General features: G+C 43.2%; 192 protein-coding genes, 2 tRNA genes, 1 pseudogene and 1 riboswitch (1 of these 196 cut by a window edge). Of the genes and pseudogenes, 102 read left to right on the forward strand and 93 right to left on the reverse strand.

From position 1 onward, the window contains the following. Positions 1 to 39: 39 nt before the first annotated feature. From B4K26_RS00310 to B4K26_RS00320, 3 genes are all read right to left on the reverse strand, one after another. Positions 40 to 900 (reverse strand): SPFH domain-containing protein, encoded by an 861-nt coding sequence (locus B4K26_RS00310; protein WP_296242899.1) that lies wholly within the window; start codon positions 898 to 900, stop codon positions 40 to 42. A gap of 21 nt (positions 901 to 921) precedes the next feature. Then, positions 922 to 1,395 carry an NfeD family protein gene (locus B4K26_RS00315; protein ID WP_296242900.1) on the reverse strand — a complete coding sequence of 158 codons (474 nt, stop codon included), beginning with the start codon at positions 1,393 to 1,395 and terminating at the stop codon, positions 922 to 924. A 229-nt stretch (positions 1,396 to 1,624) separates the two neighbouring features. Next, a complete protein-coding gene (locus B4K26_RS00320) occupies positions 1,625 to 2,158 on the reverse strand; it encodes a porin family protein (RefSeq protein WP_296242901.1) in 534 nt (177 codons plus the stop codon). A gap of 301 nt (positions 2,159 to 2,459) precedes the next feature. On the opposite strand from B4K26_RS00320, the gene B4K26_RS00325 reads away from it, so the two are divergent. Both B4K26_RS00325 and B4K26_RS00330 read left to right on the forward strand, forming a co-directional pair. After that, positions 2,460 to 3,692 carry an 8-amino-7-oxononanoate synthase gene (locus B4K26_RS00325; protein ID WP_296242902.1) on the forward strand — a complete coding sequence of 411 codons (1,233 nt, stop codon included), beginning with the start codon at positions 2,460 to 2,462 and terminating at the stop codon, positions 3,690 to 3,692. A 103-nt stretch (positions 3,693 to 3,795) separates the two neighbouring features. Beyond that, complete coding sequence (locus tag B4K26_RS00330) at positions 3,796 to 4,605, forward strand: methyltransferase domain-containing protein (protein WP_296242903.1); 810 nt, start codon at positions 3,796 to 3,798, stop codon at positions 4,603 to 4,605. A 99-nt stretch (positions 4,606 to 4,704) separates the two neighbouring features. Here B4K26_RS00330 and dnaK read toward each other — a convergent pair whose 3' ends face one another. Together dnaK and grpE are read right to left on the reverse strand one after the other, a co-directional pair. Beyond that, positions 4,705 to 6,648 carry a molecular chaperone DnaK gene (dnaK, locus tag B4K26_RS00335; RefSeq protein WP_296242904.1) on the reverse strand — a complete coding sequence of 648 codons (1,944 nt, stop codon included), beginning with the start codon at positions 6,646 to 6,648 and terminating at the stop codon, positions 4,705 to 4,707. Positions 6,649 to 6,903: 255 nt separating this feature from the next. Then, on the reverse strand, positions 6,904 to 7,509 hold the full coding sequence (grpE, locus tag B4K26_RS00340) for a nucleotide exchange factor GrpE (protein WP_296242905.1): 606 nt from the start codon (positions 7,507 to 7,509) through the stop codon (positions 6,904 to 6,906). 501 nt (positions 7,510 to 8,010) lie between these two features. Between grpE and B4K26_RS00345 the strand changes: the two genes are divergently transcribed. Next, entirely contained in the window at positions 8,011 to 9,471 is a 1,461-nt protein-coding gene (locus B4K26_RS00345) for an alpha/beta hydrolase (protein WP_296242906.1), read from the forward strand. A gap of 22 nt (positions 9,472 to 9,493) precedes the next feature. Here B4K26_RS00345 and B4K26_RS00350 read toward each other — a convergent pair whose 3' ends face one another. The 9 genes from B4K26_RS00350 to fmt form a co-directional block, all read right to left on the reverse strand. Further along, positions 9,494 to 10,645: a metallophosphoesterase gene (locus B4K26_RS00350; RefSeq protein ID WP_296242907.1), complete on the reverse strand. Its 1,152-nt coding sequence runs from the start codon at positions 10,643 to 10,645 to the stop codon at positions 9,494 to 9,496. Between the two features lie 128 nt (positions 10,646 to 10,773). Further along, the gene (locus B4K26_RS00355) at positions 10,774 to 11,847 is read right to left on the reverse strand and encodes a metallophosphoesterase (RefSeq protein ID WP_296242908.1); all 1,074 of its coding nucleotides are present in this window, start codon (positions 11,845 to 11,847) and stop codon (positions 10,774 to 10,776) included. A gap of 168 nt (positions 11,848 to 12,015) precedes the next feature. Then, on the reverse strand, positions 12,016 to 13,005 hold the full coding sequence (locus B4K26_RS00360; protein WP_296242909.1) for an epimerase: 990 nt from the start codon (positions 13,003 to 13,005) through the stop codon (positions 12,016 to 12,018). Between the two features lie 196 nt (positions 13,006 to 13,201). Then, positions 13,202 to 13,903, reverse strand: coding sequence for a Sua5/YciO/YrdC/YwlC family protein (locus tag B4K26_RS00365; protein ID WP_296242910.1), 702 nt, complete (start codon positions 13,901 to 13,903; stop codon positions 13,202 to 13,204). 105 nt (positions 13,904 to 14,008) lie between these two features. Then, complete coding sequence (gene dprA / locus B4K26_RS00370; RefSeq protein ID WP_296242911.1) at positions 14,009 to 15,262, reverse strand: DNA-processing protein DprA; 1,254 nt, start codon at positions 15,260 to 15,262, stop codon at positions 14,009 to 14,011. A gap of 62 nt (positions 15,263 to 15,324) precedes the next feature. Continuing rightward, on the reverse strand, positions 15,325 to 16,422 hold the full coding sequence (locus tag B4K26_RS00375; protein WP_296242912.1) for a LysM peptidoglycan-binding domain-containing protein: 1,098 nt from the start codon (positions 16,420 to 16,422) through the stop codon (positions 15,325 to 15,327). A gap of 239 nt (positions 16,423 to 16,661) precedes the next feature. Further along, positions 16,662 to 18,083, reverse strand: a complete 1,422-nt coding sequence (thrC, locus tag B4K26_RS00380) for a threonine synthase (protein WP_296242913.1) — start codon at positions 18,081 to 18,083, stop codon at positions 16,662 to 16,664. A 50-nt stretch (positions 18,084 to 18,133) separates the two neighbouring features. After that, on the reverse strand, positions 18,134 to 19,696 hold the full coding sequence (locus B4K26_RS00385) for a transcription antitermination factor NusB (RefSeq protein WP_296242914.1): 1,563 nt from the start codon (positions 19,694 to 19,696) through the stop codon (positions 18,134 to 18,136). A 94-nt stretch (positions 19,697 to 19,790) separates the two neighbouring features. Next, a complete protein-coding gene (gene fmt / locus B4K26_RS00390; protein ID WP_296242915.1) occupies positions 19,791 to 20,897 on the reverse strand; it encodes a methionyl-tRNA formyltransferase in 1,107 nt (368 codons plus the stop codon). Between the two features lie 257 nt (positions 20,898 to 21,154). Between fmt and B4K26_RS00395 the strand changes: the two genes are divergently transcribed. Continuing rightward, positions 21,155 to 24,091 carry a response regulator gene (locus B4K26_RS00395; RefSeq protein ID WP_296242916.1) on the forward strand — a complete coding sequence of 979 codons (2,937 nt, stop codon included), beginning with the start codon at positions 21,155 to 21,157 and terminating at the stop codon, positions 24,089 to 24,091. Positions 24,092 to 24,191: 100 nt separating this feature from the next. On the opposite strand, the gene B4K26_RS00400 is transcribed toward B4K26_RS00395, so the two are convergent. The 8 genes from B4K26_RS00400 to rpmH form a co-directional block, all read right to left on the reverse strand. Then, positions 24,192 to 24,866, reverse strand: a complete 675-nt coding sequence (locus B4K26_RS00400) for a riboflavin synthase (RefSeq protein ID WP_296242917.1) — start codon at positions 24,864 to 24,866, stop codon at positions 24,192 to 24,194. 478 nt (positions 24,867 to 25,344) lie between these two features. Further along, entirely contained in the window at positions 25,345 to 26,400 is a 1,056-nt protein-coding gene (ribD, locus tag B4K26_RS00405; RefSeq protein WP_296242918.1) for a bifunctional diaminohydroxyphosphoribosylaminopyrimidine deaminase/5-amino-6-(5-phosphoribosylamino)uracil reductase RibD, read from the reverse strand. 123 nt (positions 26,401 to 26,523) lie between these two features. Then, the gene (nrdR, locus tag B4K26_RS00410) at positions 26,524 to 26,982 is read right to left on the reverse strand and encodes a transcriptional regulator NrdR (protein WP_149490272.1); all 459 of its coding nucleotides are present in this window, start codon (positions 26,980 to 26,982) and stop codon (positions 26,524 to 26,526) included. Between the two features lie 113 nt (positions 26,983 to 27,095). After that, complete coding sequence (gene mnmE, locus B4K26_RS00415) at positions 27,096 to 28,541, reverse strand: tRNA uridine-5-carboxymethylaminomethyl(34) synthesis GTPase MnmE (RefSeq protein WP_296243112.1); 1,446 nt, start codon at positions 28,539 to 28,541, stop codon at positions 27,096 to 27,098. A 229-nt stretch (positions 28,542 to 28,770) separates the two neighbouring features. Further along, positions 28,771 to 30,453: a membrane protein insertase YidC gene (gene yidC / locus B4K26_RS00420; RefSeq protein ID WP_296242919.1), complete on the reverse strand. Its 1,683-nt coding sequence runs from the start codon at positions 30,451 to 30,453 to the stop codon at positions 28,771 to 28,773. 214 nt (positions 30,454 to 30,667) lie between these two features. After that, complete coding sequence (gene yidD / locus B4K26_RS00425) at positions 30,668 to 31,042, reverse strand: membrane protein insertion efficiency factor YidD (RefSeq protein ID WP_296242920.1); 375 nt, start codon at positions 31,040 to 31,042, stop codon at positions 30,668 to 30,670. A gap of 31 nt (positions 31,043 to 31,073) precedes the next feature. Further along, a complete protein-coding gene (gene rnpA / locus B4K26_RS00430; protein ID WP_296242921.1) occupies positions 31,074 to 31,445 on the reverse strand; it encodes a ribonuclease P protein component in 372 nt (123 codons plus the stop codon). Between the two features lie 205 nt (positions 31,446 to 31,650). After that, positions 31,651 to 31,785 carry a 50S ribosomal protein L34 gene (gene rpmH, locus B4K26_RS00435; RefSeq protein ID WP_007394757.1) on the reverse strand — a complete coding sequence of 45 codons (135 nt, stop codon included), beginning with the start codon at positions 31,783 to 31,785 and terminating at the stop codon, positions 31,651 to 31,653. Positions 31,786 to 32,432: 647 nt separating this feature from the next. Between rpmH and dnaA the strand changes: the two genes are divergently transcribed. The 5 genes from dnaA to B4K26_RS00460 all read left to right on the forward strand — a co-directional run bounded on the left by dnaA (position 32,433) and on the right by B4K26_RS00460 (position 40,496). Beyond that, on the forward strand, positions 32,433 to 33,878 hold the full coding sequence (dnaA, locus tag B4K26_RS00440; RefSeq protein ID WP_296242922.1) for a chromosomal replication initiator protein DnaA: 1,446 nt from the start codon (positions 32,433 to 32,435) through the stop codon (positions 33,876 to 33,878). Positions 33,879 to 34,068: 190 nt separating this feature from the next. Continuing rightward, complete coding sequence (gene dnaN / locus B4K26_RS00445) at positions 34,069 to 35,244, forward strand: DNA polymerase III subunit beta (protein WP_296193446.1); 1,176 nt, start codon at positions 34,069 to 34,071, stop codon at positions 35,242 to 35,244. 74 nt (positions 35,245 to 35,318) lie between these two features. Then, a complete protein-coding gene (gene recF / locus B4K26_RS00450; RefSeq protein ID WP_296242923.1) occupies positions 35,319 to 36,566 on the forward strand; it encodes a DNA replication/repair protein RecF in 1,248 nt (415 codons plus the stop codon). Positions 36,567 to 37,239: 673 nt separating this feature from the next. Further along, a complete protein-coding gene (gyrB, locus tag B4K26_RS00455; RefSeq protein WP_296243113.1) occupies positions 37,240 to 39,774 on the forward strand; it encodes a DNA topoisomerase (ATP-hydrolyzing) subunit B in 2,535 nt (844 codons plus the stop codon). 134 nt (positions 39,775 to 39,908) lie between these two features. After that, positions 39,909 to 40,496: a manganese efflux pump MntP family protein gene (locus tag B4K26_RS00460; protein ID WP_296242924.1), complete on the forward strand. Its 588-nt coding sequence runs from the start codon at positions 39,909 to 39,911 to the stop codon at positions 40,494 to 40,496. 240 nt (positions 40,497 to 40,736) lie between these two features. On the opposite strand, the gene rlmF is transcribed toward B4K26_RS00460, so the two are convergent. Then, a complete protein-coding gene (gene rlmF / locus B4K26_RS00465) occupies positions 40,737 to 41,789 on the reverse strand; it encodes a 23S rRNA (adenine(1618)-N(6))-methyltransferase RlmF (RefSeq protein ID WP_296242925.1) in 1,053 nt (350 codons plus the stop codon). A gap of 65 nt (positions 41,790 to 41,854) precedes the next feature. Then, positions 41,855 to 42,559, reverse strand: a complete 705-nt coding sequence (locus B4K26_RS00470) for a LysE family translocator (protein ID WP_296242926.1) — start codon at positions 42,557 to 42,559, stop codon at positions 41,855 to 41,857. A gap of 211 nt (positions 42,560 to 42,770) precedes the next feature. Here B4K26_RS00470 and B4K26_RS00475 point away from each other — a divergent pair, with 211 nt between their 5' ends. Both B4K26_RS00475 and B4K26_RS00480 read left to right on the forward strand, forming a co-directional pair. Beyond that, positions 42,771 to 43,550, forward strand: a complete 780-nt coding sequence (locus B4K26_RS00475) for a crotonase/enoyl-CoA hydratase family protein (protein ID WP_296243114.1) — start codon at positions 42,771 to 42,773, stop codon at positions 43,548 to 43,550. Positions 43,551 to 43,780: 230 nt separating this feature from the next. Continuing rightward, a complete protein-coding gene (locus B4K26_RS00480; RefSeq protein WP_296242927.1) occupies positions 43,781 to 44,956 on the forward strand; it encodes a MalY/PatB family protein in 1,176 nt (391 codons plus the stop codon). Positions 44,957 to 45,028: 72 nt separating this feature from the next. Here the strand turns inward: B4K26_RS00480 and B4K26_RS00485 are convergent, their stop codons facing one another. The 4 genes from B4K26_RS00485 to B4K26_RS00500 all read right to left on the reverse strand — a co-directional run bounded on the left by B4K26_RS00485 (position 45,029) and on the right by B4K26_RS00500 (position 52,389). Further along, positions 45,029 to 46,879 (reverse strand): BCCT family transporter, encoded by a 1,851-nt coding sequence (locus tag B4K26_RS00485; RefSeq protein WP_296242928.1) that lies wholly within the window; start codon positions 46,877 to 46,879, stop codon positions 45,029 to 45,031. 280 nt (positions 46,880 to 47,159) lie between these two features. Further along, positions 47,160 to 48,728, reverse strand: a complete 1,569-nt coding sequence (locus B4K26_RS00490) for an FGGY-family carbohydrate kinase (RefSeq protein ID WP_296242929.1) — start codon at positions 48,726 to 48,728, stop codon at positions 47,160 to 47,162. Positions 48,729 to 48,911: 183 nt separating this feature from the next. Further along, entirely contained in the window at positions 48,912 to 50,585 is a 1,674-nt protein-coding gene (locus tag B4K26_RS00495; protein ID WP_296242930.1) for a glycerol-3-phosphate dehydrogenase/oxidase, read from the reverse strand. A 70-nt stretch (positions 50,586 to 50,655) separates the two neighbouring features. Beyond that, positions 50,656 to 52,389 carry an FAD-binding oxidoreductase gene (locus B4K26_RS00500; RefSeq protein ID WP_296242931.1) on the reverse strand — a complete coding sequence of 578 codons (1,734 nt, stop codon included), beginning with the start codon at positions 52,387 to 52,389 and terminating at the stop codon, positions 50,656 to 50,658. Between the two features lie 404 nt (positions 52,390 to 52,793). Here B4K26_RS00500 and guaA point away from each other — a divergent pair, with 404 nt between their 5' ends. The 4 genes and pseudogenes from guaA to B4K26_RS00515 all read left to right on the forward strand — a co-directional run bounded on the left by guaA (position 52,794) and on the right by B4K26_RS00515 (position 56,933). Beyond that, positions 52,794 to 54,398 carry a glutamine-hydrolyzing GMP synthase gene (gene guaA / locus B4K26_RS00505; protein WP_296242932.1) on the forward strand — a complete coding sequence of 535 codons (1,605 nt, stop codon included), beginning with the start codon at positions 52,794 to 52,796 and terminating at the stop codon, positions 54,396 to 54,398. Positions 54,399 to 54,677: 279 nt separating this feature from the next. After that, positions 54,678 to 56,129 (forward strand): dihydrolipoyl dehydrogenase family protein, encoded by a 1,452-nt coding sequence (locus tag B4K26_RS00510; RefSeq protein WP_296242933.1) that lies wholly within the window; start codon positions 54,678 to 54,680, stop codon positions 56,127 to 56,129. A 7-nt stretch (positions 56,130 to 56,136) separates the two neighbouring features. Further along, positions 56,137 to 56,259 (forward strand): annotated as a pseudogene (locus B4K26_RS12815) (hypothetical protein); the annotation flags it as partial. 176 nt (positions 56,260 to 56,435) lie between these two features. Beyond that, on the forward strand, positions 56,436 to 56,933 hold the full coding sequence (locus B4K26_RS00515; protein WP_296242934.1) for a hypothetical protein: 498 nt from the start codon (positions 56,436 to 56,438) through the stop codon (positions 56,931 to 56,933). 575 nt (positions 56,934 to 57,508) lie between these two features. Here the strand turns inward: B4K26_RS00515 and B4K26_RS00520 are convergent. The 6 genes from B4K26_RS00520 to B4K26_RS00545 form a co-directional block, all read right to left on the reverse strand. Next, positions 57,509 to 58,531 carry a YhdH/YhfP family quinone oxidoreductase gene (locus B4K26_RS00520; protein WP_296242935.1) on the reverse strand — a complete coding sequence of 341 codons (1,023 nt, stop codon included), beginning with the start codon at positions 58,529 to 58,531 and terminating at the stop codon, positions 57,509 to 57,511. A gap of 85 nt (positions 58,532 to 58,616) precedes the next feature. Beyond that, positions 58,617 to 59,597 (reverse strand): zinc-binding dehydrogenase, encoded by a 981-nt coding sequence (locus B4K26_RS00525; protein ID WP_296242936.1) that lies wholly within the window; start codon positions 59,595 to 59,597, stop codon positions 58,617 to 58,619. A 70-nt stretch (positions 59,598 to 59,667) separates the two neighbouring features. After that, on the reverse strand, positions 59,668 to 60,645 hold the full coding sequence (locus B4K26_RS00530; RefSeq protein WP_296242937.1) for a zinc-binding dehydrogenase: 978 nt from the start codon (positions 60,643 to 60,645) through the stop codon (positions 59,668 to 59,670). A gap of 138 nt (positions 60,646 to 60,783) precedes the next feature. Further along, positions 60,784 to 61,449, reverse strand: a complete 666-nt coding sequence (locus B4K26_RS00535; RefSeq protein ID WP_296242938.1) for a GDYXXLXY domain-containing protein — start codon at positions 61,447 to 61,449, stop codon at positions 60,784 to 60,786. Continuing rightward, positions 61,446 to 62,630, reverse strand: a complete 1,185-nt coding sequence (locus B4K26_RS00540) for a DUF4401 domain-containing protein (RefSeq protein ID WP_296242939.1) — start codon at positions 62,628 to 62,630, stop codon at positions 61,446 to 61,448. The genes B4K26_RS00535 and B4K26_RS00540 overlap by 4 nt, the downstream gene beginning before the upstream one ends. Then, positions 62,623 to 63,765, reverse strand: coding sequence for a DUF2157 domain-containing protein (locus B4K26_RS00545; RefSeq protein WP_296242940.1), 1,143 nt, complete (start codon positions 63,763 to 63,765; stop codon positions 62,623 to 62,625). The genes B4K26_RS00540 and B4K26_RS00545 overlap by 8 nt, the downstream gene beginning before the upstream one ends. Before the next feature lie 492 nt (positions 63,766 to 64,257). On the opposite strand from B4K26_RS00545, the gene B4K26_RS00550 reads away from it, so the two are divergent. From B4K26_RS00550 to oppF, 5 genes are all read left to right on the forward strand, one after another. Next, positions 64,258 to 65,931, forward strand: coding sequence for an ABC transporter substrate-binding protein (locus tag B4K26_RS00550; protein WP_296242941.1), 1,674 nt, complete (start codon positions 64,258 to 64,260; stop codon positions 65,929 to 65,931). A 154-nt stretch (positions 65,932 to 66,085) separates the two neighbouring features. Further along, complete coding sequence (oppB, locus tag B4K26_RS00555; protein WP_296242942.1) at positions 66,086 to 67,006, forward strand: oligopeptide ABC transporter permease OppB; 921 nt, start codon at positions 66,086 to 66,088, stop codon at positions 67,004 to 67,006. 84 nt (positions 67,007 to 67,090) lie between these two features. After that, positions 67,091 to 67,996: an oligopeptide ABC transporter permease OppC gene (gene oppC, locus B4K26_RS00560; RefSeq protein WP_296242943.1), complete on the forward strand. Its 906-nt coding sequence runs from the start codon at positions 67,091 to 67,093 to the stop codon at positions 67,994 to 67,996. Positions 67,997 to 68,022: 26 nt separating this feature from the next. Next, the gene (gene oppD, locus B4K26_RS00565; protein ID WP_296242944.1) at positions 68,023 to 69,159 is read left to right on the forward strand and encodes an oligopeptide ABC transporter ATP-binding protein OppD; all 1,137 of its coding nucleotides are present in this window, start codon (positions 68,023 to 68,025) and stop codon (positions 69,157 to 69,159) included. A 24-nt stretch (positions 69,160 to 69,183) separates the two neighbouring features. Further along, entirely contained in the window at positions 69,184 to 70,191 is a 1,008-nt protein-coding gene (gene oppF / locus B4K26_RS00570; protein ID WP_296242945.1) for a murein tripeptide/oligopeptide ABC transporter ATP binding protein OppF, read from the forward strand. Here the strand turns inward: oppF and B4K26_RS00575 are convergent. Then, the gene (locus B4K26_RS00575; RefSeq protein WP_296242946.1) at positions 70,188 to 70,442 is read right to left on the reverse strand and encodes a DUF2798 domain-containing protein; all 255 of its coding nucleotides are present in this window, start codon (positions 70,440 to 70,442) and stop codon (positions 70,188 to 70,190) included. The two genes, oppF and B4K26_RS00575, sit on opposite strands and share 4 nt — an antisense overlap. 312 nt (positions 70,443 to 70,754) lie before the next feature. On the opposite strand from B4K26_RS00575, the gene B4K26_RS00580 reads away from it, so the two are divergent. Continuing rightward, entirely contained in the window at positions 70,755 to 71,504 is a 750-nt protein-coding gene (locus B4K26_RS00580; RefSeq protein ID WP_296242947.1) for an aspartate/glutamate racemase family protein, read from the forward strand. A 61-nt stretch (positions 71,505 to 71,565) separates the two neighbouring features. On the opposite strand, the gene B4K26_RS00585 is transcribed toward B4K26_RS00580, so the two are convergent. Then, positions 71,566 to 73,134, reverse strand: a complete 1,569-nt coding sequence (locus B4K26_RS00585; protein ID WP_296242948.1) for an MATE family efflux transporter — start codon at positions 73,132 to 73,134, stop codon at positions 71,566 to 71,568. A gap of 282 nt (positions 73,135 to 73,416) precedes the next feature. On the opposite strand from B4K26_RS00585, the gene B4K26_RS00590 reads away from it, so the two are divergent. Further along, positions 73,417 to 74,391 carry an alpha/beta hydrolase gene (locus tag B4K26_RS00590; RefSeq protein ID WP_296242949.1) on the forward strand — a complete coding sequence of 325 codons (975 nt, stop codon included), beginning with the start codon at positions 73,417 to 73,419 and terminating at the stop codon, positions 74,389 to 74,391. Here B4K26_RS00590 and B4K26_RS00595 read toward each other — a convergent pair. The 4 genes from B4K26_RS00595 to B4K26_RS00610 form a co-directional block, all read right to left on the reverse strand. Further along, the gene (locus B4K26_RS00595; protein ID WP_296242950.1) at positions 74,384 to 75,439 is read right to left on the reverse strand and encodes an NAD(P)H-dependent flavin oxidoreductase; all 1,056 of its coding nucleotides are present in this window, start codon (positions 75,437 to 75,439) and stop codon (positions 74,384 to 74,386) included. The two genes, B4K26_RS00590 and B4K26_RS00595, sit on opposite strands and share 8 nt — an antisense overlap. A 221-nt stretch (positions 75,440 to 75,660) precedes the next feature. After that, positions 75,661 to 76,203, reverse strand: a complete 543-nt coding sequence (locus B4K26_RS00600; RefSeq protein WP_296242951.1) for an acyl-CoA thioesterase — start codon at positions 76,201 to 76,203, stop codon at positions 75,661 to 75,663. A 58-nt stretch (positions 76,204 to 76,261) separates the two neighbouring features. Then, complete coding sequence (locus tag B4K26_RS00605) at positions 76,262 to 77,311, reverse strand: YheT family hydrolase (protein ID WP_296242952.1); 1,050 nt, start codon at positions 77,309 to 77,311, stop codon at positions 76,262 to 76,264. A 130-nt stretch (positions 77,312 to 77,441) separates the two neighbouring features. Then, entirely contained in the window at positions 77,442 to 78,035 is a 594-nt protein-coding gene (locus B4K26_RS00610) for a YigZ family protein (RefSeq protein WP_296242953.1), read from the reverse strand. Between the two features lie 193 nt (positions 78,036 to 78,228). On the opposite strand from B4K26_RS00610, the gene B4K26_RS00615 reads away from it, so the two are divergent. Continuing rightward, complete coding sequence (locus B4K26_RS00615; RefSeq protein WP_296243115.1) at positions 78,229 to 78,933, forward strand: pseudouridine synthase; 705 nt, start codon at positions 78,229 to 78,231, stop codon at positions 78,931 to 78,933. 346 nt (positions 78,934 to 79,279) lie between these two features. Further along, on the forward strand, positions 79,280 to 80,344 hold the full coding sequence (locus tag B4K26_RS00620) for a disulfide isomerase DsbC N-terminal domain-containing protein (protein ID WP_296242954.1): 1,065 nt from the start codon (positions 79,280 to 79,282) through the stop codon (positions 80,342 to 80,344). A 141-nt stretch (positions 80,345 to 80,485) separates the two neighbouring features. Here B4K26_RS00620 and B4K26_RS00625 read toward each other — a convergent pair whose 3' ends face one another. Continuing rightward, positions 80,486 to 81,139 carry a DUF2939 domain-containing protein gene (locus tag B4K26_RS00625; RefSeq protein WP_296242955.1) on the reverse strand — a complete coding sequence of 218 codons (654 nt, stop codon included), beginning with the start codon at positions 81,137 to 81,139 and terminating at the stop codon, positions 80,486 to 80,488. Positions 81,140 to 81,565: 426 nt separating this feature from the next. Here B4K26_RS00625 and dnaJ point away from each other — a divergent pair, with 426 nt between their 5' ends. The 3 genes from dnaJ (at position 81,566) to B4K26_RS00640 (ending at position 84,700) form a co-directional block, all read left to right on the forward strand. After that, on the forward strand, positions 81,566 to 82,693 hold the full coding sequence (gene dnaJ, locus B4K26_RS00630; protein WP_296242956.1) for a molecular chaperone DnaJ: 1,128 nt from the start codon (positions 81,566 to 81,568) through the stop codon (positions 82,691 to 82,693). 168 nt (positions 82,694 to 82,861) lie between these two features. Continuing rightward, positions 82,862 to 83,704: a 4-hydroxy-tetrahydrodipicolinate reductase gene (dapB, locus tag B4K26_RS00635; RefSeq protein ID WP_296242957.1), complete on the forward strand. Its 843-nt coding sequence runs from the start codon at positions 82,862 to 82,864 to the stop codon at positions 83,702 to 83,704. An 81-nt stretch (positions 83,705 to 83,785) separates the two neighbouring features. Then, positions 83,786 to 84,700: a hypothetical protein gene (locus B4K26_RS00640; protein WP_296242958.1), complete on the forward strand. Its 915-nt coding sequence runs from the start codon at positions 83,786 to 83,788 to the stop codon at positions 84,698 to 84,700. Between the two features lie 155 nt (positions 84,701 to 84,855). Here B4K26_RS00640 and B4K26_RS00645 read toward each other — a convergent pair whose 3' ends face one another. From B4K26_RS00645 to erpA, 9 genes are all read right to left on the reverse strand, one after another. Next, positions 84,856 to 86,031 carry a type III PLP-dependent enzyme gene (locus tag B4K26_RS00645; RefSeq protein ID WP_296242959.1) on the reverse strand — a complete coding sequence of 392 codons (1,176 nt, stop codon included), beginning with the start codon at positions 86,029 to 86,031 and terminating at the stop codon, positions 84,856 to 84,858. A 157-nt stretch (positions 86,032 to 86,188) separates the two neighbouring features. Continuing rightward, positions 86,189 to 86,743, reverse strand: coding sequence for a peptide deformylase (gene def, locus B4K26_RS00650; RefSeq protein WP_296242960.1), 555 nt, complete (start codon positions 86,741 to 86,743; stop codon positions 86,189 to 86,191). A 217-nt stretch (positions 86,744 to 86,960) separates the two neighbouring features. Then, complete coding sequence (locus B4K26_RS00655; RefSeq protein ID WP_296242961.1) at positions 86,961 to 87,215, reverse strand: GlsB/YeaQ/YmgE family stress response membrane protein; 255 nt, start codon at positions 87,213 to 87,215, stop codon at positions 86,961 to 86,963. Positions 87,216 to 87,552: 337 nt separating this feature from the next. Then, positions 87,553 to 89,061 carry a UDP-N-acetylmuramate:L-alanyl-gamma-D-glutamyl-meso-diaminopimelate ligase gene (gene mpl / locus B4K26_RS00660; RefSeq protein ID WP_296242962.1) on the reverse strand — a complete coding sequence of 503 codons (1,509 nt, stop codon included), beginning with the start codon at positions 89,059 to 89,061 and terminating at the stop codon, positions 87,553 to 87,555. 181 nt (positions 89,062 to 89,242) lie between these two features. Then, entirely contained in the window at positions 89,243 to 89,875 is a 633-nt protein-coding gene (locus tag B4K26_RS00665; RefSeq protein ID WP_296242963.1) for a copper resistance protein NlpE, read from the reverse strand. A 438-nt stretch (positions 89,876 to 90,313) separates the two neighbouring features. Next, on the reverse strand, positions 90,314 to 90,826 hold the full coding sequence (locus tag B4K26_RS00670; RefSeq protein WP_296242964.1) for a disulfide bond formation protein B: 513 nt from the start codon (positions 90,824 to 90,826) through the stop codon (positions 90,314 to 90,316). 55 nt (positions 90,827 to 90,881) lie between these two features. Next, positions 90,882 to 92,465 carry a glutamate--cysteine ligase gene (gene gshA / locus B4K26_RS00675; RefSeq protein ID WP_409521341.1) on the reverse strand — a complete coding sequence of 528 codons (1,584 nt, stop codon included), beginning with the start codon at positions 92,463 to 92,465 and terminating at the stop codon, positions 90,882 to 90,884. A gap of 285 nt (positions 92,466 to 92,750) precedes the next feature. Beyond that, positions 92,751 to 93,107, reverse strand: coding sequence for a roadblock/LC7 domain-containing protein (locus B4K26_RS00680; protein ID WP_296242966.1), 357 nt, complete (start codon positions 93,105 to 93,107; stop codon positions 92,751 to 92,753). 368 nt (positions 93,108 to 93,475) lie between these two features. Next, on the reverse strand, positions 93,476 to 93,856 hold the full coding sequence (gene erpA, locus B4K26_RS00685; protein WP_409521342.1) for an iron-sulfur cluster insertion protein ErpA: 381 nt from the start codon (positions 93,854 to 93,856) through the stop codon (positions 93,476 to 93,478). Between the two features lie 495 nt (positions 93,857 to 94,351). On the opposite strand from erpA, the gene B4K26_RS00690 reads away from it, so the two are divergent. Continuing rightward, a complete protein-coding gene (locus B4K26_RS00690; RefSeq protein ID WP_296242967.1) occupies positions 94,352 to 96,397 on the forward strand; it encodes an ATP-binding cassette domain-containing protein in 2,046 nt (681 codons plus the stop codon). A 112-nt stretch (positions 96,398 to 96,509) separates the two neighbouring features. Here B4K26_RS00690 and B4K26_RS00695 read toward each other — a convergent pair whose 3' ends face one another. After that, positions 96,510 to 96,872 carry a septal ring lytic transglycosylase RlpA family protein gene (locus tag B4K26_RS00695; protein ID WP_296242968.1) on the reverse strand — a complete coding sequence of 121 codons (363 nt, stop codon included), beginning with the start codon at positions 96,870 to 96,872 and terminating at the stop codon, positions 96,510 to 96,512. 495 nt (positions 96,873 to 97,367) lie between these two features. Between B4K26_RS00695 and B4K26_RS00700 the strand changes: the two genes are divergently transcribed. Continuing rightward, the gene (locus B4K26_RS00700) at positions 97,368 to 98,387 is read left to right on the forward strand and encodes a DnaJ C-terminal domain-containing protein (RefSeq protein WP_296242969.1); all 1,020 of its coding nucleotides are present in this window, start codon (positions 97,368 to 97,370) and stop codon (positions 98,385 to 98,387) included. Positions 98,388 to 98,504: 117 nt separating this feature from the next. Next, complete coding sequence (locus B4K26_RS00705) at positions 98,505 to 98,828, forward strand: chaperone modulator CbpM (RefSeq protein ID WP_296242970.1); 324 nt, start codon at positions 98,505 to 98,507, stop codon at positions 98,826 to 98,828. Positions 98,829 to 98,907: 79 nt separating this feature from the next. Here the strand turns inward: B4K26_RS00705 and sstT are convergent, their stop codons facing one another. The 3 genes from sstT to B4K26_RS00720 form a co-directional block, all read right to left on the reverse strand. After that, positions 98,908 to 100,110 (reverse strand): serine/threonine transporter SstT, encoded by a 1,203-nt coding sequence (gene sstT / locus B4K26_RS00710; protein WP_296242971.1) that lies wholly within the window; start codon positions 100,108 to 100,110, stop codon positions 98,908 to 98,910. A gap of 189 nt (positions 100,111 to 100,299) precedes the next feature. After that, entirely contained in the window at positions 100,300 to 100,788 is a 489-nt protein-coding gene (locus B4K26_RS00715; RefSeq protein ID WP_296242972.1) for a DNA polymerase III subunit chi, read from the reverse strand. Positions 100,789 to 100,852: 64 nt separating this feature from the next. Beyond that, a complete protein-coding gene (locus tag B4K26_RS00720; RefSeq protein ID WP_296242973.1) occupies positions 100,853 to 102,502 on the reverse strand; it encodes a leucyl aminopeptidase in 1,650 nt (549 codons plus the stop codon). Between the two features lie 587 nt (positions 102,503 to 103,089). Between B4K26_RS00720 and B4K26_RS00725 the strand changes: the two genes are divergently transcribed. Continuing rightward, positions 103,090 to 104,382 (forward strand): LPS export ABC transporter permease LptF, encoded by a 1,293-nt coding sequence (locus B4K26_RS00725; RefSeq protein WP_296242974.1) that lies wholly within the window; start codon positions 103,090 to 103,092, stop codon positions 104,380 to 104,382. Then, positions 104,382 to 105,623 (forward strand): LPS export ABC transporter permease LptG, encoded by a 1,242-nt coding sequence (gene lptG / locus B4K26_RS00730; protein WP_296242975.1) that lies wholly within the window; start codon positions 104,382 to 104,384, stop codon positions 105,621 to 105,623. Before B4K26_RS00725 ends, lptG begins: the two co-directional genes overlap by 1 nt. Positions 105,624 to 105,712: 89 nt before the next feature. Here the strand turns inward: lptG and B4K26_RS00735 are convergent, their stop codons facing one another. After that, positions 105,713 to 106,321: a class I SAM-dependent methyltransferase gene (locus B4K26_RS00735; RefSeq protein ID WP_296242976.1), complete on the reverse strand. Its 609-nt coding sequence runs from the start codon at positions 106,319 to 106,321 to the stop codon at positions 105,713 to 105,715. A 193-nt stretch (positions 106,322 to 106,514) separates the two neighbouring features. On the opposite strand from B4K26_RS00735, the gene B4K26_RS00740 reads away from it, so the two are divergent. Beyond that, complete coding sequence (locus B4K26_RS00740; RefSeq protein WP_296242977.1) at positions 106,515 to 106,949, forward strand: PH domain-containing protein; 435 nt, start codon at positions 106,515 to 106,517, stop codon at positions 106,947 to 106,949. A gap of 16 nt (positions 106,950 to 106,965) precedes the next feature. Here the strand turns inward: B4K26_RS00740 and xerD are convergent, their stop codons facing one another. The 6 genes from xerD to recN all read right to left on the reverse strand — a co-directional run bounded on the left by xerD (position 106,966) and on the right by recN (position 111,946). Then, positions 106,966 to 107,904 carry a site-specific tyrosine recombinase XerD gene (gene xerD / locus B4K26_RS00745; protein WP_296242978.1) on the reverse strand — a complete coding sequence of 313 codons (939 nt, stop codon included), beginning with the start codon at positions 107,902 to 107,904 and terminating at the stop codon, positions 106,966 to 106,968. Between the two features lie 49 nt (positions 107,905 to 107,953). After that, the gene (tusA, locus tag B4K26_RS00750) at positions 107,954 to 108,280 is read right to left on the reverse strand and encodes a sulfurtransferase TusA (RefSeq protein WP_409521343.1); all 327 of its coding nucleotides are present in this window, start codon (positions 108,278 to 108,280) and stop codon (positions 107,954 to 107,956) included. Positions 108,281 to 108,348: 68 nt separating this feature from the next. After that, complete coding sequence (locus tag B4K26_RS00755; RefSeq protein WP_296242979.1) at positions 108,349 to 108,828, reverse strand: hypothetical protein; 480 nt, start codon at positions 108,826 to 108,828, stop codon at positions 108,349 to 108,351. Positions 108,829 to 108,902: 74 nt separating this feature from the next. Further along, positions 108,903 to 109,436 carry a Holliday junction resolvase RuvX gene (ruvX, locus tag B4K26_RS00760; RefSeq protein ID WP_296242980.1) on the reverse strand — a complete coding sequence of 178 codons (534 nt, stop codon included), beginning with the start codon at positions 109,434 to 109,436 and terminating at the stop codon, positions 108,903 to 108,905. A gap of 72 nt (positions 109,437 to 109,508) precedes the next feature. Beyond that, the gene (locus B4K26_RS00765; protein ID WP_296242981.1) at positions 109,509 to 110,072 is read right to left on the reverse strand and encodes a YqgE/AlgH family protein; all 564 of its coding nucleotides are present in this window, start codon (positions 110,070 to 110,072) and stop codon (positions 109,509 to 109,511) included. Positions 110,073 to 110,266: 194 nt separating this feature from the next. Continuing rightward, entirely contained in the window at positions 110,267 to 111,946 is a 1,680-nt protein-coding gene (gene recN, locus B4K26_RS00770; protein WP_296242982.1) for a DNA repair protein RecN, read from the reverse strand. A 515-nt stretch (positions 111,947 to 112,461) separates the two neighbouring features. On the opposite strand from recN, the gene B4K26_RS00775 reads away from it, so the two are divergent. Together B4K26_RS00775 and rlmB are read left to right on the forward strand one after the other, a co-directional pair. Continuing rightward, a complete protein-coding gene (locus B4K26_RS00775) occupies positions 112,462 to 112,797 on the forward strand; it encodes a pyrimidine/purine nucleoside phosphorylase (protein WP_296242983.1) in 336 nt (111 codons plus the stop codon). A gap of 233 nt (positions 112,798 to 113,030) precedes the next feature. Beyond that, positions 113,031 to 113,801: a 23S rRNA (guanosine(2251)-2'-O)-methyltransferase RlmB gene (gene rlmB / locus B4K26_RS00780; protein ID WP_296242984.1), complete on the forward strand. Its 771-nt coding sequence runs from the start codon at positions 113,031 to 113,033 to the stop codon at positions 113,799 to 113,801. Here rlmB and coaE read toward each other — a convergent pair. The 4 genes from coaE to pilB all read right to left on the reverse strand — a co-directional run bounded on the left by coaE (position 113,764) and on the right by pilB (position 118,639). Next, a complete protein-coding gene (coaE, locus tag B4K26_RS00785) occupies positions 113,764 to 114,453 on the reverse strand; it encodes a dephospho-CoA kinase (RefSeq protein WP_296242985.1) in 690 nt (229 codons plus the stop codon). The two genes, rlmB and coaE, sit on opposite strands and share 38 nt — an antisense overlap. A gap of 116 nt (positions 114,454 to 114,569) precedes the next feature. Next, a complete protein-coding gene (locus B4K26_RS00790; protein ID WP_296242986.1) occupies positions 114,570 to 115,469 on the reverse strand; it encodes a prepilin peptidase in 900 nt (299 codons plus the stop codon). A gap of 25 nt (positions 115,470 to 115,494) precedes the next feature. After that, positions 115,495 to 116,718, reverse strand: coding sequence for a type II secretion system F family protein (locus tag B4K26_RS00795; protein ID WP_296242987.1), 1,224 nt, complete (start codon positions 116,716 to 116,718; stop codon positions 115,495 to 115,497). Between the two features lie 211 nt (positions 116,719 to 116,929). Further along, a complete protein-coding gene (gene pilB, locus B4K26_RS00800; protein WP_296242988.1) occupies positions 116,930 to 118,639 on the reverse strand; it encodes a type IV-A pilus assembly ATPase PilB in 1,710 nt (569 codons plus the stop codon). A gap of 393 nt (positions 118,640 to 119,032) precedes the next feature. On the opposite strand from pilB, the gene tpiA reads away from it, so the two are divergent. From tpiA to pnp, 14 genes are all read left to right on the forward strand, one after another. Next, positions 119,033 to 119,833, forward strand: coding sequence for a triose-phosphate isomerase (gene tpiA / locus B4K26_RS00805; RefSeq protein WP_296242989.1), 801 nt, complete (start codon positions 119,033 to 119,035; stop codon positions 119,831 to 119,833). A 230-nt stretch (positions 119,834 to 120,063) separates the two neighbouring features. Continuing rightward, positions 120,064 to 120,372 (forward strand): preprotein translocase subunit SecG, encoded by a 309-nt coding sequence (gene secG, locus B4K26_RS00810; protein ID WP_025652589.1) that lies wholly within the window; start codon positions 120,064 to 120,066, stop codon positions 120,370 to 120,372. A gap of 197 nt (positions 120,373 to 120,569) precedes the next feature. Beyond that, a tRNA-Leu gene (locus B4K26_RS00815) sits at positions 120,570 to 120,654 on the forward strand. A gap of 152 nt (positions 120,655 to 120,806) precedes the next feature. Next, positions 120,807 to 120,883: transfer RNA gene (locus tag B4K26_RS00820), tRNA-Met, on the forward strand. A 506-nt stretch (positions 120,884 to 121,389) separates the two neighbouring features. Then, positions 121,390 to 121,890, forward strand: a complete 501-nt coding sequence (gene rimP, locus B4K26_RS00825) for a ribosome maturation factor RimP (protein WP_296242990.1) — start codon at positions 121,390 to 121,392, stop codon at positions 121,888 to 121,890. Between the two features lie 241 nt (positions 121,891 to 122,131). After that, the gene (gene nusA, locus B4K26_RS00830; protein ID WP_296242991.1) at positions 122,132 to 123,616 is read left to right on the forward strand and encodes a transcription termination factor NusA; all 1,485 of its coding nucleotides are present in this window, start codon (positions 122,132 to 122,134) and stop codon (positions 123,614 to 123,616) included. A gap of 151 nt (positions 123,617 to 123,767) precedes the next feature. Continuing rightward, positions 123,768 to 126,494 (forward strand): translation initiation factor IF-2, encoded by a 2,727-nt coding sequence (infB, locus tag B4K26_RS00835; RefSeq protein ID WP_296242992.1) that lies wholly within the window; start codon positions 123,768 to 123,770, stop codon positions 126,492 to 126,494. Positions 126,495 to 126,649: 155 nt separating this feature from the next. Next, on the forward strand, positions 126,650 to 127,054 hold the full coding sequence (locus B4K26_RS00840; RefSeq protein WP_296242993.1) for a ribosome-binding factor A: 405 nt from the start codon (positions 126,650 to 126,652) through the stop codon (positions 127,052 to 127,054). A gap of 8 nt (positions 127,055 to 127,062) precedes the next feature. Continuing rightward, positions 127,063 to 128,151 carry a tRNA pseudouridine(55) synthase TruB gene (gene truB / locus B4K26_RS00845; protein ID WP_296242994.1) on the forward strand — a complete coding sequence of 363 codons (1,089 nt, stop codon included), beginning with the start codon at positions 127,063 to 127,065 and terminating at the stop codon, positions 128,149 to 128,151. A 400-nt stretch (positions 128,152 to 128,551) separates the two neighbouring features. Continuing rightward, entirely contained in the window at positions 128,552 to 129,076 is a 525-nt protein-coding gene (locus B4K26_RS00850) for a type 1 glutamine amidotransferase domain-containing protein (protein WP_296242995.1), read from the forward strand. A gap of 107 nt (positions 129,077 to 129,183) precedes the next feature. Continuing rightward, a complete protein-coding gene (locus tag B4K26_RS00855; RefSeq protein ID WP_296242996.1) occupies positions 129,184 to 129,345 on the forward strand; it encodes a hypothetical protein in 162 nt (53 codons plus the stop codon). A gap of 162 nt (positions 129,346 to 129,507) precedes the next feature. Next, the gene (locus B4K26_RS00860; protein WP_296242997.1) at positions 129,508 to 129,681 is read left to right on the forward strand and encodes a hypothetical protein; all 174 of its coding nucleotides are present in this window, start codon (positions 129,508 to 129,510) and stop codon (positions 129,679 to 129,681) included. Between the two features lie 303 nt (positions 129,682 to 129,984). After that, a complete protein-coding gene (gene rpsO, locus B4K26_RS00865; protein ID WP_058023603.1) occupies positions 129,985 to 130,251 on the forward strand; it encodes a 30S ribosomal protein S15 in 267 nt (88 codons plus the stop codon). A gap of 637 nt (positions 130,252 to 130,888) precedes the next feature. Next, positions 130,889 to 132,991 (forward strand): polyribonucleotide nucleotidyltransferase, encoded by a 2,103-nt coding sequence (pnp, locus tag B4K26_RS00870; protein WP_296242998.1) that lies wholly within the window; start codon positions 130,889 to 130,891, stop codon positions 132,989 to 132,991. Between the two features lie 112 nt (positions 132,992 to 133,103). On the opposite strand, the gene B4K26_RS00875 is transcribed toward pnp, so the two are convergent. The 4 genes from B4K26_RS00875 to B4K26_RS00890 form a co-directional block, all read right to left on the reverse strand. Beyond that, a complete protein-coding gene (locus B4K26_RS00875) occupies positions 133,104 to 133,682 on the reverse strand; it encodes a hypothetical protein (RefSeq protein WP_296242999.1) in 579 nt (192 codons plus the stop codon). Positions 133,683 to 133,708: 26 nt separating this feature from the next. Beyond that, positions 133,709 to 134,248, reverse strand: a complete 540-nt coding sequence (locus B4K26_RS00880; protein ID WP_296243000.1) for a hypothetical protein — start codon at positions 134,246 to 134,248, stop codon at positions 133,709 to 133,711. A gap of 125 nt (positions 134,249 to 134,373) precedes the next feature. Beyond that, positions 134,374 to 134,631, reverse strand: coding sequence for a YheV family putative metal-binding protein (locus B4K26_RS00885; protein ID WP_296243001.1), 258 nt, complete (start codon positions 134,629 to 134,631; stop codon positions 134,374 to 134,376). Then, a complete protein-coding gene (locus B4K26_RS00890) occupies positions 134,632 to 136,794 on the reverse strand; it encodes a M3 family metallopeptidase (RefSeq protein WP_296243002.1) in 2,163 nt (720 codons plus the stop codon). A 343-nt stretch (positions 136,795 to 137,137) separates the two neighbouring features. Here B4K26_RS00890 and B4K26_RS00895 point away from each other — a divergent pair, with 343 nt between their 5' ends. The 3 genes from B4K26_RS00895 (at position 137,138) to B4K26_RS00905 (ending at position 140,280) form a co-directional block, all read left to right on the forward strand. After that, positions 137,138 to 138,247: a hypothetical protein gene (locus B4K26_RS00895; RefSeq protein ID WP_296243003.1), complete on the forward strand. Its 1,110-nt coding sequence runs from the start codon at positions 137,138 to 137,140 to the stop codon at positions 138,245 to 138,247. Between the two features lie 200 nt (positions 138,248 to 138,447). Further along, positions 138,448 to 139,206 carry an endonuclease/exonuclease/phosphatase family protein gene (locus B4K26_RS00900; RefSeq protein ID WP_296243004.1) on the forward strand — a complete coding sequence of 253 codons (759 nt, stop codon included), beginning with the start codon at positions 138,448 to 138,450 and terminating at the stop codon, positions 139,204 to 139,206. Positions 139,207 to 139,281: 75 nt separating this feature from the next. After that, complete coding sequence (locus B4K26_RS00905; RefSeq protein WP_296243005.1) at positions 139,282 to 140,280, forward strand: NADP-dependent oxidoreductase; 999 nt, start codon at positions 139,282 to 139,284, stop codon at positions 140,278 to 140,280. A gap of 22 nt (positions 140,281 to 140,302) precedes the next feature. On the opposite strand, the gene B4K26_RS00910 is transcribed toward B4K26_RS00905, so the two are convergent. From B4K26_RS00910 to B4K26_RS00920, 3 genes are all read right to left on the reverse strand, one after another. Beyond that, positions 140,303 to 140,917, reverse strand: coding sequence for an alpha-ketoglutarate-dependent dioxygenase AlkB family protein (locus B4K26_RS00910; RefSeq protein ID WP_296243006.1), 615 nt, complete (start codon positions 140,915 to 140,917; stop codon positions 140,303 to 140,305). 17 nt (positions 140,918 to 140,934) lie between these two features. Further along, positions 140,935 to 141,825, reverse strand: a complete 891-nt coding sequence (locus tag B4K26_RS00915; protein WP_296243007.1) for an alpha/beta fold hydrolase — start codon at positions 141,823 to 141,825, stop codon at positions 140,935 to 140,937. 65 nt (positions 141,826 to 141,890) lie between these two features. Continuing rightward, positions 141,891 to 143,828, reverse strand: coding sequence for an ABC transporter ATP-binding protein (locus B4K26_RS00920; protein ID WP_296243008.1), 1,938 nt, complete (start codon positions 143,826 to 143,828; stop codon positions 141,891 to 141,893). A gap of 338 nt (positions 143,829 to 144,166) precedes the next feature. Between B4K26_RS00920 and B4K26_RS00925 the strand changes: the two genes are divergently transcribed. Both B4K26_RS00925 and B4K26_RS00930 read left to right on the forward strand, forming a co-directional pair. After that, positions 144,167 to 145,015 (forward strand): EamA/RhaT family transporter, encoded by an 849-nt coding sequence (locus B4K26_RS00925; protein ID WP_296243009.1) that lies wholly within the window; start codon positions 144,167 to 144,169, stop codon positions 145,013 to 145,015. Between the two features lie 159 nt (positions 145,016 to 145,174). Further along, positions 145,175 to 146,065 carry a fructose bisphosphate aldolase gene (locus B4K26_RS00930; protein ID WP_296243010.1) on the forward strand — a complete coding sequence of 297 codons (891 nt, stop codon included), beginning with the start codon at positions 145,175 to 145,177 and terminating at the stop codon, positions 146,063 to 146,065. A gap of 86 nt (positions 146,066 to 146,151) precedes the next feature. On the opposite strand, the gene thiC is transcribed toward B4K26_RS00930, so the two are convergent. The 3 genes from thiC to argH all read right to left on the reverse strand — a co-directional run bounded on the left by thiC (position 146,152) and on the right by argH (position 150,744). Continuing rightward, a complete protein-coding gene (gene thiC, locus B4K26_RS00935; RefSeq protein WP_296243011.1) occupies positions 146,152 to 148,125 on the reverse strand; it encodes a phosphomethylpyrimidine synthase ThiC in 1,974 nt (657 codons plus the stop codon). Positions 148,126 to 148,383: 258 nt separating this feature from the next. Continuing rightward, positions 148,384 to 148,508: riboswitch (TPP riboswitch) on the reverse strand. Positions 148,509 to 148,832: 324 nt separating this feature from the next. Further along, positions 148,833 to 149,123, reverse strand: a complete 291-nt coding sequence (locus B4K26_RS00940) for an oxidative damage protection protein (RefSeq protein WP_296243012.1) — start codon at positions 149,121 to 149,123, stop codon at positions 148,833 to 148,835. Positions 149,124 to 149,370: 247 nt separating this feature from the next. Then, the gene (argH, locus tag B4K26_RS00945) at positions 149,371 to 150,744 is read right to left on the reverse strand and encodes an argininosuccinate lyase (RefSeq protein ID WP_296243118.1); all 1,374 of its coding nucleotides are present in this window, start codon (positions 150,742 to 150,744) and stop codon (positions 149,371 to 149,373) included. Positions 150,745 to 150,983: 239 nt separating this feature from the next. Here argH and B4K26_RS00950 point away from each other — a divergent pair, with 239 nt between their 5' ends. The 6 genes from B4K26_RS00950 to B4K26_RS00975 all read left to right on the forward strand — a co-directional run bounded on the left by B4K26_RS00950 (position 150,984) and on the right by B4K26_RS00975 (position 157,040). Beyond that, positions 150,984 to 152,009: a histidine kinase gene (locus B4K26_RS00950; protein WP_296243013.1), complete on the forward strand. Its 1,026-nt coding sequence runs from the start codon at positions 150,984 to 150,986 to the stop codon at positions 152,007 to 152,009. 270 nt (positions 152,010 to 152,279) lie between these two features. Next, positions 152,280 to 153,017: a LytR/AlgR family response regulator transcription factor gene (locus tag B4K26_RS00955; RefSeq protein WP_296243014.1), complete on the forward strand. Its 738-nt coding sequence runs from the start codon at positions 152,280 to 152,282 to the stop codon at positions 153,015 to 153,017. 269 nt (positions 153,018 to 153,286) lie between these two features. Next, positions 153,287 to 154,312, forward strand: a complete 1,026-nt coding sequence (hemC, locus tag B4K26_RS00960) for a hydroxymethylbilane synthase (RefSeq protein WP_296243015.1) — start codon at positions 153,287 to 153,289, stop codon at positions 154,310 to 154,312. Between the two features lie 140 nt (positions 154,313 to 154,452). Continuing rightward, the gene (locus B4K26_RS00965) at positions 154,453 to 155,433 is read left to right on the forward strand and encodes a uroporphyrinogen-III synthase (RefSeq protein ID WP_296243016.1); all 981 of its coding nucleotides are present in this window, start codon (positions 154,453 to 154,455) and stop codon (positions 155,431 to 155,433) included. An 80-nt stretch (positions 155,434 to 155,513) separates the two neighbouring features. Beyond that, positions 155,514 to 156,497, forward strand: coding sequence for a hypothetical protein (locus B4K26_RS00970; protein ID WP_296243017.1), 984 nt, complete (start codon positions 155,514 to 155,516; stop codon positions 156,495 to 156,497). Positions 156,498 to 156,548: 51 nt separating this feature from the next. After that, entirely contained in the window at positions 156,549 to 157,040 is a 492-nt protein-coding gene (locus B4K26_RS00975; protein WP_296243018.1) for an acyl-CoA thioesterase, read from the forward strand. Positions 157,041 to 157,195: 155 nt separating this feature from the next. Here the strand turns inward: B4K26_RS00975 and ribBA are convergent, their stop codons facing one another. After that, positions 157,196 to 158,308, reverse strand: a complete 1,113-nt coding sequence (gene ribBA / locus B4K26_RS00980) for a bifunctional 3,4-dihydroxy-2-butanone-4-phosphate synthase/GTP cyclohydrolase II (RefSeq protein ID WP_296243019.1) — start codon at positions 158,306 to 158,308, stop codon at positions 157,196 to 157,198. Positions 158,309 to 158,606: 298 nt separating this feature from the next. Next, entirely contained in the window at positions 158,607 to 159,896 is a 1,290-nt protein-coding gene (locus tag B4K26_RS00985) for a replication-associated recombination protein A (protein ID WP_296243020.1), read from the reverse strand. 212 nt (positions 159,897 to 160,108) lie between these two features. On the opposite strand from B4K26_RS00985, the gene B4K26_RS00990 reads away from it, so the two are divergent. Together B4K26_RS00990 and B4K26_RS00995 are read left to right on the forward strand one after the other, a co-directional pair. Beyond that, a complete protein-coding gene (locus B4K26_RS00990) occupies positions 160,109 to 160,642 on the forward strand; it encodes a type IV secretion protein Rhs (RefSeq protein WP_409521344.1) in 534 nt (177 codons plus the stop codon). 139 nt (positions 160,643 to 160,781) lie between these two features. After that, entirely contained in the window at positions 160,782 to 161,810 is a 1,029-nt protein-coding gene (locus B4K26_RS00995; RefSeq protein ID WP_296243022.1) for a hypothetical protein, read from the forward strand. Positions 161,811 to 161,901: 91 nt separating this feature from the next. On the opposite strand, the gene gltA is transcribed toward B4K26_RS00995, so the two are convergent. Then, a complete protein-coding gene (gltA, locus tag B4K26_RS01000; protein ID WP_296243023.1) occupies positions 161,902 to 163,182 on the reverse strand; it encodes a citrate synthase in 1,281 nt (426 codons plus the stop codon). A 1,154-nt stretch (positions 163,183 to 164,336) separates the two neighbouring features. Here gltA and sdhC point away from each other — a divergent pair. The 13 genes from sdhC to B4K26_RS01065 all read left to right on the forward strand — a co-directional run bounded on the left by sdhC (position 164,337) and on the right by B4K26_RS01065 (position 182,895). After that, positions 164,337 to 164,723: a succinate dehydrogenase, cytochrome b556 subunit gene (sdhC, locus tag B4K26_RS01005; RefSeq protein ID WP_296243024.1), complete on the forward strand. Its 387-nt coding sequence runs from the start codon at positions 164,337 to 164,339 to the stop codon at positions 164,721 to 164,723. A gap of 2 nt (positions 164,724 to 164,725) precedes the next feature. Next, entirely contained in the window at positions 164,726 to 165,130 is a 405-nt protein-coding gene (gene sdhD, locus B4K26_RS01010) for a succinate dehydrogenase, hydrophobic membrane anchor protein (protein ID WP_296243119.1), read from the forward strand. Positions 165,131 to 165,568: 438 nt separating this feature from the next. Beyond that, entirely contained in the window at positions 165,569 to 167,419 is a 1,851-nt protein-coding gene (sdhA, locus tag B4K26_RS01015; protein ID WP_296243025.1) for a succinate dehydrogenase flavoprotein subunit, read from the forward strand. 205 nt (positions 167,420 to 167,624) lie between these two features. Next, the gene (locus tag B4K26_RS01020; RefSeq protein WP_296243026.1) at positions 167,625 to 168,335 is read left to right on the forward strand and encodes a succinate dehydrogenase iron-sulfur subunit; all 711 of its coding nucleotides are present in this window, start codon (positions 167,625 to 167,627) and stop codon (positions 168,333 to 168,335) included. 885 nt (positions 168,336 to 169,220) lie between these two features. Then, positions 169,221 to 172,094, forward strand: a complete 2,874-nt coding sequence (locus B4K26_RS01025) for a 2-oxoglutarate dehydrogenase E1 component (RefSeq protein WP_296243027.1) — start codon at positions 169,221 to 169,223, stop codon at positions 172,092 to 172,094. Between the two features lie 156 nt (positions 172,095 to 172,250). Next, positions 172,251 to 173,513 (forward strand): 2-oxoglutarate dehydrogenase complex dihydrolipoyllysine-residue succinyltransferase, encoded by a 1,263-nt coding sequence (odhB, locus tag B4K26_RS01030; RefSeq protein WP_296243028.1) that lies wholly within the window; start codon positions 172,251 to 172,253, stop codon positions 173,511 to 173,513. A gap of 193 nt (positions 173,514 to 173,706) precedes the next feature. Next, complete coding sequence (lpdA, locus tag B4K26_RS01035) at positions 173,707 to 175,158, forward strand: dihydrolipoyl dehydrogenase (protein WP_296243029.1); 1,452 nt, start codon at positions 173,707 to 173,709, stop codon at positions 175,156 to 175,158. A 214-nt stretch (positions 175,159 to 175,372) separates the two neighbouring features. Next, positions 175,373 to 176,539, forward strand: a complete 1,167-nt coding sequence (sucC, locus tag B4K26_RS01040; RefSeq protein WP_296238391.1) for an ADP-forming succinate--CoA ligase subunit beta — start codon at positions 175,373 to 175,375, stop codon at positions 176,537 to 176,539. Between the two features lie 178 nt (positions 176,540 to 176,717). Further along, on the forward strand, positions 176,718 to 177,593 hold the full coding sequence (gene sucD / locus B4K26_RS01045; protein ID WP_296238389.1) for a succinate--CoA ligase subunit alpha: 876 nt from the start codon (positions 176,718 to 176,720) through the stop codon (positions 177,591 to 177,593). 121 nt (positions 177,594 to 177,714) lie between these two features. Then, positions 177,715 to 178,791: a UDP-glucose 4-epimerase GalE gene (gene galE, locus B4K26_RS01050; protein ID WP_296243030.1), complete on the forward strand. Its 1,077-nt coding sequence runs from the start codon at positions 177,715 to 177,717 to the stop codon at positions 178,789 to 178,791. Between the two features lie 52 nt (positions 178,792 to 178,843). Continuing rightward, positions 178,844 to 179,716, forward strand: coding sequence for a UTP--glucose-1-phosphate uridylyltransferase (locus tag B4K26_RS01055; RefSeq protein WP_296243031.1), 873 nt, complete (start codon positions 178,844 to 178,846; stop codon positions 179,714 to 179,716). Next, positions 179,716 to 181,383 carry a glucose-6-phosphate isomerase gene (pgi, locus tag B4K26_RS01060; RefSeq protein ID WP_296243032.1) on the forward strand — a complete coding sequence of 556 codons (1,668 nt, stop codon included), beginning with the start codon at positions 179,716 to 179,718 and terminating at the stop codon, positions 181,381 to 181,383. Before B4K26_RS01055 ends, pgi begins: the two co-directional genes overlap by 1 nt. A 72-nt stretch (positions 181,384 to 181,455) precedes the next feature. Beyond that, positions 181,456 to 182,895: a UDP-glucose/GDP-mannose dehydrogenase family protein gene (locus tag B4K26_RS01065; RefSeq protein WP_296243033.1), complete on the forward strand. Its 1,440-nt coding sequence runs from the start codon at positions 181,456 to 181,458 to the stop codon at positions 182,893 to 182,895. Positions 182,896 to 183,015: 120 nt separating this feature from the next. Here B4K26_RS01065 and B4K26_RS01070 read toward each other — a convergent pair whose 3' ends face one another. Beyond that, the gene (locus B4K26_RS01070; RefSeq protein WP_296243034.1) at positions 183,016 to 184,521 is read right to left on the reverse strand and encodes a phosphomannomutase CpsG; all 1,506 of its coding nucleotides are present in this window, start codon (positions 184,519 to 184,521) and stop codon (positions 183,016 to 183,018) included. A 154-nt stretch (positions 184,522 to 184,675) separates the two neighbouring features. On the opposite strand from B4K26_RS01070, the gene mazG reads away from it, so the two are divergent. The 8 genes from mazG (at position 184,676) to yjgA (ending at position 192,585) form a co-directional block, all read left to right on the forward strand. Next, entirely contained in the window at positions 184,676 to 185,593 is a 918-nt protein-coding gene (gene mazG / locus B4K26_RS01075; protein WP_313630853.1) for a nucleoside triphosphate pyrophosphohydrolase, read from the forward strand. Then, positions 185,580 to 185,996: a ComEA family DNA-binding protein gene (locus B4K26_RS01080; protein WP_296243035.1), complete on the forward strand. Its 417-nt coding sequence runs from the start codon at positions 185,580 to 185,582 to the stop codon at positions 185,994 to 185,996. Before mazG ends, B4K26_RS01080 begins: the two co-directional genes overlap by 14 nt. Positions 185,997 to 186,160: 164 nt before the next feature. Beyond that, on the forward strand, positions 186,161 to 188,443 hold the full coding sequence (pcnB, locus tag B4K26_RS01085; protein WP_296243036.1) for a polynucleotide adenylyltransferase PcnB: 2,283 nt from the start codon (positions 186,161 to 186,163) through the stop codon (positions 188,441 to 188,443). Positions 188,444 to 188,531: 88 nt separating this feature from the next. After that, on the forward strand, positions 188,532 to 189,032 hold the full coding sequence (folK, locus tag B4K26_RS01090) for a 2-amino-4-hydroxy-6-hydroxymethyldihydropteridine diphosphokinase (RefSeq protein ID WP_296243121.1): 501 nt from the start codon (positions 188,532 to 188,534) through the stop codon (positions 189,030 to 189,032). Between the two features lie 124 nt (positions 189,033 to 189,156). Continuing rightward, a complete protein-coding gene (gene panB, locus B4K26_RS01095) occupies positions 189,157 to 189,957 on the forward strand; it encodes a 3-methyl-2-oxobutanoate hydroxymethyltransferase (RefSeq protein WP_296243037.1) in 801 nt (266 codons plus the stop codon). 81 nt (positions 189,958 to 190,038) lie between these two features. After that, on the forward strand, positions 190,039 to 190,929 hold the full coding sequence (gene panC / locus B4K26_RS01100; protein ID WP_296243038.1) for a pantoate--beta-alanine ligase: 891 nt from the start codon (positions 190,039 to 190,041) through the stop codon (positions 190,927 to 190,929). Between the two features lie 41 nt (positions 190,930 to 190,970). After that, positions 190,971 to 191,969, forward strand: a complete 999-nt coding sequence (gene rapZ / locus B4K26_RS01105) for an RNase adapter RapZ (protein ID WP_296243039.1) — start codon at positions 190,971 to 190,973, stop codon at positions 191,967 to 191,969. A gap of 103 nt (positions 191,970 to 192,072) precedes the next feature. Further along, positions 192,073 to 192,585 carry a ribosome biogenesis factor YjgA gene (gene yjgA, locus B4K26_RS01110; protein WP_296243040.1) on the forward strand — a complete coding sequence of 171 codons (513 nt, stop codon included), beginning with the start codon at positions 192,073 to 192,075 and terminating at the stop codon, positions 192,583 to 192,585. Between the two features lie 121 nt (positions 192,586 to 192,706). Here yjgA and B4K26_RS01115 read toward each other — a convergent pair whose 3' ends face one another. After that, the gene (locus B4K26_RS01115) at positions 192,707 to 193,327 is read right to left on the reverse strand and encodes a thiol:disulfide interchange protein DsbA/DsbL (RefSeq protein WP_296243041.1); all 621 of its coding nucleotides are present in this window, start codon (positions 193,325 to 193,327) and stop codon (positions 192,707 to 192,709) included. A 442-nt stretch (positions 193,328 to 193,769) separates the two neighbouring features. Between B4K26_RS01115 and ubiG the strand changes: the two genes are divergently transcribed. From ubiG to B4K26_RS01135, 4 genes are all read left to right on the forward strand, one after another. Then, positions 193,770 to 194,630: a bifunctional 2-polyprenyl-6-hydroxyphenol methylase/3-demethylubiquinol 3-O-methyltransferase UbiG gene (ubiG, locus tag B4K26_RS01120; protein ID WP_296243042.1), complete on the forward strand. Its 861-nt coding sequence runs from the start codon at positions 193,770 to 193,772 to the stop codon at positions 194,628 to 194,630. A 113-nt stretch (positions 194,631 to 194,743) separates the two neighbouring features. Beyond that, complete coding sequence (locus B4K26_RS01125; RefSeq protein WP_296243043.1) at positions 194,744 to 195,454, forward strand: HAD family hydrolase; 711 nt, start codon at positions 194,744 to 194,746, stop codon at positions 195,452 to 195,454. Positions 195,455 to 195,525: 71 nt separating this feature from the next. Beyond that, a complete protein-coding gene (locus B4K26_RS01130) occupies positions 195,526 to 196,362 on the forward strand; it encodes a YciK family oxidoreductase (RefSeq protein ID WP_296243044.1) in 837 nt (278 codons plus the stop codon). Between the two features lie 161 nt (positions 196,363 to 196,523). Then, a complete protein-coding gene (locus B4K26_RS01135; RefSeq protein WP_296243045.1) occupies positions 196,524 to 196,790 on the forward strand; it encodes a DksA/TraR family C4-type zinc finger protein in 267 nt (88 codons plus the stop codon). A 118-nt stretch (positions 196,791 to 196,908) separates the two neighbouring features. Here B4K26_RS01135 and ompR read toward each other — a convergent pair whose 3' ends face one another. Next, positions 196,909 to 197,667 (reverse strand): two-component system response regulator OmpR, encoded by a 759-nt coding sequence (gene ompR, locus B4K26_RS01140; protein ID WP_296243046.1) that lies wholly within the window; start codon positions 197,665 to 197,667, stop codon positions 196,909 to 196,911. Positions 197,668 to 198,130: 463 nt separating this feature from the next. On the opposite strand from ompR, the gene B4K26_RS01145 reads away from it, so the two are divergent. After that, positions 198,131 to 200,677 (forward strand): Tex family protein, encoded by a 2,547-nt coding sequence (locus B4K26_RS01145; RefSeq protein WP_296243047.1) that lies wholly within the window; start codon positions 198,131 to 198,133, stop codon positions 200,675 to 200,677. 155 nt (positions 200,678 to 200,832) lie between these two features. Here the strand turns inward: B4K26_RS01145 and B4K26_RS01150 are convergent, their stop codons facing one another. The 3 genes from B4K26_RS01150 to B4K26_RS01160 form a co-directional block, all read right to left on the reverse strand. Further along, positions 200,833 to 201,252 carry a hypothetical protein gene (locus B4K26_RS01150; protein ID WP_296243048.1) on the reverse strand — a complete coding sequence of 140 codons (420 nt, stop codon included), beginning with the start codon at positions 201,250 to 201,252 and terminating at the stop codon, positions 200,833 to 200,835. A gap of 451 nt (positions 201,253 to 201,703) precedes the next feature. Next, positions 201,704 to 202,549 carry a hypothetical protein gene (locus tag B4K26_RS01155; RefSeq protein ID WP_296243049.1) on the reverse strand — a complete coding sequence of 282 codons (846 nt, stop codon included), beginning with the start codon at positions 202,547 to 202,549 and terminating at the stop codon, positions 201,704 to 201,706. Between the two features lie 357 nt (positions 202,550 to 202,906). After that, the gene (locus B4K26_RS01160) at positions 202,907 to 204,205 is read right to left on the reverse strand and encodes a saccharopine dehydrogenase family protein (RefSeq protein ID WP_296243050.1); all 1,299 of its coding nucleotides are present in this window, start codon (positions 204,203 to 204,205) and stop codon (positions 202,907 to 202,909) included. Positions 204,206 to 204,680: 475 nt separating this feature from the next. On the opposite strand from B4K26_RS01160, the gene B4K26_RS01165 reads away from it, so the two are divergent. Continuing rightward, a complete protein-coding gene (locus B4K26_RS01165) occupies positions 204,681 to 204,836 on the forward strand; it encodes a DUF1328 domain-containing protein (protein WP_296243051.1) in 156 nt (51 codons plus the stop codon). Positions 204,837 to 205,005: 169 nt separating this feature from the next. Here the strand turns inward: B4K26_RS01165 and B4K26_RS01170 are convergent, their stop codons facing one another. Together B4K26_RS01170 and B4K26_RS01175 are read right to left on the reverse strand one after the other, a co-directional pair. After that, positions 205,006 to 205,299 carry a 4a-hydroxytetrahydrobiopterin dehydratase gene (locus B4K26_RS01170; protein WP_296243052.1) on the reverse strand — a complete coding sequence of 98 codons (294 nt, stop codon included), beginning with the start codon at positions 205,297 to 205,299 and terminating at the stop codon, positions 205,006 to 205,008. A gap of 299 nt (positions 205,300 to 205,598) precedes the next feature. Continuing rightward, positions 205,599 to 205,892 (reverse strand): GNAT family N-acetyltransferase, encoded by a 294-nt coding sequence (locus B4K26_RS01175; protein ID WP_296243053.1) that lies wholly within the window; start codon positions 205,890 to 205,892, stop codon positions 205,599 to 205,601. A gap of 468 nt (positions 205,893 to 206,360) precedes the next feature. Between B4K26_RS01175 and ettA the strand changes: the two genes are divergently transcribed. Next, positions 206,361 to 208,022 carry an energy-dependent translational throttle protein EttA gene (gene ettA / locus B4K26_RS01180; protein ID WP_296243054.1) on the forward strand — a complete coding sequence of 554 codons (1,662 nt, stop codon included), beginning with the start codon at positions 206,361 to 206,363 and terminating at the stop codon, positions 208,020 to 208,022. Between the two features lie 96 nt (positions 208,023 to 208,118). Here ettA and plsB read toward each other — a convergent pair whose 3' ends face one another. Then, on the reverse strand, positions 208,119 to 210,917 hold the full coding sequence (gene plsB / locus B4K26_RS01185) for a glycerol-3-phosphate 1-O-acyltransferase PlsB (RefSeq protein WP_296243055.1): 2,799 nt from the start codon (positions 210,915 to 210,917) through the stop codon (positions 208,119 to 208,121). Between the two features lie 302 nt (positions 210,918 to 211,219). On the opposite strand from plsB, the gene ybaK reads away from it, so the two are divergent. After that, positions 211,220 to 211,708 (forward strand): Cys-tRNA(Pro) deacylase, encoded by a 489-nt coding sequence (gene ybaK / locus B4K26_RS01190; protein WP_296243056.1) that lies wholly within the window; start codon positions 211,220 to 211,222, stop codon positions 211,706 to 211,708. Between the two features lie 165 nt (positions 211,709 to 211,873). After that, complete coding sequence (locus tag B4K26_RS01195; RefSeq protein ID WP_296243057.1) at positions 211,874 to 212,245, forward strand: 5-carboxymethyl-2-hydroxymuconate Delta-isomerase; 372 nt, start codon at positions 211,874 to 211,876, stop codon at positions 212,243 to 212,245. Positions 212,246 to 212,291: 46 nt separating this feature from the next. Here B4K26_RS01195 and B4K26_RS01200 read toward each other — a convergent pair whose 3' ends face one another. After that, the gene (locus B4K26_RS01200) at positions 212,292 to 212,768 is read right to left on the reverse strand and encodes a hypothetical protein (RefSeq protein WP_296243058.1); all 477 of its coding nucleotides are present in this window, start codon (positions 212,766 to 212,768) and stop codon (positions 212,292 to 212,294) included. 263 nt (positions 212,769 to 213,031) lie between these two features. Continuing rightward, positions 213,032 to 214,852, reverse strand: coding sequence for an acyl-CoA dehydrogenase C-terminal domain-containing protein (locus B4K26_RS01205; protein WP_296243059.1), 1,821 nt, complete (start codon positions 214,850 to 214,852; stop codon positions 213,032 to 213,034). 427 nt (positions 214,853 to 215,279) lie between these two features. On the opposite strand from B4K26_RS01205, the gene B4K26_RS01210 reads away from it, so the two are divergent. Beyond that, on the forward strand, positions 215,280 to 216,407 hold the full coding sequence (locus B4K26_RS01210; RefSeq protein ID WP_296243060.1) for an FUSC family protein: 1,128 nt from the start codon (positions 215,280 to 215,282) through the stop codon (positions 216,405 to 216,407). Positions 216,408 to 216,487: 80 nt separating this feature from the next. Here B4K26_RS01210 and aroE read toward each other — a convergent pair whose 3' ends face one another. Next, positions 216,488 to 217,339, reverse strand: coding sequence for a shikimate dehydrogenase (gene aroE / locus B4K26_RS01215; RefSeq protein ID WP_296243061.1), 852 nt, complete (start codon positions 217,337 to 217,339; stop codon positions 216,488 to 216,490). Between the two features lie 463 nt (positions 217,340 to 217,802). Between aroE and B4K26_RS01220 the strand changes: the two genes are divergently transcribed. Beyond that, positions 217,803 to 218,492: a hypothetical protein gene (locus B4K26_RS01220; protein WP_296243062.1), complete on the forward strand. Its 690-nt coding sequence runs from the start codon at positions 217,803 to 217,805 to the stop codon at positions 218,490 to 218,492. Positions 218,493 to 218,507: 15 nt separating this feature from the next. Then, the gene (locus B4K26_RS01225; RefSeq protein ID WP_296243063.1) at positions 218,508 to 219,479 is read left to right on the forward strand and encodes an aminotransferase class IV; all 972 of its coding nucleotides are present in this window, start codon (positions 218,508 to 218,510) and stop codon (positions 219,477 to 219,479) included. Positions 219,480 to 219,485: 6 nt separating this feature from the next. On the opposite strand, the gene B4K26_RS01230 is transcribed toward B4K26_RS01225, so the two are convergent. Beyond that, positions 219,486 to 219,674, reverse strand: coding sequence for a DpnD/PcfM family protein (locus B4K26_RS01230; RefSeq protein WP_296243064.1), 189 nt, complete (start codon positions 219,672 to 219,674; stop codon positions 219,486 to 219,488). Between the two features lie 180 nt (positions 219,675 to 219,854). On the opposite strand from B4K26_RS01230, the gene B4K26_RS01235 reads away from it, so the two are divergent. Next, complete coding sequence (locus B4K26_RS01235) at positions 219,855 to 220,421, forward strand: hypothetical protein (protein WP_296243065.1); 567 nt, start codon at positions 219,855 to 219,857, stop codon at positions 220,419 to 220,421. Here the strand turns inward: B4K26_RS01235 and B4K26_RS01240 are convergent. Then, the gene (locus B4K26_RS01240; protein ID WP_296243066.1) at positions 220,413 to 221,177 is read right to left on the reverse strand and encodes a DpnI domain-containing protein; all 765 of its coding nucleotides are present in this window, start codon (positions 221,175 to 221,177) and stop codon (positions 220,413 to 220,415) included. The two genes, B4K26_RS01235 and B4K26_RS01240, sit on opposite strands and share 9 nt — an antisense overlap. Before the next feature lie 168 nt (positions 221,178 to 221,345). Here B4K26_RS01240 and mltG point away from each other — a divergent pair, with 168 nt between their 5' ends. Both mltG and tmk read left to right on the forward strand, forming a co-directional pair. After that, positions 221,346 to 222,632 (forward strand): endolytic transglycosylase MltG, encoded by a 1,287-nt coding sequence (gene mltG / locus B4K26_RS01245; RefSeq protein WP_296243067.1) that lies wholly within the window; start codon positions 221,346 to 221,348, stop codon positions 222,630 to 222,632. Positions 222,633 to 222,807: 175 nt separating this feature from the next. Further along, complete coding sequence (tmk, locus tag B4K26_RS01250; RefSeq protein ID WP_296243122.1) at positions 222,808 to 223,461, forward strand: dTMP kinase; 654 nt, start codon at positions 222,808 to 222,810, stop codon at positions 223,459 to 223,461. Positions 223,462 to 223,598: 137 nt separating this feature from the next. On the opposite strand, the gene B4K26_RS01255 is transcribed toward tmk, so the two are convergent. Further along, complete coding sequence (locus tag B4K26_RS01255) at positions 223,599 to 225,932, reverse strand: cation:proton antiporter (protein ID WP_296243068.1); 2,334 nt, start codon at positions 225,930 to 225,932, stop codon at positions 223,599 to 223,601. Between the two features lie 927 nt (positions 225,933 to 226,859). On the opposite strand from B4K26_RS01255, the gene B4K26_RS01260 reads away from it, so the two are divergent. The 4 genes from B4K26_RS01260 to purC form a co-directional block, all read left to right on the forward strand. Then, on the forward strand, positions 226,860 to 228,317 hold the full coding sequence (locus B4K26_RS01260) for a Do family serine endopeptidase (RefSeq protein ID WP_296243069.1): 1,458 nt from the start codon (positions 226,860 to 226,862) through the stop codon (positions 228,315 to 228,317). Positions 228,318 to 228,818: 501 nt separating this feature from the next. Continuing rightward, positions 228,819 to 229,724: a 4-hydroxy-tetrahydrodipicolinate synthase gene (gene dapA, locus B4K26_RS01265; RefSeq protein WP_296243070.1), complete on the forward strand. Its 906-nt coding sequence runs from the start codon at positions 228,819 to 228,821 to the stop codon at positions 229,722 to 229,724. Positions 229,725 to 229,864: 140 nt separating this feature from the next. Further along, positions 229,865 to 230,185, forward strand: a complete 321-nt coding sequence (locus B4K26_RS01270; RefSeq protein ID WP_296243071.1) for a hypothetical protein — start codon at positions 229,865 to 229,867, stop codon at positions 230,183 to 230,185. A 130-nt stretch (positions 230,186 to 230,315) separates the two neighbouring features. Continuing rightward, a protein-coding gene (gene purC / locus B4K26_RS01275; protein WP_296243072.1) for a phosphoribosylaminoimidazolesuccinocarboxamide synthase crosses the window boundary here: on the forward strand, positions 230,316 to 230,686 show its 5' portion. Its footprint extends 343 nt past the window's final position; only the first 371 of its 714 coding nucleotides appear in the window; the start codon lies at positions 230,316 to 230,318; its stop codon lies beyond the right edge, outside the window.

Consider the following 230,686-nt stretch of genomic DNA (forward strand, 5'->3'; position numbering starts at 1 on the left):
ACTTGGTGTGTTAATCTAAGATGCCTAAAATAGGCTTAGTTAAACTTTAAGCTTATCACCCACCATACCTTTTATGGTACTTAGAATGTCAGCTGGTAATACCACCATTTTCGCGTTATCAGACTCAGCCAACTGACGAATTGATTTGATGTACTGCTCACCAAGCAAATAAACAATCGGCATTTCTTCGTCGCCCATTGCGGCAGTAATAAGACGAATCGATTCTTCTGAACCCTTTGCTAATACGACCTGCGCTTCAGCATCACGGCGTGAGGCTTCTAGGCGACCATCAGCTTCTAAGATGGCCGCTTGCTTTTGACCATCGGCACGCGTCACCGTGGCACGGCGTAAACGCTCAGCCGCTGCCTGCTCTTCCATCGATGCTTGCATCGTCTGCGAGGGATTAATATCTTGGATCTCAACCGTTTTTAGGGTAATTCCCCAATCGGCAATATCTTCTGAGATGGCGTGTTTTAGCTTGGCTTTTATTTCTTCACGGCTCGATAGCGCATTATCAAGATCCATCTCACCAATGATTGAACGTAAAGAGGTCTGCACCAGATTACGGATGCCGTATTCATAATCTTCGATACCATAGACAGCTTTGTCAGGGCGGACGATATTAATATAAGCCACGGCGTTGGCGATAATGACCACGTTATCTCGCGTAATAACTTCTTGTGACGGAATATCGAGAACGATATCTTTGGTCGTGACTTTATAAGCCACATCATCGACATAAGGAATAATAAGGTTTAATCCCGGCTCTAGCGTTTGGCTATATTTACCGAGCCGCTGCACCACCCACTTATACCCTTGCGGGACAATGCGCACCCCTTTAAACACCGTAAATACAACCAATGCAACCAAAACAATCATGACAATACTAAAACTATCCATGTTACACCTCTATCATTATGCTTAACTATTTTTATGGATGACTGCTTGCGACTGCATACTACTGACAATCAACTCGTTTCCCACGATATCTGTCACTATCACCCGATCACCGACTGCAACTTGCTCTCCGCGCGTACGGCACATCCATTCGGCAGCGCCAACAATAGGCACACTAAAGCGAACGACACCCGCGCGCTCTAACTGCGGCGCGACGATAACCATACCCGTCTCGCCGATAATCACACTGCCGCCCAATCCTGCTTTGGTACGATCGACAGATAATGGTTTGATAAATTTAAACCACGCCAGTAAAAAGATAGCCGACAGCACCAACCAAAGAATAATTTGGATAGACAGCGAGATAGGTAATAACCATGAAAGAGCGGCAACGATAATGGCTGCAGCGCCAAACCAAAGGCTAGCAAACGTCGGCACAAACATCTCGACAATCAGCAGCACAAAACCTAATACCAACCAGTGCCAAGGTTCAATCATCCAAAGCATCTCCATTATTGCTCATTCCCTATCTACGCCATTCTAGCCTTTAATGTAGCATATTTTTGAGAGTAATAATTTGTTAAAAATCATTAATATAAGGTAGTAGCTGTGCTAGTAGAGATGGCTACAAGTAAGCTGTACCTGAAATTTATAGGCAGAAATTATAGACATAAAAAAAACGCACCCGAAGAATGCGTTTTTTGTTTATCAGACTAATAATCAATAATTAGAATTTAAGATGCGCACCTACAGTCCAAAGGTCTGCATCGCTACCAACAATATCGTACTCGGCTTCAATACCGAAATCTGGATTTACTGAATAACCAAGACCTAAACCACCAGCTAATCTTGTGCTCTTATCTGATACAGAAGCATATGGGAGTCTGCTGTCACCATCAATTTCAGTGCGTGCTACACCTAATTTACCTTTGGCATAGACTGGCGTATTATTAAACCCATAACGGTAGGTACCATATAAACCGTAAGTTTTAGCATCTACATCGCCGTTGTAGTAATCGGCGTCATCTGAACCTACATACTCGGCCTCTAAACCGAAATTAGGATCAAAGTTGTAACCACCATAAACGCCATAGGCAGTAGGGTTACTTGCGCCATCGGTATCTAAATTAAACTGACCGACCTTAACACCAACGTATGGCTGACCTGTGTAACCATTGCCATAAGATACGGCAGCTTGTGCACCCATGCTTAGTAAAGAACCAGCAGCTAGAGCAAGTAGAGTTTTTTGTAGAGTTTTCATGTGTAGCTCCTTAAAACAATTGGACAAACAAGTTATTTATTTATGTGGGCTTTTTAGCCATATCGCCTTGTTTGCTAACGATGTATACATAGTAACAAACCATGTCAAAAACTCTGTCAGTGTTTAATGGTAAGAAAGTTAACTTTTGCAAGTGTTTGTCGGCCCTTGGGTTACAAAGGGCTAGATATGAAATCTTTTGTTACAATCCCTTAGTTTGTGCAATAATTCATACTCATAAAGGATTTTATAAAGAAATATAGCTTATGAACCTAGAAAATATTAAACAAATAAAGGAAAAAAATTGACTAATCATATTATAAATCAACTTCAAGAATCCCTTGAAAACTTAAAAACCAATCAACAATACCGACAAATCCCCCACCTCCAACATCATGGACAATACATTAATCACAAGGGCCAGACCCTACTCAATATTGCCAGTAACGACTATTTAGGCTTGGGGAGCGATAGTGAGTTACAAGCCGAATTTTTGTATGAATTAAACCAGTTACCAGCAGCACAAAGGCCTAAGATGAGCGCTACATCTTCTCGTCTTCTTACTGGAAACAATATACAACTACAAGCATTAGAGAGCGAATTAAAAAATTGGTACGAAAGCGCGTTAGAAGGACAAAATACCTCTAACTCCAAGTCGGTGCTGATATTCAATAGTGGTTATCACGCTAATATCGGCATTTTACCCGCCTTGACTACTTTGCCAGTTAAGACGCTTATCTTGGCGGATAAGTTGGTACATGCAAGTATTATCGATGGTATTCGTCTCAGCCAAAGTAAGCTTGTTAGCTACCGTCGTTATCGTCATAACGATTACGAACATTTAGCCAAATTTATTGAACAAGCAGACTCAACGGTTGAGCGAATTATTATTGTCACTGAAAGTATTTTCAGTATGGATGGTGACTGTGCTGACCTGATCACTTTGGTAAAACTAAAGAATAAAGACCCGCGTATCGAGCTTTATGTCGACGAGGCACATGCAGTCGGCATTTTAGGCAATACAGGATTAGGACTGGCAGAAGCAACCAAGACGCTAGCGGATATTGATTACTTAGTAGGAACCTTTGGCAAAGCTTTTGCTTCCATTGGCGCTTACATCATGTGTAATGATATTGTTAAACAATGGCTGATTAATCAGATGCGGCCGTTGATTTTTAGCACCGCCTTACCACCTATCAATCATGCTTGGACACGTTTTATTTTAGGAAAAATACCTCATCTAACTGAGCAGCGTCTACACCTTCTGCAGTTATCTACGATGCTAAGCGCGGCAATTCCTGAACGCTATTGTATTATAGAAACAGGGCAAGAAATAGGCTACCAATCACCCATCATTCCTTATGTAATAGGCGATAACGCTTTAACAGTCGCTAAAGCAAATCAGCTACAATCAGCAGGATTTTACGCCTTACCAGTTAGACCGCCAACCGTTCCTGCAAACACCGCCCGTATTCGTCTCGTTATGAATGCTAAGCTATCAGATGAGGACTGCCAGCGTCTCATAGAACATTTATAACTTTCTTCTTTACAAGCTATTTACTTTTATGATCAAGCAATAACTATCATTAGATAAAAGCCATTATTAATTGATAATCGCCTACTTGGATGCAATCAATACCATGACCGATCTCGTTATACCTCGCAGCTTTAGTCTCCGAAAGCAAAACATCGCTCGCCATTTTGCCAAGGCCAATGATTATGACCGACATGCCAATATTCAACAACAAGTCTGTCAATATTTACTGGCCAGTATCGCGCATACCAAGCAAGAAAGTGTATTGGAAATTGGAGCAGGAACTGGTCAGATGACCCGTTTAATAGCGGCGCACCTTCACAGTGAACGCTGGCTTATTAATGAGCTATGTTCTGAACAAAAATATACCTTACAGTCTATACTACCCACTGCCGAAATCATTATTGGTGATGCTGAAAATATGGAGTTATCAGAGGAACATAGTTTAATTATCAGTGCCAATGCTGTTCAATGGTTTGACAACCCTTTGAATTTTATAGCCCAGTCAGCAAACCGTTTGCAGGCAGGTGGGCAGCTTGTATTTAATACCTTTACCCCAAATAATTTTCACCAAATTAAGCGGTTGACAGGGCAAGGTCTGCATTACCCTGCGGTTAATGAGTGGCAATTGGCCTTAGAATCTGCCTATTTTAAGGATATTGTACTGTCAACCCAGCGCTTTGAGTTATCCTTTTCTGATCCGTATGCCATTCTTAGACACATGAAACTTACTGGGGTTTCAACCAATCAGACACAGATACATTCGAGCGGTAATCAGACTTTTTTATGGACAAAAAAACGTTTAAAACAGTTTGAACAAGACTATTGGACTTATTTTTCAGAAAAAAATGAAGCGAGAGAACCAAGTGTGAGTTTGACTTATGAGGTACTAATAGCCAGTGCTATAAAAAAATAAGGACAACTCATCTCCATAAGTCATATATCATCGCAATAATACACATAAAAAAACGCACCCTAAAAGGGTGCGTTTTTATTTTCTCACTTGGTAGTAGAATTATTTTTTATCTTCTTCTACTTCAGTAAACTCAGCATCGACAACATCGTCATCTGCTTGGTTACTGTCGCCAGTATTGTCCGCGCCTTGTTGGAACTGGCTTGGATCCATGCCTTCTGCTCCAGCACCGCTATCAGCATAAATCTTCTGACTAACTGGTAAGAACGCATTGTCTAGTGCTTCAAGCTTCGCTTTGATGTCATCATGATCATCTTCTTTAGCAGCGGCTTCAAGCTCAGAGATAGCAGTTTCAACTGTTGATTTTTCCTCTTCAGTGACTTTATCTCCAGCTTCTTTTAACGCTTTCTGAACGGCATGGATACGGCCATCTGCTTCGTTACGCACTTGCGCAAGGTTAGCAAATTTCTCATCTTCAGCGGCATTCGCTTCAGCATCACGCACCATTTGTTCGACTTCTTCGTCCGACAATCCAGAATCCGCTTTAATTTGGATACTTTGTGCTTTACCAGTGCCTTTGTCTTTGGCTGAGATATTCATGATACCGTCAGCGTTAATATCAAAGGTGACTTCAATTTGTGGCAGACCACGTGGTGCTGGTGGAATATCCGTCAAGTCAAAACGGCCAAGCTGTTTATTTTGGTTAGCGATTTTACGCTCACCTTGATAAACCTGAATCGTTACTGCTGGCTGATTGTCTTCCGCCGTTGAGAAAACTTGTGATTTCTTGGTAGGAATCATGGTATTTTTCTCAATGATTGGCGTCATGACCCCACCCATTGTTTCGATACCAAGGGTCAATGGTGTTACGTCAAGCAACAGAACGTCAGTTTTGTCACCAGACAATACTGCACCTTGAATTGCAGCACCAGCGGCAACCGCTTCGTCAGGGTTCACGTCTTTACGTGGTTCTTGACCGAAGAACTCTTGTACTTTTTGCTGAACTAACGGCATTCGAGTCTGACCACCAACTAAGATGACGTCATCAACATCGCCGATTTTCAGACCAGCGTCTTCTAGGGCTGTTTTACAAGGACCCATCGTACGTTGAACCAGCTCTTCTGTTAAGCTCTCAAGTTTTGAGCGGCTGATAGTAACGACTAAATGCTTAGGACCACTACTATCTGCAGTGATATATGGCAAGTTCACTTCAGTACTTTGGGCACTTGATAGCTCGATTTTTGCTTTTTCAGCGGCCTCTTTTAGACGCTGCATTGCAAGAGAATCACCTTTTAGGTTGACGTCTTGGTCTTTTTTAAATTCATCAACTAAATAGTCAATTAACGCTGAGTCAAAGTCTTCACCGCCAAGGAATGTATCGCCGTTGGTGGCTAATACTTCAAACTGCTGCTCGCCGTCAACGTCAGCGATTTCGATGATTGATACGTCAAAAGTACCACCACCCAAGTCATAAACGGCAACCGTGCTATCGCCCTGCTTTTTATCCATACCATAAGCAAGTGCCGCAGCTGTCGGCTCGTTAATGATACGTTTGACATCAAGACCTGCAATTTTACCAGCATCTTTAGTTGCTTGACGCTGTGAGTCATTAAAGTAAGCAGGAACCGTTACAACGGCTTCAGTGACGCTTTCACCAAGATAGTCTTCCGCTGTTTTTTTCATTTTTTTCAAGATTTCAGCAGAAACTTGGGGCGGCGCCAGTTTTTTACCGTTAATTTCAACCCATGCATCACCGTTATCGGCTTTAACAATTTTATAAGGCACCATTCCGATGTCTTTTTGAACCACTTTATCTTCAAAGCGACGACCGATCAAACGCTTAATCGCAAATAGCGTGTTGTTTGGATTGGTCACTGCTTGACGCTTAGCTGACTGACCAACAAGGGTCTCATCATCTTTATAAGCGACAATCGATGGGGTGGTACGCGTACCTTCAGCATTTTCGATGATTTTGACTTTATCACCTTCCATGACTGCGACACATGAGTTGGTTGTACCTAAATCAATACCAATTACTTTACCCATAATTAACTGCTCCTAATTTATTTTTAAATTAAATAGTTATCTCATCAGACCGGAACTTTCACATGCTAAACGGTCACTTGTTGTTCTATATCGGTTTGGGGCTCTATTTTTTCAAGTCATTTGAGAAGCAAAAAATACCTTTTGTGTGATTTTTTGTGCAAACCCTTATTAACAGTAAGGTTTAGCCTAACTCATGACTTATTTTTTTAAATAATAACTCTTAAAACTTAAATTAAATTCTCAAACTCTTGAATTCTATTGTCCAACACGCACCATGGCTGGGCGTAAAAGACGACCGTTTAAGCTATAACCTTTTTGCAGAACCGTGCCGACGGTATCAGCTGGCGCATCGGGGTCGATTCCGACCGCTTCGTGCAAATCAGCGTTAAATTTCTCACCTTGTGGTTCAACCACTTCTACACCGTTTTTATTCAATACATCTAACAGTGCTTTATGGGTCAATCTTACCCCTTCGGTAACAGGATCATCTGAATGAGCGTTTTCGATAGCGCGCTCTAAGTTATCGACCACTTCTAACAACTCTTTCGCAAACTTCTGCAGAGCGAATTTTTTGCTTTTATCGGCTTCTTGCTCCATACGTTTTTGCGCGTTGTAAGCTTCGGCATTGGCACGAGCCGTGCCTTCTTTGGCTTGTTTGACCTCGTCCTCTAATTCTTTAATTCGGGCTTCAAAGGCATTTAAATCAATCTCGCTTTCAATGGTCTCATGACTTCCTGAATTTTTTGTTGGGTCAAACTCTTCAAGCGTTTCTTCGAGAATACTGTTTTCGTGCTCAATATTGCTTTGAGCGGCTTTTGGATCGGTGGTGTCAAATTTATGGTTAGGGGCTTGTTCACTCATGATAACTTCCTTATGAAATATTAATAATTAAAAAACCGTCCTAAAATGATGACGGCTTAGAACATGACAACTTATGGACAAAAACAGAGCCATAAAAATTTGTTATTTTTTATCATGTTCTCATTAGGCTTATATAATGGCTGATAGCTGGTTAATAAAGGTGATGAGGGTAAATTTCAAGCCTGATCCGCAGAATTTTTCTTAGTATTCATAAATGCTGCCTTTATATAGGATTACTACACAGCAACTAGGATTACTACACAGCAACGCTTTTTTAAATAACGCTCTCTTAATTAATGACAACACTTCCTTAGCTAACATGAATTACTTTACGTTTAACGTCAATAAGTAATTCATTTCGTTAACAAAACCTACAAAAAAACGTTAGTTACGTCAAATAAATTACTATTAACCCGCAAACTTTTACCAAAGCATACTCAACTTTATTTCTGCTTATCTTATGATGACTATAAATATTATTTATCATTTAGAGAAGGTGTTATGCCTCATTCAGCTGCATTATCAGTCAACACCTTACTTAATAAAGCAGTAAGGACACTTAACCTAACGTCTTTGGGCCAAGGCGGGAATGACGGCTTATTCGATATCTCGCTAAACAGCCGTAAAGAAGAAAAGCCGCTAACTGCGGACACAGACGTGCAAGTCCGCCCTGATGCTAAGCAATTATCTATCAAAGGAAAAGGGCTGCATCGCAATCTGATGGCTACTTATCAGCCGCACCTGTTGCATTACGCGATGAAAGGTATCGGTCATTTGCCAGAGGCGGTATTGGAAAGCTTGGTTGGTTATCTAGATGGACCAACGGCTAAGCAATACGAACATATTGATGCACACCTACGCTTAATTCTTGCCGTCAACAGCAAGCTTAAAACCCCTTTACAACTTACAAAGATGGCCGAGCTGCGTAAACGATTTGCCATCGATACTGTTGCCATGCAATCACCAAAAGTCTGGCAGCAGGCAAGTTCTTCGTTATTCGACACGATAAAACCTTTTACCAAGAAAAATGAGCCTAGCGTAAATTGGGAGGACGAAACGATTTCCAATGCTGATAATGGCGATATGCTGATTCGTTGCTATCAAAAGCAAATAAGCGCAGCGGGATTTAGTTTTAAAAGAAAGGCCAAACGCAATCCTGATAAAACGGTGATGTTATTTTTTCATGGTGGTGGATTTTGTATTGGTGATGTCAATACTCACCATGAGTTTTGCCATGCCGTTTGTGAGCAAACGGGTTGGCCCGTGGTGAGTGTTGATTATCGCCTAGCGCCTGAACATCCTGCGCCTATTGGGCTAAAAGATTGTATCGCCGCTTATGCTTGGTTGGCGGATAATTGCCAAAAATTTGGGACATTACCGTCGCGCATCGTTTTGGCAGGAGATAGCGCGGGCGGCGGCTTATCAACCATGATTGCCCAACAAGTTATTTCTCCGACTGCAAAAGCATGGCAGAATTTGGGCGCGGATGGACAAAAAACTTTTGAGACATTGCAGCGCTTACCACCACCATTGGCGCAAATGCCTTTATATCCTGTGACGGATGTTGAAAACGATTATCCAAGCTGGGAGTTATACGGCGAAGGATTATTGTTAGATCATGCCGATGTGGCGGTTTTTGACGCTGCTTGTTTGCAAAATAGTCCGCTACCTCGTCAGCATGTCCTGACCTCACCTATGCTTGGTGACAATCGCCATGTTTGCCCGACCTATATCGTTGCAGCTGAATTGGACGTTTTACGTGATGAAGCTTTTGCTTATGCCAAGCAATTAGAAGGTTACGGAGTCGCTGTTCAAACCTATACGGTCTATGGTGCTCCGCATGGGTTTATTCATCTTATGAGTGTTCATCAAGGGCTTGAACAGGAAACCAATCATATTATCAATGGCTTTGCGCGTTTTGTACGTGAGGTTATAAGCATCCAAGACGTATTGGCCGCGTAATTGATTTTGTTAAACGAAACTTTTACGCATTATTCGCATTATTATTATTTTCACCGATCAAATTAATGAGCCAAACCTCAGAACGTGAGCCTAAACGAAAGGGTATCCCCCAAAACCCGTAGCCTGAAGATACTATAAAGTGACCTTTGCCGATTTGTTCGTGACCATACCCTAATCGATTGATCGTATTTACAATAAAATTGGCTGGGAATATCTGACCGTTATGGGTGTGTCCTGACACTTGTAAATCGATTGGCAGCTTACTATGCGCCACAATATCGCTAGGACGATGGTCTAATAAAATAACAGGCTCAGCCGTATTGACTTGACCTAACAGCTCAGACGTTGCTACGCGCTGGCGTTTATGATTGTCAAAACGTCCAATAAACCAGATAGGCTGACCTTGATGCGACAGACAATTCACTTCATCGTTAAGCAATCGCACGCCAGCATTCTGTAAAGCCTCACTAATTGGCTGCTCGTGGCCGTATAAATCATGATTGCCTAGCGTCGCATAGACACCGTACGGCAAACTGCTAACAAGCTTCGCCAAATCTTCTGCCATATTATAGTCAGTAAATGCCTTGGTGTTGTCATCCATAATATCGCCTGGCATCAATAGTACATCTACCTGATAGCGCTGCACGATGTCATTTAACCGTTCAATCGCTTTACCGCCAAATAAGCGTCCTAAATGCAAATCACTGGCTACCGCAATGCGTAGCGGATTGTTCAGTGGCTTATTAATCTTAATAGACAGCTCACGCACCGTCGGCACATAAGCGCTATAGAGGGTATAGTTAAATAACCCTATAAAGAAGACCAGTGCAAAAATACGAAAACCAATAGCAATCGTTTCTGTATTGTAAAAAGCATTATCGCCCAGTGCACTCAATAGCCAAAAACCACCATACAATAAGCCGGTTAGCATCGCCGTCAGTAACATAAAATGCATCACCAACAGCCAAGCGCTTATCCAGCGATAACTATTCGCAAATGACTTGGTAACGCTAAGCAGCAAAAGGATATTGGTAATCGCAAAGACAGCAATCCACATAATCATGATTAGCGCCGGAGTGCTCCAAGGCTGTAGCCACCACTCTAGGCTGAGCGCCGCGCCAAAACTAAACAGCTGGAGCAGCACAATAATGGTGATAATAAATGCGTAACGCATAAGCATTCCTAACAGGATAGTGTTTGATAGGGCGTTTGCTGGTTTGGGCAGTATTTATAAGGTAGCTGGATTATAACGACTATTTTTCAAGGTTTGGGAGATTGGGGTGATACTTATTGGGGTAACACTTACTGTGCCGACTGTAGCGTAATCATCCATATCTCAGAGCGCGTGCCCAACCTAAATGGTACCGCACCAATCCCGTAACCTGATGTGACCAAAAACTGTGTGCCCTCAACCTGCTTAGCGCCATAAACCAGCGGCGTAAACCATTTTAGCAATACCGTTAATGGAAATATCTGACCACCATGCGTATGCCCTGACAGGTGCAAATCAATAGGCAAACCTTTTATTTGTTCTAAATCGGCAGGGCTATGTTCTAAAAATATCACGGGTTTATTTGTCTTCACCTTACTTAATAAATCTGTCGCAGCAGGGCGTGCGGGATCTGTCTCATCTGAACGACCAATTAACAACACTGAATCGTCTAACCAAACGCTTTTATTATCAATAACTTGTATACCTGCCCGTTCAACGGCTTTGGCAATCGCAACCTCATTACCTGAATAATCGTGGTTGCCTAAAGTGGCATAGACACCTAGCGGCGCTGTTAATTTTGATAAGTGCGCATGCATATTGGTTTTTTCATAAGCGTCGGTTGAATCATTCATGACGTCGCCTGCGATGACCACAACATCAGGATTTTGGGCATCAATCAGCCTGACCATCTTATCTATCTGCCGATTGCCAAACCATCTTCCCAGATGCGTATCAGAGACCAAGGCAATCTGCAACGGTTGCTTAAGCACTTTATCCGTCATCACGTTTAGACGGTGAACGACGGGCGAATAAGCATTAAATACCGCTAAACCTATAATACCAATATAAATAACAGCAGCGGCGGCTCTAATGAGTATTGGGTGGTACTTTTGCTTAAGGATATAAACATACACCAAGGTAATGGCAGCAGTTATTAATGCAGCATAAAACATAAAGCCTTGTAAAATGCCGACAACCAGATAGACGTGAAAGCGCTCGTGCCAAAACTCGCTCAATCCGTAGATAAGAAAAGCGTTGTTAATAATAAAAACAGTTAAGATTAAACCCACTTTAGCCAGGCGCGTTTTTGGTTGAAAGAACCAGTAAAATATACCACTACTCATAAGGGCAAGCAGCTGGGTAAGAATGATAAAAGGCCACATAATACAATTGAATCAGACAAAGACGGGCTTATAGTACGCCAATATTCTTACCTGTTGTAGACAGCATGATTGTTTATTGAAACTTTATGGCAGTTGAAACATAAAACGCTTAGTAATGTAGAGCAAATCTAGGTTAATCGTTTCACATGAAACAACCTATATAAAAACTTAGGATTGCTGCACTAACGCTTGCTTTAAGGTTGGCTGTCTAAATTCAAAGCCTGCATTAAGCAGTGCTTGTGGCAAGACTTTTTGCCCATCAATCAGTAAAGTCGACATCTCACCAAACATCAGCTTTAATAAAAATGCGGGTAAAGTAAAAAACGTCGGCCGATGGAGCCATGCGCCAAGCGTCTTGGTAAAGGTTTGATTGGTCACAGGGTTGGGCGCGGTTAAGTTATAAACATACGCTGGCGTATCGTTTGCTGTTTTTAAGCCATTATCAACTTTTAAAACAGTATCAACGCTATTTAATTGAGCTTGCTGACTAGCCTGCCCAGCAAGAAGTTGCTCAATGATAAACATCACTGCCCGTACCCAATCTGCCCGGCTAATCCAGCTCATGACTTGCTTACCATCAGCCAACTGACCGCCGACGCCCATTTTAAACGGTGTTAATAACTTACCGACCATCCCGCCATCAGGATGAATCACGACGCCAGTACGTACAATAGCAACAGGGACGCCATAATCGGTAGCCTTTAGCGCCAATTGCTCCCAGTCGTCACAGAGTTTATGGGAAAAATTAGCGTTAAAATCACTGCTTTCGGTTAAAGGTTTGGCTCCTTGGGCGCCATACCAGCCAATCGCCGAACCGCTAACCAGTAGTTTAGGCTTAGTGCTACTACGCGCTATAAACTCCAGTATCGCTTCAGTAGGCTTGACGCGGCTAGCAAGCAGTTGCTCCTTACGTTCATCGCTCCAGCGTTTGTCAGCAATCCCAGCACCTGCTAGATTTAGAATAACCTCATAGCTTTGATTGGATTTTGCAAGCTCGTCATACGTTATCATTTTAATATCGATAGGATGTGCTTGGCTGCTATCGCGCGTCAGCCACGTGACCTGCACTTCTTTATTGTCCTTTTGGTAACGCTTGATAAGCGCTTCACTAAACGCGCGTCCTAAGAATCCCGAGCCACCACTGATTAAAATATTCATCGCTTTTTATCCTTATAATCATCTTACCGTTTTCTCAGTGTGACAAAAAACCTCTTATAAAAACAAGAGGTTAATTGTAGGTATAAGGCTTAAAGTAAGGCTGGATATAAATAAAGGATTTAGCAAAATACGAGGCTAAATTAGGAAATGATAGACTGGCAGCAATCCTAAAAATTGGGCAGTATTTAGAGGCGCACTAACGAAGTACTTGTCCCGTTAGCGCATCGCTGATCTGGCTAGGAAGCTGATAACCAAGCGTCTCGCCTTTTAAATAGCCGACTTGCTCATATTCATTTATATTAGCTGAGGAATTGGCATGGTTATTGACATTAGAATTGGCATCAAAATTAACAATGCTGTCATTATTTAAAAAATAAGCCTGCGCCTCTGCCAATGACAAAGCGGGCGGCTGTCCAGAAGTATTACAACTGGTCGAGACAACAAAGCCATAAGGGTTGTAAACGGAAACCATTTGTTGGCAAAGCTGCTTTACCAAAGGGTGGTCAATCACTCGCACCGCCACACTGTTATGAGCGCCGGTTATCCATGCGGGAATAGAAATGGGTAGGTTTTCTGATAACGGTAATAGCCAAGTATGCGCCTGCTTGGTATCGACATCAGACTCAGTATCGTGACGCCAACTGTCTAACACTAGCTGGCGTTGATCTTCATTTAGACTGTTTAACAGTACCTTAAGTCGACTGGCGCTATCGGTAACCACGATCATGCCCTTCTCTATTGGGCGCTGTTTGATAGTCAAGAGCTGCTGTACCGCTTGTTGATTAAACGGATCACAGCCAATGCCCCAAACGCTTTCGGTTGGATAAGCAAGCAGCTGCCCTTGTTGCAGCCAATGCGCAGCTTCGATGACAGAATCGGTGATAAGTGGTTTAGACATGACAGAATAAGAAGAAAAGTATGAAGGGGTATAATACAACTTAAACGACGGGTAAAACAGCAGGTTTAAAGATTTCTTAAAATCGCGTCTTGATTAGAAAGAAAATTATGCACGTAAATAACGTCCGCCTTGCACACTGATAACGCCTAACAATTCAAGTTCCATAAGCTGTCCTATCAATTGCGCTGGCGTCAGTTCAGTGGTATTTAACAACGCATCTAAATCTTGCCCATGCCAATCAAGCTGCCCATAAATCGGTGTTAAATGCTCAGGAACAGCGACTGCGTGATGAGAAGCTTTGCTATCGGATGATGCCGACTGACCAGTAGCTGTAATAGGTTTGCTATCTGTATTTATCCTCTTTGAAGGAAGACTACTATTTGCTGGTGGGCTTTCGGTTGACTGCGCTGACTGCGTTGACTGGTATGGGCGGCTATCATAACTCAGCTGATTAGTAATATCTTCGAGGACGTGCTGCGGATGATAAATTAAGGTTGCACCTTCACGTATCAAGTGATGGCAGCCTTCAGCATTGCTATTATCAATGTGACTTGGAATCGCAAAAACTTGTTTCCCTTGCTCGGAGGTTAGCCTCGCCGTAATCAGCGAGCCACTTTGAACGGTAGCTTCGGTCACAATGGTTGCCAAACTCAGTCCTGCGACCAAACGATTGCGGCGCGGAAAGGTATGTTTGTGCGGCTGCGTATAGGGCAACAGCTCACTAATAATACAGCCGCCTTGCTCGATAATCTGGCTAAACAATTTATCATGATGATTGGGGTAATTGATCTCAATACCCGTCCCCATTACGCCAACCGTACGACCTTGATATTCGGGCTCTGTTTGCGCAAGCGCCCCTAAATGTGCGCGTTTATCGACACCCATCGCAAGGCCGCTGGTAATGATATAACCGACTTGCGCTAAATACTGCGCCATATCAAAGGTGATTTTTTGCGCGTGGGCGGTGGGTTTGCGGCTACCAACGATGGCGATTTGCGCTTGCTGCAAGCGCGCTTTATCACCGCGGTAGAATAACACTGGGGGTGGGTCATATATTTCTAGCAGCTGTGCTGGATAATCAGGCTGGTCTACAAATAGCAGACCGTATTTTTCCTCTAGCAATGCTTGCTGAATGTTATCGATAGTTGCGTGTGTTTGCTCTGACTGCTCATGACGCTTAAGATGGGTACTATGAATACCAAGCTGTCGCCATGCCTCTACTTTAGCGCCCCAAGCAAGCTCTGCACTGCCAAAGCTGGTGATAAGTTTATGATAAGCCGATAATGATGCATTCACCTCAGCCCACAGCGCCAGTACTGCGCGCTGCTCAGCGGATAAAAGAGAAGTGACTGCGCTCATAATCATCTAGCTCATTTAGTCTAAATTGGAGTCCTTAGCTTAAAGAATAAGCGTTGCACTCATTATAGATACGGCGGAGGTAACAGCTGATCACCGACGTTGATTGGTAGCTCAGAATCAAGCACATAAGCATAGCTGATATTATCAAAGGTATTAAAGACCATCACCATACCCGTAGGCTCGCTTGGTAAGCGTACTGGCGTGTCATTATCCTTAATATCGCGTATGACCGCGCCTTTTTGATAGACGGTCAACACGTCACCGGGTTTGGCGCCGTGCGTGCTACCTAAATTAATAGCGACAACACTGCCCTTAGCGGCTGAACTGATAGAATCCATAACGCGGACAATCATGCCGCCGCGATTGACGGTTGCAGGGGCTGGATAAAATACTGGCGGAATTGAGTTATTTAACTCAACAAAAACGCGATCGCCTTCACGTACTTCTTTGCCATAGCTGTCGATAAGTTGCAAGCTGGTAACGCCATTAGTTTCGGTAGAAGTCACCAAACCTGTTGCCACTTGGGTAACTTCTAAACCGATAACTTTTTGCGTTTTCGGCTCGACATACATTTCACCTTCGCGGTAAATCCCATAACGTTGGCCAACGATAAGCGGCACGCCTTTGGCATAGACTTTATCGCCACTTGCGGTAATTAAATTGCCTTTTTTTGAGGCTAAAATATATGGCGTGGTATTAAAATCGTCCGGATTAACAATGATGGTTTTATCGAGCCAATGCTGAATTGCAGACCATGGAATAGGCGGAATACTATTCGCCGTTGAGGTCACTGCAATCGTGCTAGCAACCACATTGCCAGTCAATTGTTTTTCAACCCCAGCACAGCCTTCACCGGTATCGACACCAACCAAGGTTTTGCCTTGGATCACACATAAAATAAGAATGTCATTAGGATAAATAAGGTTGGGATTTTTGATTTGCTTATTGGTGGCCCAAATCTCTTTCCAGCGCCACGGGCTATCTAAATAGCGCCCTGAGATATCCCACAAGGTATCACCTTTTTTGACGATATAGCGATTGGGCGCATCCGCTTTGATAGTAGGTGGTGGATTATTAGCGTGGGCAGCGGTCATCAGCATTGCGCCACTAAATGTCGTCACCAGTAGTGCCTTTGCTATCTTTTTTAAGCTCATCTTCATGGTTATATCCACAATATATACCGCTAACATAATGTCTATAAAGCAGCTGTTCAGTATTATTGACTGATGTGATTGACGGGTTTTATTGCTAAACAGCGCCTGACATAATGATGACACGTAGGCGCTATTTCTAATATTACAATTATATCTACCATAACACAATCATAAACACTTTATTACAATCGCGTAACCTTTGATTGGATATTCATTTCAATGGACGTCGGATGAGAATAATCGGGTTAAGCTAAATTTGGTGTAACATGCTGACGAATTTGCTCAGCGACCAGTTCAGCTTTATTATCTAGCACCACCACGTGCTGCGGCAGTGCTTCTAAACCTTCGGTATGAGCAGGACGCGCAATCTCTATCTCTCCAACCGCCTCAAAGATAGTATCAGCAAACTTAACCGGTAAAGCCGTTTCGGCACAAACAATCACTTCACCCTCGCGCTGAAGCTCTTTAGCGACTTTAATACCATCAGCGGTATGCGGATCGACCAACTCACCATACTGCTCATAAAGTGCTTTGATAGTTTGTAAGCGGTCATTATGAGTCGATTTACCGGCTGCAAAGCCATAACGTGTATTAACCGCTTCCATCAAATCAGACAAATCAAACCCTTGACCGGATTTCACTCCTTCGAATAACTCATGAACGCGGGCGCTGTCTTTTTCTAATAACAAATAAACAAAACGCTCAAAGTTAGAGGCTTTGGAGATATCCATCGATGGGCTTGATGTCACATAGGTTTTATCGGTCGGACGCGGCTGATAAGCACCTTGATTAAAAAAGTCGTTTAATACATCGTTTTCATTGGTCGCGACGATTAAACGCTCGATTGGCAATCCCATTTCACGAGCGATATGACCAGCACAAATATTTCCGAAATTACCTGATGGGACACTGAAGCTGACTTTTTCATTATTGTTATCAGTCACGGCGAAATAGGCTTTAAAGTAATAAACGATTTGCGCAAGGATACGACCCCAGTTAATTGAATTAACGGTTCCTAGATCATAAGCCGCTTTAAATTCTGCATCCTGCTGTAGCGCTTTGACAATATCTTGGCAGTCATCAAACATACCATCGATGGCGATATTATGGATATTATCCTCAGTCAAACTATACATTTGCGCGCGCTGGAATGCGCTCATTTTGCCGCGCGGTGACAGCATGAATACTTCAATATTGTCTTTACCGCGCAGGGCATACTCCGCTGCACTTCCCGTATCCCCACTGGTTGCACCAATGATCGTAATACGTGCGTCTTTTCTTTTAAGCACATATTCAAAAGCATTGCCCAAAAACTGCATGGCCACGTCTTTAAACGCTAACGTTGGACCGTTCGATAATCCTAAAACATATAAATTATTATCAAGTTTGCGCACAGGGACAATTTCATCACTACCAAAAATATCAGCGGTATAAGTACGCTCGATGATATCTTGCAAATCAGCGGTAGGAATATCAGTGGCAAAACGCTGCATAATCGCCAGCGCAAGCTCTGGATAGCTGAGCGTTCGCCACTCATCAAGTATTGCGCTATCGATATTTGGATAGTGTTCAGGCAGCATCAACCCGCCATCTGGTGCAAGTCCCATTAATAGCACATCACTAAATTCCATCGGCGCTGTCTGACCACGGGTACTGATATATTTCATGAGATTGTCCTGTCTACAATGAGGTTATTCAATTCAATATTTAAAACGGATTATTCAGCAGTTCTTACATCGGTTTTTTGTAGCAGAGCATAATAAAAACCATCGCCACTCTCGCTATCAATCGGCAGACATTGGCGACCGATAGTTTGTGCGATACCCCAATTACAATCCTCGGTAAATTCAATGGCTATTGCATCATTATAGTGAGCCATAAACTCCTGCATTTGAAGGGCGTTTTCTTGTTTTAAAATAGAGCAAGTGACATATAAAAGATAACCACCGGCTCTAAGCTGTGGCCAGAGATTATGCAAGATATCCGCTTGTAAGACTGCCGTTTGCTCGACATCCTCTTCGGTACGCAAAATACTGATATCGGGATGACGACGAATGACGCCCGTTGCGGTACAAGGAGAATCAAGCAGTATCGCATCAAATACGGCTTTATCTTTGTCTTTTTTATCAGCGTTTTGCCATGTGGTGGCATCGGCACAGACAATATTTAGCGCAATATTTTTTTCAGCTTGCTCTAGGTGTTGCTGGTTTAAATTTAAGCGTTGTAAATTCTCATAAATACGTTCAATACGAGGCGCTTCATTATCGATAGCCGTGAGCTTGATAGTAGCAATCTCAGGAGACGCTTTAGTATCGTCTTGTTTCACATGAAACAAGGATGATTCATTGCAGCTGATTAATTCTAACCAGTGAGCCAATTTACCACCGGGCGCTGCACACGCATCTAGAATATGTAGGTCAGTAGCATCGCTTTCACGGTTCAGTTTAGCCATCAAAGCTTTATTAATAATCGGCGCAGCAAGTTGAGCATGCATATCTTGCACACTGACTACCCCTTCAGCGAAATGTGGTAAAGCGCTGACTGCGGTACTTTGGTGTAGTCGCAAACCTTTAGTGGAAAGCGTGGTAACTAGAGCTGTATCTGACGAATTTGTTAATTTAAAACCGGTGGTAAGCTCAATCAGATCTGACTCAATTTCCGCACCTGCCAATGCTTGTTGGTAATCGTCTACCGAGTCAACAGACGAATTCACCCGTAAAAACATCGGTGCAGCTTGACGCAGACCTTGCATCAGATCGTCATACTCTTCATTCCAATCTTGCTTAAGCTGATAAGCAAGCCAGTTAGGTAGGCTGTGTTTTTTATCACACTTCTTACGGAATTTGCTAGGATTTTTGGCAACCTTACGCAAAATGGCATTAATCAAACCAGTCGCATGGGCAAAATCAATCTCTTTTGCCGCTTCGACCGTTTCATGAATTGCGGCATGATCCGCCACTTCTAAATAGAGCAATTGCACGAGGCCAACTTGAATGGTGGTGCGAACTTCAACCTCATCAATTGGGTTATCAGCAAGACTGTCAAGCAAACGCGCAAGTGCATACCATTGGCGTAATGTCGTTAGCAATAACGCATGAGCAAAACCTTTATCACCATCATGCAGACTGTTTAATAAGGGATCAAGGACGCTAGCAAGCGATTGACCATTTTGAATGGCTAGTAAAGTGCGAATCACTCTTACGCGGACGCTACCATTCATAATAAGATTGCTTGAAGGTTTGAGCTTATTATTTCTTGGCGCAGTGCTGATTTGTCTCATTAAATTTTATTTCCTTGACGTATGAGTAATAACGTCTTATGCAAGTTAGATTGCTTATCATTAGATATATTAAGCTTGATTAAACTTAATTAAATTACTTTGCTTCTGCAGTGAACTGATCACCATCGTTTAATTGATTACCATGACATATTTGCTCGGCAGTCATCGGTTTACCACCTGCAAACTGTAAATCAGTAATCGCCAAAGTCGTGACTGATTGCTCATTGCTTTGTTGCTTGATATCAGCTTCTTTGCCACAAGCCACCAATATCGCTTTGCGGCCAACACTGATAATCGTACCAGCAGGCTTATCGGTTTGTTGTGATGGATTGACAGGTAAGCTCGCTAAAATCTTGACGCGCTGCCCTGCGAGAAAAGTATACGCACCCGGCCACGGTGTTAAGCCACGAATTTGACGTTCAATCTCAGTAGCGGATTGCATCCAGTCAATTTCGCCTTCAGTTTTGACCAATTTTTCCGCATAATTAGCCAGACTGTCATCTTGAGCTAGCGCTTGTGCTTGGTAATGCGCCAAGTCGGTTAATACTGTGCTAATAGCTGTCGCGCCAAGTGTCGCCATCTTATCATGGAGACTGGCTGCTGTATCATCAGCTTCGATAAGAGCGCTGACTTTATAAAGCATATCGCCCGTATCTAAGCCTTTATCCATCTGCATAATGGTGATACCAGTCTCGCTATCGCCCGCCAATAGCGCGCGATGAATCGGTGCTGCCCCGCGCCATCGTGGCAATAATGAAGCATGGATATTAAGACAACCATAAGTAGGTGTGGTCAATACGCCAATCGGCAATATTAGCCCATAGGCGGCAACAATCATCACATCCGGCTGATAGGAACGCAGGTTCTGACGTGCCGCCATGCCCTCGGTACTAGACTTTTTAAAGGTCGCTGGCTGTTCAACCACAATGTCATTCGCCAATGCCACTTGCTTTACCGCCGAAGCAGCCAGTTTCTGACCACGGCCTGCTTTACGATCAGGCTGCGTATAAACGGCAACGATATCTATATTAAGCGCTTCTTGCTGCTGAATAAGTGCCTCAAGGCTAATCGCCGCAAAATCAGGTGTTCCAGCAAATACCACTCGCAACGGGTTAGCGGCTGTTGGTACTTTGATAACGGGGCTTTGCTGAGGTTGCGTGGTATTAGTAGGTAAATCAGATTGACAAGCAAATGTGGTCATAATCAGGCACTATTTATGGTTAATCCACCTATTATAGGGGAGTTTGTAGCGTTGTGCCATGATTGTAATAGCGACAATCAAGCGCTACTAATGATGCTATTTACCTTTATAATGGTAATCAAGCTCAGTGACTTATCCATCACACAAGAGTCAGCCAATCAAATAAGGCACAGCAAACACAGTACAGCAGTTAAACGGTTAGTTTTACTCACATTTAAAAATATACCGACTTACTGTCGATTTAGGGTTATGCTTTTATGCAACAATTTAAATCTCTACAACGCCTGCTGATTTTTTATACGCTGACATTATTAACGATGTTGTCAGTGTATTACGGCACCATGTTTTATGAGATGAGACAGCATAATAAGCAGCACAGTCTACAAAGTTTTTATGAATTACAATACGAGATAACTGAGCTTGACGACCCTAAAAACGCTGACATCAAAAAGATACTAGAAAAACCTTTTTTAAAGGACATAAGCTATCAGCTGATTTTTATGATGCCGTCGGGGCAAACTTATATTCATCGCCGCACTCGTCCAAATGAGCGTGAGTTTTCCGGTATCATCTTTCCACAGATTACTCATCCATTGCCATCTAATAGCAATCATCGTAGTACCTATGAGCTAAACAATCGTAGTCTGATCGGCACCATTGAGCTTGAGAGTGGTCATAAGGTTTATCCGATACTGCGTCATGAGCCACTTGATACTAATTGGATCTCGTATCGCTATTGGCTGCCTTTAATGACAGCACTCTTGCTTTTTATCATCGCTTTGCTTTATACGCTCAAACGACTTAACAACTGGGAACAGCTCCTGCTTTATACCGATGAGTTAAGTAGCCGTGCTAAAGAAGGATATGTCATACCACCGTTTATGGAAAAACAAACCACGGCGGAGTTTTTGCGTTTAGGTCATGCGCTGAGCCGCATCAGTTATCAGCTGCATAATAACCATCGCCGCATTACCACACTGCAACATCGTTTAGAGCGTTTGGTTGATCATGCCCCGCTGCCGATGCTGATGCTGATGAGACACGGACAGATAAACTTTTTTAATCAGCGTTTTGAGCAAGTGTTTGCCACCACCTTTCAAAGCGATAGCAATTATCAATTGACCGACTTTGTCTTCGCTAAAGACGAAACAACCCAAACACTGCTAAAAAAACTGGTCGACCTACGGGTCACGCGCACGCTACTGGTTTATGGCTTGCATAATAAAAAAGCCTATCAGTTACATATTACGCCGTGGTTTGGCGAGCATGGTCAAGTACATGGTTTTACCGTTCTACTAAATAATATTCATGAGTTGCTCGAACAAACCGCACAGTTGGAGCAGCAAAACCAACAGTTACAACGCCACCTTGATGAGTTTGCTACGCTCAAATCAACGATGGGTCATAATTTACGCCTGCCACTAGAAGCGATGATTGATACGCTAGAACCTATCGACCCTGACAACCTGACCGTGAAGCAGAATCAAGTGGTTACGACTTTGATTCAAACCAGTCACTCTATGCTTACCATGCTAAACGACATGTTGGATATAGGAGAAATAGAGGTTCGTAAAACCCGACTATCTGTTGAAGCGGTCGATATTTATAAATTTGGACAGCAAGTCAGCCAGTCACTGATAGAGAGAACAAGGCAGCAAGGACTTGAGCTACTGTATTTTTTCGCACCTGACAGTCCGCGCTGTATTGATACTGACCATAGGCGCCTACAGCAAATCTTGCGCAACTTATTAGATAATGCCATTAAATTTACCAACTCTGGCTATGTGTCGTTGACCATCGATGCGCTGAGCAACGCAGATGTATTAACCCTCAAAAACAGCAGCTTAGACGCAATTGATAAAGACGATGCATTTAATAAAAGCAGTGATACTAATAATAGTATAGATAAGTCAAACAGTACCCATCATCCATCGCACGACTGGGTTCGGTTTAGTATAAAAGATAGTGGAATAGGAATCGATATAGCAAAACAGCATCAGCTGCTCACTTATTTTAATGAAAACAACAGCCAGAATAGTAAACAAATCGTAAATCGCAATATTAACTACGTACAAAAAAACAGCTCTGTAAAAGGGCTAGGGCTAAATGACGTCAATAGCTTTGCTAAACTATTAGGCGGTTTTATTGAAATGAGAAGTACGTTTGCTAAAGGCAGCACTTTTAACCTTTATTTGCCTTGTAAGCGACCAAACTATCAGCCTATCTATCATGCTAATCAGCAATTAACGCATATGCATCTTATTGCCGTGATTAAACAGCCGCTACGAGCCAAACATCTGCGCGATTTGTGCGCATATTTATCTATTCCCGCTACTATTTCCACTTCTATAGATAGAATAGCTCTTCAGCAAATAAACGATAAATTGGTAGAAGATGAGCAGAAACTTGCGCCTATTTTACTCCTAGATTATGAATATTACGAAGAAATCATGCTCGCTTTATCGCCTCAAATAGCCGCTGACAATAAAAATATAAATCATAAGAAAGCAGAAGCCACAACCACAAAAAATGTCGCAGCCAATAAAGCACGCATTGATATTGAGAAACAGCAGGCTTTAAACAGTTTATTGGCTAATGCATCACTGCCAAAGGTCTTGGTCAGTATGAAAGCTGAGCGCCGTATCCCGTCTATGTTGTTGGAGCGCTGTGATGGGTTTTTAAACAAACCACTTGATGTGGCGTTATTGCTTTCTGAATTACTGCGATTAACTCTGCCTGTCAGACAAACCTTAGTGCAGCCAGAAAATAATAGGGAAAACAGTAGCCAGTTAGTCGCAGCAGCCGATGCGGCGACTCATGAAACTTTAGCGCCATTGATTTTAGTGGTAGAAGACAGCCCAACCAATCAAAAAATAGCTTGCAAGATATTAGAAAAAATCGGCTATCGGAGTGTGGTTGCAGAAGATGGCCAGCAGGCGTTAGATAAATTACAACAGCAGCGCCAAGAGATTGCACTTATTTTAATGGACTGCCGAATGCCAGTGATGGACGGTTTTCAAGCGACCCAAGCTATTCGCGCGCAAGGCGATGATATTCCTATCGTTGCGCTGACTGCAAATAACAGCGAAGAGGATCGCATCGCTTGCTTGCAAGTAGGAATGGATGAGTTTTTAGCCAAGCCTATTAATAAAAAGAAGCTACAAGACGTTTTGCAAACGCTGATTAAAACCTAATAAGCGTCTGCGAGACTTGTTAGCCATATTAAAGCAGCATTGGCACAGTTTGATTCGTACAACTTTAATTTTAAAGTCTACTATTTTCAAAGTTTAACCGTTATTTCAAAAACCCATTATCAGCTAAAAACGCCTCAGTAATAGTACTTTGTGGACTGCTATTAGTTGAGCTATCCATTTGCGATTTATTTAATAACCGCTCCAAATATCGTGCCACAATATCGACTTCCACATTGACTTTACTCCCAACTAACCAATGCTGCGCGATATTGGTCACTTGCGCGGTATGCGGAATGATATTGAGCGAGACAATATTATCACGCACTAAATTGGCGGTAAGACTGATACCATCGAGGGTAATAGAACCCTTGGTCGCTGTGTAATGCGCCAATTCTTGTGGTATCTCAATTTCGATATAAAGTGAACGCGCATCTTTTTGCAGCTTAGTGACCACGCCTACGCCATCGACATGACCGGCAACAATATGACCGCCAAATCGTGTGGTCGGTAGCATGGCTTTTTCTAGGTTCACCGTATAGCCGGGCTTCAAATCCGCTAGAGCAGTACGAGCGATAGTTTCACGTGAAACATCAACAGAGTAATGATTACTGCCAAACTCCACCACCGTCAAGCAAATGCCATTTGAAGCAATAGAATCTCCTAACTTCACATCGCTAAAATCTAAGCCATCAGATTCTATCGTTAGACGAATATCACCGCTCATTGACTGCATGGACTTTACTTTTCCGACGCTTTCTATAATTCCAGTAAACATATCAACCTCTTTTGATTTTTTATTGCCATTAAAGGCAGAATATATTGTTTGAGACTATGGTTTCATTTGCAACCATCAGTGATGACTGCTATTAGACTTTAAGTGAGTTATAACGTTAGTATAAACTTAGCCAAAATATGAAGAGTTAGTGGATAGATTGTGGATAACTAACGTTAATTTAAGAAACAGTACGATTAGAACCTTTATTTCTAAAGAGTTATCCACAGTAATTCGACATCTTAGTAGTTATTCCCTAGAGCAAAAAAATTATCGTAAGTTACTGATTCTTAATATATTAAATATTTAAATCATTGTTAGAGATTACTAATAAGTTTCATGTGAAACGAAGTTATACACAGTTTCATGTGAAACCTTAATCAAACCATTATATTTATCCACATCAGTTATCTCTAGCTCTCACCTTGTGGATAAAATCTCTTGAATTTAACCTTAAAAAACAACAGGGTTATGACATGAGCTATAAAGGTAAGAGGGTAAGTTTAAGGTCAGAACCAAGTTGCTCATGACATTGAATATCAAAACGTAGCTGCTGCGCTAAGGATAGTGGATTGATATCAACCATAGGACGCGCTTGCGGGCCTAATAAGCAAGGTGCTTGATAAACTATAAGTTCATCCACCAATTGCTGTTGCAAAAAGCTTCCTGCAACGCTTGCGCCAGCCTCTACTAAAACGTCATAACATTGATGTTCCTTTACTAAGTTTTTTAACAGATCAATTAAACTTTCTGTGCGCCAATATAATGTTTCTGGATGCTGGCATAGTTGATAGTTAGATTGCAAATCATATTCTAGTCGCCCTCGCCTATCCAGTATTACTACCTTAGGAGTGGGGATTTGCGCAGCATTTACGCCTAATTGGTTGGAACGGACATTTAATTGCGGGTTGTCAATGATCACGGTTTCACTACCTGTGATAATAGCGCTACTTTGCGCTCGTAGCTTCTGAACATCTTCGCGTGCCGCTGCGCCCGTAATCCATTTTGACTCTCCGGACGCCATTGCGGTACGACCGTCAAGACTGGTAGCGATTTTAAGTCTGACATAAGGCATTTGGGTGCGCATCGCCTTTAAAAAGCCTTTATTCAATGCTTCTGCCTGTGTGGTTAATATCCCAACGCTAACGGTTATCCCCGCTTGCTTTAACAATCCCACTCCGCGACCAGCCACTTGTGGATTAGGATCAAGACCTGCGATAACGACACGTTTCACACCAGCCTCAATAAGGCCTAATGCACAGGGCGGTGTACGCCCAGTATGACTGCAAGGCTCTAATGTCACATAAGCGGTAGCTCCCACTGCTCGCGTCCCAGCATCTTTTAGGGCAAACACTTCAGCATGCGGCTGACCGGCTTTAGGGTGGAATCCTTGACCGACAACTTCTTCTGCTTGAACAATAACACAGCCGACCGCTGGATTTGGTCGGGTCGTATACAAGCCGCGCTTCGCCTGCTCGATGGCAAGCATCATAAAATAGCGGTCATTGTCATCTTGAGAATGATTTGAGTTCGTCATAGATGTGTACTTAATAAAGAGTAGGAAACGTTTTATAGTCATTCAATAAGTTAAGCAATTTTAAATTACAAAGATTGCTCAGGATTAAATTAGATTTACTAGGATATCGATATTTACATCAGCCTATTTTTCATTTGGACGAATATTGGCAATCTCCTGATGAAACGCGTCGATATCTTGAAAGTCGCGATAAACACTAGCAAAGCGCACATAAGCGACATCATCGAGCGTTTTAAGCTCGCTCATGATAATTTCACCCAATACTTTACTACTCACCTCACGCTCGCCCATTTGCCGTACACGCTTCTCAATACGGCTAATCATGGCCTCCTGTTCATCAATGGTAATTGGGCGTTTTTGTAGCGGTAATAAAATCGAGCGGCGCAATTTATCATTATCATAAGGTTCGATTTTGCCACTTGATTTGATAATACGCGGCATCACCACTTCTACCACCTCAAAGGTCGTAAAACGTTCCTGACAGCTATTACATGAGCGACGACGACGTACTTGCGCCCCTTCAGCCGCCAGCCTTGAGTCGATAACCTTGGTATCTGACGCATTACAGTAAGGGCAATGCATACTCTTTTCCTTAGTTTAATAATGAAGGCGCGTATAGTTATTTATAAAATTGAACTTTCTAAAAACTGGCATCTCTTAGCAGGCAATCCAATATATAAACAACCTTTTGGTCATCACTTACCAATGCAGAAGCTACCAAAAATCTTCCCTAATAAATCATCGGCGCTGAATTCACCGGTAATTTCACCCAAACTTTGCTGTGCTTGGCGTAAGCTTTCAGCGACCAACTCTCCCGCTTTAAATACTATTAGCTGCTCATGCGCCTCTACTAGCGAATCAGCGGTACGTCTCAGCGCATCAATGTGTCGCGTACGGGCGATTAAGCTATTCTCTGGCGGATGAAAACCTACTTTAGCACATAAGATTTCCACTAAGTCATCAATCCCCGTGCCTGTTTCACATGAAACATTAACCTGCTCATAGCCACGATTTTTGATTTCTGCTTGTGAAAGAGCGGTTATTTCTTTACTGCTGTTATCGTTTAATAAATCGCTTTTATTGGCAATAATCAGTAAGCGCTTGGCTTCTGGCAACTCACCAAATAGCTGTTCAGCCAGCTGTAATGGCGTGCTGTCACTTGCAAGGTCACGAGTCACGTCATAAACCATCAGCAGCATATCAGCCTGCGTAATCGCCGTCCGCGCACGCTCAATACCGATACGCTCGACCGTGTCTTCAGTCTCGCGCAGACCTGCAGTATCGGTTAGATGCAGCGTCAAACCGTTGAGCACGACGGTTTCTTGCAGCGTATCACGCGTTGTCCCAGCGACATCGGTCACGATAGCACGTTCTTGCCCAGCCAAGCGATTTAATAAGCTTGATTTACCGGCGTTTGGTCTACCAGCAAGGACCACATGAATGCCATCACGCAATAATTGACCTTGTTTTGCCGTTGTTAGGACTTGTTCAATTTTTGCTTGTGTCTGCTCAAGCTTATCTTGAATAACGCCATCGGATAAGAAATCAACGTCTTCTTCATCGGGAAAATCAATCGCGGCTTCAACGTGCAAGCGCAGATGAATCAATTGCTCAAGTAACTGATTAATTTTTTGGGAAAACTCACCACTAAGCGAGCGAATTGCACTACTGGCAGCAGCGGCGCTGGTGGCATCAATCGCGTCAGCGATAGCTTCTGCTTGCACCAAATCCAATTTGTCATTCTCAAAAGCACGGTAAGAGAACTCTCCTGCGCCCGCTTGTTTTGCGCCCAATTCAAACACGCGTGCCAATAGCTGATTTTGTAAAATCATGCCGCCGTGACCTTGCAGCTCAATCACATCTTCGCCCGTGAACGAGTGCGGACCTTTAAAATACAGCACCAAACCTTCATCAATGGTTGTGCCATCGGCTTGATAAAAACGACAAAAGCTGGCCAAACGCGGCGTGAAAGCAGACTTCCCCGTGAGCTGACAAGCAATATCGTAGGCTCGTGCACCCGACAGTCGAATAACACCGACGCCACCACGCCCAAGCGGTGTAGCAATCGCTGCGATGGTCGGAAGGCCAGATACATTAGAATTTTTAGGTGACTCATCCAAATTACCGGCGGCTAGTACCATCTCTAAAGAATCCACAATCACTCTCAATAAGCAAAAACTCCATTATAGACGGCTTAGCAGGCACTGACAAAGCAAACTTCGACGAGTAGATTATTAAAACCCTAAAGTATGGTTATATATCTATTTTCCTCACTTATTAAGGTAAGACAAAGCCACTCTTTAGCACATAAAAAACCACCGCTGCAGCGATGGTTTTTTGTTAATTTAAGCGTTTCACTTTCAGCGTAACTTAGTCCAAAACTTTAACCGTACGACGTTTTTGTTCTTCTTCTACTTTGCGGTTGATAATGTACTGCTGGGTCATACTGAACAAGTTGTTTACGGTCCAGTATAGTACCAAACCTGCTGGGAAGAACAACATGAAGGCGGTGAAGATAATTGGTAAGAATTTCATCACTTTTGCTTGCATGGGATCAGCGGGCTGCGGGTTTAATTGCTGCTGGGTAAACATCGATGCACCCATCAGAAGCGGTAAAATAAACCATGGATCCATTGCGGATAAATCGCGAATCCATAATATCCAAGGCGCATGACGCAGCTCAACACTTTCAACCAATACCCAATATAACGCTAAGAAAATCGGCATTTGCATCAGAATAGGCAAGCAACCCGCCATCGGATTGACTTTCTCTTCTTTATAGATCGCCATCATTTCTTGCGACATTTTCATCCGATCGTCACCGTGCTCTTCTTTGAGCGCCGCAAGTCTTGGAGCAATAGCACGCATCTTCGCCATTGAGTAGTAGCTTTTATTCGATACCCACATCAAAGCGATTTTAACGAGAAGCGTCAACAAAATAATTGACCAACCCCAGTTGCCGATGACTTTATGAATACCATCCAAAATCGCAAATAATATCTTAGATATTGGCCATAACAGCCCATAGTCGACGGTTTGATTCAATCCTACCGCCACTTCTTTTAGCTCAGACTGAACCTTTGGACCAGCGTATAAAGTCGCATTTAACGTTATCTGTTTATTTGGCGCCACATTGACTGGTTGACTATTAAAACCGATAAAGTAGTCATTACCCGTTTCACGGCTAAAGAACTTACCAGTAAAGTTTTCCGGCGTCCAAGCAGAAACAAAGTAATGCTGTACAATGCCAACCCAACCTTTATCACTGGTTGTGGTCAACTCACCATCGTTAAATTTGCCAAACTTTAACTTATTGTAAGGATCTTCTGGTGTTCCCCAAGCACCGCCCAAGTAAGTCGCCATACTGAGCGCGCCTTTATCAGACATTCCAGGATCTTTACTGTCATCACGCTTTAACTGCGCAAACATTTGACCCTGCCAAGGATTGGCAGAAGCGTTTTGAATCTGATAGCTAACATCAATCGGATATTCGTCATGAGTAAAGGTAAAGGTCTTAGTAACTGTGACGCCATCTTTTTGATAGGTAAGCGGCACTGATAACGTTTGCTGACCTTTTTCCATCACATAATTGTTCGCAGTATGACTGTAGTTGGCGCGTCCTTCAGCAGTATCAATACCGTTTGGACCAATCAAACCAGACTGCGCCACATAAACGCGATTGCTGTTATTTTCTAACAAGACAAAAGGCTTATCGCTATCGAGCGTGGCATCATACTGCTTTAGCGCAGCATAAACGATATCACCACCTTCTGGATTGATTTTGATGTCATAGCGATCGGTAGTGACCGTGATTAGACCTGTGTTTTCAGCAGGTGTCGCTGTCACAGCGTCCGCCTCGACCGGTAGCGCTTGTGCTGGAATATCGCCTGCTGCGCCAGTCGTAGAAGGAATATCAACTCCTGACGATGTTGCAGTTTTTGGTACCGCGTCTACAGCTGGCGCATCGGCATAATCATCTCGCCATGCCAAAATCAGCAGATAAGCGGTGATTAGCATCGCAATGATGATCATCACCCGAAATATCTTTTGCATAAACCTTTCCTAGATTAAAAAATTAGGGAATGAAAAATCAGGCATGTGTTATGACCACACTTAATATTGACCCATATTATTAACGGTAATATCAGCAGTCAATCACATAAAATGTTCATCATTTTACTAAAAAACCACTCTAAATGATACAAGCGTGTGGATAACTTGTGGGTAACTCAATAGATATCCATAACTGCTCAGACGATAATAACGTTTATATCGATTTCATCAGATGATTTAAACGCGCCACATAGCTCTTGGTATCTTTATAGACAGTCAAACCTTGATGTCCGACATGAGCTTGTGCAACCGACGCTACATATTGATAGCGATAAGACGATAAAGGTAGCGGCACAAAATCAATACCATGACCACCTAATGGATGACAGCGACCCATACGTTTTAATAACAGCCAGCTGCCCGACCAAACCCCATGCCACACTAAAGCTTGTTTGCCATAGTTTGAGCAGGTTGGATAATAACGACAGCGAGCAGGTAATATAGGACTTATCATTCTTTGATAAAAAATAATAAATAGATAAATTATTTTATATAAATATTTATTTATATTCTTCATAGTTAAATTCATTTTATTTTTTCTATATCATTAGAAATTAATTCTATCTTATTTCTATTTTTTTAAATATGTTATTTATTTCTATTATTAAATCTTTATTACTTAAATCTTTGGTAGATTTTTTAACAATAAAAACAATATCTTTATTTTGTAAATAAATAGCCTTTACGCGAAACTGCTCACGTATATGACGTTTGATTAAATTTCGCGCGACAGCAGTCGGCACTTTGCGTTTGGTAATGGCCATACCGATTCTTGGCTGATCATGAGTATTAGTACGTACAAACGCCATTAGATGGCTTTGATGGAGCTTTCGCTCAGGCGCGTCAAATACCTCACGAAAGGACGAAGGTGTGAGCAGACGCTGTGCTTTGGTAAAGCGGGCGTTAGGGGACGCTGAAACGGTATTGGACATAGTACAACCTAGTATAAGAGCTAATGACATTAGCAGAGATAATAGCGTAGAAATAACAACAAAGTATAGAGACAAAAAAAGCGCCGATATGGGCGCTTTTAATATATGGCTAAGTGTCAGTTGTGATGATTGACGATCGCAATCTATAAAATAATAGAAACACAACAAGCACTATTAGCCATGCTTATCGCAATCTACTGATTAACTATACAGTAAGGCGATGACGTCCTTTAGCGCGGCGACGAGCTAAGACTTGGCGGCCTTTTTTAGTTGCCATACGTGCACGGAAACCGTGAGTACGTTTACGCTTGATCACGCTTGGTTGGAATGTACGTTTCATAACTCACCTATCAAAATAATGGACTAAATTCGTAATAGCGAAGGATTATACCACCGCATAGTATTTTGGTCAACGAACTAATTAAATCTGTTTCCATACAAATGTGTTTATAACAAAGGAAGTATTTTTAATTTAACTATGATGAGTTGGTTTCGATTAAGAGCGCTTGGTTAAGTAAATTCAAATTGATAAACCAGCATTATCTGTATAGAAAACCTATTTTAATAATCAATTTTTAAAACTTATCCACAGTTTACAGCGAACTCTATAATAACTAACTATTAATATATATAAGTATTGTTGTTATTGGGAGCCATATTATCTGTGGTTAACTTTGTTTTTTTATTTATTATCAAAAAGATAGACTATGGGTAAGGCTGTGGATAACCTGTGGGTGAAATAGGGATAACTCGTACAATGAACTTATCCACAAAACTATCCACAAACTTATCCACAAAAAACAAGGTGTTATCCACAGGTGGTTTGTGTTAGATTAGCCCCCTACTTGATGTATGGTTTTAAGTGATGTGATTATAGGACACCCTCTTAAGAAAGGAGTTGTTCTATAGTTTATAATTAATAGATTCTCACAATAAAAATGGCGTCCTTTTGACCAATTATTTTGGACTATGGAGTTAGTACTTTTCATGATTGATACAGCAACTATTTGGGACAAGTGCCTAAACGACTTACGTTATCACGTCAAAGACAACGTCTTTACGATGTGGTTAAGACCGTTATCTGCTCATCAAGAAGCCAATAGCTTAATTATTCTCGCTCCTAACGATTACTTTGTAAGCTATATCAAAAAGAATCATTTACAGGACATCCAGCAGTTAGTTGCGAAACATAGCCAAGGTGGTATCGAAGACGTTATTGTTCGTGTTGATAATGCTGGTCGTGATACGGTTGATAGTAGTCAGTCGCAGTCAGGTAGTTTATTTGAAGAAGATTTGCCCTCCCCTACCCCTGCAGATCACAACTTTCAAACCACACATAGTAATATTGTTAGAGCGGATATTGATACCAATATGCGTCATGCAGAACTAATCGAGTCTGCCGATGCCAAATCATTAAGCTATCTAAACCCTGATTTTACCTTTGAGACCTTCGTCACTGGTAAGTCCAACAACTTGGCTTACAAGGCCTGTTACGAGCTTGGAAAACGCCAATCAAAAAATCGGCACAATCCTTTATTTATATACGGACCTTCTGGTTTAGGAAAAACGCATTTAATGCATTCGGTAGCGCATCGCTATTTAAAAAATAATCTAAGTTTTTATTATTTCACTTCCGAAAAATTTATTAATCAATTAGTTTATTCATTAAGAAATAATAAAATAGAAGATTTTAAAAAGAAAATAAAAAAAGTAGATTTATTAATTGTAGATGATATTCATGTATTAGCTGGTAAAACAAAAAGTAGTAATGAGTTTTTAACCTTATTTGCCGACTTTACCAGCGGTGATAAGCAACTGATTTTGGCATCAGATCGTCATCCATCACAAATGACGGAGTTTGACGAGCGTTTCAGGTCGCGCTTTTCTTGGGGTTTGACGGTTGCAGTAGATCCACCTGAGATTGACACTCGAGTACAAATTTTACAAAGAAAAGCGGCATCGTACGGCATGAGCCTGCCTAAAGAATGTGCCCTATTCATTGCCCAAAACGTGGTTTCTAATGTTAGGCGATTAGAAGGTGCTCTCAATCAGGTGTTTGCCAATGCCAACTTGACGGGCGCGCCCATTACACTTGAGATGGTGCAATACGCCTTAAAAGATATCGTTGCGATGCGCGTGCAAGCGGTAAATATGGATAATATTCGTAAAGTGGTCGCCGAATACTACGATGTAAGCGTAAAAGATATCATGGGCCGTAAACGTACGCGCAGCATCGCCAGACCACGGCAAATAGCGATGGCGTTATCACGCGAACTAACAAGTGACAGCTTTCCTGAAATTGGTCAGTCATTTGGTGGACGCGACCATACGACAGTGATGCATGCTTGTGATAAGGTCAATGAGCTACGTGCCGCTGATCCCGCGTTTGATAAAGACTACAAGACGCTCGCTTTGATGTTGCAAGCGGGTTAAAAGCTTGCGGTATCACAATGTTGTCACGAGTCGATATGGTTTATAATATTTTAATGATTAGTGGACAGAAGCTGTATGGATTATCATCAGTAGACAAGGTATTATTAAGCCATTATTTTAAAACCCTATGAATTAAAAACGTATAAAAATTCTTTTAATAAGAGCAACTAATAAACAAGAGTAACTAAGCATGCAATTATCGATTAATCGAGAGTCGTTACTAAAAGCCATTAACTTGATTGCCAAGGCCGCCGATAAGCGCCACAACATGGTTATCTTGGGCAATATTAAGCTGCAATTGTCTGAGGCGGCGCTTATTTTAACTGCCTCTGATTTAGAAGTAGAGCTGACATCGACGTTAAAATTGCCTGCTGGTGCTTGTATCGAAGCAGGTACAACGACGTTACCTGCCACAAAGCTCAGAGATATCTGTAAATCATTGCCCACGCAAGCGCAAGTTAATCTTACCACTCAAGAAAATGAGCGCTGCCTGCTGACCAGTGGTAAAAGTCGTTTTACTTTAGGTACATTACCAAGCGAAGACTATCCAAGTCTTGGTAATCCTGAAAATATCACACCTTTGACCATCAGTCGTAGCCGTTTGACCGATTTGATTCATAAAACTCAGTTTGCAATGGCTATCCAAGATGTGCGCTATTATTTGACCGGTATGCTATTTGATGTGTCACAGCAGCAACTGACTACGGTTGCGACTGACGGCCATAGATTGGCGTTAGCGCGTAGTGTTATTGATGTCAGTAGCGACTTAAATATGCAAGCGATTTTGCCGCGTAAAGCGGTGATTGAGCTTGAGCGCTTGGCTTCTGAGCTGGGCAAAATGCTTGGTGATAAAGACAATGCAGTTACCCTAAGCTTTGGTCGTGAATTCTTACAAGTAAGCTTACCCTTTGGTGATGTGGATAGTACAGGGCAGGTGAGTGATGATTTAATGGTGACCTTTACCGCGCGTCTTATCGATGGTAAATTCCCTGATTATCGTCGCGTCATGCCAAGCAATACCGATAAATTGGCACTATTTAATCAAGAAAAAATGACTGATGTGCTGCGCCGTGTAGCGATTTTAAGTAATGAGAAATCTCGCGGTGTGGTGTTTAATTTTGCCAGTGATGGTATGGTAGAAGTTCGTGCTAATAATGCTGAGCAAGACGAGGCAGTCGAGATGATTCAAGCAAAGTATCAAGGCGAGCCGATGGAGTTGTCATTTAATGCGGCGTATCTGCAAGATGTCTTGGGCGTGATCCAAGGTGATTTGCAAATGCATATGAGCCAATCCAATGCTTCGGTACTGGTCAATCAGCTCAATGATGACTTCCATCAATATGTCATTATGCCCATGCGTATATAATTTGGTGACCTTATGAAAAATAACAAACTTTTGCTTGTTGAATAATGAGCGTAATATAGGCGGCTGTCACCATTATGATTGAACGTCTACAGATCTCACACCTGCGTAATCTGACCCAGATCAGTTTAAATACTGCTGCTTGCAACGTTATTATCGGTGCAAATGGCAGTGGCAAAACCTCGTTACTTGAGGCGATATTCTTACTTTCAAGAGGTAAAAGCTTCCGCCATCATCAGCCTAGACGCTATATACAGCACCATCAAAATGCGGCAACGGTACACGCTAAGCTCAATGATGGCAGTACCTTAGCTATTCAAAAGCAAGTAGATGCGACAACGGTTCTACGGCTGAATCAAGCCACGGTTTACAATCAAAGTATCTTAACCGAACAGCTTCCTACATTACTGATAGATCCGTCGTCGATGGATATGTTAGAGCAGGGCAGCGCCAATCGACGTCAGCTATTAGATTGGCTAGTGTTTCACATGAAACAAGGTTTTCATCCGCAATGGGTCGCTTATCAACGCTTATTAAAACAGCGTAATAGTCTACTAAAAAGTAGTCGCCATCTCACGCATATACAGCTTGCTGAGCTAAAATCATGGGACAAAGGACTTGCTAGTCATGCCGCTCTTATTCATCATTATCGTGAGCGTGTCTTTACCGAATGGCAACCTTATTTTGCTAAAAGTATCGCGCAGTTATTGCCTGATTATGCTGAGCAATTAAGCTTGAGCTACAATGCAGGCTATGACACCACTGTTCCTCTAGATGTCCAGCTTAGTGAGCGCTTAGATCAGGATTTGCAACTGGGTTATACTCGTATCGGTAACCACCGCGCCGATATTCATGTCCACTGGCGCTCTAATGATTTACCACAACCTACTAACAACGAAGCGGATAGCAGTGCTATCGTCGATTCGAAAAGCGTATCGAAAATAGACACTGCTGCCAAACTACCAACGATAAAAGAGCAGGCCGCTAATGTTCTCTCTCGTGGCGAAAAGAAGCTGTTAATTACCGCTTTACGTTTATCACAGTTGCCACTATTGCTTGATGATGAAGTCTCGTTTACCGAAGAAAAGGAAAGTAAAACGCTTAGCCAAGATGTGAAATCGAGAGTTACGCCAGTAGTGCTCTTAGATGATATCACTGCAGAGCTAGACGATAGGGCAATAAACATTCTATTATCGACGTTAGCGCCGCTACCATGTCAGGTATTTATGACCAGCTTAACCGACGAGATTTTGCCTTTGGTGAGTCAGTATTGGTCAGAAGCTAATATGTTTCATGTGAAACAGGGTAAAATTGACTTTTTATAAAATGAAAATTTAAAAACCGTCATGTTTATTAGAAAAGTATCCCTCATTTTTCATGGTTATTTTGAGCTCTTTTTTTAGTTTATCTTATTCATAATACTTCCAACCTTACTTTGTTTCGGCTAACTTTTTGCCAAACAAAATGCTCTCCTAAAATACTTACCTAATACTGATAAAACTGTCAGTAAACAGTGACTTAGCAGCAGAAAAATGCTAAAATGGAGCTTTATTTTTGTCCTGTTCTCAGCAAGTTATCTTACAAATTTTCATCAGCATTGCTTGAGGGTTTATTAATAAATTTTAGCTCCTAAGTGTTTGATAGATATGTGCTTATTTCTAATTTGTTTTAATGATGTGTGAAAAAAGCATGAGCGTATATTAAAAATAGTGATCGGAAAACAGATTATGTTTATGGTTGCTTCTTTAACACTGTTTATATTCTTTTAAGCGGCATCTGATAAAGTTTTTGCTAACCCTATAATTAAATATTTTGACCATAAAACGTTAAATCTAAGATAACGTCGTCGAGCATTGCCATTGTGGTGAGCAGATGACAAATAGCTGATAATGGCTAGATTAAGGAATGCACATGAGTGATTCATTACCTACCGACCACGAACAATTGATGACCGACAGCGCACTAGAGACTATTACACCTGCTGCCGTCCCTGAAGGAATGCCCTCTGATTATAGCTCCAAAGATATTCGTGTATTGCGCGGACTAGAAGCGGTTCGCGTACGTCCTGGTATGTATATCGGTGATACCGATGATGGTACCGGCTTGCATCATATGGTCTTTGAGGTAGTGGATAACTCCATCGATGAGGCGTTGGCCGGTCATTGTGACCAAATTGATATTATTATCCATGAAGACGAGTCGGTCAGCGTCATGGATAACGGCCGCGGTGTTCCTGTGGACATCCATCCAGAAGAAGGCGTATCGGCGGCGCAGGTTATCATGACGGTACTGCATGCTGGCGGTAAGTTTGACGATAACAGCTATAAAGTATCGGGCGGTCTTCATGGCGTTGGGGTTTCGGTTGTAAACGCTCTATCTAAAAAGCTTGAGATGAATATCTGGCGTGAAGGCTATCATTACCATCAAACTTATACCGACGGTGTTCCTGATGCGGATATTCAGCAAATGGAAGCGACCGATAAAACGGGAACGCAAATCCGTTTTTACCCAAGTAATGATGTCTTTACCGGAACTATCTTTGAGTACGATATTTTAGCCAAACGCTTACGTGAGTTGTCTTTCTTAAACTCGGGTGTGCGTATTGTCTTAACCGATGAGCGCATTGATAAGCGTCACGAGTTTGAGCATAAAGGCGGTTTGTCAGAGTTTGTCAGCTATATCAATGCTGGTAAAGATGGCATCAATGACGTCTTTCATTTCACCAGCGAGCAAGACGACGGCATCAGTGTCGAAGTGGCGCTGCAGTGGACAGACACCTATAACGAAAAAGTACTCTGCTTTACCAATAATATCCCGCAGCGCGATGGCGGCACGCATTTATCAGGTTTCCGTTCAGCATTGACGCGCGGCCTTAACAGCTATATGGATCGTGAGAATTTATTCAAAAAAGAGAAAGTCGTTGCTACTGGCGATGATGCTCGTGAAGGTTTGACCGCGATTGTTTCTGTTAAAGTGCCCGATCCAAAATTCTCAAGTCAAACCAAAGACAAGCTGGTTTCAAGTGAAGTGAAATCTGCGGTTGAATCGGCAATGCATGATAAGTTTAACGACTATTTGCTGGAAAATCCAAGTGCCGGTAAAGCAATTGCCAGTAAGATTATCGATGCGGCGCGTGCCCGTGATGCGGCGCGTAAAGCCCGTGAAATGACGCGTCGTAAAACCACGTTAGATATCGCTGGCCTGCCGGGAAAATTGGCGGATTGCCAAGAAAAAGATCCGGCATTATCAGAGCTTTATATTGTCGAAGGTGACTCTGCAGGTGGGTCAGCAAAACAAGGCCGAAGCCGTAAAACCCAAGCAATTTTACCGTTAAAAGGTAAAATTCTAAACGTTGAGCGAGCTCGTTTTGACAAAATGCTGTCATCTGCTGAAGTGGGCAACCTAATTACTGCCCTTGGCTGCGGCATTGGTCCAGATGAATATAATCCCGATAAAGTGCGCTATCATAAAATCATCATTATGACCGATGCGGACGTGGATGGGTCACACATTAGAACGCTGCTATTGACGTTCTTTTTCCGCCAAACGCCAGAATTGATTGAGCGCGGTTATATTTATATCGCCCAGCCGCCGCTTTATAAAGTGAAAAAAGGTCGTCAAGAGCTGTATTTAAAAGATGACGAAGCTTTAAAAGCGTATTTATTATCCTCAACGATTGATAATACTAAGCTACATATCAGTGCCGATGCACCGGCTATTACCGGTCAAGCGCTTGAGACGTTACTGAATGATTATAACCAAACCCAACTGATTAAAGCACGCTTACAGATTCGTTATCCTGCCGTATTATTGGATGCATTGACGCATACGCCGAAGCTTAGCACCGATATGACTTATGATAAGTCAGCAATGGAAGCATGGCGAGTGTCGTTACAAGAGCAGCTTGAGCATTTCGGTAGTGATTTAAGTCCTGAGATTGAATTGGTTAATATCCATGCACCGCAACCAAAGAATATGGATGCTGCTGCTGCAGATTTATTGGGCATGACGTCGGCTCAAGAGTCTGAAGAGGACCAAGCGTCTTCTAATGACAGTGATACCCTATCTACCAAAGCCCAATGGTTGCCACGTATTACCGTTTATGTGCATCAATTGGCGCATCATTATCTGCTGGATGCTAGCTTTATCAATTCAGGCGAATACAGCAAGCTGCTGCGCTTATCGGCTGAATGGAATACGCTACTTGCAGAGGATGCCTTTATCCGCCGCGAAGCTACGGCAGGAACGACCAAAGATATTCCGGTTCGTGATTTTGATTATCTCTGGCAGCAAATGATGCTTGATGCGCGTCGTGGTTTGGCAATTCAGCGCTATAAAGGGCTGGGTGAGATGAACGCCGACCAGCTTTGGGATACGACCATGGATCCTGAAAACCGCCGGATGTTACGCGTATCGATTGAAGACGCTATCGCTGCTGACCATATGTTTACCTGTTTAATGGGTGATCATGTTGAGCCGCGCCGTATTTTCATTGAAGAAAACGCATTGACCGTTTCTAATTTAGATATCTAAATTGGCTATGGAAATTTCTTAATAACTGTTAATCCATAAAAACCATCGCTTTGACAACAAGGCGGTGGTTTTTTAGTATTAAACTTGTTCCACGTGAAACTAATAGTAATAAACGAAAATAAGCGAAAAATAAAATGCTTGAAGTTGTGTTACTGGCTATCGCTCTAGCAATGGATGCATTTGCCGTTGCGATAGGGTTGGGTGCTAAATCTCAGAACCAGGATCGTCATTATGTGCGTCGATTAGCGGTTTATGCAGGTTTGTATTTTGGTATTGCTCAGGGTGTAATGCCGCTGATTGGTTATCTATTAGGTGCAGCTTTATTAGGTCGGTTAGCCGCTGCTGCCCCTTGGATTGGTGGGGTTATCCTTATTGGACTTGGTGGAAAAATGCTCTATGAGGTGTTTTTCGCACACGATGAGGATGTGGTAGACAATGAGTTTATTATAAATAATAACGTTCAAAAATATATCAATCATCGCGCTATGTTTACCCTTGCGATTGCCACCAGTATCGATGCAATGGCGGCTGGCTTTACTTTAAACCTATTGGCGCTAAACGCGTGGTTGGCTTGTTTGATCATCGCGCTAGTTACTGCTATGTTTAGCGCTTTTGGAATCTATTTGGGTAAAAAATCAGGGAATCGTCTTGAGGATAAAGCAGAGGCTTTAGGTGGCTTGGTGCTTATTTTAATTGGTTTAAAGGTGATGTTCTTTGGCTAAAAAATATCTTATATAGTCCATAAAGAGTAATAACGATACGTCATAGACAGCTGGTATAAGTTTTTCGCAGTCTCTGTCTGCGTAGGTACAGCAAGCAAGTAAAATTTATACTAGCCATACCTTAATTTTTTTAAAATACTTTTACTATGTTGCTTATCTTGTAATAAAAAAACCGCTTTGAATATTAAAGCGGTTTTTTTTTGTTTCACGTGAAACTTTTAGGAAATTTTTTAATAATAGTTATACTTCATCAATATTAAACCGCCATGCTAAGACCCGCGTGCTTTTTTGACCTTGGCTCATCTCAATAATACGCATTTGCGCCACATCAAGTTGTTTTAATAACAGTTGTAACGGTTTCACGTTTTCTGATTTTGACACTAAACTGGTAAACCAGCCGACATGCTCGGCATAGTTTTTACTTTCTTTCATCATATTGGTTAAAAAGGCAATCTCGCCGCCCTCAGACCACAGCTCTTTATGCTGACCACCAAAGTTTAGGTTTTGCGTGGCATTTCCAGTCTTGGTTGAGTGGCGACTTATTTGCTCGCTCTCATTTTTACCACGATGTCGTTGCAGGTTATGCTGCTTGCGACTATTGGCTTCCATTGCTTCATCTAACGATGCATGGAAGGGTGGGTTACAAACCACCACATCGAAATAATCTTGGCGACCGATGATATTTTTAAAAATAAACTTAGACTCAGGTTGTAATTTTACTTTAACTGCACCTTTTAGTTTTGGATTGGCGTCACAAATCAGAGCAGCAGTATTAACCGAAATAGGATCGATATCGCTCGCGGTAAAACGCCAACCGTAACTTTGGCTACCGACAATTGGATAAATGGCACTGGCACCAGTACCAATATCGAGAGCGTGAATCTCTTTTCCCGTTGGCGGTGTTTGATCGTCATTAATGTGTGTGGTTTGCGCCAATAAATCGGCGATATAATGGATATAATCGGCGCGTCCGGGAATCGGCGGGCATAAATAGCCTTCTGGAATGTCCCAAAACTTAACACCATAATAATGAGCAAGTAGCGCTTGATTGAGCACCCGAACCGCTTGATGGTCCGAGAAATTAATCGTCGGCTCACCTTTAGGGTTAGTAATGGTATGTTTGGCAAGCTCAGGCAAGGCACGCGTTAATAACGCAAAGTCATAACGACCTTGGTGCGGATTGCGCGGATGTAGCTTGCCAAGTTTTTTGGCAGTTTCGGGTGAGCGGTTGCGATGAGTATTAGCATTTGCTCTACGGGCGTTTAAATTACTAGCGATTGGCTTACTGGTCATAGTATGAGGCTTTGAGGTTTGAATATAATCAACCAGTTTAGCAGATTTCGCAGCCCGCGAATGCCTTATCGGCTGCGTAAAATGAGGTTTAACCCCAATACAATCATTGCGCTACCTAAGACACGGTCTATCCAATGCTCAACGCGCTGAAATCGTCGATGAATCGCAGGAATAGAGAGCAGCATCACCACCGTGCTAAACCACGCCATCTGCAAAACCATCATCCAAACGCCATAAATTGCCAGCTGCCAAAGCGGAATATTGGGAGACAATACCAAGGTAAATATCGCTACAAAATATACTGGTGCTTTGGGATTAAAGACATTACAAAAAAAGCCACGGCGTAGAATGGCAAATGTTGAATCGCTATTGGTGGCTGAGTTTGTATTAGAAGGTAGCGTTGGGTCAGATAGAGCGAGTTGTGAAACGTTTGTGGCGGAATCTTTTAGTTCTGCGGAATTTGCTAAATCGACCGGATTTTTAGGTTTGGCCCCAATCCCTTGCCAACCCAAATAAATCAAATAACCACCACCTAACCATTTAATCGCAGTCAACAAAGGCTGAGAATGGGCAATTACCGTTGCTAGTCCTAGTACCGAATAGAGAATATGGACGGCAAGACCTAAAGTAATGCCAAGGCTACAAATCAGGCCTGTGCGGCGACCTTTGGCTAACGTTTGCTGTGAAACCAAAACGAAATCAGGGCCAGGTGAAGCAGCGGCAAGCAAGTGTACGCTGGTGATAAGTAAAAAACCGTGCCAAAATTCCATAAAAATGCTCTGAGTAAAGTCTTGGTTTGGATAATAGTTGCACTTATCGTAAATCAGGTCAACTGGAAATAGTGGCGATGTCGCTGCTTGTGTTATAGAGCGCAGATGTCTATATTAAAAGCTAACTGATAATCAATACTGAAACAAGGATAAAGTTATGACTTCTCACAACATGGTTAATAATATTACTGACAACGCTATTAGCAATGATATGAACAATCGCATTACTTATAAAATCGATGGCTATATCTGTCTAATCGGACTGAATCGCGCCGATAAACGCAACGCCTTTGATAGCCATATGATTAAGCAATTATCCGAGGCGCTCACTCATTATGAAAATGACGCTAATCTACGCTGTGCGCTGATATTTGCCCATGGTGAACATTTCACCGCTGGGCTTGATTTGATGGAGCTTCAAGATAAGTGGGATAAAGGCGCGTTTGAATTTAATGATGATGAAATCGATCCGTGGGGCATTGGCGGTAAATTACGCACCAAACCAGTCGTCGTTGCGATTCAAGGCACTTGCTTTACCGCTGGCATTGAGCTGATGCTAAATAGTGATGTCGTCATCGCCAGTGATAACTGCAATTTTGCCCAAATGGAAGTCCAGCGCGGTATCATGCCGTTTGGTGGGGCAACGGTACGTTTTGTCGCTGCTGCTGGCTGGCAAAAAGCCATGCCGTATCTATTAACGGGTAAAAACTTTGATGCACAAACCGCTAATGGACTCAATCTAGTCAGTGAAGTGGTGGAAAATGGCGAGGAATATGAGCGCGCGCTAACTATCGCCCAAGAGATTTGCACGGCCGCCCCGCTTGGCGTGCAAGGATTACTATCCTCAGCACAAGATGCCAGCCGTAATGGCGCAAAAGCAGCCTTAGCGAATATCCATGGTTATCTACCATCGCTATTTCATTCAGAAGATGCGAAAGAGGGCGCGATGGCGATGGTTGAGAGACGTGAGGCGGAGTTTAGAGGTAGGTAAATGATAAGGCCTTCTTTCAAAAGAATGGCTGTTAGAGAGTTAGCCAAGATATTTGATATAAGATACTTAACATTGTTTCCTGATATTGATGGGTTTGGCTATGTGCGTAGCTTTAGATTTGGTCGTTTTCAATATAATCGCTGGTAAATTAAACAGTTTTTTTACTGTTTTGTTCAGTGATGACGCCATTCCTGTTGTACTCTAAATCATTATTTTTCTAATTAAGGACAATGCCAGTGCAGTACAACTTTGATGAAATAATAGATAGACGAAATACGGGATCGTTTAAATGGCACTATAGCGATAACACGATTCCGCTATGGGTTGCAGATATGGACTTTAAGGCTGCCGAGCCTATATTAAAAGCGATTGAGCAAGTAACGCAGCATGGCATATTGGGTTACACCGTGCCGACCGAGCCGTTGTATCAAGCGATTATCGACTGGCATGGCAGCCGTTATGACTTGTGGCTTGATAAGCAAGATATTCTATTTTCTCCGGGTGTGGTACCGAGTTTGGTGCTGATGATGAAAGTATTTACTGAGGCAGGGGATGCGGTACTCATTAATAATCCTATTTATACGCCTTTTATGACCAAGGTTTTAGACAATGATCGTACGCTTGTGACCACTGCACTCAAAGATATAGAAGGACGATATTATTTGGATTTGGTTGATATCGAAGCCAAAATTATCGAGCATGAGGTTAAGCTTTATTTGTTCTGCAATCCGCATAATCCTGGCGGACGTGTCTGGACAGCAGATGAGCTTGAAGCACTGCTTTGTATTTGCAGAAAGCATGATGTGGCGATTGTGAGTGATGAGATTCATCAAGATTTAACCTTGAATGGTCACAAATTCATTCCCTTTTTAACCTTAGCAGCTGGCTATGAGCACAAAGTGGTAAGCCTAACCTCGATGACCAAAACCTTTAATATCGCCGGTATTAAAGGCTCTATGATATTTGCTAAAGACAGCGCATTACTCAGTAAAATTAATCAGCAGCAACGTTTAAGTGACGAGCATGAGCTAAATTTATTTGCTTATACGGCAATGCGTAGTGCTTATGAAGAGGGCGGTGAGTGGTTGGCGCAGGCGCTGACTTATATCGAAGCCAATATTGACTTAACGCTACAATTTTTAGAAAAGCATTTACCTGAAATTAAGGTGATGCGTCCAGAAGCTTCGTATTTGATTTGGCTTAATTGCTCGGCGTATGCGCAAGACGACCAAGCGCTCTATGAAAGGCTAAGAGCTGCTAAGGTTGAGCTGAGTGCAGGAATCAAATATGGTAATGAAGGACATCTAAAAATGCGCCTTAATGTGGCGTGTCCTAAAGCGCTGCTGTTAGAGGGCTTAAATCGTATGCATATAGCCTTAAATAGCGATGTCACCGAGCTATCATAAATCCAGCAAAAAGGCTGGGCTACCAACGTAGCCCAGCCTTTTCATTTGTTGTTTCTAAGGTATTAATGACAATTACTTCTCATCTTTAGCGTTCTCAGTATTTTCAGTCTCCTCACGCATCAGCTCCCATTCATCTTGTTGAGCCAATATCGAGCCTTCAAGCGCTTCAGAAGTTTCCCCTTCTTCCCACGGTGCATTATCAGGCAGCTCTTCGATATGAATGGTTTTTAGCCCATAATCAGGCTGATAAGCGAGATCGTATCGAGCCGCTTTGATCACCGCAACCATCATCATCGATAGAATGATAATAAGAGGTGCGCCAGCGATGATAGAAGCGGTCTGCAAGGTTTGCAGGTCTCCTAAAAACATCAAAATAGCAGGCAATAAACATAAAGTGAACGCCCAAAATAAACGATTCCAACGATGCGGTTCATCATCTACTTCTACCTGTACGACGGACGCCAAGATATAAGAGATGGAATCAAAGGTCGTGGCAGTAAAGATAACGGCTAAAAAGGTAAAGACGGCGATGACCAAGTAAGACATCGGCAGGCTATTTAGGATAGCAAAGATGGCCGCAGTGGGAGACTCATTATTGAGGATATCAACCACATCGACAATGCCTGTCAATTGTAGATATAGACCATAATTGCCCAAGATAATCATAAACATCGCACAGCCAAGTGAGCCATAAAACATCGAGCCTAAGACCATATTGCGTATCGTGCGACCTCTCGAGATTTTGGCAATAAACAGGCCAATAGTCGGTGCAAACACTAGCCACCATGCCCAATAGAAAATCGTCCAATCTTGTGGGAAAGTGGTGTGTTTAAAGCCAAACTCTTGGAAGTCTTTGAACGGTTCTATATAAGTCATCATGCGTGGCATTTCGGTGATAGAACGCCCGATAGCTTCTAAGCCCGTATTCAAAATAAAGACAGTTGGCCCGACAATCAGGACAAATAATAAGAAAACCACAGCCAAATAAAAATTGATATTGGAGAGTTTTTGAATCCCGCCTTTTAACCCTTGATAGGCACTATAAGCAAAAATTACGGTGGTAACTAACAACACTACAATCTGCATGGTGATGTTGCGCGGTAAACCAAATAGATTGTATAAGCCTTCATTGATAAGCGGAGAGGCAAGCCCTAGCGTCGTCGCGCCACCGCCGACCATTCCAAAGACAAACAACACGTCGAGCATTTTCGCCCAGTTGCTGCTAGCCAGCTTTTCGCCTAATAATGGCATGAGCGTTTGGCTGACCTTGAGTACCGGTGTCTGGCGCACATAATAAAAGTAAGCGATAGGCACGGCGGGTACTAAGTAGATGGCCCAAGCGACAGGTCCCCAGTGAAAGATACCGTAGGTAGTTGCCCAGCGAATAGCATCTGGTGAGCCACCTGCAAGGTTAAAAGGTGGGCTTTGATAATAATACGCCCACTCAATCAGACCCCAATAGAGAATACTGGCACCAATCCCACCGCAAAACAACATAGATGCCCAAGAAGCATCGGAGAACTCAGCGGTTTCTTCTGGACGACCTAACTTAATTTTACCGATATCAGAAATCACGATATAAATAACGAACATCATAGCAAGGACGCCAAAGGCTAAATAAGCAAAGCCAAAGTTATCTCCGACGAAGCTGCGCGCTATGCCCACCCATGCCTTACCCTGCTCGGGAAAAACTATTAAGGGTATGGCGATACTAAAAAGTATCACTAGCACCATACTAAAAGTAAATTTGTCGATACGGGTATCGGGTACATGATCGGGTCGCCATTGCGGAATGGACATACCCACGTCAAAGGTACCTAGATGTGGGGGTTTATGATGTTTTGATCGTGCTTTTACATAATCTGGAAGGTATTCTTTTGAAGGTTTGGTCGTGCTTGGATCAGGTTTTTGACTGTTTGACATATTGTTGGTATTACCTATTGAGTGTTCTATCTATATGTGACGGTATGTTTTATACCTTATACCTTATACCTTATACCAAACCCAAAAAGTACGATTAGCTGTGTCAAACTCGTTTAGTCTACAGTACGTAGCACTTGCACTCGTTTTCCTTGCTACTCTAATTTTTGTGAATGGTATTACTTAGATTTACTAAGTCTAAAAACTCCTTGTTTGACTGCAATTTTGCTCATTTTAAGTCTAAGTCTATTATAGTTATAAGCTCAAGGGCTAACCGCTCAATTTACTTAGCTGGATAACCGGTAATATCCTGAATGCTATGATACAAGGGTTTTAGGCGCTCATACATTTTCAGGTAGACTTCATTATATAAGCGTTTATAGAGCTGGACGTTGGCGTCAATGGGCACAAATTCATCACTCAAATGCACCATCGCCTTAGTTGCGGTTAAATGGTCGGGGTAAACGCTAAGACCCACCGCGCAGTTGATGGCAGCGCCTAGTCCTGAGGCTTCATAAGTATGCGGGCGATAAGCGGGCATGCCAAAGATATCAGCGGTCAGCTGCATGGCTGAGTCGCTTTGGGAGCCACCACCAGAGACGCGCAAGTGTTTGATAGACTTGCCTGTACGCTTCTCAATAGTATCAAAACCAAGTTTAAGCTCGTAAGCCAGCCCCTCTAAGATAGCACGATAAACGTGCGCTCGTGTGTGTACATCACCAAATCCAATGAGCGCGCCTTTGCCTTCTAGGCCTGGATGACGAACGCCGGGCGACCAATACGGCTGCATCATCAGTCCCATACAGCCTGCTGGAATATCTTTGACCGCCTTGTCGAGAAGCTTTTCGGTATCGATACCCTGAGTTTTTGCTAGCTGTTCTTCGTACTGGGCAAACTGTTCTTTAAACCAGCTAACCATCCAAAAGCCGCGATAAATCATATATTCGTGATTATAGTAATTGGGCGCAGCAGCGGTATAAGCGGGCATGTGCTTTAGTACCTCAATATAATTGCTCGAGGTGGTGTTAATAGTTGCTGTGGTACCAAAGCTTAGACAGGCGGTATCGGCAGCGAGACCTGCGGAACCTAAAGCTTCGCAAGCTTTATCGCTAGCAGCGGCAATCATCGGCGTACCTGCTGAAATACCTGTCGCTTTGGCAGCGTTGGCACTGATATGTCCTAGTAGCTGCCCCGGTGCAATGAGTGTGGGCATTTGCTCTATTCGGCAATTAAATAGTCGCCATTTTAAATCTTTGGGTTTTAGCCATGTTTGCGCCTTATAATCATAAGGCAAATAACCTAACGCATGACCTGTAGAATCGGCAAGCTCTCCTGTAAGCTGATAGGTAAGGTAGGCGGAGAGATTGACATAATGTGCGGTTTTCGCCCATATCTCTGGCTCATGCTGTGCGAGCCAATTACAGCGCGCTTTTTGTTGTGCCTCAGTCACAAGCTCACCCATACCAACAAGCTTAGTTAAGGGATTAAGAAACCCTATGTCATTGGTTTCGCCGCGGCGCAAATCCATCCAAACGATAGCGGGGCGTAATGGCTGTTTGTCTTTATCGAGGCAAATCATAGTATAGCGCTGGGTGGCAAGACTGACACCAGCAATTTGTGCGGGCGTAATATCGCAGGTTTGCCAAAGTTGCTGACAAGCCTCACTTAATTTTTGCCAATAATAGTCGGCGTGTTGTTCAGCAAAATTGGGCTCAGTTGAAAAATACGGTTCGATAGGGACGCGGGCTTTAGCAATCTCGCTACCAAATTGATCGAAGATAAGCGCTCTGACGCTTTGCGTACCATTATCAATGGCTAAGAAATAAATAGGAGTATCAAGGTTATGGGTCATAGTAGTCCTTTACTATAGTCGATACTGAATAAAGTGGATTCACGAGATGATAGTGCGAGGCTGATACAAATTTTTCTTGCTTGCTGTGCCTACGCCCACAGAGGCCGCAAAAAATTTATCCCAGCCTCGTTATGTCTTTCTTATAATGACCTCTCTATAGAGAAATTCCGCTGAAATAAAACGCTAAGCCGCAGGCAAGTGATAGTAGCGTTGCCACAAATGCTCATAACGTTGAACTTCTTGCTGCCATTTTTGCTCATTCCAGCCCAGTTCTTGCTGACATATTTGCCTGAGCTTATCGCTAATCATTGGCGTCATTGCGCCATGTGGCAGTATTAATCCTAAACGCGTACGCCGCAACAATAAATCGTCTAAATGAATAACCTGCTCACAGCGAGTGGCAAAGCGAATTTCCGCCCAAATGGTATTGCTGTCGGTAACATAAGCCAAATCGTCCTCATGCGCGAGCTCAAGTAAGTCATCGAGCTGTAAGCCATAAAACCCTTGTAATCGTTGTTGCAAGGGTTTTGGTAGCGTTTTAAATTTAGGATTGGTTGGCGCGGTATTACTAAAGACTTGATCGCCGTTTATGGTTTGATTTTGAATGACAGATTTATCAAGTTCGAGCACTTCTTGACACTTTCCAAGGACGTCTAAAGCAATCAGGCGGAAGGTCGTTAGCTTGCCACCACTAACGGTCACCAAATTATTATCCAGCCAAACGCTATGGTCACGCTTTTCTTTACTTGGGCTCACACGTTTACCGTCGCCGCCTTCTGAAATCAGTGGCCGCACGCCTGCCCAAGAACTGATAATATCGTCTCGGCTTAGACTGACCGTGTTAAAAAGGTTATTAGTTGCCGCCAATAGATAATCGACCTCTTCATTGGTGATTCCGACTTCGCTATCGTCTAAGGTTGGATGATCTAAATCAGTGGTACCAAGAACGGTACGATTTTCCCATGGAAAGACAAATATGGCTCTTTTATCAACTGGATGTAAAAAAGTATAGGCTTGCTCGATTGGCAAGCGCTCTTGACTGATCACTAAATGACTGCCGCGTGAGGGGCGAATTTGCTTATGAAAGCTTTGCTCTGTTTGAGTGCTGGCTTGCATCCGCAGAGTATCCGCCCAAGCACCCGTGGCACTCACCACGACTTTTGCATGGACATCATAAATATGGCTGTTATCTTTAGAATCAGAAGCGGTATCTATTAAAGTAGCGCCAATAACTAAGCCTTGCTCATTAGTAATGAGCGACTCAGCTTTAAGATAATTAATGGCGTGAGCACCATCGTGAGTTGCTTCATTAAGTACGCGCATGACCAGACGCGAGTCATCAGTCACCGCATCGCTAAATTGACTGGCTCCCAAAAATTTCTCTTGTTTAATATTTGGGTTCAGGCTAAGAAAGGCATCTTTTTTAAAGTATTTAGAGTAGCGTTTGCCAGCCAGTCCATCGTAGACGCGCAATAAAGTATTGAATATCCACGGCGGTGGAAACTTACCTTTGTAGTGCGGCATGACGTAGTGCATTTCGTTAACAAGGCCATTTGCTTCACTAAGCATACGCTCACGCTCGCGAACGCTAAGCAAAGTGGTTTTATAATCTCCTGAGGCGATATAGCGCAGCCCGCCATGAACCATTTTGCTTGAGCGGCTGGATGTGCCCCAAGCAAAGTCTTTTTGCTCAACTAATAACACGTCTAAGCCACGCCGTGCAGCTTCGCGAGCAATACCAGCGCCCGTGATTCCGCCGCCGATAATCAGCATATCCCAAGGTTTTACTTGAGACGAGCGACGTGACAAAGGCGCTAGTGCTTGCTGGCGTTGCTGACATTGTTTAGTAGGGTTCATAAAAGATCCATCTCAAATTAAGTCAATTCCATAATCTAGCTAAGCTAACTGATATGGTCTGAGCTGTCTATTAATCTCCAATTAAAACGCCCGGATTCATACGCTGCTCAGGGTCTAGGCTTTTTAGCATATCATTGGTTACCTGAATGCCTAGCTTACCTTTTTCTGCAGCAAGGTAAGGCGCGTGATCGCGGCCGACACCATGTTGATGCGAGATGGTCGCTTTGCCATTGGCCACGCTCAAACTGGCGGCATGTTTGATTTTTTGCCAGCGTTTTAAGGTAGCAGCGTGGTCTTTTGCGGCGCGAAAGAAATAAGTAGTATAAAGGCTAGCACCTTGTTTATAGACGTGAGAGATATGGGTGAATGCCATGACGTTCTCGCCTTCATTTGCTAAGGAAGTCTGAACGGCTTGTTGCATCTGCTGCATCTGCTCGTCGATATTTTTCCAATTGGTCGCGGTCTCAAAGGTATCGACCATGATACCTTTATCCCATAAAGTACCGCGTAAATAAGGAAATTTAAAGCGACCATGCGCCCAGACACTTCCCATGATATCGGTGATTTTTCCTGTGACACTACCGTGCTGTTTTAATAACTTATTAAACTGCGTCAGCGCCAATTTATTCTGCGCCTTATCACCTGAGACGCCGTAGGTGAGCATGACTTTATCTGAGCTCAGCCCGCGGGCTTTTAGATAGGTGCTAATGGCTAAAAATTGGCTAGGTGTCGTTCCCAAATGCAGATGAGCGTCGGTTTCGACCGCATTGCTTAGGCGCAGCATTGATAATTGAATGTTTCCTTGCACCGCTTGTCTAAGCACTTCTTTCCCCGCTTCCCAGTTGGGTAAAAAAGCCACTTTAAATAGCTCTTGTTCTGGTTGCGGCTGAACGCGCATTTTTACTGTGGTAAAAATACCAGCTCGACCTTCAGTTCCCATCATCATCTCGCGTAGATCAGGTCCTGCTGATGACGCGGGAATGTCAGCGATATTAAGAATTCCTTGCGGCGTCACCAGCGTCCCACCAGCGAATAGTTGTTCGATACGACCATAGCCCAATGACTGCTGACCACTTGAGCGCGCGGCAATCCAGCCGCCAAGGGTGGATAACTCCCAAGACTGCGGATAATGTCCTAAACGATAGCCGTGCGCGTCTAATTGCGCTTCAACCGCTGGTCCTTGCGTCCCCGCACCAAAGGTTGCAATTTGGCTCTCAACATCTAAATCAATCAGCTGGTCCATCTTGCTCATAGCAATGGTCAATACGGGGCGTGAACCCTTTTTCGGATTGATGTGACCCGCAACAGAAGTGCCGCCACCAAATGGAATAACAATTAAGTCATGCTCTTTTGCGAGCTTTAATAAGGTTTCGACATCGTCGGTCGATTGTGGATGCGCCACGCCATCGGGAAAGACTTCAAAGTCGCCGCTATGCATGGCTATCCAATCAGGGAAGCTTTGACCACGAGCGTGTCTAAGCCTGACCTCATTATCGATAGATACCGTTTCTAACTCAGTCATAGCAGCAGGCAAGCGCGATTTAGGGACAGTTTTTAGTACTTCTTGTAAGCTAACAGATGGCAATTTTTTAGTTTTACCGATGTGCGATTTGATGAGTTTTGCGCCGTGTGTTGAGACTTTTTTATTGATATTGACGTTGCCCCAACCATTCCAGCGCGTTTGCTCAATAGGCGTATTGGCGGTTATATTATTTTCTTGGATAGGCTCTAAATTATTATTATCGTTGTTTTTGGTAGCAAGGGAGCTAGTGGCTTTACAAATAAGAGATTTGATTTTGCTCATAGGGACATACCTGTCGATTCGTTATCACGGTTTTTATACTAAAGGATTCGGTTAAAGGTGGTTTAGCTTGTCTGCTCAGTATAGGTGAATGATTAGACTCAGTGTTGTCGTAAAAACCATACGATATTAAGCGCTTATGCCAAGCATTCAATCCTAAAGCAAACATATTTATCATTTGAGCATAGCACAATATAAACAAATATTTCATATAGACTCGTCATTTGTATAATAAAAATTCATGGCTTGTATTCAGTAGCGGCATTATTAGGGTTCGCTCTGGCGTATTATTCTGATCAAGGCGTAATAACTCGCAAAAATCGTCAATAATTAATCATCTAATAACCATTAATGGGCGCAAACTTGTTAAAATAGGACACTAATTTTTTCTTGATGGACATCGATCTATGACCACCGCCGCTGCCACTCCTGCAATTCCTACTATCAAAGAAGACCGCATCTTAATCCTAGATTTTGGCTCACAATACAGTCAACTGATTGCCCGCCGTGTTCGCGATTCAGGCGTATTCTGTGAGATGTTCCCTTATGACATCGATACTCAGCGCATTAAAGATTTTGGTGCAAAGGGTATCATCCTATCGGGTGGCCCTGAAAGCGTCCATGCGGAAAACAGCCCACGCATTAACGAAGCGGTATTCGACTTAGGCGTGCCAGTATTGGGAATTTGTTACGGTATGCAAGCGATGGCAGAGCGTTTCGGCGGTAAAGTCCATGCCAGCGACATCCATGAATTTGGCGCTGCGACCATTAATATCGATGGTAACTCAGCACTAACAAAAGATATTGAAGACGCAGCGGGAAAACTCAATGTATGGATGAGTCATGGCGACAAAGTGATTGACGCACCACAAGGCTTTGAGATTGTTGCTAGCACGCCGAGTTGTCCGATTGCGATTATGGCCAATGATGACAAGCAGTACTATGGTCTTCAGTTCCATCCTGAAGTCACGCATACTCTACAAGGTCAAGCGCTGCTAAGCCGATTTGTCCATCAAATCTGTGACTGTGCGGGCGATTGGACGCCAGATAACATCATCGATATGCGTATTGAGCAATTGAAAAAGCAAATTGGTGATAAACAAGTATTGCTTGGTTTATCAGGCGGTGTCGACAGCTCAGTGGTTGCGGCACTTTTGCATAAAGCTATCGGCGACCAATTAACCTGCGTGTTTGTTGATACCGGATTGCTTCGACTTCATGAAGGCGACCAAGTGATGCAGGTGTTCGCTGAAAACATGGGCGTAAAAGTGATTCGCGTCGATGCTGAAGAATTATTCTTAACGGCATTGGCAGGCGAGTCTGATCCTGAAGCCAAACGTAAAATTATCGGCAAAACCTTTATCGATGTATTTGCTAATAGCGCCCGTGACATCAGCCAAAACAGCGATGGTCAAGAGATTGAATTCTTGGCGCAAGGAACGATTTATCCAGACGTTATTGAATCTGCCAAGTCGCACCAAGGCAAAGCCCACGTGATTAAGAGCCATCATAACGTCGGCGGTTTGCCAGATGATTTGGCGTTTAAACTCGTTGAGCCGTTACGTGATTTGTTTAAAGATGAAGTGCGTAAACTCGGGATTACCCTTGGATTGCCTGCCAAAATGATCAATCGCCATCCGTTCCCAGGACCAGGGTTGGGCGTGCGAATCTTGGGCGAAGTGACCAAAGAGTTTGCTGATATCTTGCGCGCAGCTGATGCGATATTTATGGAAGAGCTTGAAAAATCAGGCTGGTATGAAAAGACCGCTCAAGCCTTTGCGGTATTCCAACCAATCAAATCGGTCGGCGTGGTTGGTGATGGCCGCCGCTATGCATGGGTGATTGCGCTTCGGGCTGTTGAAACTGTAGACTTTATGACCGCACGCTTTGCCCATCTGCCGTATGATTTGATTGAGACGGTATCGAATCGCATTATGAATGAAATCGCTGAAGTCTCACGTGTGACGTATGATGTGTCGAGCAAGCCACCAGCGACGATTGAGTGGGAATAGTTTCTACTTAGTTTTTAGCTAAAAATAAAAAAGCACTCAACTTGGTTGGGTGTTTTTTTTTGTTAAATTTTTAGCGTTAATATTGTGACAGTCATGGTTACTATAGCCATATACCATCACACATACGCTAACGAAAAACGTCATAAATAACGTATTACTCCACATTATGGCGTGTTTTACTTATGGTTATCATTTGGTCTTGATGAAGTAAGCGCCATTTACAATGCTCGTCGATATTAGATTAAACCACTCTAAGTGAGATCTTAAACTGGAAAAATTATGAATCAAAACAATAAATCAGATAATAACCAATCAAAAAATAATAAGTCAGAAAATAAAAAAACCGTCCTTGTTGTCGGTGGTGGCCCTGCAGGCGTGCAAGCCGCGATACGTGCCCATGAGCTTGGTGCAACCGTAACACTGCTTGAAGCCAATAAACTGGGAGGCACCGCGTTTAATGAAGGCCCTGCACCTATCCGAACGCTGGCTCGTGCCGCACGTCTGCGCACTGATGCGGAGCTTTACCCTCAATTTGGATTAGAGGGTAAGGTGCCATCTGTCGATTTTGCAGCCGCCATTGAGCACGCCAATCGGGTTGCCGCCCATGCCAATGAAGTTTGGCATTTGACCAAAGTGGTGGAACAACAAGGGATTGACGTTATAGATGAAGTGGGGCCTGCGCATTTTATTGATAATAAAACGCTTAGAATTGGTGATGGACGTGAGTTTAGCGCCGATCAAATTATTTTAACCGTCGGCGGTAAACCTAGAAAGTTGTCTATTCTGGGCAATGATTTAGCGCTCTCGTTTCACGATTTATGGTCAATGACTGAGCTTCCAGACAGAGTAACGGTCGTCGGTGGCTCAGCGACCGGTTGTCAGCTCGCCTCAATTCTTATCGATTTTGGTGCCAAGGTCGATATCATCGAGTTCGCCGATCGCTTGACCCCGCCAAGTGATGTTGATATCTCGCGCAGTCTTGAAAATGCCTTTGAGGCGCGTGGCATGAATGTACTGACCAATACCGAATGGGAGTCCATTGCCAAAGAAAACGGTCGGTTAAAAGTAACCTATAAGCACGATGACCAAGAAGACACGCTAATGACCGATGCGGTATTCTTAATGGTAGGCTGGCCTGCGGACTTGGATGGACTCCATCTTGATGCCACGGATATTAAATTGAATGGCCCTTATATCGATGTCGATGACTACTTACAAACCAACGTAGAGGGCGTATATGTCGCAGGGGACGCCAACGGTATCAGTATGTTTGTACAAAGCGCCGCGCATCAAGCAAGAGTTGCCGCACAAAATGTCGTCTCTGATACCGCTAAGATATACGATCCAAAAGCGATCGCCACGGGCAGCTTTACCGAGCCGGAATACGCCTCTGTCGGCATGACCCAAGCGCAAGCGGAAGAGACGCATGACTGCATCGTTGAAGTTATCGATTATGAAGCGCTTCCTCGCGCTGTTATGGATGCGCGAACCGACGGGTTTTGTAAGATTATCATCGATAAAAAGACGCAAAAACTGCTGGGTGCGCACGTTCTTGGTTCATACTCTACCGAGGTGATTCAAGTTGCCGCCACTTGTCAGGCGACCGAGATGACCGTGTACGAGATTGCCAATTTAGAATTGGCATTCCCGACGTTTACCGAAGCCTTGGGAATGGCGGCTCAACGCATCTGTAGAAACCTGCGCATGGAAGACGAAAAAGTCGAAGAGTAAGTGTGGTGCTCATCTGCCATATGAGTTGATTGAGACGGTATCGAATCGCATTATGAACGAAATCGCTGACGTCTCACGTGTGACGTATGATGTGTCGAGCAAGCCACCTGCGACGATTGAGTGGGAATAGTATCTACTTAGTCTTTAGCTAAAATAAAAAAGCACTCAACTTGGTTGGGTGTTTTTTTGATTATCCAAAAAGGTAGAAGCCAAGTAAAGGTTGGTTCTATGTTTTACTAACAATTGTGCTATCTTTAAAGTTAATTTTAAATAACAAAAAAATGGTTGAATCAAAGGAGTTCAAAAGTGGCTGAAAATCCCAAAAAAGAAAGTGAACAGCTATCAGTGATGGAAATAGCTGAACAATTCCAAAAACAATTGAATCCATTATCTTACCATCTTGAAAAGTCAAACAGTCTACTGGGAATAACAAGCCAGTATGAATATCTTAATTCAGCTGCAAGTATTGCCGATATCGCAAGCAAAGCTTTTCAATCCGTAGATTTCGCTTCCATCAACGTTGTAGATCTTAGTGTACTAACAAAAGGCGCTCAGTTGAGAATTCCAAAAGCAATGACTGTGCAAGATTCTTTCCTTGAAATGACAAAGGGAATGAGTGCCTATAATAATGATCTTACGTCTGTAAAAGAGAGGATGATACAAAGTATAGGAGGAACTAGTGTATATGAAGATATGATGGCGTCAGCCAATCTAGTTAGAAAGTCAATAGAACCATATAGAGGTGCTTTTGATACAGCCCGTATTTTATTTGAAGCAAGCGAACCTTTTAGGCTCGCAAGATAGCTAAAATCGCAAGCAACTTTAGCTAATTCTCTCTCGTCAGAATATTCAAAGATTTTTGAACAGTTTGAGTCAGTACGTAATCTTGAGTCTTTTAAAGCGATAACTAGACTAAAGAATTTTCCCAATGAAAAAGCATGGACAAAAAACTATGATGAAGTACGTGAGATAACAGAAGACACTTTAGCCGAAGCTAAGACTATAGATGCAAGGATAAGTGATGAAGTAGCTTCTGTAGATGACTTTAACGAATTATCTGAGAAGACCCAAGATTCTTTAAAGCAAGTTTTTTCAGAATATTATGAATATTTCATGATAAAGATTATAGTTTCGTTAGGCTTGCTTCAGGAAAGCTTAGATAAAGACTTGGACTTATCAAATAAAAGCTTCGTTTTTGTTAATAATTTAGAAGAATCAATATTTTTTATTGGCAACTACTGGAATCAAAATAAAGTTGCAATAATAAATGGTTTAATTACGACTACGATATATAATACATTTATTTGGCTATTCTTTATAAAATAAAAACCACACTAGACCTAAATTTAGTGTGGTTTTTATATAAAAGTCTATATTAATTAACCCCGCACATTCACCACATAACGCCCAACCGTTTGACTTGCCATAAAGCGATCTAAATACTCAGGCGTTTGCTCAAGGGTAATTTCTTCAGCATACTTTTCGAGATTAGGTAGCTTCATATCGGTTGAAACACGCTCCCAAATGGACTTTTTATCATCCAGTGGAATATAGACTGAATCGATACCGAGTAGGGACACTGCACGGGTGATAAACGGCAATACCGTCATCGAAAACTCAGCACCGCCTGCTAGACCACAAGAAGTGACTGCGCCGCCAGCTTTGGTTTGCTTCAGTAGGTTCGCCAGATAATCGCCGCCGATGGTATCAATGGCGTTGGCCCATAGCTCGCGACCGACAGGTTTGTCACCGATTTCATTGATGCTATCGCGATGACGGACTTCGCTTGCGCCAAGCTCCTTTAGATAGTCACTTTGCTCAGGCTTGCCAGAGAAGGCGATGACCTTATAACCAAGCTGACTTAATATGGCGATGCTGATACTACCGACGCCGCCCGTTGCTCCCGTCACCGCGACCGGACCGTCTTCAGGTTTTGCGCCCATTTTTTCTAACTTTTGCACGCTTAAGGCTGCGGTTAAGCCGCCAGTCCCATAAATCATCGCTTCTTTTAATGTTAAAGAAGATGGGCATTCGACCGCCCAATCGGCAGGGATAGAGATCATCTGACTGAGACCGCCATCGGTATCCATTCCCAAATCATAGCCAAAGACCACAACTTCTTGGCCTTCAGAAAACGTGCCAGATTTATCACTGATCACCACGCCTGCGGCATCAATACCAGGAGTGTGCGGATAGTGTTTGGTGATTCTTTTATTTCCTGATGCCGACATCGCGTCTTTGAAGTTAAGCGATGAATAGTGCACTTCGATTAATAAGTCATTTTCAGGCAAGTCGCTGACACTGCGCTGCTCAATACTTTTTTTAAACTCGCCGTTACTGGTTTCGCGTACGACCAAGGCTTTAAAGGTCGCACTATTAGACGCAAGAGAGTTGTTAGACATAAGAGTGTTCCTTATTAAAGTGACTTTATCTGCGCGCTATTCAGATTATTTAGAATAGGCGCAGCAGTTATTTATAAAAAACGTCTTATGGCTTTAACAGTATTTTGCCTTTTTTGCTCGATTGCACCTTACCTGATACCGCTTCTTTAATGTTATCTAGGCTATAAATACCACCTGTCGGTAGCTTTAATTTACCACTAGCAGCGCGCTCAACAAGCTCTTGCATCAAACGGTTTTTATTGTCGGCATCCATCTTTTGCATCAACGCGCCGCCCCAAAACCCTTTGATAGCTGCTTGCTTAAAGATAAGGTGCGTCGGATTGAGCGCGAGCGGCTGACCCGACATTCCGCCTACGGCTGCCATGGTGCCACCATGACCAAGTAATGATAATAAATCACCGCCAGACTGACCGCCGACAGAGTCAATGGCGCCGCTTATTTTGCCATCGCCGACGATTTGACGGACTCGATCTTTCCAGTCGTCATCACCGCTTACCACGTTGTTTTCGGTGATACCAATCTCGGTCAACTCGTCGGCAGACTTTTTACTACGCACGACGTTGATGGTATGAATACCGCGCTCGGCGGCTAGCATTGCCAGCGACTCGCCAACCGCGCCATTGGCGGCGTTATGGATGAGCCATTGACCAGATTCAAGTTCTAAAAACTCAATGAGCATCAAGGCGCTCATCGGCATGGCGATAAGCTGAGACGCCATTTCATCATCGATGGCGTCAGGAATCGGAAGGGCACTGCTGGCAGGCGCGGTAAAGAACTCAGCCCACGTGCCTTCGACACCGGTCGCTACCACTCGCTGACCGACTTCTAAATTATCGACCCCTTTGCCAATGGCATCGATCGTACCAACCGCCTCGCTACCAGCGATCGCGGGTAGTTTGGGTTTGGTACCATATTGGCCTTGGATAGTGATAAGATCGTGATTATGGATAGAAGATAAAATGGTTTTGATTCGGACTTCGCCCGCCTTTGGCTCTAGGACAGGGCGGTCGTCGATGCTAAGAACGTCAGATGGTTTGCCAAATTCGTTATAAGTTACGCTGCGCATGATGAGATCCTTTCTTGTTTTTACTTAATTGTTTTTAGTCAAATGTCGTCTAAGTTTAATGCTAGATAACTTAAGGCTTTAGCAGAACTTTGCCATTTTTACCTGACTGCAATTTGCCATCGACCGCTTTTTTGATATCTGCCAAATCAAACACCGCTTCTACAGGAAGATGTAGCTTACCGCTGGTCGCCCGTTCAATCAGCTCATCTATCAAGCGCTGTTTGTTTTCAACACTCATTTCCTGACTGGTTTTACTGCCCCAAAATCCTTTAACGGTCGCTTGTTTAAAGATTAAGTGCGTCGGATTCAGCATCATAGGTTTTCCTGACATCGCACCAAACGCGGCAAACGTGCCACCATGACCGAGTAGTGATAATAATTCACCGCTATTTTCACCGCCGACAGAATCGACCACCGCGCTGATTTTATCATCGCCGATGATAGCTTTTACTTGGTCTTTCCAGTCGTTATCTTCGGTATTGACATTGTTTTTGATATCGAGTGCTTCTAGCTCTTTGATGGCATCGCTACTGCGAACGACGTTGATGGTTTTTACGCCGCGCGCCGCTGCGAGCATGGCAAGCGATTTGCCAACGGCGCCATTGGCAGCGTTATGGATGACCCATTGACCGCTTTCTACTTCTAAAAACTCAAGCAGCATTAAGGCACTCAGTGGCATAGCGATAAGCTGCGCCGCCATTTCATCTTTTAAGCTATCAGGAACCGCAAAGACCATATCAGCGGAGGCGACAAAATACTCTGCCCACGTTGCTTGCACACTAGCCGCGGCCACCCGCTGACCGACTTTTAAGTCTTTGACATCACTCCCAACGGCATCAATGATTCCAAGCGCTTCGCTACCGCCAATGGCTGGCAGCTCAGGTTTAAAGCCATACTGACCGCGAATGGTGAGAAGGTCATGATTATGAATAGAGGCGAGAATGGTTTTGACGCGGACTTCGTTGGCCTTTGGTTCAGGGATAGGACGATCGCCAAGGCTTAGGACGTCAGTTGGTTTGCCAAATTCGTTATACGTTGCGCTTCGCATGATAAATCCTTTTTTAATTCTTAGAGGGTGGTTTTATAGATTTACAGTCATCTACAGTAGCAAGCCCTACTTATTTATCACAATACCACTTTGGTAAAGTCAAGTTATCGTCGTCTTACCGTCATAATCTTTTTTTGGCTAATTACTTTTTGAACCAATCATGATAAAGGCGTCGTCGACCAAATGGGTTAATAGCGGCTCGCCTTTGTCATTGACACGAAACAGACCATATTTTGCTGCTTCGAAAGCCTCGCCATGACCTTCTTGGAAAAAGAACGCATTGGTTGCTAAATGCACACTACCATTACGAATTCGATAATGAATCGCCAATTCATCTGCTGCTAAGTTAGTCTGTAAATTGCCATTTTTATGGTTATTGGCTAAGCGCATAAAATGGCCGACGTTATTTGTATCTACTTTTACAATCACAAAGCCGTCACTGGGCTCATAGATTCGAAAATCTGGCTGTAAGCTCTCTAAATTCTCTAAGTTCTCTAAACCCTCCAAATCTCTGTCACGCTTTTTTGGTTGCAAGGCTGCAAAAATATCACGCTCTAACGCATAGCTAAGCGCCATATAATCGCCTTGCATAAAGCCGCGCGGATCGACAGGAGCAAGCTCTAGCAACACTGTTTTGCCATTAATGAGATAATTTTCATATTTACTGATATTTATCGTTATCACAGCTAGTACTAGAATCAATCCTAAAAGGGCAATGACAATCGTAACCAGTGGTTTTTTTAACCAATGCGTCGACGGTGATGTTTGATTCACTAAGCGCTTGGTTAATATTTTATTTTTCATGATAGGCGCTCCTGATGATCATTAGCGCTCAGTGTTATATGAGAAAAGTAATGTTTGATAAGTAACCAGCGTATAAGAAGCAGCGCAATGCCGATGACAATCATAGAGGCAGATTTGACCAATAAAGAAGTGTCAAGCTGGTAGTAATACCAGAATATATAGCTGACCAACGCCACAATACCAAGCCCTAGTAGTAAGCGTTGGCTATTAGCGATAGCGATGATAATAATTAAACTGGTAGCCAATAATCCCGAGACGTAAATCGACATTATCCCAAGCACCGTTATCGCGCCGCTAATCATAAATCCTGCTGGCGATAGTAACTTGACTTGATAACGCTTAAGAATCAGATAAGCGGCATAAAGGCTGGCAAGCGTTAATAGCCCTTGAGCTAAGTAGTGGTTATAGCTAAAGGACTCACCGTAATTATCAAGGTTATTAAAGTTATCAAAGCTATTGCCATATTCCGCAGCGATAAAATAGACGGAAATACTGAGCAAGACATAGGCGCTCGCATAGCCAATAGCACTCATAATTTCTAACGCATTCATTCGCCATTTAGTTGGGATAAATACAGCGAGTGTATAACGCTGTAAATGAGTCACGCTGGTTATCAAAGCCAATAATCCTAAGCTTACTTCGGATAAATGATAGTGATTTAACAGGTAAAATAGGCAGACTAAAGCCAAGGTCGCGCTTAATAAACGATAGATAAAATTGGGAATGACAACCGTCATCAACAGTTGTACAAGGAACAATAGTACTATACTGAGCGGCTCTGTAATCTCACTCGCTAGTAAAGCATAGGCGATATAACCTTGACCTGCCAGCGTAACTGCAAAGGCTAAACTGTTCCAAAAAGCGCTATGGCGCAAGCGGGCGTTATAAAATAAGAATCCGCCAATGCCGCTTAATATCGCGCCAATGATAAATAGCGCTAGCGTACTATCAAGCAAGCCGGTGTTGTCTAAAATTAAGGTCAAAAACCCGATAAAAAATAGACTGGCAAATACGCCACTAAAACCAAAAAGCAAACTGATAAACCACGGGCAAGGCGCTGCAGCTGCATTATTTAAAAGCTTATCATTGGCGTTTTGTGCGTCGATAAGCCCCTGCTGCAATAGCAAAATCTCGGGCTGTTGCTGGTTATGGTTGATATCATTATTCAGCTCATCATTCATCACTGTCTCCCTTAGTAATAAAAGAGGTAGTGTCTTCGTTCTTGATATAAGCAACTTTGCGTAGCCACACAACTGCCGCCGAGCTCATGCCGATAAGCAATAAGGCTAATACTAAAAATCCACCCGCGTCAAAATCATCTAATAGCCATTTGCCGACCCAAAACATTACTACCATAATCATCGAAAACGACAGATAAGTCAGCATCAGTAAATCAAGACGGCGCTGATAAAACTGCCAAAGCATAAAGCCGCACCAACCCAACCATAAGAGGATAGCAATAAACGTTGCCCAGATATCGCCATTATCAAAGACCGTAACAATCGCTAAATAGGTGATAAAAAACGTGCTTAATAAACCGACGACATAAGTGCTCCAGTGCAAGCCGGATTTGATTGGGGAGCGGTTTGTTTTAGAGTGACTTAAGGAATACTCAACGTTACTATCGGATATATCAGAGAGAAGGTTTTTAGGATGATTGTGATTAAAGAGCTTTTGAGTAGAGGCTTTAGTTGGGCTGTCAAAGCTGATAAGCCAAAAATAAAAAGCAATAAAATTTACTAGCGTAAGAATGGCGACCTGAGAGGTATTTTGAAGGTAGAGGTCGATGAATTGCAAATTTGCAACATCTAAATAGAGCAGCAAACAAGCATTAACTAGCCCTAACCACAGTAGCCAAAGCGCAGGGAATCGCGCAATTATGACCCAAGGGACAATCAATAGCACCCAACCAAAGAACAGCTGCCACGTATCTGCGCCCGTCTGATATACCTGACCAAATAGCGCCAATAAGCTGCCCGTAATCACGCTAGCGATAAGCAATAATAACTGACGAATAAGCTGAAAACGTCGCTTAAAAGACAGTGCAACATAAAGCGCGATGGTAAGGACTAACGCGCCTTCAACCAAAGCAAATTTTCCCATCTTGCCCATGTGTTGCCAGTTATAAGCAATAAAAAACACCAGCGATAATACCAGCGCTATGACGCCCACAATCAGCAGCGCTTTATCGAAAAACATCAGCCAGCTACGTTTGCTAGGGTAGACTTCTAGCTGAGTTGCTGCTGCATCAGCATGTGTTGTAGGAAGAATGTTTTTTTTAAGTAATCGCTCGATAGCATGCCTTGATTGACTCATAACCGCCTCTGATTAAAAACAGTTTAAAGGGTATCTTAACTGTTTTTATAAGGTAGCGTTATCTTTATTAGGAGTAGAATCAAGTGAGCTAAACAAAGACGGTCATCAGTTTTAATAGGCTTGAATAAAACCTTGATACAATTAATAACATCAAAATAGTCATTTGATGAGTGGTAAGTTTTTTATGATAAAAACCGTAAAATCTGTGCAAAAAATTGTAAATCCGCAGATCTTTTAATCTTTTTTACTTATTTGCCTCATTACGTCTCAATCAGTCTAATTTTTATTAATACTGATACAAATCCAATTACTATTGACATTGATAACTTTTTTTATTATTACTGTTAACCATAGTTTTCTATATCGTATAAGTTTTAGGTATAAGTCATTACTGATTTAGTCCTTTAACAACATAACTAATAGATACTAAACTTAAATGGACTTAATAAAAGACGAGGCCAACGGCCTGTCTTCTTCCCGCTAGGATGCCATATGACCCTCAACCCTATTGCTCTTCGAACTACCGTATTTTTACCCACTTCTCTCGCTCTTGCTATGTTTATGACAGGCTGTAGTGATAATACGGCAACTGATAATAATGCCAGCTCGTCAGCCAATATTGATCCAAACGTATTAGCAGAAACTCAAGAGATGGTCATTAATAATGGCACAGAGCCTGAGTCGCTTGACCCCCATAAAGTATCTGGAGTCCCTGAATCTAATATTGGTCGCCAATTGTTTGAAGGTTTGACCAACACAGATGCCGATGGCAAAACGATACCAGGAATGGCCACCGAATGGGAAAGTACCGATAATAAAGTTTGGACCTTTAAATTACGTGATGCCAAATGGTCAAATGGTGATCCGGTTACGGCACAAGATTTCGTCTATAGCATGCGCCGTTTGGTCGATCCCAATACCGCGTCACCCTATTCAAGCTATTTAGTCGATGCCAAAGTAGTCGGTGCTGACAAAATCGTTGAAGGCGCAGCTGGTATTGATACGCTTGGTGTCAAGGCGATTGACGATAAAACCTTGCAAGTGACTTTATCAGAGCCCGTTCCCTACTTTCCAGACATGCTGATTCATAATTCGGTCAAGCCTGTCCATCAAAAAACGGTCGAAGCCTTCGGTGATAAATGGACAGACCCTGCCAATATCGTGGTCAATGGACCTTATAAAGTCAGCAAATGGCAGATTAATGATGAACTCGTTTTGACGCGTAATCCTTCTTATTATGACGATGCCAATACAAAACTCGATACCATCACGATACTACCCATTCCTTCTAGCACTACCGATGTCGCGCGCTACCAGGCCGGTGAAGTGGATGTCACCTATAATGAGATTCCAACCGAGCAATTTGCTTCGTTGAAGAAGCAAAACGGCGATGAGCTCAGAATCTCACCTTATCTTTGTACTTATTATTATGAGTTTAATACTGTCAAACCGCCTTTTGATAATCCAAAAGTACGCCGCGCCTTAGCTTTGGCTTTAGATCGCGATACCATCGCAGACAAAGTGATCGGTCAAGGCCAAACAGCAGCTTATCAGCTCACCCCTAAGTCGACCAACGGTAAGGTGGTAAATACCCCAGAGTGGTCAACTTGGGACAAAGAGAAGCGTATTAAAGAGGCCAAAAAACTGCTGAATGAAGCAGGTTATAACGAAAATAATCCGCTTGCCTTTGAGCTCCTTTACAACACCAATGACAACCATAAAAAGGTCGCGGTAGCAGCCACCTCACTATGGAAGCAAGCGCTAGGGTTCGTCGATGTGACTTTGACTAACAAAGAGTGGAAAACCTATCTTGATACTCGCCGAAATGGTAATTATCAAATTGCTCGAGCTGGTTGGTGTGCGGATTACAACGAGCCTTCGGCCTTTTTGAATATCGCCAAATCTGACAATAGTGGCAACTATGGCAAGTATGCTAGTGCCAATTTTGACAGTCTGATGGCACAAACGCTAAAAGCGGGTGTGTCACCTGAGCAGCGTGCAAGCTTGTATCAAAAAGCGGAAGCGCAGCTTGATGAAGATATGGGGCTACTGAACATCTATCATTATGTTAGCCCTCGTTTAGTCAAACCTTATGTTATTGGCTTCTCAGATAAAGATCCCTTAGGTAATTGGCAAGGTAAAGATATCTCTATTGCTAAGCATTAATAAGTGAACAGCTAAAACCCTAGTGGGCGCTATAAAGAAGACGGATTCTGACTTATAGCGCTTACTTATTTGAGTTAAAAACGTAGCAAGATTACGTTGAAAACAAGCACTTGAAAATAGGCATCCTTATAATAGGAACCTTAAAAGAGGTCTTATGCTAAAGCTCATCTTTCGGCGTATTTTGGAAGCCATTCCAACTATGTTTGTTTTAATAACCGTGTCTTTTTTTATGATGCGATTAGCGCCAGGAAGTCCTTTTACTTCCGAGCGCAGTTTATCCCCCGCGGTATTGGCCAATATCGAAGCTAAGTACAATCTTAATGATCCCATGTGGTTACAGTATGCCCATTATTTAAAACAATTGGCTTTGGGTGATTTTGGGCCATCATTTAAGTATAAAGACTATACCGTCAACGAGTTGTTATCACAGTCGTTTCCCGTTTCGATGGAGCTTGGCTTGTATGCTTTCATATTAGCATTGGTATTAGGCTTAATCCTTGGCATCATCGCAGCGCTTAAGCAAAACTCGTGGCTTGATTATATATTGATGGCTTTTGCGATGACAGGGGTTGTGATACCGAGCTTTGTCAAGGCACCGTTATTGGTACTTATCTTTGCGATTCTTTTGCATTGGCTGCCTGCTGGCGGCTGGAATGATGGCGCTCTACGCAACCTCATATTACCAGTCACCGCACTGGCATTAGCATACGTCGCTAGTATCGCCCGAATTATGCGGGGCTCGATGATCGAGGTTATGAATAGCCAGTATATCCGCACTGCCAAGTCCAAAGGCTTGCCCATGCGCAAAATCGTTATGAAACATGCGCTTAGGCCGGCATTGTTACCGGTGATATCGTATTTGGGTCCCGCTTTTGTGGGTATTATTACTGGCTCCATTGTTATTGAAACTATCTTTGGTTTACCTGGCATCGGCCAGCTATTTGTGAATGGCGCACTCAATCGTGATTACGGTGTGGTGCTTAGCTTGACCATTTTGGTCGGGGTATTAACCATTGCCTTTAATGCGATTGTCGATATTTTATACGCGATAATTGATCCAAAAATTCAGTATTAATGGCTGGCTAACAGACATTGTTGCGCTTACTTATTACTTAGAAATGACTATCAGATTATCAATTAGATTACTAAAGGGACGACTATGAGCCTTCTCGTAGACCAGCCAACCGAGGCTATGAATCTGCCTGTTAAAGAGATTAAAGGCCGTAGCCTATGGCAAGATGCTTGGCGCCGTTTTTATCAAAACAAAGCGGCTGTGACGAGCTTTTTTATCTTATTACTCGTCGGTATTTTTGTCATATTTATGCCAATGATCGCACCTTTCGGCTACGCAGAAACTGACTGGAATTTTATGCAAGCGCCGCCTTCGATTGAAAACAAGCACTATTTCGGTACGGACTCGCTTGGTCGAGACTTACTCGTTCGCACCGCAGTCGGTGGCCGTATCTCTTTATTGGTTGGTATCGCTGGCGCCACGGTGGCAGTATTGGTCGGAACAGTGTATGGCGCAACGTCAGGCTATCTTGGCGGTAAAGTTGATATGATTATGATGCGTTTTTTAGAGATTCTAAGCGCCTTTCCATTTATGTTCTTCGTGATTTTGCTAGTGACTATATTTGGCCGTAACCTTATTTTAATCTTTGTCGCTATTGGACTGGTGTCTTGGCTTGATGTGGCTCGTATCGTCCGTGGTCAGACACTGAGTCTAAAGAGTAAAGAGTTTATCGAAGCAGCACATGTAGGCGGGGTATCAGGATTTAATATTATCCTTCGTCATATCGTCCCTAATGTACTTGGGGTAGTGGTGGTTTATGCCTCTTTGCTCGTACCGACGATGATTTTGTTTGAGTCGTTTTTGAGCTTTTTGGGGCTTGGAGTACAAGAGCCTATGACCAGTTGGGGAGCGTTACTGCAAGAAGGTTCTCAGACGTTACAAGTCGCCCCTTGGCAGATTTTGATTCCTTCCGCTTTTTTGGTTATTACTTTATTCTGCTTTAACTTTATCGGCGATGGTCTACGTGATGCGTTTGACCCAAAAGACCGCTAGTCAAATATCGCTAAGAGAGCAAGACTATGACAACTCAACACATGAATGGTTCACAGAAAACAGACTCTACTGTCCGTAAAGTAGGCTTTGATTCAGCACTTAACAATCAGGATCAGCAACAGAATAGCTTATTATCGGTGCAAGATTTATCGGTGCAATTCACTACTGAAGATGGCCTAGTGACCGCCGTTAATGGCCTTAATTTCAACCTGCATGAGGGTGAAACTTTAGGCATCGTTGGTGAGTCAGGTTCTGGTAAGTCGCAGACGGCGTTCGCTATTATGGGACTGCTGGCAAAAAACGGCCGTACTAGCGGATCTGTAAAATTTGAAGGCAATGAGCTGCTAGGATTATCGCAAAAGGCCCTGAATAAAATACGTGCTGAGCAAATCGCTATGATCTTCCAAGATCCTATGACCTCGCTCAACCCTTATATGAAAATAGGGGATCAGCTCGCTGAAGTCTTGATACTACATAAAGGGATGAGTAAAAGGGATGCTTGGGCAGAATCGGTACGGATGCTCGATGCAGTCAAAATTCCTGAGGCCAAAAATCGTATTGGTATGTATCCGCATGAGTTTTCAGGCGGTATGCGTCAGCGAGTTATGATTGCAATGGCGCTGCTTTGTCGTCCGAAGCTACTCATCGCTGATGAACCTACGACTGCGCTTGATGTGACTGTTCAAGCACAAATTATGGTGCTATTAAATGAGCTAAAGCGCGACTTTGGTACCACTATTGTTATGATTACTCATGATTTGGGTGTGGTGGCTGGCATCTGTGATCGGATGTTGGTGATGTATGCTGGTCGTACGATGGCGTATGGGGAAACGGAAGAGATTTTCTACGCACCTTCTCACCCGTATACTATCGGACTGTTAAAAGCAATTCCGCGTCTTGACGATGATAAAGGTAAGCTTGATACCATTCCTGGCAGCCCGCCAAACTTACTTCATCTGCCAACCGGCTGTCCTTTTCATGAGCGCTGTTCACATGCCATGGATATTTGTCGTACGGTAGCACCGCCACTTGAATTTTTGCCTAATGAGCGTCAACGGGCTTGCCATTGGCATCCTGAAATACAAATGATTGATTCAGTATCGTCGGCAAAGAGTATAACAACAGATGCTGACGCTAATCATCTATCAAAGCTGGAGGGCTAGGTCATGACAGTAGCAAACATAAATATGTCTCAAAACCAAACCCGGTCCCCGCTACTGCAGGTGCAAGATGTCCATACTACGTTTGATATTAAGCAAAAAGGCACCTACTTTTGGCAAAAGCCTGACACGCTAAAGGCAGTAAACGGGGTATCGTTTGAGCTGTTCCCTGGTGAGACTCTAGGGGTAGTAGGAGAGTCTGGCTGCGGAAAATCAACGTTGGCTAGGACGATTATCGGCTTAGTTCGTGCCAATTCTGGCAGTATTAAATTCGGTGATGAAGAAATAGTTGGCGCTTCCAAAAAGACCATGAGAATGAAGCGCAAAGACATTCAAATGATTTTTCAAGATCCGCTGGCTTCACTCAATCCACGCATGACAGTAGGTGATATCATCGCAGAGCCGCTTCGGACTTATTATCCAGAAATGAAAAAGTCTGACGTTCAGGATGAAGTTCGCGCCATTATGAAAAAGGTTGGGCTACTGTCGAATCAGATTAACCGCTATCCACATGAGTTTTCTGGTGGTCAGTGTCAACGAATTGGTATCGCTCGTGCGCTCATTTTAAAACCTAAAATTATCATTTGTGATGAGCCGGTTTCTGCCCTTGATGTCTCTATTCAAGCGCAGGTCATCAACTTATTACAAGACCTGCAGCAAGAAATGGGCCTGTCACTTATCTTTATTGCTCATGATTTATCAGTCATTAAACATATCGCTCATCGAGTTTTGGTCATGTATTTGGGACACGCTGTCGAGTTGGGTATAGGCAAAGCTGTGTATAGCAATCCGACTCACCCTTATACCCAAGCATTGATGTCTGCTGTGCCATTACCTGATCCTATCGCTGAGCGTAGTAAAACCATTCAGTTATTAGAAGGTGACCTGCCAAGTCCGATCAATCCACCATCGGGCTGCGTATTCCGAACCCGCTGCCCGATAGCAGGAAGTGAATGCGCTCAAATAGAACCTGAATTAGAAGGGGTTTTAGACCATAGAGTCGCTTGCTTAAAAAACAAGGTTGAGATTGTTTAATAAAACTCAATCCGGCTCAGCAAATGCTCTTGGATTAAATAAGCACAAATGTAAGCGCTAGGCCAGGCGACGACAAAGGCATATTTCCAAGAATTAAATAAGGTGATAAAAAAGCCGTCAACAAAACCGACATTGATAAGCAGTAGCGCTGTCGAGATGATCGTCGACATCATTAGCGCCATTAAAAAGGTAAAAATCAGCCGATAGTATTTGCGCCGCGTGCGTATTCTGACGGTAGGAAATTTTGCCATAACGGTATGTTGTCCTGCATGATAAGCGCCACGTTTGACTGCTGCTATAAACGTGATTTTGCGATGAGAGAGTATGAGGTAAAGCACTGCTAATGTTTATCGGCGACTATAATAGCGCGTGATGGGGACGAGGTAAAATGGTTATTATCAATCATAATGTTCGCCTTATTTTATTGTTATCATTCAGTTTTCATGTTTTGCTGTCATCAAGCGCTATTAATTAAGTGAACTGCAATGTCATTTAAAATAACCGTACTTCAAAGAGCTGTGTTTAAATAAGCTGTATTTAAATGAACGGCGTAAGGATAAAAAATGTCTACTTCGCAAGCAACCGCTAAACAAAAAACGTTGGGCATCATCGGCGGCATGAGTTGGGAGAGTACGGAAAGTTATTATAGACTGATCAATGAAGGCATCAAAGCTAAGCTAGGCAATTTGCATTCAGCGGATTTATTGATTCATAGTGTCGACTTTGCGCCGATTGAAGCACTACAAGCCCAAGGCGCATGGAATGAAATGGGCGAGATATTAGCCAATAGTGGCAAACGTCTACAAGCAGCTGGCGCGCAAGGACTCATCATCGCCACCAATACCATGCATAAAGTTGCCGATAAGGTTCAAGAAGCAAGCAAATTACCGCTGATTCACATTGCTGATGTCACGGCTAATGCGATTAAGCTCCAAGGTTTGACTCAGGTGGCGCTACTTGGAACGCAATTTACCATGACCGAAGACTTTTATAAAAAGCGTTTGATTGACGCAGGATTGCAGGTTGTTATTCCAAATAGGAATGAGCGACAAGAGGTAAATCGCATTATTTATGAAGAACTATGCCAAGGTCAATTAAAGGACAGCTCACGGCAGTATTATCGTCAAGTGATTGCTGATTTGGCGGATCAGGGCGCAAAAGATGTCATCTTAGGTTGTACTGAAATTGGACTACTTATTAAGCATAAAGACAGCCCAATCCCCGTCTTTGATACCACAGCAATTCATGCAGCAGCAGCGGTAGAGTTTGTATTAGGTAACGCGGAGTCAAATTTTACCTCTGCGAGCTCATAAAAACTTTTATAGACTGCGCTTTTTGCCACATCAAAATTTGGTCTAGCCAAACTTGTAAAAATTAACCGCGCGATTGCCGCTTAATCTTTCTCATTAAAATTCTTCTACGAAGTCGTCGTTGCAGGTTTTTAAGACGACGACGCAGTGGTGAGCGCTTCCAAACGGTCGTTGGAACCAGTTCACGAAACGACGCACTGGTTCCCGTATTTGCACGAAACTCTTCAGCTCGTTGTGCTGCCTCATCTGCTGGCAAAATTTTACCTTTGCGCCAGCCGCCATTAAGGTACAATCCTATTCCCATCAAAGCAGTCGCCACCATACCAGCTGGGAACGATAACCAAAGCGCATCCTCGCCAAGGCTTGGATAAAACCCAAACGCAAAGCCGAGACGAACTGGATACATCGAAATAATCATCACAATCAGTGGCCAAATCACATAGCCGTTTGAGCGCATCGTGCCAAACAAAACCTGCGCCACTCCAAAGAATAGATAGCCCCATGTTGCCATCAGTTGGATATGGCGCCCGATCGGTACCGCGTTGCTGTCGCTACCAAGGAACAGCCCTAAAATGGCCTCATCAAAAATGGTCAGCACCGCGATAACCGCTCCGGTCAACACGACGTTAAAAATGAGACCCCAACGGGTGATTCCTGACACCCTGTCCCATTGATTGGCGCCGATGTTTTGAGCGACCATCGCGCTTGCCGCGGCACTAAGTGCCATCGCAGGCATCTGAACATAGGTCCAAAGTTGCTGGGTAGCACTATAAGCAGCGGTCGTCTGAACGCCTTCACGGTTAATTAGCGTCAACATCGTAAGCGCGGCAGATGAGATGACAATCATCTGAACGCCCATCGGCAACCCTTTTGAAAACATAGATTTAAAAATCTCTCTATCGGCACGCAAAAATCGCAGCTCAGGCAATCTCAGCGCCAACACAGAACCGCGCAGGTACATGGTAGCGACCATACCGATCAGCGCGAGCGTATTAGCGACAAAGGTTGCAAAAGCGGATCCAAAGATTCCCCACTTAGGAAATGGTCCTATTCCCAAAATGAGTATCGGCGTTAACACAAGGTCAATGCCGACCGACATCAATATAAACCAAAGCGGCGTCGTAGAATCGCCTGTTCCGCGTAGTGCCATCATAATAAGCGTAAACGTCAATGTCGTGGGCATCGCAACAAAGATCATCCGCAGATAAGTCAGCGCCAGCTCTACCGCACTTGCCGGCGTGCCTAGTAAACTGAGCAACGTCGGCGCAAATATCCACCCTAAAGCTGCGACCACGACACTGATTGGAATAATGCTTCCAAGTGCCGTTCCCATGGTCTTTTTGATCATGGTATGGTTACGGCGGCCCATTGCCTGACCAATCAAAATGGTCGCTGCCATTCCGAAGCCAAAAACGAAGGAGATCAATATAAACATCAAAATATTGCCGTTCGCCGTCGCCGCGAGCGCTTCTTCACCCAAGAAACGTCCTACCCAGACGGCATTGATCGAGCCGTTTAATGACTGAAGGGCCGATGAGCCAAGCGTTGGTAATGCAAACAGCAGCATCGTTTTGGCGATTGATCCTTTGGTGAGGTCACGCGATTTTCCCGTAGAAGTATTTGCTTTACTCAATGTTTATCCTTTTGACCAGGCAGTTAATGTGGCGCTTATGATTGCGGTTAATAAAACGAAACTCTTATCATAGATGAGAAAGGGTATGCCGTCTTTATTAGAGCTGTAACCCGTTGGCACGTTTTATGATTATTTTTATAGTCGTTTTTAGATAAAAGTCATGAACTTTAGTGGACAAGCGAGTTGCTTTTATGACTCAGTTTTAAAAAAAATTTATGCTAGGATAATGATTTTTAATTTATTCAGACTAGGGCTCACCCTAATATTAAAAAGGATGTTTCGATGCTATTAAAACGCTTAGGCCTTGCGGCTTTGCTAAGTTTTTCAATCGTTGGTTGTACCACGGCACCCAATACTTTAGCCGTCAATACCACCCAAAAACTGGTTCAATATGAGCGCTCAAAGTCTGACTTGGCTGTCAAAACAATGACGCTATCTTCTGGCGATAAAATAGTCTACGCCGAAAATGGCAATATAAACGCTGAGCCTTTATTGCTCATTCATGGTTTTGGCGGCAATAAAGACAACTTTACTCGTATCGCAAGACAGCTAGGCGACTATCATCTGATCATTCCTGATTTGCTTGGTTTTGGTGACTCGAGTAAACCGATGACAGCAGATTACCGCTCAGAGGCGCAAGCGACACGCTTACATGAGCTCTTACAAGCCAAGGGGTTAGCGAAAAATATCCATATCGGCGGCAATTCGATGGGCGGTGCTATCAGTGCCGCGTATGCAGCAAAGTATCCAAAAGACGTTAGGAGCTTGTGGCTTATCGATAGCGCAGGGTTTTGGTCAGCAGGGCTTCCTAAATCGCTAGAAGGCGCGACATTAGAGGATAACCCGCTGTTGATAGATAATAAGCAAGATTTTTATAAGATGTATGATTTTGTGATGACCAAGCCGCCTTATATTCCTAAGTCAGTCAAAGCGGTCTTTGCTCAAGAACGTATCGCTAATAAAGCCCTAGAATCTAACATACTGGAGCAAATCGTCACCGATAGCGTCGAGGAGCGCGCCAAAATCATTGCTCAATATAACATTCCAACGCTGGTCGTTTGGGGCGAAAAAGATCAGGTGATTAAGCCTGAAACGGTCAATCTCATAAAAAAAATCATCCCACAAGCGCAGGTGATTACAATGAAGGATGTCGGTCATGTTCCGATGATTGAAGCGGTAAAAGAAACCGCTAACGATTATAAAAAGTTTCGCGCTACATTGACAAAGACGCTCGTTAATAAAACACCTACTAAATAGTCGACGACAGCTCTGTGACCAAGCGCTCTAATAGCTCGGTTGTTTTCTCTTGTCGCACCAAAGCCACGCCTTGTCCTGCCCATAAAGACTGATGTTCTGGATCAAGATTACTCTTTGCATTCGCACGTAAGTTTTTGGTCATGGCATTTAATTGAGGATAGGGTGGTAGCTTGTGTGCGCTTTCGTATTGACCAAAGTCGCGCAAATAATCGTTTAATAATCCGCGAGCTTGCTTGCCCGAAAACAGGCGCGTTAATCGCGTCTCCGAACTGCGTTTGCCAAGACTGGCATCAACTAACGCTTGCTTATAGATGTCGTTAATCCCGCATTTATCCGTGGTCAAAAAAGCCGTGCCTATTTGTGCCAGCTCAGCACCAGCCGTTTGCACCGCCTTAATCGCTTGTCCTGTCATAATCCCGCCAGCAGCGATTAACGGAATATCAGTGCAAGCGCGCGTTTGGCTAATCAGGGTCAATAATCCTAGTGGATCATTGGCGCTCTCTTGCAACCAACCGCCGCGATGACCGCCGGCTTCCGAGCCTTGAATACAGACGGCATCCGCGCCAATCTCAGCCCATTGTTTTGCCTCGTCAGGATGATTTGCCGTTCCGATAACGCGTGTTCCCAAATCTTTTAAACGCTGAACTTGCTCGGCGCTGATAATGCCAAAGGTGAAACTCGCAACCGGGACAGGGTTGTCATACAGTACTTGAAGTTGCTCAGAGAAATTGAGCGCAGGACGTTCAGGTAACGCCATGTCTATATTATTTTTTTCATAATAATCGTTTAACCAACCAGGAACCTCGCTATCCAAGGTATTAGAATCGTGCTCGGATAACACCATCAAATTGATCATAAAAGGACGATCGGTCAGTGATTTAAGGGTATTAATTTGCTCATTTAAAATATCTGGTGCTGTCGTCCCACCGCCTAATGAGCCCAGTCCACCAAAGTTACTCACCGTCGCCGCCAGCTTTGGCGTCGTCGCGCCTGCCATCGGTGCTTGCACGATAGGATGGGTTAGATTTAGGGTCTCAAGTAAAGTCATGACGGGCGTCCTTTGTATGTTATTAGGGTTTTTACCTCACTTACTTTACCAAAGCTAAGCGACCTTCGTGTTAGAGAATGTTTATTTCGTTATGCGATAAAAGAAATAGGTTTGGCTACGAGTTTGTAGTTGAGATTTTTGACTATTATTTCGCATTCACTAGCAGCTCAACCACCTCATCGCCATTAATGACGGCAAATTGATTATATGTTAGCTGTAACCTAACCCTCCGGCGGCCACGGACGATCTTTATCGCTCTCTATCCATTCTGCCACATAGCCTGACGGAGGAAACTTCCAATCAGATCGACCTAGTGCCGCTAATACACGGGCGGTATCCACCACTCTACCGCCTTCTGTAACCCCAGTTCTTAGCAGCATAGACGAGCATGGTTTGCCCTTCACCCACATCGAATGCTCAAGATATATCCAACGCTCATCGAAGCCTGCAATATGCGTCTTAATAGCGACTTTATCTAACAGACGGATACGCTTACGGTACTGAATATTGCTACCTGCTACCACCATACCCCAGCGTTTTTTGAGTAACAAACGCCCAAGACCAGTACGGATGATAAAGTCCGTACGGCCGATGTCATATACCGTCAAAGCTCTACCATTATTCATCTCAAGCATTGGATCAAGGTCAGTAAGACTACAGCGCACTGTCACTTCGCTGGTCTGCGTTAGATCTAAAGACTGACCTTTTCTGTTAGCGATGACCGCCCTAACGATAGACTTGGTATAGCGTAAATAAGGATACATAGTGTAATCTCAAAAGTTCAAAGGTGGGTCTAAAACTAGCTGAAATAAGTATTAAGCATCAGAGCTTATTAGACGCCACACCAATAGACTCAAAATAAGCGCTGACGGTTTCAGGCAACCAATTGATATCAAATCGCGATTGTTTATAAAGATGAGGCGACTTGTCTTTGTCCGTGCGATAGCGAATGAAGCCCACATGACCACCATGCTCGGTATCTAAGATAGTGACGCTGTCAGAGACGTCATTTGGCGTGGCGGTAAAACCGAGAAAGGGATCGTCTTTGGCGCTAATCAATAATAAAGGCTTGGTCACTTTTATCAAATAAGGCAGGGCGGATGAAGCATGATAATAATGATTGTTAGAGCGGTAGCCATGGCGCGGTGCGGTAAAGATATCATCAAAATCACTGATGCGATTGACCGACTTGATCGAGTCGATCTCATCTTTGGTGATGTCGTTAGCAAGCGCTTTTTTGATAATGGGATTGAGTAGATACGGCGTATAAATACGGTGACTCAAAAAGCTGTGCATACTCAGTGCCGCCGACGACATATCGACGGGCGCTGAAATCACCGCTGCGCCATCACATAGCGCCTTATCGCCATACTCACCCATATATTTCGCCAGTGCATTGCCACCTAACGACACTCCTACAGCATAGATATGGGCGAAGTCTTTGCGCAAGTTCTCAAGCATGTGATGCAACTCGCCGGTGTCACCGGCGTTATAAAAAACGCGACCGCTCGCTGGAATACCGCCACAACTACGGAAATGTGCGACGACAAAATGCCAACCTTGCGCGTGTATCTGATACGCTAAAGCGCGGGCATAATGACTGTCGCTACTGCCTTCCATACCATGGAACAGGACGATTAACGGTGTTTGCTCAAGCTCGCTATTTTCTGCTGTTTTAATCGGATGGGCATCATAAAAGTCATAAGCAATATCGCTTTCATCTAACGAGTCTTTTTCGACCACGCGGCGATAAGTCGGAGTTTTGGGCGCAAAAAACTTGGGCAGGATACTTTGCAGATGCGGATTGCTTAGCCAAAATGGTGGTTTAAAAGGGGTAGGCGCGAATGGCTTTGTCGATTTTGAGGTTGGCATATATGAATCTTATTTTATGTTTATTAGAAATCGTTGTTAAAATCAGAACTTTATCATACCGACGGTTATTGCCAAAACCAATAAGATTTAATGAATGCTCAGTGAACGCATGGTTACTCAATCATTCTTGCTACTCATCTAATACCCGTCCATCCATCGCAAGGTGTTCTTTTAAGGGTTCGATATCTACTTCAGCAAGCGTTACAGTCAACACTACTTGCTTACTATAAGCAACGTCATTGATTTGACCGCCCAAGTTTTCAACGACATAGCGGCATTGCGCTTCGGTAGCAAACTCGGCGAGTATCTTAACTTCTGCCATCGGCACGTAGGGGAGCAGTACCATTTCATCGACCACCGCTTGTGCTGAGCCTGCATAGGTACGGGTTAGACCGCCAGCGCCGAGTTTAATACCACCAAAATAACGCACGACGATGATAATCACGTTGCCGATAGACTTATGCTGCAGGACATTTAATATCGGTCGACCTGCTGTCCCATTTGGTTCGCCATCGTCATCAAATCCTGCGCTAGTAGTATTATTGGGATCGCCAATGATATACGCCCAACAATGATGACGAGCATCAGCGTATTGCTCACGTAACTGTTCCACGTGAAACATGGCGTCTTCACGTGAAGTTACTGGATAAGCATGAGCGATAAATTCGGATTTCTTAATTTCTAATCGGGCAGTGACCGACCGTTTTAGCGTTTGATAACTCATATTTCATCAGGTCTAGGTTGGATATGGTAAACTTGTCTAACTTTCATTGTCTGCCGTATTTGGCGCAGTGTTCATTTAATTTTTATTATAGTACCACTTCTCATCATTTAAGATAGCCAGCAAGCTACGACTGCGTGCTTTGCCGTTCACTTAATGGGCAGTAGGTGTTATAAAACGGATGGTAGTTAATCGTATGCGTCTAGATAAATTTCTTAGTAAGGCCACTGAGCTGTCGCGTAAAGAATCAAAGCGGATTTTGCACGCCGGTGAAGTGACGGTAAACGATCAGATCATTAAAGACCCCGGACAGCATGTCGACATTGCTAATGATGATGTGATGTGGGCAGGTGAGCCATTATCAGTTGCTACGGGCAATCGCTATATCTTATTGCATAAACCTGAAGGCTTTGAGTGCACGCTTAAAGCCAAAGAACACCCTATCGTCACTGAGCTGATTGCAGTGCCGGAGCTTGGCAGCTTACGTATCGCTGGGCGTCTTGATGTCGACACAACGGGCGCGTTATTGCTGAGCGATGATGGTAAATGGTTGCACCGTGTCACTAGCCCTAAGCATGAGCACGCAAAAATCTATGAATTGACACTTGCAGATGCGATGGACGAAGCAGCGCAAGCCAATGCAGTTAAAGAAGTGGCTGAAGGTATCCTCTTAGAAGGCGATCATGAAGAAACCAAGCCTGCCGTTCTTGAGTTTATTGACGACACTCATGCGCGTCTGACACTCGAGCAAGGTAAGTACCACCAAGTCAAACGTATGATGGGCTATTTCGGTAATAGAGTGACTGAGCTGCATCGCGCCAGTATTGGTCATATTACTCTAGAAGGGTTGGATAAAGGCGACAGTCGTTTCTTAACGCCAGAAGAAGTCGCTAAATTCTAAATTGTTACTTTGATACGTTTTAAAAACGCCGCTGAGATATTTTCAAAATGAGCAGCCACTAAAAAGTGCGCTGCTTTTTTAACGTCTATTATTTTTGGTCATTACTTCTAATAGTTATTTCCACTAATCACTTCTATAAATAAATGCTACAAGCGGTCTGTGTTGCCTATCTCTTAAAGCTTAGTAGCAGTTTTGCAAAATTAAGCCATTATCCCTTTGCAAAAATACCTCTTGTGCTAAAGTCTGCCTATCTTTTTTAATCTATATTTTTACATAATATAGTTAGCTTTATTAATAATGAATGTTTTTAAAGTATGGCTATTAAAAACCAATAGGACAGTCTTCTGTGAAATTACCTATATTGAAATCTACAAGTTTGATTGGTGTTGTTTTATTGACTACCACCGCTTGCGCCCAGCCAAATGCCACAGATATTGGCAATAAAAAGCTAAACCAAACCCTTCAAAGTACGCAAGCTACTAGCACCGTTAGCACGTCTACCGACAGCCGTTTGCGTCAGCTTTTGACACAAGCAGGAATCAAAACGCAAATTACCTCTATTGCCCCCTCAAAATTGCCTAATATGTATCAAGTCAACTTGGCAGAACAGCCGCCGCTGCATATCACCGAAGACGGTAAATATGTCATTCAAGGCGAGCTGCAAAAGAACCCAAGCAAACGCGTCGTCAAAAAAATACCAGAACGTAGCACTGCTACTCAAATCGGTAAACCCGTTAGTGCCAGCCTTAAATCTGATCTATTGGCTAATATGAGCGCGCTTAAAAACATGAGTGCTAAAACGCCGTTCTTTTATACTGCCGTTCCGGGTGTCATTTGGGGCGCGACATTAGAAGGGGTACCATTTTTACTGTCAGACAACGCACAATATATCACTGATGGTGAGATATCAGTGATTGAAAATGGTCAGTTCACAGGACTTGATAGTAACTTTGAAAAACGCAAAAATCAGTCGGTGTTTGCAACTTTAGACGACAGCCAACTGATTACTTATCCTGCCACCAGTCCTGAGAAAGCGGTTATTTATGTCGCTAATGACGTCAATTGTCCTTATTGTCGCCGCCTTCATCAACAGCTACCCATGCTCAATGCCAAAGGTGTGACGGTAAAAACCATCGGTTATCCAATCTATGAAAAGTCGCCTGAGCAAATGCGTGCTATCTGGTGTCAAGGTAGCGAAGATAGCCGCCGAGAAGCCTTTGATAAGGCGATGTTACAAGGTCAAATGACACCCGCACCAGCGAGTTGTAGCGTGAACCATGTCACGCCCAATCGTGAAAAATCGGCAGGGCTTGCGGTCATGGCAACGCCAGCTATTTACCGCGAAGATGGTGTCCTTTATCAAGCAAGCTTTGAGAGCCCAGAGTTTTTAGAATTTTTAGGCGTAAAGTGAATAGGTATAAAGTTGTGATCTAAAAACTTGAGTAAGAGCATAATAAAAAACCGCCCGATAAATCATTTATTGGGCGGTTTTTTATTGCACTTAATAATTATTTTTAGCAAATGATTGCGGCAACCATTATTACAGTAACAGTTATTGCGGTAAAACAATATCGACGATTTTCCAATTTATCAAACCTTCACGCTGCATCTCAATAGTCAGCGGATAACCTTTCACCTGACCGCTAATGTTAAAGCAGTTAATCCCGCAATAAGCCAGTTTTGGCTTGTCACTATCCGTACCTTGCGCCGCTTGTTGCTCAAGTTCAGCCGCTTGTTTTTGCATGATTTGCTGCATTTGATTTTTGACCACGGCATTGACGTCACCGCGCTGAATGATTAAGTTTTGAATCAGGTTTTTAAGGTCGACTTGGTTACTGGCAATTGCCCACGCTGCTGCCAGCTCTTTGGTTGCCGTATTGGCTTGACCTTGGGTATTGATCAGCTTTTCGATATTTTGCGGCGTAATAGCGCCATCGACCGCTTGGACAATAAAGCTGTTGGCAGTTTCGGTTAAAGGTGCACCACCGAGTTCGGCAACCAATGGATATTTAGTCATGGTCACAGCAAACTGACTGGTCAATTGATTTTGGATACTGGGGCGCACTTGCTCATAATCAATAGCCGCCGCGATAGTTGCACCATCTTTAGCGTCATAGGCGTTTTTAAGCTGATAAGCACTGTAATAAGGTGATCCTGCAAAGATTGCAACGGCAATCAGGATTAGTAAAATGATCAGCTTTTTCATAAAAAATACTACCTTATCGCAAACGTAATGGTTATCAGTATAAAAAAATAAAAACAGTGTTTAAATGCACATCAATGTGGCGCTAAATAGTAGCATGGCTAACCTTTATAACGGTATGGAAACCTTTATTCAATTCTTAATAAATTCTTTTTTAAGAAGTTTAAATCCTTATAATTCATAATTTAGACGGCTTAGTGCTTGATAAATACCGCTGTCATCTCCATAAATAGCGCAAACTTTTAATAATTGATTTGGCTAAGCAGCATCCCGCCGTATTCGCTTGCAAGATTCATAAATTATCCTCTTTCTCCTCATTACCCGCTTTGTTTCATGTGAAACCTTTGAGTGTGGGCAGTATAAAGAAGATAATTAACTCGGGTTGATGAATCGACCGATCGGTGGACTGTAAAGACGATAGGAGAGCCCATGAGTAAGCGCGATTTTTATGAAGTATTAGGGGTCAGTAAAACCGCTGACAGTAAGGAGATTAAGCGTGCCTACCGCAAGCTGGCAATGAAGTACCATCCAGACCGTAACTCTGATGACCCTGATGCTGAAGACAAATTTAAAGAAGCGTCGATGGCTTATGAAGTATTGAGCGATGAAGAAAAGCGTTCGGCTTATGATCGCATGGGGCATGCGGCATTTGAAAACGGCATGGGCGGCGGCGGTTTTGGCGGCGGTGGTAATTTCCAAGATATCTTTGGCGACATTTTTGGTAACTTTGGTGATATCTTTGGTCAATCGCGTGGTGGCGGTGGCCGTTCGCGTCGCGGGTCAGACTTGCGATATGTGATTGAGCTAACCTTAGAAGAAGCGGTTCGCGGCTGCAAAAAAGAAATCAGCTTTACCGCACCTGCGCCGTGCGATACTTGTGATGGTAAAGGCGCCAAAAATGCTTCTGATGTCGTGACCTGTCAGATGTGTCATGGTCAAGGCCAAGTACGGATGCAGCAAGGCTTTTTTGCTGTGCAGCAGACTTGTCCGCAGTGTGGCGGCTCTGGTAAACAGATTAAAAATCCTTGTTCCGACTGCCATGGTAGCGGCGTTAAAGACAAATCGCGCACGCTTGAAGTGTCTATCCCAGCGGGTGTTGACGATGGTGACCGTGTCCGCTTAGCAGGCGAAGGCGAAGCGGGCGGCGCAGGCGTTCAAAACGGCGATTTATACGTTGAAGTTCGCGTGAAACCGCATGACGTCTTTACTCGTCAAGGTGCTGACCTTTATATGGACGTGCCCGTCAGCATTACCGATGCGGCACTCGGTAAAGAAGTCGAAATCCCAACCCTAGACGGCAAAGTCAAAATCAAGGTCGCCGAAGGGACGCAAAGTGGCAAATTGCTGCGTGTTCGCGGTAAAGGCGTAACGCCAGTACGCACTACGATGAAAGGCGATTTAATTTGCCGCGTGGTGATTGAGACGCCAGTGAACCTGACTCGCGAGCAAAAAGACTTGTTACGTCAGTTCCAAGATACACTTGATGGCGACAGCAAGCATCAACAATCGCCACATAAGAGATCTTTCTTCAAAAAGATTGGCGACTTATTTGACTAATAGCTAGCGCTACTGTTTAAGTGGTTTTAAGGCCTATTGTTTCACGTGGAACAATAGGCCTTTTTGTTGAGGCTATAAAAAACCATTTATCTATTATATTTGCTAAACTTACGATAAATAAGCATGCATAAATCAATTTATTAATAAGAAAGTTTTTAGGATAAAAATATGAATCAACAAGCAGAAAAAAAAGAGCAGGAACAAACTATTAACGTTGGCGTTATCGGTGCTGGGGGGCGAATGGGGCGTATGCTGATTGAAGCGGTACAGGACAACCCACAAACCACGCTGAGCGCTGCAATTGAACGTCAAGGATCAAGCCTAGTGGGAGCGGACGCTGGCGAAGTTGCCGCGATCGGTCGTTTAGATGTTCAGATTGTCGATAATTTAACTGCCGTCATCAATGACATCGACGTCTTGATTGATTTTAGCTTACCGGATGCCACTGAAAAAAACATGCAAATCTGCGCTGAGAGCAATGTCGCGATGGTGATTGGCACAACGGGCTTTAACGAGCAACAAGAGCAGGTACTAAAAGCAGCGAGTGAAAAAATCGCTATCGTCTATGCTGGTAATTACTCTACTGGCGTTAATTTATCCTTAAAATTGCTCGACATGGCCGCGAAAGCTTTTGGCATGGAGGCGGATGTCGAGATCATTGAGGCCCATCATAAACATAAAATCGACGCCCCATCGGGAACTGCATATATGATGGCAGAAGCCGTGGCAAATGCACGTGGTCAAAACCTAAAAGACGTCGCCGTTTATGGCCGCGAAGGACAAACGGGCAAGCGCGAAGCTGGCAGCATTGGTATTCATGCGATTCGTGGCGGTGAGATTGTTGGTGACCATACCGTGATGTTTATTGCTGATGGCGAAGTTGTCGAGATTACCCATCGCGCGCGTGCGCGAATGACCTTTGCCGCTGGTGCCGTACGTGCGGCTACTTGGGTGATTAAGCAAGAAGTTGGACAATATAACATGCAGGATGTTTTGGGCTTAAATGACTAAGGCTTAAATTTTAAGGTTTTTTGCTTATGGTCTGCTAGCGGTTACTTATTAATAAAGCAGAATGACTGCTAGGAGTCAGACATGAATAATTTTGGCGAACATCTTATAGCCTATTTTGGTCGTACGCTGGCTATGATAAAAGCTACCAAAACCACAAGTTATACGCGTCCTATAGTATTTACGTTAGGCTTGACGGTATTGCCAATAGTCGTTCAGGCAGCTGCTTATCAAACCTATGTCATTCATACCTATGGTGGCGAGAGCTTATTACCAGCGGTGCGTCAGGAGTTAAATAGCAGTCGCGATGGCGGTACAGTGTCGACTTATCAAGATAAGTTGGTGTTGCATACCACTACCCCCAATTATCAGGCAGTACAGCAATTATTGGCACAAATTGACCGGCAGCCGCAAGCGTTAACGGTTGCTGTGCGCGTTGGCGATAACAGCAGCACTCAGAGTAATGTCCAGCAAGGTCAGGTTATTATTAGCAGTCGCGATATCCAAGGTGCAGGGTTTATTAACCAACGTAACAGCCAGCAGCAAGGCAGCAATTTATATCAAGTACAAACACTGGCAGGTAGCGCCGCAAGCATTCGTACAGGAACCCTTTATTCGCTAATCCAAACTTATAACGCTAATAATTATCCTAATTATCGGCGCCCTTTGGGGCAGATTGTTATTCAGCAGCAAGTGTTATTACCTACAATTCAAGGGATCTCTGTGATGCCAAGGTTATTACCAAATGGGCAAGTCGAAGTACAATTGACCCAAGTTGAAGAGCAGCTCGTGCGCGCTCATCGTTCTTCTAATCGCTACGGCTATAATAACAGTAGCGTGCAAGGGCAAAGATTGAATAGCACCATCATTGTTCCACGCGGGCAGTGGGTCACTATCGGACAAATTTCACAGAACAACCAAACTCAAACTTCAGGTTATGGCAGTAATCGAACGATAAATAGCAGCAATAGCGTACCAATTTCGCTCTTAGTGCAGTAGTGAGTATTTAACCATTAACATTAATTGTTATTAATGCAGTTTGTTATTGATGATATGAATAGAAAGTATTTATAAAAAATATAAATAAACACAAAAAAGCGCGGTACTGCTGATGACAGTGCCGCGCTTTTTTATTGCTAATAATTACTTAAAAACTAATCAATATAAAACACCTCTAAAGGTAGGAAGCCATTAAATTCAACCGATGAATACGAATTGGTATAAGCGCCAGTGGTCAGCCAATAGATTTTATCACCAATTTCTAGCTCTTCTGGCAACTGATAACCTGCTTCTTCATACATAATATCGGTTGAGTCACAAGTGGGACCTGCCAACACGACTGTACCTTCGCTTGTTGACGTTTCCATTTTAGGTGTGTAAACCGGATATTTGATTGCTTCACCTAAGGTTTCAATCAAGCCTTGGAATAATCCCACATCGGTATAGACCCAGCGCGTCAAATCCGTATCTGATTTACGAGAAATCAAAACCACGTCACTGACTAAGACGCCCGAGCCGCCAACCAATGAACGGCCAGGCTCAAGGATGATTTCTGGCATCTCGTCCTCATTATAGTCATCCGTCAAATAGCGACTAATCTCTTCAGCATATACCTTTATTGGATTAACTTCGCTGATATAGTTCGCTGGAAAGCCGCCGCCCAAATTGATCATTTGCAGCTTAATACCTTCTTCATTTCTCATCCAGTCAAACATATATTTGACTTTGGCAAGCGCATCATCCCAAGCAGCAACATCTTTTTGCTGACTACCAACGTGGAATGAAATGCCATAAGGCACTAATCCCAAATCACGCGCTTGAATCAATAGGTCAATTGCCATATTTGGATGACAACCAAACTTACGTGATAGCGGCCATTCAGCAGTCTCTGACCCTTGTACTAAGATTCGCACAAATACTTTTGAACCTGGGGCATGTTTCGCGATATTTTTTAAATCGGCTTCTGAGTCGGTCGCATATAAATCAATACCTTTATCAAAGGCGTATTTCACGTGCTCCGCTTTTTTAATGGTGTTGCCATAAGAGATACGTGATGGCTCAACGCCGCAGTCCAGCACGCGGTCAAGCTCATAGATAGACGCACAGTCGAAGTTTGAACCAAGCTCAGCAAGCAAGTTAATGACTTCAACTGCTGGGCTGGCCTTCATTGCATAATGAATTTTTGCCTTTGGAAAAAATCCCACCATTTCAGCAAATTTTGTTTTAATACGGCTCAGATCCACCACCAAAAACGGCGTTTCGCGACCTTCGGCAGCTTTGGTAAATTTCTGCCAACCGGCAGGGTCAAAATATTGGTCAATTTTGATCATGGTGGGAAACCTTTAATGAAGATACTAGATGTCAGAGAATAAAAACGCCAGAGAGTAGGGTATGACGGTCACTATATTATTAATCTTCCTTATAGCAACTTATTAAGTTTCGCTATAATAATTAAATGACACACAATCTAGCTTAGGGATAAGTGAATTAAGAGCTGGTGGTTTGCGGTTGTTTATCCGCAGTTTGCTCGCCCTGTTTTTCGCGAATTTTAAGCACTTTACGCACTTTATCACGCGCCCGCGTTTGTTTAAGACGCGATAAATAATCGACGAAGATGACGCCATTTAAGTGATCCATTTCATGTTGAATGCAAACGGCAAGTAAGCCTTCTACCTCTTCATTAATCTTGTTGCCATTCTCATCTAAAGCCTCGATACGCACTTTATTGGGACGTTCAACCTTATCATAGACTTCAGGCACCGACAAACACCCTTCTTCATATGGCTGCTTTTCTTCTACCAGTGGCGTCACTTTAGGGTTAATAAACACTCGCGGGCTATTTTTATCTTCGGATAAATCCATGACGATAAGCTGAATATGGCGATCGACTTGACTTGCCGCCAAACCAATACCTTGCGCATCATACATCGTTTCAATCATATCAGCGATTAAGGTTTTGATTTCAGCCGTGACTTCCTTGACAGGCTTTGCAATCGTGCGTAAGCGCGGGTCGGGATAACTTAAAATAGGGAGTAACGCCATAAGGCTCACCTCAATGATAAAGATAAAATAGGTCTGATATTATAAGATAAATGGGGGCAAAAGTAATGCTTATCAATACAGGACCACCAATATTGTTCCCAATAAATATAAGAAAAATCTAGCACTTATAAATTGATAAGGAAAATAGAAACCATAAAAAAGGCCTTGATTGCACAAGACCTTTTAAACGGAATATTTATTTATAAAGAAAATAAAGTTATACGCGGCGCTTATTCATAATCATCTCATAGATAAACAGCAAGATAATCGCACCGATCACTGAGAAGATAAGACCAGTAAAGCCGCCATCAGCATTGATACCAACTAAGCCTGCAACAAAGCCACCAAGCATCGCGCCAACGATACCCAATACAATGGTCATAATCCAACCCATTGGATCGTTTCCTGGTTTAATAGCGCGCGCCAATAAACCTGCGACCAATCCGACAATAATCATCCAAATAAAGCTCATTTTTATTCTCCTAATATATTTTCATTTATGGTTTCATTTATAATGTGTTACTTGTTTGATGAATTTATTGTAGACATTCCTGAAAATAAAAAGTAAGCACAAAATGTTATCTGTGTACGGGCTATGTGAGAAAAAAGCCATATTTGCTATCAAGCAGATGAAATAGGTAAACGGTAGGTTACAAAGGTAGTAAAGTCGCTAATGTAAGCAATCATCGGTGGCAATACTGTATGGATTTTAAAAAGAAAATAAACTATAAAAAGAGCCTAGCTCGTTTAACGAACTAGGCTCTTAGAAACCGTGATACTGTAATAAGTTTACTTTCTTATCGATAAATTCAATTAGTGCGCAGCGCAGTTAATAGGCGCTGATGAATCCCTTCAAAGCCACCATTCGACATGATTACAATCGCATCGCCTGCTTTTGCGTGCGTTTGGATGTGAGCAATAATAGCATCGACACTAGAAAGCACCTGTTGGTTCGCCATACTTGGGTTTGTAGCCTGAGCATTTTCAATGACATCTTTTAATCCCCATTCTAGTCCCGAAGGCTCGTACCATAAAGTGTGGTCGGCGAGGACGGCGGACTCAGCCAAGCTGTCTTGGTGAATACCCATTTTCATGGTATTACTTCGCGGCTCAATAATCGCCCAAAGTCGTCTGTCTTCCAATTTCTTTTTGGCACCATCTAAAGTGGTGGTAATAGCGGTTGGGTGGTGAGCAAAATCATCAAACACTAAAATATCATTTATATCGCCAATCAGCTCCATACGACGTTTGATACCAGCAAAAGCGGATAATGCCGCGCAGGCAGTTTTGACATCGACACCAACATTATAAGCGGCGGCAACCGCAACCAGCGCATTATTGACATTATGAATGCCGCTCATTGACCAATCGACCATTCCTGTTGCTTGTTTATCAGCAGCAAAACTGACGGTAAATTGACCACCATCGGCGCTGATAAGCTTGGCTTGCCAGTCGCTAGTGTGCTGTGTATTTTGTTCGTTATTGTTATTGTTATTGTTATTGTTATGGTCAGTTGACTCCCTATCAGTAACCGTAGTCCGCCAAACCGGCGTCCAAACGCCTTTTGCCAAAGTCTCTTCTAAGCTCATGGTGGCGGCTGGCATGATAATTTTACCGGTACTTGGAATCATGCGAATCATATGATGAAACTGAGTCTGGATAGCATTAAGGTCGGCAAAAATATCGGCATGGTCAAATTCAAGGTTATTTAAAATAGCGGTACGTGGACGATAATGGACGAACTTTGAGCGCTTATCAAAAAATGCTGAATCGTATTCATCAGCCTCAATAACGAAGTAGCCGGTTTTTTCTCCACTGCCATCAGCGACTTTTTTAGCACCCAAATAGCTGCTATGGGCAAAGACCTGTTGCAGGTGTTCATCACTAGTATTAACCAATGGCACGCCGCCGATTAAAAATCCTGTATCAATACCGGCATAATGTAATATCCACGCTAGCATTGTCGTTGTTGTGGTCTTACCATGCGTTCCTGCTATCGCAATAACATGGCGCGACTGCAGCACTTGCTCGGATAAGAACTGCGGCCCTGAGGTATAGCGCAGGCCGCTATCGAGCATATATTCGATAACATCCATGCCACGCTTCATAGCATTACCAACCACGACCAAATCAGGCGTTGGCTGCAAATGCTCTATTAGATAACCTTCGGCAATGGTCACGCCCGCATTCTCAAGTTGGGTGGACATTGGTGGATAAACATTGGCATCTGAGCCTGTAACCGTATGCCCAAGCGCGCGCGCAAGTAGTGCCAGCGAGCCCATAAAAGTACCACAAATACCAAGAATATGAATATGCATAGACGTTCCGTACATGCTTGAATAAAGGGGAGTAAACTATAAAGTCGGCTGCTCATCTTAGTAGCGCAGACGGCTCAGTAGTCAAAGGCTCATTGTAAAGTAAACACCAGAGGATGACCAATAAAAAACGCCCAGCAAGTAGGCGTTGTTTAGATTGTCAAATTTACTTATATACGACTGTTTATTTACGAGATAGGGTATAGTCATCGTTAGGCTTGTCATCAGCATCCATCATAATCAAATGATTGTCGCTGATTTGATAGATTTCGATATTTTTTCTCTCATAAACGATGGTGATTTTATCGTCATCTTGGCGATAAACCCCTGATTCTAACAAAGGCGGAACGGTCGGCGCTGCATCATTAAAAACACTGGTTTTTAGCACAGAGCCATCAGCGAATAAATTTAAGGTGACCTCGATATTATCGCAAGAAGCACACGGTACCACGCCGCCATAATCGCCCATCAAGGTGGCTTGCAAGCTGCTGTCGCTACTGGCGGCCGAAATCATCGGCGCGCGGCGACTGTTATCACTTGAGTTTGCCGCTGCTATCAGTGATTGGCCTTCTGCATTATTTGCCTCATCCACTGAATTGTCGGTCAGGTTATTTTGAACATCAACATCCTGCAAGTCAGCAAGTGCGACACTATTGGTAGTCTGAACACCTTGCGTCGTTGTGTTATTGGCAGTCGTAGAAGATGACGCACTATCACAGCTCGTGAGTAGCAAACAGAGCGGCAGCGCTAGCAAGGGGCGCGTACAGCGCCTCATAGCAGTAATTGCAGCAAAGGAATAGGGTAAGATAGTAATCATAGCGTTACCAAAAAACATTTTTTAATAGTGGGTTTAAGCCTTGTCAGTAGGATAACTAATTAAAGTCTTGGTAAAAGTTAAAGAAATTGTGAGGGACAATCTTAGCGCCAACAGGCAACGCTTGCGACCCTAACTTCGTTAAATTATGTGATAGACCTCATGGTTTTGATAACAAACCTCGCGCTGAGGCTTTGCAAACACTGGCTATATACGTTTAAAGTGCAATTAAGACTACCGTTATTCCATTAGGGTAAATAAACACCTTGGATATATCAAAGTGTAAAAGTGACTAGAGCGTGTCGTTAATTAAACGCTATTGCTTTAACCGTGCTAAAAATGGCTTTAATAGAGTATAAAAATAAACCTTAAAAGCAAAATAACCGTCCATGCATTGGTGCAGGACGGTTATTGGTTACTCATAAGGGCAGTAAAAGCAGGCTACGGCACAGGGCGCACGATACGCCACAATATCAGCAAATGTACCAATATCAAAACGCTAAATAAAATCAAAGATTGCTCAGGGATGCTTAAACCCATAAACGTCCACTCAATAGACGCGCATTCACCAGAACCAGCAAATACTTCTTTTAATACTTGCTGCATCGGTAGGGTATCAAGCCAATAATCTAAGCCGGGTCCACATGAGGGCACTTGGTCGGCAGGTAAGTGCTGAAGCCAAACATGACGCCCTGCGACGATTGCCGCCCAACCAATACCTGCTAAGCTACCAAGCCATAGTATCAAACGTACTGCCATTGATTTGGGATTAAATACCGCCGCAATTAAAGCAAAACCGCCCATGACCATTAGCCCAACACGCTGAAAAATACACAGCGGACAAGGCGAAAATCCCATATAGCGCTGTAAGAAAAATAGCGCAAAACTCATGCCTATCACGGCCATTATCACTAACAATACTTGCAAATTACGGTAAGTTAACAGCTTTCGCATAGAGCACATACTCTTATTAAGTACTTAAGGTTAAAAGATAAAATCTCATAAAGTGTTAACGATACTGCTGTAAAAAATCCATAAAGTCTTCGGTTTCAGCTTCTTCGAGCTCAGCTTGTTTTAAGATAGATTTTTCGGCCAGTACTTCATATTTCGCTTGCGTATTTGGACTTAAAGTCTGTTGTAATAGCGACTCACGATGCTGCTGCGCTAAGGTAAAGCCAAGCTGCCATAAGCTGCCTAAGCGTTTACTATCAGAGTTGACTTGCGCAGAAATGGTCGACTCAGGGTGACCTGCTTTACCCTGCATTAAAGCAATCGCCGTCCGATAGTCATTGCCACCATAATGAGCGTCAAGCAGCTCTGCCAACGGCTGCATACGGCTTAGATGGGTAAGCATCCAACTTTCAAGGGTTTGCTCATCGCCATTATTAATAATTTGCAAGTTTTTGCGACGTCCTTCGTTGACGACACGCTCCAAATTGACAGCCAACGCCTCTTCTTCTGCTGGCATGAGCTCTGGCGAATCATTGAGTAAGCAATACAGCGCCATGACTTCTAAAAAGCAGGCGCTAGATAAGCGAATACCAATGTCGCTATAAGGGTCGAGATCGATAGCGCGAAACTCAACATAAGCAATACCGCGGCGCTCAAGCGCTTCGGTTGGACTCTCACCACTTTCGGCGATTTGTTTTGGGCGAATCGGGCTATAATACTCATTTTCTATTTGTAGAATATGATTGTTAATTTGAATCGGATTGCCATCTGCATCGTCTAAGCCCAGTTTCTCAAAGCTCTCATGCGGCGTTTGAATCGCACGGCGCAGACCTTTGATATACTCGGGTAAATTGTTATATCGAATATCAAGATGCTCTTGTACGCTATTGGTATAGCCAAGCTTGCCCATGCGTAAGCTGGTGGCAGTTGGTCTATAATAGGTCGAGTCATTAAGCAGCTCTAGATCATGGTCGATTCCAGCGACAAAACAAGGACAAACGCTAGGGCTGGCACCTAGTAGGTAAAGAACCAAACTGGTCAGACGCTTAAAGTTACGAATAAGTCCCAAGTATTTGTCATTTTTAAAATCAGTCAGACTCAGATCTTGCGCTGCGGGCGTTTGGGTTTGCCATGCGCTGAATAAATCATCACCAAAAGACAAATTATAATGAAGTCCTGCAATCGTCTGCATTCGGCGACCGTAACGGATACCAAGCCCGCTGCGATATAATGTCTTAAGTCGTCCCGTATTAGAGCTGCCATAGTCCGCTAATGGAATATCGGTATCGTTGGATGATAGCATACAAGGCATCGATAGCGGCCACATCAGCTCGCCTTCAGGAATACCTTGATAGACCAATAAATGCAGCTGACGCAGCATGATAAGCGTCTCTTTCGGAGAAGTCTTAGGGTCAGTGATGAGTTCAAGTAGGCTTTCTGAATAGTCGGTGGTAATAAACGGATGCGTCAGCTTTGAGCCAAGCTTGGTCGGATGTGGCGTTTGTGCCAAATAACCATCGGGTTTCACGCGCAAACCTTCTTTTTCGATACCGCGGAGCATGCCCGCTAAATGCTTGCTATCAAACCAGTTTGGAATTTCAAAATCGACAAAGCTACTCGCAAAATTACTCATAATAGTCATCTGTTGTTATTCATTATAATCGGCCGAAATACAATTGTTGTCCGACCACAAAAATGGGTTATAGAATCTCGTCAGTTTAGCCCAAAGCTGCTCCAAAAACCACGTACAATTACAAATACAGTAAGCTTCACTTGCGTTCAGACGACTGTTATTTGGTTTGCAAAATGGGTTAGATAGCGCCGTTATTATGCAAGTTAACTGCTTTAAATTAAAAAGGATTAACGTAAAAAAGCACCTACTTATCAGGTAGATGCTTCAAATAAGTTACTGTTCTAAATAGTCAGCTTATGAGAATTCTAATTCAGTCTCAAAACTCTTTAGAATATGACGCGCCATGGCTAGGTTTGATTTTTGACGGTCAAGTACAAGGTATAAAAATAAACTGTCATTACGTACTAGTGGACGTAGCAAATGGTACTGCTTGCTCAAAGTGATAAGAATGTCTTCGATGTTCTCATTTAAATTTAGCGCTGCTGCTACTTTGCGCTTAGAGCGTAGTACTTCGGTGTTGCCAGCGGCTGCTAGCTCAAGGTCAATGCCAGAGCCAAGCGTGGCCATTGCAAGACCAGATTCGCTGTCTACTAGCGCGGCGGCGATAAAGCCGTCGATGTCATTTAATGCGTCAAGTGTTAACTTAGCCATGAGGGTGTACCTTCATAATTTGGAGTAGGGGTAGGATTTTTTTAGTCATTATTCTTTAAGAGCAAAACTCTTTAATCAAAAATCTTCTAACAAAAATATTTTAATAAAAGGCTCGCAACCAAAAGCTTTGCAAAACATGTTAAGCGCTCACTAATACAACAGATTGATTAGAGTAGCTTCTCAAAAGAAGGCGATATTTAAGCACGATTCCAAAAAAAAACAATCGCAAACCGACTAAATCTACTTTTAACCCGATTATTGGTCAAAAACGACTTTTTCAGTTTACGATTGTATACTTAAATTTATTAGAAAGCACTGTATTGCTTCTAAGATAAAGCCACTATCCCGACTTGCTCAACTCGAGCTGCTTAAAGTGAGAACGATGAACCGCAGCCGCATGTGGTAGTGGCATTTGGATTAGTCACGATAAAACGCGCACCCTCTAACCCTTCGGTATAGTCAACGGTCGAGCCTTGTAAATACTGATAACTTAGCGAATCGACAACCAAGGTGACATCGCCATTGTCAAAGTTGGCATCGTCTTCATTTAAGTCATTGGCAAAGTTAAAACCGTAAGAGAAGCCTGAACAGCCGCCGCCCGTCACATAGACACGCAGCATCAGGTTGCTGTCGCCTTCTTCTTCACGCAGACGACGCACTTTTTGTGCCGCACCATCGGTCAAATTTAAGGCGGTCGGGTCCACAGGTTGGCTTGAGCTTGGGTTAAATTGGTTGGCTGATTCGTTCATATCTACCTCAGTTGCTAAAATCAAATGATTTGTTTTTTATTCATGCGAGGCCGTCTATTTATACTGGATAGGGCGACTTATAAGTAGCAACTTATAAAGCATAGGCTACCGTAAAATAATGAGATTGGGTCATAGCTTTGATGCTCATGTCGAGCTGTCATAGCACTTAAGCGAATAGCAATGCCTTCAGCACTTAACTGCATGATGTCAATAGTGTTTTACTAGTATAGCATAATTGGGGTTATGATTGATTTGTCAAGGGTGATAGCAGTGGTTGTGACGATAATCAATGTTAAATTAAATAGATACGCAAGATTATGATTCGCGACTGAGATATCAAGCAGTTTTTAGCCATGTAAAAGGTTGAATTTAAAATACTTATTTAATCGTTTGCCTATAGGCTAAGCGTTTGAAATAATAGCCGCCTGTAAACATGCCAGACGGGTGTTTTTTATTGCCTTAAGTTTTATATTATTGTTGAGATGAAGAAATTATATGATCGAATTTAAAGACGTTGGCGTTCGCCGTGATGGTCGTGAGTTGTTTGCAGGGGCAAGCTTTCAGCTCCATCCGGGCCACAAAGTTGGCTTAACGGGCAATAACGGCACCGGCAAATCCACTTTGTTTGCCTTATTGTTGACGCAAATGGGCACAGGTGATACCGAGGTCACCCTTGATAAGGGCGAAGTCGGTATCCCTGATAGCTGGCAGGTGGCGCATATGGCGCAGGAAGTGGGCGCAAGTACACAGACGGCGATTGACTATGTGTTAAGTGGCGATGAGCAGTGGTATGAGATTAATGCCGCTTTGAGTGATTTAAGTAGCGTGAGTGATGAACAAATTGGCGTTTTGCATCAACAGTTCGATGAGATTGATGGCTATCGGACGCCGACCAAAGCCGCGCAAATCATGGCGGGTCTTGGTTTTAATACCAGTCAGCACGATCTGCCTGTAGAAGGGTTTTCGGGCGGCTGGCGTATGCGCTTAAACCTTGCTAAAACCTTGATGAGCCGCGCGGATTTAATGCTTCTCGATGAACCAACCAACCATTTGGACTTAGATGCCATTCTTTGGCTTGAGACTTGGATCAATGCTTATACTGGTCTGGTGATTGTTATCTCGCATGACCAAGCGTTTTTAGACGCCACGGTCGGTCATATCTTGCACGTCGAACAACAAAAAATCACCCTTTATACGGGTAATTATCAGCAGTTTATCCGTACCCGTCATGAGCGTATGGCGCAGCAGCAGCAAGCGTTTGAAAAGCAACAAGCGACCAAAGCACACTTAGACGACTTTATTCGTCGTTTCCGCGCAAAAGCCAGTAAAGCCAAACAAGCGCAAAGCCGTATTAAGCAGCTTGAACGTATGGCAGAGCTGTCACCAATGATGGCGGACAATCCGTTTTCGTTTCGCTTTTATGAGCCTGCCAATATGAGCTCGCCGCTGATTGAGATGACCAATGCGGATATCGGCTATAGCGAAATACCGATACTACACAACGCCAACGTCCAAGTGACGCCAGATACCCGTCTTGGTTTATTGGGAATGAATGGTGCTGGTAAATCGACGTTGATTAAGGCATTGGTTGGCGAGCTTGGTATTTTATCAGGCAACTACCGCGTGTCTGATACCCTTAAACTTGGCTATTTTAACCAGCATCAAATGGATGCGTTGGATGCGTCAGCGACGCCCATGGAAATGCTACGCCGCTTAGCAGGTAAAACCTCAGATGCCGAATTGCGCTCATTCCTTGGCAGTTTTGACTTTCGAGGTGACCGTATTGATACCCCAAGTGAACTATTTTCCGGTGGTGAGCGCGCGCGATTAACCTTGGCGTTGATTGTTTGGCAACGCCCCAATGTCCTTGTCCTTGATGAACCTACCAACCATTTAGACTTACAAATGCGACAAGCTTTGACCATCGCCTTGCAAGGTTTTAAAGGGGCAGTGGTGTTGGTATCGCATGACCGTGAGCTTATCGCTAATGTCTGCGATGAGCTGTTTTTAGTGCATGATGGACGAATCGATGAGTTTGATGGCGATATCAGCGATTACGGTAAGTGGCTCGCGGAAAAACGCAAACAAGAGAATTCGCCAGATAAAAATACGGGTAAGAAAAAGAGCAAAAAAGAGAGCAAGAAGTTTGTTTCACGTGAAACAGAATCTCATTTAGCAAATAGTCAAACCAATAAACAAGTGAGCAATAAAGCATCATCTGTACCTGCAAATACTAAAGTGACTCAGCCTGTGCTTAGCAAGGAAGAACAGCGCAAATTGGCCGCTGAGCAGCGCAAACTCACGGCACCGATTCGCCGCGAGATTGAAAACACAGAAAAAGCCTTGGCTCAAATCGATGAAAAATTGACAAGTTTAGAGACTAAGCTTGCCGATACTGAGCTGTACGAAGAAAGTCGCAAATCTGATTTGCTGGTTTTACTCAATGAGCAAACCGCGCTACAGCAGCAGCATAGCGATAATGAAGAAAAGTTATTGCTAGCGATGACGACTTTAGAGGAAATGGAAGCAGGTTTTGAGTAGAGTGCTTTAAAGTCTGGTTTAGGACTTCAGCAATTAAGCACTTAACATAGTAAAGATAAAAAATTAGTAGACCTAAAAAAAGGGAGAGCGTGAGCTTTCCCTTTTTTTGCCATTATTCCATTCGGTATTTACCATCGCCATAAGACAGTATTTTCATCGTGGTCGTACAAAGCTGACAGTTTATTTGACCAGCAGCGGCTTTCGATAAATCCAGAATACGACCTTTAATGTAAGGCCCTCTATCAGTTATTTTTACGATCACGCTCTGCTTTGTCTTTTTGTTGGTCACTTGCACCTTCGTTCCAAAAGGCAGCGTTTTATGCGCGGCGGTAAGGGAATTCATATTGAAGATACTGCCACTTGCGGTACGTTTGCCGTGGAACTTACTACCATAGTAACTGGTGTTGCCAGCAAAAACAGTGGTACTTAGCAGTAGCGATAAAGTGATGACTAAAGACTTGATTAAATAAGACATTTAATACCTATTTTCTATTGATGAGATAGACAGATACTCTTGCCTATGCTATCCATACCCCCTGCGAGTACAAATAATAAAGGCATTTTACAAGAAAGAGCTTGTTATACTCTTACAGGTATGTAAAAGAACTATCAAGGTCAAAAGGGCGTTTTTACGCCTTCAAATCTATAGATATCCATTGTTTAATCCCCTTAACTTCTCTTTAATTTTCTTAACAATATCTCCATTATTACTTATAAATATAGCCTTTATACTTAAGGTAATTGTCAAAGTATTGAATAAAGTATCTATTTTAAATTATCTACGGTGCACCTATAAGCTATCGCATGACTGGTAATATTTAACTAACGGTTTGGGTTTCTATTATTGTTATGATGGAAAGAAGATGATAACGACAATTTGTTATGCCGCCGTCATTCAAAATTCCCAATTGTCTCGTTTACATTGGCATATCAGTCTTATTCACGTGCTTTTATATTGAGGAACAACAACATGGCAGAGAAAAATTACTATGACATTTTGGGCGTCAAAAAAGACGCTACCGATGCTGAGATTAAAAAGAAATATCGTAAGCTTGTGCGGCAATATCACCCTGACGTCAGTGACGATCCAGACGCTGATAGTAAAATCGCGGAAATCAATAACGCTTATGAAACTCTCAGAAACAAGGATAAGCGCGCAGAATATGATGTCATGCTAGACAATCCTTTCGCCGGTCAAGGCGGCGCTGGTGGCTTCGGCGGTTTTGGTGGGCAATCAGCAGGCGGCGGACAGGGCGGCTTTCGCTGGGAAGACATCAAAGATCAGTTTGGTGAAGGCGAAGCATATGGTGGTGGCGGTTTTCGCTTCGATGATATTTTTTCAGCCTTTGGTCGCGGTGCGCGTGGTCAAACTGGTGGCCGCTCACAAAACAGTGGCTTTGATCAATTTGGCGGAGGTTTTGGCGCACAAAATAACCAAGGCCAAGACCAACATGCGGAGATTACCGTGGATTTGGCCTCAGTCTATAGCGGCGATGACTACAGTATTAAGTTGAATGTGCCCGTTCGTCAGCCGAATGGCAGTGTCGATTATGAAAATAAAACCCTTAAAATTAAAATTCCTAAGGGCATCACTGACGGCAAGCAAATTCGCTTAGCTGGGCAAGGTGCGGCTGGAATGGGTGGCGGTAAAAACGGTGATTTATTTTTAAAAGTCAAAATTCGTCACCCAGACAATATCCGTATCGAGGGCGCTGATGTTTATCAAACGGTCAATATAGCACCTTGGGAAGCGGCACTCGGTGAGAAAATTAGCGTTAGTACTCCAGCAGGGACACTTGGCGTGACAATTCCAAAAAACAGCAAATCGGGCAGCAACTTGCGTTTAAAAGGTAAGGGTATCCCTGCTAAGCAAGCGGGAAATTTATATTTAACCTTAAATATTGTCAATCCTGATATCGGCAGTGAGACGGCTACCAAAGCCTACGAACAGCTCAAAGAAGCGTTTGCTGATATCAGTATTAGCCGTTAATGACTGTTATTAACGATTGGTGGCATTAGTTATTAACTGTGATTAATTATGCATAATTGCCCTGTAATAGAGATAAAGACCATACGATAAAATGAAGCGCAAACGAGGATAATCATTATGAAACACTCGCCTGAATTTACCGACATTATCTTGAGCTTAGATGAGCTCGTATCTGCCTGTGGTCAAGAGCGCCAATGGGTTATCGAATTGATTGAAGAAAATATCATCGAATATGATGTGCCAGAGCGCCAGCAATTTACCGGCTATCAGCTAACCACCGTACGCCGTGCCTCGCGCCTGAGCCGTGATTTTGAAGCCAGTGTACCAGCGATTGGTTTGATACTTGAGCTGTTGGATGAAGTCGAGCAGCTGCGCCAATTTAAGCGCCAGTTAGATAGTCAGCTGCCCGTGATTGAAGTAGACGTCGAGCATTTAAAGTAGCCAACGTCTAATAATTGTACATATAAAAAAGGGTCCCTAAAACGAGACCCTTTATGGTTTGCCAATCACACTTTAAAAACTAACGTGCATATTTTGGATCAGCCGCGGCGGTAAATAAGACGTCTGTTGACGAGTTCAACGCGGTTTCAGCGGAATCTTGTACCACACCGATGATAAAGCCAATTGCCACCACTTGCATAGCAATGTCGTTTGGAATGCTAAATAGACTTGCTGCTAATGGAATTAACAGTAGCGAACCGCCAGCAACACCAGAAGCGCCGCAAGCACTGATAGTCGCGACCAGACTTAATAACAGCGCTGACGCAAATGTTACTTCGATGCCTAACGTATGCGCTGCCGCAAGGGTTAAGACATTAATAGTAATCGCTGCGCCCGCCATATTTATGGTCGCACCAAGTGGAATGGTGACCGAATAAGTGTCTTCGTGCAGACCTAATTTACGCGCAAGGTTCATATTGACTGGAATATTGGCGGCCGATGAGCGCGTAAAGAATGCAGTAATCCCTGATTCACGCAGGCAAGTAAATACCAGTGGGAAAGGGTTTTTGCCCGTCTTAACCAATACAATAATTGGGTTGACCACTAGCGCGATAAACAGCATACAACCGACCAGTACCAACAAGATACGAGCATAACCAGCCAAAGCAGCAAACCCTGTCTCAGCAACGGTATTGGCAACCAAGCCTAAAATACCAAACGGCGCTAAAGCGATGACCCACTTCACCACTTGTGATATCGCATCAGAAAAATCATTGACCACCGCTCGAGCGGTATCGCTGGCTTGACGTAAGGCAAAACCAATGATAACTGCCCACGCTAAAATACCGATATAATTGGCTTCAGCAATAGCATCGACCGGATTGGCAACCAAGTTCATCAGCAGGTTGGTCAATACTTCCTGCAGGTTAGCAGGTGGCACTTGCTCAATGGCGGTATTGACCAATATCAGCTCTGTTGGGAATAAAAAGCTTGCGCCAACGGCGGTCAGTGCTGCCAAAAAGGTGCCGAACATGTACATAATAAGCACAGGTTTGACGTACACTTCGTTACCACTGCGGTGTTGGCTAATCGCTGCCATAACCAAAATAAAGACCAATATCGGCGCGACTGCTTTTAGGGCACCGACAAATAGCGTCCCTAATAAACCAAGCGCAATACCAATACTTGGCGCCAACCAGCCAATCAATACCCCTAATATTAAACCAATAACAATAAGTGGCACCAGCCCTATACGCTGGTACATCGCAATTACTGAATGCATCCATACACCTCGAGTTTGACGATAAATAAAAAATTCACCTGGGAAAAGAAAAATCAATCGGAGGATGTTAGCATTTTTTTCAGTCAAAAACATACCTTTTACCCAAAGCTACTCGTATATAGGGTTAAGGATAAATAGGTTTGATAAGGCGTGAGTTTCTTAACAACACAAATGATAAAGTTTTAGCCCTTAAACGTTAAAATGGGTCAACTCATAGGCCATTTGTTGATAAGCTTTATACTTATGACGACCTTCTTGCACGCTATTAGAATCGGGTTTTATCAACTCAAGAACACGCGTAGGTTGGGCATTATTGGTCGCTGCCATAAAAGTATTTACTGGGCGGATGGTGGTATTTAGGACAATACCTTTAAAATCCGCTGGCATATAGCTGCCAAGTAGGACAGGTGCTAACGGTTGATCGTTCATAGGATTAATGGTCGTATTTTCAGTATCGTCAGCGATATTAGAACCCATAAGCCGTTGATGCGGTATAAAGCTGACAGCATCATGTGACCAGAGCGCCTCATCAAGCGTCGATAGCAATTCATCGTCTTTTTCGATAAGAATCAGCAACGACTGGCTACTTTTATTGAGCGCCGTTTGGGTCAACTGACAAATAAAGCCCAAGTAATCTTGGGCTTTACTTTCACTTAAGATATAAAAACTGATGTTCATAAATTCATTTTCATACATTGTTTTATATAAAGTGGTCTTGCATCAATGGACTACTGAGAACCGATTAGGCCATGTTTGCGCTGTTTTTTAAGTACTGCATAAATAATGGCACAGGGCGACCCGTTGCTGCTTTGTCTTTTCCTGAGTTCCAAGCCGTGCCAGCAATGTCTAAATGCGCCCATGCTTGACCTTCTTCGACAAAGCGCGATAAGAAGCAAGCGGCCGTGATAGCACCGCCACCTTTACCACCGATGTTTTGCATATCAGCGATAGGCGAGTCAAGCTGCGTTTGATAGTCATCATCTAACGGCATATGCCAGATTAAATCGCCTGATAAATGACTGGCGTTTTCTAACTCAAATAACACGTCTTCGTCATTACTAAACACCGCTGAGCGTACATGACCTAGCGCAACCACACAAGCGCCCGTTAAGGTTGCCACATCAATAATCGCTTTTGGATTATAGCGCTGTACGTAGCATAAAGTATCAGCTAAGACCAATCGACCTTCGGCGTCGGTGTTTAGAATTTCGACCGATTTGCCGTTCATGGCTTTCACAATATCGCCTGGGCGGGTCGCATCACCTGATGGCATATTTTCTGCACAAGCCAAGGCGCCAACAACGTTAATCGGGAGACGTGATTCACACAGAGCTTTAATTGTGCCGAGAACCGACGCTGAACCGCCCATATCAAATTTCATCTCATCCATCGCCGCACCTGGCTTGATTGAGATACCACCTGAATCAAAGGTGACGCCTTTACCCACTAATACAATAGGTGCATCATCCTTTACCGATTTTGCATCGCTGTTGTCAGATTTTTTGCTAGTAACTTTGGTTGGAAGTTTATCCGCCAACGCTTTTAGACCGTCGGTTACTTTTGCGCTGCTATTGGCGATTTTGTTAGCACCCGCTTTGGCGCTAAAGTTAGATTTACCACGATACTCTAGTAGTACCAATTTACCTTCTTTAGCAGAACCTTGCGCAACCGCTAAGAAGCAATTCATACCGAGCGCTGACATCTCATCTTCACCGACTACGGTCACCTTTAATAGGTCAGGATAGGTTTTAGCCAACGCTTCGGCTTGTTCAGCCATATAAGCAGGGAAGCAGATATTGCCCGGCTCATTAGCCACATCACGGGTTAAGCTTTGACCGGCAAACACCGCTTGGGTGAATTCTAATGATGCTTGCAAAGACTTATCAGCAAGTAAATAAATATCGGTTAAAACTGGTGCGGTTTGCTCCGATTTATATTTATCAAAACGGTAGCTTGCTGCCAATAAATTCAGGGCAAACTGGCTAAAATGGATTTCTTCTAACGCATCACCTAAGGCAATAGTAATAGAATCGACGCGTTTTTGCGTGCTTTGATAAATGGTATTAGCAATTTTTTGCAAACCGCTATGGCCAAGCTTATCAAGATTACCAACACCGACCAGTAACAGCTGAACTGGGTTTTCTTTTGCGGTTTTCTTATCGCCCGCTAACGCATAATCAGCTACGGTTTCGCAGGCTTTGCCGTTAAAGTGCGATACCTCAATCAATTGCTCAATGCGGCTTTGATAATCGCTTAATGCCGATTCCGCTAAAATGTTTTTCTTGTCATCAATTAAAACGACAAGACAAGCCGCGTCTTTACTTTTGGCTTCTTTTTTAAGTATTTTTTGCGTATGCATCTTTGGCAGGGTTTGGGTTAACTTAATATTCATATAATTATCCTTATTAGAGTTATGAAATGACGCATTTTATTCATGTGATCGTGCTTTTTAAAATAATACTTTTTAAATACTGTGGCTTTTGCAGCTAGCACAATAGTGTAGCATATTGCGAGACGAGTGCGCAGTGAGCACGTCGTCGCTATTAACGTCACCCTTTTAGTTTGACTTGATTACTTAAGCATTTTTGCCAGTTAAATTCTGCAGGAATAGTAGTCTAGCAATAAAACCTAAAAAGGCGTGGCAAAGGATACGAAGGACAAACAAACTTTGCTAAATGACATACAGCAAAAATATAATTCAAATACTTAATTGAAATGCCTTTATATTAAGAGAATCTTATCAGTTAAATGTGCTCACTATTTTTCGAATTTTTATAATATTAGCTATGAATGCAGCGCTGTAGCAAGATAGACGCAAATTTTTCAAACACATTTCACAGCCATTTTTAAGCAAAATATGCTAGGATTAGCGGTTATCTTTATCGCTACTATTTATAACGTATCGCCAGTCAAACTGCGCTAAATTGTACGCATACCAACCTTTCTTAAAGAGTGCCCATTGTGATATTACGCCGCTATATGACCCAACAAGTTGCTTCAACGACCGCCTTGGTATTGGGGTTTTTAGTGGTGATGATGCTTGGGGGGCGCTTAATCCGTTATTTTGGCATTGCGGCAGAAGGCAACCTGGATATCAGCTTATTATTTACCATCATTGGTTATAATTTACCCTACTTTTTAGAGCTTATTCTACCGTTGGCATTTTTTATCGCTTTAATGCTGGTATTTGGACGCTTATACGTCGATCAAGAAATGGCGGTGATTAATGCCAGTGGCGTATCGCGAGGTAAGCTTGGCCGTTTGATGACGCCGTTAATACTGGCATTGTTTGTTGGCGAAGCGGCTTTATCTATCGTTGGTAAACCGTGGGGTGTGCGCTCATCGGAAAGTGTTTGGCAGCAACAGGCATTGACCAGCGCTTTTGATTTGATTCGTCCCAATCAGTTTATCAGTAGTGGCAATTATCATTTGTATGTCGGCAGCTTAAGCGATGATAAAAAACAATTGCAAGATGTGATATTGATTCAATCTGAGCCTAAAGCTAAAGGTAGTGCGGCAAAAAATGTGGCTGTCGATGTCGATAATAATATCGACCCAAAAACCGCTGAGCAACTCAATATTCCAGAGTTATCAAACGCGCTTACAAGCAATAATGATATCAGTAAAGATACCATTACCCTTGCTAAACGTGCCCAGCAAGTAGAGACGGGAAGTAGCGGCGTTACCCAATTAGATTTGTTCCAAGGTCGCCGCTATGAAGTCGGCGCGGGCAGCCTAAAATACAACCAAGTGGGCTTTGATCGCTACCGTATTACCTTGACCGAGCCATCTAAAGAAGTCATCACCGAAGCCAATATTGAAACCCAAGCGATTGGTCCATTGTGGCAAGCGGCAACAGGCAGTACCGCAGTGAATAGTGAAAATGCACTTCGAGCGGCGCAAGGGGAGCTTGGTTATCGTCTGGCATTGCCTTGGTTGATGATTATCGCACCGATGCTCGCCGTGCCACTGGCGCAAGTTCGTCCGCGTCAAGGTCGCTGGTTACGCTTGTTCCCGTCGATTTTGTTATTTGTCAGCTGTGCACTGGGTATTATCTCCCTCAAAAACGCCGTGAGTAAGGGCAGTATTAGCGTTTGGGCGTATGCATGGCTCATCTTAGGATTTATGGCATTGGCGCTTTATATGAATTGGGGCAGTCGCGTCCAGCATCGTTTACGCTTTCGCAAACCAGATGATACGCTATTAATCGTTAGCGCTCGTCAAAACAGTACTGATAATCAAAGCAATGGCTCACAAGGAGGACAATCCTAATGAGCGCTTTATTCTCTAAGTCATCATCGTCTAATTCATCAAAGCCAAATTCGTCCAGCCCTAAGCTAAAACTTGCGCCAAAACCGACCAATCTAAAAGTGCTGAGCCGTTACGTTAAACTAAACGCTTTGCTTGCTATCGTTGGCGCGGTCATAGGCTTGTGGGCATTGCAGCTGGTGTTTTCTTATTTATCTGAGCTAGATTCGCTAGATGATAGCTATACGATGGGTGAGGCAATTAAATATATCTTTTATCGCTCACCGTACTTTTTAGAGCAATTTATCCCGACTGGAGCGTTACTTGGGGCGGTTGTTGGTTTGGGCTTACTGGCCAATAAAAGCGAGCTGGTCGTTATGCGCGCCGCTGGTGTTAGTGTTTATCGTATCGTCGGTTGGGTGTTGCAGCCAGCTTTGATTTTTGTGATATTAGCATTGGCGATTAATCAGTTTGTACTGCCGCATTCGAATCAATTGGCGCAAGAGATTAACGATGAAGACAACAGCTCGCTTGTTACCTCGGTACGCGGTTATTGGACGGTACAGCCACGCTTTGAGAGGGCAAAAGACGGTAGTGCCAATCCGGACGGCAGCGATATTTTATATATCGATTATGCCGATGTGAAAGGTAATATTGGCGAGGTCAAACGCTGGCATTTGGACAATAATGGCAATCTGCAAACGGCCATTCATGCCGAGGGCGGAAAGTATATCGGCCGCGAGGCGATAGATACCGATAGCAGCAAACCTAGCGAGCAATATCGCTATGAGTGGCAGCTGAATAATATGACCAAGCTAATGATTAGTCAGGGTTTTGAGAGTAGCCAAGCTATCGCACCGACAGATACCTTGAGTTTGCCTTTTGCGCCTGAATCGGTGTATTTACTCACTCGTAAAGCCGAAGATTTGTCATTGACTCAATTATATGAGCATCGCCAATTTATGCGCCAGCAAGGCACGCGCTCGTTAAGTCATGAGCTGGCCTTTTGGCAAAAGCTGCTGTCACCATTATCGATTTTATCGTTGGTGATTGTTGCTTGCTCATTCGTCTTTGGCTCATTGCGCACCCATAGCTTGGGCTTACGTATCGTCGTGGCATTGCTATTTGGTTTGCTGTTTAGTTACGTGCAAGACTTGGTTGGTTTTGTCTCACTGGCGACTGGATTTTCGCCATTATTAATGGTGCTATTACCGATTATTGCCAGTGCGATTTTGGGCGGGTATTTGTTAAAGCGTCAGATGTAACCTCAAGCAAGAGGATAAAAAACAAAAATCCCGCTAAAACATTATCGTGTTAGCGGGATTTTTTTGCTCAGATTTTAAGTTGCTTAAGCTTAATCTTTGGTCGCCATAGTAATGGTATAAGTTTTACCTTGTTTAACCTTTTCACTATTACCAAATACTTCGGTAAATGAGCGTTTCATAAACTGACGTAAGCCATTAATGGTCACCACATAAAAACGCCCACCTTGACGCATGCGCGCATAAGCATCGAGGAAATATAGATAATGCTGCTCTTTGCCTACTTTAGCGGGTAAGTTCGACATCACAAGGCTAAAGTCTTTGTCTTTTGCCACATGATTAAAACCGTTTGATAAATGCACATCGACATTTTTCAGACCGTTTTTCTCGCAATTCAAGCGCGCATATTCTATCGCCATAAAGTCTTTATCAATCAAGGTATGCAGACCATTCGGACATTCACGCGCTGCTGTCATGCCAAGCACGCCATAACCACAGCCCAAATCTATCGAGTCATCATCCGCTTGAAAATCCACATAATCGAGCAGCATCAGGCTACCATCGTCAAGCTTTTGCGGTGAAAAAATTCCCCACGTGGTCGCAAAATCAAACGGCTTACCCAGCACATCTTGGCGAAAATGAATGTCTTCACGCCAGTGTTCAGCGCTTTTTAATAGGTCAGCAGGGGGTCTATGGCTCATAGGAATCTCAGATATTGGATAAAAAAAGGTTAGTAGGCTATAGAATAAAACAGCGCGTACTTTATTGAGGCTATTGTAACGACAAAAGAGCAGGTTTGCAGCTATGGATTGATTTAAAATCTCTCGCAGTTAAAGATAAAGATGGTCATTCTTGCTAAACTTAAATTCGATTTGGCTAACTATAAAGTATTTTATGACAGACATTATATTTACATCTAAAATTAATTTTTGGATTGGATTTATGCTCTGGGGCGGTAGCTTTATGATGATTGCCATTCCATTTTGGCAATGGAAGAAAAGTGAAAATGGTTCGTTCGCCAAAACTATTTTTTTGGCATTTATTTTTCTACCTTTTATAGCATTAATGCTTATGCCGTTTTTTGGTACGAAATATACGTTATCAGACGGTCAGCTTCTTATAAATAATGGTTTTTCTACGCAGCGTATTGAGCTTACAGACATTACTTATATTGCTCCAACTCGAAATATGATTTCTGCGCCAGCTCTGTCATTAGATAGACTTGAGGTAGAGTATAAAGATAAAAAGGTATTGATATCACCAAAGGACAAACGTCTATTTTGCCAAGAAATACGAGCGCGTAATCCTAATATAGTGATAGTGAAGTAAGGTACGCATATTTAATCTAACCGCGCGGATGATGCTCGGCATGCAATTGCTGCAATCTCGCTGTCGCCACATGGGTATAAATTTGCGTGGTGGATAGGTCGCTATGCCCAAGCAACAACTGCACGCTACGAAGATCCGCACCATGGTTGAGCAAATGAGTAGCGAAAGCATGACGTAACGTATGCGGCGATAGCTCTTTATCAATACTAGCAACTTTGGCGTATTTTTTGATGAGATACCAAAAGTTCTGCCGTGTCATATAGCCGCCTTGCGCGGTCAAAAATACCGCTTGGCAATTACCCGATTTCAAATGCGCAATCAAATCGCCACGTCCGTGAGACAGATAATCTTCCAGCGCCTCTGCTGCATATTCGCCGAGTGGCACCAGTCGGGTTTTATTGCCTTTACCAGTGATTTGTAGCCAGCCAGCGTTTAAATTCACTTGCTCCAAGGATAGATTAATCAGCTCGCTCACACGCAGACCGCAGGCATAGAGTACCTCTAACATGGCTTTATCACGAAGACCAAGCGCCGTACTGGTATCAGGCGCCGTAAGAAGATTGTCAACGTCTGTTTCGCTTAAATCCTTTGGTAAGGGACGACCCAATTTGGGGCTTTTGATACGTTCGCACGGATTGTCTTCACGTAGGTTACTGGCAATCATCCAAAGGTAGAACTGACGCAAGCTTGAGAGCATTCGTGCTTGCGAACGTGGCGTTTTGCCCTCGATAGTGAGGGTTGATAAGCAGTGCAACACATCGTCTGGCTGCCATTTTGTCAGAGCAATAGGATTGGTCAACTCGCAGGAACGCAGATCGCGGACATAAGCGTTTCGCGTCCGCGTTGCCAAACCCCGCGCCAGCATCGCTTGACGAAACTCCGTGATATAATTCGGCTCGCCATCAACGGCAAGTGCTTTTGGCTGGCGCTGTTGAACGGCGCGGTCACGGCTCATAGATTGATTCTCAGCAAGGGACTAAACATAAGAAACTAAGCATAAGAGACTAGGCACTTTTTTTCTTAACCAAATACCGATAAAGCGTGGCACTGGTTGGCGCGTCATCATCGCTAGCAACTGTAATTTCATCGGGATCAACGTCTAAGTTTACATTTTCAGCAAGCGTTTCTTGCTGAACAAGTTCATGCCCCAAATGACGACAAAAATTAGGAATGTCGCGAGTCGTCGCAGGATCAGTAGCGAGGATTTCAATTATCTCACCAGCCTCTGCTTTACGGATGGTTCGATGCAGCATCATAACGGGTTCGGGACAAATCAGCCCTTGGGTATCTAAGTGATGATTGATGGTCGTTTGCATGGTAAAAGTAGTCATAATAATCGTTTAAATTAATGAAGAAAGGGTGAAGTTTTTTTTATGTTTAAGATCTTTAGAAGCGTTTTTTAGATTTCTTCAACAATTTCGGCTTCTTTTTCAGCCGCCAAAAAGTTAAAAAAGCGCTTAAAACTTACTTTAAATAAAAATGCCACGCCAAGCCAACAGGCCAATCCTAACCAAGCGGTATCGGCAAATAACAAGCCACCAACCAATATGATAGTAGATACACCAATACTCATGGCTATCATCGACGGCTGATTTAAGCGATAGCGATAAATCACCAACGCATCATAAATCGTAATAGGAATGGTCAGCGCTACTAGGGCATACGGCAAGTTATAGAAAAGTTGATAAAGCAGTTGATTGTCATGGAAAGCTTTGATACTGGCAATGGTACCAAAGACCATAAAAGCTATAATCGCGGCATAAATAAGATATACCGCTATCTGGTTTACCTGCTGAGCGCCTTTAATACGCGCAATCGCTAGCGGTGCAAAGCCACGCTGCGAGCTATTTTGCAAAGATTGGTCTGAGACAATGGTCATATTAATCAGTCATATATTCGTTTAGATGATGTAGCAAAGATAGGCAGTATATTACTAATAGACTTGTTGTTATATTAGTCCGCTTTAATCGCATCGATGGCAAGACTGCTACTCGGATCAGCAAAGTAGGTCGACATCAAGATACAGGCCGAAATATCATCAATTGGGTCACGCTCGTTTTGAATCCAGCCATTCTCCCAAGCGATTTCGCGTGCTGCCACTGAGGTTAGGCGTTCATCGCAGAGAGACACAGTGACGGGCAAATGCTGCTCCATAACTCTATGCGCCAAGCGGCGAGCAAATTTGTGCGCCCGTTTGGACAGCATTGAGCTGCTTCCATCCATATTAAGTGGTAATCCGACCACCACTTTTGCCACGCCCCAAACCTTGATAATGCCAAGTAGGTTGTCCCAATCAGGCTGACCATTATTCATCGCCAAGATATCGAAGGCGCGCGCCGTCTCGGTAATAGAATTGCCTAGTGCCATACCCATCTTTTTAACCCCATAATCTAAGGCTAAGATGAGGTGCGGCTTAATAGTTGGTTCAGTCGTGCTATCAGTATTGATAACATCTGCACTATCCGTTGTAAGAATACTATCTACCATAATCAGCAATGTTTCCTATTTTTGTATTTATTGGGCAAATGCTGCTAAGTTTATAACATTGAACATATGACACTAAGCATGACCAATATCGCTGCTTAAATAATCAAAATTAACGCCAATTTTATCAGCAGCGATTTGCCAACGCTCTGCAAACGGCGTATCAAACAATAAATTTAGATCCGCAGGACAGACGAGCCAGTCGCCACTAGAAAGCTCTTGATCAAGCTGCTTTTTACCCCAGCTAGCATGACCTAAACATAGCTGATAGTGCCCAACGCCTTGACCGGCGGCGATGCGTTTGAGGATATCTTGACTGGTGGTAATACAGACGTTTTCTGATATTGCAAAGGACGACGCCCATTCTGGCTGTCCCGTATGCAGGACAAAGCCAATCTCTGGGTACATAGGGCCACCCTCTAATGCCACATCTTCCATCACTTGCGGATCGGTCACTTCGATACTAAGATCTTCTAGTAATTTTCCCACGCGAGCTTGTTCTATTGGACGATTGATCATGAGGCCAAGCGCGCCATGCTTATCATGACGACAGATATAAATCAACGCCTGCTCAAACCTTGGGTCCGACAGCTCGGGCGCGGCAATTAAGAAGTGATGGGTCAAATTGACTTTAGACATAGAAACAAACGCAACCTAATATTAAATATAAAATAACTGAGATGATAGACCACTATATGGCGATAATGAGTAAAAAATCAACTAAAGCAAATATTTAGCGATGATTTGATAAGAACGCTATACTGTACTGTCGCTAGTCAATTATTTGTTCGTCATTTAATCCCAGCCATTCGATAACAGTCATTCAATCGCCTTTATTTAACATCGGTTAATAAACTACGAGCATGGTCACGAGTGACATCAGTGATGGTTACACCACCTGACATGCGTGCCAGTTCGTCGACTTGCGCGCTATCGGTCAGTATTAACAATTCGCTTTCGGTTTGTTCGTCATGATGCTTTTGCACCAAGATATGCTGATGCGCTTGCGCCGCGACTTGCGCCTGGTGAGTAATAGCAAGCAGTTGCTGCGTCTGCCCAAGCGAGCGTAATAGCTCGCCAACCACTTGTGCTGTGCCGCCACTGATACCGACATCGACTTCATCAAAGACCAGCATTGGCTTGGCGGCATTGTTATCGGCATTGGTCGCTTGCAGAACTTGCATCACCAGTGCCATCCGCGACAGCTCACCTCCTGAGGCAATCTTATGCAGCGGTTGCATTGGCATTCCGACGTTGGCACTAAACAACAAATCGATATCAAAGCAACCTTGCCCATTATACTGACTAGGATCTGCTTTTTTGGTAAAGACAAACTCGCAGCGTGCATTTGGCAGGGCAAGCGGTTGTAACTGCTTAATCAGCTGACTACTGACCTTTGGCGCAGCTCTCACGCGTTCTTTGTTGAGCTGAGTCGCGAGCGCAAGATAATCTTGCCATGCTTGTTCAATTTGCGCCGCCATGGCATCGCTACTTGGCTCGTTTTCTAATTGTTCTAATTGTGCTTGCCACTGTTTTGCTTCATCAATCAAGTCGTTAGCTGGCAAGCCATGCTTACGTGACAAGCGGTGACCAAGACTGATTAAGCTATCAAGTGTTTGCAAGCGCTCAGGGTCGGGCAATTGCTGCTCAGCATAATCTGATAGTAAGCCCGTGACCTCAGTGATTTGCTGCTGTGCTAAATGTAGCTGTTCGGACGCCTGCTCAAAGGTGTGGCTAACACTCATTTGGTTATCACAAAGCTTAATTGCTTGACCGAGCAAGGTCATGACATCTGGCTCATCGTTATCATTATCAAGTAGATGCAAGCCATGACTGGCTTCCGTCATAAGTGCTTCAATATTGGATAACTCTTCGTGTTCCGCTTCGACCTCGGCATAATCAACGGCAAGTAGCGGGGCAATGTCGGAAAGCTGACTTTGTAATAGTTGAATACGGTCTTGGCGCTGGGCTTCACGGCTTGCGATATCATCAGCGCAGCGTTTAAGCTGCTGATAAGCTTGATAACTGCTGGCTGTTTGCGCCGCAAGTGGTGTAATTTGTGCCATCTCATCGAGCCACTGCACCACAAATTGCGGTTTGAGCAATGCTTGCTGGGCGTGCTGACTATGAATATTAACCAGTAACGCCCCCAGACTTTTTAATTCCGCCAAGCTGACCGGCGACCCATTTAACCATGCTTTTGAGCGCCCAGTATTGCTGAGTTGACGGCGAATCAGGACCTCAGGTTCCTCTAAAGGTCGATCGTTTTTAGCAAACCACTCTGCGACGACGCTATTATTTTCCACATCGAACTGTGCATAAATATCAGCATGCGAAGCGCCATGCCTGACCATGGCACTATCGGCGCGCTCGCCTGCACATAAAGCCAGCGCATCTAATAATAATGACTTACCAGCACCCGTCTCGCCGGTGATGACATTGAAGCCTTCAGCCATACTCAACTCGTGCTGAGCAATCAATGCAAACTGATATAAAGTTAATGATATGAGCATCAACGCCTCTCATGGCAGACAATAAGTGTCAGCAATTGTACTGATTATTCACGTCTACGATAGGATAAATAAGGGAATAAACGGCTTTGGTTAATGGAACCAATGAGATAAAAATGATTGGTAAATATTATGGTGGCAAAAAGCCCTAAATACAAATTTTAAAGGTAATGAAAGTTGGCCGCTGTAACAAACTTTATAGATATAATGTGGTAGCATAATCTAACATAATGATAAACGCTCACCATCAAATTTTCATGAAACCTACTATGTATGCTATTTCTAACATGAGATAACAGTTAAGTCTGTGGTAGACAGAGTAAGCGTTTCGTCATTATTTTGGACAGTGTAAGGCCTATTCAACTCTCTATTTAGTTAACAGATATAGCGAGCCAAATATAGAGTGAATCGTTAAAAATATGTAATAGGACTGTCATTTATGCAGTGAGTGATTTTTCTATTTAGTTTTTCAATTCGGCCTTTTAGTTTGGCAATAATTATTTGATAAGGAAGCCACTATGACAGCGGCGCAATTTACCAATGTAACAGTCAATGCTCAAGCCACGATATCCTACGATGGTCGTTGCTCAAGCCATATCATTATGTTTGAGGACGGTCGTCATAAAACGCTAGGGGTGATCTTACCTTGTGATAATTTGGTCGAGCACTATCACTTTAGCACCAACACTTCCGAGCGTATCGAAATCATCAGTGGCGAGTGTGAGGTCAAAATAAACGGTGAGGAGGAATTTAGCTACTACCGCGCAGGACAGTCATTCGTGGTCGAAGGCAATAGTGGCTTTAATTTACGGACAGAAGAAATCGTGCAGTATATCTGTCACTTAGAGGGCTAAGCCTGATAAAAAATCGCCGCATTAAAGGCGTGAAAAATAGTTTAATACATCTTTAGATAAACATTCAAAAAGAAATAAATCTTGCGATAAGGTTTATTTCTTTTTTTGTTTTGTTTTGTTTTATTTTTAATAATAATATTTCGTGTAGCTACGCTTAAATTGCTACAATTATCGCTATATTTCTTTTTTTCTATCGCCGCGCGCGATACTCACTTTTATATTGTAGATTCCCTATGGCAAAACCCAGCTATTTTTATGGTATTCACGCGATTGAAGCCTTACTCGAACACCGTCCGCTTGATGGACTCAGTTTATTTGTCCAGCAGGGACGTGAGAGCGATAGCCACGTACAAGCGATTATGGCGCAAGCACGTGATAATGGTATTAGTATTCAACCGACACAAAAAGACAAGCTTACTCAGCTGTGCGGCAGCCCGCAGCATCAAGGCCTAGTGCTTAATGCGCGCCCGTTAGGTTTTGCTGACGAAGGTTTATTAGATACCATTGCTAAGCGTGAGCAGTGCTTATTATTGGTGCTTGATCAAATTACCGACGCGCATAACTTTGGTGCGTGTTTACGTACCGCCGTGGCAATGGGTGTCGATGCGGTCATTTGTCCAAAACACCACGCGGCAAGCCTGACGCCAACCGTTGCAAAAGTATCGGTTGGGGCGGCGGAGATGATGCCGATTGTGAGCGTAACCAATCTTGCTCGAACGCTAGAAAAAATTAAAAACGCCGGCGTGTTTGTGTTTGGCACCGCGTTAAATGCAGATGCTAAGCCTATTCATGCCGCTGATATGACGGGTAAAACCGCGATTATTATGGGATCTGAGGGTGAAGGCATGCGTCGCCTAACGATGGAGAGCTGCGATGAGCTGGTTTATATTCCAATGTCAGGCAACGAGCATGGTAATTTACAAAGCTTAAATGTGAGTGTGGCGACCGGTATGGCGCTCTATGAGATTAATCGGCAGCGAACTTTAGCTGTTGGGCAAGCGTAAGATAGTTTTGATGTAACGGCTCAAGCTGTAAATATAACGCCGCAAGATCGCTTTCGTTGAGCACCACATCATCTGCATGACGATTACGCTCTTCGCGGCTGAGCTGATTAATCATAATGGCTTTTATCTTTTGCACGCTTTGCTCATCACGCCGAGAGGCGCGCGCAAGCTGGGTTTCCTCAGTGGCATCCATGACCAATATACGCTGGCATAAATTGGCAAGCCCCGCTTCTGCGGCTTCGATTAGCAAGGGCGCTGATAGCACCACATAAGGCGACGTACTTGCTGCTAATTGCAGTTTTGCAGCTTCACGTATCGCTGGATGGGTGATCGCTTCAAGTTCAATCAAGGCTTCAGGATAGGTAAAAACATGGGTACGCACAGCGGCACGATCCATTTCACCATCAGCATTTAACACCCAATCACCAAATTTTCTTTTGATTTTACGTAAAGTGGCGCTGCCTTTAGCGACCACTTCATGAGCAATCACATCCGCATCAATAATATCAATCCCTTGCTGCGCGAACCAATCGCTTGCCGCCGACTTGCCACTGCCGATGCCGCCAGTCAAGCCGACGACCAAAGTCTTGCTTTTGGTTTGGGGCGATTGTGGCTGATAGGAATAAGATGAAGATGAGGCATAATTTGACATAGTAATGACTTATTTAACCGATAGAAGAGGGTGGCTAGAATATACCAATAGGCTATTCTAGCAGGTTAAAGAGCATTTTTGAGAAATTGCGTGTCTACCTGCATAAGTAAGGCTAATTATGCATACATCCCCAGATACCAATTAACGATATCTGGGCCATATAGTAAAGCGATGATACCGGCAATCGCGATATAAGGACCAAAGGCAAAAGGACGGCTTTCACCTTGTTTTTTCATTAAAATAAGTCCGACGATGGAACCAAGTAGTGACGATAGTAAGATAATTAACGGCAACATCATAGGGCCAAGCCAAGCGCCCAATACGGCTAGTAATTTAAAATCGCCTTGTCCCATGCCGTGTTTTTTCGTAATGAGATAAAAGATTTTTACCACCACCCACAAAGATAAAAAACCAAGTAAAAGTCCCCAGATTGACTGAGTGGGTGAGACAAACCAGCTTTGTGAATTAACGGCCAATCCTAAGCCCGCTAATGGAAAGGTTAGGCGATCTGGCAGTAGCTGAGTATCAAAGTCTATTCCTGTTAGTGCAACAAGGGTCCACACTAGGACTAGTGCTGATAATCCAGCTGCACTCACGCCAAATTTATATATGACCAAGACAGATAATAATGCTGTCACCAGCTCAACGACTGGATAACGTAGACCAATAGCAGCTTTACAATCGGAGCAACGACCGCGCAGTACTAGCCAGCTTATTAAAGGAATATTTTCATACCATTTTATTTTGTGAGCACAATGAGGACAGCGCGAAGCAGGGCTGCTTAAAGTAATCGGGGTATCGTTAGCGACGATATTGGCAAGCGGGATAGTATGCTCACGTCGCATGTCTGCTTGCTCAACCACGAACTGAATACATTCTTGCCGCCACGCCGCTACCATCATAAGCGGTGTCCGATGAATTACCACATTTAAAAAGCTGCCGACACAGAGGCCAAGTAGACCAAAAACAATTAAAGCGAGTGTTATATTTTCTTGTAATAGCTGAATAAATTGCATGAAATCGTTTTCCTTACAGTGGCTGTTAGCCTACCACTGAGCCCATTTGGAAGATTGGCAGATACATAGCAATCACTAGGCCGCCGACCAATACACCAAGCACTGCCATAATCAGTGGTTCCATTAGACTTGTTAATCCATCAACAGCGTTATCGACTTCATTTTCGTAATAGACGGCAACTTTATCGAGCATTTCCTCTAAACTACCTGATTCTTCCCCGATACCAACCATTTGAATCGCCATACTAGGAAATAAGTTGGTTGAGCGAATCGAAAATTGCAATTGCTGACCGGTGGAGACATCGTTTTTTATTTGCTGAATGGCGTTATAAAAGACTACGTTATTTGCAGCCCCAGCAGTAGAATCCAACGCGTCGATAAGCGGTACACCAGCAGCAAAGGTGGTCGATAATGTGCGCGCAAAGCGAGCGATGACCGCTTGATAAGCGATGTTGCCAAATATGGGCGCTTTTAATACCGCACGGTCTAGGAAATCACGAAACTTCTTAGAGCGTTTTTTGGCTTCTGAAAAGCCGATAACAGCACCGCCAATCAGCACAATTAAGATAAACCACCAGGACTGCATCCATTCCGACATGCCTACCACCATTTGGGTAAAAGCAGGTAATTCGGCACCAAAAGAGCTGAATAAGTCGGCAAAAACTGGAACAACTTTAACTAGTAGAATAATAGTGACGATAATGGCAACGACAATAACGGCGATAGGATATTTCATCGCCTTTTTAATTTTGGCTTTTAACAGCTCACTTTTTTCTCTATAGGTTGCAACGCGCTCTAGCATCGTTTCTAACGAACCGGACTGTTCACCAGAATCAACAAGCGAGCAAAAAAGATCGTCAAAATAGCGCGGATGTTTACGCAATGCCGAAGCAAAAGTGCCGCCCGCTTCGATATCCGCTTTTATTTGCAAGACCAAGTCTTTCATACTGGGGTTATCAAGAGAGTCAGCAACAATCTCAAAAGATTGGGTTAACGGCACGCCGGCTTTCATCATAGTTGCCAATTGACGCGCAAAGATAGCAATATCAATCGGTTTGATAGACTTTTTAAAGGTATAAAGTGGCTTCGGTTTTTTCTTGATACCTTTAACAGTGATACCTTGTTTGCGCAAAGTCGCTTTTGCCAGCTCCAAACTACGGCTAGTCGTTTCACCTTTAACTTTTTGTCCGCGCCGGTTTACCCCATCATAGACAAAATCTAATAGCATGTCGGTTTTAGCTTTTGCCATGTTACTACCCTCACAATTTTACCTAATAGAGATACTGCAAACCTATAAAAGCAGGCCAAATTTATCGCTTAGCACTGACCTACTTTATTTTAGCGTAAAAAACCAGTATATATCTGTTTTATATTCAAGTATATCTGTTAGTTAACATTGCTGGTTTATAAAAGTATAAGAGTAAAATTATAAAGAATTCATTTATATTTCCTGATAACAACTATTCAGAGGTGACGCGCATCATCTCTTGGATACTGGTCACCCCTTGTAACACCTTTATAATGCCAGAGCGGCGTAAGTCTCTAAAGCCGTTTTTTAGCGCCGCATCTTTGATGTCAATGGCGTTGCCATCTTCCATGATAATACGTGAAATATCGGGGCTGACTTTCATCACTTCATAAATACCAACACGACCCTTATACCCTTCACGGCATTCGTTACAGCCGACTGGTTCATAAATAATATTTTCTGGATTGTCTAAATCCGCATCGGTAAAGCCAAGCTCAAGTAGGCTTTGCCGCGGGATATTGATCGGCTTTTTACAGGTTTTGCATAAACGCCGAGCTAGTCGTTGAGCGATAACTAGGTTTACTGACGTTGCAATATTAAAGGACGCTACGCCCATATTACGCAGACGCGTTAAGGTTTCAGGAGCTGAGTTGGTGTGTAGGGTAGATAGCACCATGTGTCCGGTTTGTGCAGCTTTGATAGCAATTTCGGCGGTTTCAAGGTCACGAATTTCACCGACCATAACGATATCAGGATCTTGACGTAAGAATGATTTGAGCGCATTGGCAAAGGTTAGACCGACTTTCGGATTGACGTTGACCTGATTGATGCCTTCGAGGTTAATTTCAACGGGGTCTTCGGCCGTTGAGATATTGGTCTCGCCGGTATTTAAAATGTTGATTCCCGTATAAAGAGAAACGGTTTTACCAGAACCAGTTGGACCAGTAATCAATAGCATACCTTGCGGCTTATGTAACGCTTCCAAAAACATGTCTTTTTGATCAGGTTCATAGCCCAACGCTTCAATACCAAGCATAGCTGATGAAGGATCTAAAATACGTAAAACCAGCTTTTCCCCGAATAAGGTTGGCAAACAGCTTACCCGAAAATCGATGGCCTTATCTTTAGATATTTTAAGCTTAATACGGCCATCTTGTGGGGCACGGCGTTCAGAGATATCCATTTGTGACATGACTTTTAGGCGCGCTGCAATTTTTCCCGCAAGCTGCACGGGTGGGTTTGCTATCTTTTGCATCACACCATCAACTCGAAAGCGTACTCTATAGCTTTTTTCATAAGGTTCAAAATGTAAGTCGGAAGCCCCCATACGAATGGCATCTACCAACATCTTATTAACAAATTTTACGACGGGTGCTTCTTCAATACTTTCACTAGATTTGGCTTCACCTTTCTCGTCTTCACTTTCATTAAATCCTACATTTAAGTCACTATCAGAAAAGCTATCGAAATTCTGCATGGTATCAGCATACAGATTTTCGATACGCCTTTTAAGCTTATCTTCTTCAACGACGACCGTTTCAACAGACAGTCGTGAGTTAAAGGCTATCGCATCGATGGCATCGATTCGGGTAGGATCGCTTAAGGCTACAAATAAGCGTTGTCCGCGCTTAAAGAGTGGCAAGGCATTAAACTTACGGATGACTTTCTCATCGACCAAGTCTTTTGGAATGACATCTGAGCTTAGTGCGTCGAGATCAAACAAAGGATCACCGAAGGCTTGTGACAACATCTGCGCCACTTGATAAGCGTTGGCCAGTTTATTGTCAACTAAATAAGACACCAATCCTATTTGTTGCTGTTGAGATTCCGTTTGCGCGGTTTTCATATGCGCTTCGCTCACAATACCTTCGCTAATCAATTGCTGCACTAAACCGCCGTATTTACTGGCTGTGATAGACATTAAGACCTCTCTATACTTGATATCAAATGGGCTGTATTTTTACCAAAACCAAAGCACCTACTATATATACTGCCAGTAGCTTATTTATAATCAGCATATTGATTATAAATATTTATTCTAAAAACAAATGATCGATTGCTTTGGTTTTATTTTCTATAGATAGAATGATATAGGAATCTTTTTAAGTTAAAAGAATTTATATAGAGTATAAGATGGTTAATCTACAAAAAACGTTGATTTTATAAGTCAGTTTGACAAAATATCATGCAAATTCAGTTCCAACTCTGAGTGCCTCATACTATAGCAATGGGCTATAGCACTTGTGAAATATTTGTTATACTTGCGCGCATATGAGCCATATTGGCAGCAATACAAAAGACAAGGTATATAGGTATGCAAGCTTGGGTAATTGGAAACTGGAAACAAAATCCAGCAACGAGACATGACGTCAACGCGCTACTAGATGACTTATTATTTGCCATTAATGAAAAGGAGCACGCTGATGCCACTAGCTGTCAATTAATGGTTGCACCAAGCTGTATTCATATCGCTGCTGTTAATGACCGTCTAAGGAATAGCTCAGTATTTTGTGCTGCTCAAGATATCAGTGCGCATAGTGCCAGCACAGGCGCTTACACTGGAGATTGTTCAGCACAGCAAATTGTTGATGCGGGCGCAGCATGGACGATATTGGGTCACTCTGAACGCCGCCAGTACCATCAAGAATCTCATGGCTGCTTATTGCAAAAAATGACTCACGCTCTCACGCAAAACTTAGGCGTGGTATTTTGTATTGGCGAAACCCAAGTACAGTACGATGCCAAAGAAACGCTTGCAGTCATTGATGCGCAATTATCGGTTATCAAAGTTTTACTTGCGCAAAACCCCGAATTTATCGCAGGTTTGTCAGAGCGTTTAATCATCGCTTATGAGCCAGTTTGGGCTATTGGAACGGGGAAAGTACCAACCGTCGCAGAGGTGAGTACGACGCATCGGCACATTAAGCAAACGCTGGCAGGTTTTAATGAGACATTAGATAACATGACCGTTCTATATGGTGGTAGTGTCAATGTCGACAATGCCGATATTTTTGCTGCAGACGCTATGATTGATGGCGCATTGGTTGGTGGCGCATCATTAAAAGCAGAAAGCTTTTTGGCGATTGCTATGGCTTTTAGTCGTACTACAGCTTAGTCGAGCCCAGAAAAATCGCTATTTAATCCATACTGAACAATGACTTTGCTCAAAAAATGTATTTATCAGTTGGTAAAAGTGGCTTTAATAGTGCCCTTGCAATCGTGTACAATGCGCCTTATTTATATAACCGATTAGGTGTCAATCTTTAAACACCAAATATTCACACTATTTAATCTTACGATTTATTTTACGTTATCAGTCGTCATTACGCGGCAAAAGAGGCCACCATGTTTACGTTTATATTAGCCCTGCACATTATCGTGGCGATTGCCATGATTGGCTTGATTTTGATACAGCATGGTAAAGGGGCAGACGCCGGAGCTTCTTTCGGTGCGGGTTCATCGGGCACCGTATTTGGCGCCGCCGGCACTGCAAACTTTTTGACGCGCGCCACTGCGGTATTAACGGTGATATTTTTTATCACCAGTATGACGCTTGCTGTGCATGCACGCAAACAAGCTGAAGATCAGTTCCGTTTAGATGCGCCAGTATCAGCGCCACAAACACCGCGCCCATTGACGCAAAATCCTCAATAGCTATGTTTGCGTTAAAGTCTGTCTTAATTTTTTGACAGATAATTTTAACCGTTATCTTTTAATGCAAGCAGTACTTGCTATTTTAAGACGTTAGATTTACAATGCTTCTCTGTTTTTAGCCGCCTTTAACTTTCGTTGCCTTCCTTATGCATCGGTTATAAAGGGTTAAAGCTGAAAAACAGAACAGTAAGAAAAACGCGATTGTGGTGGAATTGGTAGACACGCCATCTTGAGGGGGTGGTGGCGCAAGCTGTGGGGGTTCAAGTCCCCCCAATCGCACCAAGCTTTATGAGTATGATGTTTTACTTGAACGTTGTTGTACTCAAACATTATAGAAAGCAGGGTTCATCGTCATTAATGCTTAATTTGATTATTATCTAAAATAAGTATTGACAGTCCCCTAAAACCTCTCTATAATGTGCGTTCTAGATTGATGCGGGGTGGAGCAGTCTGGTAGCTCGTCGGGCTCATAACCCGAAGGTCGTTGGTTCAAATCCAGCCCCCGCTACCACTTTTTATACTGATGTTTTGTACACTAAATTTGTCAGTAACGATTAGCCCACCATTATGTTTGTGGGTTTTTTTGTATCTGATGGTCGGTGTTATCGCGATATCTGTCCTACTTATGCTAAGCTCTATCTCTATAGAGTACGATGCTATTCGTTATCCATCGTCATTCGCCGCGATGCTTGTTAAGCGCACTATCCTTTACTTCTCATACCTTTATCGATAGTTCTGCTTTGTACATAATAAAAGCATTGTCTGGTTGAGCTTGATGTTTTCTAGGCTCATCCTTATATAAAAGCACGAGTCATGAAACGCCTAGCATATATAGTCAAGGTTTTACGCTTTAAGAATAGAATAATGAGCATGGCTAAAGCAATGTTTTTGTCTGTATAAGACAATGATTAACAAAGCGCTCTTAATAAATTTTGAACACATAGATGTTCGATGCATAAAATTAAAAACACTTCACTCGGTACGAACGAGAAGTGAATAGGAAAAGATAAATAGATTATGAAGCTTTCGACAAAAGTTACAGAACTGACCAATATTATTGCCCCTGCGGTAGCGGCTTGTGATGTGGCGCTTTGGGGTATTGAGTTCGCGCCTCAAGGTCGTCGCTCGTTATTGCGCATTTATATCGAGGCGCTGCCAGAAGACCAAGCTCAAGATAAGCAAGTAACGATTGAGGACTGTGCGGCGGTGAATCATCAGGTGAGCGGTATTCTTGAGGTTCATGACCCTATTGCGGGCGAATATATTTTAGAAGTATCGTCACCAGGTTTTGACCGGGCATTCTTCTCAGATGAGCAGATGCATGACTATGTTGGTCAGACCGTCAGCTTGCGATTGATTCAAGCAATTGGCGAAGGTGATAAAAAGCGCCGCAAAGCAACAGGGATTTTAGATAGTATTGATGATACTTCTTTAAGACTGACCACCACCGATGGTGAGCAGTTTGAAATTGCATTAAGTAATATTGATAAAGCCAACTTAATTTATGAAGATGCCTAGTTTTAAAGATTAGCTTTAAAGATTAGCTTTAAAGATTAGCTTTAAAGATTAGCTTTAAAGATTGATTTTAAAGAGCAGTTTTAAAGAAAATACTTAGATTTAAAATAATTTTTCTTAAAATAGGTCCATTATAAATCCTTATTTTAATCTCCAAACAGCTTATGGCTGATGGTGAAAATATAATATCAACACACTAACGATAAAGTTTAAGTCAATTATAAAATGATAGGACAGGTATAGCATGAGTCGTGAAATCTTAACGGTAGTAGAAACTGTCAGTAATGAAAAGGGCTTAAATCCTGAAGACATCTTTGAAGCCATCGAAGATGCTTTGGTGGTATCCACGAAGAAAAAAGTCTATACCGATCAGCCAGAAGTAGCAGTGCGGGTAGCGATCGACCGTGCTACGGGCGATTACGATACCTATCGTTACTGGACAGTGGTAGCAGATGAAGACCATGAGATGCCTGCGTGTCAGCTTGCGATTACGGACCTTGATCAAGATGAGTGGTCAATTGGCGATGTTAAAGAAGAGCAGATTGAATCGATTGAATTTGGCCGTATTGCTGCGACGCAAGCCAAGCAAGTTATCATCCAAAAAATCCGCGAAGCGGAGCGCGCGCTTGTAGCCGACGCATTTGAGCCACGTATTGGCGAGATGATGTATGGCGAAGTCAAAAAACAAACGCGCGATGGTTATATCATTGATTTAGGTGACAACGCCGAGGGTTATTTGTCACGCGATCAGATGCTACCTCGTGAGCAATTACGTCCAAAATCGCGTATCAATGCTATTTTATATCATGTTAACCGTGAAAATCGCGGCGCACAGTTATTACTGTCACGTACGCACCCTGAAATGCTGTCAGCATTGATGCAGAAAGAAGTGCCTGAGATCGCAGAACAAATCATTGAAATTCGTAATGTCGCTCGCTTACCAGGTACGCGTGCTAAAATAGCGGTTAAAACCAACGATCATCGTATTGATCCAGTTGGCGCCTGTATCGGTATGCGTGGTACGCGTATTCAAGCAGTTCAGCAAGAGCTTGATGGGGAGCGTATTGATGTGGTGGTTTGGTCAGATGATCCTGCCCAATTTATCATCAGTGCTTTAGAGCCAGCCGATGTGAGCAGTATCATTTTGGACGAAGACACTCAGACAGCAGATATTATTTTTAGCACCAATGATCAGTTGGCGCGTGCGATTGGTTCACAAGGCCAAAACGTCCGTTTAGCCTCTGAATTAACCGGCTATAAGCTGAATATGATGCTCGAAGAAGAGTATCAACAGCGTCAAGAAAACGAAAGCAAAGCCTTTATCGAATTATTTTACGAGCGCTTAGAAGTCGATAGAGACTTAGCACAAGCGCTTGTCGATATTGGTTTTACCAGTATTGAAGAAGTCGCTTATGTGCCTGTCGAAACATTCTACGATATCGAAGGTCTAGACGACGAAGCGATCGACATGATTCAAGAGCGTGCCAAAGAAGTGGTCATCGCCGATGAATTGGTCAAACAACAGAACATGAAAGAGCCAAGTCAGGAGCTACAAGACCTTGAAGGAATGACAGTCAGTTGGGCTTATAAAATGGCGCAAAAAGACATCATTACCGTCGATGACTTGGCAGAACAAGCCGTCTTCGATTTAGAAGATATCGAAGGTTTAGATAGTGAAACCGCAGGAAAACTCATCATGAAAGCTCGGGAATCTTGGTTCAATGAATAAGCGGTAACTGCATATCGCTGTCTTTTAGTGATATGCTATCGATAATAAAGTGCTGGTGTTTATTGAATACCAATATCAGCCTTAACCCAATCATTTGTAGCCAACAACTGAATTGAACATATAGCAAATAATAGACAGTAGGTGATAATAAATGGCAGATAAGACCGTCAAAGAACTGGCAGATATGGTAGGCAAAACCGCAAGTGCTGTAAAACAGCAACTGGTAGATGCTGGACTGCCTGCTCGCGCAGAGGATGACCTAGTCACCGAGCTTGAGCAAGAGAAGTTGGTGACGTATTTAAAGCAAAGTCATGGTCAGCAAGAAAAGCGTCGTATTAGCCTAAAATCTAAGACGACTAGTACCGCGCGCGTGACCGGCTCTTCAGGAAAGTCTAAGAGCGTCAATGTGGAAGTGCGTAAAAAGAAAGTATTTGAAAAGCCTGACCCAGCGAAAATGGCTGAAGAATTGGCAGCTCGCGAGCAAGCAATGATTGAAGCACAAGAGCGTGCTGCTAAAGAAGCCGAAGAGCGTGCTGCTACTAAGAAAAAATCGGAAGAACGTCAAGCAGCGACCTTAGCAGCGATGCGTGCAAGCTTGGGCTCGAGCAAAAAGTCAGACGATAAGAATGACGATATTTCAACCTCAGTGGTTGTAAAAAAAGGCGGTAAAGCGGCAGTAGAAGTTAAACCAAAAGAGCAGCCGAAGAAGAAAGTTGCAGCGACAAAACCAAAAATTGAAACTGCGGCTGAGCGTAAAGCTCGTGAAGCCCGTGAGAAAGAAGAATCTCGCCTACGCGAAATCGAAGCAGAAACACGCCGTGCCCAAGCGGAAGAAGCACAAAAACGCACGCTTGAGCAAATGCGGAAAATGGCGGGTCAATATACAGACCGTGAACCAGTTTCTGAAGTTCGTAAAGATGAGCCATTGGCAGAAGGTTTGGTTGGTGACGCTCTAGAAGAGTCGTTTGAAAAAGAACGCCGTGAAATAAAACGTGGTGCCAACAGCACAGGTACTCGCGGTCGTCGTCGTAAAAACCAAGACGAGCGTGAAATTAAAAACCGTAAAAACGGCCTACGTTCAACGCAAGCATCACAGCATAAGTTCGAAAAGCCGCTTGATAAAATCATTTATGATGTCGAAATCAGTGAACACATTACTGTTTCTGACCTTGCCCAGCGTATGGCAGTTAAAGCGCGTGAAGTGACTAAGCTGCTGATGAAAATGGGTGAGATTGCTCGCGAATCAGATACGATTGATCAAGCAACGGCAAGTTTAATCGTTGAAGAGATGGGTCATAATCCTGTTCCTGTTAGCGATACGAAAGTTGAAGATGATTTACAAGATGCCGTTGATGAGCGTAGCAGTAACGTGCAAACGCGACCACCAGTGGTTACTATCATGGGTCACGTTGATCATGGTAAAACCTCATTACTTGATAAAATCCGTGAAACGAAGGTTGCGACTGGCGAAGCGGGCGGTATTACTCAGCATATCGGTGCTTATCATGTTAAAACCGATCGTGGTGTTATTACCTTCCTTGATACCCCCGGTCACGCCGCCTTTAGTGCCATGCGTTCTCGCGGTGCACAAGCAACGGACATCGTTGTCCTGGTTGTAGCTGCCGATGACGGTATGATGCCACAAACTGAAGAAGCAATTGATCATGCACGTGCTGCTGGCACGCCATTGATTGTGGCCATCAACAAAATGGATAAGCCAAGTGCTGACCCAGATCGTGTGCTCAATGAATTGACGGCTAAAGAAGTGGTTTCAGAAGAGTGGGGTGGTGATACCCCAATGGCTCGCATCTCAGCCAAAACAGGCGATGGTATTGATGAGTTATTAGAGCTTATCAGCCTACAAGCCGAGCTAATGGAGCTAGAAGCGCCGTTAGATGGAGCAGCTCAAGGTGTGGTCATTGAATCAAGACTTGAAAAAGGTCGCGGTCCAGTTGTTAGTGTTCTGGTTAAAAAAGGTACCTTGAAACAAGGTGACTTAGTACTAGCAGGTGAGCACTACGGTAAAGTTCGTGCAATGACCGATGAAAACGGTCAACGAATCAAATCAGCGGGTCCTTCTATCCCGGTAGAGATTTTAGGTTTACCTGAAACCCCAGCTGCGGGTAGCGAGTTCTTAGTCTTAACCGACGAGAAAAAAGCCCGTGAAGTTGCAGATTTCAGAACGAACCGTGAGCGCGAGCGCCAGCTTGAACGTCAGAATGCCATGCGTCTAGAGAGCATGTTCGATCAGATGGAACAAGGCGATGTATCATTCTTGAACATTGTATTAAAAACCGATGTTCGTGGCTCGCTTGAAGCGTTGCTTGCGGCATTAAATGAACTGTCAACCGATGAAGTTAAGGTCAGAGTGATTAGCTCAGGCGTTGGTCCAATCTCTGAGTCAGATGTGACATTGGCTGAATCTAGTGAAGCAGTATTGCTCGGCTTTAACGTTCGTGCAGATGCAACCGCACGCCGTAAAGCAGATACTGCGAACATGGATATTCGCTACTATAGCGTCATCTATGGTTTGATTGATGATGTCAAGGCTGCTATGAGTGGAATGCTTGCGCCTGAACATCGTGAGAAAATCTTGGGTGTTGCAGAGGTTCGTGAGGTATTCCGTTCTAGTAAGTTTGGTGCTGCGGCCGGTTGTATGGTAGTCGAAGGTACGATTTATCGCAATAAACCTATCCGCGTACTGCGTGATGACCAAGTTATCTTTACGGGTCAGCTACAATCATTACGTCGCTATAAAGAAGACGTTAATGAAGTACGTACTGGAATGGAATGTGGTCTAGCCGTTCGTGGTTACGACGTCGAAGCAGGCGATAAAATCGAAGTATTCGAAATCCAAGAGTTCGCACGTACTATCTAAAGCAGTTGTTTGACAATTTTTAATACTCAGCTGTACTTAGGCCTAACAGGTACACCCTGCTAGGCCTTTTTTAGCAAATGCCAGTCCTAAAGCTTGTTACTGAGTGAACCTATTCATCAATAAAAAATAAACCGTATGACCAATAAGGTAATAATATGAACCAACGTTTACAACGCTTAGCTGATCAGATTCAGCGTGAGCTTGCTGTCCTTATCCGTGATGAAGTTAACGACCCGCGATTGACAGGTTTTGTCACTATCTCTAGTGTCAAAGTCAGCCCAGACTTAGGTTATGCTGACGTTTATGTCACTATTATGGAGCCTGAGCTTAACGATGTCATGACCAAATCTAGTCATGAAGACAGCATCAAAGTCCTCAACAAAGCTGCTGGCTTCTTGCGCACCGAACTAAGCCACAGCCTAAAAACGCGCACGACTCCGCGTTTGCGTTTTCACTATGATGAAGTCACCGCTCGTGGTAACTATATGATGGACCTTATTAATAAGGCAGTCACCAAAACTGAGCAAAACGAGTCTGATGAGCAAGAAATTAACGAGTAATAGCTATTATGTCGAACGCCTCTACTAAAGCCTCTATGCCAGCCGCTGCAAAAACACATAAAACGCCTAAGAAAATTAAAGTCTCGGGCGTAATCTTAGTGGATAAGCCACAAGGTATGACCTCGCAGCAGGTCGTGTCAAAGGTGAAATATCTGTTTAAATCCCCCAACCATGACAGTAAAAAAGCTGGTCATACGGGAACTCTTGATCCGATGGCGACAGGTTTATTACCTATTTGTTTGGGGGAAGCGACGAAGTTTAGCCATTATCAACTTGATGCCGATAAGACCTATCAAGCAACCATTCTTTTGGGTAGTCAAACCGATACGGGCGATGCTGATGGACAGATTGTTGCTGAGAAATTTATTCCACAGTTTGATAGTAAAATATTAGAAAACGTTGCGCAGCAGTTTTTGGGAGCGCAGCAGCAAATTCCGCCCATGTATTCTGCCCTAAAAAAGGACGGCAAAAAGCTGTATGAATATGCCCGCGCTGGCATAGAGATTGATCGTCCGTCAAGAGATATAATCGTCAAAGCGATAGATCTAAAAGCTATCGATGACCACAACATTCAATTGACTGTGACGTGTTCTAAAGGGACATACGTTCGCGTATTAGCTGAAGATATCGCTAAAGTACTCGGTACGCTAGGACATTTGACCGCTTTACGGCGCTTACAGGTTGGCGATTTTAGTGTTGATAGTGCTATTACTTTGACGGATTTAGAAGCATTGGCGTTCGATAAGCGACTGGCGCATTTATTAGCAGTTGATGCCTGTATTGCCCTTGACGCCGTTTTGGTATTGACGGCAGAACAGTGCGCCCGTGTTCACATGGGGCAGCGCTTAAATGTGTTTGAGCAATTAACTGAGGATTTGCGAAACTATATATCAACTGCTATCGAGCAGCAGCAAAATAGTGACGAGAATGGTGCAGCGCAACAAGCTATTGCCAGTGAGAAAGAGGCTAGAAAAGTCGCTCCACTTCATGAGATAGCCGTAGATGTTCGTCTAATAGATGAGCAAGGACAGTTTATTGGCTTAGGTGCGGTAAGTCTAAATGGCCGATTGCAGCCCAAAAAGCTGATTCAGTTGTGAGACTATCTACTAGAGCGCTTCTGTGTCCATAACCCAAGATAGTTAAAACTTACTAAGAGTTTACACTAATCACATATCATCACATTTTATTGCAGGTTTCTCCTATAGTGAAACCTGCTTTTTTTGTATCTTAGTTAAGTCAGCTAGGGAAAGCAGACAAGGATAAAAAACAAAGAAAGATAAAAGATAATAATAACAAGAAAATAATATAAATTATAAAACTTAAGGATGCGTTAGATAAATAATGTATAAATAAGAAATAATTCTAATAAAATTATTATAATAATAAGTAGTCTATATAAAAATAAAAAGACATTAACTAATATAAAGATAAATACTGTATTTATAATAATTAAGGTTTGAAAATATAAAGTTCATGAATAAAATAATAAGGATTGCTATGAAAACCATTGCTTTTTTATTGCATAATAACTTTGAACAAGCAGAATATGAAGACGTTAATAACCAATTAAAAGATAAAGGTTATAAAACTATTCTTATTACTACTAATAAAGAAAAACAAGTTCAAGGCATGCAGCAGGACGTTAATAAAGGCGACACCTTTACTGCTGATATATTTGCCAAAGACGCAAATGTTGCTGACTATGACGCCTTAGTTCTACCAGGTGGAACCATCAATGGTGACACGATTCGAGGCAATAAAGAAGCGCATAGTATTATTAAGGCTATTAATAATGCAGGCAAACCATTGGCTGCGATATGCCATGCCCCATGGGTCCTGATTAATACAGGTATCGCTAAAGGCAAAACCTTGACAGCTTACCATAGCTTGCAAATAGATTTAGAAAACGCCGGCGCAACTTTTGTGGATAAAAGCGCACAAGTGGACGGTAACTTGATTACTTCGCGTAATCCTGATGATATTAAAGACTTTGTTGCGGCTATTGACAAAGCGCTATCCTAGACTAAATATTTAACATTCATATTAGAGACTAGATATTGTATATAGCTGTCTTAGTTCCATATAACCGTATTTTAAATATCAAATATAATCATAAAAAGGAAAATATTATGTCACATCCTAATCCTAATGATACGAAGCTTGAGCAACAACGTTCAGAATCTGCTACAGCGGCTTTAAAAGGCCAAACAGAAAATAATCATACAGAGGATACTGAAGCTGCCGCAGACCGTATTGCAGAAAATTTAGAAAATACTAAAAAAGACAAATAATTATTTTTTAGTCTATTTTGATTATATTTATAGAATCGGCTTTATGTGAAGTATTTCTTCTAGGGTTAACTTTATTTTTTAAAGTATTGATAAAGATAACTCATAATCCTAGTTGGAAATAAATACTATATATAAAGCAAGCGTTATAAGGTAGGAGTTATTATGAGTGATTCAATAGAAAATATGGATGCCCAAGAAAGAAGAATTAAAGAACAAGCTGAAGACATCAATCCTAGAGAAGATAAACTTCCTGATAGCTTGGCGGAGGCAACAACAGCGCCACTTCAGGATGATGAGCTTGGTGAAAATGCAACGCAAGACGAGGTTAAAAAATAATTTATAACTGTTTAATTTTTTAGGTCTTTCTCTAAGAAAGGTTTAGCACTGCATAAAGTGCGAAACTAACATAAAAAACTGCTGCTAGTTCAGCAGTTTTTTGCTATAATCGCTGTCACGTTTAAATTTCGTTTTATTCTTAACTAAACGTTCTAATTGATAAGTTTGTCGTACACTAGGTCAACTCTAGTAATGCAGGGTTGTCCTGAATGACGATTAAACTATTTTATTTTTTATTCTATTGTGCTTAGAGGCTTAAAATTTAAGTTTATCTTAGCGCATTTAGCATTGCCGGAGAGATTTATGCTAACCAATACCGATCGTGAACAAATCATTGCCCAATACCAACGCGGCGAAAACGACACAGGCTCACCAGAAGTTCAAGTTGCCTTGTTAAGTGCTCGTATCAATGACTTACAGAACCACTTTAAAGAACACAAAGCTGACCATCATAGTCGTCGCGGTCTTATCCGTATGGTTAATACGCGTCGTAAATTACTTGATTATTTAAAAGGTAAAGACCTTGGTCGCTATACCACCCTTATTAGCCAATTAGGTCTACGTCGTTAATTTGGCAATAAGAGTACCAATGGTGGCTAAAAAAGAATATGCCTTAATATGGCAGCATTTTAAAATTTTTGCTCAACCATTTGGCACTTGCTTGCTAAGCTCGATAAAATAGCTTTTTTCTAAAGACGGTGTGGAATAGTTTCACGCCGTTTTTTTATGCACATTTATATAAGTTTGACCGTTAAAAAATTGTGCCTAGCGTTATACCTTCAATGCGGCAGACGCTTATTTTAACCGACTTTTTTATACTGAACGGTTTATAACTGCGATGCGCAAACAGACAGTTTTGCATTTCATTGGTCAATGGCTATAAATCACTGTAAAATAATGCCTTATGAGTTTGAGAGTAGTACTCGCACTCGATTGAATATTTATATGACTTATCGTTATGGGTATGATTTATAAAACAGTGGCTAAAAACCAGATTTTAGTAAGTAAATAACGTTAAATCGTTTATTTAAATAAATCTATCAAATAAATAGGTAATAACATTTGCGCTAATCGACCCAGTTTTCAATTATGTTAACGTCAATTAGTAGCTAATCACGAGTAGCCAGTTACCAAGAATTTTTAATGACAGATATCAGCTTTTTGCGATGCTGATATCCCTTTCGTCAGTCAATATTAGGAAAATTATATGACAATGTTTAATACCATTAAGCGTGAATTTCAGTACGGCGACCAGCAGGTCGTTATCGAAACGGGCCGTATTGCTCGTCAAGCAAACTCTATTTTGGTTCACATGGGCGGCGTGACTGTCCTAGTAGCAGCAGTAGTAAAGTCTGATGCTAAAGAAGGTCAAAACTTCTTTCCATTGACCGTCAACTACCAAGAAAAAATGTATGCCGCCGGTAAAATTCCAGGTGCGTATGGTAAACGTGAAGGCCGTGCCAGCGAAAATGAAACCTTAACGTCGCGTCTGATTGACCGTCCTATTCGTCCACTATTTCCTGAAGGCTATGTGAACGAAATTCAAATTACCGCAACGGTTGTCTCGTCTGATAAAACTCAGTCGGCAGATATCGCGGCGCTCATCGGTGCTTCAGCAGCGCTGGCTATTTCTGATGCCCCATTTAATGGCCCTGTAGCAGCAGCGCGTGTTGGCTTTATCAACGGTGAATATGTCCTTAACCCAACGCTTGAGCAGCTTAAAGACAGCGACCTTGACTTGGTGGTTGCGGGTACCAAATCTGCAGTATTGATGGTTGAGTCAGAAGCGAAAGAATTGTCTGAAGACCAAATGCTAGGTGCGGTTTTATACGGTCATCAGCAGCAGCAAATTGTTATTGATAATATCGTGTCATTAGCAGAAGAAGTTGGTACCGCTAAGCAGCAGTATACCGTGCCTGTTCGCGATCAAGCGTTAGAAACCAGTATGAAAGAGCAGTTTGGCGAGCAAGTGGCCGATGCTTATACCATTACTAATAAGCAAGAGCGCTACAGCAAACTTGACGAAATCAAACAAGCGATCATCGAAGCATTGGCAGGTGACGCCGAAGCAGAAACCTATAATGATACGGTTGCTGAGCTAAAAGAGATTTATGAAGAGTTAAAATACCGCACCGTTCGTGACAATATCTTGTCAGGAAAGCCACGTATTGACGGCCGTGATCTTGAGACCGTTCGTGCCCTTGATGTTCAGGTGGGCGTATTGCCATATACGCATGGTTCAGCTTTGTTTACTCGCGGCGAGACGCAAGCATTGGTTACGACCACGCTTGGTAATACCCGCGATGTAAACATGATTGATTCACTAGCTGGTACCATTCGTGACCATTTCATGTTGCATTATAATTTCCCGCATTTCTCAGTCGGTGAAACCGGTCGTGAGGGCATTCCAAAACGCCGTGAAATCGGTCATGGTCGCTTAGCACGTCGCGGTGTTGAAGCCATGCTTCCAGATAGCGAACGCTTCCCATATGTGATTCGTGTGGTATCTGAAATCACTGAGTCAAATGGTTCCTCTTCTATGGCTTCAGTTTGTGGCGCGAGTTTGGCATTGATGGACGCTGGCGTGCCATTAAAAGCACCAGTTGCTGGTATTGCGATGGGTCTGGTGAAAGAAGGCGAGCGCTTTGCGGTATTGTCTGACATTCTAGGTGATGAAGATCATCTTGGCGATATGGACTTCAAAGTCGCGGGCTCAAAAGACGGTATCACTGCGCTGCAAATGGATATTAAAATCGAAGGTATTACCCCAGATATCATGGAGCAAGCGCTTAAGCAAGCTCATGCGGGTCGTATCCATATCTTAGAGGCGATGAACAAAGTATTGCCTGCGAGCCGTACTGAAATTAATGCTCATGCTCCTAACTATGCCGTGATCGAAATCAACCCAGAAAAAATTCGTGATGTGATTGGTAAAGGTGGCGCAACGATTCGTCAGCTGACCGAAGAAACTGGCGCGGTTATTGATATCGATGATGCGGGAACGATTCGTATTTTTGGTGAAAACAAAGCAGCAACCAAAGCGGCTATTGGCAAAATCGAAGCCATCACCGCTGAAGTTGAAGTTGGTAAAACCTACGAAGGTACGATTGCTCGTATCGTTGACTTTGGTGCGTTCGTTAATGTATTGCCAAACACCGATGGCCTCGTCCATATCTCACAAATCGCCGATGAGCGTGTAGAAAACGTTTCTGATTACCTAAAAGAAGGTCAAATCGTTAAAGTATTGGTACAAGACGTTGATAATCGTGGCCGTATTAAGCTAACCATGAAAGGTATCGAGCAAAGCTAGTCTTCGATACGTGATGTAGTTAAAATCTAAAAAACCGCTTTGGTTGCTGATAATGAGCACTCAAGGCGGTTTTTTTATGTCTTCAAAAAGGTGAGGAAAAGGAGAAATTAATTTATATGCTAATGTCTTTTGGAAGGTGAATATCGGTACGCAGCTTTGGTAAATCTTGCAAATGCTGGGTGATAAGAGGCAAGATATCAGTGTGCCACTCTAAAACAGTTGGCGTTGTTATTTGGGCGTTGTCAGCAATATGATTTTGAGCAGAGTTTTTTTGCGAATAATGAGCAATAAGCGGACGGGCTAATAGAGCAATCCTGCGAACGCCCTGATAACGAATAAGCGGGACGAGCTGCTGCTGTAGATCGATCAGAGCCGCTGTTAACCAGCGTGACCTTGTTGGATGATAAGGATGGTCTGAGATAATCAGGTTAGCAATATAACTCGGCTGGCTACCATTGCTACTGACGCCAAGTCCAGCTTGCTCACGTGAGCGTTTGTGCAGTAGACAGCTACCAACCATTAAGCTACCATCTCGGCAAGCACAATAGTAGCGTTGGTAATTATCAGGATATAAGTCTTTGCTTCGCGCAAGGATAGGGTCTAACAAAATACCAACGTTATTTACGGGCAATATCAGCAATTGCGCGCTGCTATTTAAAATAGGGTCGTGGGTTAGTTGTAAAGACGCCATTATCAACCCCATTATAAAAATTAATATTATCTTACGCTATTTTTTGCGCTTTCAGATGCTTCTAATTGGGCGATTTGCTGCTCAAGTAAGGCAATTTGCTCAGCTTTCATCTCTGTCAGCTGTTTATTCATCGTCAATTGCTCAGCGGCTAATTTTTCTTGTTCTGCTAAGCGCCGACGCTCATCTTCCAAACGATCTATCTCTTCTTTCGCCAAGCTGTCAGTTTCTGGCAAAGGCGCATTTAAGATAACTTCAGGATCAGGTATCTGACTGTCTGTGTTTGTAGAATCATCGGTGTGTAAAGTTGGATTGGTATTATCCGATGTATTGTTATCATTGTCTAATGGCGTAGTATTTGATTGTGCAGCAGTGCCATTGTCTTGCTCAGTAGTCGATGGCGTACTTTCAATAGGCGTGGTATTAGTTTGTGATGAATTGTTTTTCCAAATCAAGTAGCCAATTAAGAAAGCGGCCAGAATGACAATTGGCCACCATTTTTGGCGCAATTTAGTAGATCTCTTTTTCGGCGAATTAGTCGTTAAAGGTCGCATTCTTTTCTTATTCATACGATGGTCGATTTATGTTAAAGAGAAAAGTAGCCATACTATAGCAAACTCAAAATAAAAAGCCTATCTATTGCTAGATAGGCTAGTAGTTATTAAAACTTGACGTTGGTGATTAAACATTATATTTAGAGTTTAAACTTCACCGTTCCCCTAGTACCCGTTGACATGGCATCGCGGGTCAGTTGGTCCTCTAAATGATTTTTAGCACTGATAGTATTAGGGTCGGGGCGATGTTCGGTATGTCCACACTGGGTGCATTCGATATATTCATCAGCTTCGGGTGTGACGATGTTTACTTGCATCACTGCGTCTAGCGCTTGACATTTGGGACAGCGAACACCTGCTAAAAATCGACGCTTTGGGGTTGATGATTGATAGCGCATCTAGATGACCTCGCGCGTCGTTTTAGCATTAGTGGCAGCGTCATTTTTAGCCTTGTCAAAACCATTGTGACGTAGCAGGGCATCAATACTGGCGCTGCGACCACGGAAATTTTCAAAGTTGGTCTTGGCTGGAAAACTACCGCCCACGGATAAAATAGTCTCGCGGAAGGCTTTTCCTGTGATTGGGTTAAATATACCGTCTTCTTCAAACTTACTAAAAGCATCGGCAGACAACAACTCTGCCCATTTATACGAGTAATAACCGGCCGCATAGCCACCTGCAAAGATATGACTAAAGCCATTGGCGAAACGGTTATAGTCAGGTGTCTGCATGATAGCAATGTCGTCTCGAACGGTATTGAGGGTCGCCAAGATACCCTCATAATCGAGCGCTGGCGAATGCGCATGAATCAACAAATCAAAAAGAGCAAACTCGATTTGACGTAGGGTTTGCATGCCACTTTGGAAATTCTTTACCGCGAGTAAAGCAGCAAGTTTATCTTTTGGTAATGGCTCACCGCTTTCAACATGGCTACTTATTAAAGCAATCCCTTCGGCATCCCACGCCCAATTTTCCATAAACTGGCTGGGCAGCTCGACCGCATCCCACTCAACGCCATTAACGCCAGCAACATCGCCAACGGTGACTTGGGTTAGTAAATGGTGTAAACCGTGACCAAACTCATGGAACAAAGTTAACACTTCATCATGCGTCAACAAGCTTGGTTTACCATCGAGAGCGGGGGTAAAGTTACCGACCATAAAGCACACAGGCAGCTGCTCGTGACCTTGTTCAGTGTACGTATAGCGTGATTGGAATCCACTCATCCACGCACCGCCGCGTTTACCGCTACGAGCAAATAAGTCGAAATAAAAACCCCCGAGTAATTTATCATCCGCGTCAAACAACTGATAAAAACGCACGTCGTCATGCCAGCGCGACACAGATTCGCTTTGCTCTTGTACTTTGATACCGTATAAACGCTCTACAATCGTAAATAATCCGCTAATAACCTTTGGTAAAGGGAAATAAGGTCTTATCTCTTCTTGCGACAAGCTAAACTCGCTTTGTTTGACTTTTTCGGCGATATAAGCGCTGTCCCATGGCTGTAATTCCTCAATACCATACTCCTGCGCGTACTTTTGCAGCTGAGCTAAGTCTTGTTTGGCCGTTGGCGTTGCTTGCGTCGCTAAATTGCGTAAGAAGGTTTCAACTTCTGCGACGCTATCCGCCATTTTGGTCGACAATGAGACTTCCGCATAATTATTAAAGCCTAATAATTTGGCCTTTTGCTCACGTAATTGCAAAATTTGACCCATGATATCGGCGTTATTGAGTGATTCGCCTTTCGCACTGGTATGAGTATCAAACTCAGAGGCGCGGGTGACATAAGCGCGGTATAGCGTCTCTCGTAAGTTACGATCATCAGCATGGGTCATAACAGCAAGATAAACCGGAATATTTAAGCTCGCCACATAATACGGGTCCGGTAATGCGTCGATATCAGCTTGCGTGAGCGTACCGCTAGCAAGTTCACGCGCTTTATATTGTTCGCCTGCATCTGCCAATAGTGCCAAACCACTTTCAGTTAAACCTGCCAATTGTTCCTGCGCTAGCGGTAGCGCATACGCTTGGGTGGCATCTAATATGTGGTCCGAAAACGTCGCTGATAAAGTAGATAGCCTACTTTGAATAGCAGCAAATGTTTCTTGTTCAGCTTTTGGTAGCGCAACGCCTGAGAGCTCAAAGCTACGTAACGCAAGCTCAATCGCTCTCGCCCGTGCTGGCTCTAGGGCAGCAAAAAACTCTTTGTCATTGACGATAACTTGATAACGGCTAAATAACTGCTGATGCTGACCAACACGTGTGCCATAAGCGGACAGTTTGGGCAGCAGTTCATGATGGACGTGACGGGTGTCATCGTTACTCATCACGCTATTAAGATGTGACAAAATTCCCCAACTACGATCTAAGGCCAAGTTAATATGGTCAAAACGCACCACATCTGTTAATGCCTGCTCAGCGCTGATGTTGCTGTCTGTTGGCATGGCATCTAAAAAAGCATTGGCAGTATCAATAGCGCTGATGACTTGATCTTGCAAAGTATTAGGTGCTGCACTGGTAAAATCAACAAGGTGTAACTCTGGAGAAATTGAGGTCATAAAGGTATCCACTATTTGATATGAATTATTATTGATTAGATAAAGTGTTATTGATGTTATCTAAAAGATGGGTATAAAGCAGTTGAAATACAACCCAGCTAAAATATCTGATTTTGAAAATGAACGTTAACTATTGATGCTACGCAAGGTTAACTAAGCTTCACTTACAAAGCGTCATCATTTACTTGCAAATTAACCCTACAGGGAGCGCGGGCAAGTTGTTAGCATCTTAGGAATGGCAGGACTTAATATAATAAATACAAGATAAGTAACTATTAACTACTAAAAAACCATCTTAATCTTAATGTATAAACCAATGATAATAAAATAAGGAGCAGTATTTATGAAAGCCACTCTTAAAAGTTTACGTGAGACCAAAGCCGATCCAGCTGTCAGTATTTTTGTAAAAACTCACCGTGAGCATCCTGATAATCAAAAAGATCCTATCGCGCTAAAAAACCAATTAAAAGTCGCTGAAGAACGCCTGACCAACGAATACGATAAGCGTATCGCAACCACCATTTTAGAAAACATTCAAAATAAAACCAGCGATCTTAATCATAATTATAACCTAGATACTTTAGCAATATTTGCCAGTACCGATGACGTCCAAATTGTTCGTATGCCCGTCGATACCAAAGAGCGAGTCATTATCTCAGATAGATTTGCGACGCGTGATTTGGTTCGTGATATGGCCAGTGCGGTAAATTATTATACCGTCGTGTTAACACGTGAAAATGCACGCTTGATTGAAGCGTCTAATGATCGGGTCATCAGAGAGTTTGATAAAGATGATGATGCGCAAAATAATATGGAAGGCATCCCATTTCCTATCGAAAATAACAGTTTATATCTTACAGGCGATGGGGGTTCTGATCGCTCAGCCAATAATGAAAGTAGCTCTCTAAAAGAGTTTTTTAATCAAGTCGATAAAAGCGTGCAAGAGCTATGGGGCGAGAATAAAATGTCACTTGTTGTCGTGGGCGATGCAAAGAATATCGGTTACTATCAAGAGGTTTGTGACCGTCCAGATAATATTATCGGCACCGTCTCAAACGCCACCAATTTAGAGGGCGCCGCCCAGCATATTATTGATAGCGTTCAAGAAGCAGTAGAAGGCTATCGCACGTCATTACATCAAGCGGCTATGGGCGAAATTGATAGAGCGCGCGGTGCCAACATGCTACAGACTGACTTACAAGAAGTCTATCGCAGCGCATTTCAAGGTGTCGGCGAAACCTTATACGTGCGTCGCGGTTATATGCAACCTGCCAAAATTGATGAGCAAGCGCAGACCTTAAACATGGCAGAGGACACGGCGGAAAAAGGCGTGACTGACGATGCGGTTGGCGAAATCATCGAACATGTCATTCATAATGGCGGCAAAGTCGTATTTATGCCGCAAGAACTCATGGGTGAAGATCAGCCAATTGCTCTAGTGACTCGCTATTAATCGATTGCTGATATTCATTAACGAATTAGCCATCGTTACGACATAGGTATAATATAAGAGCATTGGTTCGAGATGAATCAATGCTCTTTTTTATAATGATTTAAGTTGACACTTATCCTATGACTCGTTTCGTCATAAAATTCTAATAGAGCGTTCTCCACCCTTACTATAACAATACTGAGTTTATAACTGATAAATTTATGACTAATACCACCTCCTTTGTTTTAACCAGCTACAATATTCATAAAGGCATGTCGCCGATGAATCGCCAAGTCAAGATTCAAGGTATCGCCAAAGCGCTTGAAATTATTGGCTCAGACATCCTGTGTTTGCAAGAAGTTCAAGGTCAAAATCTCAAGCGTAACTTGCAGTACAATGAATATCCTGACCAATCGCAGCATGAATGGTTTGGTGAATATCTACAACTGCAAAATAGCTATGGCAAAAACTCAGAGTATGAAAACGGTCATCATGGCAATGCGGTACTCAGTCGTTTTCCTCTAGACCCAAAACACAACGTCAATATTACGGTTAATAAGCTTGAGCAGCGCGGTGTCCTGCACTGTGAAGTGCAACCGTTAGGGTGGGAGAAGCCTGTGGTGGTGTTATGCGCTCACTTAAATCTCTTTGAGCGCGACCGCATTAAGCAATATGAAGCCATTTCTAATTATGTGCGTAATGAGATTGCGGCCGATCAGCCATTGATTTTGGCGGGTGATTTTAATGACTGGAAAAAAATGTCTTGCGACAGGCTCGCGTCAAGCTTGGGTATGACCGAAGCCTTTAAGCATTGTCATGGTAAATTGCTTCCGACCTTCCCCGCGAAGCTACCCGTGCTCAGCTTAGATCGTATCTATGTGCGTAACCTAAGAGTAAAGGATGCATGGGTGCACACGGGTAAGCCTTGGTCGACGCTATCGGATCATCTGCCGTTAAGTGCAGAGTTGACACTGCCATAAAATAATTTATCTATAATTAAAAAATCTGTAAATCAACCAAAAAAAGGTATACGAATAATACAAGGAGAATAGAGTATGTCTGATAAACAACTACCAACGACGCAGCACGCCGTACTAATCCGTGAGTTTGGCGCACCTGAAGTAATGAAGTATCAAGATAAGGTCGCTATTCCTGAGTTAAAAGGTAATCAAGTATTAATTAAAGTCGCTTATGCAGGTATCAACCCCGTCGATTATAAAACCCGTCAAGGTAAAGGCTGGGGCGCTGATGCGATTCAAAAAAACAAATTCGATAAGGACGAGCCAGCTATTTTAGGGTTTGATGTCGCCGGGCGTGTGGTTAAAACTCATAGCGATAAATTTACAGTCGGCGATAACGTCGCTGCCCTCAGTTTTGATGGCAGCTGCTACGCTGAATACGTGGCGGTTGACGCTGATTTACTGGCAAAAGTACCTGAGTCTATGACATTAGAGCAAGCAGGAGCATTGCCCTGTATCGGACAAACGGCGTTCCAGTTTGTAGAATTTGCCGACGTTAAAAATGGAGAACACGTGGTAATAAATGCGCCAGCGGGCGGCGTTGGTCATTTAGCGATCCAGTTTTTGATAAAAAAAGTGGCATCGGATAATATTAAAGTAACGGTTATTTGCTCGCCAGAGAAATATGCCAAACTTGACGACCTGATAGATAAAAATAAGCTGACAGGCTGGATTGATTATACCAAGGACGACCATTTTCCGGATTTGCAAGCCGATGTGCTAATGGATTTAGTCGGTGACGATGCGGGCGTGCGTGCATTAAGTGTGTTGAAATCTGGTGGTCGCGTCAAAGTGCTTCCAACGATTTGGGTAGATAAACTAAAAGATGCCGGAAGCGATAAAGACTTAAGCGTTGATGGCTATGCAGTGCAGCCAAATGGTCAGGATATGGCAACAGTCTTACAAGACATCGCTGATGGCAAGCTGACATTGCAAATTCAGCAAACCTATCTCTTGTCTGACGTGGTCGCCGCGCACCGCGAGCTGGAAAAAGGCGATACCTTTGGCAAGATTGTGTTAAATGTAAGCCAGTAAAGGTGCTGGCAGGCGAGTTCGCTTAATGGCTCATCTGTCTAAAGGTTAGGCTAATACGACCATCTAAAACTTTTTTCGTCTTAGTGACTGTATGCTTCCAAAACTTTTGCGTATCGCCATGCATAACGATGAGCTGACCGGACTCAAGATAAAGCTCGACTTTATCTTGAGTTTTTTTATGCTTCAAGACAAATTTTCGTGTAGCACCAAGTGACAAAGAAGCGATAACTGGCTGATTGCCAAGCTCATTTTCGTCATCGGCATGATAACCCATACCCTCATCGCCAGACGGATAATAATTGAGCAAACAAGAATTAAAATTGGTCTGAATACCAATATCTGATAATTGCTGTTCGACATGTTGTTTCACATGAAACACCGCATCTGTCCATGCTATCGCTTGCCGCGTGTGACCAGAGTATTGATAATTGCTATCACCGTTACCCATCCACACAATCTGCCGAGTAGTGACATGGGTTTTACCAAATAAGGTCACGATGTCAGACTGCCAAGGTAGTCGAGTTAACAAGGCATAATATAAGGCACTTGGGTAGTCGATCACGATTCCTAAGTCATTTACCTTACCATCGTAAGGCAATAAATTATCGGTAGGTTCGGGTGCAAAAAGGTCTGTCATCGCTCAAATAGCTCAGCTTATTTACTGTTTTCATAATGCTCATTGATAATTTGCGCACACAATTTGGGCGCTTCCATTGGCAAGAGATGACCGTAGTCTGGCAAAGCGATAATACGGTCAGCGGGAACAAATTTTTGCCATTGTCTGCGCACTTTATCATTGATAAATAAGGTCGGTTTTCCAGTGATGAGGGTATAAGGACAGCTCAGATTTTTTAGCGCGGCGTCGATATGAGGTGCACCAAAATAATTGGCAAGCTCTTGCTCAGGGGCGAACATCAAGTCGAAGCTGCCATCATTGTTGGTCGTCAAACTTTGCTCAGCAAAAACTTTCAGATTCTCATTACTGATGCGTTTATAAGCCCGTTGCGCGCGCAAATGCTCATAATAATCATCAACGCTTGCCCACGTCGATTGCTTAGTTAAGGTGCTCTTAAAGGGTTCTCGGCTTAGCAGCATTTTACGTGGTAATAAGTTATAAAAGGTGGCTTGTTTTTTGGTAAAGGTCACAGGCTCGATTAAATACAGCTGGGAGAATAAGTCGGGGCGTTTCGCTGCCGCCATGGCGGTGGCCGTTGCGCCCTGCGAATGTCCAATACCAACGATAGGCGCGTCTTGGGTTTTTTCCAAAAACTCAATCAGTATGTCAGCATCTTGCTCGCGGGTGAGGCGCTGCACTTGCGGTTTATCATACCAATAGCCACGTAAAGCCAGCGCGGATAAATTAAACTCAGTGGCTAGCTCATTTAACAATGGTGCATAAGTACCAACAGTAAAGCTGTTTCCGCCATAAAAGTGAGCAGGCTGGCGTTTAGGGTTGTTTGATTTTGTCGATGAATTCAGCAGTTGTAAATCATAATAGCGCGCTTGTTTGCCATCGATGTCGATACGTTTGGTAAAAGTTTCCATAAAAATGACACTTCCTTGTGGCGGTTTTTTAACCATTATTTCTAGATTTTATTATTAACTTGCGATCAGCTGTCTTCACCTAAGAATCCACCACTTTGACGCTGCCACAAGCGTGCATAAACGCCATTTGACGCCAATAGTTCATCATGACTGCCTTGCTCAATGATACGGCCTTTATCCATCACCACCAATCTATCAAGCGCAGCAATGGTCGATAATCTATGCGCAATCGCAATCACGGTTTTGCCCGTCATGATGTCATTTAGGCTCTCAGTAATGGCAAATTCAATCTCAGAGTCAAGGGCACTGGTCGCCTCATCTAATAGTAAGATCGGTGCATTTTTGAGCATGACGCGTGAAATGGCAATGCGCTGACGTTGACCGCCAGACAGCTTAACACCGCGCTCGCCAACTTGAGTATCAAGTCCGGTATTGCCTTTATCATCATATAAATCTTTAATAAAGTCCCATGCTTGGGCTTGTTTGGCCGCCGTGATGATTTCTTCATCGGTTGCGTCAGGACGACCGTAAGCGATATTTTCACGGACGGTACGGTGCAATAATGACGTATCTTGGGTGACCATGCCGATTTGCTGACGCAGCGACTCTTGGGTAACTTCGTCAATCGCTTGCCCATCAATGTAGATTTTCCCTTTATCTACATCAAAGAAGCGTAAGAGAAGGTTAACTAAGGTTGATTTACCAGCGCCTGACCGCCCAACCAGACCAATTTTTTCACCAGGTTTAATATCCAAATAGAAGTCATCTAGCAGCTTGGTGTATGAATTTACATCTGCTGAAACAGTGGTATTGACCTTAATGTCATCAAGGCGCTTGTCTTCTAAGTGAGCATTTAAACCTGTGTCATCGTCTTCGCTCTCATAACTAAAATCAACATGGTCGAAGACAATACGACCATCAGTGACTTTAAGTATGGAAGCGTTCGGCTTGTCGACGATGGTTTGCGGGGCAGATAAAGTGCGCATCCCATCTTGTACCGTACCGATACTTTCAAATAGACTGGCGGTTTGCCACATAATCCAGCGCGTCAGACCATTTAAACGCAGCGCCATCGCAGTCGCGGCGGCAATCGCACCAACGCCAACCGCACCTTGCTGCCATAAATAAATCCCAATACCAGCCGTACTACTGACCAAAATCACACTGATAAGGTGGGTGGATACCTCAAGATAGCTGACCCAGCGCATTTGCGCATGAACGGTATTTAAAAACTGTCCCATGGCATTTTTGGCATAACCAAGCTCACGGCGCGAGTGGCTAAACAGCTTAACCGTCATAATATTGGCATAAGCATCGGTAATGCGTCCCGTCATCAAAGCGCGGGCATCGGCTTGTACAATCGCGGTTTGCTTAAGTTTGGGAATAAAGTACCACATCGCCAGCCAAACCAAAACAAACCAAGTAATAAAGGGGATCAACAATAAGCTGTCTAAATTAAATAAAATTACCCCAGAGGTAATAAAGTAGACGGCGACATACATAAACATATCGGTGACCGTCATCACGGTATCGCGTACCGCTAATGCCGTTTGCATCACTTTGGCCGAAACCCGACCAGAAAATTCATCTTGATAAAATTGCATCGATTGCCCAAGCATTCGCTGATGAAAACGCCAGCGCATTTGCATTGGAAAAACGCCTTGCAAGGTTTGAAAATGTATAAATGACGATAAGGCAATCCAGAACGGACTCAAAATCATCACTGCCAGTATCAAAAGCAGCATGTCACGTTTTTCTGACCATAGATTTTGCGGCGTATAAACGCCAAGCCAGTCGACGATGTTGCCAATCCAAGCAAACAGCATGGCCTCGTAGATACCGATGCCCGCAGACAAAATCATAAACAGCAATAGCCAGCCGCGAAGTCCTTTAGTACACGCCCACATAAACTTCATCATGCCATCGCGCGGTGAGGGCAGGGGCATAGGTGTATCAGGAAAGGCGGGCAGGCGGGTTTCAAAAAAGCGAAATAGAGCGTTCATAGGCAGTCAGAGAGCATTCATAGCAGTACGCCAAGATAAACGTCATAAAGCGCTATCTTGAATCTTTACTTTTGTTATTAGGATTGATTGTTATTTTAACAAAATTCGCTCTCATGGCTGCATGCTAATTGTAAGCTGAACAATGAAGCGAACAATAATTAGATTGCTGTATTTGAAATATCTTGTTACATTCCCTCATTTCTTTTAGATTATTGATACTGTTGGTGTACAACGTTTTAATACTTCAAAGCCTAGTTGATGAATGAATATTTTTTTACTCATACAAATAATAACGGTTTATAAACACGCAAAGTTGCGGCTTAACAAGGATAAAGTTAATGATGTATTTAACGATAGCGGTGCTCTGTAGCGTCGCTGTTTCCGTACTTTTAAAAATATTACGCCAAAAAAACATCGATATTCGCCAAACTATTGTGGCAGGTTATCCGGTGGCGTTTTTGCTGACTTGGGTGTTATTAAACCCAAATGTCAGTAGCATCGGCGAACTTGGCAATGCATGGGGCATTGTCATTGCGCTTGGGGTATTGTTGCCAGCGGTATTTGTCATTCTTGGACGCGCCATTGCTGCGGTCGGAATGGTGGCAACCGATGCTACCCAGCGTTTATCACTTATCATTCCTATCGTGGCTGCTTTTTTATTATTCGGCGAAGTACTGACGGGAACGCGTATATTTGGGCTCGTGTTAGGGTTTTTAGCACTCGGCGCACTGATTTATCGACCGCAACGTGGGTTTATAGATACCCAAGCAAAGCATACCCCGCTTTGGCTATTTGGCGTTTGGGTAGGCTATGGCGTGATTGATATTTTATTTAAACAAGTTGCCAAGCAAGGCGCAGCGTTTCCTTTGACTTTATTGGTGACCTTTGGTCTGGCAGGATTGCTATTACTCGTTTATTTACTCGTTACGCGCATACGCTGGCAAGGTAAAGCGCTTAGCGCAGGATTGTTGCTTGGCGCACTCAATATGGGTAATATTTATGCTTATGTGCGTGCCCATCAAGTATTGTCTGAATCGCCAAGTATCGTCTTTACGGGTATGAACGTCGGCGTGATTGCGGTGGCAACTTTGATAGGAGTGGGCGTGTTTAAAGAGCGACTTAACCGGGTCAATATCGTCGGTTTATTATTAGCGATTGGCTGTGTGGTAGTATTGTTTTTGCTTTAATCTGACCACTTTTAATTGCGTAAAATTTTAACTTATCAGCAATAGGCACGCGCTATGTCCTATGATAAGGTAACTTATAATCAGGCCCATATTAGGAGGGCTGATTGACTTATTATAATAACGTTTGTCCCTTATTAATTAGGATAGGATACCCATTCAATGGAATACGAAAAACAACTACAGCGTATAAAAAATGGTTCAGGATTCATCGCCGCTCTTGATCAAAGTGGTGGAAGCACGCCAAAAGCGTTAGAAAACTATGGCGTTAGCGGCGATGCTTATGATAATGATGAAGCGATGTTTGACCTGGTACATGAAATGCGCGCTCGCATCATGACGTGCGACTGCTTTGATAATGAGCGTGTGCTTGGCGCAATTTTATTTGAAGATACCATGGAGCGTGAGGTTAATGGTAAACCGACGGCTAATTACCTGTGGGAAGACAAAAGTGTCGTCCCATTTTTAAAGGTAGATAAAGGGTTGGCTGAGCAAATGAGCGGTGTTCAAGTTATGCGTCCGATGCCAAATCTTAGCTTATTATTAGACAAGGCAAAAAACTATCCCATATTTGGCACTAAAATGCGCTCAGTCATTTATGAGCCAAATGTTGATGGCATCGAGCTGGTCGTTCAGCAACAGTTTGACGTGGCTAAGCAGATTCTCTCCGAAGGTTTTATGCCCATCGTTGAGCCAGAAGTGGATATAAACAGTAGCAAAAAACATGACTGCGAAATCATCCTTAAAACCAGTATTCTGCACAACCTTGAGTATTTAGACGATGATCATCAAGTGATGCTAAAACTGACTTTACCGGAAGAGTCAGGATTTTATCAAGAGCTTATCGACCATCCAAAAGTGCTAAAAGTAGTGGCGCTATCTGGCGGTTACAGTCGTCATGATGCCTGCGAAAAGCTAAAACAAAACCCAGGAATGATTGCTAGTTTTTCACGCGCCTTTACCGAAGGATTAAGCAAGCAACAAAGTGATGAAGAGTTTGCTAATACCATTAATACTTCTATTAAAGAAATCTATGAGGCTTCAAGGGTTTAATCTATTATAAAGATAAAACAGTTTGAAATAAAAAGCGCTACTAATGAGTAGCGCTTTTTTATAAATTAAGAATTAACGTTAATTACTTAAACTTCCTTATATAACTGACGTCCCTCATTATGGTATTTTTCAGTCATTTCTGCCATACCTCGCTCAATCTCAAATGCACTCATAGCTTCTGCGCCTAGGCCTTCTGTGGCATCTAGCCCTTTGGCGTATTCACGCACGTTTTGGGTGATTTTCATCGAGCAAAATTTCGGTCCACACATCGAGCAAAAATGCGCGGACTTGTGGGCGTCTTTTGGCAACGTTTCGTCATGATATTCACGCGCCGTATCAGGGTCAAGCGCCAGATTGAACTGATCATCCCAGCGGAACTCAAATCGCGCTTTAGATAGAGCATTATCACGCGCTTGCGCCCCCGGATGACCTTTGGCAAGATCGGCAGCGTGGGCCGCGATTTTATAAGTAATGATGCCGTCTTTGACATCTTTTTTATTGGGCAATCCGAGATGTTCTTTTGGCGTGACATAGCAGAGCATGGCGGTGCCAAACCAGCCGATCATTGCGGCGCCAATCGCACTAGTAATGTGGTCATAACCGGGCGCGATATCAGTCGTTAATGGACCCAAGGTATAAAAAGGCGCATCGCTACATAGCTCAAGTTGTAAGTCCATATTTTCTTTAATACGGTTCATTGCGACATGACCAGGGCCTTCAATCATCACCTGAACATCGTGTTTCCAAGCGACTTGCGTCAGCTCGCCAAGCGTCCGCAGCTCGCCAAATTGCGCTTCATCATTGGCATCTTGCAAACAGCCCGGACGTAAGCCATCGCCTAAGCTAAACGCTACATCGTACTGCTTCATAATCTCGCAAATATCTTCAAAATGGGTATATAAAAAGCTTTCTTGATGATGGGCCAAACACCACTGCGCCATAATAGAGCCACCGCGTGAGACGATACCGGTTAAGCGATTGGCAGTTAACGGTACATAACGCAAAAGTACGCCCGCATGAATGGTAAAGTAATCGACGCCTTGCTCGGCTTGCTCGATCAAAGTATCGCGAAAAATTTCCCAAGTGAGGTCTTCTGCGACACCATCGACTTTTTCAAGTGCCTGATAAATCGGTACCGTACCGATTGGGACTGGTGAGTTACGAATCAGCCATTCGCGTGTTTCATGGATATGATTTCCCGTTGATAAATCCATAATAGTATCGGCGCCCCAACGCGTTGCCCACGTCATTTTCGACACTTCTTCATCGATAGAAGAGCCGAGCGCTGAGTTACCAATATTGGCATTGATTTTCACTAAAAAATTACGGCCAATAATCATTGGCTCAGACTCAGGGTGATTGACGTTATTGGGAATGATGGCGCGACCAGCAGCAACTTCATCACGGACAAATTCAGGGGTGATGATTTTTGGTGTATGGGCACCAAAGCTTTCGCCGTCATGCTGGCGCATATCGGTCAGTTCGTGTTGTTTTTGCGTCTCACGAATAGCGATGTATTCCATCTCAGGCGTGATAATACCGCGGCGCGCGTAGTGCATTTGCGTGACATTCTTTCCTGCTAAAGCGCGACGTGGTTTATCGATATGCGCAAATCTTAAATTAGCGGTACTGATATCGCGGGCGCGTGCTTGCCCATATGAGCTTGATAAACCGCTTAATTGCTCAGTATCACCGCGCTCAGCTATCCAACCTTCGCGTAGTTTTGGCAAACCTTTGGTTAAGTCGATGTCGATATTGGGATCGGTATAAACACCTGAGGTGTCATAGACATAAAACGGTGGATTTTGTTCCCACTCGGCCTCGCTTACCCCTTGGACGGGGGTAGAGTCAAGGGTGATCTCGCGCATTGGTACTTGGATATCGGGGCGTGAGCCTTCGATATAGACTTTTTTAGAAGCGGGTAAGATACGGTGTAAGTCGCGGGCGTCTTCTTCAAAACGCGCATCATTTGCCGTACGATGGGCAGGCGTTTTTAGGGCGTCGGCTTTTTTGTCAGAAGCTTTGGCAATAGGAGTTGAAGTATTTTGTGTGAGGTTCATATGCTGTCCTAGCGTGTTGGTTTTTGAATAAAAGCAACACCGCCAGTAGCTGCGGGGCAAGACAATGCAAGATAGACAAATTCAATCATCAAATAAGGGCTTTGTTAATTCAAATTAAATTTATACTTAATCTAAGGCCGTTGTTAAATGATTAGTAGGCGCCGCTTTTTATTGCTTGCCTTATGGCCGCGTAAAAACGCTAGCACATAGGATAATGGCAATAATAAAAAGGCATTTCTGCGCGCCCTTTGTATATAGAACATAATCTTAAGACTTCCCTGCGTCGGTACTAACCGCATCAGGTTCGGCGGGTGATCTCTCAGCGAATGTATGAAATAGCTTATAAACTAAGCTTGTCATACACCGCACCCCGAGTCTGTCAGTGTTGTAAATCAGTCTTATACTAACAAACTATGAGGATGATGCCTAGTCATTTGCTGTTTGTTAGTTGAGATGCAATCTTGCTATTTTTAAGTGGATTACTGTCTTTTTAGGATGTGTCCTCATTTTAAAAATGGTGATAAAAATGAGATGAATTGCAGCCAAACAAGGAAAATAGTGCCGTTAATATCGGGATATTACCCAGCTATTTAACGAAGTTTGGCAAAGTTTAGCCATTTTTAGCCCATTTAGATGTCCATCGATTGAATTGAGGACACGCCCTAATCAATGAAAGTTTTTTTAATTAATAAAAGTCATTATCTGCATTATTTTTCTGGCGTCCAGCCTTGTGCCCGCTCGTAATCTTCGTTGTCTAAGAATTTATCACGCTGTTCGGTTAAGAATTTTTTGGCTTCAGGATCCATCATGCTGAGATGGTTTTCGTTAATTAGCATGGTCTGCTGCTCAAGCCACTCTTTCCATGCTTTATCAGAGACAGTTTCCTGAAGCTCTTGACCTTTTTTATTAGGAAATGGCGGATGCGGCATTTTTGGCAATTCTTGCTTATATTTGCGGCAAAACACGGTGTTGGCTTGTGGGTTAAAGGTCTCAGTCATGAGATACTCCTGATGCATTATATTAGGTAAATGATTCAATCAAATATTGGTATCTATCTATAATAACGGTCTTAGAAGATTTAGCAAAGACTATCCAGTGTAGAGAAGGTAACAACAAAGCTATCCAGTGATGGCGAGCATTAGTGATAGCAAAAAAACACCCGCACAATGGCGGGCGTCAGTATAGTCAGTATAGTCAGTATAAAAGAACCGTTTTAAAAGAAAAGCTTTATTGTTGGCTTAACCTTTAAGCAAAAGCTTTTAGGCGCGCACGTCCATTAATAACCGCTTGTTTCACCTGATTTGGCGCAGTACCACCTAAGTGATCACGTGCTGCTAATGAGCCTTCTAGCGTTAGATAGTCAAAGACATCGTCACCAATGGCGTCGCTAAACTGCTGAAGCTGGGCTAAAGACAAGTCGCTTAAATCAACGCCCTCTTTAATGCCCAAAGCGACGGCATTACCAACCACTTCATGGGCGTCACGGAAAGCAACACCGCGGCGAACCAAGTAGTCTGCCAAATCAGTCGCCGTCGCATAGCCTTTCATGGTTGCAGCGCGCATATTTTCTTTATTTGGCGTGATATTCGGCAGCATATCGGCAAAGGCAAGTAGTGACCCTGTTAAGGTATCGACGCAATCAAATAGCGGCTCTTTGTCTTCTTGGTTGTCTTTGTTATAGGCAAGCGGTTGGCTTTTCATCAGGCTAAGCAGCGTCATCAATTGCCCAAATACCCGCGCTGCTTTACCGCGAACCAATTCTGGAACATCGGGATTTTTCTTTTGCGGCATAATCGATGAGCCAGTACAAAAACGGTCAGGAATCTGAACGAAGTTAAATTGTGCGGACATCCACAGGATAATCTCTTCGCTCATGCGTGACATATGCATCATTAAAATAGAAGCGGCTGAAGTAAACTCAATGGCAAAGTCACGATCTGATACCGCATCGAGTGAGTTCTGGCAAATACCGTCAAAACCTAGTAATTTGGCCGTAATGGTACGATCAATTGGGAAGGTTGTTCCTGCAAGGGCGGCGCTACCAAGTGGCATCTGATTGATACGGCGGCGTGCATCGACAAGGCGTTCGGTATCGCGGTATAACATCTCAAACCATGCCATCACGTGATGACCAAAGCTTACTGGCTGTGCCGTTTGTAAGTGAGTAAAGCCCGGCATAATGGTCTCGGTATGCTGTTCAGCCAAATCTAGCAACCCACTTTGTAATCGAACTAGTAGCGCGATGATATTATCGGTCTCTTCACGCAACCATAACCGAATATCGGTGGCAACCTGGTCGTTGCGGCTACGACCAGTATGGAGCTTTTTACCGACTGCGCCGACGATATCTGTCAATCGTGATTCAACGTTCATGTGCACGTCTTCAAGCGCAATCGACCATTTAAACTCTCCTGCTTCAATTTCACGTAACACTTGCTGTAAACCATCAATAATAATGGCAACGTCATCAGCATTTAAGATGCCGCATTCTTTAAGCATGGTCGCGTGCGCAATCGAGCCTTGAATGTCGTGACGAGCAAAGCGCTGATCAAAGCCGACAGAGGCAGTAAAGGCGGCGACAAAACTGTCCGTTGCTTCACTAAAGCGGCCCCCCCACATTTGCTGACCTTGACCACTTGCAGCAGTTTGCGGCACAGCAGTGTTGGTTACGGAGGCATTTATGCTAGAATCAGAAGTAGATGCATTTTTATTTGAATCGGGATGATTACTATTTGAAGAGTTGGCGTTCATATCGGTACAAGACAAGTCAAGAGAATAAGAACTCAAGTATAGCAAATGATGAGGTTGCCTTACTAGCGGAGCGCTTAGAGTTTTTTATACCCAAGCTCATGGAAGTCATGAAACCTTGGCAGTGGCTGTTAGTCATCTTTTTTTGGACTTTGTTTATCGCTATTATTGATCGTCATACGGTACCAAATGGCTCACAGTTTGTGATTAAGTTTGTTGCTAGATTTATTCAAATCACGCTTGCCCTTCTTCCCTCTTTTTATTTAATTGACTATTTACGTCCGGTGTTAAAACGATTGCGTGTTGCTTCTGCCAGTATGTACGTGGTGCTGATTATCACCACCAATACGGCCATATCGGTGACGCTTATTTTGCTGATTTTGTTAAACTTTGGCTGGTTTAATCAAAGCTTTGATTTTCTCGTTGCTGCAGTTGTTTTTCATACCTTGATCACCGCCGGGTTTACTATAGCCGCTTTGCTGTTCTTTTTACGACGATATCGCGAGTTGAATGCGCTCAAACAATTGTTTGAGCATAAGTTGAGTGCTCAAAATGATGTGCTAAAAGCTCGCCTTGCGCCGCACTTCTTTTTTAATACCATCAATACTTTAATGTCACTGATTGAATCTGAGCCCGCCCGCGCTGCCGTTTTATTGCAGCACGTTTCAGCGTTGTTCCGTGCCAGTTTTGATGGCGCACGTGAGATCAGCTTTGAAGAAGAAATTGCTCTGTGTGAGCATTATTTAGCGATTGAATCCATCCGCTTGGCAGATAAATTAGTAGTAAGCTGGCAGCTACCTAAAGAAGACGTCATGTATGACATGGTGATTACTGCTTTAACCTTACAAAGTGTGATTGAAAAAATGTTGCTCAATGTCATTAAAATGACCACTGACACCATTCAAATCGATATTAAAGTCACGTGGTTACAGCACCGCGTTGAGATTGCTATTAGTGTGCAGTTGCCTAAAAGAACCTTGATGATTAACCATGATTTGCGCCAGCATATGAATTTTTATATTCAAGCAGAGCGCTTGCGTGCGTATTTTGGTCAAAGTGCCAATATTCAAAGCAGTGTGATGAATAAACAAATTCTTACCAATATTAGCTATCCACTACCAGATGTCAGTTTATAATTCTTCCTTCTTAAAACGTTTGCCCTAGTTGTTAGTCATCAGCCATTAATTGCAAACCATCAACCGTGGCATGTTTATTGCACCGTTTAGTGGGTTACTGATTGCTAAAACATTTAAACGTTAGAGTTGGATTAGTAACTTGCAGAAGTGAAACGGTAGGTTTATAACTTAAGTAGGAAGCCGCGTTTTTGCTAAGGGATGATTTTTAAATGTTGATAAGCTGTTAATACTTTAAGAGACTTCTAAGTATGCACTTATAAAGGAGCTTGCATGCGGATTGTAGTTTGTGATGATGAGCCCTTAGCTCGTGAGCGTTTGGTTAGAATAGTCAAGGAGTCAGGTCATGAGGTGGTTGCCCAAGCAAAAACGGGCGTAGAAGCCATTATTGCCGTAAAATCTGAGCAGCCAGACATTATACTGCTCGATATTCGTATGCCCGAAATGGATGGCGTGGAGTGTGCGCAAGAACTTGCGAAGCTGAACCATCCACCCGCCATTATATTTGTCACAGCGTATGATCATTATGCGATAGCGGCGCTCAAAGCCAATGCCATCGGTTATCTATTAAAACCCGCAAATAAAGATGAGTTACTAGAAGCGCTAGAAAAAGCCACCAATTTAAATGCCGCGCAATTAAACGAGATTCGTAAGCTTGAGAACCCAACTGCTCGTCCCGTGCGCGAACATATTGTGGCGCGTACCCATCGCGGTGTTGAGCTAATTGAACTCAAAGATATCTACTATTTTACTGCCGATCAAAAGTACGTCAAAGTACGCCATAAAGACGGTATCGTTCTTATTGATGATACTCTAAAAGAGCTTGAGCAAGAATTTGAAGGTAAATTGTTTCGTGTTCATCGCAATGCTATTATTAATATCAAATATTTAGACTTTTTAGAAACCTTAGAGGCCGGGCAGTTTCAACTCCATTTCAAAGGCATTGATGAGACGTTAGCGGTCAGCCGCCGTCATCTACCATCACTACGTGAGAAGATTCAAAGCATGTAACTGTAGAAGCGTTTGGTTTTAAAACTAGAGAGCGCTAAAAGTGTTAAGCAGCGAGCGCTGTAATCTGCTGAAATAATCATGCCATATCATCAACCCCTTATTTATGCTTAAATAGGGGTATTTTTTTGCATGATTCATCTTTAAAAATCGTTTTTAGCATCCATGTTGAATGACACATTCTTGAATAATACATTCGCATTATTGTAAAGATACTGAATCTGACATTGTTGAGCACTGACATTCTAGTATCGAACTTATTGAGGCCTTTTATGAGCACTATGCAGCAACCTGCTTTGACTACCTTAAATATCGCCACTCGCCAAAGCCCACTGGCGTTATGGCAAGCTGAGCATATTCGTGATCGCCTACTAGCACTATATCCTGAGATGACCATTAACCTACTAAAAATTGTCACCAAAGGCGATAAGATTTTGGATACGCCGCTAGCGAAAATTGGCGGAAAAGGTTTGTTCGTCAAAGAGCTTGAGCAAGCCTTATATGATAAGCAGGCCGATATTGCGGTGCATTCTTTAAAAGACGTGCCGATGGAGTTGCCAAAAGGTTTGACACTGGGCGTTTATTGTAAACGGGCCTCGCCAACCGATGCTTTTGTATCAAACACTTATCACAATATTGATGAGTTGCCTCAAGGGGCGGTGGTCGGTACGGCAAGCTTGCGTCGTCAATGTCAAATCAAAGCCTATCGTCCAGATTTGCAAATCAAAACTCTGCGCGGCAATGTTGGAACGCGCTTAGGGAAGCTCGATGCTGGTGAGTATGATGCCATTATTTTAGCGACCAGTGGTTTGCAGCGAATCGAGCTTGACGAGCGGATTCGTAGTGAGTTGGATATTGATATTTGCTTGCCAGCAGTTGGTCAAGGCGCTTTAGCGATTGAATGCCGCGAAGGCGATGAGGCAGTTTTAAAACTGCTGGCGCCGTTAAATGATGACAAAGCCCGTATCCGACTTATCGCTGAGCGCGCGCTAAATCGTCATTTACAAGGCGGTTGCCAAGTACCGATTGCCGCTTATGCGGTATTGCAAATGGCTGATACAAACAACGACAATAACAGCGAAAACGGCAATAACGATGCAGGTAATACCTTATGGTTACGCGGCCGCGTTGGTCAAGAAGATGGTAGCGAGCTGCTCAAAGCTGATAAAAGCTTGACCTTAACGGGCAGCCAAGCTGAACAAGAAGCCCAAGCCAATAAGCTGGGCATTGAAGTCGCTGAGATGCTACTAAAAATTGGTGCGGGTGATATTTTATCAGCGATTTATCAGTCTAAATGATGTCTAAGGTTAAATAGTCCTTAAATTAGATAACTCTTAAACTACATCATAGTTAAATAGCGCTATCCATTTACTCATAAAGTTGCTGAAATGACTTTATGAGTAAGCTCACTTTTTAAGCCTTTTGTCACGGTATGCTTATGTCTTGGTCCTCATCTAAGTCCACTACTTCAACTCAGCCTATTGGTCAGCCATCTTTGCCGCAAGTCATCATCAATACGCGTCCAGTCGAGCGTGCCGCACCGCTGACGCAGCATTTGCAAGCGGCTGGGATGTCAGTGATTGATATGCCAATGTTGACATTAGAAGCGTGTCCCACAACTGAGCAAGACATGACCTTAATGCGACAATGGCTTGCCGGTGACTATCAGGCGCTCGTTATCGTCAGCCCAACAGCAGCTGCTTCAGGATTGGCCGTTTGGCAAAAGCTTGAGCAGGAGCGACAAATTCAAAAGTCTGATGGAAATGATAAGGCACAAAATAGTCCGAATTTTAAACATTTAAAAGCACCAAGCCACTTAATTGCAGTTGGTGAAGCGACTGCGGCGGTGTTAAATGACGCTAAATTGGATGCAAAAAGCTATCGAGTATTGCAGCCTTTAATTGCCAATAACGAAGGTATGCTCGCCATGCCTGAAATTGAAAGTTTAAAAGCAGGCGATAAAATGTTGGTATGGCGCGGGCTTGGTGGACGACGATTATTGGTCAATACGCTGCAAGCACGCGGTGTGCATATCGATAGCATTGCTTGGTATGAACGTAAGATGCCTAGCGATGCTATGGCGCGATATGAGAAATGGAAAGCTGAGTTTCTCGCGCAAAAATCTGAGCAGCAAACAACATCTGGATCCCAGCCAAAACCTGTCGTGATTGTCAGTAGTGGCACGGCTTTTGAGCATTGGCAAGCGATCGTTAGTGCTGTGGCAGAACAGAAGGTAGAGTCAAGTTTAAATATGGACAAGCCCGCCAGTCTAACGCTAAAGCTCACCGATTTTGCTTATGTGGTGTTAGGCGAGCGCTTAGCCAATATGGTTGCAGAGCAAGATTTAAGCTATTGGCGAGTGGAAGATTTAGCACCGGGAACGATTCTTGCAGCAATCCATTCGCCAATAGTAGGTTAGATTTAAAAAGAACGCTTAATTTTCTTAATCCATTTATTTTATATTTGCTTAAAACCATCTATCACCAACGGTGCTGCCTTATGACCATGAATTCTGAATCGTTACCTAAGGAACCTTCTGCCACTCAGCAGCGCCGGCAAGCAAACATGTTTTTGATACGATTGCAGTGGCTCGTGATATTGCTACTTATTGCCGTTTTACTTTGGTTTTTTATCAATCAGCAGCGTTTTGAGCGTAATGTGAATGAGCGTTTGCAAAGTAATGAGCAAGTCGTTAGCCGCCTAAACGAGATGGACGATCGTATCTTTGCGATGAGTCAGCAGACGTTACCAGAGCCTCGCACTGCTGCTAGTAGTCAAGCTCAAAACCAGCTCGATTTGTTACGGATTCAAATACAAGCCGCTGATAGATTATTAGCAGGCAATAATGACAGTGCTGCGATTAACTTGTTACGTGGTCTGCATTGGCAACTGTCTCAGAGCAGTAATGAGATTGCACCAGCGCTCACTGTTGTGATTAAGCAAAGCTTGATGAAAGATATTGAACGCTTACAAGCAAGAAGCTCACAGCCCAGCCCATGGCAGCTACAAAACTTAGCCATTCAAAATATCCAAGAGTTTTTGCACCGTTATGAGCGTTCAACCACTACGGTTGATCAAACGAATACCAGTAATAATATAAACCTAACGCGCAGACAGCTTACGATTCACGAAGTCATTATGACATTAAATTTGGCGAGCCAAGCCAGTAACATGCGTGAAAAAGATCAGCTGATCGGCTATCTACGTCAAGCACGCAATCAGCTTCAGACGTTATCCTCATCAGAATTGCAAACATCTGCCTCACAAGAAACTGCAGCAAAAGAATCTACCTCAAAGGTCTTTGCGAAAAATAAAACGCCTCAAGCAGAGAATACACCAAACGCTCATAAAAATAACATTCAAACCAAATCCTCTCCTAATAACATTGCAGAAGTTATCGATTGGTTAGATCAACTGATTGCCAATGCACCAAAACCAACGCCACTACTAACCACACAAATCTTGGACAAGCCTAAGCGCTGATGGTGATGGTTGTTAAAATTTGATGAAGATAAAAATAAGAGAAATACAGTGATGAATAGTTTTGATCAAAATATAGATTTAAGTAGTGCTAACTCAGACAGTGATCGCCCTAGAGAATTGGCGCATTATCCTGTTATTCATCAGCAGCCGATACATTGGGGTGAGATGGATGCTTTTAACCATTTAAATAATGTGGTTTATTATCGTTATGCCGAATCGGCACGGATTGGCTACTTGCAGGTACTAGGCATGTTTGATGGCAGTATGGTGACCGTATTGGCGCAGTCAAGCTGCCAATATTTGCGTCCTGTCACTTATCCTGACACCTTGTTATTAGGCGTGCGCTGCCAGCGCTTGGGGAATACCAGTATCGTGATGGAATATAGCTATTATAGCTGCGCCCAAAAAACGATTGTTGCGACCGCTGATGCTGTAATCGTCCGTTTAGATTGTGATGGAAAGGATAAATTACCGTGGACTACTGAGGAGCGTGAGCGTTTGTTGGCATTAGAAGCAAAATTCGGTCATACCCCCAAATTTTAGAGACTTAGCTCATTTAGTAAGTTATAAACGCTAATCAAATCATGATAGTAAATAGTAGCGATAAATAAACCATTTATAAAAGACAAATAAAAAAGGCACGCTCAATAATATTAGCGTGCCTTTTTTATTTTGCTATTTGTTGTCGCCGCTGGCTTTTATTCTTGTTTAGGAGCGTGAACGAAGTCAACGACGTTTAAATCAAAACCTGACAACGCATAAAACTTCATTGGTGAGGATAATAGTCGCATATCACGAACACCTAAATGGCGTAAGATCTGCGCGCCAACTCCAATGCTACGATAAGGCTGCTGGGCAATGGTTGACATTGACTGATTTTCAGCAGCTTTATCAAGTGCATCCCCCAAGTCAATCGGCTGATGGTTGCCAATCCAAACCAGCACACCGCGCTCTGAGTTGTTTATCTCCTCTAACGCTGAACGTACACTCCAGCCACTACGGCCAGTGGTGTCATTTTTAGCGGCAAATAAGTCGCGTAATGGATGAAAGCCGTGGACACGAACGGTACTAACGCCTTCACTCACATCGCCTTTTACCAAAGCCAAATGAGTCTCATCAGCACCAAACTCGCGGAAGCGATGCAGGGTAAAGGTGCCATATTCGGTCTCAAACGGATGAGATTCAACTTCTTCAACTGTTTGTTCATTGGCGATGCGGTAGTTAATCAGGTCGGCAATCGTTCCGATTTTAATATCATGTTCTTTCGCAAATATCTCTAAATCATCACGGCGGGCCATCGTCCCATCAGCATTAATAATTTCAACGATAACCGCTGCTGGCTCCAACCCTGCTAGTCGCGCCAAATCACAACCGGCTTCGGTATGACCGGCACGGTGAAGGACGCCACCATTTTGTGCCATAATTGGAAAAATGTGCCCAGGTTGGACGATATCTTCTGGTTTCGCTGAAGACGAAACCGCTGCTTGAATGGTACGAGCGCGGTCGGCAGCAGAAATACCCGTGGTCACGCCTTCAGCCGCTTCAATAGAAACGGTAAAGTTGGTGCTAAATTTTGCTTCATTGCGGTCTGACATTAATGGCAATGCCAGCTGCTGGCAACGTGCTTCTGATAATGTTAAACATACCAAACCGCGGGCATGGGTAATCATAAAGTTAATATCATCAGGGCGCACATGGGTCGCTGCCATAATAATATCGCCTTCGTTTTCGCGATCTTCATCATCCATTAAGATGACCATTTTACCAGCACGAATGTCTTCGATAATCTCAGGAATCGTATTTAAACTCATAGGAAGTCTCAATATTTTATTATTTATAGATGGGTTTGATTAAGAATATAAGTAGTTATCTGTCTATTGTAGCAGAGCGCCTAAAGCACTATTGTGGTAAAGCAAGGCATGCCTTGATAAGAACCATATAAATAAAAGCAATGTGCTATAAAAACATTCCGCTTAATTGGTTTGTATATATCATTATGAGGCCATTTTAACGCTTTTCGCCGCCGCTTGCTGCGTCATCTTGATAATATGTTAATGAATAGCTCAAAAATAGGGATGAGTATAATCAATGATACGGATGGAATTATCGTTATTCATTACTGGCGGCTTGGTTCTTTAACCAGTTCATAAACTGCTTGCTGTGTTGCTCACGCTGATTGTCAGCAAATTCATAAAAACTTGTTCCGATTAAATTATCTGGCAAATAACTTTGGGGGTAATAATGATTAGGATAATTGTGCGGATAAACATAACCTTCGCCGTAGCCTTGATTGCGCATCAATTTGGTCACGCCATTGCGCAAGTGGAGCGGCACGGGTGAGGCGTCTTTTTCTGCCAGCGCCATAGCAGCATTAATGGCTTTATAAGTACTATTACTTTTGGCGCTAGTCGCCAGATATACCACCACTTGTCCCAATATAATACGTGCTTCTGGCATGCCGATAGATTGTACGCTACGCAGCGCAGCATCTGCAAGAAGTAGCGCGTTGGGATTGGCATTGCCGATATCTTCACTGGCCAAAATCACCAATCGCCTCGCAATAAAATCAGCAGGCTCTCCACCAACTAGCATGCGTGCCATCCAATAAAGCGCCGCATCTGGGTCTGAGCCGCGAACGGACTTTATCATGGCAGAGATAATATCATAATGCTGCTCGCCATCTTTATCGTAGCGCACTAAAGCAGTTTGGGCCACGCGGGCAACCAATTCATCATCAATGATTAACGGAGACTGGTTGGAATCGGCCGTTTGAATGGCAAGCTCTAATAAATTGAGTGCTTTTCTGGCATCGCCGTGAGCCAATTGACTGATCGTATCTTGCGCTTGCAAATCAACTGTCAGGTTTTTAAGAATAGTATCTTCTGAGAGGGCACGCTGCAATACAGCACTGATTTGATCAGACGTTAGTGGTTCCAAACGGTAAACTTGGCAACGTGATAACAGCGCGTTATTAACACTGAACGACGGGTTTTCAGTCGTTGCGCCAATTAACGTAATATCGCCAGACTCTACCGCGCCAAGTAACGCATCTTGCTGGGCTTTATTAAAGCGATGAATCTCATCGATAAATACTACGGGGGATTCAAAACTTAATGAATCCTTGGTTTCTAAAACCTCACGTAATTGCTTAACGCCCGTATTCAATGCGGATAGCGCATGAAACGGACGTCCAACCGCATCAGCCAATAGCATCGCAATAGTTGTTTTGCCGATGCCCGCTTCACCATGCAAAATAATCGACGGCAGGTGTCCTTGCTCGACCAAGCGCCGTAAAGGCGCGCCTGCTGCTAACAGATGTTCTTGACCAATAATAGCGTCGAGCGTCGTCGGGCGTATACGCTGAGCAAGGGGAGTATCGGCATGAAAATTGGGCGGCATAAAAATCTCTATTATCAATTAAACGGCTGTTTTTTATATTGACCTAATTGTAGCTAGGCTAACGCAGATTTACGTTAATAAAAGTCAGCCAAGTGTACAGCTTATGTCTTAAACGCTTTGTTTTGCGCGATTTTGACCTTATTAATGGTTTATTCATTATGATGAATCATCAAAGATAAAACGAGTAACAAATACGAGGTAAGACATTCATGCTGTCGCCATCCACTTTCAAGCGTTTATTTAAGCGTACCATATCTTTTAAAGGCAACCAGCAGCGTTCTCGTCAGCTGACTGATGGAGAGGTAACGCTCGTGCGTTCCGTATTCGGCGATAGTATCGAGCTTGATACGGTTCAACTTAAAACCGCCTGCTGGGTGCTAAAAAATTATGCCGTTAGTCCCAATGGCAATATTTATTTTCATCCCGCAGACTGGATCACAGATTTTAGCCAATCATCACTAAGTAAGCAAAGCTGGCTTATTCACGAATTAACCCACGTTTGGCAATTGCAGCAAGGACTTAAAGTCGTTCGCGGCGCTATTGTTAATCGCCGCTATGCTTATGTGCTTGAAGCTGGCAAGCCGTTTTTTAACTACGGTATCGAACAGCAGGCTAGAATGGTACAAGATTACTTTGTCAGCCGTCATCATGGCCGCGATTGTCGCGATTTTGAAGCTTGTATTCCTTTTCTAACCGCCCAAACGCTCGAAAATACTAGCAACAGCGACCGCATATCTAAAGTTTGATCTTTCTTTTCTCATTTAATATTTATATGATGGATTAGCCTTTCTATAATAATAAAAAGTCGCTAAATACCTATATTAAATAAAATAGTAGCAGACTCAGCATATAAGCGAATTGCTTTTAATAAGGATATGAACTCAGATGTTTAAAATTTTATCAGTAAAACCTGACATTGATACTCATCATTGCTCTATCAATAAAGGCAAAATTCGCCCGCAGCAAGTTTCTACATTGCTTACGGCCGCCTTGACTGGCATATTATTGTTAAGTGGTTGTCAGCAACAAGCCATAGAAGAACCTGAACCTAAGACCAGTCAAACCAAGGAGCAAACCAGTACAGAAGACAGTCAGCCGATGCGGAGAAGTGATTCTGCTGCTGCTAGCATAGAACAGTTTCAGCCTTTATATATTGCTCAAGCGCAAGGGTTGCAGCAGCGCTTACAAGCAGAATATGAGTCGCTACAGGCGGCAGATGCGTCAGACAGCGGCAACGATTTACTGCCTGATAGCTCTGGTAGTAAGGTTGGCACTTCCGAAAATCATAGTGAGGCGAGCAGCCAAGCGACTAATAATAATTCAGCGACTAATAGTAGCTCGTCTAGCGCAGCGGTAAATAATCCACAATTGGCGAAAGTGCCCAAGCCGACAGATACTGATGATAAATCTGATGTCGCTAGCAACTCTAGCAATGTCAATGAAAATGACAACGCTACGGATACCGATATTAATATCAGTACGGAAGTTGGCGAACGCGATTTAACCGTGCTTAAACGAATCAGTCTTGAGCCGCGTAAGCCTGTGGTGTTGACAGAAGAGCAGTTGATAGAGCGCTATCAGCAAGCGATGGAAGCGCTTTATCAGCCGGTTACTACGCCGCTTAGTGCTGAAAATGTTGATACCTTGATTAATATAGCAACATTGGTGCCGCAGTTATTTGAGCATTCAGAAATTGCAGGCAGACTCAGTGCAAAAAGCCCAGCGCTGGCGCGTTTGATTATTCAACATCAAGTTTGGGAGCAGATAGAAGCCCAACAAGTACTCGATATGCAGAAAATGAAAATCGATCAACAGCAAGAGTTCGAAAGACTGATGGCCAAATTTAATGAAACCATTCAAGGCTATGATGAACAAATTGCCAAATATGAGCAGACGTTAAAAGAATTCCAATAAAGTGTGATTCGTCATTACTTTATGAAATCTAAACCATAAAAAATCCCGCTACGTTAGCGGGATTTTTATATATGCTGCTAATAACAGCTTACTATTTGCGGTCTTCAACTTTAACGAACTCACGTTTCGTTTCACCAGTATATAACTGACGTGGACGACCGATTTTGAACGGTGCGCTGTGCATCTCTAGCCAATGGCTGATCCAACCAGAAGTACGTGCTAGAGAGAAAATAACGGTAAACATTGACGTTGGGATACCGATAGCTTTTAAGATAATGCCAGAGTAGAAATCAACGTTTGGATACAAGTTACGCTCAACGAAGTACGGGTCTTCTAGAGCAATTTTCTCAAGTTCCATCGCAAGCTCAAGCTTAGGATCGTTAATGCCCAATGCAGCCAATACTTCGTCACAAGTTTCTTTCATGACTTGTGCGCGTGGGTCGAAGTTTTTGTAAACACGGTGACCAAAGCCCATCAGTTTTACTTCGCGGCTTTTCACTTTTTCCATGAATTCAGGGACGTTTTCTACAGAACCGATTTCATCTAACATCTCAAGAACGGCTTCGTTGGCGCCGCCATGTGATGGTCCCCAAAGGGCAGCGATACCTGCTGCGATACAAGCGTAAGGGTTGGCACCAGTAGAACCCGCTAGACGTACAGTAGACGTTGACGCGTTTTGTTCGTGGTCAGCGTGTAAGGTAAAGATTTTGTCCATCGCGCGGGTGATGACGTCGTTTGGCTCATAGTCTACATCAGCAGGGGTGGCAAACATCATGTATAAGAAGTTTTCTGCGTAATTAAAATCATTACGTGGATACATGAACGGTTCGCCTTGTGAGTACTTATAACTCATTGCCGCAAGCGTTGGCATTTTAGCAATTAGGCGAATAGCAGTGATTTCACGATGTGCTTCATTGCTCACGTCTAAGTTGTCATGATAAAACGCTGATAATGCACCAACGACACCAACCATAATCGCCATTGGATGCGCGTCACGGCGGAAACCTTCAAAGAATTTACGTAATTGGTCATGAACGCCCATGTGTTTACGGACTTTTTCATAGAAATCTGCTTTTTGCTCAGCATTTGGCAGATCACCATGAATCAGTGCATAAGCCACTTCTAAATATTCAGCATTGTTTGCTAACTGATCGATAGGGTAACCACGGTGTAATAGCTCACCTTTACCACCATCAATATAAGTAATCTTAGATTCAACAGGAGCCGTTACTTTGAAACCAGGGTCATAAGACCAAAAACCTGAATCTTGTAGAGCAGCAACATCGATAACTGGACGCCCTAAAGTACCCTCAATAATAGGAAATTCGTATTCTTCACCGTTTACGCTTAGTTTGGCATTGTTGTCAGCCATAAATTGCTCTCCATTGTTCTTTAAATTGTTGGAATAAAAATATATCGACGCATATATATTCTCGCGTCATCATTGGTCAAACAGTCAAAATAAATTTAACCCATTTAATATGCAGGCTATATTAGCAGTTATTACGTAGGTTTTGAAAAGACTTTTAGCAGTAATGTCTGTAATAACGATGCTTTAGTTATGCCAAGCGACTGTAAACTTTGTATCAAAATATGTCTATTTCGTAATTTTGCTCTAAGCGTCGGCCTTACTATCAACGTAATGATTCTCATTAACAGTATAATAATAAAGAATTTATAGAGAGATAAGCGGATTTAGTACTTAAAGCAATGTACTATGTCACAGACAGAGTAAGAGTAACCGACAAATTGATTTGGGTTTGTGATTGATTTTGAATGATCAATACTAATAAGTTTCTATTACCAATAGCTAACTTTTTGTTAAATAATCTCCAATAACCACTATTTAGGGGATAAATTTGTAATTAGGACGCAGTCATTTTATAATTAGAGAGATTTAACTGGCACTAGCTTTGCGCAAATGGATAGGTCGCTCTAATGAAGTCACTATTAAAGCCTAGCTTTACTCATACTTTGTTATGATCGACTGTTCGGTTTATAGACCAAAATCTAGCTTATCGTTTGAATATTCTTGTTAACTGTTCTATTTTTAAATAGTCAACAGTGAAGTTTGCGTTAATGAAAAATGATCATTTACAGATGACCCTATGGCGTTATCTTTTTTGTTGATGGAAGCCCGTAAAAATAGAATAGTTAATCGATTTATCCCATGCTATGTACTTCATGCTGCGCCTTTATTGTCATAAAGTGCGTGGAAGACTTTATAGAAAGGGGTGATCATTTCAACGAGCTATATGGAAAGTCTATAACTTTATAAATGGAAACTGTCTAAATAGCAACTCAATAAATAGTCGCTATCGTCCTAGTCTTCATAAATAGAATCCATCTAAACATCGAATGAGTGAGACTTTGTCTGCCTTTTCTATTTAGCGCAAATTACATGACGTCAGCTAGCCCTTCCTTACTTTATTCATCTCGTGTGTTGCTTGACGCTTAACAATATTTTTATAAATAGTACTGATATAAAGCGTTGATAGCCGATACAGGAGTATAACCGCAAAAAGGATGCCCGCTGTGAAAAGCAACCGACCTATTAATCTACCCTTAAGCCAAGTGTTGAGCGTAAATAGCTCACCGATTGCAATTGCTTCAATTTTGCATCGCATCTCTGGCGTTGTTTTGTTTCTACTTATTCCTGTCATGCTGTGGTTATTACAAAATTCTCTAGCGTCGCCTGAGAGTTTTGAAACCGTGTTTGACAATATCTTTGTTCGCTTTTTAGCGTGGATTTTCGTCGCCGCCATTGCTTATCACTTTGTGATGGGCGTCAAGCATTTATTTGCTGATAATGGTCAACACGAAGAGCTGAAATCAGCACGCATGGTGTCTGTTGTCAGCTTAGTGATTGCAGCGATTTTAATTGTCGCGTCATTTGTATGGGTGATGTTCTAATGATAAAAAATGATTCAGGAATCAAAAGCGCCACTGGTCTGACAGGGTCAGGCACACGAGATTGGATGGTTCAGCGTATCAGTGCGGTGATTTTAGCCGTTTATAGTGTGGTGATGCTGGGCTTCTTTTTAACGCATGGTGATGTGAGCTTCGTTGAATGGTCTGATTTTATGACCAGTTTGCCGATGCGTCTGTTTAGCTTAGTGGCCATTTTGGCCTTAGCTGGTCACGCGTGGGTTGGTATGTGGACAGTATTTACTGACTATATTACCTCAGGCAAGATGGGTGAAAGCGCGCCCAAACTGCGTTTAGTGCTACAAACATTGATGATTATCGCTATTTTAGTCTTCCTATTTTGGGGCATCATGATTTTTTGGGGTAACGGCTTCGGTGTTGTTGCTGTTTAACCATTTGTCATACCTATAGATATTTATTCATCTGGTATTTATAAGCTTAGTATTACAAGCTGAATATCATGAATAATAACGGATTAATCTGACCGCATTCGTGACTTTGTTTACTTAAAGACGCTTAGATTGAAAAGCGTTTAGATAATAAAAAATCCGTTAGTAGCCAAAATAGACAGAGCCAATCATAGCGTTGGGCGTTCACTGATTTAACCTTTCACTTGTGTAAATACATTATTGTTAATCAAGTGAGGAAGCCCAATATAACGATAGATATGCAATTTAAGTGGTTAAAGGTGGTTTGTAGCAGATTGTTGTGACTATTGCGATTATTGTCGGTAGCTTTCTCGCAAAAATTAGCGAGCGTTGCCGCATGATAGGATGTAAACCAACCTTTTTATTTACTTCTAAGCATTAACAGGCATTAGGAAAACCGTAATGGCAACTAGACAAGATAATACCATTAGCAATATTAAAACCCTGAACTATGACGCGGTCATCGTTGGTGGCGGCGGCTCAGGAATGCGTGCTTCATTGCATTTGGCCGAAGCGGGCATGAAGGTTGCAGTTTTAACCAAAGTATTCCCAACCCGTTCGCACACGGTTGCGGCACAAGGCGGTATTGGTGCAAGTTTGGGCAACATGAGCAATGATAACTGGCACTTTCACTTTTATGACACCGTTAAAGGGTCAGATTGGTTGGGTGACCAAGACGCCATTGAGTACATGTGCCGCGAAGCACCAAAAGTGGTGTATGAGCTTGAGCACATGGGAATGCCGTTTGACCGTAACGAAGATGGCACGATTTATCAGCGCCCATTTGGTGGTCATACCTCAAACTATGGCGAAAAAGCCGTTCAGCGTGCTTGCGCTGCAGCTGACCGTACCGGTCACGCACTACTTCATACGCTATATCAAAAAAACCTCCAACAAGGTACTGAGTTCTTTATCGAGTGGATTGCGCTTGATTTGATCAAAGATGACGCTGGTAACATCAATGGCGTCATCGCGATTGAGCAAGAGACAGGAACGGTTGCGGTATTCCAATCACCGATTACTGTTCTAGCAACAGGTGGTGCTGGTCGTATCTTTGCTGCTTCTACCAACGCTTATATCAATACTGGTGACGGTATTGGCATGGCGGTTCGTGCTGGTATCCCATTGCAAGACATGGAATTTTGGCAGTTCCACCCAACAGGCGTTCATGGTGCTGGCGTACTATTGACCGAAGGTTGCCGTGGTGAAGGCGCAATCTTACGTAATAAAGATGGCGAAGCGTTCATGGAGCGTTATGCCCCAACCGTTAAAGATTTGGCGCCGCGCGATTTAGTTTCACGTTCTATGGACCAAGAAATCAAAGAAGGCCGTGGTTGTGGTCCAAATGCTGACCATATCGTGATGGATATGACCCATTTAGGCGTTGAAACCATCATGAAGCGTCTGCCATCAGTATTTGAGATTGGTAAAAACTTCGCTAACGTTGATATCACTAAAGAGCCAATTCCAGTGATTCCAACCATTCATTATATGATGGGTGGTATTCCAACCACGATTCATGGTCAAGTCATCGTACCAGATCTAGAAGCAGGCCCAGATGAAGACGGTCTGTATACCAAAGGCAATGTGGTTAAAGGTCTTTATGCAATTGGCGAATGTGCGTGTGTGAGTGTTCACGGTGCCAACCGTTTGGGTACTAACTCACTACTTGATTTATTGGTCTTTGGTCGCGCTGCTGGTAAGCATATCGTTGATGAATTCCATCACGCCGATCACAACTACAAGCCACTTGATCCGCACGTGCTTGATTTTACCGTGCGTCGTTTAGACAAATTGCAACAATCAACCTCAGGCTACAATGCGCAAGATGTGGCTGATGAGATTCGTGCGACCATGCAAAAGCATGCCAGCGTATTCCGAACACAGGCAATGATGGACGAAGGCGTTGAGAAAATTCTAGCGCTTGGTGAAAAAATTGACCAAATCCATTTGGCTGATAAATCACAAGTTTTTAATACGGCGCGTATCGAAGCCTTTGAAGTAGCAAACTTATACGAAGTGGCAAAAGCAACCATGATATCGGCGGCTAATCGTCATGAAAGCCGCGGTGCACACAGTGTTTCTGACTATGATCGTCCAGAAGATGATGAATATGCACCAAACGGCCGTAATGATAATGATTGGATGAAGCATACCTTATGGTATTCTGAAGGCAACCGTATTGTCTATAAGCCTGTTCGTAAGGTGCCGTTGACAGTCGATTATGTCGAGCCAAAAGTTCGCGTTTATTAATTTTCGTATTTATTGATTCTATGCTCTGCACTTTTTGTGCATAAATAGAATTAACGTTTTATTCCTTATTCATTTATTAAAAGGTGACCGCCAGCGATAAGCCGCTATCAGCGCTATGATTCAATAGTATCAGCGCTGATAAATTACAGTTTCTAAACTGTTTGGCTTATCTGCCCGCCATCACCCATGTGTGGAGTTTAGCATTATGAGCCGAGGTACTCGCACCATCGAAATCTATCGCTACGATCCTGATGTGGACGCAGCGCCGCGCATGCAAACATATACGATTGAGCTACTAGAGTCAGATCGTATGTTGCTTGATGTGTTATTACGCCTAAAGAAAGAAGATGAAACCCTTACTTTCCGTCGCTCATGCCGTGAAGGCATCTGTGGTTCTGATGGCATGAATATCAATGGTAAAAATGGTCTGGCATGTTTGATCAACATGAACACTTTGCCTGAAAAAGTAACGGTTCGTCCATTACCAGGTCTACCAGTGGTTCGTGATTTGGTCGTCGACATGAACCAATTTTACGAGCAGTACGAAAAAGTTCATCCGTTCTTAATTAATGACCAGCCAGCGCCAGCAACAGAGCGCTTGCAGTCTCCTGAGCAACGTGAAAAATTGAACGGTTTGTATGAGTGTATTCTATGTGCGTGCTGTTCAACCAGCTGCCCATCATTTTGGTGGAACCCTGATAAGTTCTTAGGTCCAGCAGCACTATTGAACGCCAACCGTTTTGTCTCTGACAGCCGTGATACCGATATTCGTGCTCGTTTAGCGCGTCTGGAAGATCCATTCAGCCTGTTCCGTTGCCGCGGTATTATGAACTGCGTATCAGTTTGTCCAAAAGGTTTAAATCCAACTAAAGCTATTGGTCATCTACGTGATTTACTAATCGATCAAGCAGGTTAGTCTACCATTTATCATCAATTAGTTTTATAATAGCGCTGTTCAAAACACCACCTCTCATTAGGTGGTGTTTTTTATTAAAAATATTCAGAATGAGTGATGATCTAGAGTATCAAAATTGAATTTTTGAAAGAGATTGTTGAGGGACAAGGCGAATCAAAGACAGAAAGTAAGGCTGTATTAACAATACGTTGCTTGTATGTAAGAAGACATGCTATATCCGTCTTCTCTCTATATAATTGAGCATGACAACATATTTTCGTTAATGATTACGTGGGACAGGTTAAACCAAATCTTTAAACGCAGGCTCTATAACAACAGTCATAAGAGCATTTGTTATATAAGTTGTTTTTACTTATTAAGTGACCATTTATTGATAATTGGAAATTAACAAATTGCAAAAAATGATAATTAATATTCATTACGTAAATACCTAGTATTGAACAAACAAACTATGGCGTAGAGGGCAGACATGTTACTCTATACAGCAATGTATATTTAGCGAAATAGCCACTGCACTTTTACAATAGTAGAATAATTCAGTAAAAATAGCCATTTGATAGGCTAACTGAAAAAAGAAACGTTGATTAATACCTTATCATTAACAATTTAGTTATAGTTGAAAGCATTATATATAATTTAATGTTGTGAAACGAGTCGCTTCAGAAAACCCGCCGTTCACAAATAATTTTAATTAGAAGATTGGTATTGCAATCATGCTTTTGTCTTTAGACGAGATTGCTTTAGTAGAGAATCTCATCGAGAAAATGGTTTTATTTAACAGAGAGTTTTAACCGTAACAGACGATGACGAATGTCGCCAATACACAACGAATAACACAATAATAAGCACGATTCCATTCATTTATCTATCAAATAGACGATTATTATGAATAGTATAACTAAAGAAACTGCAAGCCAAGATCATACTGAACTAGCTGCCGATAACACCAATTATATCGAAGCGCTCTATGAGCAATATTTAGCTGATCCTAGTAGTGTCGATGACGATTGGCAAGCGTATTTTGAACAATACAAATCGCCAAATGATGCTCCGCATAATGCAATTAAAGATCAGTTCTTATTGCTGGCGCGCAATCAGACGGCAAATAAAGTAAGTGCTGAAACGTCTGACGATTCAAGTCATTGTGCAGACCCAAAACAAATGGGTGTGCAGCAACTGATTTCAGCCTACCGTCGCCGTGGCCATCGCCGCGCTAAGCTTGACCCCTTAGATTTACATCCACGTGCAGAAGTGGAAGATTTGACGCTGGCTTATCACAATCTTTCTGAAGCCGACCTTGATACGGTATTTCCGACCAATGATTTAAATATTGGTAAGGATGAGGCGACGCTACGTGAGATTATCGAAATCATGGAGCGTGTATACTGCCGTTATATCGGTATTGAATATATGCATGTCACCACCAGCACTGAAAAACGCTGGATGGAAAAATATTTAGAGACGAATCTAGGTTATATCGAGTTTGATAAAGAAAAACGTCTCTCGATTCTTGAGCGTCTAACCGCCGCCGAAGGCTTAGAAAAATATCTGGCTCGTAAATATACGGGCGTTAAGCGTTTTGGTCTAGAAGGTGGCGAAAGCTTTATCCCTGCTGTCAATGAAATTATCCAACGTGCTGGTGGTTATGGTACCAAAGAGATGGTTATTGGTATGGCTCACCGTGGCCGTTTAAACTTATTGGTTAATATCTTAGGTAAAAAACCTGCCGATTTGTTTGATGAGTTCGATGGTAAAGTCCAGCCAGAAAAAGGCTCAGGTGACGTCAAATATCACAATGGTTTTTCATCTAACGTGATGACCCCGGGTGGTGAGGCGCATTTGGCATTGGCGTTTAACCCATCGCATCTTGAGATTGTCGCGCCAGTTTTGCAAGGTTCGGTACGCGCTCGTCAAGTTCGTCGTAACGATCAACCATTTCAAGATAGTAAAACTGGTAACTCAGTACTGCCAATCGTCATTCATGGTGATGCCGCTTTTGCTGGCCAAGGTGTGGTACAAGAAACCTTCCAAATGTCACAAACCCGCGCTTATACTACGGGCGGTACGGTACATATTGTTATCAATAACCAAGTTGGTTTTACCACTAGCCGTCAAGAAGATGCGCGCTCAACCGAATATTGTACTGATGTCGCAAAAATGGTTCATGCGCCTATCTTGCACGTAAATGGTGACGACCCTGAGTCAGTGGTGTTTGCCGCGCAGTTGGCATTAGATTATCGTCATGAGTTTGATAAAGACATTATTATTGACTTGTTCTGTTATCGCCGTAATGGTCATAACGAAGCCGATGAGCCATCAGCGACTCAACCATTGATGTATGCGGTTATTAAGAAATTACCAACCACTCGTACTATCTATGCGCAGCAGCTCATAAAAGCTGGTTTGTTAAGCGAAAGTGAAGCCCAGCAGTACGAAGATGAATATCGTGAATCGCTAGATCGCGGCGACTATGTTGCCAACTCTCTAGTGAGCGAACCTAACGAAGCGCTATTTGTCGATTGGAAACCTTATTTAGGTCACGACTTAGTCGATGATTGGGACACGAGTGTCGATATCGAAAAGCTAAAAGAGTATGGCCGCCGCATGGCGCAAATGCCAGAAGGCTATAAGCTTCAGCGTCAAGTCCAAAAAATGGTTGAGCAACGTTTAGCCATGCAAACGGGTAAAGAACCTCTAAATTGGGGCGCTGCTGAAACTCTAGCATATGCTTCATTGGTTGATAATGACAATGTATTGGTACGTATTACTGGTGAAGATGTGGGCCGTGGTACGTTCTCACATCGTCATAGTGAAATTTATAACGTTAATGACGGCAGCATGTATGTGCCACTTTCACATATCAGTGAAACACAAGCACGCTTTGCGACTTATAACTCACTGTTGTCAGAAGAAGCGGTATTGGCCTTTGAATATGGTTATGCAACGACTGTGCCAAATGCACTAATCGTTTGGGAAGCGCAGTTTGGTGACTTTGTCAACGGCGCTCAAGTCGTGATTGACCAGTTTATCTCAAGTGGTGAAACTAAGTGGCAACGTGTTTGTGGCCTAACCATGTTGTTACCACATGGCTTTGAAGGTCAAGGTCCTGAGCATTCATCTGCTCGTCTTGAGCGCTTCTTACAGCTATGTGCTGAAGATAACATGCAAGTGATTACCCCAACGACACCAGCACAAATTTATCATGCGTTACGTCGCCAAGCGGTTCGTCCGATCCGTAAGCCACTGATTGTTATGTCGCCGAAGAGTTTGCTACGTCATAAATTGGCTACCTCAAACCTTGAGGAGCTGGCTAATGGTAAGTTTGAGACGGTATTGCCAGAGATCGATCAGCAAAACAACGACAACGTGACTCGCATGGTGCTATGTGGTGGTAAAGTCTATTATGACTTGCTAGAACAACGCCGTGCATTAGGTTTAGATCATGTTGCGATTGTGCGTATTGAGCAGCTTTATCCATTACCAGAAGAACGTTTGATTGCTGAAATTGAAAAATACAGCAATTTAAAAGAAATCGTTTGGACGCAAGAAGAGCCGCTTAACCAAGGTGCTTGGTATTATTTAGCGCCGCATATGTTCCGTATTGTCGTACCGCATCCAACCAAGGCGAAAGTTATGGAACCGGTTGCGCGTCCTCCAAGTGCGGCACCAGCAACAGGTTCAGCAAAATTACATATTAAGCAGCAACAAGATTTAATTGCTGGTGGCCTTGGCGTCAGTGTGGATGAGCTGTCTAAGTAGCAATCTATTTAAGCAACAGATTATATAAGATTCACGAATCAGGCGATGACAGTCTATACCGGCTATTACCATTGAATTAAGACAATTTAAAATGGTATTGACTGCCTATCACGACTTAATAATAAAGAGTAATATCAATATCTAAGGAGTATATCGATGGCTGATATTAAAGCCCCCGTTTTTCCAGAATCGGTTGCCGATGGCACCATCGTGGAATGGCACGTCACTGAAGGTCAAGAAGTCAGCCGTGACGACTTATTGGCTGAAATCGAAACTGATAAAGTGGTGCTAGAAGTGGTTGCACCTGATAATGGTGTGGTGACTAAAATCGTCAAGCAAGTCGACGATACGGTTTTGTCTGACGAGCTAATTGCAGAGTTTGAAGCAGGAGCTAGCGGTAGCGCTAATAATGGTAGCAGCGATAGTACTGATGAGCCTGCAGTTGATCCAGATCAGCCAGCAGCGCCTGTACAGCCAAAACAAGCCACCGATGGTGGTGAGCCAGTACAAGTGACTGATAAAAAAGATGAAGCTGACCATAAAGATCAAAGCCCAGCGGTGCGTAAAGCAGCGAAAGAAAGTGGCGTTGACCCTAAAAATGTTGAAGGCAGTGGTCGAGGCGGTCGCGTAACTAAGACTGACATGGCAAACCCAACGATAAAAGCTGATAGTTCTATCAAATCTGATAGTGGTCGTCCTGTCGCTGAATCAACTGGTGAGCGTACTGAAAAACGTGTTCCAATGACGCGCCTTCGTAAGACAGTTGCCAATCGTTTGCTAGCCGCTTCACAAGAAACGGCCATGTTAACCACGTTTAACGAAGTCAACATGAAGCCGTTGATGGACATGCGTTCTAAGTATAAAGATCAGTTCGAGAAGCGTCATGGTGTGCGCCTAGGCTTTATGTCGTTATTTGTGAAAGCAGCAACCGAAGCGCTCAAACGCTTCCCAGCAGTTAACGCTTCACTGGACGGTAATGATATTGTTTATCATGGCTACTATGATATCGGTGTCGCAGTTTCTTCAGATCGTGGTTTGGTGGTTCCTGTATTGCGTGATACCGATCGTATGAGCATGGCAGATGTTGAAGCTAAGATTCGTGAGTTTGGTGGTAAAGCGAAAGAAGGTAAACTCGGTCTAGATGACATGACTGGTGGTACGTTTACTATTTCAAACGGCGGCGTATTTGGCTCATTAATGTCAACGCCAATCTTGAATCCACCACAGACCGCTATCCTGGGTATGCATGCTATCAATGATCGTCCGATGGCTGTCGATGGTAAAGTTGAAATTCTACCAATGATGTACCTAGCACTTTCTTACGATCACCGTATGATTGATGGCAAAGAGGCAGTACAGTTCTTAGTAACTATTAAAGAGTTGGTCGAAGATCCAGCTATGTTGCTACTAGACCTCTAAGCCTATGAGCTTGTATCGGTAACTACTGATACAAGCTTTTTCACTTTGGTATAGGTAATTGTAGTTGTTCGATAAATAATGGATATCCATTGGTTCTTATCGTGTATTAACGACAGAATAAAACTATCGTTTATAGATCAACAGCCTAACCATTCGTTTAGATCCTAAATAAAATTAGAAATAGGAACGTACTATGAAAGACAATTATGATCTAGTCGTCATCGGCGGCGGTCCTGGTGGTTACGAAGCAGCGATTCGTGCAGGACAGTTAGGTATGAGCGTGGCTTGTATCGAAAAACGTGTTTATAAAGGTGAACCAGCCCTCGGCGGTACTTGCTTAAACGTCGGTTGTATCCCATCAAAAGCCTTACTTGATAGCTCACACCGCTATGAAGCGACCAAGCACGATCTTGCTGAGCATGGTATTAGCACCGGTGATGTGGCTGTCGATATCGAGCAGATGATTGCGCGTAAAGAGGGTATCGTTAAGCAATTGACCGGCGGTGTTGCGGCATTGTTAAAAGGCAATGGCGTTGACTGGTTGCAAGGCTGGGGCACGCTTACTGATGGTAAAGGCGCGGACAAAAAAGTTAAATTTACCGCCCTAGAAGACGATTCTGAGACCACAATCACGGCTAAAAACGTCATTCTTGCAGCAGGATCGGTGCCTATCGATATTCCTGTGGCAAAAACTGACGGCGACCGTATTGTTGATTCAACTGGCGCGCTTGATTTCACTGAAGTACCGAAACGTTTAGGCGTGATTGGTGCTGGCGTGATTGGTCTTGAGCTTGGTTCAGTATGGCGCCGCTTAGGTGCGGAAGTGGTTGTTTATGAAGCACTTCCAAGTTTCTTAGCCGCCGCTGACAAAGACATCGCTAAAGAAGCAGGCAAAATGCTGAAAAAGCAAGGTCTTGATATCCGTGTCGATACCAAAGTCACCAATGCTGAAGTGAAAGGTGATCAAGTCGTTGTGACCAGCGAAGCCAAAGGTGAGTCTAGCGAAGAAAGCTTCGATAAGCTTATTGTTTGCGTAGGTCGCCGTGCTTATTCTGAAAAACTATTGGGCGAGGACAGCGGTATTACTTTGACCGAACGTGGTCTTATCGATGTTGATGACCAATGTAAAACCAACCTTGATGGTGTTTATGCGATCGGTGACTTGGTTCGTGGCCCTATGCTCGCGCATAAAGCCATGGAAGAGGGCATGATGGCTGTTGAGCGCATTCATGGCGAAAAAGCGCAAGTCAACTATGACACTATTATCAATGTCATTTATACCCATCCAGAAATTGCATGGGTTGGTTTGACCGAGCAAGAAGCGACTGAAGCGGGTTATGAAGTCAAAACCGGTTCATTTAACTTAGCAGCAAACGGTCGTGCGTTGGCGCAAAGTGAAGCCCAAGGCTCTATCAAAGTTGTTGCTGACGCCAAAACAGATCGTTTGTTAGGTATGCATGCTATTTCTGCTGGTGCTGGCGATATTGTTCATCAAGGCATGATTGCGATGGAATTTGTTTCTAGTATCGAAGATTTACAGTTGATGACGTTTGCGCATCCAACAATCTCTGAAGCGGTTCATGAAGCGGCGTTATCAGCAGATGGTCGTGCAATTCACGCCATTCAACGTAAAAAACGTAAGTAATTTTTTAGATCAAAAGCGTTTAGAATCAACTACGTTTAAGATAAAAAGCTTTTAAGTCATTAAAGGCGTTTAAGTAAATATCAAGTTTAACCGGATGGCGCGGCCACTTTCTCTATAGAGATAGCGGTCGTCGTCGTCATGGGTGCTGCAGAGATATTCTGCTAGGCACTTGTTTTCACTTTTTATTAATTGTAAAAAATAAAGGATACAATCAATGAATTTACATGAGTATCAAGCAAAAGAGCTACTAAAAAGCTACGGGCTGCCTATTCAAGAAGGCATTATCGCTCATAATGGCGACGAAGCAGCTGCAGCTTTTGATAAAACGCCAACAGACATTGCGGTTATTAAAGCGCAGGTTCACGCTGGTGGTCGCGGTAAAGCGGGCGGTGTGAAATTAGTTAAAACTCGTGAAGAAGCTAAGCAAGTTGCTGAAGAGCTTATCGGTACTAATCTGGTTACCTTTCAGACTGACGCAGAAGGCCAACCGGTAAACTTTGTTTTGGTTGCAGAAGACATGTACCCAGTACAAACTGAGCTGTATCTTGGCGCAGTTGTTGACCGCTCTACTCGTCGTGTTACCTTTATGGCATCAACTGAAGGTGGCGTTGATATCGAAGAAGTCGCAAGCGAAACCCCAGAAAAAATCTTCAAAGTAAGCGTTGATCCATTAGTTGGTCTTATGCCTTATCAGGCGCGTGAAGTGGCGTTTGAGCTTGGTCTCGAAGGTAAACAAATCAATCAGTTTGTAAAATTAATGACGGGTGCTTATCAAGCATTTGTTGAAAATGATTTTGCTCTACTAGAGATTAACCCACTAGCAGTGCGTGAAAATGGCGAAATCGTTTGTGTCGATGGCAAGATTGGTATCGACTCAAACGCTCTATACCGTTTGCCTAAAATTGCCGCGTTACAAGACAAAACACAAGAAAATGAGCGCGAGCTAAAAGCGGCTGAATTTGACCTAAACTATGTCGCTCTAGAGGGTAACATCGGTTGTATGGTGAATGGTGCTGGTCTTGCGATGGCAACAATGGACATCATCAAATTGTACGGCGGCAAACCTGCTAACTTCTTAGACGTTGGCGGCGGTGCAACCAAAGATCGCGTGGTTGAAGCGTTCAAAATCATTCTAGAAGACAGCAGTGTTGAAGGCGTTTTAATTAACATCTTCGGCGGTATTGTACGTTGTGACATGATTGCAGAAGCGATTATCGAAGCAGTTAAAGAAGTGAACGTTCAAGTTCCTGTTGTTGTTCGCTTAGAAGGTAATAACGCTGAAAAAGGTGCCGAGCTACTAGAGCAATCCGATGTAAAAATTATCTCAGCTCAAGGCTTGGCAGACGCAGCGCAAAAAATTGTCGATGCGGTTAAAGCATAAGCCTTTAATATGAGCCGTGAGAATAAGCGCTGTTTTATTGATAACACGTTTAAACAAACGCTTAAGCATGATAGTCAAAGCGTGATAGCAGTTTTTAGTATGCGTGTAAATTGTTAATATTTAACGATAAATGAGCTCGTAAACTGCTATTGCAAGACAACCGAATAAGGAAAAAATAATGAGTGTATTAATTGATAAAGATACCAAAGTATTGGTACAAGGTTTTACTGGTAAGAACGGTACATTCCACTCTGAACAAGCTATCGAATATGGCACCAAAGTTGTTGGTGGTGTGACACCAGGTAAAGGCGGTCAAACGCATTTGGGTTTGCCGGTATTTAACACTATGGCAGAAGCGATGGAAGCGACCCAAGCCGACGCATCAGTTATCTACGTACCAGCCCCATTTGTTCTAGATTCTATCATTGAAGCAGTCGATGCAGGCGTAAAATTAATCGTTGTTATCACTGAAGGTGTACCAACGATCGATATGCTGAAAGCCAAGCGTTATATCGAAGAAGCAGGCGATGTACGTATGGTTGGTCCAAACTGCCCAGGCGTTATCACGCCAGGCGAATGTAAGATCGGCATCATGCCAGGTCATATCCATCTACCAGGTAAAGTGGGCATCATCTCACGCTCTGGAACGCTAACTTATGAAGCCGTTGCACAGACCACCAAGCTTGGTTTTGGTCAATCAACTTGTATCGGTATCGGCGGTGACCCTATCCCAGGAATGAACCAAATCGATGCGCTAAAACTGTTCCAAGACGATCCACAAACTGAAGCTATCGTGTTAATCGGTGAAATTGGCGGTACTGCTGAAGAAGAAGCCGCTGCTTATATCAAAGAGCATGTCACTAAGCCAGTCGTTGGTTACATTGCTGGTGTGACTGCGCCTGCTGGTAAGCGTATGGGCCATGCTGGTGCTATTATCTCTGGCGGTCAAGGTACTGCTGAAGAGAAATTTAAAGCCTTTGAAGATGCGGGCATTGCTTATACTCGCGATCCATCAAAAATTGGCGATAAATTAAAAGAAGTTACTGGTTGGTAATTTAGGTATCAAACGGTAACCTACTACCAAATCAGCGTTGAAAAAAATATAAGGCACTCCTACAATGGGGTGTCTTTTTTTATTCTAAAAATAACTTTTCTTTGACTGAAATTAAAAAACTATGAAAAACAAGATATTGGTAACTGGCGGCGCCGGATATATCGGCTCGCACACTTGTATAGCCTTGCATGAGGCAGGGTATGATATTGTGGTATATGACAACTTGTCCAATAGTAGCCGCGAAGCTGTTCAGCGTGTCTCTACCCTTATTGGGCAGCCAATCGAGTTTATCGAAGGCGATATCCGAGATGCTGAGCTACTAAAACAAGTCTTTACCAAACATCAAATCTTTGGTGTGATTCACTTTGCTGGCTTAAAGGCCGTTGGTGAATCCGTGGCCAAACCCCTACTGTATTACAACAATAACGTCAGCGGTACAATTGCTTTATTGGAAGTCATGGCAGCGGCCAATGTTAGGAATTTGGTTTTTTCATCTTCTGCCACTGTCTATGGCGATCCTGACGTACTGCCGATTGATGAGAGCGCAAAGCGTTCTTGTACCAATCCTTATGGTCAAAGCAAACTGATGGTCGAGCATATGCTGCAGGATTTGGCAGCAACCGATGAGGGTTGGAACCTGATCGCGCTGAGATACTTTAATCCCGTAGGCGCGCATCCATCTGGACAAATTGGCGAAGACCCAAACGATATTCCCAATAATTTAATGCCTTATATCTCTCAAGTCGCGGTCGGGAAGCTTAAAAAACTCAGCATTTTTGGTAATGATTACGCTACCGTAGATGGTACAGGGGTTCGTGACTTTATCCATGTTACTGACCTTGCCCAAGGCCATGTCGCGGCGCTTAATTATCTAGAGCAGCAAAAATTATTAATGAAAGATTGCTCAGATAAAGAAAGTTCACATAAAGACGGTTCAATAGGTTTTTTACCCATTAACCTCGGAACGGGTAAAGGAACGTCTGTTTTAGAATTGGTCACGGCTTTTTCTGAAGTGTCAGGGCAAGACATTCCTTATCAGTTCTCTGCTCGCCGCGCAGGCGATATTGCCAGCTGTTATGCCAGCGCTGACAAAGCAAAGGATTTATTAAACTGGGAAGCGAAACTGTCTATCACTGAGATGTGTCAAGATACGTGGCGTTGGCAAAGCAAAAATCCCCGTGGCTATCATAGCGCTTAGTAATTGTTAAACTTATCTTTTACCTTCTACTTTTTAATACAGTCTAAAAATTATGAAAAAAATTACTCATGCTGTTATTCCCGTTGCAGGCTTTGGCACTCGTATGCTGCCCTTATCTAAATCTGTGCCAAAAGAGCTGTTACCACTTGGTAATCGTCCCGCGATTCATTACGTCGTTGAAGAAGCGATTGCTGCTGGCATCAAACACATCGTTTTGGTTGGTCATGCGCAAAAAAGCGCGATTGAAAACTATTTTGACGTCAATGCTGAACTGGATAACCAATTGCGTCAAAAAGACAAAGACGCGTTAGCCGATAGCTTAAATTGGCTACCAGAGGACGTAACAGTGTCTATGATACGTCAGGGCAAACCGCTAGGATTGGGACATGCGGTATTGGCGGCACGTCCAATCATCGGTGAACATGATTTTGCCGTCTTGTTACCCGATGTGGTGCTTGATCCATTTACCACCGATATGACGACTGACAATTTGGCATTTATGATTGAAGCGTTCACTAAAGATAATCATTCACAAATATTGGTTAATGAGGTGGCAGATGAAGATGTGCACAAATATGGTATTGCCCAGTTAAGAGATGCGAATGAAATCGATCAGGCTGATACCAATGCAAGCTTTAAAGTCGTAGGTTTTGTAGAAAAGCCAAACTTAGCCGATGCCCCTTCAAAATTGGCCGTCGTTGGCCGCTATGTATTTAGCAACCAAATTTTTGATTATTTAGCCAATACCGAAGCGTCGGTTGGTGGCGAGATTCAACTGACCGATGCTATAGATGCGTTAATTAGCAAATATGGCGTCAATGTCACGACCATGCGTGGCGATAGTTATGACGCAGGCGATATGCGCTCGTATATGCAAGCGTTTATATATTTTGCCGAGCAGCAATTAAGGGGTGATGCTAGCTAATGAATGCGATAACTAATAATAAAAAGTGTAAGAGTGCCCGTCACTCCGAGTATTGGCAGCATTTATGTAAACTGGCGGAGCAATCTTGGTCACTGGCGACCCTGTTCGCCCAAGATAATGATCGTACGACCCGTTTTAGCACGCAAGCGGGAACGCTATACATGGACTACAGCAAGCAATGTATCGATGAGCGCGTATTAACCAATTTGCTTGGCTTAGCGGATAGTTGTGAATTATCTATCCGAATTGAATCCTTGTTACAAGGAGCAATGGTCAATACCAGTGAGGAGCGTGCAGCGCTGCATACTGCGCTACGCCTGCCTGCCACGGCAAAGTTACAAGTGAGTACACAAAATGTCGTTGCTGATGTGCATGAGAGTTTGGCACGGGTAGAAAGATTGTCAGAGCGGGTACGCAATGGCACTTGGCGCGGGTTTTCGGGTAAGGCGATGACTGATGTCGTTAATATTGGCGTTGGCGGCTCTGATTTAGGGCCACTGATGGCAACGACTGCGCTTGACGAGTGGGCAGATACGGATATTGAAGTGCATTTTGTCTCTAATATGGATGGCACGCAGCTCGATAATTTGCTAAAGCACTTAAACCCTGAAACTACTTTATTTATCATCTCCTCTAAATCTTTTGGTACCGTTGATACGCTGTCAAATGCTAAAACCGCGTTATCATGGCTGCTTGCTACCTCTAAGCTACGCGCTGGTACTGAAGACAGTGTGTTACGCCGCCATTTTATTGGCGTATCAGCCAACAGTGAAAAAATGAGTGCCTGGGGCATTCACCCTGAGCATCAATTGCAGCTTTGGGAATGGGTTGGCGGACGTTTTTCATTATGGTCGGCGATTGGGCTTGCCATTGCCATTCGTATCGGAATGTCTGGTTTTAAAGAGCTATTGGCGGGCGCTCATAGTATGGATGAGCATTTCGCCCAAGCAGATTTTGCCGAAAATTTGCCAGTGCTGTTAGGATTACTTGCCGTTTGGAACAGTACCTTTTTACAAGTCAATGCACATACCGTGCTGCCTTATGATGGACGTTTAGAGTATTTGCCCAGTTATTTGACCCAGCTTGAGATGGAAAGTAATGGTAAATCGGTAACGCAGCATGGCGGGCACTTGGATTATGATACTTGTCCAATCTTGTGGGGCGAGATTGGCTCAAATGCTCAGCATGCTTTTTATCAACTTTTGCATCAAGGGACACAGCAAGTGTCTTGTGACTTTATTACTTGCGTTCGTCGTTATAGTGATAGCACCACAAATGAATCGCTACAGCAGCAGCACGAACTGTCTTTGGCTAACTGTCTGGCGCAAAGTCGGGTGCTGGCGTTTGGTAATGCTGCTATTGCTGATGGTGATGTTAAAGCGGTTTCTTCTGCTGATAAATATAAATATTACCGCGGCAATCAGCCGTCAACCACGCTCCTTATCGATGAGCTGACCCCCCATAGTCTGGGCGAGCTGATTGCGCTTTATGAGCACAAGGTTTACGTCATGGCAAGCATTTGGGATATCAATCCGTTTGATCAATGGGGCGTTGAGATGGGCAAGCGAATGGCAGAGTCGGTACATACTGCCATGCAGCAAGGCGGCGATGAGCAATTTGACACCTCGACAAATCAGCTATTGCAGCATATTAAGTTGTTGTCTTAATAAGCTACTGCTAGTTACATCATGCAACTGGTTTATCCACGCCACTAACTTTGTAATATAAAAGGTAATCTTATGAGCATTGCTGCTACAAATAAACAAGATACAGATAACGACCAATCTGCACCAAATGCATTGAATCACTCCGATGAAAAAACTGGCGTCTGCGTCGTTGTTGGTCACAGTATCGAAGCAATTACCAGTGCAGTAGTGCTGGCAAGTCTTGGTCATGCCGTTCATTTTTATGCGGATAAAGACGTATTGACGCAGCAATTACAACAATATGGTTTTGAGTATCATCTGCAAGCGCTTTGGCAGATGTATGTTCAGCAGCAACAGATTCTCAATCATCCTTTACCAGATAGCGCTGATAAGCTGATACAGCGCTATGAGCAGTTGAATCAGCATAATAGTTATGATAATGATAAGAGTGACAACAATCATGAGAGAGGAAAAATTGCTGAGCAAAAATCAGTTTCTTTATATTGGTTATTTTTAGACAGTATCAGCCCAGTATGGCAAGAAGACAGCTGGATTACCGCTTTTAATCACAGTCATGAGCAAACGTTGCCACTCATCATGAGTGGAATAAAGCAATTAGGAGTGGTTGCCAAATTATCCAAGCAGTTGCAGCGAGCTTGGGTCTATTATGTGCCATTTGTGTTTTTAAAAGACGGCGATGCTTATAGTTCGATGTTAAATCCGTCATTATTGTTGCTCGGTGAAAAAACACCGAATAGCAGCCATCATTTAAGTATGCTGCAATCTTTAATGCAGCATGCACGCGCTTTTCATCAAGCCGACATCGCGACCATAGAATTTGCCCGAAGTAGTATCATGGCAATGCTTGCCACAAGGGTCAGTTTTATGAATGAGATGTCGCGCTTGGCCGATAGCCAACAGGTTGATATTCAGCAGGTCAGTCACATTATGGGGCTCGATGAGCGTGTGGGCAGTAGCTATTTGCAAGCTGGCTGGGGGTTTGGTGGTAATACGCTACCGACTGAGCTGGTTAAGTTGCAGCAGTCCAGTTCAGAAAAAAGCTTAGCCATGCCGCTATTACAGTCTGTCATCCATATCAACGAAGATCAAAAAGAGCTGATATTTCGCAAATTCTGGCAGTATTTTGATGGATTTATCGATAATAAAACGGTGATTGTTTGGGGCGGCAGTTACAAAGCGGGCTCGGGACGTACGGCAGAATCCGCCATTCATCCATTGCTAGCCCTATTGTGGTCTTATAATATCCGTACGCTGGTCTATAGTGATAAAGCACAGGCGGAGCTCGCCGAGCTTTACGGAAAGCAGCCTCTACTCGAATTGATTGCAAATCCGTATCAGCAGCTTAAAGCGGCGCAGGCAATTTTTATTATCAGTTGGTTGCCAGAAAACAGGCTAAATACTGCTAAGCTTAATGAGCAAGCGATACCTATATTTGATGCGCGCAACGCTTTATCACGGGAGCAGATTGAGAGTTTAGTGGGAGACTATATAGGGATTGGTCGCACTAAATGATGGAGTTTATCAAGAAAGTGAGCTTTTAAATAAAACAATCTCTAAACTTATAACAAATAATAAGCGCCTGTTAATTCAAAATTAGCGGGCGCTTATTTTATCGATAGATAAGCCAAAACCCTAAGCAGGTATTGCTCCTTGGCTCGCAAGCCATTGCTGAATTTCTTGTGTTTTGGTGGCCAATAATTGCTCATCACCGCGACTCTCAATATTTAACCGAATTAGTGGTTCTGTATTGGAAGCACGTAAGTTAAAACGCCAATCACCAAAATTAAGGCTCAAGCCATCAAGCATGAATTTGGTTGGATTTTGGGCGCTAAACTTGTCTTCGATGGCGCTGATAATCGTCTTTGCATCATGCGTGGTCAGACGAAAGTTTAGCTCGCCTGAGCTTGGATAAGCCTCAATATATCCGCTGACCAATTCTGATAGCGTCTTTCCAGTAATAGATAATAACTCAATGGTCAACAGCCACGGAATTATGCCGCTATCGCAATAGAAGAAATCACGAAAATAGTGGTGAGCTGACATCTCGCCACCATACACCGCGCCAGAATCACGCATTACTTGTTTGATAAATGAATGCCCAGATTTGCTAATAACTGCCGTACCATTATGTTCACGAATGACGGCTTCGGTATTATAAATCACTCGTGGGTCATAGACGATCGACTCGACCTGCTCTTGATGTTGGTACTTATTTAAAAACGCTTGCGCGAGCATCCCAACGACATAGCTGCCATCGATAAATTCGCCGTATTCATCGAACAAAAAGCAGCGGTCAAAATCACCATCAAAGGCAATGCCAAGGTCGGCTTTATGTTCTAGCACAGCCTGCTGAGTAACAATTCGATTGGCTTCGATCATGGGATTGGGGATACCATTTGGAAAGCTACCATCAGGCGTATGGTGCAGTTTAATGACTTCAATCGGTGCACTAGCTTGTATAAGCTTGTCAATTAACAAGTCAACCACGGGTCCCGCGCTACCATTACCGGAGTTAATAACCAGCTTAAGCGGTTTTAATTTATTAACATCGATAAAGGTCATCACATGATTAATATAAGCGCTTTTATCTGTCAATAATTGCAAATTGCCTAGCGTATTCTTCGAACTAAATTGTCCAGATTGCGCCAGTGCCTGAATCTCTGCTAACCCATCATCGGCGCTAATCGGTTTTGAGTGTTCTTTTACCAACTTTAAGCCATTGTAATTAATTGGATTATGACTGGCTGTAACTTCGATACCTCCCAGCGCTTGATAGTAACTGGTGGCGAAATACACCTCTTCTGTTCCAGTCATGCCCAAATCAATCACATCGACGCCCGCATCGAGCATACCTTTGATTGCCGCTTGTTTTAACTGCTCGCTGGAGTGGCGGATATCGCTACCAATCACGATAGCAGGCTTTAAGTCTTTAAGATCAGCTGGGCTATCTGATGCGCTATAACGCTCAAATAAAATCTGCGCAAAGGCGCGTCCGATACGATAAGCGATGTCTTCATCGAGATTGACGCCAAGCTCGCCGCGGATATCGTAAGCTTTAAATGAATCTATTTGAATCGGCGAAAAGGACGTTTGAGCGGTTTTATAGCGAGTATATTGAGTAGAGTCGGATGTGGTCATAGCGATAAAATCCTTGCGTTTCAGCAGTGAAATAATAATTAAGTTAATCACAAATTATAAGCCAATCGGCGTTCAATGATACACTAAGGCTACCATAACGATAAACTCAGCCATATTTTGTTGCCTGCACCGTTAAAGTAAAAGAGTAACCTTTATGAACAATCCAGACATAATAAACAATCAAAAACGAAATCTAAATAATGATGCAAAATTGTCGACTGACAAACAAGCTTTAGCGCCTACACCTGCACAAGGAACGCCAGTTGCTAGTGGTGAATTGGACGATTTATTGTCATTAATGGCGCGGCTACGGGCAGACTGTCCATGGGATAAAAAACAAACCAATCATAGCCTTATTCCTTATGCCATCGAAGAAGCCTATGAGCTCGGTGAAGCGGTACAAAGTGATGATGATGAAGATATCAAAAGCGAGCTTGGCGATGTACTCTTGCAAGTCGTTTTTCATTGTCAGATGTATGCTGAGCAAGGTCGCTTTGATATGAGCGATGTGATGACAACCTTGCAAGAAAAATTGATTCGCCGCCATCCGCATGTTTTTGAGGCAGAAACGCTAAAAGACGATGCAGCGGTCAAACAACGCTGGGATGAGATTAAAGCGGAGGAAGACCGAGCCCGCGCCGCACGTGGCAAGCCGAAGCGTCGTTTGGACAGTATCAAGGCGGGGAGTGCGCTGATGCAAGCGCAAGAAGTACAAAAACAAGCGTCAAAACTGGGATTTGATTGGGAAGGGGTGAGCGGCGCATTTGATAAACTCGATGAAGAGGTTGCTGAATTAAAGAGCGAGCTGATAGGTAAATCCAATATCAAAATCAAAGCCAATATGAGCGACATTGAAAAAGAGCTCGGCGACTGTATGTTTGCGTTGGTCAATGTCGCGCGAAAATTAAATCTCGATGCCGAAACTGCAACGCTGACCTGTTTGCATAAATTCAAATCACGATTTGGCTATATTGAAGACCAACTAGCCGCGGCTGGCAAACGTGTCGAGGACAGTAACATTGATGAGATGGACACATTATGGGACGCGGCGAAACAACATGAACGCGACTAATAAACCGTCAACTGTTAAATGGTCATTCATTAGATGGTCGCCCGCTAACTTGCTTAAAAATCTGGCTATTTTTTTAGTCTATATGCCTTTTATGACGCTTATACTATCCAATCAGGTTTTTGCTGCACCTTGTTTTGATAATGTCCAAAGTGCTTATCATTATCTGTTGACGCAAGAAACGGCTCAAAGCCAAGCGCGTAATCAAACCAGCATTAATATCAATCGCGCCACAGAAGCAGAATTGGTGGCGCTAGAGGGTATTGGCAGCAGTAAAGCGCAGGCGATTATTTTATATCGCGACATGTTTGGCGGTTTTAAAACGGTTGATGAATTAACGAAAGTAAAAGGCATTGGAGCAAAAACTGTTGAGAAAAATCGTCGTCGTTTAAGCGTGCAAGATTAAGCCCTTTATTTTGTATTAATTGACCCCAATATTGACAAAATAGCATGTAAGTAAATGTCATAACACACCCACCATGGTCAAAATTTGTTAAACTAGCAGGTACATCCGCCTGATAGACGCTGTGTTCGTCGGGGTGGTTAAGAATAAAGGCGAGGAGTAGATGCATGGCCGAGCGTGCCGCCAAGCAGTTAGAACTGAATAAATCTGAATTACCAAATTCCATTACCGAAGTGATAGCCACCCTAACCCGAGCTGGGTTTGATGCCTATATCGTCGGTGGCGGCGTGCGCGATACTTTGCTGGGCTTGCGCCCAAAAGATTTTGATGCAGTCACTGATGCCAAGCCTCATGAGATTAAAGACGTCTTTGGTAAGCGCTGCCGTATTATCGGTCGCCGTTTTCAATTGGCGCATGTCTACTCTGGTCGCGAGCTCATCGAAGTGGCTACTTTTCGTGGTCCACCACTTAATAATGCCAATACCAATCAAGATGGTATGATTCTGCGCGACAATGTCTGGGGCGATATCAAACAAGACTTTGCCCGTCGCGACTTTTCTATCAATGCTCTCTATTATCAGCCGCTCAAAGGTGTGGTGCATGATTTTTGTGGGGCGCTTGAAGACATCGATAATCAAATTATTCGTCTATTAGGTAACGCTCCAACACGTATCGAAGAGGATCCAGTCAGATTGCTGCGAGCCCTACGATTTAAAGCAAAATTGGGTTTTAACTTTGATAGCGAGTTAGCCGCGCAGTTCCACGATGACAACTGGGCGCTACTGGAGCAAATCTCTCCGCACCGTTTGTATGATGAAACGCAAAAGATGTTTACCGGTGGTTACTTGGTGCCCTTGTTACCGTTATTATTTGAATCTGGGGCGATGGACAGCTTAGTTATTTATCCACCTGCTGAGCCAAGCACCTTAGTTAAACAAGTCGCTATCAATACTGATAAACGTATTGCTGCTGGGAAAAGTATCAACCCTGCTTTCTTTTATGCCGCGCTGCTGTGGGAAAATTACCTTCATCAATTAGAAAAGGCCAAAAAGCGCAATATGCCTTTTGCTGACGCGCAACTGCATGCCGCGGGCAAAGTTATCGATCGTCAGCGTATCAAGACTGCGATTCCGAAATTTTCGGAGCAGTTTATCCGTGATATTTGGATATTGCAGCCAAAATTGGCGGCGCCGCGCAGCAAACAAATTGTCCAGTTGTCTGAGCATCCACGTTTCCGCGCTGGTTTTGATTTCTTGTTATTGCGCGAGCAATGCGGCGATGCCGAACATCCGCTTTCAGAATCGACCAATGGCATGGGCGAATGGTGGCAAAATTATCAAACTTTGACTGAACAGCAGCAGCAGCAAGCGATTGAGGATTTTGATGAAAATATCCGTCGCGGCGCGTATAAGCAAGGGCAACGGGGTCGCGGACGTAACCGTCAAAAGCAGCAAACCTTGAACAATCATGATAAGGTAAATCACATAGAAAACGCTCAACAAGATAATGGTAATGGTCGTAGCAAGCAGGCTAATGATGCTTCAAACGTGCCGTCACGCCGCCGCCGTGCGGCTAGCCAGCCTGCTGATAATGCTAATAACAGCGGCACCAATAATAGTCATAATAAAGGCTATGACAAACAGCAAGCAAAACAGGACAGTCATGAGCTTGCGCAATTACAGCAATTATCATTGGCCAATACGGGCAATCAAGCGGCAAATAAGCGCCAAGGTGTAAAACCAGCGCCATTATTTGTGATAGAGCATGAAAAAGTTGTGCCGCCATTACGTAAGCAATTGCCCAGTGATGAAAATGGAGAGTTTAAATCTAACTCTAAGCAATTATCCGCGCCGCTAAGCACTGAAAACACCTCAGCTAAGAAAGCAGCGGTTAAAAAACAGTCAGAAAACTCTTCTAACTCTACTCAGCAAGCGCAGCAACAGGATACAAAAGCAAAACAAGTCGATACGAAGTCAGCTTCTAGCAAACCTAATTTTGACAAGTCAGCTTCTTCCACAACTGCCGATACTAAGCGTACAGTCGCCCAAACGCCAGCGCTCGTCAGCATAAACAACGAGCCAATTCCTTATAAACGTCGCCGTCGTCAACCTACTGCGATAGCGCCTAACGGCAATACCGACAGCAAAAATAGCACAGATAACACCTATAGTGAAAAGGCAAAACCAGTTAGCTATAAAGAGCAAGTAGCGGATACGGCCAAGTATGAGAAAAAAGCGCCTAAAGCCGCGTCAGAGCTTATTGAGGATACGCAGTTTGTTTCTAAAAAACCTGTTTCTAAAGCACCTGCTAAAACTAATCAGGATACTAAGAAACAGACGGCTCAAAAGCAGAATACAGAAAGTCAGACGGCTATTATTAAAAGTAACGATAATAAAGGCCCTGTCCCATCAAAGCGTCGTCGCCGTCAGCCAAGTATTAATAATAGTTAGGCTGATAAGCCGACCTTAAAGTACAGTGGAAATTATGAATAGGCACTTTGAAGCTTTTGATGACAATAACAATGAAAGTCGTGACGGTATGACCTGGGTTACCTGCTATGTGGGATTAGGAAGTAATCTAGAAAACGAGCTGGGTTCGCCGGTAGAGCATTTGCAGCAAGCTGTCGAAACCATGCAAGAAAATGAGCAGATACGTTTGGTACGTGTGTCATCATTTTATGCTTCAGTGCCGATGGGACCGCAAGATCAGCCCGACTTTGTCAATGCAGTTGCAAGTTTTGAAACTACTTTGACAGCATTTGAGTTGCTTAGTTTTTGCCAATCGTTAGAGCAACAAGCCAAACGTGCTCGCCTGCGCTACTGGGGTGAGCGTAGCCTTGATGTTGATATTCTATTATATGGCGATATCGGCATCTCAGAGCCACAATTAACGATACCGCACGCAGGTTTATATGAGCGTAATTTTGTCTTGCTACCGCTACGAGAATTGGCGCCAGAGTTGATTATTTCAAACAAACCAATAACCGATTATCCGCCGAGTAACGATTGGACGGGGTTAAAACTCCTAGAACCAAATTAGAACTATTGCCAAATCACGAACTGCTAAATCACTAATAATCGGCTTACTAAAGATATTTACAAATTGGTACGCATTTTGATCAAAGCACCAAAAGCTATAAATAGTTAACAGCATTGAGGGTTGTATGACGACGTTATCTACTTTAAATAAATTTAAAAAAGACGGTACCAAATTTACCTGTTTAACCTGCTATGATGCGATGTTTGCACGCATGATGGATAAAGCGCAGATTGATACGATTTTGATTGGTGATAGTCTGGGTATGGTAGTACAAGGTCATGATTCAACCTTACCTGTTACCGTTGATGATATGGTTTATCATACGGCTAATATAGCTCGTAGTAATAACCACGCGCTCATTATAGCCGACTTGCCATTTATGAGTTATGTGACGTTGACAGAGGCCATCACCAATAGCCGAAAGCTAATGCAGGCAGGCGCGCAGGTAATTAAGGTTGAAGGTGGCAGTGAGCTTTGTAATTTAGTTACAACGTTGGCGCAAGCTGGCACGCCGACTTGTGTACACTTAGGACTGACGCCGCAATCGGTCAATGTTTTTGGTGGTTATAAAATCCAAGGTCGTGGTGATGAAGCGGCAGAAAAACTGCTCGCTGATGCCAAAGCCGTTGTTGCCGCTGGTGCTGCGCTTTTGGTGCTAGAATGCGTCCCTGCTGAGCTTGCTAAAACTGTTACAGAAGCAGTTGCCGTGCCTGTCATCGGGATTGGAGCTGGAGCAGATACTGATGGTCAAGTCTTAGTCATGCATGACATGCTTGGTATGGTACATGGTCGCGTGCCGCGCTTTGTCCATGACTTTTTAACCGATGAGCGCAATAGCGAGCGTAGTATTGAAGGGGCTTTTACCCTTTATCAACAATCAGTTCGCAATGGTAGCTTTCCCACTGAGCAACATCAATTTAGCTAGCTATGTTTAATTTGGTCGTATTTTATCTGGTGATTTGACCATTATTATTAGAACAAGCTGTTAGGATAAGAAATATTAACCATGCCAACCATTTATCATCATATCTCAGCGCTGCGTCACGCATTAACCCTTTATTATGGTCGTCAAAGTATTGCTTTAGTGCCAACGATGGGTAATCTGCATGATGGCCATCTTGAGCTGGTGAGAATTGCCAAACAGCACGCGGATATCGTGGTGGTGAGTATCTTTGTTAATCCTACTCAATTTGGCATCGGTGAGGACTTCGATAGTTATCCCCGCACGCTAGAGGACGATGTTGCCAAACTTGCAACCGTCGGCGCGGACTATGTATTTGCGCCCAGTATTGATGAGATGTATCCGGTGTTACCACCACCAACATCAGTTCGAGCTGGCGAAATTACCAGCCAGCTATGTGGTCAGTCGCGTCCCGGTCATTTTGATGGGGTCGGCATTGTTGTCTCTAAACTGTTTAACATCGTCCAGCCAGATGTGGCAGTATTCGGCCAAAAAGATTACCAGCAATTAGCGATTATTCAGCAATTGGTGCGTGATCTGAGTTATCCGATTAAGATCATCGGCGCCCCTATTGTGCGGGCAGAGGACGGTTTAGCATTGTCTTCACGCAATCAATATTTAAGCGACTCTGAGCGAAAAATAGCGCCCGTGCTCCATCAAGAATTACAACGCTTAGCCGAGCAACTCAAAAATAGCGAATATAGAGAACAAGGATTTGAGTCTTTATTGACAGCGACAAAAGCGCGTATCACTGAAGCAGGTTTTACGGTTGATTATTTAGACATAAAAACAGCTCAGCTCGATTCTTTAGAAGCAAATGAAGCGACAGGAAATTGTAATATAAACAGTGAGAATTTGGTGATTTTGGTTGCTGCTTGGTTGGGTCGTGCACGCTTGTTAGACAATCAATTGGTGACGGTAAAGCTGCCGTTATGACAGAGTAAATTGCCGGACGCAATGCATGAGGATGATGGATTATGAGTGCAAATAAGGACGACAAGCAAGTCAAATTAAATAATGAGCAAGCACCGCCAAATGGCAATTTAGCCAAGTCAGTAGCCCCTAGCAGCACAAATAAAGACAGATTAAATATCTTAGTAGTGTCAGGGCGCTCAGGATCTGGTAAAACATCCGTACTCAATATCCTAGAGGATTTGGGCTATTATTCTATTGATAATATGCCTTTGTCATTGGTTCCTGAGGCAGCAAAAAAACTGGTTTGTGATAGCGGGATTAAACGCGTCGCCCTTGGCGTCGATATTCGGACACCGCGCGCTGATTTATCAAATTTCGCCGAAATACATGATACTTTAAAGCAGACGTATGGCGAAGAGGCGGTGACGGTAATATACGTCACGGCGCAAGAGGATATCTTGGTGGCGCGCTTTAATGCTACCCGCCGTATCCATCCTTTAATGATGCAAGATACCAAAGGCGTAGAAAATACGGTTGATAATTTGCCAGCGGCGATCGAAAGAGAAAGCCAGCTTTTGCAGCCGATATTTAAGCAGGCAGATCTTAGAATCGATACCAGTATGCTAAATATTCATCAGCTAAAAGAGCGTCTTCGCGACTATGTTGGGGTCGATAATCAAATCGCCATTAATCTGTTATCGTTTGGCTTTAAATATGGCAGTCCAATCGATGCAGACTTTGTCTTTGATGTGCGTATTTTGCCCAACCCGCATTGGAATCCGAAACTGCGAGCCGCGACGGGTCTTGATGCTGAGGTCGCTGAGTTTTTTGCTGATTATCCAGAGGTGGCTGAGATGACTCAGGATATCGCAACTTTTCTCAATCGTTGGTTACCCGATTTTTTACATAACAACCGCCATACAGTGACGGTTGCTATTGGCTGTACAGGTGGCAAACATCGCTCGGTATTTATTACTAAGCATCTACAAAATGCATTGACCGCCAGTTTGCCTGAAGGTTTGACCGTTACTGCCAAACACCGCGAAAAGCATCGTTGGTAATACTTAGCAGTTGCAAGCAAGCGACAAGGTATAAATGGCAACACACAATTAACGGGTTTCATTACCATCTATTATTTACTATCTCGAAAAATGGAAAGCTTTTATGATTGACTGGTCAGAACAAGATATGCGCGTCTCGCGCACAGAGCTCAAAAAAGCTCATGAGCGTTTGCAAGCATTGTCGATACCGCTTGCCAGCTTATCGAAAAAGCAGCTGAAGAAACTGCCAGCCAGTGACTATTTTATGGCTGAGCTGATGGCGCTCGCCGATATCACCAGTGCCAACGCGCGCAATCGCCAAACCAAACGTGTCGGCAAACTTATCAGTGAAGAAAATCGCCACGAATTGGTCAAAGCCTTGTTTGACGCTTTTTTTCCAAAGGAGCAGATCTCTAAAATTGAAAGCTGGATCGAGCGTTTAAACATCAGTGATGAAAGCACGCTTAAACAGTTCGTCAAACAATACAAGGCGTCCGAGCGTAATAGCCTGTACCAGCTGCTACTTTGGATTGAGTATGCCAAGCACATGCAGGACGATGAGCTAATGGCAGAATCTAAAGAAGACTTGGCCAGTTATATTCGTGAGGTGGCAATATTGTCGCAGCTGAAAAGCTAGCGATTTATATTATTGCTAATAACAGTTCATAGCCCATAATGCATAAAAAAAGCCAATCGTTAATGATTGGCTTTTTGCACTTTGATAAATGTACGTTTTTTAATAATTCATGTCATTCAAATTATTTTTTCTCGGCACGTACTTTGTCGACCAGATAATCGACCACTTTAGGAACAGTAGCACTTTCACCAGTGACGACATATTTACCTTGAACCACCACCGCTGGTACACCTGAAAGCTGATAACGCTTGGCGCCTGCTTGTGAGCGGCCAATTTTTGTCCCAACCGCAAATGAGTTATAAAGGCTATTAAATTTCTTTTCGTCGACGCCTTTAGACGCGTACCATTTGCTCAGTGAGGCTTGGTCAAATAACTGTTTACCATCTTTATGCACGGCCTCAAATAACGCATCATGAGTTTTGTCCTCATAACCCAATAGCTGAGCGGCGTAAAAACCACGGGCGCTGGCTTCCCAAACTGGGTTAAGCGCGGCTGGCGTTTTAAAGAATACCACGTCTTTGTCTTTGGTTTTTGCCCATTTTTCCATATGCGGATTGAGAACGTTACAATGCGGGCAGCCATACCAGAAAAACTCTCGCACAATGATAGCATCGCCGCTGATTTTCTCTGGGTTATCTAGCACGCGGTAGTCTTTTCCTGCGACATAATTGGCAGCTTGCGCGCCCATATTGGCTAGCCCAATAGCACAAGCCAGACCAGTCAATGCGATGATACGTTTCATACTTTTTCCTTGAAGTGTCGAGAGTCAGCGTTTTTGCTTCGGAAGTTTTGATTCAGCAGTTGCTTGGTGTATTCATATAGACTTTAAAATGGTTAAGCGGCAACGCGTCGCTTAAAGCAACCTGTTATAGACTACTGCCTATAATAGCGTAAAATGCCCATACTTGTGAACCCGATTCTTAACTAACGGTTGTAAAGCTGTGAGTGATTATTTAAGGGATCTTACCTATAATTTTTAGAGGTATTTGTTGCCTCTAACATTTTAACATTGCCATAAAGCTGAGTTTTTTAAAGGTCAAAATAATAGCCAGACGAAGTTACCGTTTAAGCGTTTCACAAACGGTGACGATGTACTCACGACAAAGTTGCTGCTCTCATGCTAATATTGAGCGTAGCATCATACTTCCCGATAATAACTATAATGCCAATAAAGGAAAAATCCTATGAGCCAAGTTTTACCTTCTGCGCAGCCTGTGAATCATCAACAAAACAATTCTACTGACAATATGAGCAATATTAATAATGCTGCTAACGAATTCAATCAAAATACGGCGATTAATGTCGATGCCAGTGAAGTAGAAAAATTCAACAATTTGGCGAGCGAGTGGTGGAATAAAACCGGCGCCTTTGCCACCTTACACGAAATCAATCCGCTCCGTCTTAATTGGATAGAAGACAACGTCAAGCGCGGCTTTATGAGTACGGATAGCAGTAAAACGGCAGAGATGGGCTTGGCGGGTAAAAAAGTCCTCGATGTCGGTTGCGGCGGCGGTATCTTGTCAGAGTCAATGGCGCGGCGCGACGCTGATGTCACCGGTATTGATCTTGGAACAGAAAACCTCAAAGCGGCGACCTTACATGCTGAGCAAAGCAACTTAAATGATACCTTGCGTTATCAGCATATCCCAATTGAACAGCTAGCGGAAACCCATGCTGGTCAGTTTGACGTCGTGACTTGTATGGAGATGCTTGAGCATGTGCCAGACCCAACTGCCATTGTCGAGGCGTGTTTTAAGCTGCTAGCGCCAGGCGGTGTTTGCGTGTTATCAACGATTAATCGCAATCCTAAATCGTATTTATTTGCCATCGTTGGGGCAGAGTATGTGTTGCGTCTGCTTGATCGCGGCACTCATGATTATGCCAAATTTATCACGCCAGCTGAGTTAGACAAAATGGCGATCAATGCAGGCTTTAGCCGTCAAGACATTATTGGGCTACATTATAATCCATTAACTAAGCGCTACTGGTTGGCCCAAAACGTAGACGTCAATTATATGATGGCCGTACAAAAGCCGCTGATGTAAATAGCCTTTTATAAAAACTGCTTTAAAACCTCCTTTAAAGTGATTTCTTAAAATTATCTTTATAAACTAATTATTTAAACTATTTTTTAACATGATGACTAAGAGCACCTGTTATGAGCCAATTTGTAAAAGCTGTCTTGTTCGACCTTGATGGGACCTTAATCGATACTGCCGCTGATTTCGTTCGGATTATTGGTAAAATGAGCGGCGAAAATGATTGGCAAGCACCACCTGAAGCAGAAATTCGCGAGCAAGTCTCAGCAGGAGCCTCGTCGATGGTGCGGCTGATGCTGCGTTATAATGACCAACTTGAGGTCGGTGAAGAGGCACTGCTTAAGTTTCGCCAGCAGTTTTTAGACGACTACGAAGCGGATATTTGCGTCGATAGCTGTATTTTTAGCGAGCTGGAAGAAGTGTTGCGCGTCCTTGAAGACCAACGGGTGCCATGGGGCATCGTTACCAATAAACCGCGCTATTTAGCAGAGCTGCTCTTAGAAAAAATGCAATTAGATGAGCGCTGTTCAGTCCTGGTTTGCCCTGATGACGTATCGCGTACTAAACCAGATCCAGAGCCGATGTATGTGGCGTTAGAAAAACTTGCTATCCCGCGCGGCGCCGCTGAAAGTGTCCTCTACGTTGGCGATCATATACGCGATATCGAAGCTGGCAACGCCGCTGGAATGACGACAATTTTAGCCGCCTATGGCTATATTCCGCCTGAAGATCAAAAAAGCTTAAAGAAATGGGGCGCAGATTATATTACTGAAACCCCTAAAGAGTTAAATAAACTTCTGCTTTCTTCAGGCAAGTTTGATTATTTATAAGTCAAATAAGCCATCCATCGAGATAGCTGTTAAGCATCCTACCTATTCAATAATAAGCAGTGAGTAATGCCATGAGTGACAATACTAATCCGCCTACGACGCAGCAAAACAACCAATCAGCTGTGCAAAACGCTGTACCGTCTTTATCGCACGACGATATTCGTAATTTTGTGCCTCCTGATAATTGCTTAGAGGGTAAGACAATCTTGGTAACGGGTGCCGGTGACGGTATTGGACGTGTCGCCGCCTTGACTTACGCCCGTTACGGTGCAACGGTGTTATTGTTGGGGCGTACCAGCAGCAAGCTTGAATACGTTTACGATGAAATTGAAAGTTTTGGTGGCAAGCAGCCTGCTATGTTACCGATGAATCTAGAAGGAGCAACCTATGCAGAGATGCAAAAGCTAGAGAATTTGATTGCGAAAGAAGTTGGTCAGCTTGATGGCATCTTGCATAATGCTGGCATGTTAGGTACTTTGACGCCGCTTGAGATGTACGATGTCGATATATTTGCTCAGGTTATGAAGGTTAACTTTACGGCTACCTTTATGCTCACACAAGCGCTACTGCCTTTGCTTAAAGACGCGCCAAAAGGTTCAGTCGTCTTTACTTCTAGTAGCGTTGGCACTCATCCTCGTGCCTTTTGGGGCGCTTATGCACTCTCCAAGCAAGCGGTAGAAGGTATGAGTGATATCTTTACCCAAGAAACGCAGAATACCACTAATTTGCGCTTCAACTGCATCAATCCTGGCGGTACCCGTACCAATATGCGCGCCCATGCCTTTCCTGGTGAAAATCCGATGAGCCTCAAGACTCCTGAAGATATTATGGGCGGTTATGTGTTTTTGATGAGTGATGAAAGCATCGGCGTGCGCGGTCAAGTGGTTGAGCTACAACCAAAAAATTAATCGTCATCCATGGTTTTATTAAGCAATAACTTCATAGTTATTTTATCATTTATAAAATCGCTTATTTGTTGAAATAAGCGTTATAAAGCCCCATCTATTTGTTATTAAAGATTTTTATCAATTAAAACCTAAATATCATTAATAAAAATTAGGATAAGATTATGGCAGGTGGCTGGTCAAGAGATGGGGCAGAACATGAACAAATGGATGCGACTGTCAACGATGCGTTAGAGCGAGCACGGCGTGCTCTACCAACGGGTAAAAGCGCTGAGTTTTGTGATGAGTGCGGTAATGCCATTCCAGAAGCGCGGCGCATTGCCGTACCAGGTGTACAGCATTGTATTAGCTGTCAAATGGAGCTTGAAAAAGAAGCAAAGGCGACTGAGCTGTTTAATCGCCGCGGTAGTAAAGACAGCCAATTACGTTAATTTAAATAATAGTACCTAGTATTAATAGTAATATCTAGTATTATAATATGGGTGTAACCAATAAAAAGCCCCGCAATCAATGTGCAGGGCTTTTTATTGCATTGAATATTATCAGGCGCTATTCGCTTTTAGCGGCTTCTACTTCTGCCTCGTCAGGAACAAACACATAGCCCACTCCCCAAACGGTTTGAATATAACGCGCTTGTGAAGGGTTGTCCTCAATCAAGCGGCGCAAACGCGATACTTGAACGTCGATAGAACGCTCCATCGCGCCCCATTCGCGACCGCGGGCAAGGTTCATCAATTTATCACGCGTTAATGGTTCACGTGGGTGTTGAACCAAGGCTTTTAATACCGAAAATTCACCAGTCGTTAAAGTAACAACATTGCCTTCACGTTTAAGCGTTCGAGTCGATAAATCAAGCGTCCACGGTCCAAATTCAACCACTTCAAGCTGATGACTTGGCGCACCCGGCAGCTCGCGGTTTTGGCGGCGCAGGACTGCTTTGATACGAGCAAGCAGCTCTTTCGGGTTAAAGGGCTTAGGAAGATAATCATCTGCACCCGCTTCAAGACCAGCGATACGATCGGCATCACCACCTTTGGCCGTCAACATGATAATCGGAATATCGCCATTGTCTTCACGCAAACGCTTGCAAATGCTGATACCGTCTTCGCCTGGCAACATCAAATCCAATACCACCAATGAAAACAGCTCACGTTGCATCAATTTATCCATCTGACTGCCATCGTGAGCCGTACGGACGACAAAACCATCGTCTTCTAGAAAGCGTTGCAATAAAGAGCGCAAGCGTGCATCGTCATCAACGACTAAAATGCGCTGGTTTAAGGTGTCAGGGCTGTTGTTATCAGTCATACAGTCATCCTCTTATAAAAATTATTATTAGTCAAAACGCTTAGTAAAATTATTGGTAAAACCCGTTTATAAAAATATCATTAAAAGTCATCACTCAAAATCTTGGTATGATTCAATGATCAATCCGTTGATAAGTAAACCATGAGGAGCGAACCACACCACTACTCATCAAAAAAGTAAATAACCGTCAAAAAATCGTGCAAAAATAAAAACTTTTGTTCAATGTAGGCATGCTTAATCATATTTGCGCCCTTGACACTTTAGTGTATAAGATTGCAATCCTAATTGCATCACTGATACTGATAAATGCTGTATGCGTTTGTTTAACAAGGCGCAAGAACGGACAATATCAGACGATTTTTGCCAGAAAACAGGTAATAAATAACGAAAAGATAAAAAGGATTTTTATTCATGCAGCTTTTGCTATAATGCAAAACTACATTTCTCAACGATTGATACGTCTATGAGTAGCACTGATACCTTAACGCCATCTCAAACCTCGATAAACGCTCAGGCTTTGGATGCAACCACACACGCGAATATTCACGACAAGCTTGCTCGCGCGCTTGGCATTAAGACTGCTCAAGTCAATGCGTTTGTCGAACTTTACGATGAAGGCGCGACCGTTCCCTTTATTGCCCGTTATCGTAAAGAAAAGACGCAGAATCTTGATGATGCGCAGCTGCGAGCTTTGGAGAGATCGCTTAATTATGAGCGTGACATGGCAACCCGTCGCCTTAAAATTACTGAGCTGCTGAGCACGCAGGGCAATTTGACTGATGAGCTACAGACGCGTATTGATAATGCGACGTCCAAGCTTGAGCTTGAAGACATCTACTTGCCTTACCGTCCGCGTCGCCGTTCGCCGGCTGCTAAAGCACGTGCTGCTGGTCTTGATGTAGCCGCACAAGCGGTGTTAACGCAAGAGATGACACCAACAGAAGCGCTCGCCGACTATCAAGTACAATCTAGCATTACCGATGATAGCGGTAATGAGATTGACGTTGATTTTAGTGATATCGACAAGCAATTGGCAGGTGTCCAAGCCATCATCGTTGATGAATGGACGCAAGCATTAGATTTACTCGATAATCTGCGTAGTGGCTTTGCTAAAACGGCCAGTATCGTATCGAGCGTTGCCAGTGATGAAAAACGTGAAGTTGGCGAGAAATTCAAAGATTACTTCGAGCACAGTGAAAGCCTTGCACGCCTGCCAAATCATCGCCTACTTGCCATGCTACGCGGTCGCCAAGAAAACGTCTTAGGTCTAAAAATCGAAGGCGAAGACGCGCCCTTTATTGAAAAAATTGTCAAGCACTTTGAGATTGATGCCAAAGCGCCAGCAGAACGTCAAGAATTTTTAGTTGAGGCGGCGACCAGCTTATGGAAAGACAAATGGCGTCCACATATCGAGCACCGTTTATTGACTGAAAAACGTCTGACTGCTGAAGCCGACGCCATTGATGTATTTGCCAATAATTTACAGCACTTACTCATGTCAGCGCCTGCTGGTCGTAAAGTCATCTTAGGCGTTGATCCCGGTATCCGTCATGGCGTTAAAATGGCGATTGTCGATGCTCAAGGCCATGTTATGCTAGACAGCGCAGACAATCCTGTCGTCGCAACCGTCTATCCATTTGCTCCTGATAATAAGATGGTTGAAGCCAAAAAAGTCATTGATGAATTATTAAGCACTCATAATGTAGACTTAGTCGCTATTGGCAATGGAACGGCAAGCCGCGAAACCGATGCGATGATTAAAGAGATTTTGGCCGCCAACGCTGAGTTAAAAGCCAAAACCGTGATTGTGAATGAATCTGGCGCTTCTGTTTATTCGGCGAGTGAGCTGGCTAGTGATGAGCTTGCCAATTTAGATGTGTCCGTTCGCGGAGCTGTTTCTATCGCCCGTCGCTTACAAGATCCTTTATCAGAATTGGTGAAGGTTGACCCAAAAGCGATTGGTGTTGGTCAGTATCAGCATGACGTTAATCAAACCCAATTGGCAGACAGTTTAGATAAAGTCACGCAAGATAGCGTAAATGCCGTTGGCGTTGATGTGAATACCGCGAGTCCTGCTATTTTAGCGCATATTGCGGGTTTGAATAAAAATGTCGCCCAGCAAATTGTCACGTATCGTAAAGAACATGGGGCCTTTGATAGCCGCGAGTCATTGAAAAATGTTCCGCGATTAGGGGTAAAAACCTTTGAGCAAGCGGCAGGTTTCTTACGCGTCCACGGCGGTAGCAATCCCCTTGATGCGACAGGCGTGCATCCAGAAAGCTATGCGTTGGTTGACAGCTTACTTGAGCAAACAGGTAAAGCATTGCCAGAAGTTATCGGTAACGATGGCGTGTTAAACAGCATCGATACCACTGCGCTCGCTGCTAATGATGACAATATCAGTGTCAAAGCCATCATTGAAGAGCTTGCAAAACCTGCCCGCGATCCGCGCCCTGAGTTTAAAACGGCTAACTTCCGTGAAGACGTTAACAGCATTAAAGATTTAAGCGAAGGTATGCAGCTTGAAGGTGTTGTTACCAACGTGACAGCTTTTGGTTGCTTCGTTGATGTCGGTGTTCATCAAGATGGTCTCGTGCATATCTCACAGATGGCCAATGATTTCGTCGCTGACCCAATGAACCGCGTAAAACCTGGTGATATCGTCTCGGTACGTGTGATTTCTATCGACGAAAAACGCGGCCGTATCGGCTTTAGTATGAAGCCTGAAGGTGCAAAACCTGTACGCTCTGCAGCTAAGACTTCTGAAAGTACGGGTAATAATGATAAAGCCAGCCGCCCACGCAGTAATCGTCCAGTCAGTAACCGCGCAGATAGCAAGCGCCCAGAAGCGGATAAGCGTCCATCGAAACCGCGCGGCAATCGTCAAGATAAAGACAATAGCACCAACCGCAGTAAAGCACCAAGAGCGGAAAAAGCAGAGGCGCCTAGTAAAATGGGTACACTTGGGGCGCTATTACAAGAGGCTGGCGTGACTAAAACCAAGAAATAATCGTTATTTATCGTCATTAATAACGAGCCACAATAATGAGTCACTAAAAAGGCAGCCATCAATGGCTGCCTTTTTAGTTTTTAATATATTAGCAGATGTTTTAGTAATAAAAAAATATTTCTAAATTTAGCCAATAAAAAATTTTGACTTATAGTTTATAAAGCTTCCAATGTCTCTGTTTCTTCTTCGGTCTCTAATACCGCTTCATCGTCTACCATGTTTTGTTGTTGCATCGCTTCTTCGGGATTTTGCACAACCGCTTGTTGCCCTTGCATGTCTTCTTGCATAGTTTCGTGAATGGCCTCTTGATCAGATTGGAGTTCATTCGTCATTGGCTGTTGACTAGCGGTATGACTAACCTTTGCTCGCTTGATCGTTTGTGTTTCGCTCACCTGAAATGGATTAGATTGATTGGCAGCTGTTACATCATTTGTATGGCTGCCTTCAGCCTCGAGAGTAGTTGCCGTTGCTGCATTTTCTGCTGCTGCGCTATCAGCAGGCGCTGCCATAGCCAAACTTGGGACAGTGAGCGCTGCGCCGATGAGTAGCGATAAAGGTAGAGTGCTTTTTTTCATTAATCCATTCCCTAATTTTCAATCTTATAGTGTCGGTTTAAGGTATTTTAAACTTGACGCTTATGTTGTGTATTGTTGTATATAACCATCTTATGGAACCAATCCATTTAGTATTTTGCATTTATATATTTAATATATCTAACATTAAACTTATAGACAAAATAAAATCATGATAACCATTGAGCGATTATCATGATTGATTTGGTTAAAGAGTCTTATGCGTTGAACGGTTTCAACGATAAAAATCTAAGAAGAGAATAACAATTAAATAAGCGTTAGTTCAGTAGTGCATAGATTAAGACCCTCACAGACCGATGTTCGTAAGTGAGTTTGTGCAACTATTGTAGTGTTATTGTCAAATTCAATAAAAAGGAAAGCAAAATATCTCTTCTGCTTTCCTCTCTAGATTTATATTTTGAGAAAATATTGTTAAAACCTAGCTATCGAAAGATTATTCAACAATCACATATTTACCCGTTTTTGGGTCAACAACACGTTGCTGATTGTTATTGTCAGGCACACGAATCACAGGAAAAGTTTGACTGATTTCTGTATCTTCCAAGACGCTGCTGTCTGCTTCTTCACCAACGATAACGGCACGATTGACGCCGTCTTCTACCGCAATTGCCGTACCGCTGGCTGTATTAACGCGCTTGATTTGGTCTTCTGGCGCAATTATGACTTCTTTTACACGGTACTTAGCAGGACGGATAACACGGGTGGTTTCGACAACGACTGGCTCCATACTACGTTCTTCAGTGATCGCTATTTCGGCGTCGGGTGCTGGCGCTTCGGTTTCTTTAGCTTCATTCATAACAGGCGTTGGGAATTTAGCGCCGAAATGGTTATCACACTGCTGCATGCTTAAACGAACTGGATTACCAGATTTGTCCATATAAACGTTGACTGGCATATCAGCAGCGATAGGCACATATTTACCTACTAATGCTCCTGAGACACCATAGCGACCATTTGACTGTCCTACCCCTAAATCACAAGCACCTGCTGAATAATCACTGGCTTTTAAATCATCGTTATTTACCACAGTTTGCGGAATCATGACCTCAGATAAGCGCATTTTTTTAATAGAAGCTTCGCCCGCCTGCATTTTTGGTTTTTGATAGGTATAAGGCGTATAAAATTTGGCTGAGCCATCTTTGACGGCCATGACGCACTCATCATAGGTATCATAACCGACGTTGCCATGATTGTCAGTCGTCATGGCGGCGTTGGCCGTACTGGCAAACATAGCAACACCTGATGTCAAAACAGCGGCTGTTAATACATTCAGTTTCATAATCATTCCCTCTTAATTATTGTTAATATTTCTCTTTGGGTTTGGTAAAGTCGGGTTTGGTGTATTTGGACGCGATAAGTAAAATCTGCGCCATAACCTTTTTTATCCTACGTGAGTTCTAGCAATATGGCTGTGACATTAGTCTGGAAATGTGTAGTTTAATGTATTGAAAAAGGGCAAATGGGCAACATCGTTTACTGAAAAAACACGTTGTTATTATTTATTAACATTTGCCTAAAAAGTCTTAGCACAGTGAGGTAAGAAATATAGACAATAAAAAACCGCCTCTTATTACCAAGAGGCGGTCATTACTACTTTATAAGAATTATGTTGCTTCTATTTTATAAATAGAGAGTTTTAACCATCGATAACTTTAAAGCTAAGGCCCGAATGCTCTTCTAAACGTGCTATTAAACTATCGCCCATTGCAGAAGCAGGAGTCCAAAAACCGCCGCCCACCTCGTCTTTGCTGATATCTTGCGCTAAGCACAATGCCGCTTGCGCTAACATGCGCGAGGTACTGCCATAACCCGGATCTTTGTCACCGGTTACTTTAGTATTAATCATATCTTTATTGGCCGTTTCGCCAAATAAGCGAATATCAAAATAGCCATTTTCTTGCTCTTCTTTAGAAGGTCCTGAGCCTGATTTAGGTAACACATGCTTAGATAGTAACTCACGGCTTGGCTTAATCATCATGGCGGTGGCAAAACCCATTAATCCTGCGCTCATCGCATAGCTTGCTAGTTTGCCTTTAACGCCATCTTTCATCCACATCGCTTCGTCATATTTAAAGTCGCGGCCATATTCGTAACCAAGCAATTGGTTACTACGATGCACGATGCGCGTGTTGATACTAGCCATGACAAAAGGCGCAAGCCAGCGCTTGTGTTCGTCATCGTATTCGGGCTTGCTGACATTGTCTTGGCGCACATTTGGCGCATCTTTGTCGTCATTGAGCAAATAAGGGTTTGCGACTTGCTTACGGCGTGATTTGTCTTGCCCGACTTCCTCAAAGATTGTGGCCATCGAGGCAATCGTGCCGCCAGATAAACCGCCTTTTGCGGCTTTCACGCGCATATGAATCACATCACACGCGTCGCCGAACTTTTCTTCCGCTTGCTGCTGGGTAAAATAAACGCCCAAATCAGAGGGAATAGAGTCAAAGCCACACGAGTTGACAATTCGGGCACCGCTTTGCTTCGCCGCATCCTGATATTTGTCCATCATATCTTTGATAAAGATAGCTTCTCCCGTGAGATCAACATAATCAGTGCCATTATGAGCGCAAGACTTAATCAGCGGCTCACCATACTTTAGGTAAGGGCCAACGGTTGAAATAATGACTTGGGCTTGCTTGGTCATCTTATCAAGGCTAGCATCATCGTTACTATCAGCAATAAGGATATCAACTTTGCTGCTAAGGTTAGACTGTAGCTCATTAAGTTTCTTCTCATCGCGCCCTGCTATTGCCCACGTGACGTTCGCGCCATTTTTGTCTTTAGCGTTCGATAAAAACTCTGTCAAATAATGCGCTGTAATCTGACCGACAAAACTGGTCGCACCATATAAAACCACTGCATATGGACGTTTTTCGTTAGCAGTCGATTGCTCACTATTTGATGGAGTGGTGTTGTTTGAGGTAGCCGTGTTCATACTTATCTTCCTTATTAAGTAGTGGTTATTGATAAATTGCCATTGTCATTAAATTGTTATTAAGCAGCTATGGTCGTTAAATATCTATTTCTATACAGCTGGGGTAAAACCGTTAATAAACGTAGAGCAAGCTATTTTGGTTTATAGCAGATGTTGTCATAAAAATAACAGAGTTTAAGTAACTATTCACTATCTCTACACATAAGTCTTGAAAAGCCAAGTAAAAACTTAAGAATGGTAAGATTTGCTACAAAGTTTACATAACCTATCGACATTATTACCAAAATGAACGTTCTTTAGAGAAAATCATTGCTAATCTATATTCGTACGCCGTAATAAGTTGTATCAAAACAAAAAGAAAATTTTCAGGAAGAAAAGAGCGCAGTGGTAAAACGGTTGATTGATAAGAAGTTCATGAATAACCAAACTGCTAGCTGTATATCTAGTTTCTAACCATAATTTGAGGAGAATTATTATGTTCCGTTGGGCTATTATTTTTGCCGTAATCGCATTAATCGCAAGTTTATTCGGATTTGGCGGTATCGCTGGATTGTCTGCAAACTTTGCTTATATCTTGTTAGCAATCGCGGTCATTCTATTCATTGTCGCATTTGTTAGTCGCCGTATGTAATAGCGAACAATGACTGCTTAGATTTTAAGCGTTCAGTACAATAATAAAAAAGTCCTCAATAGAGGACTTTTTTTGTGGCTAAATTTTTCTATTTCTAATAGTTGTCATCAATACAAAGTCCAGTATTAAAATACAGAGCCCAGTATTAAATGTGAGAAGACTATTAATATTAGAAAGTTTTAGGTTGGATGATATGTTCCATGCGCCTGGCTAAGCGAATATCAAGGCTAGTAATACCGCCGGTATCGTGAGTGGTTAGGCGCACATTAACAACGTTATAAATATTACTCCATTCAGGATGATGCTCGAGCGCCTCAGCATGAAAGGCCGCTTGATTCATAAAACTCATGGCTTCGACAAAATCGCTAAAATGGTAGCTTTTAACGATACTGTTACCATCGCGCTGCCAGCCAGCCAAGTCTTCTAATTGTAAGTCGATTTGTTTGTCAGATAAACTACTCATGGCAATATCCTTTATTATTATTATTAGAGGAGGGTATAAGGTTTTAGGTTTGCTGTTTATATTTTATCCTGTCTACTTCATATTACATAAGGTGATGAGGTACAACTGAGAAAATATAAACAGCAATATAGGACAGAAAACCCACCTATCACTGATTTCTTATTATATGGTTGCGAGCAAAAATATAATGAAGAGCATCAGATAAATAGGAGGGTAGTAACACGTATTAGAGTTTAGAATATAATTTTTAGTATGGCTTTTATAGCATAGTTGCTGTCATAAGGCCTTACTTATTGCGCCTAAAGCAAATTTTGGAATTCAGGGTGCTTATCAATATACGAGGCGACAAACGAACATTGCGGTACCACTTTTTTGTTATTATCTTGCGCGTATTTTAATGCATGTTTGACTAACGCTGATCCGATACCGCGGCCCTCTAGCGCTCGCGGGACAATAGTGTGATCGTAGACCAGTTTATCACCGCGCTCTTGGTAGCTGATATAACCAGTTTGCCCGTTGATTGAGGCTTCAAATCGCTTGGCTTGTTCGTCATGCACAATATTTATATCGGGTTTAGTATTGTCATTACTCATAAAAAATCTCCCTGATTAGTATTTATAATTATCTATAACTATGGATTAGGTATCTATGAATGAGATATTTATCTATATATCTGCATCTGACTGATAATCAATAGCTTATGCTACTTATTGTCAGCTTTTTTAGATGAAGTTTCTAGGCGTTTACCGTAAGACTAGATAGGATGAATGTTACTAGCCTCATTTTCCACCAACATGGCTGCAAAGGTTTGTAATTTAAGATCTTATAATAGAGATTTGAGCATAGAGGGTCGATAAAACAGCATCCTGAAAACGGAAAACCGCTAAAAAACGCTAAAAGGTGCAAAACGACAGGTAAAACAGCCTGTTAGCTTGCAGGGTATGCGCCACAATGCGATAATGGTAGACAATTTATAACCCTGATTTTTGAGGCGAAGTCCATTTAGCATAATTGCTGAGTATGGTTTGTAGGCCTCGTCTATGCAGTCTATCGGAGTGTTAATGGCTCAATATATCTACACGATGAACAACGTGTCAAAACTTGTTCCACCAAAGCGTGAAATTTTAAAAAATATTAACCTATCGTTTTTCCCTGGCGCTAAAATTGGTGTGCTTGGTATCAATGGTTCAGGTAAATCAACCTTGCTACGCATTATGGCGGGCGTAGATAAAGATTTTAGCGGTGAAGCGCGCGCGCAGACAGGTACCAAGGTTGGTTATTTGCCGCAGGAACCCCAGCTTGACGACAGCAAAGATGTCCGCGGCAACGTTGAAGACGGTATGCGTGAGGCGTTAGATGCGCTTGCTCGTCTCGATGCCATTTATGCTGAATATGCTGAGCCTGATGCTGACTTTGATAAGCTTGCCGAAGAACAAGGCAAAATGGAAGACATCATTCAAGCATGGGATGCTCATAACTTGAATACTCAACTAGAAAAAGCCGCTGATGCGCTACGTCTACCGCCATGGGATGCGGACGTTAGCAAATTATCGGGTGGTGAAAAACGCCGTGTGGCCTTGTGTCGTTTGTTGTTGTCACGTCCCGATATGCTATTACTCGACGAACCAACCAACCATTTAGACGCTGAGTCGGTCGCCTGGCTTGAGCAGTTCTTGCAGAACTATAGCGGTACCATTGTTGCCATTACCCATGACCGTTATTTCTTAGATAACGTCGCGCAGTGGATTTTGGAGCTAGACCGTGGCCATGGCTATCCGTATGAAGGCAACTATACTGAGTGGCTTGAGCAAAAAAACAACCGTCTAGAGCAGCAGAATAAGCAAGAAGAATCCTTTGCTAAAGCGCTGAAAAAAGAGCTTGAGTGGATTCGTAAAAACCAAAAAGGTCAGCAGGCCAAGTCTAAATCTCGCGTTCAGCGTTTTGAAGAATTAAACTCTCAAGAATTCCAAAAGCGTAATGAGACCTCTGAAATTTACATTCCACCTGGCCCACGTTTAGGTAATAAAGTCATCGAAGTCAACGATATCTCCAAATCATTTGGCGATCGTTTACTCTATGAGAACCTCAGCTTTAACGTGCCCGCTGGCGCTATCGTCGGAATCATTGGTCCAAATGGTGCGGGTAAAACCACGCTATTTAACATGATTACCGAACGCGATACACCTGATACAGGCTCGGTCGATTTGGGTGAAAGTGTCAAAGTCGCTTATGTTGGTCAGGTTCGTGACAATTTAGATGATAACAAAACCGTTTGGGAAGAAGTATCTGACGGCTTAGATATCATCACGGTTGGCGACTATACGACGCCAAGTCGCGCTTATATTGGCCGCTTTAACTTTAAAGGCTCAGATCAACAAAAGCACGTCGGTCAGTTATCTGGTGGTGAGCGTAATCGCTTGCAACTTGCTAAGACCTTAAAGCAGGGTGCGAACGTCTTGCTTCTTGATGAACCCTCAAACGATTTGGATATCGAAACCTTACGTGCGCTAGAGGACGCAATTCAAGTATTCCCAGGAACGGTAATGGTGGTCTCGCATGATCGCTGGTTCCTTGACCGTATTGCAACTCATATTTTGGCATTCGAAGAGGAAAGCCCAATTTGGTTCGATGGTAACTACTCTGAGTTTGAAACTTATCGTAAAAAGACCATGGGTGATGACGCCAGTCCTAAGCGTATGAAGTATAAAAAGATTTCTACCTAAAATACTTATGTGTAGTTATCATTTTTAACCAATAAAAAGACCTCTAATTGTTAGAGGTCTTTTTTTATATTTACCGTTTACGCTGCTTTGCGTTTACTAACGCTTGAGGCCAAATTTACGCTGCTTTTTATTGCTAATTTCAGTGATTGCGTGGGCAATCTCTTCTTCATTAAGACTGGCGACTTGCTGCAAAATTTGCATCATATCGGGACTCAATACATATTTAGCATAGTGGGCAATATTATCGATGCGCTGATCAAAGGTTAATATTCCCGTTTCTTCCTCTTTTTGCAGATAATCGAGGCGAGTCAACGCACTGATAAAGCTAGTAAATAGCGCACGATCAAAGAAGTCAGGAATGTCGTCGGCATACAGAACTGACAAACGCTGACCAAGCAAATGACAAAGGTCAACGACTTCACTTTCAGTTAAATTGCCCGAGCCTTGCTGAGCAAGTAGCGCAAGGGTCATAAAGTAACGCTCAAGACTTTGTTCAACAGGGGTGGCCAGCACTTGTAGCTGCTGATAACATTTACTATTGGTTTCAGGAACGCTCAGCATTCCGTTATCCAATTCAACAATTAACCCATTTGCAAGCAAACTATCGACTTTCTTGTTAAGGGTATCTTTCAGGCTATGCGCTGAATAATATAAAAACAGCTCGCTTTGAAGGAAGGGATATAACTGCTCAGCAATACTGTTCAGTCGACTGCGTTCGATGCGACCGTTACGCGCCACTAAAGCAGCTAAGAAAGATAATAAAATAAAGACGTGCAGGATATTGTTTCGGAAATAGCTCAGCAGTGCCGCTTGTTTACCAGCAACTTGAATAATATCACCCAAGATATGCGGTATGCGTTCGATGAGCTTTAGCTTAATACCATAATCAATAATTTGCTGCGGCGTCATATCGGTGATAATCGTATCATCAGAGTAGGGCAAATACTGAGCCAGGCCTTGGTAAAGGGCGATTTGCTCACGGCAAATGTCTTCGTCAAGCGCTGCTTTTGGAGCGGACAATAATACCAATGATAGGAGCGACACAGGGGTGATAACCGCTGCTTTATTGATGTGCTGCATGACTTTGACGCCGACATTATCAACCATGGCGCTGGTTTTATCATCGAGTGGCGTATCGGTGCGATCCGCAGGTAAGCTATTAGCAGGCACCTCAAATTTTTGCATAAAGTCGCTAAGATGTAGCGGTGTACCAAAGCTTAAATGCACGTTACCAAAAATACGCTCAATCTTACGCCCAACTTTGAGTAAACCGATTAACGATTCTGACTCTTTTGGCTTACCTTTTAGCTCACCCACATAGGTACCGCCTTCCATGATACGCTCGTAACCGATATAGGTCGGAATGAACACCACAGGTTTATTAGTGTGGCGTAATTGGCTGTGTACCGTCATTGCCAACATTCCCATCTTGGGTGGCAAGAGCCGCCCTGAGCGTGAGCGCCCACCTTCGATAAAGTACTCAATCGGTGTGTTACGGGTAATTAGTGTGTGCATATATTCGCGTAATACTGCGGTATATAACGCATTACCGCGGAAACTGCGGCGAATATAAAAAGCAACGGCGCCGCGCAATAGTGGTCCTAATACTGGCACATCTAAGTTGTCACCAGCAGCAACATAAGGAATGCTTAAGCCGCGCTTGTAGATAACGTAAGACAGCAGTAGGTAGTCGACATGACTGCGATGGCAAGGCACATAAATCAGCTCATAATCAGCCGCCAACTCGCGCACGCGCTCAAAATGATGCACCTCTACGCCATCATAAAGCTGCGTCCATAGCCACGTCAAAAATTTGTAAAAACCACGAATGATAGAATAGGAGTAATCATTGACCATTTCATTGGCATAGCCTTTGGCCAATAAGCGCGCTTCACGAACACTAGTGCCTGACTCTACGGCTTCTGTCTCTATTGCGTGTTTGATAGCGGGCGAATAAACCAATTTGTCGACCAAGTTACGTCTGTCCGACAAATCTGGTCCGAGCATACTGGCACGCTGTTTATCTAAATAAATATTAAGCTGCTGTTGTAACGACCGTACTAGCTCGCGGTTGCCATCAGCTGATACAACCATTGCATAGCTTGGTGCTGCGTCGCTTGGTACGGTGACGCTTAGTGTGGTATCGTTTGTGCCGTTAGGACTGCTATCTAACGCAGTGCTGATGGTTGACTCCGTCGCTACCGAATCAAAGACAGAAAATCCTTCGTTATCGCCTTTTAGGCTGTCGTTAATAAGAGTACGCAAATCTTGCGGCGGATGAAATTGAACAAAGGTATCACGTCCCATAACGCCGATATTAAATAACTGCTTAGTAATACTTGGATCTTCCCAGTTATCGGCGGTCAAGAGCTTAAATAACGAATCTTCTTTTTCTGGCGCGCGCCCCCAAAGAATTGTTACGGGCACCAATCGCACTTTTAATTCTGGATGTTGTAAGACCGCAGAAACTAAGCGCGACAGGCGAGGGGAGAGCTGGCTGTCTTTGGCATGGGGATGATGCAAAAATATAATGGCCGCATTTTCTTTAACATCGTGGGCAATATCTTGTACCCCGACCAATGCCGGCGGCAGGTTGTGGGCTTGCGTTTGCAGATCAATCAAAATACTGTTGGAGCGCGAATAATCTTGTAGCACATAGAATCTGAGGACGTTGTCGTCATCATCGAATTCGGGCAACTCGCCTAGTAGTTTTGGTTTAACTGCCACATCAAGCATTTGCCCCGAAAGCTTACGATACAGCTGGTTAATCGGCGCATTAGAATACGGCTTTGCCACAGCCGCATCGTTAGCGGTGTCTAACTCTCTCGTTGCTGCTGAACTGCTGGTCGCTACGGACGCTTTAAAAATCCGTTTTTTTAAGAACTTCGGTATCATAATCAGTATCAAAATTAGTCAAATATGGTGAGCTTATGATGCCATAAAAGCCGTCAAAGCGATATATTGAGTCTGTATATACTATCAATATTAACAATATCACAGAAGAATATATCAGATAAGATGGCAGTTTTGAGGCACAAGTTTTTAAAGTCAAAGATAGAAAAAACGCGGTTTCGCATGCTGCGATATTCATGATATTGTAATGAGATTAAATCAGTATCAAGGTTAAATCAGAAAAATTATATTCAAATTTATATGAAATTTTATTCCTTAACTTTATCTACCGAAGCCAAAACATTATGACTCCTGCTATTAAACTTGCTAAACAACGCAACCTTGATTATCAGTTGCATGAATATACTCACGACAGTAACGCCGCGTCTTTTGGTCTGGAAGCAGCTGAAAAACTGGCGATTTCTGCCGAGCGTGTTTTTAAAACCCTAGTGGTCATGGCCGAAGCTGGCGCGCTTGCGGTGGCGATTTTGCCCGTCGATAAAACCCTAAACTTTAAAAAAATGGCCAAAGCTCTATCGACTCACAATATGTTGACCTGTAAAAAAGTGCAAATGGCCGATCCCAATCAAGTCGAGCGTAGTACAGGCTACGTGCTCGGCGGTGTCAGTCCATTGGGACAAAAAAAGCGCTTGCCGACGCTCATACATGTCTCCGCGCAAGCGCAAGTGACTATCTACGTGAGTGGTGGTCGCCGTGGTTTAGAGATTGAGTTGCCACCTGAGCAATTGGCGACCACGCTTGCTGCGCGTTTTGCGGACATTATTGATGATTAATGGTTAAGCTGAAATATACACGCAGTGTGATTTGTGCTTTTTTATTTCCTCTTATTTTTCATTTCTCCTTAATAGTAACTGCGCTCAATATCAACTATTTACTATCAACTATTTACTATCAACGTTTACTTTCAGATTTGGTATTTTTTAATAAGGATTTTAGCCATGCCGCATTTAACCATTCAAGTGACGCCCAACGTCATGATTGCTCATGAAGAATCATTTTTAAAGGTATTAAATCAAGCGCTATGGGACAGTGGGCACTTTGGTAAGCCTGCCGACATTAAAGCACGCATTGTTCCGATTGAGACGTTTTTGGTCGGGGTTACAGACGACGAGCAACGCAACGGCTTTGTTTATGCCCATCTAAAAATTATGATCGGCCGTGACGAGGTCATTCGTCATCAGCTCGCTGAACTCCTGACAGCTACCATAGAAGAGAGATTAAGTGAACAGCAATCAGGGCGCGCAGATGTACAGATATGTGTTGAGGTAGAAGAAATCAGCGCAATTTATCATAAAAAAATGCTTAATTGACCTTTAGCCTTCATTACTTACAACCTAAGCCACGATTGCTGACAACCTATTTATTTTCGCATAATGCTTTACTGGCATATTTGGGTAATATCACTACTTCTGCCTTATAACCAGCAGTTTTACCGTGAGTTGCCATCAAATTGCGCGCGATACGTAAGCGATATTCACCAGTTGCTGGCAAACAGCCTTGATAAATAATACCGCCTTTGGTGCCATCTTGTGTGCCGTTTGGCATGTGCAGTACGCCGGTATTGGCAGTCTCAGGCGTGCCAGCCAATGGCGCAATATTAATAATGGCATATTGTGAAGCGGCGGCATCAAAACGATACCAATGCTCATCTTCATTAGGTTTTAATTTGCCAGTAACGGTACTACTAACAGCGCCTTTGGCAAAATGAATAGTGGTATCGCTACTCTTAGCAATCGCACTATTGGCACCAACACTTAACAATGTGGCACTAAGAAGTAGCGCTTTTACCATTCGTGTGCTTGATAAAGGGTTTTTATTATTAATGGAAAACATCATTGTCTCCTAACTGATATTGTTATCTATTTGCTATAATCAATTCAATTCAAATCGATATAAAGTGTTGTTGGGATAAATTTTTTGTGGCTTCTGTCACGCTTGCGAACAGCAAGTAAGAAAAATTTATACCGAAGCATGAAAATATTAACGTATCGATCTTATTTTAAATTGAGGACACGCTCTAGTTAAACATAAAAAAGCGCCTAATGAATAGGCGCTTTTCTTATCGATGATGATGATTACTTAATGCTTCTGTAATCTTAGTCTAAAAACGCAAAGTTATCGATTTCCATTGCTGTCATGCTTTCGCTTGGAGCAACCATACTTTCAGCATGACCTGACGTACGTGGTAAGATTTTATCGAAATAAAACTCTGCGGTTTGAATCTTAGCTTTGTAGAATTCTGGAGATTCAGTACCGCCGTTTTTAAGCTTGTCATAAGCGACAGCCGCCATTCGCGCCCAATGATACCCCATCATTACGTAGCCTGAGTACATCAAGAAATCATCCGATGCAGCAGAGATGATTTCACGGTCTTTACGCGCCATTAGCATCAAGCGCACGGTCAAGGTGTTCCACTCAGCGCATAGTTTGGTCAGAGCCCAAACGAATTTACGCATGTCTTTGTCAAGCGCATATTCGCCGCACCATTTCATGATGCTTGAGGTGTAATCACGGATGATTTTACCTTTAGATTGCAAGATAACTTTACGACCTAGTAAATCAAGCGCTTGAACGCCAGTGGTACCTTCGTACATAGTGGCAATTCGAGCATCACGGGCGATAAGCTCCATGCCCCATTCTTTGATATAGCCGTGACCGCCGTAAACCTGCTGACCGTGTTTGGCCGCTTCGATACCAAGCTCCGTTAAGAAGCCTTTTAGGATAGGCGTATAAAAGCCCAATTTATCATCCCATTTTTCAAACTCGGCTTCATCACCGTTGACAACGCCTTGTGACATTTTGTCGGCATAGCGTGCTGAGTGATATATCATCGAACGCCCACCTTCAGCAAAGGCTTTTTGGGTCAAGAGCATACGGCGTACGTCGGCATGATGAATGATGGCATCAGCGACTTTTTCAGGGTCTTTGGTTCCTGACAAGGTACGCATAGAACGACGGTCTTTGGCGTATGGTAGCGCGTTTTGGAAAGACAGCTCAGTGTGCGCCAACCCTTGGATACCCGTACCGATACGCGCGGTGTTCATAAAGGTGAACATCGCTTTTAAGCCTTTGTTTGGCTCACCGATAAGGAAACCTGTCGCATCATCAAAGTTTAAAACACAGGTCGAAGATGAGCTGATGCCCATTTTATGTTCAATAGAACCACAAACCACGCCGTTACGCTCGCCAGACTCGCCTTCAGCATTTGGCAAGAATTTTGGAACGATAAATAGTGAAATACCGCGCGTGCCTTCTGGCGCATTTGGTAGGCGGGCCAAAACGATATGCACGATATTATCAGTGAGGTCATGCTCACCGCTTGAGATGAAAATCTTGGTACCGCTAATTTTATAAGTACCGTCATCTTGCGGAATGGCTTTTGATTTTACTTGTCCCAAATCGGTACCACACTGCGGCTCAGTCAAACACATGGTGCCCGACCAAGTGCCTTCAACCAATTTAGGTAAGTAAGTCGCTTTTTGCTCGTCTGTACCGTACTGTAATAAGGTGTTGATACAACCAGTTGATAGACCAGGATACATCGCCCATGGCCAGTTAGCCGTACCAATCATCTCGGCTTTGATGAGGTTGATTGACATTGGTAAGTTCATACCGCCGTACTCTTCAGGGTAAGAAATCCCTTGCCAGCCGCCTTCGACAAATTGATCGTAAGCTTCTTTAAAGCCTTTGGGCGTGGTGACCTCACCATTTTCAAAATGACAGCCTTCCGCGTCTGCTGGCTGATAGATAGGAGATAGGACATTTTCGGCAAAATCAGCCATGCCTTGCAGAATCATATCGACGGTTTCAGGATCAGCGTTTTCGCCATTATCTAGGCTTTTATAGTGCGTTTGATAGTCAAAAACATCATTTATCAAAAACTTGATATCACGTAAAGGTGCTTTATAAGTTAACATAGTCGCTCTCATTGGTTATTCGTTAGCATAGACTGTCGGCTCAGTAGTTGAGCCACGGTTCATGAAAACGGGTGTTTAATTATTTGGGACAAAGGTAGACAATATCACAGGTCGGCATTTAGGTTTATTAAGAACAGCTTGTCCATTTTGATAACCGTTAAGGCGTCCTTGATAAGAAACAGCTGTTGTGGCATTAAGGTCAGTATAAATCTTCTATAACCACAAATATACAACTAATAACTAATATTCATTATATATTAAAAAAAACAAAAAATTAAGTTATAAGAGTAAAGAGTAGGTAATGATGAATGGACGTTTATAAGCCGTTTTTTAGTATAGATAGTTTTAGTATAGATAGCGGCGTAATTGCAAAACAACCAGTAAATGTATGGTTTACGTGCACGCACGAGATAAAGGAAAGCCAACTATGAGCGCATCAAAGCGCAAGGTAGCGCGAGCATCTTGGCCAACAGCATTATTTGCTCGCTTAAAAAGTCTCATCGATGGTGAGCTAAAACACCTATTCACCATCAATCGCAGCAAGCGACCGTGGCATATGCCGATTATCGCCGCCATTACGATTAGCTTTCCCGTGTTTGTCGGTGCTTACTTTGATGCTTTGCCGTCCGGTATCAAAGCGTCATTAGGGGCGATGGTTATTTTAAATACTCCTTTTGTAGGTAAACTACCGTATCGGTTGGTGACGGTGATGGCGTGGGGTTTTGCTATGTCGCTGTGCTTTGCCCTTGGTTTGATGACGCAGCAAATCCCCATGTTAAAACTGCCAATATTTACGTTAATGGCCTTTGGTATCGTGATATTTGGGCGTTATTACCGCCAGCCACCACCAGCAGGCTTGTTTGTGATGATGGCCGGTGCGATTGCGTTATTTATTCCGCTGCCACTAGAAGACATCATGCCCGCCACGGGTCTGGTGATGCTTGGTAGCGGCTTTGCTTTGGTGATGGCGCTACTGTATTCGCTGTTTTTATTAGCGACACGACCATCGACGCCGACGCCGTCCTATAGCTATGAGCCTGATACCATTACAGAAAGTGTGATTGTCGCGGGTTTTGTCAGTTTAGCCTTACTAATTGCGGTTACTTTACAACTAACGAACCCATACTGGGCGGCGGTCAGCTGCTTTTTAATTATCCAAGGTATTCATTTGCGAACCATGTGGATTAAACAAATACATCGTTTGCTTGGGACGATATTAGGCATGGGGCTGGCGAGCTGGATGTTAGCGTGGGGCTTACCGATTTGGGGTGTGGCGCTGGCCATACTGGGCTTGATGCTCTGTATCGAGACCTTGGTCGACCGCCATTATGGAATGGCGGTGATATTTATCACCCCGCTGACGATATTTATTGCTGAATACGGTAGTGGTTTACCGCTTACTGAACAAGCTTATCAAGAAGTTATCCTTACGCGCTTGTTTGATACTGCGATTGGTTGCTTGGTAGGGCTAGGCGGCGGGGTAGTGATACATTCAACCAATTTACGTGTGCCGCTACGCAAGTTGGAAAATCGGTTACTGGCGCGTTTTGGTTAATTTAGCTAGAAAACAAACAGCCGTAAGAGTCACATTCATACGGCTATTTTAATCGCGGTTTTGTTATTTATTCAATACGTTTATAAAGCATCAGTGATCACTGCAACATCAATCGCATGACCTGTCCAACGCTCAAAACTTAATGCCGCCTGTCCAATAAGCATGCCATAACCATCTGATACTTGGGCGCCACGGGCGGCAAAGTGCTGCAAAAATGGCAGATTGCGACCATACATCATATCGTAAGCATAATGGCCGTCTAGCTGGTCGCTCAGCGGTAGCGTAGCGCCTGATAGACCAATAGACGTGGCATTGATAATGATATCAAATTCACCTTCTAATTCCTCTGTGGTACAAGTTTTAATCTGCTGCTGAGCAATTATTTCACTCGCTGCGCTAAGCTCGCTGACTAAGTCTTTTGCCTTGCTCACTGTGCGATTGGCAAGGGTGAGCTCTGCGATACCCGCTTCAATGAATGGCAAAATCACACCGCGCGCCGCGCCGCCTGCACCGATAATGGCCACGCGTGCGTCCTTTAAAGGCCAGCCTAAACTTGTCATGTGATTGACCAAACCTTGCCCATCAGTATTATCGCCATATATCGCCTCGGCTATCGGTATACCATTTTTTAATAGCGCTTTATTTAACAGCAATGTATTGACGGCGCCTGCGACTTTGGCGTGCTCGGACAAGCCGCCACGCGCTACGCAGCACTCATAAGCAACTTGTTTAAAGGGGACGGTTACATTGGCACCAACGCCGCCACCTTTAAAAAAAGCTTCAATCACCGCGGTAAAACTGGCTGCATCATCTGGGCAATACTGGCGCTGATAGTTAATCTCAACGCCAGTCTGTGCCGCAAATAGCGAATGGATTTCAGGGGATTTACTATGGGCAATCGGATTGCCAATAACGATAAAATGCTGGATCATAAAGGGTCCGCTGGTTATAAATATGAGAATAGAGACAAAATTAAAGGGTAAAAAATTATGAATAAAAAAAGATAGGCAAATCATCATAGGGGATAACGTTAACTTTCACAAATCTATCCTAAAGCAATAAATAGGTTTAAAACCGAGTTAATAATTAGCCAGATAAATCATACCTTTATCTCGTGAGGTCTTTAACAAATCTGTACTCTGAGGGAGGGTTATGTGTAAGGTAAAGGCTAGTCAAGGGTTAAGCAGTTGGGTAAACTAGGGAGCATAAAAACGTCGAAGCATAAAAGCTTCAACCAGTTTACCGTTTTACGGACTGCTAACAGACAAAAAGATCGGTTGATAGCACAGTTTATAACGAACAAAGTATATAAATATAAAACCTTAACAGACATTGTTTATTATCAGCGGCACCAAAGCTCGCTCGTTAATACCGTTTTCGGACCCTTTTAAAAGTGTGAGTAAATTGCCCATGTGGAATAATAGCCTACAGGCCCTGATGGTCAGTACAATAATGGCAGTTGGCGTGTCTTTAAGCGCCTGTGATAGCAATAAAAATAGCGATACAGCCGCTGAAGACGTGAGCGCTGAGAGTAGTGAGCAGACAGTTACTGAGACGCCTAAACAAGACGATACCACCGTCAATGCTGACCTAGACGGCGCGACTGATCAACAAGGCACACCAGTAAAATATGATGTCGCTTCATGGAGTACTGATAAAGTCAAAGCGCTAAATATCGATGAGCTGAGCGAGATAAAGTCGGCTTTTGGTAAAGTGGTCAGCACCGATGAAAATAGCTTGGACTATGCCAGTAATCCAGCTTCCAAATATCGCTTTATGCAGAACGATGCGCCGTATTTGGATGTGATTGATTCTGAAAAGTATCTCGAGCTTGGTTGGTATTTTGCCAATCCGACCGATTCTGATAAAGAAAAAGAGCTTAGTCAAAATCATGCCAAAAAATCTTATCAGCTTGCACGCCAATTGATGGGTGAGGATGGTGGTAAGTTGGTCGCTGATATGCTGAACGGTCAGATTGTCAAGAATAAGGTCATCGGCGGTCAAAAAGTAGAGTTGGCAAAATGCGAGTTTTATAGCTGTATGTTGGTGATTAATAAATCCGCTGCCCAAACTGACAACACATAGTCGGAGCTGGTTTTGATGTCGACCAATAGTTGGATTTGCTTACAGCCATCAAATGCGTCGAAAGATGCTGAAGAGGTCGCGATATCATTAGACAATCGCGGGCTGGCATATGGCGATGGTTTTTTTACCACTATGGGCGTCATTGATGGGCAAATACTGTGGTTGGACTATCACCATCAGCGCCTTATCTCGCATGCGGCAGCCTTGCAACTTCAGCTGGAAAGTTTTTCATTATTAATGGTGTTAAAAACACATGCCCAGCAATTACAGCAAGGCATACTAAAACCTATCGTCACACGTGCCGAGCAAGAAGTCCGTGGCTATGGCTATACGCCGAATACTGGCGGCAGTGTGTGCAAGGTTTGGCTTAAATCCTCGCCAATGAGTATTACCACTGCGCAATCGCTGCCGCTCTCTAATGGACAATTCATCCCGCTACAACCTGCCGCCAGTGCCATTTGCTTATCTTCTCAGATTGCTTGCTTGCCGCCGCCGCTTGCTGGACTAAAAAGCTTAAATCGCCTCGATAATGTGCTAGCAAGTGGCGAGCTGCAAGCTATCAAAGTCCAAGCTATCAAAGCTAAGACATTGGCAGACACTATCAAGCCAAGCATAGCCGAAGGTCTGCTACGCGATATGAGCGGGCAGTGGGTTGAGGGCACGATGAGTAATGTGTTTTATCAATTAGCCCAAGCGCCAGTCGCAAAATCGTCCAATCGTTCACACACTCAAAACAACAGCAACTATCTGAGTGCTGGTCAATGGTATACGCCGTCGATGGCGCAATCAGGTGTCGCTGGCGTAATGCGCCAAGTGATTATCGATACATTATCGACTAGCGAAAATCCCGTCATTATCCGGTCATTACAAGATGAAGATTTGCCCCATTTAAGCCAGCTATTCTTTTGTAATGCGCTGCGCGGTGTGATGCCAATGAGCAGTCTGAGGTTATTGTCGGGTGAAGTGGTGAGTTTTGAAGCGATTTAACTGTATTTAAAGAATATTAAATTTGGTATCAATACAATCATCTGCGTACAAAATAACTTCCTCTTTTTTATACATATCTTGTGCTTTTAATAGTGCTTCTTGCTCGTTCTCTGCGCTAATTTCTATGGTGTTACTTAACGTCTCGACAATCTCTATCTGAAAGATTTTCTCTACTGTCTTATCACTTTTTATCATCACTATTCTCAATACATGCTTATCAAAATTTCTTTAGGATTTATATCCGCTAGGTTAGCAAAGGTGATTAAAAGAAGTGATCGTCTTTTGTGACAAAGACTTGTGCAATACAGCAAATCGATCAATGATATTTTCTCAATCATAAAGGTTAAATGGTGCCTTCTAAAAGGAGAGATATCGATGCGTCCAATTTATGAAGAAACTAGAATTCCAATACAAATTCGTCGCTTGATGGTTTTTGATGAAATTTGCAAATTAGCAAAAAAACAACCTGATGAAATTGTGCATTTATCGCCTTATACTCAATTATCGCTCGGCGTTATGTATTTAAAAGACTTTAAAAAATTTATTGCCTTTGGCGGTGTGTTCGAATATGCAGAAACACCAGAAGAAGTTATCGAGCAACGTATTAAAGTCTTTCCTAACGACGAACCAGTAAGGTGTGCGCTAACGGTCAATTTAAAGCAGTTTACTAAGCCTGCTCGCACATCATTGCAGCTAGTATGGCATTGGAATAACTATGTTAAGAATAGAATGCACGCTTATATCGATTATCGAGAAGAGCACTTTTTTAAAATAAATGATGAAATTGATTGGGAGTATCCAGCGCATAAGTTTCATGATCGTTTAGTTGCAACGGCACGTTTACCGCTTTGGGACGATAGAGATGAGCTGATAGCTGATATTTATCGCGACAATAAAGGACAACCAAGAGCTGAGCGTTATAACGAAAAGCGCTTAATATAATTTGCGATAGTGCCCACGACCAGTAAATTCAATAATGCCTTTATCGCGTAACACTTGTAGCTGCTGACGGATTTTATCTTTAACATGGTTATTTTCGGGATGTTTGAGTTTTAATAAGTTGGCAAACGCATAAACTTGATTGAGAGAAAAGTCAGTATCCAGTCTATCGATACATTGCCAAATATCCAATGTCCAACCACGCGAAGCAATAGTTTGCTCACGTAAAAACAAGGTTTTTTGAAATTGCTCGGTGACATTATTGCGTGGTATAACTTGCTCGTTTTTAACCAAAAACACCTTTCCTGATTCGAGCACTTTGCGCAAGTCTATATTGCAGCCGACCCAACCGGCACGTTTAGCATTGACTGATAAAGGTTTGCGTTTAACAATCATATCGGGTTTAAAGAAATGCTTAGGAATGATCAAAAAGTTATTAACTTTGTATTCTGGCGAATAGGTTAAAAAGAAAAAGCTTGGATTGTTCTTGCTATTGATTCGCTGAATCATAGTGTTGTAAGCGCCATCATTAATAATGTTGCTTAATTTTGCTTTCTTACTTTTTAATTCATATTCTTCATCGCAGTTTGAGCAATAAAAATCAGCGACAGGTTTGCCATTAGCGAATTCAGCTAATGGTTCGGCATCGCAATTAGGGCAATAACTTTGCTTAGCGACCCAATCTTCACTTAACACTCTAATGATTTGGTTTGGTGACTTATAGTTTTTAGCGAGACTTTGATTAAAGTTTAGGTTCATAGCCCAGTTTCTTATTAAACGAGAATTTGAAGTAACAAATAGGCGATGTGCGTATTAAGCCATATAATCTACTCTAAACACCAAGTTAATTCATAAGCTAAGCAAATACCATTGAAAATCGCCCAGTTCAGTGCTAAATTCTAGCAAACTTCTGCCCCGCGAGTGACCATGAGTACGCCTACACCTGAAATACCGCCTGAACGTCCGAATGAGTCGCCAAAAAACGACCATGACGGCGCGCTGGAGCAGCCTGTCGAGACGACAGCGCTGGACAAAAAAACCATCATTGACGACGTTAGCGCAGAGGAAGTACCAGCGACGGATATCTCGCTCATTAGCGGTGGCACTAAACCACGCCATTATAAAGCCGATAATCCATCGTTTTTTATGCAGCGTGGCTATCAGGTATTATTGGTACTTGGGCTAATTGCCGCGTTCTTTTTGGTGATGGTCTATCAGACGCTATTTGGCCGTATTGAGCAGCCACAGCAGATGGTGACGATTGAGTCGGGTCAGACTTATTATGGGCTATTGCCGCAGTGGCAGCAGCAAATACCGCTGTTTTCTGCCACGATTGCCAAGCTTTATATGAAAACGCAAATCGATGGCCCATTGCACGCTGGTATTTATCAATTACCAGAAAACCCCACCTTTGCTGAAGCACTAGAAGTACTGGGACAAGGCGTAAAAGCGGCAATGGTCAAGGTTCAGATTATCGAAGGCAAAACCTCAAAAGATTTATATCAAGCGCTACGAGATAACGACGGCATTAAAAAAGAAGTACTAACGGCTGATAGCACGAATGCTAGCATCGCGCAGGCATTGGATTTGGTCGGCATTTTGCCAGATTCGGTAGTGAATAGTAATGACCCTATTGTCAATCACAATCTTGAAGGCTGGTTTGCCCCTGATACGTATTATTATGGCGAAGGCAGTACGGATAAACAGGTATTGACCGATTTGTATAAGCGTCAGCAGCAAGCATTGACCAAAGCGTGGGAAAATCGCGATCCTGATTTGCCTTATAACAGTCCGTACGAAGCGCTCGTTATGGCATCGATTATCGAAAAAGAAACCAGCTTGGCAGAAGAGCGTCCTTTGGTCTCGGCGGTATTCAGCAATCGTTTGAATAAAAATATGCGCTTGCAAACCGATCCAACCATTATTTATGGCATGGGCAACCGTTATCAAGGCAATATTCGCCGAAAAGACATTGATGAAAAGACGGCTTATAACACCTACCAAATCGATGGGTTACCACCAACGCCAATCGCGCTGCCATCTGCTGCTTCGATTGAAGCAACCTTGCATCCTGCCGATAGCGAAGCCTTATACTTTGTAGCAACGGGTAACGGGGGACATAAATTTACCAGTAGCTTAAATGAGCATAACCAAGCGGTAAAAGAATATCTAAGCGTCATGCGTCAAAAGAGAGCACAAACGCCGCCGTCTTAATTTAATCCTCTATCTTTTCTAAAAACCTATCGTGTATCGAGCGTTATATCTTTATATAGTTATCTATATAAAGACATAACGCTCATCAATGACATAAGGTCATATCATGTCAGCATCACTACAAGAAAAATCAGCACAAGAAAAATCATCACAAGTAAACTTACCTAACCACTCTATGAATACAGCGTCCACTCAAGGGCGCTTTATTAGCTTTGAAGGCACTGAAGGCGTTGGCAAGACCACTGCTATCGAGCAGCTTTGCAAGCACCTACAAGCAAGGGGCATTGATTATGTTAGAACCCGTGAGCCGGGCGGCAGTCCATTTGCTGAGCAGTTGCGAGGAATATTACTAGATCCTAATACCAAAATTAATGACGATACCGAGCTGCTACTGATGTTTGCGGCGCGCTGTGACCATATACAACAAGTAATTTTGCCTGCGCTGCAACGTGGTACGTGGGTAATATGTGACCGCTTTACCGATTCGACCGTTGCTTATCAAGGTTTTGGACGTGCCCATGGTGATAGTGCTGTACGCACCAAAATTGCCATGCTTATTGAGCAATTTATTGACCAATTACCAGATTTGACCTTATGGTTGGATTTGCCCGTATTAGAAGGGATGGCTCGCGCCAATAAACGTAGCGCCGCTGATCGTTTTGAGCAACAAGCGACTGAGTTTTTTACTCGAGTGCATCAAGGTTTTAGCGTCCTTGCGAGCGAGCAGCCTGAGCGCATTCAACGTATTGATGCGTCAGGTAGTGCTGATAAAGTTAGTGAACGTATCTGGCAGACGGTTCAAGAAAAATTTAAGCTAAGTCAGTGCTAACTTAACGCTGTTTCAGAGCTATTAGGTTCATGCTATCTGGCACTCGAATTTCTACTTTTTACCATCTAAGCAAAAAGCCCCAACTACTGAGCTGGGGCTTTGGTGTTTATGGATTAGTATTTGAAAAATAGCTGTTACTATTTATCGTTATCGATAGTATCAGCCACGTTTTTATCCTGATCGTCATTACTCGCTTTAGCGGCGTGATCGCCACTTGAGTCAGGTAAGCGGTTTGGATCAAGCGTGCCTTTTTTGGTTTTTGGCGCGCTACCATTGCCGTTGGCATTACTAGGAGTCTTGGTTTTCGAGGTTGCTGTCGAATTGTCCGACATCACTCCTTTATTAGCCGCTTTATCTTTAGGCTCGCTTGCTTGAGCGTTTCCTTTTTCAGCAGGAGTATTTGGTGGCTGAGGCGCGGAACTGGGCTGATTTTCTGACACAGTTGTTGTTTCAGATGCTGTTTCAGTGGCTGGCTTAGTTGTTGTTTCAGTGACTGTTTCAGCAACGTTATCTATCTTTTTATCGGCTTCCTTAGCAGTTGGCGCTATAGGCTCAGGCGCATTGGTTTCGTTATTCTCCTCGGTAAGCTCCATTTCTTTACGCTTTTCAGGCGCTTTTGAGCTGGACTCAAAGCTTGCATCTGCCGCCGCGCGCGCTTGTTCTTGCTTTGGCGTTACGTCAACTGGCTTTGGCTGTACTTCATCATCAATGACCAATGAGATTAGCTTACGATCACGCGGCACCATCCCATCGAACTTATCGGTAATAACGTGCAATTTACCCTCTTTATCCACGGTATAAAGCGGCACAAACTGCTTATTATCAGCTTTATATTGCTCAAAGCTGTAGCTGTCAGTGATGTTAGTGATTTTGATACGAGCCTTTTTCGATAGCATACTGGCAAGCTTGGTATAAGTGACATCTTTGCCAAATAACCACTGCGAGTGGAAGTTACCTTGTTTATCATCGCGCTCACTTTTGACTTTTTCATCACTGAATTTAAGGCGATAAATTTTACGCTCGCCAAACTCGTGACGGTAATGAATCTCAGACAAGGTATTCATCTCTCTATCGGTACTCATAGCAAATAGGCGCCCAATACCGATAAGATCTAAGTGGTGGTCAGCATGGTCAGAGATAGGATTACCAAAGTAAGTACGCAGGCCGCTCATGCGCGCACGAGCAATATTGGTATAGTTATTGTGCGCAACGATGACATCAAAGCCTTGGTCTTTTAAAGACGTCGCGACCAGTAAGGCGATAGGGTTGGAGCCGACGACTAAGATACCGTTGGTTTCAGGCTCGCGTACGCCCAAGAAATTGCCAACCATTTTTGCGCCCAAACCCTGAATCATTACCGTACCAATAATGACAAGGAAAACCAAAGGTACGAGCAGCTCAACGCCTTGAATATCATACTCTTGCAAACGAATGGCAAATAAGGATGAGATAGCAGCGGCAACGATACCGCGTGGCCCAATCCAGCTAATCATCAGCTTTTCATTGGTTTTTAGGTTAGAGCCGATAGACGATGCCCACACCGATAACGGACGCGCGACAAACATCACAATCGCTAGCAGCACCAATCCAGCAAAACCAACGCTAAGCAAGCTTGCAAGCTCAACGCGGGCGGCAAGAATGATAAATAATACCGATACCAATAAGATGGTTAATGATTCATTGAACTCTAAAATCGTCTCGCGTGGGAATTTTGGCCAGTTAGCCAGCGCCACGCCAAGAACAGTGACAGTTAATAAGCCAGATTCATGTTCTAAATGGTTTGAGATAGAAAATAGCAGCAGCACAAAAGCAAGGGTGAAAACATTGCGTAAAAATTCAGGAATCATATGGCGACGCATTAAAAATGCCAATAGCCATGCGCCAACCAATCCCAATATCGTCGATAACACCACAATTTTGGCAAACAGTAATATACTGCTGGCTTCACCGCCTGAGATGATATATTCATAAACCAATACCACCGCAATCGCGCCGATAGGATCGATAATAATACCTTCCCATTTCAAAATGTTCGAAATGGTTTTGTTCGGACGCACGCTGCGCAGTAATGGCATAATCACCGTTGGGCCAGTCACGCAGACCAAAGCACCAAAAAGTAAGGCAATTAAAGGGTCTACATCGAACAAAAGGTAAGTGGATAGCGCTACAATCGCAATGGTGATAAGTACGCCGACCGATACCAACGTCTGTACCACAGAGCCGTGTTGTTTAATTTCATCAAACTCTAAAGTCAGCGAGCCTTCAAACAAAATAATCGCCACGCCCAATGAAATAAAAGGGAACATCAGCTCGCCCAATACCAAATCAGGATCAAAAGCGCCTAATATCGGGCCAACAATAATACCAATCAGTAATAAAAACAAAATGGACGGTTGCTTTAAATACCAAGCCAACCATTGGGCGGCAATACCAAGCCCAACCACGCCAGATAACAATAGGGCGGTATCCATAAATTAATCCTTTTATAATCTTGTCACATTTTATATCTATTCAGGCGCGCTACCGGCGCTGCTATCATAAGCTGCAGCAAAAGTTGCCTAAATGAGTTGTTGCAAATATTCGTCACCGCTGAGCGCTCAATCTATCGCTTATTAATAAACGCATCAATCACTGTATCAATCAACGCACAGGTGAGGTTTGTTATCAATACGATATCGCAGTAAAGACAAAGGTCTTTCCATATTACTAAGCATAATCTAGAAAGCAAAAGATGAAAAACAAGGTGAAGACTGCCAAGCTGCTAAGATAATGGCCTACAAAAATTAACTTTTGTTTGTCATATAAATTATTTGGCTTGTTATCATAACATGGTTTTATTTTATGTATTTTAGGGGTGGCTTTGCGCTGCTTTATTAGCTAAACATAAAGCTTGATAAAGCTGACATTGTCAGCACGTTATCAATAAAGCAGTCTTGCGTTAATTTTTAGTATTGATAACCTATTATTATTGATAACCTAGAAGTGGCTATAGTAATGGTTTTTTAATGACTATATTTCAATAGCAAATGCAAATTACCACGTTTTCTTTAAATACGAAAAGTAGGGTAATAGCACCAACTTTCTTTATATAGAAAAGATAAAGTTTTATACCATAAGTCCAAAATGGACGGTAAACTAACAAGTAGACTCTCTTTGCAAGAGCGGATTGATAAGAGCACGGGACACAAGTACGCCGTAAAATTTATAACCTAACCGTATAAAGTCAGGTTATAAAGACAGATTTTCTAAATCTTAATTGATGAGCAAGCTGAGCTATTGTCGGCACAGCACAGCACAGCACAGCACATTGATGAAATATGCCTTGATAACGGTCCTATTTAACCGTTTATAACAACCAGTTTATAACAACTATAAAGACTTATCATATGGAGGATAACATGCCTATCAATATGTCTAAAAAAGCATCAAATACGCACAATTTGACGCATTGGTTACAACAGAGTACGTTGGCACTTGCGATTGCAACAAGCATGGTTGCTGGTATTAGTATAGCGACCATGCCAAATGCGCAGGCAGCCGTTACCACCGCCGATTTTTCTGGATTGGTTCAGCAAGTTACCCCAGCGGTAGCGCGGGTAAACGTCACCAAAACCGTCAGTGAGGCCGAGCTTGCCAAAGCGCAAACCGCTGAGCTGTTGCGCAAATTTTTTGGGGATCGCTTGCATATTCCTGACCAAGCAGCAACGCCTGCGATTGAACACGCTTATGGCACAGGTTTTTTCGTAACTACTGACGGATATATGCTCACCAATCACCATGTGGTAGCAGGTGCAGATAAAATCACTGTGACGCTCAATGACAGAACGGAGCTTGATGCAAAGCTGGTTGGTAGTGATGAGCGCTCGGATGTGGCGGTACTAAAAGTGACGGGTCGTCAGTTCCCAGCATTACCAATCGGTGACTCTAATGCGTTAAAAGTAGGAGAGCCCGTATTGGCGATTGGCTCGCCATTTGGCTTTGATTATTCGGCATCGGCAGGCATTGTGAGCGCCAAGTCGCGAAATTTTTCACGTGAGACCAGTGTGCCCTTTATTCAAACTGACGTTGCATTGAACCCAGGAAACTCTGGTGGTCCACTATTTAATCAGCGTGGTGAAGTCATCGGCATCAACTCGCGTATTTTTAGTGGCACAGGTGGCTATATGGGACTGTCATTTTCTATCCCGATTGATGCGGCGATGGATATTTATGAGCAGCTTAAAAACAATGGTGAAGTTGCGCGCGCTTATTTGGGTATTTTTCCACAAGATATCGACCGTAATTTAGCCGAAGCTTATAACTTAGCGCGTCCACAAGGTGCGTTATTAACGCGCGTATCGCCAGATTCACCCGCCCAAAAAGCAGGGTTAAAATCGGGGGACATTATTTTAAAATACAACGATACCCAAATTATGGAAGCCTCAGATTTGTTAAATCTCATCAATCGGGCGCGACCTGATGACATATTTCGCGTTCAAATTCAGCGTGATGGTAAGCAATCTATTGTAAGCGGCAAGCTCAGTAACGCGTCTAATGATATGCAGTCGCAAACTGGGGCTCAGCAGACCAACGGCATTAGCTTGGGGTTAGCGCTGCGCAACTTGACACCGGAGGAGCAAATAGAGCTAGCGTCTGATAACAAGACTGGTGTATTGGTCACAGCAATTGAGCCGACGGGACTTGCGGCGCGTTCGGGCATACTGGCAGGCGACGTTATCACCAACCTACATCAAAAACCCATCAAAACGGTCAACGATTTTTCTAGTGCCGCTTCCTCATTACCCAAAAAAGGGGTGGTTACGATTGAAATATTGCGTCAAGGTATCCCGGGTATTATTGGTTTGCGGATTGAGTAGTGATTGGTAGCGTTATTAGGCAGTTTTGAGCATAGTCTCCTATTTATCTGTGAGGATATATTGACCGCTCATTGATGTGTTGACGATTGGTTAAAATATTTAAAAAGGTTTTATCCATACTCAGCAATTACGCTACACTAACTGTTTGGTTTTCGCGCTAGATTCTAAGACCAATTTTTAGGACCAGTAAAGCAGTGCTTAGCAGCTCAATAGTGAGTCATTTTTCGCTGATCAGAGACTTTAAGCATTAATTGATTGATAGCGATAAAGCCAAAATATGCTACACTAGCAGGCGTTTTTATGGTTATTAGCGGTTGAATACCGGTAGATAAACATAGCATTAATAACATCAGAATATATAAATAGTATGAACATCACGCAAGAGATTGTCCCTTACGTTATTTTTATTCAACGTTAAGCTTAGTAGGACGTATAGAGACACTTGCAAACGACTTATCATGTGATAGCTTTAATAAAAGCTAGGATAATACAGGCACGGTTATGAGCACAGCATTCGACGATATCAAATCCCGACTACAAGGTTCAATGGTAGCCTTAGTAACGCCCATGCACCCTGACGGCACGGTCGATTATAAACGTCTGGCAGACCTCATAGATTGGCAGATTGAGCAGGGCACACATTGCCTCGTCGCTGTCGGCACGACTGGTGAATCAGCGACTTTGTCGATGCAAGAGCACAGCGATGTGATTCGCTATTTTGTCCAGCATGTCAAAGGTCGCGTCCCCGTAATTGCTGGAACAGGCGCTAACAATACGATGGAAGCCATCAAGTTGACCCAAGATGCCGCTGATGCAGGTGCAGACTGTGCGTTATTGGTTGCGCCTTATTATAATAAGCCGCCCCAAGAAGGCTTGTTTCAGCACTATAAGACCATCGCTGAAGCGGTAAAAATACCGCAGATGCTTTATAACGTGCCGGGTCGTACCGTTGTTGATATCGCTCAAGAAACGGTTGAGCGTCTTGCTGATATTGATAATATTGTCGCTATTAAAGACGCTACTGGTTCGGCGGTTCGTGGTGAACAACTCATCAAAGCGGTTGGTGATAGAATGGTCGTGCTATCGGGTGACGATGGTACTGCCCTTGAGCTCATGAAGTTTGGGGGAAAAGGCAATATTTCGGTGACAGCCAACGTTGCGCCAAAAGCTATGAGTGAAACCTTTAGCGCAGGGCTGCGCGGTGATTTTGACGCGGCTCATAAAGTCCATGATGTGGTTAAGCATTTACACCGCGATTTATTTATCGAATCAAGTCCTATTCCTGTCAAATATGCGCTGCATAAAATGGGCATGATAGAAACAGGTATCCGGTTGCCATTGGTATGGTTGGCTGAAGAGCACCATGCAACGATTGATGAAGCCTTAATCCGTGCAAACTTAGTGTAGTTATGTGCAAAAGAGCGATGGGCAAACGTAGCTTCGCGCGTACATAATAGAAAAGTGCCGTTCATCAGATATTTTAAAGATAAAAACGTTTTGCTAAATAACTACTAAATCAGCAACGAATGCTAACTTAGAGAGATAATATGATGACAGTATCATCAACCCCTGTGAAAATATTCCCAATGCTAATGAGCGTAGTTTTGGGTAGTATGTTAGTATTGAGCGGCTGCCAAGCGACAAAAGAGCTGTTTGGTAAGCGTGATAATGGTAGCCTTGAATATCAGCAAAGCAAGAAACTGGCGCCGCTAGAGCTTCCTGCTGCGCAAGAAACCGCCCCATTTGTTCCGCTATATCCTACTCCTAATGTAGGCGCGAATACCTTAAAGTTAGAGAACGAGTCGGGTAAGCAGTATCAATTGCCAAAACCGCAGCGTGCCGTTGCGACAACCCAGGCCTCAAAATAAACCCTTTTTTCACCTCTATTTATACCGCTGGTTTTTGATTATGTTAAACAGATTTTTAACCTAATTTAAAGCGCTTAGCGGTCACTGCGCGTTTTTACCACATAAGCTTGAACGAACAGGAACTCCCATAATGCAAAAGCAACAACTGCTGTATAAAGGCAAAGCCAAATCTGTTTATGAAACAGAAGACAACGATCTACTGATTTTACACTTCCGCGATGATACCTCAGCGCTTGACGGTAAGCGTATCGAGCAACTTGCTCGTAAAGGCGTGGTGAATAACCGCTTTAACGCTTTTATCATGCAAAAACTGGCTGACGCTGGTATCGAAACCCATTTTGAAAAGCAATTGTCAGATGATGAAGTGCTGGTCAAGCGTCTAGAGATGATTCCAGTTGAGTGCGTCGTCCGTAATTTTGCCGCTGGCAGTTTGGTGCGTCGACTGGGTTTAGAAGAAGGCCAAGCTTTGACGCCCTCTACCTATGAGCTTTTTTATAAAGA

Origin of the sequence: Psychrobacter sp. UBA6766 (assembly GCF_002453355.1) — a bacterium.
GTDB lineage: Bacteria > Pseudomonadota > Gammaproteobacteria > Pseudomonadales > Moraxellaceae > Psychrobacter.

Bases quoted from the DNA above. Each gene is read 5' to 3' on its own strand.
- B4K26_RS00310 (WP_296242899.1), bottom strand. From the start codon at position 900: ATGGATAGTTTTAGTATTGTCATGATTGTTTTGGTTGCATTGGTTGTA.
- B4K26_RS00315 (WP_296242900.1), bottom strand. From the start codon at position 1,395: ATGATTGAACCTTGGCACTGGTTGGTATTAGGTTTTGTGCTGCTGATT.
- B4K26_RS00320 (WP_296242901.1), bottom strand. From the start codon at position 2,158: ATGAAAACTCTACAAAAAACTCTACTTGCTCTAGCTGCTGGTTCTTTA.
- B4K26_RS00330 (WP_296242903.1), top strand. From the start codon at position 3,796: ATGACCGATCTCGTTATACCTCGCAGCTTTAGTCTCCGAAAGCAAAAC.
- dnaK (WP_296242904.1), bottom strand. From the start codon at position 6,648: ATGGGTAAAGTAATTGGTATTGATTTAGGTACAACCAACTCATGTGTC.
- grpE (WP_296242905.1), bottom strand. From the start codon at position 7,509: ATGAGTGAACAAGCCCCTAACCATAAATTTGACACCACCGATCCAAAA.
- B4K26_RS00345 (WP_296242906.1), top strand. From the start codon at position 8,011: ATGCCTCATTCAGCTGCATTATCAGTCAACACCTTACTTAATAAAGCA.
- B4K26_RS00350 (WP_296242907.1), bottom strand. From the start codon at position 10,645: ATGCGTTACGCATTTATTATCACCATTATTGTGCTGCTCCAGCTGTTT.
- B4K26_RS00355 (WP_296242908.1), bottom strand. From the start codon at position 11,847: ATGTGGCCTTTTATCATTCTTACCCAGCTGCTTGCCCTTATGAGTAGT.
- B4K26_RS00360 (WP_296242909.1), bottom strand. From the start codon at position 13,005: ATGAATATTTTAATCAGTGGTGGCTCGGGATTCTTAGGACGCGCGTTT.
- B4K26_RS00365 (WP_296242910.1), bottom strand. From the start codon at position 13,903: ATGTCTAAACCACTTATCACCGATTCTGTCATCGAAGCTGCGCATTGG.
- dprA (WP_296242911.1), bottom strand. From the start codon at position 15,262: ATGAGCGCAGTCACTTCTCTTTTATCCGCTGAGCAGCGCGCAGTACTG.
- B4K26_RS00375 (WP_296242912.1), bottom strand. From the start codon at position 16,422: ATGAAGATGAGCTTAAAAAAGATAGCAAAGGCACTACTGGTGACGACA.
- thrC (WP_296242913.1), bottom strand. From the start codon at position 18,083: ATGAAATATATCAGTACCCGTGGTCAGACAGCGCCGATGGAATTTAGT.
- B4K26_RS00385 (WP_296242914.1), bottom strand. From the start codon at position 19,696: ATGAGACAAATCAGCACTGCGCCAAGAAATAATAAGCTCAAACCTTCA.
- fmt (WP_296242915.1), bottom strand. From the start codon at position 20,897: ATGACCACATTTGCTTGTCAATCTGATTTACCTACTAATACCACGCAA.
- B4K26_RS00395 (WP_296242916.1), top strand. From the start codon at position 21,155: ATGCAACAATTTAAATCTCTACAACGCCTGCTGATTTTTTATACGCTG.
- B4K26_RS00400 (WP_296242917.1), bottom strand. From the start codon at position 24,866: ATGTTTACTGGAATTATAGAAAGCGTCGGAAAAGTAAAGTCCATGCAG.
- ribD (WP_296242918.1), bottom strand. From the start codon at position 26,400: ATGACGAACTCAAATCATTCTCAAGATGACAATGACCGCTATTTTATG.
- nrdR (WP_149490272.1), bottom strand. From the start codon at position 26,982: ATGCATTGCCCTTACTGTAATGCGTCAGATACCAAGGTTATCGACTCA.
- mnmE (WP_296243112.1), bottom strand. From the start codon at position 28,541: ATGGTACTAGCCGCCGGTAATTTGGATGAGTCACCTAAAAATTCTAAT.
- yidC (WP_296242919.1), bottom strand. From the start codon at position 30,453: ATGCAAAAGATATTTCGGGTGATGATCATCATTGCGATGCTAATCACC.
- yidD (WP_296242920.1), bottom strand. From the start codon at position 31,042: ATGAATTTAACTATGAAGAATATAAATAAATATTTATATAAAATAATT.
- rnpA (WP_296242921.1), bottom strand. From the start codon at position 31,445: ATGTCCAATACCGTTTCAGCGTCCCCTAACGCCCGCTTTACCAAAGCA.
- rpmH (WP_007394757.1), bottom strand. From the start codon at position 31,785: ATGAAACGTACATTCCAACCAAGCGTGATCAAGCGTAAACGTACTCAC.
- dnaA (WP_296242922.1), top strand. From the start codon at position 32,433: ATGATTGATACAGCAACTATTTGGGACAAGTGCCTAAACGACTTACGT.
- dnaN (WP_296193446.1), top strand. From the start codon at position 34,069: ATGCAATTATCGATTAATCGAGAGTCGTTACTAAAAGCCATTAACTTG.
- recF (WP_296242923.1), top strand. From the start codon at position 35,319: ATGATTGAACGTCTACAGATCTCACACCTGCGTAATCTGACCCAGATC.
- gyrB (WP_296243113.1), top strand. From the start codon at position 37,240: ATGCCCTCTGATTATAGCTCCAAAGATATTCGTGTATTGCGCGGACTA.
- B4K26_RS00460 (WP_296242924.1), top strand. From the start codon at position 39,909: ATGCTTGAAGTTGTGTTACTGGCTATCGCTCTAGCAATGGATGCATTT.
- rlmF (WP_296242925.1), bottom strand. From the start codon at position 41,789: ATGACCAGTAAGCCAATCGCTAGTAATTTAAACGCCCGTAGAGCAAAT.
- B4K26_RS00470 (WP_296242926.1), bottom strand. From the start codon at position 42,559: ATGGAATTTTGGCACGGTTTTTTACTTATCACCAGCGTACACTTGCTT.
- B4K26_RS00475 (WP_296243114.1), top strand. From the start codon at position 42,771: ATGAACAATCGCATTACTTATAAAATCGATGGCTATATCTGTCTAATC.
- B4K26_RS00480 (WP_296242927.1), top strand. From the start codon at position 43,781: ATGCCAGTGCAGTACAACTTTGATGAAATAATAGATAGACGAAATACG.
- B4K26_RS00485 (WP_296242928.1), bottom strand. From the start codon at position 46,879: ATGTCAAACAGTCAAAAACCTGATCCAAGCACGACCAAACCTTCAAAA.
- B4K26_RS00490 (WP_296242929.1), bottom strand. From the start codon at position 48,728: ATGACCCATAACCTTGATACTCCTATTTATTTCTTAGCCATTGATAAT.
- B4K26_RS00495 (WP_296242930.1), bottom strand. From the start codon at position 50,585: ATGAACCCTACTAAACAATGTCAGCAACGCCAGCAAGCACTAGCGCCT.
- B4K26_RS00500 (WP_296242931.1), bottom strand. From the start codon at position 52,389: ATGAGCAAAATCAAATCTCTTATTTGTAAAGCCACTAGCTCCCTTGCT.
- guaA (WP_296242932.1), top strand. From the start codon at position 52,794: ATGACCACCGCCGCTGCCACTCCTGCAATTCCTACTATCAAAGAAGAC.
- B4K26_RS00510 (WP_296242933.1), top strand. From the start codon at position 54,678: ATGAATCAAAACAATAAATCAGATAATAACCAATCAAAAAATAATAAG.
- B4K26_RS00520 (WP_296242935.1), bottom strand. From the start codon at position 58,531: ATGTCTAACAACTCTCTTGCGTCTAATAGTGCGACCTTTAAAGCCTTG.
- B4K26_RS00525 (WP_296242936.1), bottom strand. From the start codon at position 59,597: ATGCGCAGCGTAACTTATAACGAATTTGGCAAACCATCTGACGTTCTT.
- B4K26_RS00530 (WP_296242937.1), bottom strand. From the start codon at position 60,645: ATGCGAAGCGCAACGTATAACGAATTTGGCAAACCAACTGACGTCCTA.
- B4K26_RS00535 (WP_296242938.1), bottom strand. From the start codon at position 61,449: ATGAAAAATAAAATATTAACCAAGCGCTTAGTGAATCAAACATCACCG.
- B4K26_RS00540 (WP_296242939.1), bottom strand. From the start codon at position 62,630: ATGAATGATGAGCTGAATAATGATATCAACCATAACCAGCAACAGCCC.
- B4K26_RS00545 (WP_296242940.1), bottom strand. From the start codon at position 63,765: ATGAGTCAATCAAGGCATGCTATCGAGCGATTACTTAAAAAAAACATT.
- B4K26_RS00550 (WP_296242941.1), top strand. From the start codon at position 64,258: ATGACCCTCAACCCTATTGCTCTTCGAACTACCGTATTTTTACCCACT.
- oppB (WP_296242942.1), top strand. From the start codon at position 66,086: ATGCTAAAGCTCATCTTTCGGCGTATTTTGGAAGCCATTCCAACTATG.
- oppC (WP_296242943.1), top strand. From the start codon at position 67,091: ATGAGCCTTCTCGTAGACCAGCCAACCGAGGCTATGAATCTGCCTGTT.
- oppD (WP_296242944.1), top strand. From the start codon at position 68,023: ATGACAACTCAACACATGAATGGTTCACAGAAAACAGACTCTACTGTC.
- oppF (WP_296242945.1), top strand. From the start codon at position 69,184: ATGTCTCAAAACCAAACCCGGTCCCCGCTACTGCAGGTGCAAGATGTC.
- B4K26_RS00575 (WP_296242946.1), bottom strand. From the start codon at position 70,442: ATGGCAAAATTTCCTACCGTCAGAATACGCACGCGGCGCAAATACTAT.
- B4K26_RS00580 (WP_296242947.1), top strand. From the start codon at position 70,755: ATGTCTACTTCGCAAGCAACCGCTAAACAAAAAACGTTGGGCATCATC.
- B4K26_RS00590 (WP_296242949.1), top strand. From the start codon at position 73,417: ATGCTATTAAAACGCTTAGGCCTTGCGGCTTTGCTAAGTTTTTCAATC.
- B4K26_RS00595 (WP_296242950.1), bottom strand. From the start codon at position 75,439: ATGACTTTACTTGAGACCCTAAATCTAACCCATCCTATCGTGCAAGCA.
- B4K26_RS00600 (WP_296242951.1), bottom strand. From the start codon at position 76,203: ATGTATCCTTATTTACGCTATACCAAGTCTATCGTTAGGGCGGTCATC.
- B4K26_RS00605 (WP_296242952.1), bottom strand. From the start codon at position 77,311: ATGCCAACCTCAAAATCGACAAAGCCATTCGCGCCTACCCCTTTTAAA.
- B4K26_RS00610 (WP_296242953.1), bottom strand. From the start codon at position 78,035: ATGAGTTATCAAACGCTAAAACGGTCGGTCACTGCCCGATTAGAAATT.
- B4K26_RS00615 (WP_296243115.1), top strand. From the start codon at position 78,229: ATGCGTCTAGATAAATTTCTTAGTAAGGCCACTGAGCTGTCGCGTAAA.
- B4K26_RS00625 (WP_296242955.1), bottom strand. From the start codon at position 81,139: ATGAAAAAGCTGATCATTTTACTAATCCTGATTGCCGTTGCAATCTTT.
- dnaJ (WP_296242956.1), top strand. From the start codon at position 81,566: ATGAGTAAGCGCGATTTTTATGAAGTATTAGGGGTCAGTAAAACCGCT.
- dapB (WP_296242957.1), top strand. From the start codon at position 82,862: ATGAATCAACAAGCAGAAAAAAAAGAGCAGGAACAAACTATTAACGTT.
- B4K26_RS00640 (WP_296242958.1), top strand. From the start codon at position 83,786: ATGAATAATTTTGGCGAACATCTTATAGCCTATTTTGGTCGTACGCTG.
- B4K26_RS00645 (WP_296242959.1), bottom strand. From the start codon at position 86,031: ATGATCAAAATTGACCAATATTTTGACCCTGCCGGTTGGCAGAAATTT.
- def (WP_296242960.1), bottom strand. From the start codon at position 86,743: ATGGCGTTACTCCCTATTTTAAGTTATCCCGACCCGCGCTTACGCACG.
- B4K26_RS00655 (WP_296242961.1), bottom strand. From the start codon at position 87,215: ATGAGCTTTATTTGGATGATTATTGTCGGATTGGTCGCAGGTTTATTG.
- mpl (WP_296242962.1), bottom strand. From the start codon at position 89,061: ATGCATATTCATATTCTTGGTATTTGTGGTACTTTTATGGGCTCGCTG.
- B4K26_RS00665 (WP_296242963.1), bottom strand. From the start codon at position 89,875: ATGATTACTATCTTACCCTATTCCTTTGCTGCAATTACTGCTATGAGG.
- B4K26_RS00670 (WP_296242964.1), bottom strand. From the start codon at position 90,826: ATGCGAAAGCTGTTAACTTACCGTAATTTGCAAGTATTGTTAGTGATA.
- gshA (WP_409521341.1), bottom strand. From the start codon at position 92,465: ATGACTATTATGAGTAATTTTGCGAGTAGCTTTGTCGATTTTGAAATT.
- B4K26_RS00680 (WP_296242966.1), bottom strand. From the start codon at position 93,107: ATGGCTAAGTTAACACTTGACGCATTAAATGACATCGACGGCTTTATC.
- erpA (WP_409521342.1), bottom strand. From the start codon at position 93,856: ATGAACGAATCAGCCAACCAATTTAACCCAAGCTCAAGCCAACCTGTG.
- B4K26_RS00690 (WP_296242967.1), top strand. From the start codon at position 94,352: ATGATCGAATTTAAAGACGTTGGCGTTCGCCGTGATGGTCGTGAGTTG.
- B4K26_RS00695 (WP_296242968.1), bottom strand. From the start codon at position 96,872: ATGTCTTATTTAATCAAGTCTTTAGTCATCACTTTATCGCTACTGCTA.
- B4K26_RS00700 (WP_296242969.1), top strand. From the start codon at position 97,368: ATGGCAGAGAAAAATTACTATGACATTTTGGGCGTCAAAAAAGACGCT.
- B4K26_RS00705 (WP_296242970.1), top strand. From the start codon at position 98,505: ATGAAACACTCGCCTGAATTTACCGACATTATCTTGAGCTTAGATGAG.
- sstT (WP_296242971.1), bottom strand. From the start codon at position 100,110: ATGCATTCAGTAATTGCGATGTACCAGCGTATAGGGCTGGTGCCACTT.
- B4K26_RS00715 (WP_296242972.1), bottom strand. From the start codon at position 100,788: ATGAACATCAGTTTTTATATCTTAAGTGAAAGTAAAGCCCAAGATTAC.
- B4K26_RS00720 (WP_296242973.1), bottom strand. From the start codon at position 102,502: ATGAATATTAAGTTAACCCAAACCCTGCCAAAGATGCATACGCAAAAA.
- B4K26_RS00725 (WP_296242974.1), top strand. From the start codon at position 103,090: ATGACCCAACAAGTTGCTTCAACGACCGCCTTGGTATTGGGGTTTTTA.
- lptG (WP_296242975.1), top strand. From the start codon at position 104,382: ATGAGCGCTTTATTCTCTAAGTCATCATCGTCTAATTCATCAAAGCCA.
- B4K26_RS00735 (WP_296242976.1), bottom strand. From the start codon at position 106,321: ATGAGCCATAGACCCCCTGCTGACCTATTAAAAAGCGCTGAACACTGG.
- B4K26_RS00740 (WP_296242977.1), top strand. From the start codon at position 106,515: ATGACAGACATTATATTTACATCTAAAATTAATTTTTGGATTGGATTT.
- xerD (WP_296242978.1), bottom strand. From the start codon at position 107,904: ATGAGCCGTGACCGCGCCGTTCAACAGCGCCAGCCAAAAGCACTTGCC.
- tusA (WP_409521343.1), bottom strand. From the start codon at position 108,280: ATGACTACTTTTACCATGCAAACGACCATCAATCATCACTTAGATACC.
- B4K26_RS00755 (WP_296242979.1), bottom strand. From the start codon at position 108,828: ATGACCATTGTCTCAGACCAATCTTTGCAAAATAGCTCGCAGCGTGGC.
- ruvX (WP_296242980.1), bottom strand. From the start codon at position 109,436: ATGGTAGATAGTATTCTTACAACGGATAGTGCAGATGTTATCAATACT.
- B4K26_RS00765 (WP_296242981.1), bottom strand. From the start codon at position 110,072: ATGTCTAAAGTCAATTTGACCCATCACTTCTTAATTGCCGCGCCCGAG.
- recN (WP_296242982.1), bottom strand. From the start codon at position 111,946: ATGCTCATATCATTAACTTTATATCAGTTTGCATTGATTGCTCAGCAC.
- B4K26_RS00775 (WP_296242983.1), top strand. From the start codon at position 112,462: ATGACAGCGGCGCAATTTACCAATGTAACAGTCAATGCTCAAGCCACG.
- rlmB (WP_296242984.1), top strand. From the start codon at position 113,031: ATGGCAAAACCCAGCTATTTTTATGGTATTCACGCGATTGAAGCCTTA.
- coaE (WP_296242985.1), bottom strand. From the start codon at position 114,453: ATGTCAAATTATGCCTCATCTTCATCTTATTCCTATCAGCCACAATCG.
- B4K26_RS00790 (WP_296242986.1), bottom strand. From the start codon at position 115,469: ATGCAATTTATTCAGCTATTACAAGAAAATATAACACTCGCTTTAATT.
- B4K26_RS00795 (WP_296242987.1), bottom strand. From the start codon at position 116,718: ATGGCAAAAGCTAAAACCGACATGCTATTAGATTTTGTCTATGATGGG.
- pilB (WP_296242988.1), bottom strand. From the start codon at position 118,639: ATGTCTATCACAGCCAGTAAATACGGCGGTTTAGTGCAGCAATTGATT.
- tpiA (WP_296242989.1), top strand. From the start codon at position 119,033: ATGCAAGCTTGGGTAATTGGAAACTGGAAACAAAATCCAGCAACGAGA.
- secG (WP_025652589.1), top strand. From the start codon at position 120,064: ATGTTTACGTTTATATTAGCCCTGCACATTATCGTGGCGATTGCCATG.
- rimP (WP_296242990.1), top strand. From the start codon at position 121,390: ATGAAGCTTTCGACAAAAGTTACAGAACTGACCAATATTATTGCCCCT.
- nusA (WP_296242991.1), top strand. From the start codon at position 122,132: ATGAGTCGTGAAATCTTAACGGTAGTAGAAACTGTCAGTAATGAAAAG.
- infB (WP_296242992.1), top strand. From the start codon at position 123,768: ATGGCAGATAAGACCGTCAAAGAACTGGCAGATATGGTAGGCAAAACC.
- B4K26_RS00840 (WP_296242993.1), top strand. From the start codon at position 126,650: ATGAACCAACGTTTACAACGCTTAGCTGATCAGATTCAGCGTGAGCTT.
- truB (WP_296242994.1), top strand. From the start codon at position 127,063: ATGTCGAACGCCTCTACTAAAGCCTCTATGCCAGCCGCTGCAAAAACA.
- B4K26_RS00850 (WP_296242995.1), top strand. From the start codon at position 128,552: ATGAAAACCATTGCTTTTTTATTGCATAATAACTTTGAACAAGCAGAA.
- B4K26_RS00855 (WP_296242996.1), top strand. From the start codon at position 129,184: ATGTCACATCCTAATCCTAATGATACGAAGCTTGAGCAACAACGTTCA.
- B4K26_RS00860 (WP_296242997.1), top strand. From the start codon at position 129,508: ATGAGTGATTCAATAGAAAATATGGATGCCCAAGAAAGAAGAATTAAA.
- rpsO (WP_058023603.1), top strand. From the start codon at position 129,985: ATGCTAACCAATACCGATCGTGAACAAATCATTGCCCAATACCAACGC.
- pnp (WP_296242998.1), top strand. From the start codon at position 130,889: ATGACAATGTTTAATACCATTAAGCGTGAATTTCAGTACGGCGACCAG.
- B4K26_RS00875 (WP_296242999.1), bottom strand. From the start codon at position 133,682: ATGGCGTCTTTACAACTAACCCACGACCCTATTTTAAATAGCAGCGCG.
- B4K26_RS00880 (WP_296243000.1), bottom strand. From the start codon at position 134,248: ATGAATAAGAAAAGAATGCGACCTTTAACGACTAATTCGCCGAAAAAG.
- B4K26_RS00885 (WP_296243001.1), bottom strand. From the start codon at position 134,631: ATGCGCTATCAATCATCAACCCCAAAGCGTCGATTTTTAGCAGGTGTT.
- B4K26_RS00890 (WP_296243002.1), bottom strand. From the start codon at position 136,794: ATGACCTCAATTTCTCCAGAGTTACACCTTGTTGATTTTACCAGTGCA.
- B4K26_RS00895 (WP_296243003.1), top strand. From the start codon at position 137,138: ATGAAAGCCACTCTTAAAAGTTTACGTGAGACCAAAGCCGATCCAGCT.
- B4K26_RS00900 (WP_296243004.1), top strand. From the start codon at position 138,448: ATGACTAATACCACCTCCTTTGTTTTAACCAGCTACAATATTCATAAA.
- B4K26_RS00905 (WP_296243005.1), top strand. From the start codon at position 139,282: ATGTCTGATAAACAACTACCAACGACGCAGCACGCCGTACTAATCCGT.
- B4K26_RS00910 (WP_296243006.1), bottom strand. From the start codon at position 140,917: ATGACAGACCTTTTTGCACCCGAACCTACCGATAATTTATTGCCTTAC.
- B4K26_RS00915 (WP_296243007.1), bottom strand. From the start codon at position 141,825: ATGGAAACTTTTACCAAACGTATCGACATCGATGGCAAACAAGCGCGC.
- B4K26_RS00920 (WP_296243008.1), bottom strand. From the start codon at position 143,828: ATGAACGCTCTATTTCGCTTTTTTGAAACCCGCCTGCCCGCCTTTCCT.
- B4K26_RS00925 (WP_296243009.1), top strand. From the start codon at position 144,167: ATGATGTATTTAACGATAGCGGTGCTCTGTAGCGTCGCTGTTTCCGTA.
- B4K26_RS00930 (WP_296243010.1), top strand. From the start codon at position 145,175: ATGGAATACGAAAAACAACTACAGCGTATAAAAAATGGTTCAGGATTC.
- thiC (WP_296243011.1), bottom strand. From the start codon at position 148,125: ATGAACCTCACACAAAATACTTCAACTCCTATTGCCAAAGCTTCTGAC.
- B4K26_RS00940 (WP_296243012.1), bottom strand. From the start codon at position 149,123: ATGACTGAGACCTTTAACCCACAAGCCAACACCGTGTTTTGCCGCAAA.
- argH (WP_296243118.1), bottom strand. From the start codon at position 150,744: ATGTGGGGGGGCCGCTTTAGTGAAGCAACGGACAGTTTTGTCGCCGCC.
- B4K26_RS00950 (WP_296243013.1), top strand. From the start codon at position 150,984: ATGAAACCTTGGCAGTGGCTGTTAGTCATCTTTTTTTGGACTTTGTTT.
- B4K26_RS00955 (WP_296243014.1), top strand. From the start codon at position 152,280: ATGCGGATTGTAGTTTGTGATGATGAGCCCTTAGCTCGTGAGCGTTTG.
- hemC (WP_296243015.1), top strand. From the start codon at position 153,287: ATGAGCACTATGCAGCAACCTGCTTTGACTACCTTAAATATCGCCACT.
- B4K26_RS00965 (WP_296243016.1), top strand. From the start codon at position 154,453: ATGTCTTGGTCCTCATCTAAGTCCACTACTTCAACTCAGCCTATTGGT.
- B4K26_RS00970 (WP_296243017.1), top strand. From the start codon at position 155,514: ATGACCATGAATTCTGAATCGTTACCTAAGGAACCTTCTGCCACTCAG.
- B4K26_RS00975 (WP_296243018.1), top strand. From the start codon at position 156,549: ATGAATAGTTTTGATCAAAATATAGATTTAAGTAGTGCTAACTCAGAC.
- ribBA (WP_296243019.1), bottom strand. From the start codon at position 158,308: ATGAGTTTAAATACGATTCCTGAGATTATCGAAGACATTCGTGCTGGT.
- B4K26_RS00985 (WP_296243020.1), bottom strand. From the start codon at position 159,896: ATGCCGCCCAATTTTCATGCCGATACTCCCCTTGCTCAGCGTATACGC.
- B4K26_RS00995 (WP_296243022.1), top strand. From the start codon at position 160,782: ATGTTTAAAATTTTATCAGTAAAACCTGACATTGATACTCATCATTGC.
- gltA (WP_296243023.1), bottom strand. From the start codon at position 163,182: ATGGCTGACAACAATGCCAAACTAAGCGTAAACGGTGAAGAATACGAA.
- sdhC (WP_296243024.1), top strand. From the start codon at position 164,337: ATGCCCGCTGTGAAAAGCAACCGACCTATTAATCTACCCTTAAGCCAA.
- sdhA (WP_296243025.1), top strand. From the start codon at position 165,569: ATGGCAACTAGACAAGATAATACCATTAGCAATATTAAAACCCTGAAC.
- B4K26_RS01020 (WP_296243026.1), top strand. From the start codon at position 167,625: ATGAGCCGAGGTACTCGCACCATCGAAATCTATCGCTACGATCCTGAT.
- B4K26_RS01025 (WP_296243027.1), top strand. From the start codon at position 169,221: ATGAATAGTATAACTAAAGAAACTGCAAGCCAAGATCATACTGAACTA.
- odhB (WP_296243028.1), top strand. From the start codon at position 172,251: ATGGCTGATATTAAAGCCCCCGTTTTTCCAGAATCGGTTGCCGATGGC.
- lpdA (WP_296243029.1), top strand. From the start codon at position 173,707: ATGAAAGACAATTATGATCTAGTCGTCATCGGCGGCGGTCCTGGTGGT.
- sucC (WP_296238391.1), top strand. From the start codon at position 175,373: ATGAATTTACATGAGTATCAAGCAAAAGAGCTACTAAAAAGCTACGGG.
- sucD (WP_296238389.1), top strand. From the start codon at position 176,718: ATGAGTGTATTAATTGATAAAGATACCAAAGTATTGGTACAAGGTTTT.
- galE (WP_296243030.1), top strand. From the start codon at position 177,715: ATGAAAAACAAGATATTGGTAACTGGCGGCGCCGGATATATCGGCTCG.
- B4K26_RS01055 (WP_296243031.1), top strand. From the start codon at position 178,844: ATGAAAAAAATTACTCATGCTGTTATTCCCGTTGCAGGCTTTGGCACT.
- pgi (WP_296243032.1), top strand. From the start codon at position 179,716: ATGAATGCGATAACTAATAATAAAAAGTGTAAGAGTGCCCGTCACTCC.
- B4K26_RS01065 (WP_296243033.1), top strand. From the start codon at position 181,456: ATGAGCATTGCTGCTACAAATAAACAAGATACAGATAACGACCAATCT.
- B4K26_RS01070 (WP_296243034.1), bottom strand. From the start codon at position 184,521: ATGACCACATCCGACTCTACTCAATATACTCGCTATAAAACCGCTCAA.
- mazG (WP_313630853.1), top strand. From the start codon at position 184,676: ATGAACAATCCAGACATAATAAACAATCAAAAACGAAATCTAAATAAT.
- B4K26_RS01080 (WP_296243035.1), top strand. From the start codon at position 185,580: ATGAACGCGACTAATAAACCGTCAACTGTTAAATGGTCATTCATTAGA.
- pcnB (WP_296243036.1), top strand. From the start codon at position 186,161: ATGGCCGAGCGTGCCGCCAAGCAGTTAGAACTGAATAAATCTGAATTA.
- folK (WP_296243121.1), top strand. From the start codon at position 188,532: ATGACCTGGGTTACCTGCTATGTGGGATTAGGAAGTAATCTAGAAAAC.
- panB (WP_296243037.1), top strand. From the start codon at position 189,157: ATGACGACGTTATCTACTTTAAATAAATTTAAAAAAGACGGTACCAAA.
- panC (WP_296243038.1), top strand. From the start codon at position 190,039: ATGCCAACCATTTATCATCATATCTCAGCGCTGCGTCACGCATTAACC.
- rapZ (WP_296243039.1), top strand. From the start codon at position 190,971: ATGAGTGCAAATAAGGACGACAAGCAAGTCAAATTAAATAATGAGCAA.
- yjgA (WP_296243040.1), top strand. From the start codon at position 192,073: ATGATTGACTGGTCAGAACAAGATATGCGCGTCTCGCGCACAGAGCTC.
- B4K26_RS01115 (WP_296243041.1), bottom strand. From the start codon at position 193,327: ATGAAACGTATCATCGCATTGACTGGTCTGGCTTGTGCTATTGGGCTA.
- ubiG (WP_296243042.1), top strand. From the start codon at position 193,770: ATGAGCCAAGTTTTACCTTCTGCGCAGCCTGTGAATCATCAACAAAAC.
- B4K26_RS01125 (WP_296243043.1), top strand. From the start codon at position 194,744: ATGAGCCAATTTGTAAAAGCTGTCTTGTTCGACCTTGATGGGACCTTA.
- B4K26_RS01130 (WP_296243044.1), top strand. From the start codon at position 195,526: ATGAGTGACAATACTAATCCGCCTACGACGCAGCAAAACAACCAATCA.
- B4K26_RS01135 (WP_296243045.1), top strand. From the start codon at position 196,524: ATGGCAGGTGGCTGGTCAAGAGATGGGGCAGAACATGAACAAATGGAT.
- ompR (WP_296243046.1), bottom strand. From the start codon at position 197,667: ATGACTGATAACAACAGCCCTGACACCTTAAACCAGCGCATTTTAGTC.
- B4K26_RS01145 (WP_296243047.1), top strand. From the start codon at position 198,131: ATGAGTAGCACTGATACCTTAACGCCATCTCAAACCTCGATAAACGCT.
- B4K26_RS01150 (WP_296243048.1), bottom strand. From the start codon at position 201,252: ATGAAAAAAAGCACTCTACCTTTATCGCTACTCATCGGCGCAGCGCTC.
- B4K26_RS01155 (WP_296243049.1), bottom strand. From the start codon at position 202,549: ATGAAACTGAATGTATTAACAGCCGCTGTTTTGACATCAGGTGTTGCT.
- B4K26_RS01160 (WP_296243050.1), bottom strand. From the start codon at position 204,205: ATGAACACGGCTACCTCAAACAACACCACTCCATCAAATAGTGAGCAA.
- B4K26_RS01165 (WP_296243051.1), top strand. From the start codon at position 204,681: ATGTTCCGTTGGGCTATTATTTTTGCCGTAATCGCATTAATCGCAAGT.
- B4K26_RS01170 (WP_296243052.1), bottom strand. From the start codon at position 205,299: ATGAGTAGTTTATCTGACAAACAAATCGACTTACAATTAGAAGACTTG.
- B4K26_RS01175 (WP_296243053.1), bottom strand. From the start codon at position 205,892: ATGAGTAATGACAATACTAAACCCGATATAAATATTGTGCATGACGAA.
- ettA (WP_296243054.1), top strand. From the start codon at position 206,361: ATGGCTCAATATATCTACACGATGAACAACGTGTCAAAACTTGTTCCA.
- plsB (WP_296243055.1), bottom strand. From the start codon at position 210,917: ATGATACCGAAGTTCTTAAAAAAACGGATTTTTAAAGCGTCCGTAGCG.
- ybaK (WP_296243056.1), top strand. From the start codon at position 211,220: ATGACTCCTGCTATTAAACTTGCTAAACAACGCAACCTTGATTATCAG.
- B4K26_RS01195 (WP_296243057.1), top strand. From the start codon at position 211,874: ATGCCGCATTTAACCATTCAAGTGACGCCCAACGTCATGATTGCTCAT.
- B4K26_RS01200 (WP_296243058.1), bottom strand. From the start codon at position 212,768: ATGTTTTCCATTAATAATAAAAACCCTTTATCAAGCACACGAATGGTA.
- B4K26_RS01205 (WP_296243059.1), bottom strand. From the start codon at position 214,852: ATGTTAACTTATAAAGCACCTTTACGTGATATCAAGTTTTTGATAAAT.
- B4K26_RS01210 (WP_296243060.1), top strand. From the start codon at position 215,280: ATGAGCGCATCAAAGCGCAAGGTAGCGCGAGCATCTTGGCCAACAGCA.
- aroE (WP_296243061.1), bottom strand. From the start codon at position 217,339: ATGATCCAGCATTTTATCGTTATTGGCAATCCGATTGCCCATAGTAAA.
- B4K26_RS01225 (WP_296243063.1), top strand. From the start codon at position 218,508: ATGTCGACCAATAGTTGGATTTGCTTACAGCCATCAAATGCGTCGAAA.
- B4K26_RS01230 (WP_296243064.1), bottom strand. From the start codon at position 219,674: ATGATAAAAAGTGATAAGACAGTAGAGAAAATCTTTCAGATAGAGATT.
- B4K26_RS01235 (WP_296243065.1), top strand. From the start codon at position 219,855: ATGCGTCCAATTTATGAAGAAACTAGAATTCCAATACAAATTCGTCGC.
- B4K26_RS01240 (WP_296243066.1), bottom strand. From the start codon at position 221,177: ATGAACCTAAACTTTAATCAAAGTCTCGCTAAAAACTATAAGTCACCA.
- mltG (WP_296243067.1), top strand. From the start codon at position 221,346: ATGAGTACGCCTACACCTGAAATACCGCCTGAACGTCCGAATGAGTCG.
- tmk (WP_296243122.1), top strand. From the start codon at position 222,808: ATGAATACAGCGTCCACTCAAGGGCGCTTTATTAGCTTTGAAGGCACT.
- B4K26_RS01255 (WP_296243068.1), bottom strand. From the start codon at position 225,932: ATGGATACCGCCCTATTGTTATCTGGCGTGGTTGGGCTTGGTATTGCC.
- B4K26_RS01260 (WP_296243069.1), top strand. From the start codon at position 226,860: ATGCCTATCAATATGTCTAAAAAAGCATCAAATACGCACAATTTGACG.
- dapA (WP_296243070.1), top strand. From the start codon at position 228,819: ATGAGCACAGCATTCGACGATATCAAATCCCGACTACAAGGTTCAATG.
- B4K26_RS01270 (WP_296243071.1), top strand. From the start codon at position 229,865: ATGATGACAGTATCATCAACCCCTGTGAAAATATTCCCAATGCTAATG.